The 230686-nt window shown below is 65.0% G+C and carries 184 protein-coding genes, 2 tRNA genes and 15 pseudogenes (1 of these 201 only partly in view); 103 read left to right on the top strand and 98 right to left on the bottom strand.

Features of this window, described 5'->3' with window-relative positions:
- Positions 1-79 precede the first annotated feature (79 nt).
- The gene (locus ABTV10_RS25910) at positions 80-625 is read right to left on the bottom strand and encodes a hypothetical protein (protein WP_499035752.1); all 546 of its coding nucleotides are present in this window, start codon (positions 623-625) and stop codon (positions 80-82) included.
- A 1161-nt stretch (positions 626-1786) separates the two neighbouring features.
- Here ABTV10_RS25910 and ABTV10_RS25915 point away from each other — a divergent pair.
- The gene (locus ABTV10_RS25915; RefSeq protein ID WP_499035753.1) at positions 1787-2878 is read left to right on the top strand and encodes an IS110 family RNA-guided transposase; all 1092 of its coding nucleotides are present in this window, start codon (positions 1787-1789) and stop codon (positions 2876-2878) included.
- 527 nt (positions 2879-3405) lie between these two features.
- Here ABTV10_RS25915 and ABTV10_RS25920 read toward each other — a convergent pair.
- The 3 genes and pseudogenes from ABTV10_RS25920 to ABTV10_RS25930 form a co-directional block, all read right to left on the bottom strand.
- Positions 3406-4192, bottom strand: a pseudogene (locus ABTV10_RS25920) (hypothetical protein).
- A 289-nt stretch (positions 4193-4481) separates the two neighbouring features.
- A complete protein-coding gene (locus tag ABTV10_RS25925) occupies positions 4482-5744 on the bottom strand; it encodes an IS701 family transposase (protein ID WP_499035754.1) in 1263 nt (420 codons plus the stop codon).
- Positions 5745-6080: 336 nt separating this feature from the next.
- Positions 6081-7091 carry an NAD-dependent epimerase/dehydratase family protein gene (locus ABTV10_RS25930; RefSeq protein WP_499035756.1) on the bottom strand — a complete coding sequence of 337 codons (1011 nt, stop codon included), beginning with the start codon at positions 7089-7091 and terminating at the stop codon, positions 6081-6083.
- Positions 7092-7135: 44 nt separating this feature from the next.
- Between ABTV10_RS25930 and ABTV10_RS25935 the strand changes: the two genes are divergently transcribed.
- Positions 7136-7777: a ScbR family autoregulator-binding transcription factor gene (locus ABTV10_RS25935; RefSeq protein ID WP_499030799.1), complete on the top strand. Its 642-nt coding sequence runs from the start codon at positions 7136-7138 to the stop codon at positions 7775-7777.
- Here the strand turns inward: ABTV10_RS25935 and ABTV10_RS25940 are convergent.
- Positions 7747-8712 carry a ScbA/BarX family gamma-butyrolactone biosynthesis protein gene (locus tag ABTV10_RS25940; protein ID WP_499030801.1) on the bottom strand — a complete coding sequence of 322 codons (966 nt, stop codon included), beginning with the start codon at positions 8710-8712 and terminating at the stop codon, positions 7747-7749. The genes ABTV10_RS25935 and ABTV10_RS25940 overlap by 31 nt on opposite strands.
- Before the next feature lie 446 nt (positions 8713-9158).
- Here ABTV10_RS25940 and ABTV10_RS25945 point away from each other — a divergent pair, with 446 nt between their 5' ends.
- Both ABTV10_RS25945 and ABTV10_RS25950 read left to right on the top strand, forming a co-directional pair.
- A complete protein-coding gene (locus ABTV10_RS25945; protein ID WP_499035757.1) occupies positions 9159-9368 on the top strand; it encodes a hypothetical protein in 210 nt (69 codons plus the stop codon).
- 1613 nt (positions 9369-10981) lie between these two features.
- Positions 10982-11614, top strand: coding sequence for a GNAT family N-acetyltransferase (locus ABTV10_RS25950; protein WP_499035758.1), 633 nt, complete (start codon positions 10982-10984; stop codon positions 11612-11614).
- A gap of 184 nt (positions 11615-11798) precedes the next feature.
- Here the strand turns inward: ABTV10_RS25950 and ABTV10_RS25955 are convergent, their stop codons facing one another.
- Together ABTV10_RS25955 and ABTV10_RS25960 are read right to left on the bottom strand one after the other, a co-directional pair.
- Positions 11799-12602: a methyltransferase domain-containing protein gene (locus ABTV10_RS25955; protein ID WP_499035760.1), complete on the bottom strand. Its 804-nt coding sequence runs from the start codon at positions 12600-12602 to the stop codon at positions 11799-11801.
- A gap of 40 nt (positions 12603-12642) precedes the next feature.
- Positions 12643-13155: a hypothetical protein gene (locus ABTV10_RS25960; protein WP_499035762.1), complete on the bottom strand. Its 513-nt coding sequence runs from the start codon at positions 13153-13155 to the stop codon at positions 12643-12645.
- A 657-nt stretch (positions 13156-13812) separates the two neighbouring features.
- Between ABTV10_RS25960 and ABTV10_RS25965 the strand changes: the two genes are divergently transcribed.
- Positions 13813-13974, top strand: coding sequence for a hypothetical protein (locus tag ABTV10_RS25965; RefSeq protein WP_499035764.1), 162 nt, complete (start codon positions 13813-13815; stop codon positions 13972-13974).
- Between the two features lie 229 nt (positions 13975-14203).
- Here the strand turns inward: ABTV10_RS25965 and ABTV10_RS25970 are convergent, their stop codons facing one another.
- The 3 genes from ABTV10_RS25970 to ABTV10_RS25980 form a co-directional block, all read right to left on the bottom strand.
- On the bottom strand, positions 14204-16543 hold the full coding sequence (locus tag ABTV10_RS25970) for a hypothetical protein (protein WP_499035765.1): 2340 nt from the start codon (positions 16541-16543) through the stop codon (positions 14204-14206).
- 24 nt (positions 16544-16567) lie between these two features.
- Positions 16568-16642, bottom strand: a tRNA-Trp gene (locus tag ABTV10_RS25975).
- Between the two features lie 2 nt (positions 16643-16644).
- Positions 16645-16719, bottom strand: a tRNA-Arg gene (locus ABTV10_RS25980).
- Positions 16720-17662: 943 nt separating this feature from the next.
- Between ABTV10_RS25980 and ABTV10_RS25985 the strand changes: the two genes are divergently transcribed.
- The 9 genes and pseudogenes from ABTV10_RS25985 (at position 17663) to ABTV10_RS26025 (ending at position 22787) form a co-directional block, all read left to right on the top strand.
- Complete coding sequence (locus ABTV10_RS25985; protein ID WP_499035766.1) at positions 17663-17887, top strand: hypothetical protein; 225 nt, start codon at positions 17663-17665, stop codon at positions 17885-17887.
- Positions 17856-18179: a cytochrome P450 gene (locus tag ABTV10_RS25990; protein WP_499035912.1), complete on the top strand. Its 324-nt coding sequence runs from the start codon at positions 17856-17858 to the stop codon at positions 18177-18179. Before ABTV10_RS25985 ends, ABTV10_RS25990 begins: the two co-directional genes overlap by 32 nt.
- Positions 18110-18499, top strand: coding sequence for a cytochrome P450 (locus ABTV10_RS25995; protein ID WP_499035914.1), 390 nt, complete (start codon positions 18110-18112; stop codon positions 18497-18499). Before ABTV10_RS25990 ends, ABTV10_RS25995 begins: the two co-directional genes overlap by 70 nt.
- A gap of 50 nt (positions 18500-18549) precedes the next feature.
- Positions 18550-18714 (top strand): annotated as a pseudogene (locus ABTV10_RS26000) (ClpB D2-like domain containing protein); the annotation flags it as partial.
- A gap of 455 nt (positions 18715-19169) precedes the next feature.
- A pseudogene (locus ABTV10_RS26005) lies at positions 19170-20327 on the top strand (lipase family protein).
- A 28-nt stretch (positions 20328-20355) separates the two neighbouring features.
- Complete coding sequence (locus ABTV10_RS26010) at positions 20356-20784, top strand: hypothetical protein (RefSeq protein ID WP_499035767.1); 429 nt, start codon at positions 20356-20358, stop codon at positions 20782-20784.
- A 20-nt stretch (positions 20785-20804) separates the two neighbouring features.
- The gene (locus tag ABTV10_RS26015) at positions 20805-21794 is read left to right on the top strand and encodes an alpha/beta hydrolase (RefSeq protein ID WP_499035768.1); all 990 of its coding nucleotides are present in this window, start codon (positions 20805-20807) and stop codon (positions 21792-21794) included.
- Between the two features lie 92 nt (positions 21795-21886).
- Positions 21887-22198 carry an integration host factor, actinobacterial type gene (gene mihF, locus ABTV10_RS26020; RefSeq protein WP_499035769.1) on the top strand — a complete coding sequence of 104 codons (312 nt, stop codon included), beginning with the start codon at positions 21887-21889 and terminating at the stop codon, positions 22196-22198.
- A gap of 181 nt (positions 22199-22379) precedes the next feature.
- Positions 22380-22787, top strand: a complete 408-nt coding sequence (locus ABTV10_RS26025; RefSeq protein ID WP_499035771.1) for a hypothetical protein — start codon at positions 22380-22382, stop codon at positions 22785-22787.
- A 130-nt stretch (positions 22788-22917) separates the two neighbouring features.
- Here ABTV10_RS26025 and ABTV10_RS26030 read toward each other — a convergent pair.
- Positions 22918-24095, bottom strand: a protein-coding gene (locus ABTV10_RS26030) for an IS3 family transposase (RefSeq protein WP_499028023.1) whose coding sequence is annotated in 2 segments (ribosomal slippage) — positions 22918-23808 and positions 23811-24095 — 1176 coding nt in all. Because the reading frame shifts where the segments join, the coding sequence is not laid out codon by codon here.
- A gap of 97 nt (positions 24096-24192) precedes the next feature.
- On the opposite strand from ABTV10_RS26030, the gene ABTV10_RS26035 reads away from it, so the two are divergent.
- Positions 24193-24492: a pyrophosphohydrolase domain-containing protein gene (locus ABTV10_RS26035; RefSeq protein ID WP_499035772.1), complete on the top strand. Its 300-nt coding sequence runs from the start codon at positions 24193-24195 to the stop codon at positions 24490-24492.
- 364 nt (positions 24493-24856) lie between these two features.
- Here the strand turns inward: ABTV10_RS26035 and ABTV10_RS26040 are convergent, their stop codons facing one another.
- The 3 genes from ABTV10_RS26040 to ABTV10_RS26050 form a co-directional block, all read right to left on the bottom strand.
- Positions 24857-25585 carry a hypothetical protein gene (locus ABTV10_RS26040; protein ID WP_499035773.1) on the bottom strand — a complete coding sequence of 243 codons (729 nt, stop codon included), beginning with the start codon at positions 25583-25585 and terminating at the stop codon, positions 24857-24859.
- A 47-nt stretch (positions 25586-25632) separates the two neighbouring features.
- Complete coding sequence (gene ftsW, locus ABTV10_RS26045) at positions 25633-26928, bottom strand: putative lipid II flippase FtsW (protein ID WP_499035774.1); 1296 nt, start codon at positions 26926-26928, stop codon at positions 25633-25635.
- Between the two features lie 400 nt (positions 26929-27328).
- A complete protein-coding gene (locus tag ABTV10_RS26050) occupies positions 27329-27577 on the bottom strand; it encodes a hypothetical protein (RefSeq protein WP_499035775.1) in 249 nt (82 codons plus the stop codon).
- A gap of 723 nt (positions 27578-28300) precedes the next feature.
- Here ABTV10_RS26050 and ABTV10_RS26055 point away from each other — a divergent pair.
- On the top strand, positions 28301-28669 hold the full coding sequence (locus tag ABTV10_RS26055) for a PH domain-containing protein (RefSeq protein ID WP_499035916.1): 369 nt from the start codon (positions 28301-28303) through the stop codon (positions 28667-28669).
- A gap of 996 nt (positions 28670-29665) precedes the next feature.
- Here ABTV10_RS26055 and ABTV10_RS26060 read toward each other — a convergent pair.
- The 6 genes from ABTV10_RS26060 to ABTV10_RS26085 all read right to left on the bottom strand — a co-directional run bounded on the left by ABTV10_RS26060 (position 29666) and on the right by ABTV10_RS26085 (position 35952).
- Positions 29666-30169, bottom strand: coding sequence for a COX15/CtaA family protein (locus tag ABTV10_RS26060; protein ID WP_499035776.1), 504 nt, complete (start codon positions 30167-30169; stop codon positions 29666-29668).
- 865 nt (positions 30170-31034) lie between these two features.
- A complete protein-coding gene (locus tag ABTV10_RS26065; protein ID WP_499035777.1) occupies positions 31035-31484 on the bottom strand; it encodes a hypothetical protein in 450 nt (149 codons plus the stop codon).
- A 250-nt stretch (positions 31485-31734) separates the two neighbouring features.
- Positions 31735-32355 carry a 3'-5' exonuclease gene (locus ABTV10_RS26070; RefSeq protein WP_499035778.1) on the bottom strand — a complete coding sequence of 207 codons (621 nt, stop codon included), beginning with the start codon at positions 32353-32355 and terminating at the stop codon, positions 31735-31737.
- A gap of 30 nt (positions 32356-32385) precedes the next feature.
- Complete coding sequence (locus ABTV10_RS26075) at positions 32386-32673, bottom strand: hypothetical protein (protein WP_499035779.1); 288 nt, start codon at positions 32671-32673, stop codon at positions 32386-32388.
- Positions 32674-33124: 451 nt separating this feature from the next.
- The gene (locus tag ABTV10_RS26080; protein ID WP_499035780.1) at positions 33125-34861 is read right to left on the bottom strand and encodes a hypothetical protein; all 1737 of its coding nucleotides are present in this window, start codon (positions 34859-34861) and stop codon (positions 33125-33127) included.
- A 29-nt stretch (positions 34862-34890) separates the two neighbouring features.
- A complete protein-coding gene (locus ABTV10_RS26085) occupies positions 34891-35952 on the bottom strand; it encodes a hypothetical protein (RefSeq protein ID WP_499035781.1) in 1062 nt (353 codons plus the stop codon).
- 923 nt (positions 35953-36875) lie between these two features.
- On the opposite strand from ABTV10_RS26085, the gene ABTV10_RS26090 reads away from it, so the two are divergent.
- The 3 genes from ABTV10_RS26090 (at position 36876) to ABTV10_RS26100 (ending at position 41524) form a co-directional block, all read left to right on the top strand.
- Positions 36876-38498, top strand: a complete 1623-nt coding sequence (locus tag ABTV10_RS26090) for an ATP-dependent nuclease (protein WP_499035782.1) — start codon at positions 36876-36878, stop codon at positions 38496-38498.
- Entirely contained in the window at positions 38495-40201 is a 1707-nt protein-coding gene (locus ABTV10_RS26095) for a UvrD-helicase domain-containing protein (RefSeq protein ID WP_499035783.1), read from the top strand. The genes ABTV10_RS26090 and ABTV10_RS26095 overlap by 4 nt, the downstream gene beginning before the upstream one ends.
- A 153-nt stretch (positions 40202-40354) precedes the next feature.
- The gene (locus tag ABTV10_RS26100; RefSeq protein WP_499035784.1) at positions 40355-41524 is read left to right on the top strand and encodes a restriction endonuclease; all 1170 of its coding nucleotides are present in this window, start codon (positions 40355-40357) and stop codon (positions 41522-41524) included.
- A 218-nt stretch (positions 41525-41742) separates the two neighbouring features.
- On the opposite strand, the gene ABTV10_RS26105 is transcribed toward ABTV10_RS26100, so the two are convergent.
- Positions 41743-42321: a hypothetical protein gene (locus tag ABTV10_RS26105; RefSeq protein WP_499035785.1), complete on the bottom strand. Its 579-nt coding sequence runs from the start codon at positions 42319-42321 to the stop codon at positions 41743-41745.
- Between the two features lie 607 nt (positions 42322-42928).
- Here ABTV10_RS26105 and ABTV10_RS26110 point away from each other — a divergent pair.
- Positions 42929-43183, top strand: coding sequence for an SMI1/KNR4 family protein (locus ABTV10_RS26110; protein ID WP_499035786.1), 255 nt, complete (start codon positions 42929-42931; stop codon positions 43181-43183).
- A 104-nt stretch (positions 43184-43287) separates the two neighbouring features.
- Here the strand turns inward: ABTV10_RS26110 and ABTV10_RS26115 are convergent, their stop codons facing one another.
- A complete protein-coding gene (locus ABTV10_RS26115; RefSeq protein ID WP_499035787.1) occupies positions 43288-44436 on the bottom strand; it encodes an RNA-guided endonuclease InsQ/TnpB family protein in 1149 nt (382 codons plus the stop codon).
- A gap of 22 nt (positions 44437-44458) precedes the next feature.
- On the opposite strand from ABTV10_RS26115, the gene tnpA reads away from it, so the two are divergent.
- Entirely contained in the window at positions 44459-44875 is a 417-nt protein-coding gene (gene tnpA, locus ABTV10_RS26120) for an IS200/IS605 family transposase (RefSeq protein WP_499035789.1), read from the top strand.
- Between the two features lie 266 nt (positions 44876-45141).
- On the opposite strand, the gene ABTV10_RS26125 is transcribed toward tnpA, so the two are convergent.
- From ABTV10_RS26125 to ABTV10_RS26155, 7 genes are all read right to left on the bottom strand, one after another.
- Complete coding sequence (locus ABTV10_RS26125) at positions 45142-45723, bottom strand: ATPase (protein WP_499035790.1); 582 nt, start codon at positions 45721-45723, stop codon at positions 45142-45144.
- The gene (locus tag ABTV10_RS26130) at positions 45720-46097 is read right to left on the bottom strand and encodes a TA system antitoxin ParD family protein (RefSeq protein WP_499035792.1); all 378 of its coding nucleotides are present in this window, start codon (positions 46095-46097) and stop codon (positions 45720-45722) included. The genes ABTV10_RS26125 and ABTV10_RS26130 overlap by 4 nt, the downstream gene beginning before the upstream one ends.
- Before the next feature lie 1249 nt (positions 46098-47346).
- A complete protein-coding gene (locus ABTV10_RS26135) occupies positions 47347-47790 on the bottom strand; it encodes a hypothetical protein (protein ID WP_499035793.1) in 444 nt (147 codons plus the stop codon).
- A 604-nt stretch (positions 47791-48394) separates the two neighbouring features.
- A complete protein-coding gene (locus ABTV10_RS26140) occupies positions 48395-49201 on the bottom strand; it encodes a hypothetical protein (protein ID WP_499035794.1) in 807 nt (268 codons plus the stop codon).
- A 176-nt stretch (positions 49202-49377) separates the two neighbouring features.
- Positions 49378-49737, bottom strand: coding sequence for a nucleotide pyrophosphohydrolase (locus ABTV10_RS26145; protein WP_499035795.1), 360 nt, complete (start codon positions 49735-49737; stop codon positions 49378-49380).
- Between the two features lie 360 nt (positions 49738-50097).
- Positions 50098-50727, bottom strand: a complete 630-nt coding sequence (locus ABTV10_RS26150) for a PASTA domain-containing protein (protein WP_499035796.1) — start codon at positions 50725-50727, stop codon at positions 50098-50100.
- Between the two features lie 189 nt (positions 50728-50916).
- Positions 50917-51366, bottom strand: a complete 450-nt coding sequence (locus tag ABTV10_RS26155) for a hypothetical protein (protein ID WP_499035797.1) — start codon at positions 51364-51366, stop codon at positions 50917-50919.
- Positions 51367-52175: 809 nt separating this feature from the next.
- Here ABTV10_RS26155 and ABTV10_RS26160 point away from each other — a divergent pair.
- On the top strand, positions 52176-53960 hold the full coding sequence (locus tag ABTV10_RS26160) for a phospholipase D-like domain-containing protein (protein ID WP_499035798.1): 1785 nt from the start codon (positions 52176-52178) through the stop codon (positions 53958-53960).
- A 123-nt stretch (positions 53961-54083) separates the two neighbouring features.
- On the opposite strand, the gene ABTV10_RS26165 is transcribed toward ABTV10_RS26160, so the two are convergent.
- Complete coding sequence (locus tag ABTV10_RS26165) at positions 54084-55409, bottom strand: alpha/beta fold hydrolase (protein ID WP_499035800.1); 1326 nt, start codon at positions 55407-55409, stop codon at positions 54084-54086.
- A gap of 49 nt (positions 55410-55458) precedes the next feature.
- Entirely contained in the window at positions 55459-56490 is a 1032-nt protein-coding gene (locus ABTV10_RS26170) for a S8 family peptidase (RefSeq protein ID WP_499035801.1), read from the bottom strand.
- Here ABTV10_RS26170 and ABTV10_RS26175 point away from each other — a divergent pair.
- The 3 genes from ABTV10_RS26175 (at position 56455) to ABTV10_RS26185 (ending at position 60801) form a co-directional block, all read left to right on the top strand.
- Positions 56455-57621 carry a hypothetical protein gene (locus tag ABTV10_RS26175; protein ID WP_499035803.1) on the top strand — a complete coding sequence of 389 codons (1167 nt, stop codon included), beginning with the start codon at positions 56455-56457 and terminating at the stop codon, positions 57619-57621. The genes ABTV10_RS26170 and ABTV10_RS26175 overlap by 36 nt on opposite strands.
- 257 nt (positions 57622-57878) lie before the next feature.
- A complete protein-coding gene (gene mihF, locus ABTV10_RS26180) occupies positions 57879-58190 on the top strand; it encodes an integration host factor, actinobacterial type (RefSeq protein ID WP_499035804.1) in 312 nt (103 codons plus the stop codon).
- A gap of 790 nt (positions 58191-58980) precedes the next feature.
- Positions 58981-60801, top strand: a complete 1821-nt coding sequence (locus tag ABTV10_RS26185) for an RDD family protein (RefSeq protein ID WP_499035805.1) — start codon at positions 58981-58983, stop codon at positions 60799-60801.
- Between the two features lie 61 nt (positions 60802-60862).
- Here the strand turns inward: ABTV10_RS26185 and ABTV10_RS26190 are convergent, their stop codons facing one another.
- The 3 genes from ABTV10_RS26190 to ABTV10_RS26200 all read right to left on the bottom strand — a co-directional run bounded on the left by ABTV10_RS26190 (position 60863) and on the right by ABTV10_RS26200 (position 62769).
- Complete coding sequence (locus tag ABTV10_RS26190) at positions 60863-61648, bottom strand: metallophosphoesterase (RefSeq protein ID WP_499035806.1); 786 nt, start codon at positions 61646-61648, stop codon at positions 60863-60865.
- 618 nt (positions 61649-62266) lie between these two features.
- Entirely contained in the window at positions 62267-62587 is a 321-nt protein-coding gene (locus ABTV10_RS26195; protein ID WP_499035807.1) for a transcriptional regulator, read from the bottom strand.
- Entirely contained in the window at positions 62584-62769 is a 186-nt protein-coding gene (locus tag ABTV10_RS26200; protein WP_499035809.1) for a hypothetical protein, read from the bottom strand. The genes ABTV10_RS26195 and ABTV10_RS26200 overlap by 4 nt, the downstream gene beginning before the upstream one ends.
- Positions 62770-63774: 1005 nt before the next feature.
- Here ABTV10_RS26200 and ABTV10_RS26205 point away from each other — a divergent pair.
- Positions 63775-64666 (top strand): IS5 family transposase gene (locus tag ABTV10_RS26205; RefSeq protein ID WP_499035397.1). Its coding sequence is split into 2 segments (ribosomal slippage): positions 63775-64134 and positions 64136-64666, totalling 891 coding nucleotides; the frame shifts between segments, so codons are not numbered across the junction.
- A gap of 10 nt (positions 64667-64676) precedes the next feature.
- Here ABTV10_RS26205 and ABTV10_RS26210 read toward each other — a convergent pair.
- From ABTV10_RS26210 to ABTV10_RS26220, 3 genes are all read right to left on the bottom strand, one after another.
- On the bottom strand, positions 64677-65873 hold the full coding sequence (locus tag ABTV10_RS26210; protein ID WP_499035811.1) for an acetyl-CoA C-acetyltransferase: 1197 nt from the start codon (positions 65871-65873) through the stop codon (positions 64677-64679).
- Positions 65874-65884: 11 nt separating this feature from the next.
- Positions 65885-66355, bottom strand: a complete 471-nt coding sequence (locus tag ABTV10_RS26215; RefSeq protein ID WP_499035813.1) for a MaoC family dehydratase — start codon at positions 66353-66355, stop codon at positions 65885-65887.
- A 123-nt stretch (positions 66356-66478) separates the two neighbouring features.
- Positions 66479-67633, bottom strand: a complete 1155-nt coding sequence (locus tag ABTV10_RS26220) for an acyl-CoA dehydrogenase family protein (protein WP_499035815.1) — start codon at positions 67631-67633, stop codon at positions 66479-66481.
- A 240-nt stretch (positions 67634-67873) separates the two neighbouring features.
- On the opposite strand from ABTV10_RS26220, the gene ABTV10_RS26225 reads away from it, so the two are divergent.
- Both ABTV10_RS26225 and ABTV10_RS26230 read left to right on the top strand, forming a co-directional pair.
- On the top strand, positions 67874-68722 hold the full coding sequence (locus tag ABTV10_RS26225) for an HpcH/HpaI aldolase/citrate lyase family protein (protein WP_499035817.1): 849 nt from the start codon (positions 67874-67876) through the stop codon (positions 68720-68722).
- A gap of 2 nt (positions 68723-68724) precedes the next feature.
- Complete coding sequence (locus ABTV10_RS26230) at positions 68725-69750, top strand: MaoC family dehydratase (RefSeq protein WP_499035918.1); 1026 nt, start codon at positions 68725-68727, stop codon at positions 69748-69750.
- Between the two features lie 278 nt (positions 69751-70028).
- On the opposite strand, the gene ABTV10_RS26235 is transcribed toward ABTV10_RS26230, so the two are convergent.
- The 4 genes from ABTV10_RS26235 to ABTV10_RS26250 all read right to left on the bottom strand — a co-directional run bounded on the left by ABTV10_RS26235 (position 70029) and on the right by ABTV10_RS26250 (position 73988).
- A complete protein-coding gene (locus tag ABTV10_RS26235) occupies positions 70029-70892 on the bottom strand; it encodes an SDR family NAD(P)-dependent oxidoreductase (RefSeq protein WP_499035819.1) in 864 nt (287 codons plus the stop codon).
- Between the two features lie 62 nt (positions 70893-70954).
- On the bottom strand, positions 70955-71755 hold the full coding sequence (locus ABTV10_RS26240; RefSeq protein ID WP_499035821.1) for an enoyl-CoA hydratase/isomerase family protein: 801 nt from the start codon (positions 71753-71755) through the stop codon (positions 70955-70957).
- A gap of 32 nt (positions 71756-71787) precedes the next feature.
- Entirely contained in the window at positions 71788-73428 is a 1641-nt protein-coding gene (locus ABTV10_RS26245; RefSeq protein ID WP_499035823.1) for a class I adenylate-forming enzyme family protein, read from the bottom strand.
- 107 nt (positions 73429-73535) lie between these two features.
- Positions 73536-73988, bottom strand: coding sequence for a MaoC family dehydratase (locus tag ABTV10_RS26250; RefSeq protein ID WP_499035825.1), 453 nt, complete (start codon positions 73986-73988; stop codon positions 73536-73538).
- Between the two features lie 311 nt (positions 73989-74299).
- Between ABTV10_RS26250 and ABTV10_RS26255 the strand changes: the two genes are divergently transcribed.
- Positions 74300-75454, top strand: a complete 1155-nt coding sequence (locus tag ABTV10_RS26255) for an acetyl-CoA C-acetyltransferase (RefSeq protein WP_499035827.1) — start codon at positions 74300-74302, stop codon at positions 75452-75454.
- A 12-nt stretch (positions 75455-75466) separates the two neighbouring features.
- On the top strand, positions 75467-76615 hold the full coding sequence (locus ABTV10_RS26260; RefSeq protein WP_499035829.1) for an acyl-CoA dehydrogenase family protein: 1149 nt from the start codon (positions 75467-75469) through the stop codon (positions 76613-76615).
- Positions 76616-76663: 48 nt separating this feature from the next.
- Here ABTV10_RS26260 and ABTV10_RS26265 read toward each other — a convergent pair whose 3' ends face one another.
- The 4 genes from ABTV10_RS26265 to ABTV10_RS26280 all read right to left on the bottom strand — a co-directional run bounded on the left by ABTV10_RS26265 (position 76664) and on the right by ABTV10_RS26280 (position 79641).
- Positions 76664-77263, bottom strand: a complete 600-nt coding sequence (locus ABTV10_RS26265) for a TetR/AcrR family transcriptional regulator (RefSeq protein WP_499035830.1) — start codon at positions 77261-77263, stop codon at positions 76664-76666.
- 124 nt (positions 77264-77387) lie between these two features.
- Positions 77388-78539, bottom strand: a complete 1152-nt coding sequence (locus tag ABTV10_RS26270) for a CaiB/BaiF CoA transferase family protein (protein WP_499035831.1) — start codon at positions 78537-78539, stop codon at positions 77388-77390.
- Positions 78536-78958: a nuclear transport factor 2 family protein gene (locus tag ABTV10_RS26275; RefSeq protein ID WP_499035832.1), complete on the bottom strand. Its 423-nt coding sequence runs from the start codon at positions 78956-78958 to the stop codon at positions 78536-78538. The genes ABTV10_RS26270 and ABTV10_RS26275 overlap by 4 nt, the downstream gene beginning before the upstream one ends.
- A complete protein-coding gene (locus tag ABTV10_RS26280) occupies positions 78955-79641 on the bottom strand; it encodes a nitroreductase (RefSeq protein ID WP_499035833.1) in 687 nt (228 codons plus the stop codon). Before ABTV10_RS26280 ends, ABTV10_RS26275 begins: the two co-directional genes overlap by 4 nt.
- 104 nt (positions 79642-79745) lie before the next feature.
- On the opposite strand from ABTV10_RS26280, the gene ABTV10_RS26285 reads away from it, so the two are divergent.
- On the top strand, positions 79746-80474 hold the full coding sequence (locus tag ABTV10_RS26285) for an IclR family transcriptional regulator (RefSeq protein WP_499035834.1): 729 nt from the start codon (positions 79746-79748) through the stop codon (positions 80472-80474).
- A gap of 698 nt (positions 80475-81172) precedes the next feature.
- Here the strand turns inward: ABTV10_RS26285 and ABTV10_RS26290 are convergent.
- The gene (locus tag ABTV10_RS26290; protein WP_499035836.1) at positions 81173-82816 is read right to left on the bottom strand and encodes an AMP-binding protein; all 1644 of its coding nucleotides are present in this window, start codon (positions 82814-82816) and stop codon (positions 81173-81175) included.
- A gap of 13 nt (positions 82817-82829) precedes the next feature.
- Between ABTV10_RS26290 and ABTV10_RS26295 the strand changes: the two genes are divergently transcribed.
- Positions 82830-83552: a TetR/AcrR family transcriptional regulator gene (locus ABTV10_RS26295; protein ID WP_499035838.1), complete on the top strand. Its 723-nt coding sequence runs from the start codon at positions 82830-82832 to the stop codon at positions 83550-83552.
- A gap of 13 nt (positions 83553-83565) precedes the next feature.
- Here the strand turns inward: ABTV10_RS26295 and ABTV10_RS26300 are convergent, their stop codons facing one another.
- The 16 genes from ABTV10_RS26300 to ABTV10_RS26375 all read right to left on the bottom strand — a co-directional run bounded on the left by ABTV10_RS26300 (position 83566) and on the right by ABTV10_RS26375 (position 100555).
- The gene (locus ABTV10_RS26300) at positions 83566-84822 is read right to left on the bottom strand and encodes an NAD(P)/FAD-dependent oxidoreductase (RefSeq protein ID WP_499035839.1); all 1257 of its coding nucleotides are present in this window, start codon (positions 84820-84822) and stop codon (positions 83566-83568) included.
- 3 nt (positions 84823-84825) lie between these two features.
- A complete protein-coding gene (locus tag ABTV10_RS26305) occupies positions 84826-85020 on the bottom strand; it encodes a ferredoxin (RefSeq protein ID WP_499035841.1) in 195 nt (64 codons plus the stop codon).
- Positions 85021-85046: 26 nt separating this feature from the next.
- Complete coding sequence (locus ABTV10_RS26310; protein ID WP_499035842.1) at positions 85047-86372, bottom strand: phytoene desaturase family protein; 1326 nt, start codon at positions 86370-86372, stop codon at positions 85047-85049.
- 8 nt (positions 86373-86380) lie between these two features.
- On the bottom strand, positions 86381-87541 hold the full coding sequence (locus tag ABTV10_RS26315; protein ID WP_499035920.1) for an acyl-CoA dehydrogenase family protein: 1161 nt from the start codon (positions 87539-87541) through the stop codon (positions 86381-86383).
- A 111-nt stretch (positions 87542-87652) separates the two neighbouring features.
- Positions 87653-88846: an acetyl-CoA acetyltransferase gene (locus ABTV10_RS26320; RefSeq protein WP_499035844.1), complete on the bottom strand. Its 1194-nt coding sequence runs from the start codon at positions 88844-88846 to the stop codon at positions 87653-87655.
- A complete protein-coding gene (locus tag ABTV10_RS26325) occupies positions 88843-90231 on the bottom strand; it encodes an OB-fold domain-containing protein (protein ID WP_499035845.1) in 1389 nt (462 codons plus the stop codon). Before ABTV10_RS26325 ends, ABTV10_RS26320 begins: the two co-directional genes overlap by 4 nt.
- A gap of 56 nt (positions 90232-90287) precedes the next feature.
- A complete protein-coding gene (locus ABTV10_RS26330) occupies positions 90288-91544 on the bottom strand; it encodes an acetyl-CoA hydrolase/transferase family protein (RefSeq protein WP_499035846.1) in 1257 nt (418 codons plus the stop codon).
- Positions 91541-91786, bottom strand: a complete 246-nt coding sequence (locus tag ABTV10_RS26335; RefSeq protein ID WP_499035847.1) for a hypothetical protein — start codon at positions 91784-91786, stop codon at positions 91541-91543. Before ABTV10_RS26335 ends, ABTV10_RS26330 begins: the two co-directional genes overlap by 4 nt.
- Before the next feature lie 8 nt (positions 91787-91794).
- Positions 91795-92319, bottom strand: a complete 525-nt coding sequence (locus ABTV10_RS26340; RefSeq protein ID WP_499035849.1) for an aromatic-ring-hydroxylating dioxygenase subunit beta — start codon at positions 92317-92319, stop codon at positions 91795-91797.
- A complete protein-coding gene (locus ABTV10_RS26345) occupies positions 92316-93626 on the bottom strand; it encodes an aromatic ring-hydroxylating oxygenase subunit alpha (protein ID WP_499035850.1) in 1311 nt (436 codons plus the stop codon). Before ABTV10_RS26345 ends, ABTV10_RS26340 begins: the two co-directional genes overlap by 4 nt.
- Positions 93623-95344 (bottom strand): class I adenylate-forming enzyme family protein, encoded by a 1722-nt coding sequence (locus ABTV10_RS26350; protein ID WP_499035851.1) that lies wholly within the window; start codon positions 95342-95344, stop codon positions 93623-93625. Before ABTV10_RS26350 ends, ABTV10_RS26345 begins: the two co-directional genes overlap by 4 nt.
- Positions 95345-95439: 95 nt before the next feature.
- A complete protein-coding gene (locus tag ABTV10_RS26355; RefSeq protein ID WP_499035853.1) occupies positions 95440-96216 on the bottom strand; it encodes an enoyl-CoA hydratase/isomerase family protein in 777 nt (258 codons plus the stop codon).
- 1 nt (position 96217) lies between these two features.
- On the bottom strand, positions 96218-97027 hold the full coding sequence (locus ABTV10_RS26360) for an enoyl-CoA hydratase/isomerase family protein (RefSeq protein ID WP_499035855.1): 810 nt from the start codon (positions 97025-97027) through the stop codon (positions 96218-96220).
- Between the two features lies 1 nt (position 97028).
- The gene (locus ABTV10_RS26365) at positions 97029-97760 is read right to left on the bottom strand and encodes an enoyl-CoA hydratase/isomerase family protein (protein ID WP_499035922.1); all 732 of its coding nucleotides are present in this window, start codon (positions 97758-97760) and stop codon (positions 97029-97031) included.
- A gap of 56 nt (positions 97761-97816) precedes the next feature.
- The gene (gene fabG, locus ABTV10_RS26370; RefSeq protein WP_499035924.1) at positions 97817-98566 is read right to left on the bottom strand and encodes a 3-oxoacyl-ACP reductase FabG; all 750 of its coding nucleotides are present in this window, start codon (positions 98564-98566) and stop codon (positions 97817-97819) included.
- Positions 98567-99607: 1041 nt separating this feature from the next.
- Positions 99608-100555: a MaoC/PaaZ C-terminal domain-containing protein gene (locus ABTV10_RS26375; protein ID WP_499035856.1), complete on the bottom strand. Its 948-nt coding sequence runs from the start codon at positions 100553-100555 to the stop codon at positions 99608-99610.
- A gap of 116 nt (positions 100556-100671) precedes the next feature.
- On the opposite strand from ABTV10_RS26375, the gene ABTV10_RS26380 reads away from it, so the two are divergent.
- The 6 genes from ABTV10_RS26380 (at position 100672) to ABTV10_RS26405 (ending at position 106465) form a co-directional block, all read left to right on the top strand.
- Positions 100672-101469: an SDR family NAD(P)-dependent oxidoreductase gene (locus tag ABTV10_RS26380; protein WP_499035858.1), complete on the top strand. Its 798-nt coding sequence runs from the start codon at positions 100672-100674 to the stop codon at positions 101467-101469.
- Positions 101466-102167 carry a TetR/AcrR family transcriptional regulator gene (locus ABTV10_RS26385; RefSeq protein WP_499035860.1) on the top strand — a complete coding sequence of 234 codons (702 nt, stop codon included), beginning with the start codon at positions 101466-101468 and terminating at the stop codon, positions 102165-102167. The genes ABTV10_RS26380 and ABTV10_RS26385 overlap by 4 nt, the downstream gene beginning before the upstream one ends.
- Positions 102164-103144 carry an MBL fold metallo-hydrolase gene (locus ABTV10_RS26390; protein ID WP_499035862.1) on the top strand — a complete coding sequence of 327 codons (981 nt, stop codon included), beginning with the start codon at positions 102164-102166 and terminating at the stop codon, positions 103142-103144. Before ABTV10_RS26385 ends, ABTV10_RS26390 begins: the two co-directional genes overlap by 4 nt.
- A 1-nt stretch (position 103145) precedes the next feature.
- Positions 103146-103937 (top strand): enoyl-CoA hydratase/isomerase family protein, encoded by a 792-nt coding sequence (locus tag ABTV10_RS26395; protein ID WP_499035864.1) that lies wholly within the window; start codon positions 103146-103148, stop codon positions 103935-103937.
- Positions 103938-104060: 123 nt separating this feature from the next.
- Complete coding sequence (locus tag ABTV10_RS26400) at positions 104061-105599, top strand: acyl-CoA carboxylase subunit beta (RefSeq protein WP_499035866.1); 1539 nt, start codon at positions 104061-104063, stop codon at positions 105597-105599.
- A gap of 395 nt (positions 105600-105994) precedes the next feature.
- Entirely contained in the window at positions 105995-106465 is a 471-nt protein-coding gene (locus ABTV10_RS26405) for a hypothetical protein (protein ID WP_499035868.1), read from the top strand.
- A 602-nt stretch (positions 106466-107067) separates the two neighbouring features.
- On the opposite strand, the gene ABTV10_RS26410 is transcribed toward ABTV10_RS26405, so the two are convergent.
- The 3 genes from ABTV10_RS26410 to ABTV10_RS26420 form a co-directional block, all read right to left on the bottom strand.
- Positions 107068-107208, bottom strand: a complete 141-nt coding sequence (locus ABTV10_RS26410; RefSeq protein WP_499035870.1) for a hypothetical protein — start codon at positions 107206-107208, stop codon at positions 107068-107070.
- A 129-nt stretch (positions 107209-107337) separates the two neighbouring features.
- The gene (locus tag ABTV10_RS26415; protein ID WP_499035872.1) at positions 107338-107979 is read right to left on the bottom strand and encodes a hypothetical protein; all 642 of its coding nucleotides are present in this window, start codon (positions 107977-107979) and stop codon (positions 107338-107340) included.
- Positions 107980-108653: 674 nt separating this feature from the next.
- Complete coding sequence (locus ABTV10_RS26420; RefSeq protein ID WP_499035874.1) at positions 108654-109820, bottom strand: site-specific integrase; 1167 nt, start codon at positions 109818-109820, stop codon at positions 108654-108656.
- A 231-nt stretch (positions 109821-110051) separates the two neighbouring features.
- Here ABTV10_RS26420 and ABTV10_RS26425 point away from each other — a divergent pair, with 231 nt between their 5' ends.
- Positions 110052-110384, top strand: a complete 333-nt coding sequence (locus tag ABTV10_RS26425) for a histone-like nucleoid-structuring protein Lsr2 (RefSeq protein ID WP_499035875.1) — start codon at positions 110052-110054, stop codon at positions 110382-110384.
- Between the two features lie 312 nt (positions 110385-110696).
- Here the strand turns inward: ABTV10_RS26425 and ABTV10_RS26430 are convergent, their stop codons facing one another.
- Genes ABTV10_RS26430 through ABTV10_RS26440 form a run of 3 tightly spaced genes read right to left on the bottom strand, consistent with a single transcriptional unit; the run spans position 110697 to position 112407 of the window.
- Entirely contained in the window at positions 110697-111614 is a 918-nt protein-coding gene (locus ABTV10_RS26430) for an 8-oxoguanine DNA glycosylase OGG fold protein (RefSeq protein WP_499035877.1), read from the bottom strand.
- Positions 111611-112096, bottom strand: coding sequence for a LysR substrate-binding domain-containing protein (locus ABTV10_RS26435; protein ID WP_499035926.1), 486 nt, complete (start codon positions 112094-112096; stop codon positions 111611-111613). The genes ABTV10_RS26430 and ABTV10_RS26435 overlap by 4 nt, the downstream gene beginning before the upstream one ends.
- Positions 112093-112407, bottom strand: a complete 315-nt coding sequence (locus tag ABTV10_RS26440) for a LysR family transcriptional regulator (RefSeq protein ID WP_499035879.1) — start codon at positions 112405-112407, stop codon at positions 112093-112095. The genes ABTV10_RS26435 and ABTV10_RS26440 overlap by 4 nt, the downstream gene beginning before the upstream one ends.
- Positions 112408-112822: 415 nt before the next feature.
- Between ABTV10_RS26440 and guaB the strand changes: the two genes are divergently transcribed.
- Positions 112823-114334, top strand: a complete 1512-nt coding sequence (guaB, locus tag ABTV10_RS26445; RefSeq protein WP_499035880.1) for an IMP dehydrogenase — start codon at positions 112823-112825, stop codon at positions 114332-114334.
- A gap of 444 nt (positions 114335-114778) precedes the next feature.
- Here guaB and ABTV10_RS26450 read toward each other — a convergent pair whose 3' ends face one another.
- Together ABTV10_RS26450 and ABTV10_RS26455 are read right to left on the bottom strand one after the other, a co-directional pair.
- A complete protein-coding gene (locus ABTV10_RS26450; RefSeq protein WP_499035882.1) occupies positions 114779-115414 on the bottom strand; it encodes an RES family NAD+ phosphorylase in 636 nt (211 codons plus the stop codon).
- 9 nt (positions 115415-115423) lie between these two features.
- Positions 115424-116044, bottom strand: a complete 621-nt coding sequence (locus ABTV10_RS26455) for a hypothetical protein (protein ID WP_499035883.1) — start codon at positions 116042-116044, stop codon at positions 115424-115426.
- Between the two features lie 540 nt (positions 116045-116584).
- Here ABTV10_RS26455 and ABTV10_RS26460 point away from each other — a divergent pair.
- The 4 genes from ABTV10_RS26460 to ABTV10_RS26475 all read left to right on the top strand — a co-directional run bounded on the left by ABTV10_RS26460 (position 116585) and on the right by ABTV10_RS26475 (position 119132).
- Positions 116585-116785 (top strand): hypothetical protein, encoded by a 201-nt coding sequence (locus ABTV10_RS26460; RefSeq protein ID WP_499035885.1) that lies wholly within the window; start codon positions 116585-116587, stop codon positions 116783-116785.
- Positions 116786-116858: 73 nt separating this feature from the next.
- Complete coding sequence (locus ABTV10_RS26465; RefSeq protein ID WP_499035887.1) at positions 116859-117353, top strand: DUF3995 domain-containing protein; 495 nt, start codon at positions 116859-116861, stop codon at positions 117351-117353.
- A 16-nt stretch (positions 117354-117369) separates the two neighbouring features.
- Entirely contained in the window at positions 117370-117840 is a 471-nt protein-coding gene (locus ABTV10_RS26470; RefSeq protein ID WP_499035888.1) for a hypothetical protein, read from the top strand.
- A 167-nt stretch (positions 117841-118007) separates the two neighbouring features.
- The gene (locus ABTV10_RS26475; protein ID WP_499035890.1) at positions 118008-119132 is read left to right on the top strand and encodes an ATP-binding protein; all 1125 of its coding nucleotides are present in this window, start codon (positions 118008-118010) and stop codon (positions 119130-119132) included.
- 323 nt (positions 119133-119455) lie between these two features.
- Here the strand turns inward: ABTV10_RS26475 and ABTV10_RS26480 are convergent, their stop codons facing one another.
- From ABTV10_RS26480 to ABTV10_RS26490, 3 genes and pseudogenes are all read right to left on the bottom strand, one after another.
- Complete coding sequence (locus ABTV10_RS26480) at positions 119456-119848, bottom strand: hypothetical protein (RefSeq protein ID WP_499035892.1); 393 nt, start codon at positions 119846-119848, stop codon at positions 119456-119458.
- 587 nt (positions 119849-120435) lie between these two features.
- Positions 120436-120807, bottom strand: coding sequence for a hypothetical protein (locus ABTV10_RS26485; RefSeq protein WP_499035893.1), 372 nt, complete (start codon positions 120805-120807; stop codon positions 120436-120438).
- 128 nt (positions 120808-120935) lie between these two features.
- Positions 120936-121392: pseudogene (locus tag ABTV10_RS26490) on the bottom strand (hypothetical protein).
- Positions 121393-121626: 234 nt separating this feature from the next.
- On the opposite strand from ABTV10_RS26490, the gene ABTV10_RS26495 reads away from it, so the two are divergent.
- Together ABTV10_RS26495 and ABTV10_RS26500 are read left to right on the top strand one after the other, a co-directional pair.
- A complete protein-coding gene (locus tag ABTV10_RS26495; protein WP_499035895.1) occupies positions 121627-122043 on the top strand; it encodes a MarR family winged helix-turn-helix transcriptional regulator in 417 nt (138 codons plus the stop codon).
- A gap of 361 nt (positions 122044-122404) precedes the next feature.
- Positions 122405-122869, top strand: a complete 465-nt coding sequence (locus tag ABTV10_RS26500) for a 4'-phosphopantetheinyl transferase family protein (protein WP_499035897.1) — start codon at positions 122405-122407, stop codon at positions 122867-122869.
- A gap of 942 nt (positions 122870-123811) precedes the next feature.
- Here the strand turns inward: ABTV10_RS26500 and ABTV10_RS26505 are convergent.
- Complete coding sequence (locus tag ABTV10_RS26505) at positions 123812-124594, bottom strand: YncE family protein (protein WP_499035898.1); 783 nt, start codon at positions 124592-124594, stop codon at positions 123812-123814.
- 621 nt (positions 124595-125215) lie between these two features.
- Between ABTV10_RS26505 and ABTV10_RS26510 the strand changes: the two genes are divergently transcribed.
- Entirely contained in the window at positions 125216-126376 is a 1161-nt protein-coding gene (locus ABTV10_RS26510; RefSeq protein WP_499035899.1) for a pentapeptide repeat-containing protein, read from the top strand.
- Positions 126377-126579: 203 nt separating this feature from the next.
- On the opposite strand, the gene ABTV10_RS26515 is transcribed toward ABTV10_RS26510, so the two are convergent.
- Positions 126580-126918 (bottom strand): VOC family protein, encoded by a 339-nt coding sequence (locus ABTV10_RS26515; protein WP_499035900.1) that lies wholly within the window; start codon positions 126916-126918, stop codon positions 126580-126582.
- 79 nt (positions 126919-126997) lie between these two features.
- Between ABTV10_RS26515 and ABTV10_RS26520 the strand changes: the two genes are divergently transcribed.
- The 4 genes from ABTV10_RS26520 to ABTV10_RS26535 all read left to right on the top strand — a co-directional run bounded on the left by ABTV10_RS26520 (position 126998) and on the right by ABTV10_RS26535 (position 131202).
- Positions 126998-127669, top strand: coding sequence for a TetR/AcrR family transcriptional regulator (locus tag ABTV10_RS26520; RefSeq protein WP_499035901.1), 672 nt, complete (start codon positions 126998-127000; stop codon positions 127667-127669).
- Between the two features lie 147 nt (positions 127670-127816).
- Positions 127817-128800, top strand: coding sequence for a methyltransferase (locus tag ABTV10_RS26525; protein ID WP_499035902.1), 984 nt, complete (start codon positions 127817-127819; stop codon positions 128798-128800).
- 1692 nt (positions 128801-130492) lie between these two features.
- Positions 130493-130831, top strand: coding sequence for a hypothetical protein (locus ABTV10_RS26530; RefSeq protein WP_499035903.1), 339 nt, complete (start codon positions 130493-130495; stop codon positions 130829-130831).
- Between the two features lie 35 nt (positions 130832-130866).
- Entirely contained in the window at positions 130867-131202 is a 336-nt protein-coding gene (locus tag ABTV10_RS26535) for a hypothetical protein (protein WP_499035905.1), read from the top strand.
- 624 nt (positions 131203-131826) lie between these two features.
- On the opposite strand, the gene ABTV10_RS26540 is transcribed toward ABTV10_RS26535, so the two are convergent.
- Complete coding sequence (locus ABTV10_RS26540) at positions 131827-132126, bottom strand: hypothetical protein (RefSeq protein ID WP_499035906.1); 300 nt, start codon at positions 132124-132126, stop codon at positions 131827-131829.
- Positions 132127-138885: 6759 nt separating this feature from the next.
- On the opposite strand from ABTV10_RS26540, the gene ABTV10_RS26545 reads away from it, so the two are divergent.
- The gene (locus tag ABTV10_RS26545; RefSeq protein ID WP_499035260.1) at positions 138886-139593 is read left to right on the top strand and encodes a nucleotide-binding protein; all 708 of its coding nucleotides are present in this window, start codon (positions 138886-138888) and stop codon (positions 139591-139593) included.
- Complete coding sequence (locus tag ABTV10_RS26550; RefSeq protein ID WP_499035264.1) at positions 139593-140510, top strand: ParB/RepB/Spo0J family partition protein; 918 nt, start codon at positions 139593-139595, stop codon at positions 140508-140510. Before ABTV10_RS26545 ends, ABTV10_RS26550 begins: the two co-directional genes overlap by 1 nt.
- A 98-nt stretch (positions 140511-140608) precedes the next feature.
- Here the strand turns inward: ABTV10_RS26550 and ABTV10_RS26555 are convergent.
- A protein-coding gene (locus ABTV10_RS26555) for an IS5 family transposase (RefSeq protein WP_499035266.1) occupies positions 140609-141506 on the bottom strand; the annotation gives its coding sequence in 2 pieces (ribosomal slippage) (positions 140609-141154 and positions 141156-141506; 897 coding nt in all).
- A gap of 1370 nt (positions 141507-142876) precedes the next feature.
- On the opposite strand from ABTV10_RS26555, the gene ABTV10_RS26560 reads away from it, so the two are divergent.
- The 3 genes from ABTV10_RS26560 to ABTV10_RS26570 all read left to right on the top strand — a co-directional run bounded on the left by ABTV10_RS26560 (position 142877) and on the right by ABTV10_RS26570 (position 145020).
- Positions 142877-143365, top strand: coding sequence for a M78 family metallopeptidase domain-containing protein (locus ABTV10_RS26560; RefSeq protein WP_499035268.1), 489 nt, complete (start codon positions 142877-142879; stop codon positions 143363-143365).
- 11 nt (positions 143366-143376) lie between these two features.
- On the top strand, positions 143377-144453 hold the full coding sequence (locus ABTV10_RS26565) for a hypothetical protein (protein ID WP_499035270.1): 1077 nt from the start codon (positions 143377-143379) through the stop codon (positions 144451-144453).
- Positions 144454-144642: 189 nt separating this feature from the next.
- The gene (locus ABTV10_RS26570) at positions 144643-145020 is read left to right on the top strand and encodes a hypothetical protein (protein WP_499035272.1); all 378 of its coding nucleotides are present in this window, start codon (positions 144643-144645) and stop codon (positions 145018-145020) included.
- 9 nt (positions 145021-145029) lie between these two features.
- On the opposite strand, the gene ABTV10_RS26575 is transcribed toward ABTV10_RS26570, so the two are convergent.
- Entirely contained in the window at positions 145030-145383 is a 354-nt protein-coding gene (locus tag ABTV10_RS26575) for a helix-turn-helix domain-containing protein (protein WP_499035275.1), read from the bottom strand.
- Positions 145384-145593: 210 nt separating this feature from the next.
- On the bottom strand, positions 145594-146031 hold the full coding sequence (locus ABTV10_RS26580; RefSeq protein ID WP_499035277.1) for a helix-turn-helix domain-containing protein: 438 nt from the start codon (positions 146029-146031) through the stop codon (positions 145594-145596).
- A gap of 223 nt (positions 146032-146254) precedes the next feature.
- On the opposite strand from ABTV10_RS26580, the gene ABTV10_RS26585 reads away from it, so the two are divergent.
- The 17 genes from ABTV10_RS26585 (at position 146255) to ABTV10_RS26665 (ending at position 163955) form a co-directional block, all read left to right on the top strand.
- Positions 146255-147895, top strand: coding sequence for a cutinase family protein (locus ABTV10_RS26585; RefSeq protein ID WP_499035279.1), 1641 nt, complete (start codon positions 146255-146257; stop codon positions 147893-147895).
- Between the two features lie 26 nt (positions 147896-147921).
- Positions 147922-149088, top strand: coding sequence for a hypothetical protein (locus ABTV10_RS26590; protein ID WP_499035281.1), 1167 nt, complete (start codon positions 147922-147924; stop codon positions 149086-149088).
- A gap of 65 nt (positions 149089-149153) precedes the next feature.
- Positions 149154-150356 carry a DUF8176 domain-containing protein gene (locus ABTV10_RS26595; protein ID WP_499035283.1) on the top strand — a complete coding sequence of 401 codons (1203 nt, stop codon included), beginning with the start codon at positions 149154-149156 and terminating at the stop codon, positions 150354-150356.
- On the top strand, positions 150353-151120 hold the full coding sequence (locus tag ABTV10_RS26600) for a hypothetical protein (protein ID WP_499035285.1): 768 nt from the start codon (positions 150353-150355) through the stop codon (positions 151118-151120). The genes ABTV10_RS26595 and ABTV10_RS26600 overlap by 4 nt, the downstream gene beginning before the upstream one ends.
- A 79-nt stretch (positions 151121-151199) precedes the next feature.
- Positions 151200-151772, top strand: coding sequence for a hypothetical protein (locus tag ABTV10_RS26605; protein ID WP_499035287.1), 573 nt, complete (start codon positions 151200-151202; stop codon positions 151770-151772).
- Between the two features lie 29 nt (positions 151773-151801).
- Complete coding sequence (locus tag ABTV10_RS26610) at positions 151802-152083, top strand: hypothetical protein (RefSeq protein WP_499035289.1); 282 nt, start codon at positions 151802-151804, stop codon at positions 152081-152083.
- Between the two features lie 89 nt (positions 152084-152172).
- Positions 152173-152532: a hypothetical protein gene (locus ABTV10_RS26615; protein WP_499035291.1), complete on the top strand. Its 360-nt coding sequence runs from the start codon at positions 152173-152175 to the stop codon at positions 152530-152532.
- Entirely contained in the window at positions 152529-153137 is a 609-nt protein-coding gene (locus tag ABTV10_RS26620) for a DUF8175 domain-containg protein (RefSeq protein ID WP_499035293.1), read from the top strand. Before ABTV10_RS26615 ends, ABTV10_RS26620 begins: the two co-directional genes overlap by 4 nt.
- Positions 153134-153970 (top strand): DUF8175 domain-containg protein, encoded by an 837-nt coding sequence (locus ABTV10_RS26625; RefSeq protein ID WP_499035295.1) that lies wholly within the window; start codon positions 153134-153136, stop codon positions 153968-153970. The genes ABTV10_RS26620 and ABTV10_RS26625 overlap by 4 nt, the downstream gene beginning before the upstream one ends.
- Positions 153961-155544 (top strand): hypothetical protein, encoded by a 1584-nt coding sequence (locus tag ABTV10_RS26630; RefSeq protein WP_499035297.1) that lies wholly within the window; start codon positions 153961-153963, stop codon positions 155542-155544. The genes ABTV10_RS26625 and ABTV10_RS26630 overlap by 10 nt, the downstream gene beginning before the upstream one ends.
- Positions 155541-157046, top strand: a complete 1506-nt coding sequence (locus ABTV10_RS26635; protein ID WP_499035299.1) for an SCO6880 family protein — start codon at positions 155541-155543, stop codon at positions 157044-157046. The genes ABTV10_RS26630 and ABTV10_RS26635 overlap by 4 nt, the downstream gene beginning before the upstream one ends.
- Positions 157047-157062: 16 nt before the next feature.
- Positions 157063-158847 carry a putative type IV secretion/conjugal transfer ATPase gene (locus ABTV10_RS26640; RefSeq protein WP_499035301.1) on the top strand — a complete coding sequence of 595 codons (1785 nt, stop codon included), beginning with the start codon at positions 157063-157065 and terminating at the stop codon, positions 158845-158847.
- The gene (locus ABTV10_RS26645; protein ID WP_499035303.1) at positions 158844-159143 is read left to right on the top strand and encodes a hypothetical protein; all 300 of its coding nucleotides are present in this window, start codon (positions 158844-158846) and stop codon (positions 159141-159143) included. Before ABTV10_RS26640 ends, ABTV10_RS26645 begins: the two co-directional genes overlap by 4 nt.
- Positions 159140-160798: a peptidoglycan DD-metalloendopeptidase family protein gene (locus ABTV10_RS26650; RefSeq protein WP_499035304.1), complete on the top strand. Its 1659-nt coding sequence runs from the start codon at positions 159140-159142 to the stop codon at positions 160796-160798. Before ABTV10_RS26645 ends, ABTV10_RS26650 begins: the two co-directional genes overlap by 4 nt.
- Positions 160798-161352, top strand: a complete 555-nt coding sequence (locus ABTV10_RS26655) for a hypothetical protein (RefSeq protein WP_499035305.1) — start codon at positions 160798-160800, stop codon at positions 161350-161352. The genes ABTV10_RS26650 and ABTV10_RS26655 overlap by 1 nt, the downstream gene beginning before the upstream one ends.
- A gap of 18 nt (positions 161353-161370) precedes the next feature.
- On the top strand, positions 161371-163377 hold the full coding sequence (locus tag ABTV10_RS26660) for a type IV secretory system conjugative DNA transfer family protein (RefSeq protein ID WP_499035306.1): 2007 nt from the start codon (positions 161371-161373) through the stop codon (positions 163375-163377).
- Between the two features lie 2 nt (positions 163378-163379).
- Positions 163380-163955, top strand: a complete 576-nt coding sequence (locus ABTV10_RS26665; RefSeq protein WP_499035308.1) for a DUF4913 domain-containing protein — start codon at positions 163380-163382, stop codon at positions 163953-163955.
- A 297-nt stretch (positions 163956-164252) separates the two neighbouring features.
- Here ABTV10_RS26665 and ABTV10_RS26670 read toward each other — a convergent pair whose 3' ends face one another.
- Together ABTV10_RS26670 and mobF are read right to left on the bottom strand one after the other, a co-directional pair.
- Positions 164253-165164 (bottom strand): hypothetical protein, encoded by a 912-nt coding sequence (locus tag ABTV10_RS26670; protein ID WP_499035309.1) that lies wholly within the window; start codon positions 165162-165164, stop codon positions 164253-164255.
- Positions 165165-165472: 308 nt separating this feature from the next.
- Entirely contained in the window at positions 165473-169915 is a 4443-nt protein-coding gene (gene mobF, locus ABTV10_RS26675; RefSeq protein ID WP_499035311.1) for a MobF family relaxase, read from the bottom strand.
- Between the two features lie 86 nt (positions 169916-170001).
- Between mobF and ABTV10_RS26680 the strand changes: the two genes are divergently transcribed.
- Positions 170002-170589, top strand: a complete 588-nt coding sequence (locus ABTV10_RS26680) for a hypothetical protein (protein ID WP_499035312.1) — start codon at positions 170002-170004, stop codon at positions 170587-170589.
- A 144-nt stretch (positions 170590-170733) separates the two neighbouring features.
- Here ABTV10_RS26680 and ABTV10_RS26685 read toward each other — a convergent pair whose 3' ends face one another.
- The 5 genes and pseudogenes from ABTV10_RS26685 to ABTV10_RS26705 form a co-directional block, all read right to left on the bottom strand.
- Positions 170734-171723 carry a Fic/DOC family protein gene (locus ABTV10_RS26685; RefSeq protein WP_499035314.1) on the bottom strand — a complete coding sequence of 330 codons (990 nt, stop codon included), beginning with the start codon at positions 171721-171723 and terminating at the stop codon, positions 170734-170736.
- A 1-nt stretch (position 171724) separates the two neighbouring features.
- The gene (locus ABTV10_RS26690; protein WP_499035315.1) at positions 171725-171916 is read right to left on the bottom strand and encodes a hypothetical protein; all 192 of its coding nucleotides are present in this window, start codon (positions 171914-171916) and stop codon (positions 171725-171727) included.
- 774 nt (positions 171917-172690) lie between these two features.
- The gene (locus ABTV10_RS26695) at positions 172691-173590 is read right to left on the bottom strand and encodes a hypothetical protein (RefSeq protein WP_499035316.1); all 900 of its coding nucleotides are present in this window, start codon (positions 173588-173590) and stop codon (positions 172691-172693) included.
- Positions 173591-173707: 117 nt separating this feature from the next.
- Positions 173708-174466: a hypothetical protein gene (locus tag ABTV10_RS26700; RefSeq protein WP_499035317.1), complete on the bottom strand. Its 759-nt coding sequence runs from the start codon at positions 174464-174466 to the stop codon at positions 173708-173710.
- A 549-nt stretch (positions 174467-175015) separates the two neighbouring features.
- Positions 175016-175802: pseudogene (locus ABTV10_RS26705) on the bottom strand (integrase core domain-containing protein); the annotation flags it as partial.
- 97 nt (positions 175803-175899) lie between these two features.
- On the opposite strand from ABTV10_RS26705, the gene ABTV10_RS26710 reads away from it, so the two are divergent.
- Entirely contained in the window at positions 175900-176226 is a 327-nt protein-coding gene (locus ABTV10_RS26710; RefSeq protein WP_499035318.1) for a hypothetical protein, read from the top strand.
- Positions 176227-176251: 25 nt separating this feature from the next.
- Here ABTV10_RS26710 and ABTV10_RS26715 read toward each other — a convergent pair whose 3' ends face one another.
- Entirely contained in the window at positions 176252-176440 is a 189-nt protein-coding gene (locus ABTV10_RS26715) for a hypothetical protein (protein ID WP_499035319.1), read from the bottom strand.
- A 154-nt stretch (positions 176441-176594) separates the two neighbouring features.
- Between ABTV10_RS26715 and ABTV10_RS26720 the strand changes: the two genes are divergently transcribed.
- On the top strand, positions 176595-176888 hold the full coding sequence (locus ABTV10_RS26720) for a hypothetical protein (protein ID WP_499035320.1): 294 nt from the start codon (positions 176595-176597) through the stop codon (positions 176886-176888).
- Here ABTV10_RS26720 and ABTV10_RS26725 read toward each other — a convergent pair.
- On the bottom strand, positions 176885-177211 hold the full coding sequence (locus tag ABTV10_RS26725) for a hypothetical protein (RefSeq protein ID WP_499035322.1): 327 nt from the start codon (positions 177209-177211) through the stop codon (positions 176885-176887). The two genes, ABTV10_RS26720 and ABTV10_RS26725, sit on opposite strands and share 4 nt — an antisense overlap.
- A 917-nt stretch (positions 177212-178128) precedes the next feature.
- Between ABTV10_RS26725 and ABTV10_RS26730 the strand changes: the two are divergent.
- Positions 178129-179326 (top strand): annotated as a pseudogene (locus ABTV10_RS26730) (RNA-guided endonuclease InsQ/TnpB family protein).
- 367 nt (positions 179327-179693) lie between these two features.
- Here the strand turns inward: ABTV10_RS26730 and ABTV10_RS26735 are convergent.
- Both ABTV10_RS26735 and ABTV10_RS26740 read right to left on the bottom strand, forming a co-directional pair.
- Positions 179694-180956 (bottom strand): zeta toxin family protein, encoded by a 1263-nt coding sequence (locus tag ABTV10_RS26735; protein WP_499035323.1) that lies wholly within the window; start codon positions 180954-180956, stop codon positions 179694-179696.
- Positions 180957-180959: 3 nt separating this feature from the next.
- Positions 180960-181430 carry a hypothetical protein gene (locus tag ABTV10_RS26740; protein ID WP_499035324.1) on the bottom strand — a complete coding sequence of 157 codons (471 nt, stop codon included), beginning with the start codon at positions 181428-181430 and terminating at the stop codon, positions 180960-180962.
- Positions 181431-181711: 281 nt separating this feature from the next.
- Here ABTV10_RS26740 and ABTV10_RS26745 point away from each other — a divergent pair.
- Both ABTV10_RS26745 and ABTV10_RS26750 read left to right on the top strand, forming a co-directional pair.
- Positions 181712-182533, top strand: a pseudogene (locus tag ABTV10_RS26745) (ScoMcrA-related endonuclease); the annotation flags it as partial.
- A gap of 449 nt (positions 182534-182982) precedes the next feature.
- Positions 182983-183410, top strand: a pseudogene (locus ABTV10_RS26750) (IS5 family transposase); the annotation flags it as partial.
- A gap of 9 nt (positions 183411-183419) precedes the next feature.
- Here the strand turns inward: ABTV10_RS26750 and ABTV10_RS26755 are convergent.
- Positions 183420-184664, bottom strand: coding sequence for a cytochrome P450 (locus tag ABTV10_RS26755; RefSeq protein WP_499035325.1), 1245 nt, complete (start codon positions 184662-184664; stop codon positions 183420-183422).
- Positions 184665-184728: 64 nt separating this feature from the next.
- A complete protein-coding gene (locus ABTV10_RS26760) occupies positions 184729-186006 on the bottom strand; it encodes a PucR family transcriptional regulator (protein WP_499035326.1) in 1278 nt (425 codons plus the stop codon).
- A gap of 798 nt (positions 186007-186804) precedes the next feature.
- Between ABTV10_RS26760 and ABTV10_RS26765 the strand changes: the two genes are divergently transcribed.
- Genes ABTV10_RS26765 through ABTV10_RS26795 form a run of 7 tightly spaced genes read left to right on the top strand, consistent with a single transcriptional unit; the run spans position 186805 to position 209212 of the window.
- Complete coding sequence (locus ABTV10_RS26765; RefSeq protein ID WP_499035327.1) at positions 186805-199938, top strand: amino acid adenylation domain-containing protein; 13134 nt, start codon at positions 186805-186807, stop codon at positions 199936-199938.
- A gap of 54 nt (positions 199939-199992) precedes the next feature.
- Positions 199993-201555 (top strand): HAL/PAL/TAL family ammonia-lyase, encoded by a 1563-nt coding sequence (locus ABTV10_RS26770; protein WP_499035329.1) that lies wholly within the window; start codon positions 199993-199995, stop codon positions 201553-201555.
- Positions 201556-201558: 3 nt separating this feature from the next.
- Positions 201559-203367, top strand: coding sequence for an AMP-binding protein (locus tag ABTV10_RS26775; protein WP_499035330.1), 1809 nt, complete (start codon positions 201559-201561; stop codon positions 203365-203367).
- 21 nt (positions 203368-203388) lie between these two features.
- Positions 203389-204111, top strand: coding sequence for a thioesterase II family protein (locus ABTV10_RS26780; protein ID WP_499035331.1), 723 nt, complete (start codon positions 203389-203391; stop codon positions 204109-204111).
- Positions 204112-204936, top strand: a complete 825-nt coding sequence (locus ABTV10_RS26785; protein WP_499035332.1) for an SDR family oxidoreductase — start codon at positions 204112-204114, stop codon at positions 204934-204936. It begins immediately after the preceding gene.
- Complete coding sequence (locus ABTV10_RS26790) at positions 204933-207791, top strand: non-ribosomal peptide synthetase (protein WP_499035333.1); 2859 nt, start codon at positions 204933-204935, stop codon at positions 207789-207791. The genes ABTV10_RS26785 and ABTV10_RS26790 overlap by 4 nt, the downstream gene beginning before the upstream one ends.
- A 29-nt stretch (positions 207792-207820) precedes the next feature.
- Positions 207821-209212, top strand: coding sequence for an aminotransferase class I/II-fold pyridoxal phosphate-dependent enzyme (locus ABTV10_RS26795; protein WP_499035334.1), 1392 nt, complete (start codon positions 207821-207823; stop codon positions 209210-209212).
- A gap of 811 nt (positions 209213-210023) precedes the next feature.
- Here ABTV10_RS26795 and ABTV10_RS26800 read toward each other — a convergent pair.
- Positions 210024-210212, bottom strand: a complete 189-nt coding sequence (locus ABTV10_RS26800; RefSeq protein WP_499035335.1) for a hypothetical protein — start codon at positions 210210-210212, stop codon at positions 210024-210026.
- Between the two features lie 311 nt (positions 210213-210523).
- On the opposite strand from ABTV10_RS26800, the gene ABTV10_RS26805 reads away from it, so the two are divergent.
- Positions 210524-211786 carry an IS701 family transposase gene (locus ABTV10_RS26805; protein ID WP_499035337.1) on the top strand — a complete coding sequence of 421 codons (1263 nt, stop codon included), beginning with the start codon at positions 210524-210526 and terminating at the stop codon, positions 211784-211786.
- Between the two features lie 102 nt (positions 211787-211888).
- On the opposite strand, the pseudogene ABTV10_RS26810 reads toward ABTV10_RS26805, so the two are convergent.
- Positions 211889-212762 (bottom strand): annotated as a pseudogene (locus tag ABTV10_RS26810) (IS110 family RNA-guided transposase); the annotation flags it as partial.
- A 365-nt stretch (positions 212763-213127) separates the two neighbouring features.
- Positions 213128-213439, bottom strand: a pseudogene (locus tag ABTV10_RS26815) (integrase core domain-containing protein); the annotation flags it as partial.
- 68 nt (positions 213440-213507) lie between these two features.
- Between ABTV10_RS26815 and ABTV10_RS26820 the strand changes: the two are divergent.
- Positions 213508-214357: pseudogene (locus tag ABTV10_RS26820) on the top strand (transposase); the annotation flags it as partial.
- A 14-nt stretch (positions 214358-214371) separates the two neighbouring features.
- Here the strand turns inward: ABTV10_RS26820 and ABTV10_RS26825 are convergent.
- Positions 214372-215596: pseudogene (locus ABTV10_RS26825) on the bottom strand (IS110 family RNA-guided transposase).
- 222 nt (positions 215597-215818) lie between these two features.
- Here ABTV10_RS26825 and ABTV10_RS26830 point away from each other — a divergent pair.
- Positions 215819-216346 (top strand): annotated as a pseudogene (locus ABTV10_RS26830) (IS30 family transposase); the annotation flags it as partial.
- Positions 216347-216353: 7 nt separating this feature from the next.
- On the opposite strand, the pseudogene ABTV10_RS26835 reads toward ABTV10_RS26830, so the two are convergent.
- Together ABTV10_RS26835 and ABTV10_RS26840 are read right to left on the bottom strand one after the other, a co-directional pair.
- Positions 216354-216980 (bottom strand): annotated as a pseudogene (locus ABTV10_RS26835) (IS3 family transposase); the annotation flags it as partial.
- A gap of 2 nt (positions 216981-216982) precedes the next feature.
- Positions 216983-217297: pseudogene (locus ABTV10_RS26840) on the bottom strand (transposase); the annotation flags it as partial.
- Between the two features lie 313 nt (positions 217298-217610).
- On the opposite strand from ABTV10_RS26840, the gene ABTV10_RS26845 reads away from it, so the two are divergent.
- From ABTV10_RS26845 to ABTV10_RS26910, 14 genes are all read left to right on the top strand, one after another.
- The gene (locus ABTV10_RS26845) at positions 217611-218144 is read left to right on the top strand and encodes a hypothetical protein (RefSeq protein WP_499035338.1); all 534 of its coding nucleotides are present in this window, start codon (positions 217611-217613) and stop codon (positions 218142-218144) included.
- Positions 218145-218175: 31 nt separating this feature from the next.
- The gene (gmd, locus tag ABTV10_RS26850; RefSeq protein ID WP_499035340.1) at positions 218176-219165 is read left to right on the top strand and encodes a GDP-mannose 4,6-dehydratase; all 990 of its coding nucleotides are present in this window, start codon (positions 218176-218178) and stop codon (positions 219163-219165) included.
- 176 nt (positions 219166-219341) lie between these two features.
- Positions 219342-220061: an FkbM family methyltransferase gene (locus ABTV10_RS26855; RefSeq protein WP_499035342.1), complete on the top strand. Its 720-nt coding sequence runs from the start codon at positions 219342-219344 to the stop codon at positions 220059-220061.
- A gap of 2 nt (positions 220062-220063) precedes the next feature.
- Entirely contained in the window at positions 220064-221806 is a 1743-nt protein-coding gene (locus ABTV10_RS26860) for an N-acyl-D-amino-acid deacylase family protein (protein WP_499035344.1), read from the top strand.
- Between the two features lie 43 nt (positions 221807-221849).
- Complete coding sequence (locus ABTV10_RS26865) at positions 221850-223085, top strand: aspartate aminotransferase family protein (RefSeq protein ID WP_499035346.1); 1236 nt, start codon at positions 221850-221852, stop codon at positions 223083-223085.
- Positions 223082-223339: an acyl carrier protein gene (locus ABTV10_RS26870; RefSeq protein WP_499035348.1), complete on the top strand. Its 258-nt coding sequence runs from the start codon at positions 223082-223084 to the stop codon at positions 223337-223339. The genes ABTV10_RS26865 and ABTV10_RS26870 overlap by 4 nt, the downstream gene beginning before the upstream one ends.
- Complete coding sequence (locus tag ABTV10_RS26875; RefSeq protein ID WP_499035349.1) at positions 223336-224511, top strand: beta-ketoacyl synthase N-terminal-like domain-containing protein; 1176 nt, start codon at positions 223336-223338, stop codon at positions 224509-224511. The genes ABTV10_RS26870 and ABTV10_RS26875 overlap by 4 nt, the downstream gene beginning before the upstream one ends.
- Before the next feature lie 98 nt (positions 224512-224609).
- Positions 224610-225266 carry a hypothetical protein gene (locus ABTV10_RS26880; RefSeq protein WP_499035351.1) on the top strand — a complete coding sequence of 219 codons (657 nt, stop codon included), beginning with the start codon at positions 224610-224612 and terminating at the stop codon, positions 225264-225266.
- Positions 225263-226627, top strand: a complete 1365-nt coding sequence (locus tag ABTV10_RS26885; protein WP_499035353.1) for a class I adenylate-forming enzyme family protein — start codon at positions 225263-225265, stop codon at positions 226625-226627. The genes ABTV10_RS26880 and ABTV10_RS26885 overlap by 4 nt, the downstream gene beginning before the upstream one ends.
- Positions 226628-226642: 15 nt before the next feature.
- On the top strand, positions 226643-226939 hold the full coding sequence (locus tag ABTV10_RS26890) for a phosphopantetheine-binding protein (protein ID WP_499035354.1): 297 nt from the start codon (positions 226643-226645) through the stop codon (positions 226937-226939).
- Between the two features lie 140 nt (positions 226940-227079).
- A complete protein-coding gene (locus tag ABTV10_RS26895; protein WP_499035355.1) occupies positions 227080-227976 on the top strand; it encodes a cysteine peptidase family C39 domain-containing protein in 897 nt (298 codons plus the stop codon).
- Positions 227973-228716, top strand: a complete 744-nt coding sequence (locus tag ABTV10_RS26900) for an SDR family oxidoreductase (protein WP_499035357.1) — start codon at positions 227973-227975, stop codon at positions 228714-228716. The genes ABTV10_RS26895 and ABTV10_RS26900 overlap by 4 nt, the downstream gene beginning before the upstream one ends.
- Positions 228717-228741: 25 nt before the next feature.
- Positions 228742-230028 (top strand): glycosyltransferase, encoded by a 1287-nt coding sequence (locus ABTV10_RS26905; RefSeq protein WP_499035359.1) that lies wholly within the window; start codon positions 228742-228744, stop codon positions 230026-230028.
- Positions 230025-230686: the 5' portion of a Gfo/Idh/MocA family protein gene (locus ABTV10_RS26910; protein WP_499035361.1), read on the top strand. Its footprint extends 322 nt past the window's final position; only the first 662 of its 984 coding nucleotides appear in the window; the start codon lies at positions 230025-230027; the stop codon falls past the right edge of the window. The genes ABTV10_RS26905 and ABTV10_RS26910 overlap by 4 nt, the downstream gene beginning before the upstream one ends.

Genomic DNA, 230686 nt, shown 5'->3' on the forward strand with positions numbered 1-230686 from the left:
GCCTTGATCTTCTAATCTGGAGAAGGTTCTGCCCCGCCGGTTCGGAGCCGGCGGGACAGAACCTTTTCGTGTCGCCTACTTAGTTGAAGGCGATGTTCAGGTTAGTGGCTGAGTTCGTGCCTGAGACCTGCAGTGCAGCAAACTGTGCCAGCTTGACGGTGCCGCCGTACGGCGCCTTCGAGGTCACCGTGACGTCGGGCGTGCTCGGGTTGCTGTCGTTGTCCCATGCGAAGGAGTTGGGCGTGACAGTCAGCACGACCTTCCCAAAGCCGGTGATGGTGGACACGAGCGACGAGTCACCCGTAAGGCAGTAGGTACCGTTGGCCGCGGTCGTCGTGGTCAACGTCTTGGTCGGAGTTGTGGCCCCGAGCGGGTACAGCTCGCCCTTCACCTGCACTCCTCCGACCGCTCGGGCGCCGGCCGGAAGTGCGTTGTTCGACGTCCCGGTGCCGGCGCCAACGAACGCGGTACCGCACATCTGGTAGTCGGGCGGGACACTGACCGAGGCCGGGACGGCCGATCCCACCCCACCGACGACAGGGGCCGCCGCGGCCGTCCCCATGCCCAGCACGACCGCGGCGGCGGCCGATGCGCCTACCGTTGCTACCTTCGCGAGAGTTCTCATAGGTTTTCTCCGTTCGGTCGAAGGATTATCGAGTGCTTGCAAGCCGTCGTGTTCGTGATCGAATACGACTCCAATGAGCATGACACAGATATTCGCCCCGTTGCACGTAAAGGAGAAACAATCGAGAGGGATTGATTATCCCCAATGAAACGCAAATGGGCACCCTCGAAAGCTACGCCTCGAGGGTGCCCATTCGAAAGCTACTTGAAGTAGCGTGACCGCCGTCAGCTCATCTGCTGGGCGCCCATCATGCTTCCCAGTAGCGGAAGATTTCCTGCCATCGCGAGCGAGCCGAGGAGGGTGAAGAGAAGGTTTTCCAGCATTCGTTTCTCCGTTTCTAGAGAGGCTTGATGAGGGCGCCGAGGAACGTAATCAGCCCTTCCCAAACGGTCATGCCTGAGCCTGTGAACAGTAGGGTGAGGTCCTTGCTCATGTGTACTACCTTTCGGTCAGACGTTGATCCCGAGGGATGCCTTCATGGGAAACGAAATGAGCAGGGTGTAGACCATCTGCGCTGCCATCGGCATCAACTGTGCAAGTGAAGTCATGGGAGTCCTTTCAGTGGGGTGTCCGTCAAGCGGACATGGTCATGAGTTCACCCAACGAACTGAACCCTGTATCGATCAGCACCTTGGCGAACGCGGAGAACGCTGTCGCGAAGTCAATGGACAACTTTCATTCCTTCCCGGGAACGTGCAACAAGAGGTTCCGATTTCGCCTGTAGCGGCATCGGTACTATCTCGTTCAGCAACGGTTAATGCCTGGCGAGGTGAGCGCCTCGCAGAATATCCATGCCGCCCACGTCGACACCGTAGGCGTGCTGGAATGTATCGAATTATCTGCGATCTCTTCCGACTCTAGACGGTATGGAGTGACACACGACTTGTCGTGAGTTCGCCCCGAGTAGGTCGGCGCCCCTCGATCGGTGAGGGTGCGCCCGGCACGGGGCCGACGTCAACGTCGTTCATGCTCGCTGCGCTGCGCGTGCTCCACGTTGACATCGACAGCCTGCGCCGGGCGGGTCGGCAGTGATCGAGAAACGCCCCGGAAGGGCCGGCTGTGGACCGCTCTTGCGGGCCGGGGCCTCACGCACAAGATTCGTGGGTTACCGAGCAGACGAACCTGTCTGTTCGGCCTATCCGACAATTGTGGGAGGCCCCGGTGTTTACCGAGCGTACGAGCGTTGGACTGGACGTGCATGCACGTTCGGTCGCGGCAGCGGCCATCGACGGTGTCACGGGTGAGGTGTTCGCGGCCCGGTTGACCCCGTCCTACGAGCACATCCGGTCCTGGATCGCGGACCTGCCGGGACCGGCAGCGGCGGTCTACGAGGCCGGTCCGACCGGCTTCGGGTTGTATCGGGCGTTGACCGCCGCCGGGGTCCGGTGCGAGGTCGCCGCACCCTCGAAGCTGCAGAAACCGCCCGGGGACCGGGTCAAGACCGACGCCCGGGACGCGGTGCATCTGGCACGGTTGCTGCGCCTCGACGAGATCACCTCGGTGTCGATCCCGACCGCGGATCAGGAAGCGGCCCGCGATCTCGTGCGGGCCCGTGAAGACTGCCGCGGTGATCTCATGCGGGCGCGGCATCGCCTGTCGAAACTGCTGCTGCGGCACGGCATCGTCTACTACGGCGGCGCCGCCTGGACCGGAGCGCACGACCGGTGGCTGCGCACCGAAGCGGCACCGCAGTTGACCTCACCCGCGACGCGGATGGCGTTCGACGCCGATTACGACCACGTCTTGACGATGCAGGCCCGGCGCCGGCGACTCGACACCGCGATCGAGGAGATGGCCACGGCGAGCGAGTTCACCCCGACCGTCCACCGGATGTGCTGTCTGCGTGGGGTGAGCACCTTGACCGGGTTCGGGTTGGCGGTGGAGATCGGGGACTGGAATCGGTTCACCGGCAACACGATCGGATCCTTCGTCGGGTTGGTGCCGTCGGAGTACTCGTCGGGTCCGTCACGTGTGCAGGGCGCCATCACCAAGACCGGGAACACCCACGCCCGCAGGCTGCTGGTCGAGGCGGCCTGGCACCACCGGCCGCGGTATCACGTCGGTGCGGTGATGCGTTCGAGGTGGGATCAGGCGCCGGCAGCCGCCCGGGCCCGTGGGGACGAGGGCAACCGTCGCCTGCACCAGCGTTGGGTGGGTTTCCTCGAACGCCGCAAGCGCTCGACGGTGGCGAACGTGGCGATCGCCCGCGAGCTGGCCGGTTGGTGCTGGTCGTTGGCGGTCATGGACGACTGACCGTCCAACCTGATCGGCTTCCTTCCCGGGCCGGTGGTAGCAGCGCGTGGATCGACCCGCGACACAACTATGAGCAGACCCTGCCGGGTCGACGCTCGACTCTAGACACGCGGATGCGATCCAGCCGAAACACCGTCCTGCGGTAGCCAACCCGCGCATATCAGACTGACCGCGCGTCGCCCACCGACACGCTCACCACACGGCTCGGGCGAGGAAGCAACGAGGCGCCGTCGGGGTCGCTCCCCGGCGGCGCCTCACCATGCCCTCTTGACAAAGCTTCTCTACATATCAGTTGTCGTCTCCCCTCGTTATGACGTAGAGCTCCAGGCCTGACACGGTCGTAACCATTCGCCCCCGCTCGGTTACTCGCCCGTGATCGCCACGATAGAGCACGGAGCCTGTAGTCCGGGGCGGTTTGTAGACCAAAGTTCAGGGCTTTACTTTTGCACTGGAGTACAATTTATTGTTTTCGCTGGTTGGGCCGATCGGCCCACGCTGCTGACGCCGGTTCCACCAGGGTGGTTGGCTCAGTTCTGGTCGTACTTCTCCCAGAGGCGTGCCCGCAACCGGGTACTGGATCCCTTCGTCCAAGTCGTACTTCTCCATCACATCGGAGGCGTCGAGCAGCAGTGCACGGCCGATGTCGCGGCCTTGCGCGCTGGAGTTCCAGTTTGTCGTCAGGGGTAGCTCTCCTGGAACGATACGAAGACCCGCAGGGCGACTTCGTCGATCAGGTGATCCTGCTCGCTGCCTTCGTCGTATCCGGGTAGCACCCGTCCGGGCGAGCCGGTCGGGACGCTGTAGGCAAGCACCTTCGTCGAACGTGGTGCGGCCGGGCTCTGTGGAATGGACGCGAGATCGAGAGGGGTCCGGACGGCTGCGCGTGGCGCCGGGATTGCGGGCTGAGCAGGCTCGGGTGTCGGTTCCGGGGTGATCGGCTCGAGTGGTGGCTGGCGGTCGACCTTCATCACTGCAGCATCGACTGTCTCTCCGTCGAGACTGTGGAGTTCGTCGGCGGCTCGGATCAGGCGCCGGCTCACTCCATGGGAGTTTACTGTCGACGGTCAGCACGGCGCGCACGACGACCTGGACCCCGTGGACCTGAGCCTCGTCGAGGTCGTTGCTGCTCGAGACGAGGAAGAACTCGTAGGCCACAAGGTCGAGGCCGATGCGAAGATCGACCCCCTTCTGCTCGCCATTGACCCCGAACCGGCCGAGCCGAAGCTTGACCTTCGACAGCTCGCCGATGCGCTCCTGTCGTGCGTCGGGGACGCCATTGCGGGCCGAGTCGTACCAGTGCACCCGTAGCACCATCAATCACTCTGTCGGCGAGCTGAACCCGCGTGTGGCAGAAGCGAGCGACGCACCGAGAGCAATCCCGGCTGCAGCGGCACCACACTTGAGCGATATCGCGGGCCGGCCACCCGCACTACACACTCGTCCTCACCTACCACGCGGGTGTTGTCACAACGAGGTCCCTCACCAAATAGGAGACACGCTCTAGTAGGACTTTGTTAGGTCGGAAAGGTGTGGTGACAGATCGGGCAGGTGCCGATCCAACGGGCAAGTACGCGTTGGAGTTCGCGGACGATGCCGTAGAGGGTCAGCCCTGCCCACCGGCTTTTGGGTCGGTTAGTCGCAGGGTGGTCAGGAACAGGTGGGCGGCGGTGACGAGGGTGGCGTGGTGGTGCCAACCGATCCAGGAGCGGCCTTCGAAGTGGTCGAGGCCCAGGGCGACTTTGAGTTCGCGGTAGTCGTGTTCGATGCGCCAGCGGAGTTTCGCGAGGCGGACGAGCTCGTCGATCGGGGTGTCGGCGGGCAGGGTGGAGAGCCAGTAGTCGGTGGGTTCTGTTGCGCTGATGGGCCATTCGGCAAGCAGCCACACCTGCTCGACCGATCCGTCGGTGGCGCGAGGCACTCGGTGGCCGGCTGGTCGGGCCCGTAGTGCGACGAACCGAGAGCGCATGACGGCGTCAGGATTGCCGGGTGTGGTCTTGGTGCCGCGTCGCCACGACACCTCCTGTGCCGCATCCGGTCCGGCGGCGACCACCATGTCCTTGCAGCTGGACTTCGGCACCCGGTAGCGGGCGGTGAAAGGACGGCCGGGGCCGATCCGGGGCGGGGTCTCGGGTTGGGCGTCGGCCGGGTAGACGCCGGTCGCCGCTTTGACTGCCACCATGTAGGGGACACCGCGGTCGGAGAGTGCGGCGCGGAACTGTGCGCCCTCGCCGTAGCCGGCGTCCGCGACCACGACATCGGGCTGGGGACGGCCCCAGGCGATCAGTTCGTCGATCATCTCCACTGCCATCTCCCATTTCGGCCGGTGCCGCTCCTCGTCGGGTATCGCTGACTTCTTCCGGCGAGCCGCGACGACGCCCGCGGCGTCCGGGTCGTCGGCGCAGGTGTCGTCCCAGCTCTGCGGCACGAACAGTCGCCAGTTCAATGGGCACGACGCGTCGTCGGACGCGGCGTGCACGCTGACCGCGATCTGGCAGTTGCCGACCTTGCCCAACGTGCCCGAGTACTGCCGGGCCACACATGGAGAGGAATCGCCGTCCTTACCGAACCCCGTGTCGTCGACCACCCACGCGTCCGGTGTGATGAGCTCGCACGCCTTGCGTGAGAGCACCATCCGTACCGGTTCGACCTGCCACGGGGAGGTGGTTACGAACTGCTGCAACCGCTGATGATCGACACCGAGTCGGGCCGCCATCGGCTGCATCGACTTGCGCTCACCACTGAGCATCAATCCTCGCGTGTACACCCCTGCCGTCGCCAGCCTGTCCTTACGCAACAACGACGAGAACACCTCACCGACAAAGGAATCAAGACGTTCATCGACCTCGGACAGGGCTGCGGCATCCACCCGATCATCGTCTCGAAGATCACGCCGAAACTCGAGACCCCACACCCAACCGTGACAGACCTAACAAAGTCCTACTAGTCCTGCGGTGGCATACCAGCACCCGAAGCAGCGGTGAAAACCCTATCCGCGTCCGGTCGCAGGAAGTCCGCCACCAGCGACAGCCCGATTCGAAGCGCGCTCGTTCACGCACACAAAGTGGCTCGGCCGCAGACTTGACGGCACCGCGCGAACGCCGTCGGTGAAGCGATCCGGATCGATCGCTGGAAGAGTTGGGTTAGTCCAGCCAGCCTGAGACCGTGGTGCGGCTTACCCCTGTCCAAGGTCGTCTTGCGCGCCCTATGCAAAGGGCACACCGGGATCCAGAGCGACGGGAGCTGCACTCGGGCGGCTAGGGGGTCTCCGAGTTCTATCCCACACCTTGCTCGCGTCTATCGAGTGGTCGCGGCCGACGAGGTCGATCTGACGAGCGGACAGGCCGAGATCCGCGGCGCGGGACAGTATTTCGGCGTAGGTGCAGCTGTCGACTGGTAGAGCAGTGCCCTTGTTAGCCAACTGGACTGCGATATCGCGCACCGTTCTTGGCTCGGGGTGTGCGGCGTGAAACAATGCACCCTTGTCAGGGGTGGAGCAGCTCAGCGCCAGCTCCGCGATCAGCGCGCCGAGTTCGTCGACCTCGATCACAGAGAGCAGCGCAGAGCCGTGGTCTATCCATGCCTGTGTCCTGGCGAGGATGCTCTCCAGGCCGGGCCGGAACCACCTGTCGCCATGTCCGTACACGAACCCCGGACGGACGGTGGTTCCCCCGCGGGCGCGGACGAGTTCGTCGGCAGCGGCTCTGGCTGCGCTCAGTGCGGTGACCGGGTGTGGTGCGCGGGTGTCTTCGACGACGTTCCTGAACGGCCCAGGTCCGTAGACCCCGATGGTGCTGACGTTGATGACGTGTTCGATCTTGTGCAGTTCTGCGGCGGTCATCACGTTGTCGGTGCCGGTCAGATTGACCGTCTCGCAGAGTCGTTCATCGGGACCCGTGTAGCTGGCGGCATGGACAACGACGTCCACGCCCTCGAGGGCGTGGACCAGTGATCGCAGTTCGGCGATGTCAGCGGTGACGTAGCGAACGTCGGCATGCTGCACGTGGGGTGGCGTTCGTACTACGGCTGTGACTCGGCAGCCAGACAGGGCCAGTGCCCGTAGAGTGGCAGAGCCAATGAAACCGGATGACCCTATTACTGCGATACTACGTAGCCAGTCTTCTTGTTCCATGCAAGTGTGTTCCATCGAGGCTATTTCGTTGTGCCGCAGATCGGTTTCGCTGCGGCGCGACTCAGCAAGCAGATGGTCGGTCATGAGACAGTCCGATCGGTAGTCGACGAAAGAGAGGATTCAACACGGTGGTCAGGCAGGAGAGAGCGATCGCAACCCGGCAGCAAATCGTCAAGGGCGCGGCCGAGATGTTCGATCGGGAAGGATACGAGCGCGCGACTCTGGCGGATATCGTCGATCACTGCGGTCTGACGAAGGGTGCGTTGTATTTCCACTTCAAGTCCAAGGACGAACTGGCCGCGGTTGTCATCGAGGAGCAGCACGCTGTTGCGATGAACGCGGTCAAGGCGATCAACGCGACCGCCGCACCTGCCCTCGAACAGATCGTGATGCTGTGTTACGAGATGGGCCGCGAGATGGTCGACGACCCCTTCGTCCGTGCCGGTATCCGATTGACTCTCGAGCTGAGCGCGGTGGCCGGGCCGCGGAAGCCATACCTCGACTGGATCACCAGTTGTGAGCAGATGCTCCGCGCCGCAGTCGAGGAGGGCGACGTCCTCGACACCCTCGACACAGCCGACCTCGCCTACTACATCATCTCCGCCTTCACCGGCGTCCAGCTGGTTTCGAACGTGCTCACGGCACGCGCCGACCTCGACGCCCGTATCGACCAGATGCTCACCTTCGTGCTTGCCACGATCGTCCCACCGCGGCGTCGCCGCAAGATCGACACCATCCGTCATGCGCGCTGGGTTCCGGCCAGCGCGTGATCGCGGGTCTTCGCCGGCAACGCCAGCCGCACACTGCCCAACGCGTGGACCTCAGCCCACTGTGAAAACTCGACATCGACCCAGGCATCGTCGTCTTCCCGAACTCGGGCCGTCACCGTGGTGGGCTCGTCGAGCTCGAGGAACCGACGGAAGCTGACGTCGATGACCTCGACGTCCGCGCACGGCTGACCCAACCGTAGCCGGGCGCTCTGACGCACGGCTTCGAGAATCAGAGCACCCGGCACATGGTCGAGGGGATGATCGAACAACACCGGGTGCGTCAGATCGCTACGCAACAACCACTTTCCGCCCCCCGCGCCCGCAGGGTGCGCTCCCAGGACGACCGCTCGCGGATCCGGCACACACACCGCGTCGGGGTGAACGGGCGTAGGCTGCGGCGCGAGCCCGATCACACGGGCCTCGCTCCCCTGCCACCGCGCACGCTCATACGCGGACGGAGACAACACATTCGCCGCGGCCGAACCGCGACCGACCGTCACATCGCCCATACGGAACTCGAACGTCACGGTGAACGCCGAGAGAATTCCGTTGCGCCGAGCCGTTTCCGTGACTCGGGTATCGATGGTGACCTCTGCCGGGCGTGACCCGATCGTGAGCAGGTCCACACTGGACTCGACCCGCATCCTCTGCATCGTGAACTTGTAGGCCAGCGGTACGGCGTATCGGACGTGCGCAAGGTAGATCGCACACTGCCGTATCGTCTCCGCGAGGAGCATCGTGTCATATCGCTCCGAGCAGGTCCGGTAGAAGGCATGCAGCCGTGGCCACTGCGCCCCGACAAGGAACCGGCCGTCACCAACGGGCACACAATCGGTGAGATACACCTCCGCGATCGCCTGCCGGTGCACGAACCGCCTCGGCACCGTTGACTGAAAATTCAGAACCACACCCATCCAACGCCCCCCTGCCAACATGCCAGCCGACCGGCTTTCCGAACGCGGACTATAGGCCAGACGCCCCGGCGAAATACCCTCTTCGTCGGAATCTGTTCCGAATCAACAGAAGAGGACGAACTTCTCGCGCCGGCTTTGCCTCGACGCCCTCTGCCGCTATGCTTAGCTCGTCGCATACCAGCTGGCCGGTTTCTGGGGTGAAAATGTAGACCGGCTTCAATCAGGTGCGATGACGCGGCGCCGCGAAGCGGTGCCGAGGGGAGGGAAGAGGGGGCGGGCGGGGCCGGACTAGTGGTGATCCGGCCCCGCCCCACGCGAGCGCAACCCTGATGCCGGGGAGGCGGCTACACATTGCCACCGAGGCCACGCGCAAGGACGACGGGACGTACGAGCGCGGCCAGGCGACACCCCATCGGCCCTGCCCCGCCCCAGAATCGGACCATAGTTCACAGTCTCACGGGGGTGACATGGCGGAAGGACATCGACGGCAGCGCCGACCACGTAGCGCGAAGACCCTGGTCCTGACGCTCTCATGGCTGACGTGCATCGCAGTCGTAGTGTTCGTTCCCGGCACCTTCGCGCTGATCGCTGGTTTCAACATCGCCGCGGCAGCGGCGATCACCGGTTTCACGCTCGCGTGCGTACTGGTCGCCGCATTGCTGGTCAACCTGCGGTGAACACATAGCTGTCCCTCACACCGGCACCGCAACTCGACAAGAACACCGCATTGTCGCCCCTGCGCCGGGCGCGATGGTGGCCTGACGGCCCGTGCCGGCAACGGCGCAGGTTGTGGGGCCAACAGTGCCGGGATGCCGGGAAAGTGGATCGCCAGTGAGGGCACGCCTTCCACGAGGGGACGACGTCGCCACTGCGCGCCCCGCTCCTCGACGGCGACACGACACCGGTGCGATCCGCGTCGGCGCCACGCCGACCGCCTGGACCCTGGACGCAGCGCGGACGCACTGCCGACTGATCATCCGCAACCGCTCCCCCGGGCTCTCGCTTCGCACGAAAGCCCCGATCCTCTCCGGCGGCAGCAGGATCGGGGTGCGGCGCGCCACCAAGAATCTGCTGCCAAGCAGTCGCCGGCGTCCTTCCGAAGTGGATCGGAGAACACCTCCGCGCGGAGTCGGAAGCTGAGCTCGACACGGAGGTGGCGTCCGCGTTGGAGGCGATCTGGCGGCAGGTCCTTGAGCTCAAGGATGTCAACGGCGCTCAACTCTTGGCCGCGCCAGCGAGAGGTGCCGGTGTGTGCGCCGTATAAGGCGCCGCTCAGGCGACGACCCGCATGGCGGCCCGGGCTGCGGGGAAGGAAGCAGCGGTGCAACCGGCTACGCCGCAGGCACCGATGCCGGGTGGCTCGCCAAGCGGAAGGGTACCCAGAGACGACGGTGTGGGCACCCCGGCGCGTCGGCAGATGCCGGTTTGGGTGATCTCATAGATGCCGTCCGCGACGCCGACAAATCCGAATCCGACACCGCCGACCAGCGCCGCGCTCTCTCGCCGGGGGACCCCGCGGACACCGCTCAACGGCCCTTCGCCACCAACATCGCCAGCAAGGTAGTCAGCCGGTCCTCAGCCCACCACTCACCGACCACCGAACACCGAACACCGAACACCGACGACATCGCACAACACTCCCTGCTCGTCCGTCGCCGGCAACGCGCTTTCTTGGTACGTGCGCCCGGCGGCACGGAGCCGGTTGCGTCGTCGGGCAGTAGCGGTCATGACCCGACGTTAGGCACCTAGCGCGGCGCGTCGGCCGAGGCTCCGGTGTCAGGTCCGAACCCGCGGGGTCGCCGACGTGCTCGGTGAAGCCGTCCGTCCACGCCAGCATCGTCGTCGACCACTCGCTGTCAACGCGAACAAGCTGCCACGCGTCGCGGCAACGGCCTTCTGGAATCATTGATTTCGGATGCGGGCCACTTCACTGTCGGTGTCTGCGCCGCGTCCCGAGCGGGCTCACCAGCCAACGCGGCGGTGTCACTTTCCCCGCTCGCATCGCCTAACTCAAGGAATCCGGCTCGGTCGAGGAAGACGCCGACATCGCGCTCGCATCGCACTGCGCTCACGCGGTCGACGGCAGATCGGGATGGCAACCGCCGGCGAGATCAACGGCAGATCTGAAAGGGCCGGCACGGCGCAGCGCAGGACCAGTTCGAACTGGCCTGGCACGGCATCGTGGATCTACCGATGGACTTGCAAGTGTCGTAATCGGCGGCTGAATTCGATGCGCCGCCGTATGATTCGCTGCTTGTATAGGCGTAACCGATTCGGAGGAGGAGTCGCCGTGACTGTCGACTTGCAAGCTGCGGCTCGCCTCGAATTGAGAACGCCTCAGCTGGTATTGCGATTGCTGTCGCACGCCGATGTTGATGCACTCAGCGAGGTGCTGTTGAGTCCAGGGGTAGGCGCGTACTTGGCGCTGCGGACGGCAACCTCCGAGGATATTCGTGACCAGTTGGCAGCCCGAGTCGGCACGAGGATTGGTCCCGACCAGATGTCATTCACGTTCGCCATCCGGATAACGGACCGTCCCGACCCAGTCGGAATGGTCACTGTCACACGAGAGCCGCTTCCCCACCGCGCCACTATCAGCGATATGGTGATCGATCCGCAGTACACGCGCACCGGGTACGGGCTCGAAGCGAGTCGCGCTGCCATTGCATTTGCATTCGCTCTCCCCGGTGTCCGGCGCGTATGGGCGTTGCGGCATCACGAGAATGTAGCGGGCACAGTGCTATTTCAAGCAGTGGGCATGACGGAAGAGGGGCTGCTACGCGGCTGGCTTGAGCTCGACGGACGACTTGTAGACGTCTTCGCCCACTCCGTTCTGAGGGACGAATGGCGTCCCACAGAGCATGAGCATGCTCTCTACCTACAGTGCCAGTCGGTAATAGGCTCGTCCGGCGCCGAGTGGTGAGTTAAGCCGGGTCTGGAAGGATCGCATGACAGCGGACTGGGGCGGGACGTCGATGCCTGGCGATGCCTTAAGGCGCCAATTGGCGGTGGACAGTTGGCGCCGGCGGAGGGCGACTGTCTCCGCCAACGCCGCCAGCACTTCGGCGCGGTGGGTGCGCTGACATCGCGCTCGCTGATTTTCCCAGTCACCCCACTCTGGAGATACTGATCGCCGAAGTGACCATGAAGTTGCATCGCAACTGAAATCTGCCTTCTCTGTCGAAGGCACGCATATCCTGGATCCAGGCTGACGCGCGGTCGGGATCGATTCGCTCGGACTTGACCGCCGCCTCCGCGGCAGGAGCCAGGAACAAGGTCCGGGCGAGCTCGAAGTCGTCGAAGTCCAGTGATTCTGTTTCGGTGGTGATTTCGCCGAAGCCAGCCGCGGACAGCCATGAACTGTGGAGCGCTCCAGCTCGACCGTTCGGAAGAGCGTCGGCCAAGGCAGCGAACATGGTCTCGTCCAAGGGATTGTTCTGGCTGCCAGCCATGAGTGACCCGAAGTCGGTATCGGCAAGGACGATGGTGCCAGCTGGTTTCAATACCCGGCGCGCCTCTACAAGGGCCTGCGCAGGATCTTCAAGGTGAAGGAACATCCGCTCGGATCGATACCAGTCGAACGAGGAATCTGCGAACGGCAGGAACACAGCATCCGCGGCTTCGAAGCGCCGCAGTGGGTACCGGCCGCGGGCCACCACGATCAGCTCGGTGCTCTTGTCCACTCCGAGGACGTCGAATCCCTCGCGAGCGAGCTGATCGACAACGAATCCGGAACCACACCCCACATCGAGTCCGCGCGTGCCGACCACACCTAGTTTGGACCGGACCCGGCCGCGAACATGCAGTGCCTGCGCTGACCCGTCGGCCGCGTCGAGATAGTGGCGGGCGAAACCCGCTCCTTGTTCGTCACGGTCGACGTCAGCGAAAGCACGGGCGGCGGTGTCTGTCATTCTCGGATGCTACGTCGCCGCTTCCAGACATCCATGCTAATCAGAGTCGAACGTGGTTTGCTTGGTAGCTGAGAATGCAGAATGCAGTGATGTCGTCGACGCCGTAGGTTTGAGTCAGCAAGCCAACTAGCTTTGCCATCGGCTGCATGGCGTTGCTTCCCTTCATCGTTGAGACGTAGTCACCGATCTCCGGGTGGCGGTCCCGGTCACCGGCGTAGTCGACAACGAACCCCTCGACGTTCGACGTATTCAGACGCGACGGAGCTACGACCAACGTGACCGTCTTTGGTTGACCGTTGTCCGTGACTCGAGTCGCTGCGAAGGTCGTTGGTTTTGTGACTGAGTGAAGACCGTCGAGCAGTGTTCCGACGCCATCCACGAGTAGACACTCGACCTCGGCGACGGTGTAGTCAGGTCGCAGGCCGAGAATCTCAGCAAATGATCGGGGACCAGTCAGCGCTGGCTCGGCGGCGAAGAAGGTGAACTCGCTAACTGCTAGCGGCTCTGGAGGGGCTTGCGTGCCACTGTCCAAGTCGCCGCTGTCGATCGCCATCGTTCTCCCATTCCGGTCACGTCGTTCCATGTCGACAATAGGCGGCGCGGCCCCTGTTGGCTGGTTCTTCATGTCTGGCGCCGAACACTGTCACCACGGCACGTCGTCACCGGTCGACGACGATGGCCGCCGCTCGCCTCAGAGCGATGTCGGTCGATCACATCCTTCAGCGCCTCGATACGCGATTTCGGCTGGTGACGCACGGCAACCGAAACGCGCCCGACCGGCAGCAGGCCCTCATATGGAGCGTCGACTGGAGCTACAACTCGTGCACCCACAGGAACAGCGGTTGTGGACGCACGTGACAGTATTCGCGCGCAGCTTCGAGCTCGAGGCGGTCAGGCATCCTCTCCGAAGATGCGGTGTACGACGACATCGTTGACCTCATGACGTCGTTAGTCGACAGTCGATCCTGCTCCGTGACGACAGCGACTCGACCGTCTGGTACCGCATGATCTACACCGCCGCGAGTACGGCCACGGCGTGCTGCTGCCGAACGCGGAGTGAGCCTCGCTGCAGCGCCGTCACCGCGATTGGTACCTGCAGCTCGTGCTCGGGGCGCCGGCGGACTGGATCGGACCCAGGCAGGTTACGTGGACGAGCAGGCTCGACCACGGGTTTGCCCTGACGGTTACCCCACAGTCGGCTGCGAGTCCAGTGGTCTACCCTGCAGCTCTCGCGGGCGGCTTTTACAGCAGCCCGGGCGAACTGGCGTCCCGCAAGCCGGGTGACGTGCTCTACTCCCGGGCGATGCCTGCACCGTCCGGCTTCATCAACACCACCGCACTGCAGATCAAGTTCCGGTCGACGAACTGGTAGGGCGACCCGATCGTCGCGGTGACCACCGTGCTGTCGCCGCGCGCCGCCGCCCCGAGGTGCCCGCTGTTGACGAATTCGTCAGAACTCGAACGACTCCAGGTCCCCGACCGCGGTCCCGAGGACCTCGCACTGCGTTCCTTGCACTTCTGTGCGTCGAACCGGCCACCTTCTTCGCAGCTGATCTCGCCAAGCTAGCGAACAAGATCTGACGGCAGGCTCGGAACCTGACTCATCCGAAGTACCAGTGGCGTCCAGCAGCCCATCCAAGGAATCGGCGGCCGCCACCGTCGGAGACGGAGCCGGCCGGGGTGAAACGGCCGCCGTCGAGGATGTGGGCGAGCCCGGCGACGGCGGACGCGATCTGGGGCGTGGTGGCCTGCTCGGACAACCGACGCAGTTGGGCGCGCTGGGTAGCCATATCGCAGTAGCTCAGCAGGAAGATGGCCTGTCGCCAGGCGTAGGCGGCGTTCTTCACCTGGATGAGGGCGGCGTGGCCGTGGGCCGGGCGGCTCAGTCTCTGCAGCGTCCAGTCGAAGGCCCGCTGCGCCGCTTCCGGCGCGATGTCGCGCAGTCGGCGGTCGAGATCGAGCGCGTCGACCAGCGCAGCCAGATTGTGCGTGGTGAGAATCTGGCTCTGCTCGAGCACCGCCCCGTTGCGGGCGACGTAGCTGCCGTTCGTCCCGGCCTCGGTGGCGCGCTGCTTGCACAGCTCGGTGAAATCGAGCGCGGTGGCCTTGTTCCATCGAGTGATGCTGCGTCTGTGCACATCCCATGCCGACATTGCGGGCAGGTCGTAGTACGCCTGATACAACGTGCCATCCAAGGTTCGGCTCGCGGTGATGGCGGCGGCTCGCCACTTCTCGGTGAAGGTGCCCATGAAGATGTCAGCGGCGACTTCCTCGACCAGGGGCAGATCCAGTCCCGCCCGCTGTGCGAGTGCGTGGAACTCACGCACGAGTGGATTCGGAAGCACAGCATGCGGGAAGGACTCGATCGCCAACATGGTTACCTGCCGCAGGAGGGCGCGGGCAGCGCTGGCCTGTGCCGTGGCGTTGCGGCGGTCGCGCAGAGGATTCAGCGCTGCGACCCACGGCAATTCCTCGAACCGGACCTGGTGCTGCAGATCGACCAGCAGCAGGCTGCGCCGCCTTCGGAACGCGGTGTAGAGCTGTTCGAAGAGTTCCGCGACATCCGGTTCGGTGATGTCGGCGGACAGTACCCGCGAGGTGAGCTGGGGAAGGACAGCTGCCAGCATCTCACCCGAGCCGATGATTCCGCGCCGGATCAGCTCGTCAGCGGGTGCCTCCAGAGCACGCATCGCCTTGTCCTGCAGGTGCTGCGGCATCGTCGAACCCACGGGAACAGTGGGGCGGTCGGTTGCTGGTCGGACGATCGCTTCCTCGGCAGCCGTGATCGGCGCAGTGACCGTGTCGAGGGATGGCAGTCCGCCGTCGGCGGGATAGCGGTCCAACCGGGTCGCCAACACTGTTGCGAGATCTGCGAACAACGGTGCGGACAGGCACTCGGCCTGTGCAATGCGTACGGCTTCGCGTCCGGAGCCGCCGGGCTCACCGCGGCGGGTGATCGTGTTGGCGAGTGCACGGCGGACCCATCCGACCTGTCGGGCAGTCAGGCCGGCACCGGCGGCACCGCACCCGAGCAGGGCTTCATACAGCCGCACGAAGTTGCTCTTGCGGTGCGCGTGCCGTCCGCGAAACTCGTGGTCACGACGGGCGCGGGTGAAATCGTTGAGCCAGCACGCGCGTTCGTAATCCCACCGCGCGGGCCAGATACGGCAGGGCCAGCCGCCCCGGACCGTGCCCGAGTCGTCCAGCCGCGGCAGGTCGCCGCCGACGGTCGCGCACCACAGCTCCACCAAGCGGTCGTACAACGGCGTCCACACATCGACGGTGGTGCGCATGAGTGTCAGTTGTTCCGGTGTGGAGACCGCTCGCAGTGCTGCCGCGACCTCACCCACCGACGTCACCCGCACCAGCACGCCTGTCGGGCGGGCTGCGGCGTCGGCGGCGGGGGTGAAGCGCAACCGCGCCATGAACGGCCGCAGGTCGGCGATCAAGTCGAGGGCCTGCTCCATGAGACCTCGGCGCAACAGAAGAGCGACGATGGCCAGCGCCGCGTCCTCTGGTACCTCGATCCGGTAGCGACCGCCGGTGATCAACTTCAGCAGTTCGGCCTGACCGGTATCACCGAGGTACCACAGATTCAGCCGTTCCCGGTCCGTGTCGCCCGGCAACTCCCGCGGCAACCGGGTAAGCAACTCGGCTTCGGCTGCACTCAGCGGCGCTTCGGACAACGCGCGGCCGGTAGCGAAACCGCCGTGCGCCACTTCGAGAGTCACCCAGGCGGGCAGATCTGCGACAGGTGTGCGGCTGCCGACTCTGATGTGCCCAGTCGCCATGCCGTCCAGGACACCCTGCCACCGCTGTGCCTTCTGCTGTGCTCGGGCACGCGCAGTACTGTCGCCCGCACGTACCGCGATCTCGAGCGCACGCGTCAGCTGCCCTGTCGCGTACTGCGACGGGCCGTCCCGAAACGCCTGATCAGACAACGACCCTCCCGAGAGATACGAATGTGGACCTGGCGGCGAGGGTCGAACTCGCGCCCTCCCGGTCTGGAGCCGGGTGCTCTGCCACTGAGCTACACCAGGATTGGACATGGAGGCAGGATTCGAACCCGCGCCCTCCCGGTTAGGAGCCGGGTGATCTACCGCTGATCTACTCCATGAGGCACCGAGATAGTAGCCGACACCGAGATCGGCCTGCACGCAGATTTCGGCGTCCAGGATGAGCAGCGCCTGCGCCGGGCCCCGCGAACGGCAGTCCGCCCCGGTCATCCGCGGATGACCGGGGCTGAGCGCGGTTGGCAAGAAGTTGCTCAGGGCCACGCGGTACACGCCGCCGTCCCGCGTCGATCTCCTCGATCGATCGTTCATCTCGCCTCGAAGGTTCGTTGCGAGGATGCTCACGTACGGGGCTGGCGAGTCGACGGCCTCGAGGAGTCTGTTCCAATCGGCGTTCGTGATATCGGCAGGTCCTCGACGTGCGCGGCGGATCGCACGTCCAGAGCGCAGAGCCCGGGAAGTTCGCGAGGCAACTCGCCACGACTTTGCAGGTAGAGGGCCCGCAAGGCGCGTTGTCACCGGCGATTCTCTGGTCACCGCCCATCCACTGTCGAAAACCTACGGCCCGCACCTGATCCCACCAGATTCACACCGCCCACAGTGCGAGGCTGCGCTGGCAGCCGCGGGCGGCGCAGCGTCGATCGGCGCGGTGGATCGGGCGAGGCTTTCGGTGCCACGGCCAAGCCGAGTGAGCGGGGGCGAAGCCCAGGGTGAATTCCTCGTTCTAAGTGGCGTGGCTACCGCCCCTGCCGTGCGCCGGGCTTAGCTTCGGACAAATGGACCTAACGGACACAAAGCGAGCGATCGCGGCGGGCGCAGGCAGGCCCGAGCACGGAGCGGACGACGCTGAACCACTCGGTAGTCTCCTGGATTTCCCCTCACAACGGGTGTCGGATCACTGTGCCGCGATGAGGGCGGCGCAGGCCCGCCACCCGAGCTCGAGGCCTGCGCGACGACGACCGCGATTGCGCGTGGTCGACTGACCGCGGCTCCAGGCACGCCTGTTGGGGAGCAAAGTTGCGGGTCTCAATGAATGATGGAAGGCCTATGAGCACACATGTCGAGTTCGGGGCCGAGTTGTTCGAAGACCCGTGGAGTGCCTACGCAAATCTGCGGGTAGACGGCGCCGTTCACCGTTTCAGCAGTGGCAACGGCCTCACCGGGTGGCTCGTGACCGACTACGCCCTCGCCCGGGACGCACTGATCCTCGGCGTCCCGAACGCCGGCCATGGCCTCCTCGATGGCCCGGCTTCTACTGCCACTCGTCCGTGAACGCACACGCCGGCCGCAGGACGACCTACTGAGCGACCTCGCGATCGCGCGAGCCGAAGGACGGATGACCCTCCAGGAGATCGTCGCCACGGTCGCGCTGCTCCTGGTCGCCGGGCACGAGACCACAACCAACCTGATCGGCAACACGATTCATACGTTCCTCACACAGCCGGCGGTTGCTGCAGCCTGGCAGCCCGCAGCGAACCCACGATCGAACCGTTCATCGAGGAATCGCTCCGCTACGAGCCGCCGCTGCAATCCACCACACTGCGTGTCGCCGCAGAGAACATGACCCTTGCCGGTCAGCACATCACGGAAGGTGACCTCGTGCTCGTCTCCCTGGCCAGCGCCAACCGAGATCCGAACCGGTTCCCGCACCCCGACGAATTCAATCCGGAACGGGGCGCCCGCGGCCACATCGCCTTCGGCCACGGGCTGCACCATTGCATCGGAGCACCCCTCGCACGGTTGGAAGGCCGCATCGCGGTCACCTGGCTCTTCCAGCAGTTCCCGCACATGCAGATCGACCCGGACGCCCACATTCATTGGCGCCCAAGCGTGAACTTCCGCGGCCTGCAGGCACTGCCTGTGCAATCTGGGGAATCGCGCTAGCTGCCGCGGTCGCGACTGCCAGGCCCGTGTCGACTGCCGAGACCATCAGCATCACCGAGCCGAGGAACGCGCTCGTCAAGTAATACGCCCGCCTCTTCGACATCGACGGCGTCACACTCACCTTAACCACCGCCGCACTCGACACGATTGCATCCCAAGCGATCGCCCGAGGAACCGGCGCACGGGAACTACACGCCATCATGGAAGAAGTGCTCCAACACTTCACCACCTGTAGGTCGATACTGAGTAGTGGCTTCAGGGCGGCAAGATCTATGCCGGTCAAGCGGTATTCGCGTACTAGGAAGCCGGATTCCCTGTCATAGGCCTCTAAATAGTCATCCTCATCTCCATCGTTCCGGCCTAGGTATTCCTCACGGGACACGCGTTCCGGAATCCTGGCAGGTTCGTCGGTGGCGTGGGCGCTAAATACCGGCGGGAGAACCGCGGCTATACCGTGTCGCTGCACTTAGCCGGACCGCGTCCGGCATTCCTATCGGCCCGTCAGAAGCGGTTCGGAAAGGTTGATAGCCTCGGTCGGAGGTTTATACAGACCACATGGTCTGTCTCGGTCCCCGCGCTGCGCGTGCAGGTGGCCCCTCCCAGCCATCGGTGACGCACCCGTGTCGGGGCGCGGTGCAGCGCGTGCTGGGCCAACGATGAAAGACGAGGAATGCTCCCCACATCCACGCCCTCCCGCGTCCAGCGAATCTGCGTTGCAGCGGGCGCTGCGGCTGCGGTCGCCGTGACGGTTGCCCCTCAGGCGACCGCGAGCCCGGTCGTCTACCCGGCAGCTCTCGCGGACAGCTTCTACAGCAGCCCGGGTGACCTGGCATCCCGCGCACCGGGTGACGTGATCGAATCTCGCCTCGTGCCGGCCCCGGCCGGCTTCATCGACACCACCGCGGTGCAGCTGAAGTTCCGGTCGACGAACTCGCAGGGCGCCCCGATCGTCGCGGTGACGACTGTGCTGTCGCCGCGTGACGCTGTCCCGGGTCGGCCGCTGTTGTCGTTCCAGCACATCGTGAATGCGCTCGGCCTCAAGTGCGCGCCGTCGCAGGCGCTGTACACGTCGGATCCGAACCTGATGATCCGTGAGGCACCGGGCCTGAACGTCGCGCTGCAGAAGGGCCGGTCGGTGGCGATCCCGGACCATCTGGGCCCGACGAGCGCGTACGGCGCCGCCCGGCTCGGCGGTCAGATCACCCTCGACGGGATCCGCGCCGCACAGAACCACACCGCGCTCGAGCTGAAGGGCAGCCCAGTCGGCATGGCCGGGCTACTCCGGCGGCGGAATGGCCACAGCGATGGCAGCGGCGATCGCCCCGACCTACGCCCCCGAACTCCGGTTGGTCGGCAGCGCGTACGGGGGTGCACCGTTGAACATCGGGAAGATGGCCACCACGCTCGGCGAGAACCCGCACCCGGTGTTCGGGCTGCGGGACCGGATCGCGAACGCCTGCACGAACGACATCATCGCTTCCGCGCCTGCAAGAGCGTGCGCGAGGGGCCCACCAGCTCAGACCTGCTCGGCTCGGCGCCCGTGCAGGCGGTCCTCGACCACAACAGCGTCGAGCACACCGCGTCGGTGCCGAACGCCCCGGTGTTCGAGTGGCACGCTGGCCAGGACGCGCTGATCCCGGTCGATTCGATCACCAGCACGATGCGCCGCTACTGCGACGCCGGCGTCCCGGTCCAGTCGAAGGTCGTGTGGAGCCCGGACCACCTGTCCGCGGCCATCCTCGGGCTGCCTGATGCGCTGCGGTTCCTCGAGGACCGGATCGCGGGCGCACCGGCATCGACGACCTGTGACCACGGCACCACGGCGTGAAGACGAGGTTCGATTCGATGGGTGAGACATGGATCAGGTAGTCGAGGCGCAGAAGAACGTCGCGAAGACGCTCTATGACAACGTCGTCCGCGAGTACGGGAAGGACTGCATCGTCGAGTTCTTCTCTGCAGGGTCTGTCGCGGAATCGGCAGCGAGGCTTGTCGAGGTCGACGGCAGCGTTTCGGCGAAGGTAGGCGGAGCGGAGCGGGCGGGTGTGGCGTGGCACCGGCTGCGGAACGTCATGGCCGAGTGTGGTGGCCGCGGCGCGTGGTTCTCGGCGACTCTGCGTGTGACCGTCGACGGCAGATACTCGTTTCATTTCGACTACGACAACGAGCCGAGCTGGCGCCTCCGTCCTCTCGAGGAGACCTATCTCGCCGACCTCGAGAACTTCCCCCGGCCGCTCGACCAGATCCCAACCTGGCACCCAGGCCACCCGTCCCGACGCCCGGTGTGATCACCGATAGAGGAGAAACCATGAGCATGAAGAACATTCGAACCAGGTGGCGACGCGTAGCGCTGGCCGCCGGGGCTGCTGTCGTGTCGACTGCCACCCTGCTGGGCGTCGCGGCGCCCACCGCCGCGGCAGCTCCCGTTGCGTACCGGGCACCCGCCGGTGGCTACGAGGAAGTGTTCGTCAACTCGTCGATGGGTCCGATCAAGGTCCAGATCCAGTGGGCGGCGCGCGGCGGCAACGCCGCGCTGTACCTGCTCGACGGCCTCCGCGCACGGGACGACCGCAACGCGTGGTCGTTCGAGACGAATGCGCTCGACCAGTTCCGCGACGACAACATCACCCTGGTGATGCCGGTCGGCGGCCAGTCCAGCTTCTACTCGGACTGGTACGCACCCAGCAACTTCAACGGGCAGAAGGTCACCTACAAGTGGGAGACGTTCCTGACGCAGGACCTGCCCGCCTACCTGGCGACCCGCGGCGTCTCGCGGTCCAACAACGCGATCACCGGTCTGTCGATGGGCGGATCGGCCGCACTGACTCTCGCCGCGTACCACCGGGACCAGTTCAAGTACGCCGGTTCGTTCTCCGGCTACCTGAACATCTCCGCACCCGGCATGCGTGAAGGCATCCGGATCGCGATGCTCGACGCGGGCGGCTACAACGTCGACTCGATGTGGGGTCCGCCCTGGAGTCCGGCGTGGCTGCGCAACGACCCGTTCGTGTTCGCCCCGCAGCTTCGCGGACTGTCGATGTACATCTCGTCGGGCAACGGTCTGATCGGCGAGTTCGACCGGCCTGTCGGCTCGGTCGGCTCGTTCAACACCTCCAACGCCATGGGCCTCGAGGCGCTGGCGCTGGCGAACACGCGGGCGTTCCAGCTGCGGCTGAACTCCCTCGGGATCCCGGCGACGTTCGACTTCACCAGCGCCGGAACCCACTCGTGGGCGTACTGGTCCGAGGAGCTGTGGAAGTCACGCCCGCAGATCCTCGACACCATGAACGCCTGGTGACGACACTCGTACCTGTCGGAGGCGCGTACTACGGGCGCACGCGACGCTGACCAGGCGCGACATTCCGGCCACTGCGAACGAAGGACGTATACATGGCACTGCCCACCCTGACCCCCGAACAGCGCGCCCAGGCGCTCGAGAAGGCCGCCGCCTCCCGCCGGGCGCGAGCCGCGCTGCGCGAGGAACTCAAGACCGGCAAGGCGACCTTCGCTGAGGTCCTCGGCCGCGCCGGCACCGATGAGACTGTTGGCCGCGCCAAGGTCCTCTACATCCTCGAGTCGGTGCCGAAGATCGGGAAGGTCACCGCCGTCGAGATCATGACCGACCTCGGGATCTCCGAGACCCGACGCATGGGCGGGCTCGGTTCGAACCAGCGCGCCGGACTCCTCGAACGACTCGGCTGATCCGACAGCCTGACGGGCGCCTGCGAGTTACTCGCAGGCCCCCTTCGCGTTTCGGTCATGTCGGCCCCTCCGCTCAACACCCACGAACTCAACATCCGACAACACCGCCAGCGCATCCCCGAACCCGTTCTCTCCGGGTGGTGATATCAGTGCAGGCCACAGCGCCTGACAGATTCGACCCATGCGACCCCGGCTCTGCCTCGCCGCGCTATTGCTGGCCCTCGCCCTCACCGCACGCGGCGATACAGAGCCCGACCAACCCCGTTACCGGATCGACGTCTCCGTTGACGGCCCACCGGCACCCACACCGCCACCTACCGTCCAACTCCGCCCCGACCCTGACACAGGGGCACTCGCCGCCCACGACATCGAGAACGCCGTCCGCACCCTAGCCACCGCAGACATCGCAACAGACGGCGTCAAAGGCACTATCGAGAACGTCCGATGCCTCACCGGAGGACTACCACTCGTCTTCCCCACAACGGCGCTCTGCGACGCCACCATCGACTCTCAAGGCGTCACACTCACCTACACCTACGGGATCCGCATCACCGACACCCAGGGCCACATCGCCATCACACGCCCATAACCCCAGCCCAAACACGAAAGGTGGAGGGCCGAGCCGCACCCCGAACGATGGTTGAATGAGCGGATGCAAAACGGCGATGCGCTAGAAGTCCATCGAAAGGGACTGCTGCACGATCGGGTGACAGATTCGGTCACGCAGCCTGAGTGGCTGGTGTGGTCATGATGGTCTCGTATTCGACGGGGGTCAACTTGCCGAGCCTGGCCTGACGTCGGCGGCGGTGGTAGGTCCGTTCGATCCACGTGACGATCGCGATCCGGAGCTCGTCGCGGGTCGCCCACGGACGGCGGTCGAGGACGTTCTTCTGCAGCAGGGCGAAGAACGATTCCATCGCCGCGTTGTCGCCGCAGGCGCCGACCCTGCCCATCGATCCGGCCATCGCGTGCCGGCCCAGCGTGCGGACGAATTTCCTTGAGCGGAACTGTGATCCGCGATCGCTGTGCACAACACAGCCGGCCACCAGATCACCCGCCGCAGCCCGACGGGCGGCGGCCGAGTCCAGGGCGTCGACAGCAAGACGGGCCTTCATCCTCGAGTCGATCGAGTAGCCCACGATGCGGTTCGAGTACATGTCCTTGATCGCACACAGGTAGAGCTTCCCCTCGCCGGTGTGATGCTCGGTAATATCGGTGAGCCACAACATATTCGGTGAATCAGCCGTGAAGTTCCGCTTGACGAGGTCGTCGTGGACCGGCGGCCCCGAGCGGACGTTCTTGGTGCCTCGCTTCTTGCCGAACGAGCTCCACCACTTGTTCTCCGAGCAGATCCGCCACCCAGTGCGCGGCGCCATCTTCTGGCCGGCGTCGGCGGCCTCGTCAACGAGGAACCGATACCCGAACTCCGGGTCGTCGTGGTGAGCGTCGAACAAGGCATTCGCCCGATACGCCTCGTCGCGCTCGGCAGCAGTCACCGGCGCGGCCAGCCACCGGTAGTACGGTTGGCGCGCGATATTCAGCACCCGGCACGTCACCGCGACAGGGATTCCGTCGGCGGCCAACTCGCGGACGAGCGGGTAGATCATTTTCCCGGCAGGTTCGCCTGCGACAGGTAGGCCGCAGCCCGGCGCAGGACCTCGTTCTCCTGCTCGAGCAGCCGGATCCGCTTCTTCAGCTCGCGGTTCTCCCTGGACTCCTCATTAGTCGTCCCCGGCTTGATGCCGTCTTCGACATCGGCCTGCTTGAGCCAGTTGGCCAGGCAGGATTCGCTGATGCCGAAGTCGGCCGCGATCTGCCTCAGGTGCTGGCCTGGTTCACGGCCTCGGGCCACACGGACGACGTCGTCGCGGAACTCCTTGGGGAATGGCTTCGGCACGGTGCACATCCTTCCAGTGGCACCTCTCGGCACCACAGATCAGATGTCACCTATCCGTGCAGCAGTCCCAAAGCTAGTCCGAGACAACATTCCTGACGTGATAATCGCCAACGGCGACCGTCCCCACTGGCGGCACATGGTTGATGACTCGGACTACCTGGCGGCACTCCACACCAAGGTCGTGGAGGAAGCCCAGGAACTGCAAGACGCGTCGCCAGAGAACCGGATCCATGAGTTGGCCGACCTGTTCGAAGTCGCCATCGCCTTGATGGCCGAACTCGGGATAACGGAAGCCGAGCTGAAGGACGTGGCCGATCGGAAGCGCGCAGCCAGGGGTGGTTTCACGCAGCGAATCTGGCTCGAGCACGTCGAGTTGGGCAACGCGACTGAGTCGTAAGCCGACAAAATAGAGGCCCGGCCGGCCCAGGGGGAAAGCCTCCACCTGCATCAGATCGGGTCGACATGCTCAATCCGTGCACGCGATCCTGCGCCGATTTACCTGGCCCGGACGACTTCTCGGCCACCGTGCCCGCCGCACGGAGTAGCCAAGGGAGGTCCCGAATTCGAGAACGGACCGGGGGCATCCCGTGCACACGATCGGCCTGTCAGGAGTTCTAGCGCGTAGGTCGTGCCATCGGAGATGTCGATTCCGCGTTCAGCGAGCCGACCTCCCAGTGCGTACTCAAACGGCGGCGCTTCAGCCAGCAGCGCGAGCACGCAAAGATCCAGCACTCCACGCAGCATGACGGTGCGACGGTCGGTCACAGGCGCCCTTGCGTGGACGGCGGTTCGGCGATCGGCGGCAGGCTGGGTTCATAGGTGACAAGTGTGGAGTCTGCCCACAGTCGGGACTGGATGCGCGCGATGCGGTGCCCCGGGCGGGCGCGAGGGAGCGTCGATTCGGAGACCGGGTCGCCGACCATGCGGCGCAGGAACGTCAGGATCGGCCGCGGTCCGCCGTGTTCGAGCGCGTACGTGTCCGCCGCGGTTTCCGCCGTCCAGTGGTACCGAGTCCATGCCGCAACAAGAAGCGCGCCCGCAACGGCGAAGGCGCCGAGCAATACCTGTAGCGAGGGGGCGAGATTCTCGTCAGATGTGTTGTGGGTGTCTCGAAAGACTGCCACATGCGCGAAAACCACGCCGGCGGCCGCGAGCGTCCACCCGAGCCAGCGGAGGATTCGCGCGTGGGCGCGGCGGGCGCGGTGGCCGAGCGCGTGCAGGAGCATCCCGTCGACCGCGGCGACGTCGAAGATGTCGTTCTCGGTGGGCGTGTAGTGCATGCGGACGGTGTCGGTGCTGTTGTCGTAGACGGCCGGGCATACGCATTCGTGGCCGCTGGTGTCGACCGCCACGATCCACGCCTTGGGCGTGCCCTTCTGGCCGGCGAGCGTGCACAGCCCCGCGAGCCGGTCCGCGAGCCATTCCTCGGCTGCTGCGGCGTCGGCGAATGGCCCGATCGAGCCGTCCTGGCTCACGGTCACCTTCTGCATGTTCTCCCCCTGTCCCCTATTTGCGCCCCGCGGTGTGCAGGTTGGCGCTACCGCCGTGATCGAGTCGACCGTTCCCGCTGGTCGCTCTGCCTCTCATCGACGCTGCGCTGGCGTGCCCGGGGCCGTTCCTGTGACTGGCGTGCGGTCCGCCCGGAATCGGCGGGAGCGCGCTCGCCGCGGGCACGCGGTGCTGCCCGAGAGGGACGGGCATTCGCTGGTCGGCCGAACACGGCTCGCATCCAGCGGCCACCGCCGCTGTTCATCGAGACGAGCGCTTCCGGTTCACGTAGCGCGGCGTGGGCGATGAAGCCGAACATCATCATCGTGGTGATCATCGAGGTGCCGCCGGCCGAGATCAGCGGCAGCTGGAGGCCGGTGACGGGGATCAGGCCGGCGACGTAGGCGATGTTGATGAAAGCCTGGAGCACGATCCATGTCGTCGCGGTGGCCGCGAGGACGCGCAGGAACGGGTCGGTCGAGCGCCGCGCGATCCGCATGCCGATCATCGCCACAACCGCGAAAAGAGCGATCAGCAGGAACGCGCCGAGGAACCCCAGCTCCTCGCCGATGACCGCGAAGATGAAGTCGTTGTGCGACTGCGGCAGATAGCTCCACTTCGCATCCGACTGCCCCAGCCCGGTGCCGAAGACGCCGCCGTTCGCGAGGGCGTACTTCGCTTGAATGGTCTGGTAGTTCAAACCCATCGGGTCCATGTCCGGGTTCATGAACGCCTTGATCCGGTCCGAGCGGTAACCCGCAGTCAGTCCGAGTACGACCGAGGCGGCGGCGCCCGCGATCGTGATCGCCGCAACGTATCTCGCCTGGAATCCGCCGAACCACAGCACCGACATCACGATGATGCCTATCGTGATCATCGTGCCCAGATCGCGCTCGAGCACGACCAGGGCCAAGACGATCACGCTGACCAGCGCCAACGGTTTGAGTGCGATGTTCACGTCGACACCGGCCGACAGATACGTCGCCAACAGATGCGCGCACCAGATCACCAGCGCGACCTTCGCGAACTCCGATGGCTGGAAGGAGATTCCGGCGACGACGAACCAGCTCCGCGCACCCATCTGCTCGACACCGATCCCCGGGATGAGCACCAGCACCAGCAGGACGCCGGCGATCCCGAGAACCCATGGTGCAAGGGCGCGCATCGCCCGTGTGATCACGCGCACCGTCGCGACGAAGACGACAATGCCGATGGCCGCGTACATCGCCTGGGGAAGGAACCGCGCATACGGAGACCCCGACGAGACGAAGGACTCGACACTCGACGACGACAACACCATCGTCAGCCCCACCGTCACCAGCAGCGCCGTGACGCTGAGGATCACGTGAAAATCGAACAGTGGCCGCGATGACCACGCCCCAAACCGGGTTCGCGGTGACGGTGCCCGACCGCGCTTCACCCCTCGGCTCGTACTCGCTTCGCGAGAGGACTCGAACACCGAGTCCGTCGAACGGTTTCGAGCCCGCTCCCCCGCCAGATTCGCTTCCGACTGTGCTCTCACCGTTCGATGCTCCCACGAGGCGGCAGTCTCCCCTTCGGAAGCTTCTGCTGCGCCGAGTCTCGGAGATGCGCCCAGACCACCGTGGTCCCGGGAGGTTGACTCCCGAGGGCAACGAGAACACGCCTTTCGAGTCCACTGGTCATATACCGAACCAACCGATACGTGCGCCGACTGCAACGGTGCACCAGGACGCCATCTGATGCACCGCACGGTTCCGTGCCGGCTAGTTCGACGTGACGCCGCCCTGGGTCATGATCTTGCGCAGGACCTTCTTCACGCCGGGCTGACCGTTCTCGGTCATGCAGGGCGCCTGACCGGACTCGGACTGCAGCGTCGTCATGCCATCCTGGATCGGGGTGCACGTGCCGTAGTAGTACGGGCCAGGTGCAGCCTGCACGACGCCAACTCCCGCGAACGTCACCCCCGCGGCAACGGCAGCCAGCAGGAGCCCTCGCGTGATCTTGTTCCCCATCAGATTTCCTCTCTCGTGGTTTCGGGTCGGGCTGACTCGCTCGAGGATTTAGATGCGTTGGCGACAGAAAGGTTCCGCGCTTCTCAAACATCATCCGCCGCGCGTGTCTGAAACAATTCCGGCGCGTGCACTGCGAGTCGCGGCAACCGGATGACCGGAAGCCCGCCGCGCGATGAGGAAGGAACGGTCGGATGTGCACCAACACGTACTCAGAGTGTATGCAGTATCCGCTGATTCAGCGCCTGGACAGGATCTCCGAAAAGGCTGGCACTCAGACGAATTCCGCGTCGTCTGGCGAACCATTTCGGACGTGCGCGCCGCGAGACCATAGTCACTACGTGAGCCTGGCTCACCCGGGTCAACATCGGTCACGCAGCTCGAGGACCCGTCGCTCCCCCTGTGAGAGAACGAGGTGTCGATTGTCATGACCACATGTCCCCCACCGCGATCACGCTCGCACCTGGAGGAGTACCAGCGTGCAAGTGCTCGAGGAGACGAACGAGGACGTCGACGTCGCGCTGCGATTGTGCGTCGCGGTCCGGCGAGATACGCAAAGGCCGTGGCCCGATCCAATAGTGCGTCGTGATCAGTTGTGGAGGCGGCGCCCGGATCGGCACCAAATCTGGCCTCGGAGCCGAAGCTGGGGCGCCGTGCCGGATTGGGATGGATGGTGCGTAATGTGGCGTCGAATCGACACAGGTGAGGAGACCCGCGGTGGGATTGATGGATGGGTTGATGGGCAACGCTGGGGTCATGGATCCCGCTACCGCCAACAGCGAGTTCGGCAAGTTGCTGGGTCACGGTGAACAGATCCATGCGGCATACCAGCTGTTGCGCGATTCGTTCCTCTTCACCAATCGGCGGCTGATCCTCGTCGACAAGCAGGGCATCACCGGCCGCAAGACCGAATACCACAGCGTCCTCTACAAGTCGATAACCCACTTCTCCGTCGAGACGTCCGGATCGTTCGATCTCGACGCGGAACTGAAAATCTGGATCTCCGGCAATCCGATGCCCATCCAGAAGCAGTTCTCCAAGGGAGTGAGCATCTACGAAGTGCAGGCACTGCTCACCCATTTCGTCACGTCGTAAGCCAGCACCGATCGAGGCTGATGCCGGTCCGCGACGGCCGTGCCGCCGCGGACCGGTGACAAGACTGTACGGCGCCTGCCGCTCACGCTTGTGCGGGGTTCCGTCCGGTCCCATATCACCGGGCCGCTCGGTCACGCCGTCGATCGGCGGAGCCAGTGCCTGTCCGAGGTCCTCGATGCGGTCATCGCGTGGCGTGCATAGGTCGGCGAGGTGGCTGCCACGACGCGGATCAACCACCTCGGATGACACCCACGGGTCGAGTCCGTAATACCGAAGCGGCACATCGCATTCCATGTACAGGGTGTTTACGCCGATCTCGCCGAGAGAAGCGAACACGCAGCGGCCGCATCGACCAACCAGTCCGGCGTGTGAGTGGCATCGGTGCCGATGCACAGTGCCGGGCGTACGGCGGCGGGGTCCTCAAAGCCAGACGGTTTCACCGGGATGGTGCTTCAACCGGCGCCGCAACAATCACACTTGACTCGCCGCCGCGGGTGACATCGGCGATCCCGCACGGGGCCTGCCGAGGCCAGGTTCGGTCGCGAACAGCACGCGTAGGGCGCCCGCCCAGATCAGCGCAGCGCAGCGCCGAGCATGTGCACGACCACGAGGGCTCTGGAGCAACTCCTACGGACCGGAGCATGCCCACCAGCCCCTGGGCGAGGAACAGCGCGATAAACACGCCGGCACGGGAGGCGACCGTGGCGGTGCCAGCGCGGCGTGCCATCAGTAGCACCGATGTCGCGACGGCAAGCGTGGCCGTCGCGACGATCGCGTGAACGATGACCATGGTCGTCCAGTCGAACGGCATCCGATGCACATCCGCTGAGTCACCGGCATGGACGCCAGATCCGGTCACCGCGGTACCGATCACCACGAGCGCGCCTGTGGCGGCGAGCAGTCACCGTGCCCGCGCTGGCAACGCCGGATCGGCGGTCGCCGTAGTGGCGGATCTGTTCAGCCGCCCGACAAGCTCGAAGGTACACGCAGCGGCCGTCAGCAGGAGTTTCGCGAAACGAGATGCGCTGCAGCGATATACGGGCTCAACGGGGCGAGCACCGTCACACCACCGACCAGCGCGGTGAGCACGATCAGCCAGAACTGCAGCCATGCCGCCCGCAGCACCGCACGATCGGGCTGCCGCTGACACCGCGCAATGATGATCAGCGCGCCGACCGCGACGCACAGCGCCCCGGTTAGCAGTCGGTTGCCGAACTCGATCGCGCCGTGGATCCCCATCTCGGGCGTGGGCGCCAAACCTCCCCCCGTGCAGGACGGCCACGTCGGACAGCCCAAACCGGAGCTGGTCACTCGGACCACACCGCCCGTCACGATGATCATCACACTCGTCGCGACCGACACAGCCGCGGCCGCACGAAGACTCCCCCACCCGAACGACACACGACGCGCGAGCCACGACAACGGTGACACCACAACCCCCTCGTATTGCTGCGATACCGAACCCCCGTACCGAGCGGGCGCCAGCCTCCTCCCGATCACTAGTGGTGCACGGAATTCACAGGTTTAGGCGCTGACCACATCCATGCCGGTCCTCGGACCCGACGGAGGCTGCACGGCGGGGACACACGCGTCACCGCATGCGCGCCGTGACGGTCGACGCCTGGGAGACATGTCAGTTCGAGTCGACGTCGGGGCCGGCACCGCCACTGCCAATTTTTGGTTGGAGCACAGATGCTGGCCTCAGTCTGCTGAAGGACCGCCCTGTGTTTGCTTTCGCCTCACCCCGTCCGCGCCCGCCGTATACCCGTCGTGCCCGCAGCGCGCTGATCGTCGCTATGACTGCCACGGCCGCCGCGCTGGCCCTGACCGGCTGCGAGGACGCCGACGCGACGGCAGCCCGGACCACGACCACGGTCGCACCGTCGGCGTAGTGGAAGGTGGTCCGCACGATCGTCGCCGGGTTCCAGATAGCTGGCCCTCCGCATCGGCGGGGGTTCGCCGGGCTGGCGGCGGCGTTGAATGCATCGACGACGGTGGCGGGTTCCGGGCCGTTGATTCGTCTTGACGCCGTCAGTGGTGACGGGGTTGGGGTCTCTTCTCCCCCGACCTAAGACTACGAGCCCCTGCCCCTCGCGGACCGGAATCGGCATGCAGGACCGTGCCGAGCGCCGAGAGCGGGTCTCGATCTTCGGCCACGGCCGACCAGGTGACCGGCTACCGGCCGGGACGTGTCATGTGCGTTGGCCATGGCGCATCGACGAAGCCAGGCGACTTGTCGCAATCCCGGGAGAACGGAGCCGAGCCAGTAACTGAGCACGCCACCGGCGGTACCCAGCACCGTGACGAGCGCACGTCGGTAGTCGACCGCATCTCCTTCGCGGCCCCTCGTCGAAGAACCGTGGAATCACATTTGGCCTGCCCAGATGTAGATACGCCGACCCTGGTCCACCGCTGGATCCCATACCGCCGACAGCACGCCCCGCGCGGGCAGTACCGACTCGCAATGGACCCAGGTCACCGACGGTTTAGGACTGTATTCCGACGGTAGCGGACCCAAATCACCGGTCGTGGCGGGGCCGCATGACGTCAGCTCAGCATCACTACGCAGGGTGTTCGCGCGGGCACCGGAGTTCGAGTCAACGACCAGGTATGCGGACGAGTCGGGAAATGAACCGTAGTACTTGGCGTACACGATGGTGTCCTCGTCCGTCAGGTGCAGGCCCAGGTTTGTGGCCATCTCCGCGGCGGCCTTCTCGTCCGATCGTGCGACATGCCAGTGGTAGAGCCGAGGGCCACCGAACCAGAGAACCAGCGCTCCGACCACGACAACCGCGGCAACGATGCCCGTCCACATTCGCCGCGATGGTTTCGGGAAGAGCGTCATCTCCCGATATGACCACACCGGACCGCCCTTGATGACGGCGTCATACCGGTCGTGTCCGACAACGTCGGCGCGGCCATGGGTGCGCGTTCTGCGGTCCGCTCGCGAAGATCCTGGCCAACTCAGCATCCGAGAAGAGCTGGGAGACGGTCTTCGGCGGGGTGGTCATGGTCCTTCCGGTCGTCGGCAAGACCCAAATGCTGGGAGGTGTCGTATTCCCTGGTCAGGGTGCCTGTTTCGGGGCCACGCCGAGACCGTCGGCGTAGGCGTCGACCTCGTCGGCGATGCTGCCGAGCGCAGTCAGGCCGTCGAGGTCGGCGCGGCCGTCGGCGAGAAGCTGGAGCACCGCACGGGTGGCCTCGATGTCGGCGAGGGCGCGGTGGCCGCTACCCAGCCGGAGTCGGCCATCGGGGCCGAGTCCGAGGGCCTGGCAGCGGCGGGCCATGACGCAGTGCCAGCGCGCGGGATCGAACAGGTGCGCGGGGTCGATACCGGCGCGGCGACAGTCGTGCAGGACCCGGTCGCGGTCGAACGCCGCGTTGTAGGCGAGCACTTTTCGCGTGGCGGTGAGCGCGGCGAGGCGGGCGTGCACCTGCGGCCAGGTCGGTGCACCGGCCAGGTCAGCGTCGGTCAGCCCGTGCACAGCGTGCGCGTCGGGGTGGATCGGCACCGCGCCGGGGTCGACGAGGGTGTCGAGCAGGACCTCACCGGTGGCGGCGTCGATGACCGCGATCTCGATGATCGAGCCGTCGAGGCTAGTGGTTTCGGTGTCGAGGATGCAGGCCGCACCGGGCGCGAGCATCGCGGCCGCCCACTGGCGGGCGGTCAGTGCAAAGGTGGGCACTGCATCCTCCTCGGTCCCGAACATGGTCCCCTACCCCTCCGACACCTCCCCCGTCGCGGCGAGGTAGTAGCCCTTACCGGACGGGGCGGTGTGCAGGCCGTCGACCTTGATGCTGACCACGCGGCCGGGCGCGGTGGTCTCGCCGGTCTCCTGGTTGTGCGCGGACACGACGGTGCAGACGGCGGCGGTGCCGAGCGCTCTGGCGTCCTCAGACCGGTCGACACGCAGGGTGCGGCGCGCGGTGCCCGTGGGGTTGTCCAGCCACTGCTGGCCGACGCGGATCTCGTCGCCATGTCGGTTGATAGTGGTGTCGGTCATCGGATCTCCTCAGTGCGGGTGGGCCTTGCCGCAGAGCGGCTCCGCCTCGCCTGGAGCGCCGAACCCCAGATCACACCACCATTCGGATAGAACAGCGCCCTCCGCTCCGATTACTGGAGTGGGGGGCGCTTGCCGTTCAATTAGTGTGGTTCGCGTTGGCTGGTCGGAGCTGATGATGCAGCCTCGACTCCAGGGTATTGATCGCGCTTTTCCAGAGACTTTCTCAGCCCCGTGACCTGTCGACATGGGTGGCGTCTTCCCTCCCTGCCGTCCGGTGCGGCACTGTTGCCTGCACCATTGAGGTGCGGGCTCGATCGGATTCTCGAGCGCTCTCGCGGGCAGTGGCGGGTGTAGACCTTCTTCGGGCCGGATATTCCAGAGGCTTTCCGGGCAACGCGGACATGGGTCGGCGGGCCGTGACGGTGTCGCGGCCCGCCGAGGTGTGTCGGGTTCAGGTTCTCGGTGGTGTGCGGGTGGGTTCGTGGCCGAGGTCCCGGGCGAGTTGTCGGCGCCGGATGTCGATGGATTCCTCCCGTGCGCGGCGGGCGTCGTGGGAGCGTTGGGACCTATCGTTGGTGGCGGCGACGGCGAGGGCCAGGATCAGATTGATGATCGGTTGACGCCTGGGTCCGGACTTGAGGTCGACCAGTCCGGTGACGTGCCTCGACTTGAGCTGGCTGAAGCGTTGTTCGGTCAGGGCTCGGGCAGCTTCGAAGTAGAGGGCATGTTCCCAGCTGCCAGGGACGAGACCCCATTGCGCCAATCGGAGCTGGTCGGATGTGAGGGTGACGGTGGTGCTGGCGTTGGTGCAGCACTTCTTCTCGTGGGCCTCCCAGGTGGGTTGGGCGAGGGGCACGCCCACCGGACCATCAGTGAGAGAGTCCGGCTTGAGTGGACACGCCACCGACCTCAATGCTGCGGGGCAGACGAGATCGATCTTGGTGGCCGTTGCGGCGGGTGCTCCCAGCCGGGGCCTGCCCCTGGTGGTCCGTGCCTGGTAGGGCCTCGAATTCAGACCCATGAGGAACGGCAATGCGCGTGCCAGGTGCTCGTCATGACCGCGGAAGTCTTTCGCGGCTAGGAGATCGCGCATCTTAGGGACCGGATGGGTGCCGGTCACTTCGAGAACCGCGGGACAGTAGAAGGCTCCGTTGATCTGAATGGGCCCTGACGGTCGGGAGCTGGCAGCGTCGGCGGCGACGGAGCGGGTGGTCCAGTGCTTCGCGAACCGGGCGACGGCCGCGTATTGGTACTCGAGCATCAACTCGGGAAAGCCGTGCTTGCCGTTGTAGCCCATGTCGATAGTCAGGTACGGCCAGCGTGCTCGGCCACCGGGGCGGTTGTCGAAGCCGTTTCGTCGGGCGTGGTCGAGTGCGGTTCGCAGGCCATCCACGCTGCCGGAGGTCGGTGGGTGAATATCGATGCCGACCACGACCGGTGGGACCGCGTGAATCGCGTCGGGATGTCCGATGCGGGTCACGGCGGTCAGTCCGATCCCGACTCCGGACTTGCTGATGCTCCGAACTGGACCGCTGTCGTTCACGGTGCCGGTGTCGCGGTCGCGCATGTAGAAGCTGCCGCAGTACGCCGCTCCCCTGACCTTGTCGGGTCGGGCTCCCAATCCGGAGCCCGGGCCGGCGAGGTCGAAGATGGATTCGTCGGCGACCAGGTCGCCGCGTGATTCCTCCGGGTTCGGGTCGTGGATCGAACCCGCGACAATTCGGTTGATGACAATTCGAAGCCGATCGGTGGCCTCGGCGGATGCGACCCGGTTCTCGCGGGTGCGTGCGGCGAGTTGGGCACGGTGATCGCGGTTGGTGACTCTGCGGGCCGGCAGGTCGGCGCCTGGGTCGAGGGGTTCGAGGCGGCGGGTCAGCCAGGCGTGGAATCGGCGGTACTCCGCGCGTGCGTCGGCGTGGATTGCGCTGAGATCCGCGCCGGCCATGCCGACTGCCGCCAGTTGTTGGTCGGTGAAGTCCCCGATGGTGGTCATCACCCGCGCGATCGATACCGGCTGCGCGAGCATGACCCGGATGAGAGCGGCGACCAGGAACGCGCGGATCGTGTATTTGATCCCGCCGGGTGGGCGGCCGCCGCGCTCCTTGTTCGCGAGGTAGAAGTCGTCGATCAATTCGGGCGCATGTGAACGGTCGATGATGGTGAGTGCGCTGTCGAAATCCCTGTCCAACAGAGTGAATCGTGGCGCATCGTGAATGATCACCGCTGCACCTCCCCCATCACCGCGACCGAATGGCGCAGCGAGTACGTCGGCAACTGGCCCCGCTGATCCGCAAATACCCGCGTGTCGACGACGTCGGCGAGTTGCACCAGCAACGCCGCCGGCACCCGCTCGGCCAGGTCGAGAACCCACCGGTTCCGCAGCGCGGTCACACTGACGCCGCCGTAGCCGAGGCGTCGCAGGTGCTCGCTGATCCGGTTCGGTGCGTTGCGCTCGGCCTCATCCCTCCCAGGGGCCAGTAGCAGGCCGTCACCGACGTGATTCGCGAGGTCGGCGATCCGCGACCCGATCACCGCGTCGAAGACCGGGACCTGACGCGTCCCACCGCCCAGGTTCGGCAGCGTCACCACCGTCAACTCGCGGCCGTCATGCCGGACCGTACTGATTGCGCTGCCCCGCAACATCTTCAGATCAGCCGATCGGGCTCCGGCGCCGTAGGACAGGTCGATCAGGACCTCGAGCCGCCGCGCCAACGACGCCGGCAGACCGGGAACCAGCGCGTAGAGCGCTTGCACGCGGTGCACGCTGGCGGCTTCCTGTCGCTTGAACCTTGGCGCCGGCAGTACCCGCGCAGCCGGGTACTCAGGCGGATGCATCACCCGACCTGCCGCGTACAACACGTTGCGGCACTCTCGCAGTGATCGTTCCGTCCGGCGGCGAGCCCGCGCAGCGAGATACCGATCCACATTGGCTCGCCGGAACGAGCTCTTCGCGTCCACCACACCCACCACCGAAGCCTCGGCCACCAGGAACCGCGCGATCAACGACGCAGCATTCCGGTCGGTGCTCGCACACGTGAACGGCAACAAACACCTTACTCGCGCAGCGTTTTCCACCGCTGCCTCACCGATACCCGAGTCAACGGACCGCACCCGAATCACCAACAAACGCTCATATCGCTCGCGGTCGCAATCCTTGGGTAGCGGCAACGCCGACACCACCGGTCGAGACATCACGGCAGTCGACGACGGTGGAACCTCACCGCCTTCATCGCGGTGTTTCGACGTCACAGCCGGGGCCGATGCCTTGAATCGGGCCATCACCGACCACCACCCGACACACCGGACGAAGCGTTGACACAGCCACGTGGGCACGCTGGAATAGACATAGTCTCTCCTCGAGAGATGAAGTAAACGATTTCGCGGCTTCTTGCCGCATCCGGGAGTCGAGTTGCAGCTCGGCTCCCGGACCCTACGGGGTCATCGGCACGCGGCCGATCATCTGCGAACTACTCCAGATCTACCGCCTCTCCACACGCATCGTTCATCGAACTCTGTTGTCTTCCAGGCAATCCCAATGAACTGTCGCGCGCGCCGCCACGATGGTCGCGGAGTGCCAAGGCGGCTTCGATCAGCTCGGCACCCGCTCCAGACAGCGACACCGCCCTACCGGTCGCGTACTCGTACAGCGCCCGGGCAGTGGCCGGCGGGAGTCTCAATTCGACTCGGACCCGATCCACTCTGCCGAGGCTCGGACGATCCATCGGTACCTCCCGGGGTAATGCCGGTACATCGCCGCAAACGTAGAACGACCGACACCCCGATCGACCAGCAATCCGACGCGTGTCGCCCCATTTCAACCGCCCCTCGCTGCCGCATCGCAAGGGGGACGTGCCGTCTGGCCGGTCAGGACCCATGAAAACGGCAACCAAGAATGGATCACACGAATGTGATCTGCGTTACTCAACCTCGCTTCTGTCAAGAAGCTCCACCCGAATCATGTCGCAGCGCAGCATTGATCATTGAGTGGACGCTCCCGCAGTTGGTGATGGTCGGCCGGTCCCAGCGCATCCTCACAATGACGACGGGGTAGGGGGCGGCGTTGGTCTATCGATTTCCAGCTCAGTAGAGCCGTGCAGGTTCTTAGTCTCGCTTGATCCGGCGAGTCCGATGGTTAAATGAGTTCAGTAGCAAGCACATCGGAGCAGGACCTTCGCTCCAGAGCATGAGGGGGCGAAGCGGGTATGCGTCTGTCCAAGGTGGCAATCACAAATCACAGCCGGATCCAGGATCTGAATTTTGAGGTTCGCAGGCACGCGGTCATCGTTGGCGCGAACGACGTGGGCAAGTCCTCGATCCTGCGCATGCTGAGCCTGCTCCTGGGGACGAGCACCGCCGGCCTCTACCAGGCGCTCAAACCCGGCGACCTACGCGATCAGGAGCAGCCTCTCGTGGTGAACGCTCTATGGTCGGGATTCACGGATGAGGATCGTCGAGTCTTCCCTTCGGAGATCAGCATCGCCGAAGACCAGGTCGGCGAGTACCTCTGGGTCCAGATGGTGATCGAGCTGGACCCCGAGGACGACGAGGCGGTGTCGATCCGCCGGTGGTTCCCGGAGAGCGGTCATGAACGAGCACCCAGCCGCGAGCAGCTGGAGGCGTTCGGCTGGCGCTATCTGAAGGCCACCCGCGGCGCGTCGATGATGGAGGGCGCGCACAGCCCGGTCCGGACACTCCTGGCGGCCGCCGATCTCGGTGCAAACGAGGACGGTTTGAAGGCCATCCTCGGCAAGTTCAACGAGGAACTCGCGGGTAACGAGTCGGTCGGGGATTTGCTCGGCCGCGTCGCGAGTCATCTCAGCCGTTCGATGCCGCGGAACGTCACTAAGGATGACTTCTCGGTCCGGAGCGTGACCGATCCGTCCAGCGACGTCCTCCAGGACGTGACGATCTTCCTCAACCGCGGCGACGGCCAGGTCGCGCTTTCGGAGCAGTCGGACGGGGTCCGCCAGCTCATGTCTATGACGCTCTTCGACCTGGCCGAGGGAACGGCGAACGTCCTCGCGATCGACGAGCCGGAGATCCATCTGCACCCGACCAGCCAGCGGACAGCAGCGGACCTCCTGAGCGGCGACGGGAATCAGAAGATCATCGTCACCCATTCGCCGTACATCCTCCACCGTTTCGAGCCCTCGGAGGTCATCGCGGTCGACCGCCACGGCAAGTGCCGCCAGATCGGAGATGCCAAGCTGTCGAAGGTCGAGAAGGTGCGCGCGCACTGGTGGTCACCGCGACTTCTGGAGGCCCTGACTGCGCGCTTCGTCGTCCTCGTCGAGGGCGACGCCGACCGGGTGATCGTCGAGGCTGTGGCCGATAGCCTCGGCATCGACCTCGACCGCCTCGGAGCTGTGGTCGTCGAGCTGGACGGAGCGGACAAATTCAAGCACGTCTTCCCGATCCTCGGACCAGACGGGTTCGGACCCACGCTGCTGGGGCTGGTAGATGAGAAGGAGAGTGCTTCCTGGATCGGCACGTTCGGAGGAAAGCCCCGCAACGTTGTTGACAAGAAGGTGTTCGTTTCCAAGGCTGACCTCGAGGACGAATACACCTGCGCCTTGGGTGGCCCAGCCGCGGCGAAGGCCCTCATCGACGGAGAGCTTTGCAAGGAAAAGGACCTACTACAGTCAGCGGGCGTCGAAGCGCTCGAGGGGATCAGCCCCGAAGCGGTGGCAAAGTTCTGCAGAGGAAATGGGAAAAAAGTCGACGCGGCGACGTGCATCGCTGAGGCCCTGACTCTGGACGTTGCAGAGAAGATCGGCAGCGTGTCGCGCCTCGTGCGCACGCTGGATGAGCTGAGTAAGCAGTGAGCGGGCTCTCGCTCAGCGAAGAGCAGAGCATTGCAGCGAGGTCCGCAAAGGCGCATCTCCTGATCATCGCGCCTCCGGGATGTGGCAAGACCGAGGTCCTGGCGCACCGCGTCGCCCATCAGATCAGTTTCCTCGAGCAGAACCAGCGCGTGCTCGCTTTGACTTTTACCAAGCGGGCTCGGTCTAACCTCGAGGAGCGTCTCCGCTCCGTGCTGGGCCACGCACGGGCGCGTCGGCAAATCGTCGTCCGCAACCTCCACGGCTTCGCGACGCAGGTGGTCCTCGCCCATGGCAGGACCATCGGCCTCGATATGGAAGAACTGGAGCTGCCGAAGACCAGCACCATGCGGCGGGCGATGGAGACTGCGGGTGGCGGGCCCGCCATGTACGACGCCGAGCAGATCCTGAGCGAGATCAAGCGGGGACCACTCTCGGACGCCGAGGTGTTGGCGGCTATCCAGCAGCGAGGTCCCGCGCAGGCGGTCGTGCTCGCGGAGAAGGTGGAGCGGTCGCGACAGGAGTCGAACCAGCTGCACTACGACGATCTCCTCCGGCACGCACAGCGCCTGCTCCGCATCCCCGCCGTCGCGCGGCTCTACCAGGCGCATTTCGGCGCGGTACTCGTCGACGAGTTCCAAGATCTCTCGATGCAACAGCTCGATCTCGCCCTGCTGAGCTGTACGTCCAGGCGGACGTTCGCCGGTGATCCGCTCCAGGGAATCTACTCGTGGGCAGGGGCCGCGCCTGACGAGGTCGAGGCGGAAATCAAAAAGACCTGCGGCGAGCCAATCAGGCTGCACGAGTCCTACCGCTCCTCGCCGAAGGTGCTAGAGACGGTCAACTCCGTAAGCGAGCTGGTCGATCCGGACTCTTGCCTGGTGTCCGCGCAGCCAGAGCGGTGGCCGGGCAGGGGCTGCTCCGCTGCCCTTGTGCTCCAGGACCGCGCGGACGAGGCGGAATTGCTGAGACGTCTGGCGGGATCGATCCTGGACCGGATGCCTGAAGCATCCATCGGGATCATCGCTCGTGCGGGGTGGCGCAGGGAAAGCATCGACGCGGCGTTCGTGGAGGAGAAGTCCTTCCCAGTCCGCCGATGGGACCTCGCGATCGACGACCCTGGGATCGTCGCCCTCATCCAGTCGACCGTCGCGACCCTGCCGCATGGAGCGAGCATCACGGACGCGCGGCTGGCGGTGCTCGATGCCGTCGATCCCGCCGACGTCGACGCCCGCGAACTGGTCGACAACGCGTTCGACACTCTGGAGCAGAGCGACGCAGTCACGGCGAAGGCGGCGGTGAGGTCGATCAGGGCGTCCGACCACAAGCAGACGATCGGCCCCGGCGTCCACCTGCTCAACGCGCACACCGGCAAAGGCCAGCAATTCGACTGGGTGTTCGTCATCGGCCTGGAGGAAGGGCACCTGCCGGGCAAGCGGAACAGCCAGGGTGACGCTCTGGCCGAGGAGCAGCGGGTCCTGCTGGTCATGCTCTCCAGGGCTCGTCACGGCCTGGTCGTCACGAGAACACGGATGGCGGACGGAATGTACGGGCCGTACCAGGCCACACAGAGCCGATGGTGGCCCGGGATCCAAGCACAGTGCTCCTTGGCAGAGGAGATCGAAGCACATCTGGAAGCGGATCTTCCGGCGGCGGCGCCGAGTCCGTCATCAGAATCGAACCCTCGGGAGTCCGATCAATCTTGAGTTGCTCCTCACCGCCCTGATGATCACACCGACGACGCTGGGTGGCCAACGGGTGGGCACAAGCACAGGGGTACCGTCGAGCAGCAATCACGGAGAAGTATGGCCGGTCACCCTTGCGCCTCCCATCAAGATGCAGTGTGACACCTTGTTGGTATGGAGCTGGACGATCTTCTCAACGCACTCGACCGAGCATCGGCGAACCTCGCCAAGCTTGATGCCGTGTGGTCTCGCGCCGCCAGCTTCATGCCACAGGGTCCCGCTGCAGGATCGGATCCCGAATACGATGATCTGGCGCGCGCATGGGTGGACCTCCTACCGGGGCTGCCGCCGATCGACGGGTGGACGATCACCGATGAGCTTCCCGACATCGACGCCATCGGAAGAGCCTTCATAGACTACTTCGAGATCGGCGAGCATCCGTTCGGTCTCTATGACGATATCGAGAAGCCGGGCAAGGACCTGGCCCAGTACCGTTACAGATTGAACCGCGCGCGTCGCCGAGCGGCTCGCGGACGATTGCAGCATCTTGCCGCGTTGGTGGACACGATGCTGCCCCACGTGTTGGCTTCAGTACCTCGGGACTCTACAAATCGGGTGGAGGGCGACGAGATCGACCGGCTTGTCGCCAGCTTTGCTGAGATTGACAGGCTGATCGGCGATACCACGCAGCGAAGGGGGCGGTGGTCGGACCTTCACCGTCATTTGCGCTTCAGCGAAGGCCACGACTGGCACGATATTCATGAATTTGACTGGCCAACAATCAAACCTGATATCGAAGCTGGATCGCTGTCCGATACTGACCCCATCCCGGTTCCGGAGTTCGATCTCGGTCAGGCGGCTGCGGGCCGACTCACCGGAGCGGCAAGCACGGCACTCCGTTGGGACCAGATCGGTGACGATACATTCGAGCGACTTCTCTACGATCTTCTCCGGGAGTTTCCCGAACACGAGAATGTCACGTGGCTTACGAAGACTCGCGCGCCGGATCGTGGCAGGGACCTTGCATTGGACCGAGTGTTGCGTGATGGCACCGGCGGCGTCAGGCATGAACGTGTGATCGTTCAGGCGAAGCACTGGCTCTCGAAATCTGTTGGGTTGGCAGAGATTGCCGCCAATGTTGCTGCAGCGAAACTCTGGCAGCCTCCCGTGGTTCGAGGCTTATTGATTGTCACGAGCGGGCGCTTCTCGTCAGATGCGGTTGCATGGGTCGAGCAGCACAACGAGTCGGCAGTCGTGCCGCATATCGACCTTTGGCCTGAGAGCAGGCTCGAGACATTGCTCGCTCAGAGGCCTCATCTCGTGGCAGCGCACGGTCTTCGGTGACCAAAAGCACTGGCGCGCTTTGGTTCTACGCCGAGTGTTTGGTACATGCATTTTCAGAGTCTTCTAACAAAAGGTCGAACTAGTCCTAACCAGCCCTTGTTGCTGACATGCGGGCCTGACACGCGCACACCGGGTCTTCGCGGAAGCGACACATTTTTCAGGCGTACAAGTTTCAACGCCCGCCTCTGACCGACGCAAGCCGACCCGACGAACCGAAGTCACCAACTGCCGAGTCGATCGCGGCCTGTCAGATACGCGATAAGTGCGCCCGCCATCCGAACCGTCAACAACGCGTCCTCGTGGTCCAACATCGGATCCGTGTAGCGGCCGTGTCGTGCCCCGGGTGTGTTACTTGCGTATCCGTACAGCGCCTTGATTGACGCTGACAGGCTTTTTTCCCACGGCAACGCACTGTTGAACAACTTGTCGATGTTGGAACCGAAGTCCTTCCTCTCTCCGAGTATTCGGGCTACAGCTTCGAGCGCACCGACCGCTTCGCTTACGGCTTTCTCGTAGTCGGCAGGCCGGCCACGGAGCATGTCCAGAGCCTTCTTGTACTGCGAGTTGGCAGCTTCAAACTTTCCAACGAGCACTTCGGCGGCATCGTCCTCTTCTCCAGCGATCTCAAGTTCCAAGCTCTCAGGATCGAAAACTTCGATTCGAAGTTCTTTCTTCTGGGGCACACCTACGTATGCGAAGCCACTGCGCTCGAAAGCTGCATTGATCTCCTCGACGCGATTAGCGCCGTTCTCCTCGAGGAGATCAAGTACTTCGTACCACTCAAGGTCGCTCAGCAACCGCTGAGTGGGTTCCCTAGCGAAGTCGTGGGACCAGATTCCCTCATCTGGCCGCTCCCTCAGGTAACGGCAGACCGTGCGGTACGCGCCCAGCCACCCCCGTCGCCAACTAGGACATCCTCGAGTGTCAGGCGTACATCCTCAGAAACTTGTTCGAGAAGTACCCGGGGAGGAAGTGGCCGCCGATGTCCGTGCCTGGTGCTGAACCTTGCCATGTCGACATTCTGACCAATGAGCCACTTTCCGACGCACCCGCCCTCGCTCGGCACCGTTCCGCGGAATCTGGCACGCCGTGTCGCGGGCCAGTCGAAGGTCTTCTGCAAAGCTGAGGCCGTCCCTGGCCGGTAGTCATCTGCACTCACACCCCGGCGATCAAACCAAAAAACGAGGCCACGCACTCTTTCGAGTTCGTGACCTCGTTCGTCGCAGTTCGTGGAACTGCTGCAATACGTCGAGGTGGGACGTGTCATTTGCCCAGGTCAAGGCGGGGATAGGGCATGCCTTGCCGTTTCGGTCGCTGTCGTTCGTTGTGCTCAGATAGCTTGTCCGGGTGAGTGTTTCCTCGAATTGGTCCCGGATCGTGCGGTGGTGCGAACGGCATACTCCCGTGACACCGACACGACTGCTGCCGCCGGCCGACACAGAGGTCATACGCGCTGCCGAACATGCGACCGGCCAACGGTGGCCTGAACACCTGCACGAGTGGTTCTCGCTGCACGGCGGCGGCCACCCCGATGCTCTAATTCTCCCGAGCAACGGGCTGATCTCCGCGCATCAGTCGGTCACGGTTCACAACGACATGACTCGCCTGTGGCAGGGCTGGGCCGACGAACTCGGCGGCACTGCGGCCCTGCCCTGCTAGCAGAGCCCGCAGTTGACGTCCTCCTCGGCCTGAAGGCCGGGGATTCCTACCAGCGCCGTCGGCGCTCTCGGTGGGTTCCTGTTTCACAGAGTCGTGCTCCCCACTCACGCGGGGAGGCTGACCGGCTCTCCGCAGGCGTTTCGTCTCTCCGCCCGTCCAGCGGCGAGAATGTTGATGGCGGCGTTGAGATCCCGGTCGTGGTCCGCCCCACACCGGCACGTCCAGGTGCGCACTTGCAGGGGCTTCGGTCCATCGCACCGGCCGCATGTCGAGCAGATCTGAGACGACGGGAACCAGCGGTCGACCTTCACGACCGTGCGCCCGTACCGGGTCGCTTTCTCCTCTATCAGGCGCAGGAACAAGCCCCAGCCGGCATCGTGCACCGACTTTGCGAGGCGGGTCCGGGCCAGCCCGGTCACGCACAAGTCCTCGACGTAGACCGCTTGGTTCTCGCGGATCACTGTCGTGGCCTGTTTGTGCGCGAAATCCAGCCGCGCATCCCGCACCCGGGCATGCACCCGGGCGACCTTCACCCGGGCCTTGGCCCGGTTCTTCGAGCCTTTCTCCTTTCGGGACAGATTCTGGTGCGCCTTCCGGAGCCGACGTTCGGCCTGCCGGAAGAACTTCGGAGACGTGATGGTCTTGCCGTTCGACAACACTGCGAACGTGGCCAGCCCAAGATCGATACCCACCTCGGCATCGACCTCGGGCAATGGCTCGGGGTTCACCTCAACGACAAAGCTGGCGAAGTACCGGCCTGCCGCGTCCTTGATGACCGTCACCGACGACGGCGGGACCGGCAGTTCCCGAGACCACCGGACCGGGACGTCCCCGATCTTCGGCAGCCGCAGTTTCCCGCCCGTCGTCACCGCGAAGCGGGCGTTACGGGTGAACCGGATCGTCTGCCGGTTGTCGCGGCGGGACCGGAACCTGGGCGTGCCGAGTCGCGGACCTTGGCGCTTCCCGGTGACCGACGCGAAGAAGTTGCGGTAGGCGGTGTTCGCGTCGGCGAGCGCCTGCTGCAACACCACCGATGACACCTCACCCAGCCACGCTCGCGCGGGCGTGGTCTTTGCTGCGGTGAGGGCTTTCGACAGTTCCGCATCCTTCGGGAACGGCAGACCGGCGCGTCGGGCTGTCTCCCGTGCCGCGACGGCATCGTTGAACACGACCCGAGCGCACCCGAATGCCCGCGCCAGTGCCACCTGCTGCCCCGGTGTGGGGTTGAGGCGGTACCGGTAACGGAGCTGCACCCCGCAAATCTATCATTGGTTTATGGCTGACTATGGCGACATACGAACAGGTAGACACTGCACTTTCGCCCTTCACGCCCATTTGGTTTTCGTCACAAGGTACCGGCATCGAGTGTTCACCGATCACCACCTGGCCCGGATGGAGGAGATCATGCAGGCCGTGTGCGCCGACTTCGAAGTCGAACTGGTCGAGTTCAACGGCGAAAGCAACCACGTCCACCTGCTCGTGAACTTCCCCCCGAAGGTCGCCCTGTCAAAGCTGGTGAACAGCCTCAAAGGCGTCTCATCGCGTAGGTTGCGGCAGGAATTCCCCGAACTGGTCCAGCACTACTGGCGCGCTCAACGCCTCTGGTCCGGTTCCTACTTCGCCGGATCGGTGGACGGCGCCCCCATCTCGGCGCTGCAGCAGTACATCGAGCAGCAGAACCGTCCCGACTAAAGCACGCCCGACCCCCCGCCGGCTTCCCGCGTGCGCCTTCACCTCCGCCGTAAACGACGGAGCACTAGCGCACATTCCGGTAGCGGCCTTTTCCGAGAGTGAAGGTCGTTGGCTGGCCGTGCGTTCGGGGAGGGCGGGCCTTGTGTGAGGGTGCGCTCAGCTTCCCTGTCCCCGCTCCGGACGCCCCGCATCCCGCTCTTCATCGGATAGCCGTTCCGCACCGTAGTCCCGCATGCAAGACGCTGCGAAGTCTATCTACTCACGGTTCACTGACGCCCGCCGGTCAGCATTAACTCTTCGGGAGTCCATGCGGGCCAGGTGATCTCGCCAACGGCGTCGCCGTCGACGAACCGCGCGACGATCCGCGTGACGTCCGCGGGGGTGTTGTCGTAGACGGTCGCGTGGTCGACACGGTCGATCGCGTCGACGACCAGCGGCCACAGCCGCTTGAATCGCTCGCGGATTTTCTCCTCGGGCACCGAATGTCCGCCCTCGACGACCCGCTCGGCGACACGCGCGACCGATAGCTCGACGGGCACCAGGACCACGTGCAGCACGACGACATATCCGGCGTGGCGCGCGCGGTCGATCAGTTCCAGTTTCGAGGGGTGCGAGAACACCGTCTCGGCGATGAATGACTCGCCCTGCCCGATCAGGGCGTCCCGGATGGTCGCCGCGATCTGCGCGGCCTCGTAGGAGTGCGCCTCGGCGCTGTCGGGCCAGCGGTCCTTCGCGATCACGTCGGCGTTGACGAATACGCTGCCTGGCAGCAGCGGCGCGAGGCGTTGCTCGACGAACGTCGACTTGCCGGCGCCGTTCGGCCCGACGATCAGGTCGAGACGTCTCACAGGATGATCTGGGTGCCGTCAGGCAGGTGCTTGACGACGCGGCCCTGGTCGTCGAGCACGACTGCCGCGCGTCCCTGCGCGGTGCGGTCGGCGACGTGGTTGCCGGTGGCGAGCGATTCCTCGAGCGTGGCCGCGATCTCGGCGTTGAACACCGCGCCTTCCTCCGCGGAGAGGGCGCTCAACGGCATCCGGCCGGCGAGGGCAGCCTCGACGCGGCGGCGGGCGACCTGTCGCTGGTTCGATACTTCCCGACCCACCCGCGCCCAGTGCTCGAGCTGCTGGCGTGCCGAGCGGTGCTCGCGCTCCCCCTCGGCCGAGGCGGCGTCGAAGAGCTCGGACGAGAACCTGGTGACCTTGTCGACGATCTCCGTCATGACTCCTCCTCCTGGCCCTTCTGGCGACACCACCGAGAACATTGTAGCAATCTGCAACAGGAAGTGTTTGCGCCGATCATTGGCCATGGGGTGGCCGTGGCGGCCCGCTGGCGTCGATGACGGCTGGCCCGGCTGCGCCACTCTTCCGTCGCCGCTCCGCAGCCTCAATGTCCTGGGCGATCGATAGCAGGTGTTGTAGGCGATCGTCGGATGGCAAGGGCGGTCACACTGCTGGGTAGCCGCATGCCTTGTCTGGTGCTGAATTCCTCATCAACGCCCTGATCGAAGTATGCGCGTCAGTCGATCTCGCTTTTCGCTCCGGCCGGCGCCGTCGGCGCGGTGGTCTCCCCCGCGGTCTTCCTCAAGGCCCAGGGTCGCCATCGTTGCTTCGCGTAGTGAACTAACGTTTCTCCACTACCGGCATCCACGCCTGCGGGGTCGGCGGAGCGGCCGTTTACCGCGGTAAACGGCTGCTCCAGTTCCACGCACCTGGTCGGCTGTGACGGCGTGTCCATGCAGCATCCCGTGTGGACACGCCGGAACAACGGCGGTCAACCAGTGGAAAGCAAGATGCTCGGCCTCATCGGTGTCGCCGCCGGACCCGCCGGCATGTCGTAGCCTTCTTCATCAACACGCCGATCGGCGTATGCAACTTGCACCCGATCTGGTCGGCGCCGACGGTGCAGTACCTTCCCCGTTTCCCCCTCCGCAAAGCTCGGGCCGACACACAGCTTCCGCCGTGAGGGGACCTACCCCACCATCGGCAGCCATGTCTCGAACCTTGCCATTCGAGTTGCGCCCATCAACACTGGCCCACTACCGCCTGATCGCAGCGGTATCAGCACTACGGGTCTAGCTCGGCTTCCGAGTCGAAGAATCCGCCGAACTCCGACCACGCCACATACCCGAGGCGGCACATACCCGCAGCCGGGGATCCGGCCGAAGTCGCCATAGGTCCACCATCAGACACACCGATCAGCTCAAGCCCGTTGGCGTGCGTCTTGCCGGGGCTCTCGTCAGCTCCGCCAGTATTCCAGCCGCACCCGCTACTCCTCACCGACACCGCTTCTCGGCATCGCCCCACTGGCGACCGCAACCGCACTCGCGCCGGTCCCGCTCGACACATCCATCGGATTCCTCGTGGATGGGCTCGACCGAATCGGCCCCCAGATCCCAATAACATTGGGCCGCAGCATAAACGACCCCATTCAGATCCAGGTGTAAGGGCCGAGTCGTCGTGGAGTTGCTCCTACGGCACCGACCACACGCCGGCCCCCGGCAGCAGCGTGATGGGCGTCAGGAGACCGGACACTCCGCCGACGGTGACGACGGCGGCCACCCTCCCGGATCCGGTGCGGGCCTCCCCTTTCGGACTCGGCCCGAACCAGAGATCCGCAGCACCGCTCGCTCCCGTCGATAGGTTCACCCAGTGCACGACAACCGGGCATACAGTAGAGGGGTTTTCGTCGCAGCGGAACCGCGTGACTCCGGGTTCGTCCGGATCTGTCCTCGCGGTGATGTAGGCAATGGCAGGCGGGCCCGTCAGTCCCGTCGCACCGTTGAACAGTCCCGCGATCGGGACCGCCAGAACCTCGTCAGTCGGAGCTGCCCGCACCACTGGTGCGGCCAGTAGCAGCGCCGCCGCCCCACCGACCGCCGCAGCGGCCCGGGCGATCGAAGTACTTCGGAACATCCGCTCCACCTCCCATGAAGGTGTCGACTCGAGCGTAAGCCACAAGGAAGGCTCTCACGCCACGTTCACCGTCACGGTCAGGGCGCGGATTGCGGCCCCTACGCCCGGAGCGGACGCAGGCCGTACCGCACTCGGGATCGAGGGGCGATCGAATGGGGACCGGTCCGGGGTGTTCGGGCCGGTCTCCATTTCGAATCAAGCAAAGCCAGACCGGCCAAGCCCATGCCCACCTCCGGTGCTGTGAGCACCGGACACGACCCCAAACGTCCCCCACCCTGAACGGGTGTCGGGGCAAGGGCGAGGGCGTGGACCGAGATCCTCTCGCCCTCAATGCCGATGAGCTTCTTCCTGGAGAGGAACGCGCTTCTGCCGCGTCCACGCCCTCCGGATCAGGTCCGGCGGGCGACATCACTGCCAGCAGGGGGCCAGGCCTACTGGTGGTGATGTCGGCCGGCGGCAAGACCGCGGCTCTCGGATCCAGCGCCGACCCATGGGCGTAGGACGCCTCTGTGGATGAACGGCGTCGCGTCGCACCCCACGCGCAGCGCTGTTCGTTTTGGCCGGCTGCCTAGGTCCGATCGAGGGCGGCTGTCAACGCGCGAGCTTAAGGAACTAGCCCTTCACTTCTCGCCGTAACTGACCCGAACCACCTGCCGCCAGCCCGCCAGATCGATCGAATACCAAGCTGCTCAAGGAACTCCACATAGGCCTCACCGATCGGCTCGGTGAACACGCCGGTGAGCAGTGGCTTCACATCGCCGTAGAGGAAGTGCTGATACTGAAGGAGTTGTCCCACTACCGCACGGACCGCATCGGTCGCGTTTCCGTTGTACACAACCTTGACCTCGACCAACCAGTGGAGGCCGTCCTTCACGAGCGTCAGGTCACGAGGGTGAACGTTGGTGGCAGGGGTGAATCCTGCCTTCGCAACCGCGCGACCGTAGTCGGCAAGCACGCCTTCGTGCCGACGAGACTTCGTCTGTACATGCCCGGTGACGGTCGTGACGTAGTCGGAACTGTTCTTAGGTTTGAAATGTGGGAGGTAGTTCTCATCCGGGTCCGACGGTGCCGGCGGCGGTGGTTGCGTTCCGTCCAGCCCGAGATAGTCGAACAACGCGGCGCTCTTGGGCTCGTCCAGAACGGTGAAGCCCTGAATGCTGTTGTTCGTCTTGTATCCGACTACGTCATTGATCTCGGAAACGGGCAGGTCGACGTCGCGGACCTCGTCGATCGCGAACATCAATTCCCATGTCTGCCCCTTCTGATCGCGCTTCCACAGCTGTTCGGCGAGGACCTCGTTCCGAAAGACGTGCCGGATACGTGCGCGTGAGAAGATTCGGCCCTTCTCGGCGAAGAGGACGTAGTCGCCTGGACACAGTTTCGCGTGTTTGCCGATGTTGCTGCCGTTCACCGCGGGGGTCGCGCCCCAGAATTGTGCACGCCCGCTTGGAAACGCCGTTCGGAGGGCTGTGAGATCTGATGGCGGCAGACCCGCACAGTCTGCGAGGGACACCGAGTTCACGACCGTGTCCTGATAGTGCTGTCGGGAGTCGGCGCCTCCAGCCGGCTGAAGGACGACTAGCGACATCAGTGACCCTCCAATTCTGTGTACTTCGTTGCCCTGCCAAGGGACTGGGATTCGGGATACTTTGCCTCGTTCAACTCGACCTTCCTCGAGACAGCCTCGGCTAGGTCGATCTTGAGGACGTCAGCGAGCCGAAGCAGGTAGATGAAGACATCGGCAACCTCTTCTTCCACCCGCGCACGGGCTTTGCCGTCCTCACCGATAGCTTGGCTCTCTTGCGGCGTCAACCACTGAAAGATCTCAGTGAGTTCGCCGACCTCTCCGCTGAGGGCCATCACGAGGTTCTTCGGGGTATGGAACTGGCCCCAGTCGCGGCGTTGCGCGAAATCAGCCACGAGCGCCTGGAGGTCGTCGATTGCCATGAGGAGAGATGTATCACGCCGGTCTGAGTTCACCCTGCAACGGGTTACAACGGGTAGGAACGCACACGCCTTCCGACCTACCGCGGCGATCGGCCAGCGTCTCCGATGGGGAGGCGATCGCCCCGATCGCAGGGCCCGGGAGTCCCGCTGTTCGAGTGCCTCAACCAGATATGCAACGGGCTTCCGTAGGGAGTCGAGGAGCTGGCGCGCCTCGGCCGCAGTCTGTGATGCCCGTGGCGGAAGGTCCTCGCACTTCTACGTCGGTGTCTTCGACTGCCCGGCGAGGCGGTCAACGGACGCCTCGAACGCTTCCGTGGGATCGTCCTCGGGTTCCGGAATCTCGATCGTCACATCATGCGGTCACGGATCTACTCTGGCGAGCTTCAGGGACGATTCGACGCGCTCTGAAACTGTGGAGGGCCAGATACCCCGCCGACTCCAAACACGCATGCCCTTCGGGACCGGCGTTCCGCACCCACATAATTGTTCAGGCATCGGCTTGAGTGTGATCACAACCGACGACCCGGTGGGCGCGACTGTGCCGGCTGGTGGGTGCTGGTTGCTGACGGTTCCGCTGATCGGACTGTTCTGTGCGAGTTCGAATTTCAGCGTGGTTACCCCGAGAATGGTCTTGGCTTCGTCGTCGGGCTTGTCGATGAGGTTCGGCACGGATTCGGTGGCGGCGGTGCCGACAGTGGCGTCGTGAAGGTCTTGGCGGGCCTGCTCGGAGGACTTCGCGGAGAAGTAGAATGCGATCGCGGCGCCGACGCTGGCGGTCAGGGCGCCGATTAGGGTGCTGCGCAATGCGGTGTCGTCGATGGCGAAGGTGAACGCGCAGAAGAGCACCAGTGCGATGACTAGGCCGACCGCGATCCAGCTTCGGACGAAGCTGGCCGCCGGTTCCTTCCGTGCCTTCCGTGACGTTGGCGATCGTGCCCACATGACGATCACGCCGGAGACCAGTACCGCGACCGCGGTGATACCGGCCACGAGCAGGGTCTGCCCCCATGAGAGGGTCGCGGCAGCGGGGTTGACGGTGTTCGACTGTGCCCACATTCGTCGTCTCCTTCTCGGACGTGTCTGGGTGCTTCGGGGTTTTGGGTGCTCGGCCTGCTGGAGGTCGGTGGGCTTGGGGTTATCGCGCGCTGCGATGTCGACACTCGGAGTTTGCCCGGTGGGTCAGCGCTCGACTGCGACGAGGGCCGCCATGACTCGTTGGGTCTTGTTCTCGCATTCGTCGGCGATCGCTAAGCCCTGGCTGCGGACGGCAGCCTGTAGTTTCTCCAGTTTCCGTGCCGCCCTCGATTCGAGTTCGGGGGCATCTTCTGAGGCTTTCGGCTTCACCCGCAGCGACAACTCGAGGAGATCCAGGTCGCCGACGGTCCAGCGTTCCATGTTGACGTCAACCTCACCGATCGCCACGTCCGTCCATTTGGTCGACGTGATCGGTCCGAACGCTACGAGATTGTCGATCTGTAGCCGGCTGTGAGCCGAGTCGACGGCCTGTTGGGGTACTGCCGACGAGTCCGTGAGCGGGGGTCCTTGCCTGGCGCAGGCTTCGAAGAATTGTCTCTGGTCTGCGGTGAGGGCCTGGGCCGCATTGGCGCCGGTACGCACCGCATCCAGCAACGATCCTTGTGGGTGTTTCGACCACCGCGGATGCGGCCAGGACTTGGCGTTGCGTCGACCAGTCGCCCTCGATCCGGTAGTCGAGTGCTCCGATGCTGAACGGTGTCGCCCACCGTCCGATCAGCTGCGACTGGAGACACGGGCGTAGCTTCACGGTCATGTCGTCGACGCCATCGCCGCTGCGGACCCGAATGATCACTCCGGCGTTCATCAATGGGGTGAGCTCGCCCGACGTGGCATCGTCGGCGAACCAAATCTGACGTTCCCTCATCTCACTGCGTCCGCGGTCGAGCACCGCTATCGCGTCCGCGACAGTCGTATCGAGATTGACCTTGATCTCGATCGGGAACAGGTCATCCACTCTCCTCTGTCATCTGCCGCGGACCCCGGAACCAGCGTCACGTGCTCACGTACGTGAAGGGCGACATGCCAGCGTCTGTGGCTGAGGATCTCGTACGCCGTGTCAACGACCGGGGATGTTTGTCTTGTTCGATGCGTCTGATGCGGCACTGGATCCTTCCGGTGGCGTATCCACGCGGTCAGTTCGGCGAGCGAAGCACCCACGATGCACAGCAGTGCATCGCGCCTTACGTCGCGCGGATTTCGGAGCTAGGCGCCTTGGACAACGCGCACTGCCTTCGGTATGCGAGTGGAGAGCGTGGTTGTCTCTGGTATCACACTAGTCGAGATTCGAACCCAGAATCCCTGCCACAATCGAGTAGTGCTGCACTCGATCCCGACGACGTGCATGGCATAGAATTCGAACAGGCACCCACACGCTTGGATCACGATGTCTGACCAGACATCTCGTGCCCGGCCGCTTTGATTCGCGAGGCGAGTTGGCGGTTTTAGGTGCTCATGCGAGCCAACTCCGGGATCGGCCCGTATTCCCTTTTTTGCCATGGCAATTCAATCCAGAAGGGGCGAACGTCATGTTGGTGCGGATCCATCACGACGGCGACGACGTGCTGATCGCGTGGAAGTCCGACGGGTTCATTCCTGGATGTCGAGGGTTTGCGCTTCTGCGCCGCCGCAACGGAATTGAGGAAGTGGTCAGTACCTGGGTCGGATTCACCGATGATCAGGCCGCAGCCGGCGAACGTCGTGCGTCCACGAACTGGCCGATCCAGAAGTATCAGTGGATCGACTACATGGCCAACCCGGGTGACAGGTTGGCGTATCGGGTACTGCCGATGGTCGGTGCCGACAAGGACAACCTTCATCCCGACCCGGACTCCGCGAGCGACTGGACCGACGAGATCACACTTACTCACGAGGCGTCGCCCCAAATCGAGGCGGTGTTCAACCGCGGCATCGTCGCCGCGCAATGGGTCTCACGGCGGTTGGGTGTCACCGGACACGAATTGCAGAACGCCAAGCTGGAAACCGTGATCGAGACACCCGGAGATCCGTTCCGGGACTACCTTGCCGGCCCACTGGGAACGCGGTTGTTCGCGCTGCTCGATGCCGCTGCCCGGGACCGGTGCGATGTGTACGCGGCGCTCTACGAACTCGATGACCCGCAGCTAATTACCGCTCTCGCGCAGCTTGGCGACCATGCACACGTCGTATTGGCGAACGGGAGCGTGAAGAAGAAGGGGGACGATCAGAACAGCGACGCGCGCGAACAGCTGCGTGGGCAGATCGAGCTGCACGATCGGATGTGTTCGCCGCGTGCCTTGGGCCACAACAAGTTCCTGATTGTGTGTGACCGGAACTCCAAGCCGCGATGGGTGTGGACCGGCAGCCAGAACTGGACGATGACCGGGTTGTGCACCCAGGCAAACAACTCACTGTTGATCGAGGATCCAGAGTTGGCCGAGCAGTATCGGCAGCATTGGGACCTACTCAAGGACGCCGGCGATGACACCCCGGACAGCTTGCGCGAGGACAACAGCAGACCGCGGGATCGAACGGTGGACCCCGCGGGGGTGCGGCTGTGGTTCACCCCGACCCGCGCACGGGTCGATCTCGACGACGCCCGGAAGCTCATCGTCACCGCCGAGCAGTCAATCCTCTTCCTGATGTTCAACCCTGGCCCAAAGGACACCCTGCTCAACACGATCCTGGACACGGCGCGCTCGGGAAGTCCCGACGAGAGGCTCTACATCCGTGGCGTGCTCAACCAGGACCCCAGCACCACGGCCAACCCGGTGCACCTGTTCGACCAAGAGAACACCGAGAAGGCCGACTACGACGTCGTCCTACCCGCAGCCATCGACACGCCGACGACGTTCTTCCGGGAAGAACTCAAGAAGCTGGATCGCGCGTTCGCGATGGTGCACAGCAAGGTCATCGTGGTCGACCCGTTCGGGCAGAGTCCGGTCGTGATCACCGGGTCACACAACCTCGGCCCGAAGGCCAGCGGGACCAACGACGAGAACCTCCTCATCATTCGCAACACGCCGGGGTTGGCAGACGCCTACACAACAAACATCATGTCCGTCTACAACCAGTACCGGTGGCGCTTCCGCCGACACCTACAACCGGCCGACAAGCGGTGGAAGGGCTTGATCGACAGCGACTCGTGGCAGAGCTGGCATCTGAAGTCCGACAGCCCTCAACTCCGCGAAATCAACTTCTGGGTCAAGTAGGTCGGGCACGATACGGGTCCACAGGCTCCCCGTCCCGGGCATGGGGCTGTCCGGATCAACAAGTGTCCCGGCGGCCCGGATCAACAAGTGTCCCAGCGGCCCCACGCCATCGGATCGCGCGGGTTACCCGCGTGTCCCGGCGACAGCAGACAGCAGGGCGTAGGCGACCTCTTCACCGGTGACGTCGGAGTGGTCGGCCACGAACTCGTCGGCGAGCAGGTTATGGAAGACGCGTGGCTGCCATGGGGGGTATGCGTCGGCAACGGGCAGGAGCCGGCGCTGTTGCGCTTCGGGTGTGTGTTGTGCCCCATTTCGTCCAATTCCGCCGTAGATGTCGTTGGCGTCCCCGACCCCTGCCGCGACTTGTCCAGCAATGCGGGACGCGATCGCATAGGCGATTCCGACGGCCCGGTCGTTGGCCGTGTGGGTGACGAGCGCGGGACCGGTCACCGTATGTTGGTCGACGACGGTGCGGAAGAACCCGTTGTGGCCGGGGCTCCAGTCCTTGGCGAAGCCGTAATGCGAAAACGCTCCTTGGAGCAGCGTCAGGCTTGTCGCGGTGTCGGAGGGAATGGCCTTAGCAGCGGCTGTGACCAGCCGGGCGCCAAAGCTGTGGCCAACGAGGTGGATCCGCAGCCCTGGTCGGGCGATCCGGGTTGTGATCACCTCGGCCAGGCCCTTCTCGCCGATCGTGCCCGCCCGCGACTTCATGGCGTAGTAGGTGGTGAAGTTGAGCAAGTTGTGAGCCGCGCCGAGTGCACCGCCGAGGAGGCTCCCCAGACCGGCGGCTTCCCCGGCTGCCGCCTGTGATCCGCCGCCGGCGGGACCGAGCGCGGCGGTTGCCGCGCCACCTGGGGTCGGGCCGGTGATTGTGACAGGGATTGCGAGACGGTCCATGATCGTTGTGGTCGGTAGGGCGAACAGCTCCGGCTTGATCTCCTCCGGGTCCTCGACGGTCCGGTCGAGTAGTGCAAGCAACTGGTCTGCGAATGTCGCTCGCGCCGACTTCTTGTCGATCAGAAGCGGAATCTGGGCGGAGGCCGAATCCAGCTTCTGTTGCGAGGCGAGGTCGGGAAATACGCTCCTCAGCACGGCGATCTGGTCGAGCAAGCGCTCGGCATCGATCGGCGATTCGGCTGCGGCCGCGCCGCCCGGGATCAGCGTGTTGTCGTCGAACTTCTTGGACGGCCAGAACACGCCGACAATCGCGATTCCTGACGTCAGGGCGGGCAGACGGCCTCGGTCGAGCACCGCCCGCATCGAGGCGGCCAGCTTTTCGTACAGACGTTGTGCATCGTCGATGTCGTTGTTCCAGCCGTGGCAGAGCACGAGGAGGTCGGTCGTTGTGGCGGCCCCGGCGAGGGCGGCGACGTCGTCGGCGCCCGCGATGACCTCCGCGTCGCGATTGAACTCGATGTCTGCCGCGGGGAATCCGGAGAGGTCGGCCATGGCGGTGATCCTTTGCGTTCGGTGCGGAGGTGGGTCGCCCGGTGGCGCGTCACACGGACTGAATGGCGCGCATCAGGTCGATCAGGCCGCTTCCTTGGAAGATCGGGACACGGCCCAGGTCGGTGGCGGTGGTGGTGAAGATTCGCTTGATGGCATCGGGATTGCCGATGAATTCCCTTCGGACGGAGAGAAACGCCGCAATGACGCCCGACACGTGCGCGGCCGCCATGCTGGTCCCGCTGTCCTCGATGTAGTCGATCGGGCCGGCGATTCCGGGCTTGGCGAGAATGGTGCGAAGAGCCACTCCTGCGGCGCAAGACAGTATGCGCTCTCCCGGGGCCACGAGATCCGGTTTGGCGCGCCCGTCGCCCGTGGGGCCTTTCGACGAGAAGTACGACACACCGTAGCGGTGCGGCATGTCGCGGTGGGTCGATCCGACCGTGATCGCCTCATCGGTATTGCCGGGGTCGTTGATGGTCAGATCCAAGCCCGCCGCGACGTTTCCCTTGCGAAAGTCCTGGTTGTAGCCGTATCCGGTGTTCCCGGCTGCGACAACCGCGACGACACCCGACCGCACCAGCCGGGAGACCTCGATGCACAGGGGGCTTTCGCCGCAGGCGAACCACTCCGGGTCGAACGGGTATCCGACGGAGAGGTTCACACCGTGGATCTTGATGTCGCGCCCGAAGTTGTTGACTTTCTGGATATCCTGCAACGCGGACATGATCGAGCTGGTCTCACCGTCGCCGTTGCCGTCTAGTACCTTGTAGCTGACCAGCTGGCACTGCGGAGCCATCCCCGCCATTCCCACCGCAGGCTCGCAGTGGTAGTCGACATCACCTTTGTGATCGAGTTCGGCGCGGACAGCGATCGGCGACGGCGTTGTGGATCGGGTATCGCCCGCGATGATGCCCGCGACGTGTGTGCCGTGGCCGAAGTCGTCGGTCAGCGGCGAATTCCCCCCTGTGTAGTCCCGGTGCTGCACTGGTAGCGAAACATTCAGCGTCGCCGGCATGTTGGCGTTGGGGGGTTGAAAGTGGGAGTGGTGTCCGTCGATTCCGGAGTCGACGACTGCCCACACGATTCCGGCTCCGGTCGCGGTGAACGCGGTGCGGGCCGCGTCTGCCTTGACGGTCGCGGCCGAACGGTTGATGAGGGGCCCGACCTCGAAGTCGGGCCAGATTCGGTGGATTGTCGGCTCGGGCCGTGGCTCTGGATAACGGTCGAGCTGAACCAACCTGGTGATCGACGCGGCTGTCAACCGCGCGACGATGTATTGGGAGAGTCCTCGGTCGACCAGCAGTTCACCCGTCGCAGGGTGGTCTCCGATGACGCGCAGAACGAGTTCCCGGACGAGTTCCGCCGCTGCGTCGGCTCCGTCGGGATACCCGCGGTTCAACTCGATGACCACGGGATGCGCGATCCCAGCCATCGACGGGTCACGAAAACGCCGAAGCAGGGGCACTGCAATAACCGCACCGTGCAAATTACTCGGATCAAATCCACCAGCCCGAAGAGCATCGGATCCGGGCTGATCGTCGGCATCTGTCATGCTGCCCTACCCCTCGATTCTTCATGCGCCGCCGCACAGTCACGCGCCGAGGCGATCGTGTCATTCACACGAATTGTGTTCGTGCCGAACATCCCAACGCGGCTTTCCGTTGCGCGCGTGCCCCTTGGAGGTGTGTTTCGATTCCGCGGTGGGCTTCACCGGCGCCTCGACCTCCCCTGCCAGCGACCCACCTACGATCTTTCGTGGGGCACTCTCCTCGGCCTCTCTCACCCGCGGCCACAGCGCATGTGCTGGTTTCCGGGCGCCCGCGGTGCGGTGGGCGTGCCTCCGCTGCGCGGTCAACCGCCGCTGTCCGGCCGCGGTGATCACCCAGCCTTCGGCCGCTACGCACCCGTTCAGGCTGGACAAGCTCGCCGACGCGTGCGCCATCAGATGGTTCTCGAGGCCGTCCACGCATTCACCATGCTCGGTGTTCCCGCCGATCACGCCACCGCCGGGCCGGTTCCGACGCTCCCTGCGCGACAACGGCGAACCACTCACCGCAACCACCTCCCGCTCCCGTTAGGTGAGGGTCAACAGCTGGGCTCGCTCGTGACTCCCCATCGCTTGCGGGCGGTGGGGAGAACACAACATGCCACCTCGAGGCTACCGCCGACCGGACGCTGCGAACAGGTCGGCGGCAGCGGCTACCCAGACTGATGCGAGCCGACCCCCGGCCCGCTCGGTGCAGTGGTTCTACAAGGCCCTCGCCACGCTGCCGTAGGGGCAATACCGGACCGGAAGCGATTCCGATTAATCCAAACTAGGTGTGCTGGCCCGCCGAGCTCTGGAACTGCCGGCGGTCAGAGCATGAACACCCTCGGCGCCTTGTGGCGACACTCGGCCCTGTCGGAGGGGCCGACTACGGTCACACCCGACGCTGACCAGCCGAGACATTCCCACGAAGGGACCGATACATGGCACTGCCCACTCTGACCCCCGAACAGCGCGCCCAGGCGCTCGAGAAGGCCGCCGCCTCGCGCCGCGCACGGGCCGCGCTCCGCGAGGAACTCAAGACCGGCAGGGCGACCTTCGCCGAGGTCCTCGGCCGCGCCGGCACCGACGAGACCGTCGGCCGCGCCAAGGTCCTCTACATCCTCGAGTCGTTGCCGAAGATCGGGAAGGCCACCGCTCTCGAGATCATCACCGACCTCGGCATCTCCGAGACCCGCCGGATGGGTGGTCTCGGGTCGAACCAGCGCGCCGGACTCCTCGAACGAGTCGGCTGATCCGACAGCCGAAAAGGGCCTGCGAGCATTTGCCTCGCAGGCCCTTTCGTGTGTCTCGGTGCGCACCAGGGCGCCATCGGGTGCACCCGCACGATCGGTGCCGGCTAGTTCGACGTGACACCGCCCTGACCGCTGGTTCCCGGATCCGAGTGAGGGCTTCGCCTACGCCGCTCGTGTCAGCGCCCGCCGCCCCGCGGCGGTTACGCGGCGGTCACCGGTCAGTCCGGAGTGCGGGGCGGGCGGGGGTACCGGCGTTGGACCGTCGTCCGCTGGCCACCACGCCGCCGGACCACAAAGCGGCAGTGGCGTTCCCCAGGCACCCCAGCAACGGCATTGTGGCAGCCGCAGTACCCACTCGCCCCGTGGTGATCGATTGCGCGTCATCGCCGCCCGTTGAGGTCTGCCGTCTGGGGACCTCGAGACGGTGGCGAACAACTATCTCGCCGCGGACCGGCACGCGCAGGTTTGACCGTACGTCCACACCGGCGTCGACGGGACACGGCGGACGACAGCGGAGCAGTCGGCGCGGGTGCGGCTGGAGTGCCACGGAGCTGGGTGCGTCGGGAATCCGGTTCGCCGACGCAGACAACGTCGCACGTGGGCCGGGTAGTCGATCGGTCGTTCCGTGCGGGTGCTTGTGTGCTTTCCGGCCAAGCGGGAATTCCGGACGCGTAGGGTGTGGCTCGTTTCGCCGACCTGACAAACGAGGTGGAGTGTGTATCCCGAAGGATCGTTTCATGCTGTCGGCGCTCGCGCCGAGATGGTCACCAATTCTGGGACTGGGGTTGGCATGGACCCCAGACGTGTCGTTGAGTGGGCGATCATCATTGCCGGTGCGATACTGCTGATCTCTTCGGCGCTGCCCTGGTTCACTGTCAGCGAGGTCGTCTTCAGCTCCGGGCAAGGGACTCCGGTACACGTCTCCGTCTCGGGGTTGGGCGATGCGTCGGTGTCCGTGAACACCGGAATGGGGCAAGCCGCTGATGCGTTCGTCGCGTCGACGGGCAAGGACGCCTTCGAATCCCGTGGCGGTACACCAGCAGCACCGGCCATCGTGCTCGGACTCATCGCCGCCCTTGCCGGCGTTGTGTACAAGCGCACCAGTCGACGGTTGGCGGCGGCGATCACGTCCGGGGTGGCGGGTCTGATCGGTATTGTCTGGACGCTGACCCTCCTGGTAAATGTGCGTGGTCAGTTCGTCGACGCGCCGGCAGCAGGCTCGTACGCGCCGGCAGTCGGCTTGATCATGGCCCTCGTGATGTCTTTCGCTCTAACAGGTCTCGCCATCGTGGCGACGGTGCTCGAGTGGCGGGTGACCGCCGTTCCTCAGCCGGTGGCGACCGTGGCGGCCCACAATGCCGCTCCTGCCAGGCCGTCCCGTCAGCGCCAGCAACATCGGCGGATCGAGGGACAGCCGGCGCCGCTGGCATTCAGGGCCGCGGCATTTTCCGTCGATCTGCTCGTCATCGTGCTCGCATGCGGTCTTGCCTGGACAGGACTGGGTGCCGTGACTGATGCGGCTGGAAGCGAAACCGCCCGACATATCGGGACGTTTGTTGCGGCGATCGCGGTCTCCTCCATACCGTTCGCATACGTCTTCCTGTCCGAGGCGCGCACCGGGAAGACACTGGGTAAGCGCCTGATCGGCCTCGCAGTGGTCGATGGAACCGGGATGCTACCGACGTCAATGCAGTCGTTCTGGCGCAATGCGGCCTACCTGCTGCCAATCCCCTATGGCATCGCGGTCGGAATCGGCGCGATTGTCAGCAGCACCGAAGTTCCGAAAGTCGTCGGGATCGTCATCGAACTGGCGGTAGTCGTCGCCGTGGTGTGGATGGCCGTGACTATCAAGCCTGAGCCCACCCATCAGGGCGTCCATGATCGGCTTGCCAACGGCACTCGCGTGGTTCACCTGCCAGGAAACCGCCACGTCCGTGCCGCTTCCGGTGTCCGCCCCACTCCGCTGATTCCGTGGATGGTCGGCGCCGCCGCGGTTCTCGTAGCCGTCGTCGCCGCTTCTGCGTTGTCAGAATCGCAAGGCCGCCCACATACGCAAGTGGAGCATTCTGCGCAGCCAACCGAAGCACAGGAAGCGGCCGCCACAACTCCGACTCCGACTCCCCGTGCAACCGCAGCACCAACCACGACGAGTGGCGGCCAGCTCGCGCCCGACCCGTTCTCATACGAGCGATTGGACCCCGGTGCGTGTGCCGACCCGAACTATCCAGGCGGGTACGGGGTGTGCACGGTTTCCTCGCCGAGCGGGAACTTCATCTGCTCAATCACGGCGAGCGGCGCGAACTGCACATCGCCACCCGGCGAACCGATCGTCAATGGCGTCATGGTTCCGGTCCCGGGCGGGACAGGGCAGCAAGCAGAAGCGAACCTGATTTCGGTCGACGCGTCCGGCAAGACGTCACTGGGTTTGATCACGAACGGCAGAGCTAAGGCAACGACCAGGGAGCAAGCAAAGGCGAGTGCGATGCCGTACGGGCACCGAGTCAGCGCCTATGGATTCACCTGCGCAGTCGACTCGAACGCGATGTCCTGCCGACACGATGCAACAGGCAACGGATTCACCGTCTCGCGGGAGGCATACAAGTTCTTCTGACCCAACTGAACGAACCGAAGCCGCCCGCCCTCGAAACACGGAGGCTGGCGGCTTCCGTTCGTTAGACCCCCGTGGGGATGTCTTCGAGGTTAAGGAAGCGGAGGTTTCCCGGCGTTCCTTCGCAGCCGAGGCTGATCACTCGACACTGGCCGCTCGGCACGTCCACGACGGACTCGTCAGTGACGTGGTAGTGCCCGTGCACCAATAGTTTCGGCTGCACGCCCCCGGCGGCTTCGGTGAGTCGGCGGCGGCCGATTGCCGCGTAGGCGAGTGCCATCGCCGACCAGCCGCCAGGATTGGCCGAGCACACCGCGTGGACCGCCGGGGTCTGCCAGGGAGCGTCCGGTGCGTCGTGGCTGAGCATCACGTCCGCGGTCCCGCCGTCGATGACGCACACGACGTCCTCGGGCGTGATCATCTCGGTGGTCCACCAGTCCGCACCGGGCACCCGGGTCTCGAAGTCGATCGACGGCGCTCCCCCGAGCGAGACGAAGCTGCGGCCGGCGATCGTAAATCGTGCACCGCGAGGGAGCACCGCGATGCGTTCCCCGAACCAGTGCACGGGCCCGATCTCGGTGCGCGACTCCAACGGCGTCGAATCGATGGCCTGCCAGTCTTCGTGGTTGCCCGGGGTGATGTACAGCCACACATCGTGCTCGATGCAGGCGGCGTCGACCGCCCGCAGGTGCCGACCGCCCCGGGTGCCGGGCCAGATACCGAAATCGCCCTGGTGGAACAGGATCCGTACGCCGCGACCGGCAACCTCCGCGATTCGGTTGCACGCCCACGCAGTGGCGCCGTGCCAGTCGCCCGCGAGCGCTATGAGGTGTGCGGTGTCGGTGTCCATGCGCCCATCGTGCCGCCTGCAGTGCGGATGTCCCAGCGAATATTCGTGCGGTCCGATGACGTACCTGCATGGTCTGGACCGGGTGGCGGCGACGCCGCGGCGGGCGGACCGACGAGGCCTCCTCCACGACATCGTCAAGCGACTCGCCAGAATTCTGCACCCCGCCGTGACATCCGAATCGCGCACCGGCCACCGGCACTCCTGAAGCGACCCGACCTGGCGCACCCGATTCGGCCAGGCACACTGGGAAGCTCGCCGCGATCCGCGGCGCTTTCACTGACGGCCGCCCCAATGATCCGGTCAGCATCTCTGCCGAACTCACCCGGGCCGGCACGGGACGGGTTCCGCCGGCCGTTCACCACACCCTCCGCGCGGTGCTCACGCTTGGCAACCCGGCCCCGGCGGTCCGGCACTACGCCGCAACTGTCGTCGCTGCCGCCTACCGGCGCTCGTTCCATGACCTTGCACAGACCATGAGCTATGCGGCCGAGGTAGCCGCCGAGGATGAGCTCTTCCCGATTCCTGGTCAAGCCGGGTTAACGCCAGCGCGCCGAGCTTCGTCGACTGACCAATCTCCGCAGCGGACCCGCCCACCCGGGCGAATCTCAGGAGTGACCGTCAGGTGTTCCTGGTCGTGCCCCGCACTGCTGCCTCGACGAGTTGTCTGAGGATCGCCAGTTCGGCTGCGAGTGCGGTCCGGCCGCGTTTGGTGATCGACACCCACGTCCGTGCCTTTCCTGCGGACCCCTTCTTGTCGATCGCGACGAGTCGCGCGTCGGACAGCACAGCGAGGTGGCGTGAGAGATTGCCGACGGTGAGCCCAAGGGTCTGGCGAATGAACACGAAATCGACCGAGTCTGCTTCCGAGAGAACGGCGAGAATTCCCAGCCGGGTTCGCTGGTGGACAACATCGTCGAGCGCGTTGGTGGGGTGTGTCATCGCGGCGCCCGGTCCCGCACGGCCACAATGACAGCGCCGATCGCGAGGACCAGGGCAGGCAAGGCGGGGTTGAGCAGGACGTTGTACCGGTAGTCGAGGTCGACTCCCTGCGCCAAGATCATGTTCTCGAGGCCGTACAGGTTCGCGACCAGGCTGTCGGCCAGTGTCAGGGGCGCCGACACCGAAGACGGTGAGGTCCTGATCGAGTGCGCCCCACACCATGACGCCCACCGCGATTGCCAGGAGCGGGGTCAGTCCGCGGACCATCAAGTTCCCCGGCAGGAGCCGTAGTTGAGGTACCGCCACCACAGCTGCCACCAGTCCGACGAACAGGATTGGTCCGCACACGGTGGCGTGCGAAGCCCGCACCCGGACCCCGGAACGGGACCCGCGCCGGACCAGGGAGACGGCGATCGCGGCGTACCCGACTGGCAGTGCGACCAGCCAGTAGAGCGCAGCTGCGGTGGGGTGTTGCAGCTGACCGAACCCGGAGAGTCTGGCCAACGGCGAGGAACCCAACCACCGCTCCTGGAAGGAGCGTTGCAAGTAGCGGCATCGCGGCGGACACGACCACGGCCAAGATCGCGAGTGGCAGCCATGTGGGTGGGCGAGCCGCCCGGGCTCGGCGTCGAACCGTCGAGATCTCGGCCAGTACCGCGTTCGGCTTCTCGACTGAGGCGTCCGTGACGGTCCCCGATTCCCTGTGGTTTGTGATGCAAACTCGAGTATCGAGTTTGCATCACAAACCATGGAAGCCAATGGGTGAGCGGCCTCATGCTGCGCACCCCGCCTCCAGCCGTTCCCACCGCCGCCCTACCGGTCGTCATCACCGAGCCGCGTCGTCCACCAAACACGCGCTGTCGAGAACAGCTATGTCCGGCACCTCCTCACACACGAGTGGTGGGCCCCAACCGCTTGTTCCGGCGGGACGCGCGGTTCCGGGGTCCGTCCAGGGTGCCGTGCGTGCGGGCCAAGGCCCGCGCCTTGGTGGATGCCTGCACGTACCGGCGCAGCGTACTGACCGCGGCCGCGAGAAAGGACGTTCTCCCACTCCCCCCGGGAAGTTCTGTCTCGGCATACGGTGTGCGTCGCCAGCGAGGTTTGGTGACGGCGGGAAACTGTCCTGGACATCAGACCTAGGGCGTGTCTCCTAAATCCGGGCGGTGGGATCGGCGACACTGTTCCGTGTGTCGCGCACCGAATACCTGACTGATGAACAGTGGGCGTTGATCGAGCCGTTGCTTCCCACGTCCGACGGATGTCGGGGCCGCCCGTTCCGGGACAACCGTCGGGTCGTGGAGGGCATCGTCTACCGCTACCGGTCCGGAGTTGCGTGGCGGGACGTTCCCGCGGATTTCGGTCCGTGGCAGACGATCTGGAAGCGGCACCGCCGCTACGCCGGGGACGGCACCTGGGACAAGATCCTCGCTTCCCTGCTGGCGCATGCGGATGCGAACGGGCTGGTCGACTGGACAGTGTCGGTGGACTCGACGATCTGCCGAGCCCACCAACACGGCACCAACCTCACCCGCGACACAGGGGGATCTGTCGAATTACAGGAACCTCCGGAACGAGCCGGCTGACCACGCCCTCGGTCGCTCCCGTGGCGGGCTCGGCACGAAGATCCACCAGCTCGCCGACGGACACGGCCGGCCACTCGTCCTGCTGATCGGGCCAGGTCAGGCCGGTGACTCGCCAATGTTCCCCATCCTGATGGGCGCGTTGTCGGTGCCCCGGTTCGGCCGTGGAAGACCCCGAACCCGCCCGGACGCGGTGCTCGGCGACAAGGCCTACTCGTCGAAAGCGATTCGCGCCCACCTGCGAGCGAGAGGCATCGAAGCGATCATCGCCGAACCGGACGACCAGAAACGTCACCGCCTCCGGCGGGGCAGCCGCGGAGGCCGCCCGGTCGGGTTCGACACCGAGAAATACAAGGGCCGCAACGTCGTCGAACGATCCTTCGCCACCCTCAAACAGTGGCGCGGGCTCGCCACCCGCTACGACAAACTCGCACTCACCTACCGGGCCGGCGTGGTCCTCTCAGCGGTCTGTATCTGGCTGAGGTCCCTCACGAAATAGGAGACACGCTCTAGGTCGTCGTGATCGACGCGGCCATGCCCTGGCCACCGCCGATGCACATCGTCACCAGTGCCCGGCCACCACCGCGGCGCTTCAGTTCGTGCAGCGCGGTCGTGGCCATGCGGGCACCCGTCGCACCGATCGGGTGCCCGAGTGAGATGGCAGACCCGTTCACGTTCAGGCGCGCGCGGTCGTCCCATCCCCACTGCTTCAGCACGCCGAGCACCTGGCATGCGAATGCCTCGTTCAGTTCGACGAGATCGAAGTCGTCGAATCCGAAGCCGGTGCGGTCAAAGAGCTTTTGTGTCGCAGCGACCGGTCCGAGCCCCATCGTGGCGGGGTCGCATCCGGCGGCGGTCCAACTCTCGAGGTATCCGATCGCCTCGAGGCCGTATTCGTCGAGTTTGTCCTCCGCGACGACAAGGAGGGATGCCGCGGCGTCGTTCTGTTGGCTCGCATTGCCGGCGGTGACGACTCCGCCGGGGGTGACCGAGCGGAGCTTGCCGAGCGACTCCGTTGTGCTGTCGGGTCGGATCCCTTCGTCGCGCGCGAAGAGTGTGACGTTGCCCTTTCGATCGGTCGTCTCCACCGGGACGATCTCGTCGTCGAATCGTCCTTCCTCCCAGGCGGTGTGAGCTCTGCGATGGCTCTCGGCGGCCATCGCGTCCGACTCCTCGCGGGTGATGCCACACCGCGCGGCGACGTTCTCGGCCGTCTCGATCATTCCGCTGATCTTGCCGAACCGCCATTCCGGCTGGGAACGCTCGCGGCCACGGTCGAGGCGGTCATGGAGCTGCAGGCCGCCCGAACGTGCGCCCCACCGGGCTCCGGTCGTGTAGTGCTCGACGTTGCTCATCGACTCCACGCCGCCGGCGAGGACGACGTTGGCAGCGCCGGTCTGAACCATCATCGCGGCGGTAATCAGGGCTTGCAGGCCGGTGCCGCATCGGCGGTCTAGCTGCAGGCCGGCGACCGAAACCGGTAGGCCCGCATCGAGGGCCGCCCAGCGGCCGATACAGGGTGCCTCGGAGTTGGCGTAGGACTGCCCCATTGCGACGTCTTCGATGAGTTCGGGGTCGATACCGGAGCGTGTGACGGTCTCCTTGATAACGGCGCTTGCAAGCGCTACCGCCGGAACGTCTTTGAGTGAGCCGCCGAAGCGTCCGACAGCGGTGCGGACAGGGGCGACAAGGGCTGCTCTAGTCATGTGATTGCTCCTCAGGAGACCAGGACGCGGATGGTTTCGGCGACCAGGGCCGGTTTGTTGCCGCCCTCGACTTCCATGACGTACTCGGTCACCAGGTTGGCGCCTCGGGCGGTGCGCTCGAGGGAGACGAGCTGCGCGCCGAGGCGGATGCGGGTCCCGACCTGAACGGGTGCGGGAAATCGAACCTTGTTCGTGCCGTAGTTGATCTTCAACTTCACGCCGTCGATGTCGAAGATCTGTGCACCTAATGCAGGTAGGAGGGAGAGTGTGAGGTAGCCGTGCGCGATCGTGCATCCGTAGGGTCCGGTCACGGCGCGTTCGGGGTCGATGTGGATCCATTGGTGATCGCCCGTCGCATCGGCGAACGTGTCGATGCGTTCCTGGGTGATCTCGAGCCAGTCGCTGTATCCGACGTGCTCGCCGAGCGCGGCTTCCACGTCGTCAATGCCCCGGAAGATCCGGCCCGGCGTCTGCTCCGCCATTGGAGTTCCTTCCGAAGTCTGGTGTGCGATGCGCGGTGCATGTCGATAAGGGTCTAGCTGACCCGAAAGTGTTTTATTCACAGGATCATTGCGGTGACGGTCCCGGCGTGGTCTTGCGCGTCGTCACAGTCCGCCCCGTGCGATGAGCTGGCTTGCGATCACGTTGCGCTGGATCTCGTTGGTGCCCTCGCCGACGATCATCAGCGGGGCGTCTCGGAAGTAGCGTTCCACGTCATACTCGGTTGAGTAGCCGTAGCCGCCGTGGATGCGCACGGCGTTCAATGCGATCTCCATTGCCACTTCGGATGCGTAGAGCTTCGCCATACCGGCCTCCATGTCACACCGGTCGCCGCTGTCATACTTCTCAGCGGCGTAGCGGGTGAGCTGGCGGGCGGCGGTGAGTTTGGTGGCCATCTCGGCGAGGTAGTTGCCGATCGACTGGTGTTTCCAGATCGGTTGGCCGAAGCTCTCCCGTTGCTGCGCGTAGGCCAGGGAGTCCTCGAGTGCCGCCGTCGCGACACCGAGGGCACGCGATGCGACCTGGATACGGCCCGTCTCGAGGCCCTTCATCATTTGGCTGAAGCCGTGGCCCTCGACGCCGCCGAGGATCGCGTCCGCCGAGATTCGGTAGTCATCGAAACTCAGCTCACAGCTCTCTACACCCTTGTAGCCGAGCTTGGGCAGATCCCTCGAAACCGTCAGTCCGGGGCCATGTTCGACGAGGACGATCGAGATTCCCTTGTGGCGTGGCGTCGCCGTCGGGTCGGTCTTGCACAGGAGGGCGATGACTTGTGAACGACGAGCGTTCGAGATCCAGGTCTTCGCACCCGAGATGACGAGATCGTCGCCGTCTCGTCTGGCGACGGTGCTCATTGCTTGCAGGTCCGACCCACCGCCAGGCTCGGTGAGGGCCATCGTTGCGCGCACCTCGCCGGTCGCCATCTTCGGCAGGTACCGCTGCTTCTGCTCCTCGGTGCCGAACAGCGTCAGCAGCTTGGCGACGACGGTGTGCCCGCCCATCGCCCCCGCCAGCGACATCCACCCGCGCGCGAGCTCCTCGGTGACCTGCACGTAGCAAGGCATGGAGACCGGTGTTCCGCCGTACTCCTCCGGCACGGCGAGCCCGTAGATGCCGATCTGCTTCATCAGATCGATCCACTGCTCCGGGTACTCGTTGGCATGCTCGACCGCTTGGACGGAGGGTTTGACTTCGCGGTCGATGAAGTCGCGAATTGTCTTCACCAGGAAGGATTCTTCCTCGTTCAGGTAGGTACTCACGTGGATCCTCACGAGTCGGTAGTGCTCGCCAGTCGATCGCCCGCGGCGAGCAGAGTTGGTTCTGCGGCCATGTTCGCGCATTTTCAATTCTAATGTCAATTAAGTACAGTACACTCGGCAGTCCCGATAGTGGAGAGGTCATCGCGCACAGGCCCCGATCCGCCGCCCGGCTTCGCCCGTCACCGGTTCGTAGGCAAAAGTTCCGGCCGACCCCTCCTACCGAATCAAGAAGGACACGCAGTGACCGCAGCACGCCGACGAGTCGCGCTCGTCGCCCCTGGATCCGACGAACACAAGGCTTGCAAGGCATTGTCCAGCGCTGCCGACGAGATCGTCCTCGACCTCGAAGATGCCGTGACCGCCGCATCGAAGGCGTCCGCCCGGGACCTGGTGTCGGCGCTCGTCCGCGGGCACACTCAGCTTCCTGCAGTCTCGGTGCGGATCAACGGACGCGGCACCGCGTGGTTCGAGGACGATCTGCTTGCGGCGGCTGAAATCTCGCACCACCTCACTTCTATCGTGATTCCGAAGGTCGAGTCTGTCGAGGAGTTGGTCGAGGCCGACCGCATCCTGACTGCCTCCGGTGCGGCCAACCTGCCCGTACAGGCCATCATCGAGACACCACAAGGCGTGATCGACATCGACAAGATCGCCCGCGGCCCTCGAGTGTCGGCCGTGATCATCGGGTATGCCGATCTTGGCGCATCACTTGGACGCACACGAACCCTGGCACCCGAACGTTGGCTCTACGTTCAAGATCGGGTACTTCACTCCGCCCGAGCAGCGGGGGTGCAGGCAATCGACGGCCCGTCGCTCAGCATTGCAGATGACTACGGATTCTGGCGCGCAGCACGATGGGCCGCAGAGCTTGGATTCGACGGGAAGTGGATCATCCACCCCGCCCAGATCAACACCACCCTGAGGGCCTTCACCCCGTCGGAGGCGGAGATCGACTCCGCACGCCGTGTTCTCGCGGCCTTGTCCGAAGCGGAACTGCACGGTGCGGGTGCGGCTCAACTCGATGGTCAAATGCTCGACGAGGCGATCGCTGTCGCTGCCCGTCGCACCTTGTCGAAGATCGGAGACTGATGATGGCGCCCACTCCCCGTGTCACTACATCCAAACTCGCCGTGGCGATCGGCGGTCCCTACTTCGACGAACTGGAGGTAGGACAGACTTTCGACTCAGCCCCGTCTGTCACGTTGACGGACGGCTTGGCCGCTTCACATCAGGCCATTGTCGGCGACCGCATGCGCCTGCCGCTGGACACGCACCTGTCCGCCGCCGTCGCTGGCGGACCGATCGCCCATCCCGGCCTGGTCACAGACATCGCAATCGGCCAGTCGACACTCGTCACACATCACGTCAAAGCAAACCTGTTCTATCGGGGTCTGCGCCTCCACCGCCTGCCGTTGATCGGCGAGACGCTGCACACGACCACTGAGGTCGTCGGCCTGAAGAGCAACACGGTCAAGCCTGACCGGGCGGCCACGGGACTCGTAGCGCTGCGTATGAGCACACTCGACCAGGACGGCCGAACGGTACTGGACTTCTACCGCTGCGCCATGGTGCCGCTGAATCCCGCCACCGCGCCGGCGGCGGTCACCCGAACGGACGACCTGTCTGCAATCGGACCGCAAGGAGTTCCTCAGTGGTCGGTACCGGAGGGCTTGGATCTGGGCGCTTATCGCCTGCGCATTCCCGGCACGCACTTCGATGCTTCGCTCGTCGGGACAGTCTTCTCGTCGAGTGGTGACGTCGTCTCGAGTGCCCCTGAGCTTGCGCGTCTGACACTCAACATTGCTGCGACGCACCACGATGAGCGTGTCGGTGCCGCCGGGCGTCTCGTCTACGGCGGGCATACGATCGGTATCGCTCTCGCCCAAGCCACGCGTGCGCTGCCCAACGTGGTCACCGTGCTTGGCTGGCAGTCCTGCGATCACACCAGTCCAGTCTTCGAGGGTGACACGCTCACCAGCGAGCTTCACGTCGAGGGCGCATCCACTCTGCCCGCGGGTGGGGGGACGCTCGACCTGCGTTCGATCGTGTTCGCCCATCGGACCGGCACAGACCCGACGCCGGTGCTCGACTGGCGGTTCAGCGTCCTGATGGCCTGACCCGCCGGCGCGCTGCAGATCAGTGAACGTGCAGTCGGCTCAGTTGCTCGTTCTGCAGCAAAACGACGTGCACGCCAGGGCTTGCCGGGGCGAGATGGTTCAGGCGTCTGCAGCCAGTCACCCCCTGTGCCCGACCAGCCCGGAGACTAGGTTCAACCGGTTCCGAGGTAGTGGGTGCACAACACGAGGTCGGCCGATCGTCCGATGTGCAGGGAGCACGCGAGGAGTTCGGCCTGCTTGTCTCGGGCGGGATGGCAGGCCGAACTCGTCGCTGGGTCTCAGCCGAGGGGGTTCTGTCCGGGAACGGCGTCGGTGAGGTCGACGATCTCGGACCAGCGCGCCGCGACGTCCTCGACAGTCGGCGGCTCGGAGAAGGTCACGCCCTTGTTCTCGAACTGTGCGACTCGTTGGACCCGTCCGCCGCCGACAACGAACACCGACGCGGTATCTGTGCAGTCGGCGCTCATCAGGTGCGCGACAACCGGGGCCACGTGCGATGGCGGGAGCTTGGCGAGGAATTCCTCGGGCGCAATGTCTTCGGTCATCCGCGTCGCTGCGAGTGGTGCCACCGCGTTCGCGGCGATGCCGAACTTCGCGCCCTCGATCGCCAGTGTGTTGACCAGCCCCACGAGGCCGAGCTTGGCGGCGCCGTAATTGGCTTGGCCGAAGTTGCCGTACAGGCCGCTGGTCGATGTCGCTACGACCACGCGGCCGAACTGCTGCTCGCGGAAATGTGGCCACGCCGCCCGGGTGACATGAAAGGCGCCGTAGAGGTGGACCTTCATGACCGCGTCCCAGTTGTCCTCAGTCATTTTGTGGAACGCACCGTCGCGCAGGATCCCTGCGTTGTTGACGACGCCGTGTACAGCGCCGAACTCGTCGATCGCGGTGTGGATCAGGCTTTCGGCGCCGGCAGCGGTCGCGACGCTGTCGTAGTTCGCGACGGCCAGTCCGCCTGCGGCACGGATCTCCTCAACGACAGAATCGGCCATCGCCGAGCCTGACCCGGAGCCGTCCCTGGCCCCGCCGAGATCGTTGACGACGACACGGGCTCCCTGGCGGGCAAGCGTCAGTGCATATTCGCGGCCGAGGCCGCCTCCGGCTCCGGTGACGACGACGACACGGTCGGTGAGTCCTGACATGCTCTTCTCCTCTGATTACGTTGGATCGTGTAGAAATTCGGCGTACCGATCGGTCGGCGGCATCAGCGTCCTTCGAATGCGGGCGCCCGTTTGGTGACGAAGCTCTGGAAGGCGCGGGCGGCATCGGCTGAGCCGGCGATCTGCCCTACCGCGGTTGCCTCGTCAGCCAGTTGGACGTCACGCTCGGCTATCGCGGACCGCCGAAACAGCGCCCGCATGGTGCCGTAGGCCCTCGTCGGGCCTGATGCAAGGCGCTGGGCGGTGGTGGTCGCGTGCTCAGCGAGATCGTCGGCATCGGCGACGCGGGTGATCAGGCCCCAGTCGGCGGCCTCCGCGGCGTCGAGGACGCGGTCCTCGAAGTACAGCTCTGCCGCCCGGCGCACTCCGATGAGCCGGGGCAGGAACCACGACGTGCCGCCGTCGCCGGTCAGGCCGATACTGCCGAAGCCGAGGGCGAACTTCGTGTTCTCGGATGCGATGACGATGTCCGCGATGTACAGCAGGCCGAGAGCGCCACCAGCGACCGCGCCGTGGACGGCACACACGATGGGCACCTCGAGCCGGGCGAAGTGCCCGAGTGCGTCGTGATACCGGCCAGCCATCCGCGACAGGGTTTCCGGGAGGGCGCCCACTTCGGTGGAGGCGAACATGCCGATGTCGCCGCCGACGGAGAAGACCGGGCCACTCCCGACGATGAGCACCGCTCGCACCGTCTCGTCGTGCGTGAGGCGGACGGCGATGTCGTACAGGTCGTCGGCGACGTCCTGGTTCATGGCGTTGCGTGCGTCGGGGCGGTTCAGTGTGATGGTTGCGAGGCTGTCCGCGACGGTGCAGTCGACGGCGGCGGTTGTCGTTCTCGTCATCGGAATCTCTCTCGGTTTCGGTTCGGGTGGCACTAGGGCATCTCGGTGACGTCGCCCGATATGATGGTGTCGCGCAACCGGAACTTCTGGATCTTGCCCGATGGCGTGGTCGGCAGCTCGGCTGCCAGATACCAATCGCGCGGGACCTTGAACTTCGACAGTCGGTCGGTGCAGTGGTCGATGAGTGACTGTCTCAATCCCGGTGCCGCGTCTCCGCGCGGAACGACGACGGCTGCGATGGCCTCGCCCCACTTTTCGTCATCCACGCCCACGACTGCGACCTGTAGGACCCCGTCATGGGCGGTGAGGCACGACTCGATCTCGGCGGGCGCGACGTTCTCGCCGCCGCGGATGATCAGATCCTTGAGCCGGCCCGTGATCCGCAGGGTGCCTCGCGAGTCGAAGGCACCCAGATCGCCGGTGTGCAGCCAACCGTCTGCGTCGACGGTCGCGGCCGTCGCCTCGGGATTGCCGAGGTATTCGATCATCTGCTGGAATCCGCGGGCGCAGACCTCGCCGGACTCGCCTAGGGGAACCAGGGTGCCGTCGAGCGGATCGACGATTTTGACCTCGACTTGCGGGATCGGTCGTCCGCTCGTGTTCACTTGGTCGTTGCGGCTGTCGACCGTCCGGGTCAGAGTGAGCACCGGGGCCAATTCTGTCTGTCCGTACAGGTTGTGCACGGTCGCGCCGAAGATCTCCTCTGTCGCTTCGATCATCGGTCCCGGTACGTTGGCGCCGCCGCCGAGGACCCGCATGACCTTCGGCGCGGATTCAGCAGACGTGCGCGCGGCCTCGAGCACAGCCCCGAGAATCGTCGGGACGAAGTAGAACACGGACGCGCCTTCGTCACGGAGAGCCTTCAGCGTGCCTGCGGGCGTGAACTGCTCGATCAAGATCATCGTGCCGCCCATCCAGATCGTTCCCAGGGTCCCGATGACGCACGACGCTGTATGGAACATCGGCAGCGGGTTTACCGCCACCGGGTTCAGCGGTGACTCGATCCCCTCGAGGGTGAACCGGGCGACGTTGACGAGTGAGCGATGGCGCAGCAGAACGCCTTTGGGGAGCCCCGTCGTGCCGGACGTGTACTGGAGCATGACGGGAGCGTCGGCGTCGGAGGCGTCGGGACCCGCCGCCGCCGGGTCGAGTGGTTCCTCCGCGATCCATCGATCGGTCTCTGACAGGCTGACGACGTGCGCCAGCGACGCGCATCGGGACGCGGCCGCGGCGACGACTGCCGCCATGTCATACCCGCGGCTGGTGTCCGCATGGATCAGCACGGTCGAGCCGGAGTGATTGAGCGCGTATACGAGTTCGTCCTCGCGCAGGACCGGGTTGAGGGCGACCAGCCGGACACCGGCCAGCGCAGCTCCGAACATGACGATCGGCCACTCCACCACGTTCGGCGCCCACAGAGCGACGAAGTCGCCGGGCCGGGCGAGCTGCAGCAGAGCATTCGCCACGCGGGACGCTTCGTCGTGCAGTTGCATGTACGTCAGCCGGCGGGTTTCACCGGTCCCGTGCGCGACTCCGACAACCGCAGTGCGATCGCCGAATTGCTGGGCACGCTCACGGAGAACGTCACCCACCGTATGGTCAACGAGTGGCACGCTATCGTCGACGCCCCAATGGGACTCGGCCAGCGTTCGGATGTCGAGAGCGGATGTCATCGAAAGTCCTCCAGAGTGGACGGTCGGCAGCTAGCCGAATCGGGCAGGGAGTGTTGGTACCGGTGTCGTCGATGAAGGTCCGGGCGTCCCGGCAGCTGTCGACCCGGTCAGGCAACAAAACGCGCGATTGACTCCGCGACGCAGGCAGGCTTGTCGGCACCCTCGACCTCGATCGTGGTGTGAAGTTCGATCTGTACGGCGCCCTCGAGTGGGGTGACCGTCCCGATACGGACATGGGCACGGATTCGGGCGCCGACGGGCACTGGGGTCACGAATCGAACCTTGTTCAGCCCGTAGTTGATTGCCATGGTGATGCCGTCGATGCGGTAGAGCTGCTGCTGCAGTACCGGCATCATCGACAAGGTCAGGAAGCCGTGGGCGATCGTGCCGCCGAACGGTCCGTTCTTCGCCCGGACCGGGTCCACGTGAATCCACTGGAGATCCCCCGTGGCGTCGGCGAACAGGTCGACCTTCTTCTGATCGATGTCGACCCAGCCGCTTGTACCGAGGTCTACCCCCTCCGCGGCAGACAGCTCGTCGAGACCGGTGAAGACCTTCATGGGAACTCCTCGTGGGGCAACGGAGACGGATTGATCCAGAGCGATTCGCGAGCGCGGCCCGAGCACGGCCGCGATGATGCGACGACCATACTTCTAATTGATGTTAGAAATCTAGACTTGACTGAGATTGCCTGGGGCCCAGGAAGAAGACCGGCAATACCGGGCCGCAGCGCCGGTGCACCTCCCCGAGGATCGGGATTGAAATCGAATATAAATTAGATACGATCGCTGCACGCGCGGAAGCTCTGGAGTTCGACCGGGACCGAACCTGTTGCAGCATCAGCGCCCACCCGAAGCCCCTAGGAGGACCCATGCCCGAGGCCTACATCGTCGATGCCGTCCGGCTCCCAGTAGGACGCCGAAATGGCGGATTCGCAGACAGTCACCCGGCCGACATGGCCGCGCATGTCATCTCCACCCTCGTCGGTCGCCACGACTTCGATCCCGCTGACATCGACGACGTGGTGCTCGGCTGCCTCGACAACATCGGCTCCCAGGCCGGCGACATCGCCCGAACCGCTGCTCTCGGCGCGGGCCTGCCCGAGTCCGTCCCCGGCGTAACCATCGACCGTCAGTGCGGATCCTCCCAGCAGGCCATACATTTCGCTGCTCAGGGAGTCATGAGCGGCACCCAGGACCTTGTCATCGCTGGCGGCGTACAGAAGATGAGCCAGTACCCGATCCTGTGCGCGTTCGGCGCGGGCGAGCAGTACGGCTCCTCCGATCCCTGGACGGGATCGGACACGTGGCACGCTCGCTACGGCGACGAGGAGATCTCCCAGTTCCGTGCCACCGAACTCATCGCCGACAAATGGGGACACACGCGCGAGCGGTGCGAGGAGTTCGCCCTCGAGAGTCATCGGCGCGCGCTCCGCGCGATCGACGAGGGCCGCTTCGAACGCGAGACGGTCCCGTTCGCGGGCGTAACCGTCGATGAGGGTCCGCGCCGCGATACCTCCCTCGAGAAGATGGCCACCCTCAACCCACTGACGCCCGGAGGTAAGGTCACCGCCGCGGTTTCGAGCCAGGTCTCGGACGGTTCCGCCGGCCTCCTCATCGCTTCCGAGGCGGCGGTGCAGCGCTACGGATTCACGCCGCGGGCCCGCATCCACCATTTGTCCGTGCGAGGCGCCGATCCGGTCATGATGCTGACCGCCCCGATTCCCGCGACCCAGCACGCATTGAAGAAGACCGGTCTGTCTATCGACGACATCGATGTCACCGAGATCAACGAGGCGTTCGCCCCCGTCGTCTTGGCCTGGCTCGACGACATCGGCGCCGACCCGACCAAGGTCAACCCCAACGGCGGCGCCATCGCCCTCGGCCATCCGCTCGGCGCGACCGGTGCCCGGCTCATGACATCCATGCTGCACGAGCTCGAACGCACCGGTGGCCGCTACGGGTTGCAAACCATGTGCGAAGGCGGCGGGCAGGCCAACGTCACGATCATCGAACGACTCGGCTGAACGGAAACCGACATGGACCGCAATCTCTACACCGCCGACCACGAGGCGTATCGCGAGACCGTGCGCGCGTTCCTCCAGCGTGAGGTCGTCCCCAACCAGGACCGCTGGGACCGTGACCATCTGATCGACCGCAGCGTCTTCGCACGCGCAGCGGAGCACGGCATCTACGGCCTGCAGATCGGCGAACAGTACGGGGGATCGGGCGAGTCCGACTACCGGTACCGGATGATCGTGTGCGAGGAGATCGCCCGCATCAACGCCCTGTCGTTCGGTCTGACGATCGCTCTCCAGGACGACCTGGTCCTGCACTACCTGCTCGATCTCACCACCGAGGAGCAGCGGCAACGCTGGCTGCCAGGATTCGCTACCGGCGAGATCATCGGTGCACTGGCGATGACCGAACCGGGAGCCGGCAGCGACCTCCGCGGCATCCGGACAAGCGCGCAGCGCGACGGAGACGGCTGGATCCTCAATGGGCAGAAGACATTCATCTCGAGCGGCATCATGGCCGATCTCGCGGTCGTGGCGGCCAGAACGGATCCCGACGGAGGCTCACGCGGATACTCGCTGTTCGTCGTCGAACGGGACATGCCCGGCTTCGTCCGGGGGCGGCAGCTCGAGAAGATGGGACTACCAGGCCAGGACACCGCGGAACTCTTCTTCGAGGACTGCCGAGTGCCCGCCGAGAACCTGCTCGGTACCGAGGGCCGCGGTCTGCAGCACCTGATGAGCCATCTGCCGCGGGAGCGCCTTGGGGTCAGCGCGATGGCGATCGCGACGGCTCGGGCGATCTTCGAGCAGACTCGCGAGTATTGCACGCAGCGTATGGCGTTCGGGCAGTCGATCGCCGACTTTCAGCACACCCGGTTCGAGCTGGCCGAGATGTCGACGGAGCTTGATGTCGCCGAAGCCTACATCGATCGTTCCGTCCTCGCGTTCAACGCGGGAACGCTGAGCCCGACCGACGCAGCGAAGGGCAAGTGGTTCGTCAGTGAGCTGCAGAAGCGCGTGCTCGACCGGTGTCTGCAGCTCCACGGCGGGTACGGCTACATGATGGAGTATCCCGTCGCGAGGGCATACGTCGACACCCGGATCCAGACCATATACGGCGGTACGACCGAGATCATGAAGGACCTCATCGGCCGCGAACTCGTACGCTGAGTCCTCCCGTGTGGTGGATCCCGTCCGCGGATCCACCACAGGGACGGCTCATTCCTCCTGGGTTACTGCACTCGCGCTGTCCCGTAATCCGTTGTGTACCACGATCCGCGCCGTCTCCACGAGACTGTCGAGCGAGCCGGCGTTCGGATTCCACCATTCGACAGCCCACGTGATCGCTCCGATCACGAGCATGCGGGCCGCCCGGATCTCGATCGCCGGGTTGAGTTCGCCAGATCTCTTCGCGTCGCTGATGAGGCTCCGCCACATGCTGCCGTAGGCGGCGCGCTCGTTGTCGTGCCGGGCCCGCAGGTGCTCGGGGAGCTGACTCGCGTTACGCGAGGACGTGGTGGCGTAGTCCGAGACGGCCAACTCGTAGCGGAGCTGGGATTCGACTGCGACGAGGATCCGGTCCATCGCGGACGTGCCGGCAGGCAGCGCGTCGAGCGCGGCCTGCACGTGCGCACGCATCCGGGCGACCGCGGTAAACATGACCTCTTCGACGAGTTCGTCGCGAGATGAGAAGTAGTAGTACAACGACGGCGCCTGGAGCTGTGCATGGTCGGCCACGTCGGTCAACCGCGTGGCTGCATACCCCTTGCGGCTCAGGACATACGCGGCCGAGTCGAGTATCCGCCCACGGGTGCGCACACTCTTCGCACCACACGGTTCCGGGCTTCCCGTCGACGGTTTTCTAATCACCGCTCGATTATAATCGGGCGATCGGCACCCAGCGTCGCGTGACGCGGACGCCCCGGGCGCCGATCGCCCGGGTTCAGCGGGACGCGGCGCTGTCACCCGCGAGTTCCGCGTCGATCAGATCGTCGAATCCGGAGACTCCCCACGCGCGCAGCACCTCCACCGTGTCGCGGCCGGGTACCGGCGGGGGGGTGCCGAATCCCGTTGGTGTGCAGGAGAACCTCGGCGCTGGAGCGGCCTGGAGGACACCGTCGTGCTCGACGACGGTACCGCGTGCCGCGACGTGTGGGTGCTCGGCCGCTTCCATGAGCGACAGGACGGGCGCAACGCACGCATCAGTCCCCTCGAATACGCCAGCCCACTCGTCGCGGGTTCGCTGCATGAAGGTCCCCGCGAGCAGCCGGCGCATCTCGGGCCACTGCGAGCGATCGTGCTGGGCCTTCGGATCCAGCCCCAGGCCGAGGATGCGCAGCAACTCTGCGTAGAACTGCGGTTCAAGCGCACCGACGGCCATGTGCTTTCCGTCCGACGTCTCGTACACCGCGTAGAACGGCCACCCTCCGTCGAGCATGTTCACACCACGCTCGTCGTCCCACGAGTTTGCCGCGAGCATCATGTGCGCCGAGCCCAGCAGATGCGCGGCGCCGTCGACGATCGCGGCGTCGACCACCTGCCCCTGTCCCGTCCTGTCCGAGTGCCGCAACGCCGCGAGCACACCCATGACGAGGTAGATGGCGCCACCACCGAAGTCGCCAACGAGGTTCAGCGGTATCTGCGGCGGGCCACCCTGCGATCCGATCGCGTGTAGCGCGCCGGTGAGGGCGATGTACCCGATGTCATGGCCGGCGCTCTGAGCAAGCGGCCCCTCTTGTCCCCAGCCCGTCATGCGGCCGTAGACGAGTCGCGGATTGCGCTCGAGGCACGCGTCTGGGCCGAGACCGAGTCGTTCGACGACACCGGGCCGGTAGCCCTCGATCAGGATATCGGCCTGCGCGACCATGTCGAGAACGGCGGCAACCGCGCGAGGGTCTTTCAGGTCGAGGGCCACGGACTTCTTCCCACGGTTGAGGATGTCGAGATGCTCGAGTCCGGGAAAGAACCCGTTGCCGCCGGGGCGTTCGACGCGGACGACCTCGGCGCCCATGTCGGCAAGTGTCATCGCCGCGAACGGCGCGGGGCCCAGACCTGCGAGCTCGACGACCTTGCATCCGATCAGCGGTCCCGTCATTGCCGATCCTCCGTATTCCGTGTGGGCTCGAGTGCCCGTGCCCAGATCGCACTGTCGGTGACCTGCGCGAGCTCGACGATGCGGCCGTCGAGGAAGCGCAGGATGTGAGTGAACTCGGCCTCGAACTCGGTGCCGGATTGCCGGCCTCGTCCGCGGTAGACACCACAGACGAGAAGTCGGTCGTGCCCAAGCGGCAGAAGTTCGGTGGGGTGCGCCGCCGCGACCCATGCTCGCGCGATGCCTCCCCAGAACTGACGCAGCATGGCCTCGGGGCCGTGGTAGTCGCCGCCGAGACCGAGCGGGAGGCCGGCCGTTGTATGACCGGTGAAGTCGGGGTGCAGTCGCGCGAGGATCTCATTCCGGTTACCGGCGGCTAGCGAACGGTATAGCGCCGCAGCGATGTCCATACGGCTGGTCATGAGATGAATGTCGCCACGGTGTCTGTGTCCGCACGCGAGGTGCGGAACCCGTTGGCGGGATGGTCTGCGTCTGCATATCCGAATGAGATGCCGACCACGATCTTGCGGTTCTCGGGGAGTCCGAGGCGCTCGCGCAGAAACGGGGCGTGCGACGCGAGGGCCGCCTGCGTGATCGCGGCAAGGCCCAGCGACTGCGCTGCGAGCAAGAAGTGCCCGACGTACACGCCGCAATCGACGGCCCCATAGGTGCCGAGATCGGCCTCCGTCGTGATCACCGCGACCGCGGGGGCGCCGAAGAAGCGGAAGTTCTCGAGCGCCTGCTCCCCCGACGCCTGCCGATCCCCCGTGGCGATGCCGACGCTGTCGTACAGTTGCCACGCACACTCTCGGCGCCGCTCGAGGTACTGCCCCGTGTATCTGACCGGGAACGGGAAATCCGATGCGCCGGAAGTGCTTTGCGCATGATCAACGAAGTCGTTCCTGATCGCTTCTAGCGCATCACCTTCGATGACCGTGATGTGCCAGGGTTGCGTGTTGCACCACGATGGACTGCGCTGCGCCATCGCCAGCAGTCGATCGAGGATCTCACGCCGAACCGGGGTGTCCTGGAATGCGCGGCAACTCCACCGTTCGGTCAACAGTTCCTCGAGGACCGCAACGCGCGCGTCAATCGGTGCGCCCACTATGCACTCTCCTTAATTGAATATATATTAGACAATAGGCTCGCGGGTAGGGCCACGCAACACATCCGCTCTGCCGAGCCGGCTCGGACCGAAAGGGCACCATCATGCTGAGCACCGTCGAACGAACGGGCAAGGTACTGAACCTGTTCTCCGCCGAGACCCCGGAGTGGGGCGTGACGGAGGCCGCCGGGGTGCTCGGTGTGCCGAAGTCCAACGTCCACGACATCATGGCCAGCATGAGCCGGATCGGCCTTCTGCAACGCACCTCAACGGGACGGTACCGGCTCGGGTGGCGGCTGCTGTCGATCAGCTACGACCTGTTACGCGGGTCGGGATTCGAGACGCTCGCGAAGAAGGTCGTCAGCGACCTTGCCGCCCACCTCGGCGAGACCGTCACCGTCGGCGCATGGGACGGCCTGCGCGTCGTGTGCGTCGCGAGCGCCCCTGCGGCACCGGAGGCTCTCACTCTCAGGCCCGGCGCCCAACTGCCCGGGCACGCATCCGCCCTGGGCAAGCTCCTCATGTCACACCTCCCCCGCGAGACAACGATCGGCATCGTCGACCGCTACGGACTCCCCCGACTCACACCGCACACCGTTTCCCACGTGACTCTTTTCGAGAATCAGCTCGAGTCCGCGCGCCAACACGGCGTTGCCTGTGAGTACGAAGAGTTTGCGCCCGATGTCGCGTGTATAGCAGCGGGGATCCACAACCGTGGCGACATCGTGGCGGCGCTATCGCTGAGTGCGCCCGTCGACCGGATGCGCACGCGGCGTGCGGAGTTCACCGCCGCAGTGCGCGGCGCCGCTCGACGGCTATCTCGCCTCTCCTGATCGGCGGTCCCGGCCGGATTGTGGGAGTTCCAGCAGAGACCCGCACTCGGTTGTCCAGACCGCGCTTCGCAGGCCGTCCCGCGCCCACCCCCACGGCCGTCCGACCTCACTACGAGACTGCCGCACGCGATCCCCGGCATGGCAGGTCGGCCGGCGGACACCGAGATCACCTCCGGTTCTCACGGTGGGATACGACCGGATGTGTTGACTGGGGGTGAGTCAGGCGGTCCAATAGCCGCCGGATGTCCGGCTGCGAGCGTCCGATCATGTCCTGAGCTGCGCCTATTCTATTTTGCGGCAGGTCTTTTGAAACTCAGGACCCAGGTTCTTCGGTCGCCAATCCGGTCTCGCTCTTCGCCAGGTTGAATCACTCCGGCACACAGTCGTCGGACCCGGGAGGAACCGGCGGGCGAGTCAACGCCCGCACCCGCGGGAAGCTATCTGGATGGGCACCCCACCTCAGAATTCCCGCACACCATGGGCAACGCTGCTGACGAGATCCGTAGTCAGAGCTTCGGCAGCGCCGCCGCGATCACGTGTCTGCCCGGCGGCAACCACCAAGGGCGAACACCCCGTCATCGCGGCGGACGGCCATCACGAACGAGACGTCCGGTTCGTGATGCCACCCAATGTCGTTGCAGCTCTGGGTGGTGGGACCGAGATCGGTCCCACCACCCGAGCATCGTCGCCCACCCTGGTCAGGCGCCGCCGATGCCGCGGCCTTCGCCCTCCCAGAACTTCTTCTTCACCTCGCGGCGCAGAATCTTGCCGACGCCCGATTTGGGCAGTTCATCAACGAACTCGACAGAGGTCACCTTCTTGACCGAGCCCACGGCGGCACGGGTCACCTCGATCAGTTCCATCTCGGTGACCTCAGAGCCCGGCTCGACGACGACGAACGCACGCGGAGTCTCGCCCCACTTCTCGTGCGGAATGCCGACGACGCACACCTCACGGACCGCTTCGTGCGATGCCACCGCGTTCTCGAGCTCGGCCGGCCAGATGTTGTATCCGCCGGAGATGATCATGTCCTCTTTGCGGTCGGCCAGGAACAGGAAACCGTCCTCGTCGAGGTATCCCATGTCCCGGGTGAGTAGGCGACCGTCGGGAAGGTGGCGTTCCTCGTTGGCCTCCGGGTTCTTCCACAGCTCGCTCATCTGTCCCGGTGCCCGGACTGCGATCTCACCGATCTCGCCGACCGGCAGTGTCTTTCCGCTCGGATCCACGATCGTGATCTCGGCGTTCGGGGTTGCCCGTCCAACCGACCGCAGGTACTTCTCGGTGTGCTGGTGAGGCTGGAGCATCGTGGCCGTGATGCACTCGCTCTGCGCGTACAGCTGGTAGAGCACCGGGCCGAACTTCAGCAGCGCCCGCTCCATCGTGCGCTCCGCGATCGGCGAGGCTGCGTAGTTCAGGCAGCGCAGGCTCGACACGTCACGGGTATCGATATCGGGATGCGCGAGGAGCGCCGAGATCATCGTCGGGACGACGAGCGTGACCGTCACACGTTGCTGCTCAATCAACTCCAGCGCTCGACCGGGCTCGAACGCTGGCATGACGACAATGCGGCCGCCGACCTGAAGGATCGGCCACAGCCAGAGCACGGCGGCGTGGGTGAGCTGGCCGGCCGCGAGGTACGCGTCACGCTCGTCGATCTGCGGCGTGACCCAGCGGTACTCGTCGTTGTTGTCGAGCCAACGCTGCATCGTGTGGACGATGCCCTTGGGCCGTCCCGTGGTGCCCGCGGAGAACCGGATGACGTGAATGTCGTCGGGACGGGTGACCGTGGTCGGTGGGGTGGCGGGCGCGTTCGCAAGCGCATCCTCGTAGGAATCAGCACCCTCGGGTACCTCACCTCCGAAGACCAGGACATGCTCGAGCTTCTCGAGCCCGGGAACCTGCGGCGCGATGTTCGCGTACAGCGACTCATGCACAATGAGCACTCGGGCATCGACAAGTTCCGTGAGGTAGGCGTTGACCTCGCCCGTCTCGTGCGCGTAAAGGCCCGCCCGGACAAAGCCGCCCAGTGCCAGTGCCGCGATCTGTTCGGTGGTCTCGAACGCGTTGGCGCTCAGCAGGGCAACACGATCACCCTTGTTGAGTCCGCGATCGGCCAGTGCGTTGGCCAGCCGGCTCGCGCGATCGTACAGCTCAGCGTACGTCTGTTCGCGGCCGTCGCACCACACGGCGACTCGCCCGGCGAACTGCGATGCGGATTTCGAGAGGAGGGTGCTGAAGTCCATACCGGAACTGTTCCACGCTCCCGTGATCCAGATCACTTGCCGTCCGGATATATCGGACAAACATCCGGGACAGCTCGGCCACCAGCACCGATGCGGCATATACGATTGAAGCGTGACTAAAAAATCTCGCTCCGGATCGGAGGACAGCAAGAGCGTGCGGACGCGCGAGCGAATCCTGGACTCCGCTGCTTACGTCCTCAGCCGCAGGGGCTTCGCGGGAACCCGGCTCAACGACGTCGCCGAGCACGCCGAACTGCAGGCGCCGGCGATCTACTACTACTTCAAGTCGCGCGAGGAACTGATCGAGGAGGTCATGGTCGTCGGCGCCCGCGCAATCCGGGCGCACGTCGTCGAAGCCCTCGAAGCGCTACCCCCGGACGCGCAGCCGATCGACCGGATCCTCACCGCTGTCGATGCTCACCTGCGCTACACCCTGATCATCTCGGACTACACGTTGGCCGCCACGCGCAACGGCGGCCAGCTCCCCGAGCATCTGCGCGAGCGGCACGACCTCGCCCGCCAGGAGTATGGGCTGGTGTGGAGGTCGCTGTTCGTCGATGCACTCGAGTCCGGTGAGATCCGCTCGGATCTCGACGTCAGCGCGGCGCGCATGCTCACCCTCGGCGCGCTGAACTGGGCCGTCGAGTGGTGGGATCCCCATGGCAGCGGCACCGTCGACACCCTTGTCCGCACCGCACAGAAGATGCTGCTGGGCGGTCTCGCTTCGGATACCTGCAGTCCGACGATCCTTGTGGCGCCCGCCCCCGCAAAGGCCACCTCACGCAAGAAGCCGGCAGCCTCCCGCACCCGAAAGGCGAAGGAGACCGCCGGCTGACCGGTCGGACTGCTCAGATCGACACGGTGGCCATCTTCGCGGCGCGCGACGCCTTGCGCTTGTACGCGAAGTCGGCCGCGTCCGCGAACGACAGCCCCTTGGTGATCTGACCTCGGTACTTCATGATCTCAGTCTGGCCGTTGACCGTCAGCGCACCGGCGAGCCGCTCTCCGTCGCGGTAGAGCGCGACCAGACGTCCGTCGGCGTCGAGGTCCTCGACAACGAGGATCTCGTCGGTCGACGGGGTGCCCACGAACTGGATGCGGGAGTCGTACCAGTCCGACCAGAAGTAGGGAACCGTCGAATAGGGCTTAGCTGCAGCAGGATTCAGTGCGTTTCGAGCAGCGATGGCGCCCTGCTCGGCTGCGCTGGTCCAGTGCTCGAGTCGCATCGATCGGTCGAAGGTTGCGTTGTGCCATCGAGCGACATCACCCGCGGCGTACACGCCGTCCACCCCGGTCCAGAGGGTCGCGTCGCACACGATGCCGTTGTCGAGTTCCAGGCCGGACCCTTCGAGCCATCGGGTACCGGGGACAGCGCCGGCGCCGACGACCACGAGATCCGCGGGGATCACGGAGCCGTCGGCCAATACGATTCGCTCGACGTGACCGTCCCCCTCGACCGCTGAGACGGCCACGCCGCAACGCAAATCTGTGCCGTTTCGAAGGTGCAGCGAGGCCAGCGTCGCACCCATCTCCTGCCCAACCGCACGCACGAGTGGAGTGGGAAGCGCCTCGATCACCACGGGGTGAAGCCCGCGCTTACGCGCGCCGGAGGCGACCTCGGAACCGATGAATCCGGCGCCGATGACGACGGTGCGCGCTCCTTCGTCGAGTGCGGCGCGCACCGCAACGGCGTCGTCCACCGTGCGCAGCGTGTGCACGCCGCCGAGCCCTTCCGTGCCGGGCAGCCGACGGGCGTCGGCGCCGGTCGCGATCACCATTGCGTCGTACGCGATCTCGCGGCCATCTCCAAGGGTGATGACGCGCTGTGCGGTATCGAGGCCTGCTGCCGCAACACCGAGCAGCAGTTCGATGCGCAACTCGTCGCGGAGTACCGCCTCGGTGCGGAAGTCCGTCGATGCAGGCGGCTGCCCGCCGGGCGTCGTGTCGAGGTACGCCTTCGAGAGCGGAGGCCGGTCGTAGGGCAGGTGCGGTTCGGCACCGATGAGGGTGATCAGACCGTCGAATCCGTCGGCGCGGGCGGCCTCCACCGCCCGCAGACCGGCCAGCGAGGCACCCACCACGACGAGATGACGATGGTCGGACATGGCCTATCCTTCGATCAGCCGGAGGGCCTCGGTCGGGCACCCTGCGATGGCTTCGCGCACACCCTGGAGATCGTCCTCGGAAACCTCGTCGGTCAGTAGGATCAGATCGCCGTTCTCGTCTACCTCAAAGGTATTGGGAGCAAGGGACTCACAGATTCCCAGCCCCGTGCACTTGACCCGGTCCACAGTGATCTTCATATCGGATTCCTCTCCGCCCTTCGTTGCTATGCGGTCGGTGCGACCGCGGACACGGGGAACCGGTCCTTGATGCGTTCGACGACGATCTGCGCGGTCTCGGCGCACGCGGTCGTACCGCCGTTGGCGTACTCCTTGACACCGTCTCCGACGTTCCACAGGTTCTCGATGGGCGTGGTGTTGGGCAGGTCGAAGCCGGCCACGGCACGCTGCGGCGGCCAACCGTCGCGAGTGACGTTGATCGACAGGATCCGAGCGGAATCGAATCCCTTGATTTCCGAATGCAACTCGTCGAGGAGGATCTTCGTCTCCGCTTCCTCGTCGAAGTCGCCCGTCGATGGCTGCGGAACTGCGGTGCCGACGTAGAGGTACCACCCCTCGGGCGACATCTCCGGGCACAGCTCACTGAAGTTTGCGACGTAGCACAGGCGCTTGGTGTTGGCGAAGCTCAGCATGCCGGGGGCGTCGATGAGCTTGGTGCGGCTGGCGAAGTTCACCGTGATCATCGAGGTCGGGCGGTCGCCGCGCCGCACGAGGTCGAGGTAGTCGGCGGGCAGGTTGTCCTCGCCGACGAGGCCGACCGTCGCCGCGGGACCGATGTCGCTGGCCGTGAAGGCGCAGGTCACATCGACGGTGTCGCCGTCGCGTTGGACGGTGGCCCCGGTGATCCGACCGTCGGTGACTTTCAGGTCCGTCACCTCGCTGTTGAGCCACAGTTGGCCGCCGTCACGTTCGAAGGCCTCGGCGAGCGACTTCCAGATCCCGATCGTGCCGTCGGGGCAGAAGCCGAATTTCTTGAACGCGCTCTTGCGGGTGAAGTACGTGAGGAAGACGCGGGCCGGCAGATCCTCCGAACCGACCGCGAACACCGATCCGCACATGTTGCGGAAGATGCCGTGCACGCTCTCGTTCTTGGTGTACTTGGCAACCCACTCGGCGGTGGACATTTCGTCCTCGGGCAGTCCAGAGTCGTTGCGCGCGGAACCGATGCCCTTGACGATCTTTGCGGCCTGGCGTGTCAGCTTTCCGAGGAGGAAGCCCCAGCCACCACTGCTGACATCGACGTCCTTGCCTCCGAGTCGGTACAGGATCGGAGGTTGGGGTGAGCGGACGTCGAACTTCGCGCCGACCTCGGCGAAGGTCTCCTCGGTGATTCCACCGGTCTCGATGACGATGGCGCCGTTGTTGACCTTGAAACCGTCGACTTCGTCAGTCGATGCTCGGCCGCCGACCTTGTCGAGCCGCTCGACCACGAGGGTGCGGTAGCCGGCGTGCTGCAGTCGGGCGGCGGTCATCAGGCCGCCGGCGCCGGCGCCCACCACGAGTGCGTCGAAGGATAGTGCGTTGTCGGTCATGGGTTCTCCTAGTACGAGCGGGGCAAGCCGAGGCTGGTCTGGGCAACGAAGTTGAGCACCATTTCTCGGCTGACCGGGGCGGTGCGGAGCAGTCGGGCGTTGAACCACATCTCGGCGAGTCCGTATTCCTTGGACAAGCCGTTCCCGCCGTGTGTCTGGATGGACTGGTCGAGAGCTTCGAGTGACGCTTCGGCCGCCGCGTATTTCGCGATGTTCGCGGCCTCGGCAGCGTCCTTGCCGGCGTCGAAGAGCGCGGCGCTGTGCACCATGGCCATGCGTGCGAGTTCCACGGAGATGTAGGCCTTGGCCAGCGGGTGTGAGATGCCCTGGTGGGCGCCGATCGGCGTGGACCACACCTGGCGGTCCTTCGCGTACTGCGAGGCCTTCGTCAGCGCGTAACGGCCGATGCCGTTGCTGATCGCCGAGGCGACAATACGCTCCGGGTTCAGACCTGCGAAGACCTGGCGCAGCCCCTTGCCTGCTTCACCGATGAGCGCCTCGGGGCCGACGTACACGTCGTCGAAGAAGAGGGTGAACTGCCTGTCCGCGGATACGAGGGCTGTCTCGAGCGGCTGGTACACGACGCCGGGGGCGTCGACCGGCACAACGAACATCGACAGCGGAGCGTGCTTGCCGGCCGGTGCATCGACGTCGCGCGTGATGACCAGCAGCGCTTCGCATTCGTCGATCGCGGAGATGAAGTACTTGGCGCCGGAGATGATCCAGCCGTCACCGTCACGGCGCGCGGTGGTCGCGACGTTGTGGCTGTTGGATCCGGCATCGGGTTCGGTGAGCGCGAAGGCCATACGGCGATGGCCCGAGGCGAGGCCGGGCAGCCACTCGTTCTTCATGGTCTCCGATGCGTGGGCCGCCAGGATCGATCCGCAGATGACCGGCGAGATGACGGTGATGAGCATCGGTATGCCGTGCGCAGCAAGCTCCTCGACGACGACGACCGTCTCGGACAGTCCGCCACCGCCGCCTCCGTACTCTTCGGGCAGATGCACACCGAGCAGTCCGGCATCGCCGAGTTCGCGCCAGAGTTCGTCGACATTGCCCGCGGAGCGGGCCCGTTCGAGGTAGTACTGGCTGCCGAACTTCTCGGCGATCTTCGCAGTGCTCTCTCGGATGAGCCGGTGCTCGTCCGAATCGATGACCAATCCGGTCACTGTGGTCACTCCCCTTCGATATCCGGGAACCGCGGGCGCGGCTTCAAGTCTTGAATTTAAGATAAATTAAATTGAGTGGCCGAGTCAACGCCAGACGGAACCGAATCGCCGTCAGCCCAGATCACGGCCCACGACGGACACGAACGACACACAGCTACCCGGGCGCCCGCCCAGGTTGTGCGTCAACGCCGTACGCGGGTCATCGAGTTGGCGCTCGCCCGCCTCACCGCGGAACTGAAGCCATGCCTCGTAGAGCATGCGCAATCCGCTGGCCCCCACCGGGTGACCGAACGACTTCAGACCGCCGTCCGGGTTGACGGGGAGCCGGCCCCCGAGGTCGAACTCACCTGCCAGCACGTCCTTCCAGCCCTGTCCCCGGTCGGAGAAGCCGAGGTCCTCCATGAGCACAAGTTCGGTCGGCGTGAAGCAGTCGTGCACCTCGGCGAGGGATATCTGCGTACGCGGATCCGTGATCCCAGCCTGTGCGTAGGCGTCCTGCGCACTTCGCACCACCTCGGGAAAGGTCGTGTAGTCGAAGGCCGGGTCCGTCGCACCACGAGCGGGACCTGCCACGAGCGACAGTCCCTTCACGTACATCGGGGTGTCCGTGTACCGGCGCGCATCCTCTGCCCGAACTATGACCGCGCACGCGGCGCCGTCCGACACCCCCGAACAGTCGAAGATCCCGAGGCGGCCTGCGACGAGCGGAGCAGACTCGATCTTCGATTCCGGCACCTCGGAACGGAACTGAGCCTTGGGGTTCCTTGCACCGTTGTAGTGGTTCTTCCACGCGATGTGCGTCATCGCCTTTCTGAACTGTTCGGGGGCGACGCCGTACCGCGCGCAGTAGGCAGGATCGAGCAAGGAGAACGCCGCCGGTGCTGTCAGCGACAGCTCTGCGGCCGTGCCGTCGCCGGGCGGGTCACCGCGCAGCAGTCCGGAGAACCCCGAGTCCTTCAGCTTCTCCACGCCGATGGCGACGACACGGTCGTACGCTCCCGAGGCCACGGCGTAGCAGGCGTTACGAAAGGCCTCGGAGCCGCTCGCACAGTAGTTCTCGACGCGCGTGACGGGCTTGTAGTCGAGGGCGAGTGGTTTGCTCAGCGTCAGGCCGCTCTGCCCCGAGCCGAGCGTGGCAAGCCAGTACGCATCAACGTCGTCGCGTGAGATACGGGGATTGCTCGTGAAGCACTCGTCGATCGCATCGACGAGTAGGTCGTCGGCACTGCGGTCCCAATGCTCACCGAAGGGTGTACACCCCATCGCGACGACAGCGACCTGGTCGCGGATTCCCTTGCTGCTCATTGCACCCGAACCTTCCAGAAGTAGTTGTGCACGCCGCCCGCGGTGCTCAGTCGGCGGAACACCGCCTGGACGCGGGTCCCCACTGCGAGTTCGGCGGGGTCGGCGTCCGCGACCTCGAAGGTGTACCGGCCACCGTCGTCGAAGTCGACGACCGCGTCGACCACGGGCGGTGCCGGGGAGAAGGCCAGCCGATCGACGGTGTAGGTGGCAACGGTGCCGGTTCGGCCGGCGAGTGGTACCGCGTCCATGCGGTCGGTCGCGGCGCAGGACTTGCATACGCGAGACGGGGGAAGATGTGTGAAACCGCAATTGCGGCATCGGCTTCCGGAGAGTGAGAACTTCCATGCCAGAGTGCGGGCCGCTGCGGGACCGGAGACGCGGTCGGGCTCGGGTCGGCGCGGTGGTTCGCGGTCGAGCAGGCCGCGCCAGGTGAGATAGGTCGGGTACGTCACGGCGCGTCCGGTCGCGAGTTGCTCGGCCACTGGAATGGCCTGTCGACGTGCAGCGATCTTCGCGGTCGCACGAAGAACAAGAGCGTCCGCGCCGTCCGCCGCCGAGACGAGCAGGATGGTCTCTCCTGGCTGCGCACGATCCAGGGCGTCGGCGAGCGCGACGCCGGCCGTCGCTGTTCCGGCATAGCCGATTGGCGATCCCGCCGCGCTCTGACCTGCCGGAACCAGTGTCGCCGCGCGCTTGGAGACGGCCGCGTTGCCCGAGACGACCACTACGTGATCGCATTGGTCGATCCCTGCATCGGCGAGCGCGTGCTCGACCGCGCGCTCGACGAGTGGCGTGTACTTTTCGAGGCCGAACCGCTCCTCCCACCGCTCACCGGCCGCGGATCCGGGCGCTCGCCAACGATCGAGGAATTCCTCCGTGAACGACGCTGTGGCCAGAATGTCTGCGACGGCGTCCTCCGCCGGTCCGAAGACAAAGGCGGCGGCACCGTCGCCGCCACCGGATTCGTCGACCGAGCCCGGTCGCCCGACGATCACGTCGGCCAGCACCGCCAGGCCGCCGGTCGCGGCGGTGGCGCGGAGGGCAGCGAAGCCACTGCGCGCGGATCCCGCGAGGTCCGCGGCGAATACCGTCTGCGGCAGGCCCAGGGCGGCGTGCATCGCGGTGGCGTTTGCTTTGTCTGCATAGGCCGGGGTGGTGGTCGCGAAGTGCAGGGACCCGGAGGCACCGAGCCCGGTCCCTGCCTGTGCGAGGGCGGCGCGGGCGGCCTCGGCTCCGAGCGTCGTGCTGTCCTCGTCGAACGATGCGACGACGCGGTCGCCGCCTCCCACCGAAGTGTTCAGTGCTGCAGCGATCTCGGTTCGTGGAAGCCGGTACTGCGGCAGGTACGCGGCGTACGACACGATCCCGAATCGGGGTGCCGACATGACGGTCTCCTCGTAATGTGCATGGACCGGGCGAGCAGCACCGGTCCGGCTGAGTGTTAACGGCCGGTGGCGGCTGTCGCCGCGAGCGCGTCGCGGTAGTCGGGGTGCGCAATCGCCACGAGCCGCCGACGCCGCTCGGACAATGTGCACCCGCGCAGATCGGCGACCCCGTACTCCGTGACAACAAGTCCGACGTCGGCGCGGGCAGTGCTCACCGGGCCGGAGAGCGCCGGGACGATGCGGCTCGCACCGCGTGCGGTGGACGGCAGCGCGACGATCGGAAGTCCGCCGGGACTGCGCGCGGCACCTCGCAGGAAGTCCGCACCGCCACCGACGGCACCGACATAGGTACCACCTGCGACCTCGGCGTTGACCTGACCGGTCAGATCGACCTCGATCGCGGAGTTGATCGCCACCAGGCGGTGCTGCGCGGCGAGAATGTCGGGGGCGTGGGTGTACGTGATGTCCCGTAGCGAGAACGCGGGGTTGCGATGCACGTGGTCGAACACGGATTGGGTACCCGTGACGAGGCCGGCAACGCAGACACCCGGATCGAGGGTCTTACGCGCGCCGGTGATCACGCCTCGTTCGACAAGTTCGGCGGCGGTGTCGTTGAACAGACCCGAGTGGACGCCGAGGTCGCGGTGCCCGCCCAGCCGCCGCAGTACTGCCTCAGGAACGGCGCCGATGCCGAACTGGAGCGTCGCGCCGTCCTCGATGCGTTCAGCGATCAGCTCTGCGATCCGATCGGATTCGGCGGTCGGCTGGGCGGGCGCGAGCTGCGCGGGCGGGCGTGACGTATGGACGACGACGTCGAGGTCGGCATCGGTCACGGCCCCGCTGCCGGCCGTGACGGGCACCTGGTCGTTGACCTCGGCGATCACCGTATGTGCCGCCCGGATCGCGGAGGACAGGAAGTCGTCACCGAGGCCGAGGCTGTATCGGCCATGCTCGTCCGCGGGGGCGACCTGGACCAGCACGACGTCGACTCGGCACGGGCCATCAGACAGTAGCCACGGCAACGTCGAGTAGTTGCCGGGATAGATGTCGAGGACCCCGGCCTTCGCGAGCGTCCGGTTGTTGCCGGTGCCGCAGTAGGACACCCAGTCGACGACGTCGGCGTGCGCAGGCTGCAGGGTGGCAGTCGCCGGTATGCCGACGAAACAGCGGAATCTCCCGATCCTCCCCCGTTGCGCGACAAGCGCTTCGGTGAGGGTCTGTGGTTCGGCACAGGCCTGCCCCCAGGTGACGGTGTCCCCCGGCCGGACGAACTCGCTCAGATCGAGTTCGTCCGGCCGGAGATGCACTGTCACTGCGTCGTCTCCGCGGCAGAATCCTCACGCCAGCGGTCCGACGACGGGTCGAGGAGGGCGGCGAGGTGCTCGTCGCGCAACCACACGATCGTCTCGAGCTCGAGGGCGTCGAGGTAGCGAACCCGTTTGGTGCGCAGGTCCTCGAGACGCAACCGAGGACTGAGCGCCGAGTCGTCGATGTCGACGCGAACCTGCGCGAACTCGCTGTGGACAATCCCTGTCCGCGGGTCGTCGGTGGTCATGCGTGCCCCTAGATCAGGAATCCGAGGGTGGGAATGGCCTCGGCGTTATCGACGAGGACGACGGTCTTGCCGACCAACCGGATCTCGCCGTCGACCACACGGAGGCGGTACGTGTAGCGGCCGGCCCAGGTTTCCTTACCACGCGGCTTCGACTCGTACAGAACAAAGTTCGCACCGACAACAGTGTCGAGGTGGCCTGAGCCGGGCGTCTCTGTGCCGAGAATCTCGACATTCGAAACGATGCGGCGAAGATGCGACGGCGGTGACTGCGCGTAGCGCTTGCCGGTCCGAAGCTGCTCGAGGCGAGTGTTGATACGGCGGCGGTTGTCGTAGATCACCGAAACGTGCTTCATCGGATCGTAGTTTCCGCCATCGACGGGTACCCAGTAGAGGGCGTCATCGGTCCACAGCGCTTCCCACGAGTCGTAGTCGTGCTCGTCCGCGAAGCGGGCCTCCTGGAACAGGAACTGCTCGATCTGGCGGATATCGCCCAAATCGGGTGTTTGGCGGTGTGCATCGAGGGCGACGGTCACTGGTCCGCTCCTTCCGTGGTCTCGGGCGCCATGAGTCCCTTGTAGTTGCGCCAGAACGCACGCATCGCGGTCTCATCGTTCGCGGCGCCGACCGTGTGGCCGCGCTCGTCGATGCTCTCGCGCTGTACGCCGCGGCGGATGTCCACCCACTTCGGGTCGCGGATGCCGACTCCGACCTGGTTGCGTTCGTACATCTCGGTGTCGTCGGCAAGCAGCATGCCGGCCGGTCCGACCGATCCAATGGACTGGGACACCATGCGGGTGTTGAGTTCCGGCGCTCCCTTGAGCTGCACTGCGGTCGAGTACTGCACGCACTCGTTCGCCGAGACGGGCTGGATGTTGAACACCTGGATCTCCGCGATGAACAGGTTCGGGAAGATCATCACGTGGGGAGCACCTTCGATGAGGATCTCTTCGGCTGCTTCCCCGTGCTTTGCGCGCATCGCTGCGACGTAGTTGGGAACCCGGTCTTCGGTGGTGCCGAACCACTTCATGGGTTCATTCATCCGGCGGAACTCCGGGCGAAGGTCGTTCTCGCTGTGCCCGTTGCCGAGGGCGCGGGTCACCGATGTTGCGCCGTCGCTGTAGAGCTCGCCGATGTGGCTCCCGGTTACGGAGAAGATCGAGCCGTGGACGAACTGCGGGTGATAGCCGTCGGTCTCGTTCTCGGCCAGCAGCTTCCAGTTGGCGCGTGTCTTGTGCCGTAGCCACCCGGCGGTCAGCTCGACCTCGCCCTCTGGGGACAGGCGGGCCAGGCGGTCGATCTCGCCTGCCGCGTCGCCGAGATGTTCGAGCAGGGTCGGGCCCTCTTCCGCGAAGCTGCCGAACACGAAGCCCCGGTATACGGCCACCCGTGGGACCCTGCCCATGCCGAGCTCGATCTTTCCCTTGCCGCCGTAGCCCTTGTTGTAGGGGTAGCCGAGCAGATCTCCGTTGTTGCGGTACGTCCAGCCGTGGTAGGGGCAGCGGAACGAGCTGGAGTTGCCGGAGGCCTCGTCGCAGACCAGGTTCGCGCGGTGTGCGCAGCGGTTCAGCAGGAGGTGGATCTCACCGTCCTTGTCGCGGGTCATGATGACGTCCTGCAGGCCGAGCTTCTTGCGGACGTAGTCGTTCGGCTGTGGGACCTCGCTGGCATGTCCGACGAACACCCATGTGCGGTACCAGATCCGCTCGAGCTCGTCGGCGAAGACGTCAGGATTGGTGTAGAGGGATCCGTGGATGCGCTCGGGCTGAATCAGGGCGTCGTAGTCGACGCGAGGTGCCCGGTCCGGCACCGGAGAAGCCTCGCTGTGCGCTGCGAGCGTCATGCGTTCTGCTCCATTCTTTCTGAGATGAGGTTCTGTGTGGCCTGCTGCACGAGCCGGAACTTCTGGATCTTTCCGGTCGGGGTGGTCGGAAGGTCGTCGGCTTCGAGGAACCACACGACCTTTGGCACCTTGAACCGGGCGAGGTTCTCCTTGCAGATCTTGATCACCTCGTCCTCGGTGATCGTGCTGCCGGGGGCGCGGATGACGCAGGCACACCCGATCTCGCCCCAGCGATCGTCGCGCAGGCCGATCGCGTAGACCTGGCTGATACCGGGATGCGAGCTCAGCAGCTCCTCGATCTCCTTCGGCATCACCAGTTCGCCGCCGCTCTTGTAGAGCTCCTTGCTGCGGCCAGTGATCTCCATGTAGCCGCTGGGCAGGACCCGGCCGATGTCGCCGGAGAACACCCAGTTGTCGCGCAGGCCCTTCGCGGTCTCCTCGGGCTTGTTCCAGAAGCCGAGCATGTTGGTCGGTCCGCGTGAGACGAGTTCCCCCTCACTGCCGTCCGGCAGGAACTCGCCGGTGACGGGGTCGGCGGTCCGGTACTCGGTGAGCGCACCCTCGTGCTCGGGTAGGCCGGCGGCGCCGGCCAGCTTGGCCCGACCAACGGTGGTGGCCGTGATGTCGTGCGAGTCCTCCGGGAGGGTGAGGGTCATGCATCCACCGCACTCGGTCATGCCGTACCCGGTCACGATCTCGGTCACCCCGAGCACACTTTCGACCTTTTGCCACAGCCAGGCAGGTCCGGGCGCGGAGCCCGACAACACAGCGGTCAGACTGGACAGGTCGAATTTCTTCACGTCCGGGTGCTCGAGGATCGCGACGGTCATCGTGGGCACGCACAGGATGTCGGTCGCTCGGTGCTGCTCGATGCCGCGAAGATACTCGGCGGCATCGAATTTCGGCTGGAGAATCACCGCGCCTCCGACGACCATCGCCGCCAGCAGGCCCTCGACGTACCCGAACATGTGGTAGCAGGGCAGCGAGAAGAGGATTCGGCGGCCGTCCTCGAACGCCCGGGTGAGCGCCGACGCAAATGCGGTGCGCTGCGCCGCGTCGTGCCGGATCATCACACCCTTGGGCGAGCCGGTCGTGCCGGAGGTGTAGAGGATGTCGGCGAGCGAATTCGGATCGACCTCGATGCCGGTGGACGCGCCCGTGTTCTCACGGCCGACGTCCTCGAGGTCTGCGATGGTGCGGACGCCGCCGCGGGTACGACCGTCGGTGGACAGGAGCACCACCTGGCGCAGCAGGGGCAGGTCGGGTGAGGTTCGCCCCTGGTCCCAGCCCGGTGCGATCGAGTCGAGCATCTGCAAGTAGTCGAGTCCCGCGAATCCGGTCATGGTGATCAGAACCCGGCATTCCGACTGCCCGACAACGTACTTCAGCTCTTCTTCGCGATAGAGGAAGTTCATCGGCACGGCAACGGCCCCCGCTCGGGCCACCGCGAATTTGATCGGAACGAACTCGGCGTAGTTGGCCATCAGAATCCCGACGTGGTCGCCGGGCTGCACGCCCAGTGCGACCAGGCCGTCCGCCAGCCGGGTGGCCCATGCGTCGACCTCGGCGTAGGTGGCGGTGCACTCGTCGGTGATCACGAGTGGCCGGTCTGCATACCGCTCGGCGGAAAAGGCGAGCCAGTCCCCCAGGGACCGCTCGGTCCAGACCGGGAAGAGCTGCGTGAGACGTTCGCGACGTCGATCGAGGGAGGTCGACATTGAGATCCCTTCTTTTGACTCGAATTTAAATTAAACGATGGAGGCCCGGGTGCGCAACCGGGGAAGCAGGACAGGGCGCTGTACCGCCCGGCGGTTCAGTGCCCGGTGAACCTGGGGGTGCGCTTGGCATGGAAGGCCTCGACGCCCTCTGCGAAGTCGGCGGTGTCGAACAGCCGCGCTTGCGTTTCCACCTCGGCGTCGAGAACGTCGAACGGATCCGAGGCCCACTTCCGCCACAGGGCCTTCATCTCGCGCAGCGCGAGCGGTGGTGCGGCCGCTATCCGTTCGGCGTCCGCGACGGCACGTTCGAGTGCCGTACCGGTCGGGACGACCTCGTCGACCAGGCCCATCTGGTGGGCCTCGATCCCGTTCAGCCGCTGCGGCATCAGCATCAGCTGGCGGGCGACGGCGGGCCCGACGCGGGCCGGTAGCGAGGAGAACAAACCCATGTCGCCGGCCAGCCCGACGCCCGTGAAGGCTGTGCTGAAAACCGCGTCTGCACCCGCCACGACGCGATCGCAGGCAGAAGCGAGCGATACGCCCGCTCCGAATGCGGAGCCTTCAACCGCCGCCAGGACGGGCTTCTTTCCGCCCCAGATCGCCCTGACCACGCGCTGTGCGGCCTGCGCTCGCGGGATCGACTCGTGCATGCCCTGGCGCTTCATCGTTGAAATGTCGCCGCCCGAGCAGAACGTGCCGCCGGACCCGGTGAGCACGACCGCACGGATCGCAGGATCATCGGAGGCCCGTTCGAGGGCCTCGGCGAGTTCCACCCGCAGTACGAGGTCGATCGCATTACGCCGCTCAGGGCGATTGAGCGTCACAACGCGAACAGGCCCGAGGTCCTCGACGAGAACGGTGGGATCGGCCATGTCAGCGCCCCTCGAATCGTGGGGCACGCTTTTCGATGACCGCTGCAAGACCCTCCAGCGAGTCGGCTGTACCGGATAGTTCGGAGACAGTGCGGGCCTCCTCGTTCAACCGGTCGGCGACGGTCGCGCCGACGCCGCCCCAGAGGAGCCGCTTGACCGCACCGATCGCAAGTGGAGCGGTCTCGGTGAACTGCAGCGCATAGGCCTCGACCTCGGCCGCAAGATCAGCCGCGGGGACAATCCGGGTCAGCAAGCCCAGTTCGAGGGCTTCGCGTGCGCTCAGGACGGGGTTGGTGAGCAGGATTTCGGCAGCCTTGCGCAGGCCGACGAGCTGGGTGAGCGTCACCGACACGCCGCCGTCCGGTGCCATACCCACCCGGACCGCCCCGGACATGAACTTCGCATCCTCTGAGGCGATCACGAAGTCCGAGGCGCAGACGAGGCCGAAACCGCCACCGCCGGCCGCGAATCCGTGAACCTGGGCGATGACCGGGACCTGAAGTTGGATGAGCGCCGATGTCGCGATCTGCAGCCAGGCCGTCGCCTCACGCAGGTAGTCGGGCAAGCCCTCCCCCTTGCCGGCGAACGTCTTGACGTCACCGCCTGCACAGAAGTTGCGGCCCTCGCCGGACAGAATGACTGCACGCGCGGTCGGCTCGCCGTGCACGCGCAGGATCGCGGCGTGCAGAGCCTGCAGCAGTGAAACGTCCATGCCGTTCGCGGCGCCCGGACGATTGAGGCGAATCCGGGCGATACCGTTCGATTCGAGGTCGAGCAGGACCGGCCCGTCGGCGATGAGATGTTCTGTCATGTCAGGCTTCCTTCCGGGTGGTGAAGGCGTCGATTCCAGCACCGCTCGAATCCTCGGACAGGTGGTCGAGGACACCCTGCGCTTCGAGTTCGATGCCTTCGGTCAGCGGAAGCTCGAGACCCGAATAGATCAGCCTCTTGCTCCGGGTCAACGCTGCGCGATCCTTCTCCGCGAGTTTGCGGGCGAACTCCTCGACCTCCGCGTCGAATCTGGCAGAGGTCAGCGTCCTGTACGCGAGCCCCCACGCAACGGCGTCGGCCGCGGACAGTCGGTCACCGGTGAGGATGTGTGCGAGCGCGCGTTGCCGGCCGACCAGGCGCGGCAGCCGCTGTGTGCTCCCGCCTCCGGGCACCATGCCGTGATTGGAATGCGTGTCGGCGAGCTTGGCGTTCTCGTGGACGAGCGCGATGTCCGCGGACAGCATCAGCTCGAAACCGCCCGCCATCGCGAATCCCTCGACGGCGGCGATCACCGGGATGTCGAGCGCAGCGATCGCTGCGCAGGCTCGCCTGAAGTTGCCGAATAGCGGCGCCATGGCTTCGCGGCCCTGTGCGCGCAATCGCTGCAGCTCGTTGAAGTCGCCGCCCACCGAGAAGTTTCCTCCCGCACCGCGAATCACGATCACGTTCACCTGCGAGGCGAGGTCGTGCAGGGCGGACTCCAGGTCAGCGCCGAGCTCGACTGTGATCGCGTTCATCGACTCCGGCCGGTTGAGCAGGATCGTCCCGATCATGCCGTCGATCCGGCACTGGACGACACCCGACGTCGGCGCTGTGGGGTTCTGGACGCTCACATCAACCGCCCGCCACCGACCTCGATAACCGCACCCGTGACGTAGCTCGCCAGGTCGGAGGCCAGGAACAGCACCGCTCCGGCGACCTCCTCCGGCGTACCGGCGCGCTTCATCGGGATGTCGGCCTCCCGTGCCGCGAACACGTCCGGTGGCATGGCCTCGGTCATCGCGGTCCGGATCAGACCGGGCTGGACGGCATTCACCCGGACACCGCGGTGCGCAAGTTCCTTCGCGGCTGCTTTGGTCAGGCCGACGATGCCGGCCTTTGCCGCGCTGTAGTTCGTCTGGCCGGGGTTTCCGGACTTGCCGGACAGCGAGGACATGTTGACGATCGATCCGCTGCCGGCCTCACGCATGACCTCCGCGGCCGTGCGCACGCCGAGCCAGCTGCCCTTGAGGTGCACGTTCATCACGGCCTCGAAGTCCGAGACGCTCATCTTTCGCATCGAGGCGTCACGAGTGATGCCCGCGTTGTTGACCCAGATATCGAGACCACCGAATCGCGTCACGGCGTCGTCCACCGCCGCGCGCACCGCATCCTCGTCGACGACGTCACAGCCGCGACCGACGACATTGGTGGACACCTCCGCGGACAACTCCCTTGCCGCGGCGTCTGCCCGGTCCGGATCCACATCCACCAGAACGACATTCGAACCCTGCTGCGCGAGCAGGCGCCCGATCGAATACCCGATCCCCTGCGCACCGCCGGTAACGACGGCGGTCTTCCCTTCGACCAGGCCGCTCATCGCCGCTGCCACCTTCCGCCCGTGCCCATCATGCCGATGCCGCGCCTCATTCGAACTCCTCCTCAGTCGTGCACTTTTGAATTGAACATAAATTAAGACGATTCGGGAGTCAACGGCCACAACCGCTCCCCGCACCGGGCGTCGGCCCGGCACACGGAAGGACGCCCTCGGATCTCGGACTCGACGGCGCCCGCGCGCACGTCAGCCGACAGGACCAACATCGGCCGCGGAATCGCCCACGGCCTCGCCCCTGCAGGAGCAGTCACTCGTGCAGGTCGTTCCCCTACGCTTCAGTTCGGATCGGGTCGCGCGCCCCAGATCACCGCCCAAGTCCCCGTCCGTGCGCGACGGTTATGGATGGCATGAGCAGCGGCAAGCCCGAGACGCCCCGCGAGCGGACCCTGGCCTCGGTGCCGCAGGAAGGGCCCCTTGATAGATTGCGCCGCAGCCGAAGTCGCCAAGCGGTTGCAGAGTTGAACGGTCGCCCCGCCCCGAATCCCTCTCGGAGATGGGCAATACTCACTGCTCAGAGACGAACTCGATCTGCTGCATGTCGCCCGCTCCCGCGGGGTCTTCGCCCATCGGTCGCCAATGGGCAAACAAGTAGCTGGGCCGCGAGATCGGGTCAACGGGATCGCAACGGTCTCATCCGGATCGCATCCTCGTCGTTTCCCGCGGTCGCCATCGCCCCTCGCGCCGACGCGGGCATCGATACCGGTTCGTGGATCCGAACAGATATGCGTGAGGGATGTCCCGCGTACGGCGTCGGCCGGACATCAGGCCATTCGTATCCAATCACTGCCAGGGATACCGATTTTCAAGCTCGTTTCCGGCGGGGTATCTCAGGCTCTCGCCAGTGCCCGTAGGGCCACCTACGCCACGATCGACCGAAGCATGACGCGAAGAGTGAGTGACGATGACTGTTCTGCAGGCCGTCAGCGTGGTCGGCGCAATGGTGCTGGTGTGCGTGCCGGAGTATGCGCGGAGTGTGCCTGGCGAAACCTGGACCAGCCTTCGGGCTCGAACCACCCGCAAGCACCCCTAGGCGCGAGCCCGCACATATATCTCGGTAGCCGCGGTTAGCAGCTGCTTACCGTTGTCACCGACGAGTTCACCCTGTGCGACGAGGAGGGCACGGCCGGGCCTGTCGTGGTCAAGCCCAGTGATACGTAGACGCCCGGTGACAGTTGTGCCAGGTCGCAGGGGCCGGAGGAAGCGCACATCGCGTAGGCGGCGGCCGGCAATGACGTGCCAGTTCTCGAAAACGTCGACTACCGACAGCCGCTGGTAGATGGCAAGCGTGTGCATGCCGCACGCTATGAGGCCCTTGTACGGCCCATGCTCCGCAGCCCCGGCATCGGTGTGGAACCACTGCGGATCCCACTGCTCGGCAAAGGTGACGACGTCGTCCTCTGTGACCGTGTACGCCGATAGCTCGTAGGTCGAGCCAACGGCGATCTCATCGGCGTACACCCTGCGAGCGGGCATGGTATCGGTCATCGGCTCGACACGCCTCCATCCTTGTCGCGTCCGCTTCACCAGTCCGCGATCTGAATTCGAATAGGGATCTCTTCGCGGCATCCCGGTGCGGGTACCGGCAAGGGGCGCCGCCACATCCGCGTTTTTTACTATACAGTAGAAAGTGGGTGCGAAGCGGGCGGAGCCCTTCGCGGCCGAGCCAACCGCCGAGCCGGCATCTTCGATGAACTCCCCCGGATCACCTCGACGTGCGACTCGCATCGAGGCATCGCGAGCGATACCCACATAGTTGACCCAGATGTCGGCAACCCCGAGTCGCACGTCGCGACACCGCCCACCCGGCGCACCGGATCCATATCCGCACGAGGGACGTTCGGACCCAGTGCGCCCGGGGATGCGTGTCGCTCGGACCTCACCGGGCAGTTCCTTGAGCGAGACCTGCTCGTCCGGGTGGGCTGCGTTCCACTTGGCGATCACGGGCTGCAGCTTGTCGGTGTCGTTCTTGCCCAACGTGAACGAGATGGACCATCACTTTTGAATTGAACATAAATTATGTAGGGTTCGGCATCTACGCCGCACACCCGGACCTGGTGCCGCTGCACCGGTCGACGGACGGAAGGACACCCATGGACCTCGGCCTCGCAGGCGCTCGCGTACTCATCACCGGAGGCGGCTCCAACGTCGGTCGCGGAATCGTCCACGGATTCGCCCGCGAACACGCACGCATCACCATCTGCGACATCGACGGCGCACAGGCCGAGAAGGTACAAGCCGAGGCACTCGAGCTCGGCGCCGCCGAGGCGGAGGTGGTCTGCGCCGACCTCACCGTAGATGGCGCCGCAGACGACGCTGTCGGACTCGTCGTCGAGAAATGGGGCGGCATCGATGCCCTCGTCAACTGTGCCGGATGGAGCGAGGCCGAGTTCTTCGCGAAGGACACCGACCGGGCGCGCTGGCAGAAGACGATCGAGATCAACTTGTTCACCGCGATCGCCTGCACCCAGGCCGCGATCGCACCAATGCGCGACTCCGGAACCGGCTCAATCGTGTTCATCTCGAGCGATGCGGCTTTTGGTGAGATCCGCCAGGGGATCTACGGCAGCACCAAGGCCGGACTGATCGCGATCGCTCGTACGGTCGCGAAGGAACATGGCCGCCACGGAATTCGATCGAACGTCGTCTGCCCGGGTCTCGTCCTCCCGGAGAGCGACGACGCCGTCGGCGCCAGCAGCCTGTGGGCGGTCGGCCGGGACAACGTGTTCAACGCCAAGCAGATCGAGTCACTCGAGAAGGGCATTCCGTTGCAGCGGCTCACCACCGCCCACGACGTGGCTGACGCCGTGGTGTTCTTCAGCTCGGATCGGGTTGCACGTCAGATCACCGGGCAAGTGCTGTCCGTCAGCGGCGGGTACTCGATGCCATGATCAGTAGCAAGTCTGAGACGACCCGCGAACGGATCCTGTTCTCCGCCGCCGAAGTCCTCAGCCGCAAAGGGTACTCGGCAACCCGGCTCGGAGAGATTGCCGCCGGCGCGGACCTGCGGGCCCCCGCTGTCTACTACTACTTCTCATCACGGCACGAACTGATATCGGAAGTGATGGCCGTCGGGCAATCGCGGCTGCGGGAACACGTCATGGATGCGCTGCAGGAGCTCCCCTCGGACGTTGCACCGATCGACCGCATCTGCGCGGCCGCGGCCGCGCACCTCGAAGTCGAACTCGAACTGTCGCACTTCGCGATGGCCGTCACCCGCAATACCGGGCAGCTACCTGACGACATCCATGCCCGCCTGCGAGAAGAGAGCCGGGCCTATTCGGCGCTGTGGCGTGCACTGATCGAGAACGCCTACAACGCGGGCCAGATCCGCGACGACTTGGACCGGCGGGCGGCGATCAAGCTCGTCCTCGGCGCGCTCAACGGAGCGCCCGAATGGTGGAACCGATCACGAGGGCCCCTCGCTGACCTCATCTCGACCGCACAATCCGTCATCAAGTACGGCCTCGGGAAGGCCCCACTACTGGACTCGGGCACCTGCGGCAGCTGTACCAGTGACGCCAACGAGCTAGCGCCGGCAGCTGTACCGGCAACCGCCAATCCACCGGAAAAGAGACGACTTCCGTGACAGAACGGCTCACCGAACAGCTCGCCGATGGTCTTCATCGGATCCCCCTGCCACTGCCGCTCGACGACCTGAAGGCGATCAACGCCTACGCGCTCGAATCGTCCCAGGGACTCGTCCTCGTCGACCCCGGCTGGGCGACAGCGGACACTGAACGCTCCCTCACCGCTGCGCTCGCAGAACTCGGCTACGGACTGCACGACGTCACGACCATGATCGCAACCCACGGACACTGGGATCACTACACCCAGGCCATCGCGATTCGCACCGACTTCGGTGGTCGCGTATTTCTCGGTGCCGGAGAGGAACACTCGATCGACGCCTTCGGCACCCTCGTCGGCTGCTACCCGCGTCAGGTCGAGCAGCTCCGGGCAGCCGGTGCAGCCGACTTGGCGGACATCATCGACGCTATGCCGTTCCAGGACCATGAGAAGAATGTCGCCCTCGGCCATCCGGACGTGTGGCTCCGGAACGGCGACGTCCTAGACCTCGGAGACCGGACTCTGACCGTGCACGGGATGCCCGGCCACACCCGCGGCCACATCGTGATCGCCGACGCGGACGCCGGCGTGATGATTACGGGAGATCATGTTCTCCCCCGCATCACCCCATCGATCGGGTTCGAACGCGAGCCAGAGGCGCTTCCGTTGCGTTCCTTCCTCTCCTCGCTGCATGCGACCCTGGAACTACCCGATGCACGAATGCTCCCGGCACACGGTCCGGTGTCTCCCAGTGTCCACACGCGAGCCCGCGAGCTCCTGGTCCACCACGATGAACGCCTCACCATCATCCGTGAGCTCGGGGTCGGCGGCCGCTCCCCGCACGAGATCGCCCGATCCCTGCCGTGGACCCGACACGGGCGCCGCCTCGACGACCTCGATCCGGTCCACCAGATGGTCGCGATCCTCGAAGTCGCAGCTCACCTCGCATACGACGGAACTCTGCGATCCGATGCCAGCGACCAAGCCGACAGGAACTGATATGAGAACAGATCGCTGCACCCTCACCGTCGACGACGACGGCGTCGCACACCTGCGCCTCACCCGCCCAGACGCACGGAACGCCATCGACCTCGCGATGGTCGAGTCGCTCGCCGAGGCGGCGGAATCCATCGCGGCACATGACACGGCCAGGAGCCTACTGATCAGCGGCGACGGTCCCGCATTCTGCGTCGGCGGCGACCTGAAGTACTTCACCGAACACCTGGACACGCTGGCCAGCGAGTTCCGCACGATGATTTCGCTGTGGCACCGGACGCTGCCACTGCTCGACGAGCTACCCTTCCCGGTCGTGACAGCGGTGCACGGTGGCACGGCCGGCGGCGGACTGGGCCTCGTGTGGTGCGCCGATCATGTCGTGGCTGCCGAGAACACCAAAATAGCAACAGGATTCGCCGATATCGGCCTGTCCGGCGACGGCGGTAGCTCCTGGCACCTGCCTCGACTCGTCGGGATGCGACGCGCAAAGGAGATGATCCTCGAGAACCGCGTCCTGGACGCAACCACTGCGCTGGAGTGGGGGTTGGTCAACCGGGTTGTCCCCGACGCCGCGTTACTCAATGCGGCATTCGAGAGGGCGCGATTCTTCGCGACCCGGTCCATCACCGCGACACGCCAATCGAAGCGCCTGTTGGCTGAGTCGATGGCATCGACACACCGCGAGCAACTCGAGGCCGAGCTCGAGGCAATGCTCGTGTGCGGAGCGGCACAGGACGCACAGGTCGGGATCCGGTCATTCGTCACCCAGAGACAAGCCACGTTCACCGACCGGTAAGCGCGGCGACCTTTCCTGCACTTCTCGCGATGCAGGACAGCCCGACAGTCACCGATCGAATCCATTCCCAACCCCCAATTATGCGAGACGAACCAAGACCACCACGAACAACAAGGAGCCACTGTGGCCGTCAGCAACTCCGAGCGCGTGATGCACGCACACGCCGCGACGGCGGACTTGGCCCGAGTATCCGCGGTCGCCAAGCAGAAGAAGCGAGGGAAATGCACTGCACGTGAGCGCATTCGGATGCTCACCGGCGAGGACGGCTTTGTCGAGTTCGGCGCTCTAGTCACACCAGGCCTCGACGATCGAACGTCGGACCCCGGGGCCACGGGCGATGGGGTGGTCACGGGGATCGGCTACATCGATGGCCGACCCACTGCAATCGCGGCGTTCGATTTCACGGTCATGGGCGGGAGCAATGGCGCCGTCGGCATGCTGAAGATCGAGCGGTGCGCGCAGGTGGCACTGCATGACCGCATCCCGCTCATCCTGCTATGCGACGGCGGAGGACACCGCATACAGGAGGGACTCGACTCACGAGCATCAGCCTTCGGATCCCCGATGCTCGCCCGGCTGGTCGACTTGTCGGGATTGGTACCGACGGTGGCGGTCATGATGGGCCCGGGTTTCGGCTTGGCAACCAACCTGGCGGCACTGTGCGACCTTGTCGTCATGGTCCGCGGGACATCGACCCTCGGCATGTCCTCGGCACCCTTCGTGAAGGCTGGCACCGGCGAGGACCTAAGCAACGAGCAGATTGGCGGCGCGGACGTCCAGTCAATGAACGGTGTCGTCGATCTGGCGGTAGACGATGAGATCGAGGCAATCGATGCGGTGCGCGCGTACCTCAGCTACTTTCCTGCCACTACGGATGGAGAGATTCCACTAGGCAGCGGGCGGCCGTCCGAGATAGACATCGCCTCGTTGATTCCCGACTCGATGCGCCGCGCATACGACGTAGAGACTGTCATCGAGGCGATCGCCGATCAAGACTCCGTGCTCGAGCTTCGACCTGCGACGGCGCAGAACATCGTCACATGCTTGGCCCGCATCGGGGGTCGCGCCATTGGGGTGGTTGCCAACCAGCCGCTCCACCTCGGAGGCGCTCTGGACAGTGCGGCCTGCGAGAAAGCAGCCCATTTCGTCGCCGTCTGCGACGCATTCGGGATACCGCTGTTGATCATGATCGACTTGCCGGGGTTCCTCATCGGATCAGCCGCCGAGTCATCTCAACTAGGCCGGCGCAGCGGCCGACTGGTCTATGAACTCGCACAGGCAACGGTGCCTCGGTTCGTCGTCATCATGCGCAAGGCATACGGCGCCGCCTACATCGCGATGGGAGGCGGGCGCAGCATTGATGCAGACGTCGTCGTGGCATGGCCGACAGCCGAGATCTGCGCTATGCCGATAGAAAGCGCGGTCGATATCGCCTACCGTCGCGATATCGACGCCGCTGATGATCCAGAGCTACATCGGAACCACCTGATCACCCGGTTCCGCGCCGGTGTCGATCCGCTATGGGCCGCATCGGGATTCGGCATCGATGACGTCATTATGCCTGCACAGACGAGAGCACGGTTGGTCGAAGCGCTCCGGCGATGCACCCGACGCCGCGACAGCCGGGTTCCGGGCAAGCGGAGGTCGATCTCGCCAATCTAGCTCGCCCACTTGCCCGGTTTCGTTGCCGGCGCCTCAGGTGTACCGCTGTGTCGCCGTCATCGCCTCATAGCCGAGTACCCGCATCAAAGATCCACGTGCAGTGGCGCTTGAAGCCGATCGCCAGCGGCTGCGGGGTCTCGGGCAGCGCGGCACACGCCCTACTCGCTGGAGCGCGCGGGAACCGAGCCGCCGAAGCGTCGGCGGCGCGCAGATCGTCGGTCTGCTGCGGTTGCTCGCTGCGGGCGGCCGCTTCGGTCCCTTGAGATAGGACGCTCTCCCACTCCCGCCGGGACAATCGTGGCTGGACACGCGGTGCAGTGGGACGTGTCCGCGGCCGGTGAAGCTTGGCGGGGGTGGAAGAATGGCCCGATCGTCGTCAGCGGAGGGGGATTCGGATGGGGTACGCGGGTGGGTCGCCGACGGTGTCTGCGCGCCGCTATGCAAAGGCTGCGATGCGGTGGTCCGGCATCGCCGGCGTGGGCACGTCGCTGGTCGGCGGGGCCCTCGTAGCTGCCCAGGCCACCCGGTTATTCGAGCCTGTTCGCGAGCAGCTCGCCGTGGCTGCGGCGATGTGTCTGATCGTCGGTGGTGTCGCGGTCGCTGGGGTGGTCCTCGGCGGCGTCGTATGGGCCGCTGCCGGGCCACTGACGGATCCGGTGACCAGCGACCGTATGCGGGTGATCCGCGCCGCGCAGGAGATGACCAGCGAGGAACTTGCCCAGGCGATCGAGGCGCTAGGGGAAACCGAGGATCGGCTACTGCTCGACGGGCGAAGCGAGGAGGCCCGCCGGGTCGCCGAGGACCGGACGCTGTGCCTGTACGTCCTCGGTCGGCGCCAGGACGTTCCGGGGTCGGCAGCGCCTTGACCGCGTGCCGGGCACCGATCAACGACGAACTCGCGTTGTCCGGTGTTGTCGTCGACCCGGCGTGACACCTGCTCCCCCTGAGAATGTGCCGGGGTGAAGGCAATTGGCGTGGACGATCTCGACTATGGCGTACGCCAGGGGGCGAATCGGCGCCGGTGGCGGCGCTCGCCGCGAACATCCGTCAGCGTCCGCGGAAGCTGTCGGCCCGCTAGTGGACAGCGGATGGGGCGACCGCGATCGCGGCGAACGCGCTGCCGATGAGTGCGGCGACGTCACCTCCCACGGATCGGATTCGCTGCCCTCCATAAGGTCGACGGCGGACACCAGGGTCTTCGTGCCGGGTGTTCCCGAGTGAAAACAGGTTGCGTTCCCTGCTGGATTCCGGAGACCATTGCCGGTCCAGTTCCGGTGACCACCGTGTGACGGGACAGCGTGCCCAACGGGTCTCTCGGGGCCGAGATCCGTAGTGCCACAGACACGAAGAGTGGGCCCTACCGTGCTTTGCACCACGAGGGTCAGGAATGGAGACGGTGATGGCAACGACGATCGAGCGCAGTGACGGCACGCGCATTCACGGGCCGGGGAAGCTGTCGGCCGACCGCCTACAGCACGAGCTTGCGCTGCGGCGTCGCGCCCAGCGAATCCCTGGGCGTCGACGTGACGATGGGAAGGGCGGGCGCCGGCAGCAGCGCCGCGCTGCGGCCCGCGCGTGGTGAACACTGCCAGGCGCGGGGACTCGCCACAGCCGACTGGACGTGCGCTGTCAGACGATCACAGACCCGTGAGATGTCGGTGAGCGTGCCACCGCGGGGCGTTCCGCTATAGCCGACGCTGGCATCGGCAGACGGGCTCGCCGTAGGTCGCCGGGCCCGCTACTGGGCGCCGTACTCGGCGTCGAGGATCGCCGCGATGCGGGCGGCGAGTTTTTCGGCTTCCTTCTCGACGTCGTCGAGGACGTCACCGACGTCGCTCAGGTGAACCTGTGCGTCGGCGCGGGCCTGCCAGCCCGCGGCGACGTCCCATTCTCGTAGCGGAGGCGGCTCGGGTGGGTTGTCGGCCGGTTCGTCCTGCATGACGTCGCGGGGCAGGCGGTCCCAGCCCCAGCGGTCGTGCCGGCGGCCGACACCGTCGAGGTGTGTGGCGACGATCTCGCCGATCGCGGCTGCCCGCAACCCCCAGCGGGCGTGCGCGTGTGGCTGCCATCGGCCCATCCCGAGGCCACCCCACCGATCGATCGGTAGGAGCAGTGGTCCGTCGCGAACCAGTTGCGGTAGTGGTGCATACGGTTCCACGGACTCTTGGGTCAATGGCTGCGACTTCGCTAGCGCTGATGCGACCGCCGACGTCGACGGCCACCGGTCCATGTATGCCAGCAGGCGCGCCCACCGCAGGAACACCGCCACGGGGCAGGAGCGCGGATCGTGTTCGGCGGATACCGATACCCACACTGAACCTGCCTGCACCTGCAGGGTCTTCTCGACGACCCGGGCCTGGCTGCGCTGAAGGCGCTCCATCTGGCCGTATGACAGGCCGAGTGCCTCGGATAGCACCAGTAGCAGCGCATCTCGGCGCCCGAAGAAGCCCGATGGCCACCCCGCTGATGGCAACGCAGCCACCACGGAGGCTGCCGGGCTCCCGCCCCAGCGGTGATGGGAGTCGGCGACCACCCTCGCTGGCTCGGTCTTGGCGGGCACCGGTGCGGCGGCGATCGCGTGTGCGGCCCGGACAGCGGCCAGCCGTTCCCGTTGCGTCGATAGAGCTGCTGGGTTGGCGCGCACGAACCCGATGAGTGTTTCCCTTGTGGCCGGTAGCGCAGGCGCCCCGACGCCTGCACACCAGTCGGCGAATAGAGTCCACCGAGGGCGCAGACGTGCAGGCAGCAACGCCTCGATCCTGTCCGCCTCCGCGCTCTCCGGCATAGGGAGACGATAGCTAGCGTGGCCGTCAGCTAGCGAAGATGCCCGGCTCACCCGGTGGCGGCGGCCATACCGCGTCGCAGCGTGCCGCATACCAGAAACGCGCTCGGCACAGTGGATGGCTGTGGACCAAGGCAGGTCCGGGCACCGCGACGTAGGAAGGGAGATCGGCTCAATCTCACCTCGTGCTCCATGGGCATCGACTATCCCAGTCCCCGCGGCGTGCAGGGTGCTCGATGCCACCTGTGGCTGTCCGCCGCGGCGGACGCTGGTCAGAATCCGAGTTCGGTGACGGCGTTGTTCTGTGCGGGGGTCCGCTCCCGGGCGTAGATCTCCACCGTCGACGGGGATGCGTGCCCGGTCTGGCGCATGATCGAGTGTGCGCTGGCCCCGTTCGAGAGCGCTTCGGTGACGAACCCGGCCCGCGGCGAGTGTCCACCCAACATCTGCACCTCCTCCTCGGAGAAACCGGCCGCCAGCGCCCGGGCGCGGATGACCCCGTGGATCGCCGCCCCCGACAGCGGAGCGTGACTGGTGTTGCCGTGCTTGTCGATCCGCCGGAACACCGGCGCCAGCGAATCTGCCGGGGTCGTGCCCTGTGCCCTACATAGGTGACGTGTGAAGGGCTCCGCGTTCGCAAGCTCCCGGATCACCGCGGCCCGGCCACCACCATCGAAGGCGCACACGACCTGATGCCACCGCCGGTACGCGCAGACCGGGCACCGGTGGTGTTCGCGCCCGAACGGCGCCACCTTGATCTGTCCGCGCCCCTCCTGGTCGGTCTTCGAGGTGCGCACCCGCATGTGGAGGCCGTCGGCGCGGTGCAACCGGATGTCCGTGAAGCGGAGGTCGGCGAGCTCGGAGCGGCGGAACGCGCCGGTGAACGCGAGCCACAGCAGCGCGGAGTCGCGGCGCTCGCGGAGCTGCTCGGGCCAGGTGCTCGCGGATTCCCGCGCGGCCGCCACCATGGTGTCGATGTCGTCGAGCCGCAACGCCTCCCGGCGTCGTGAGCGGCGCCGGGGATCACGCGCCGCGGCGCGCTGCAGCCCGGAGAGCGTCGACACCACCAGCTGGCTGGTTCCAGGAGTCGGCTCGTTCGCCGCGCGGTGGAAGAAGTTGATCGACGCGACCCAGCGGCGCAGTGTGGTCGGCGAGTAGAGGTGACCGCTGGCCGTCTCGTCCGCCGCCTCAGCGAGATACGACGCCACGGTCTCCGGGGCCGCGGGCAGCGCGGTGACCGCGTTCGCGGCGCACCAGCGGGCGAACCGATTCCAGTCGGACCGGTACGCGCGGGTCGTGGCGGTCGCTTGCGACTGCTCGACTGCCGCCACGACACGCGCCTTCGCGACCTCTCCCCCACTCCCCCAGGGCGAAAGCTGTCCGGCATCGTGGTCGGCGTTCGGAACAGCCGGGAGACTCGACAGCGGTGACGCATCCATGCGGGTAACGGTAGCGGCGCCATCCGACGTGACGGTGGCGCGGCCCGACGGCCCATTTGTCGTCACCGAAGCAGCCCGCCGGTAGGTGCTTCGCGCCTAGGGTCGAGGGAAGGGCGGCCGCCACGCGGCGAAGAGCTCACCGGCCGGGCATCGAAATAGTGACACGATGTGGATGCGGGTCAGGCCGCATAGGCTCGATCTCTCTGGCCTGGTGATGTGGAGGAGCGGGACGTGGCACAAAAGCTCGTGGTCGAACTGATCGACGATCTTGACGGGGACCCGATTGACGTCGGAGGCGAGTCCATCGAGTTCGCTGTGAATGGCGTGCAGTACACGATCGACCTGAACGAGAAGAACGCGATCGAGTTCCATCGCAAGCTCGACTACTACATCCGCCACGCCGCACGAGTCGGGGGCCGCAAGACTACCCGGCAGGTCAAGGACACGCCCGACCGTGCGATGACCCAGACGATCCGCGCGTGGGCGCACGCGAACGGATACGCGGTATCGGCCCGGGGAAAGATCGCGGCCAGCCTTGTCGAGGCATATACCAAGGCGCATTGACGTCCTCGTCGGCCTAAACGCCGGAGATTCCTGCCAGCGCGGCGCGCGACATTCCGGGGTTCTTGCTTGTTCGCCGTGCGCCGGAACGAGTTCCAGTGTTACCTGCGATCCAGAGGCATTCCTAGTCTCTTCGCCGGTCCGACGGCGAGGATGTCGTCTGCTGCGTTCAGGTCCCGGTCGTGGACTGCCCCACACGTGCACATCGACGACGGAACCTTACAGCGCGTGCCGACCGATGAGATGCGGCTGTAGGTCCGTGAGGATCTTCGCGTTCCGTAACACCCGGGATCGTGACTTTCGCGCCCGGGTAGGTCAGGTGATGGTGTGGTCGCCGCGGTGCCGATCGGCGACGGCAGTGCGTTCGCGCCAGGCGTAGGTAAGCCACATTTCGACCAGTTCAGGGGTGGTGTCGGCTTGCCGGGCCCAGTGGTGGATCAGGTCGATGTAGCGGCTGTAGCGCGCGACGGTGAACTGCGCGACCGACGGGTTTTCCAGCCAGCCGTGACGGATCAGGCTCGCGACGGACTGTTGGTCGAGAAGCTGGGGCCGCTCGGCATGGCCGTTGTGCGTGGCCCAGCAGTACAGCGACAGCAAGGAAGGTCCGACGCCGGGGGCTTTGGGCCACCCGGACCATTCCCGGAACGGACCGGCATCGATCAAAGCCGGGGAGCGCTCGCACGCGGCGAAGGCCTCGGCAATGACTACGAACGGCTGGTTCGGGGTGGTCCAGTTGCGGACGTCGACGAATCGGCGGACCCGGCCGCGGTGGGGGTGAGCGTAGAGCCAGGCCGCGCACAGGTAGAGCGCGGTCAGGTCCCACCAACCGTCGAGCTCGAGTGTGCAGGTACTGCGCTGGAGGTCACCGCGGCACAGGTACGCGATCCCACTGTCGACCTGGCGGCCATCGAGGTCTCGGCCGGCGATCCGCACCGGGATCTGGTGGCAGTCCAAACGCGTGTTCCACCAGTCAAGGTCGACGGTGGCCATGTCATCGAGGACTGCGATCTCATGCGGCTGCAAAGCACACCAGCGCACGCACTCGTCGGGGACCATCAACGACTCATCGCGTGAATCCATGCGCCGATCCTGACACTCGGCACCGACAACATTGTCGACGCGCGAACTTGCCCGTGCCCATTGGGTTTCTGTTGAACTCGCGCGGTGGTTGCACTCGATACGTCTCTGAATGCGCGCCAGCTGCCAGCCATCAAAGCACACGGTCCGCTTCATGCTCGCGCTGTGACGAGCGCGCTCAGGGCGTCTGCGGCCGGGCTCAGCGGCCCCTGTGCTCGCCACACCAGCGCGAGGCGGGCCGACACTGGCGGGGTGATCGCGACCGCGCGGACCAGCCCTCGGTCGTCGTCGGCGGCGACCTCGGATGCGGGCAGGATCGCCGTTCCGAGCCCCCGCTGCGCGAGGCGGGCCGCGACCCGCGGATCGCTGGCCTCGAAGGCGATGTGAGCTGGCAGGCCGGCCTCGGCGACGCTCGCGTCGAGAGCCGACCGGATCCCCGTGCCGCGAGGCAGCGTGATCAGTGGGCGCGCGGCGGGCTCGCGAAGGTCGACGGCGGTCTTGCCGGACAGTGGATCGGCGCGGGCGACGACGGCGACGAGCGCCTCCTCCCGGATGACGCGGCACGCGACACCCGGCGGTGAGTCCCCGGCCAGACCGACGAAGGCCAGGTCCAGCCGTCCGGTGCGGACCTCCGTCAGGAGGTTCTCCGAACTCTGCTCGGTCGGGTCATCTCGATGCCGGGGTAGCGGGCGTGAAAGTCCGCCAGCAGCTCGACGAGGTCGAGCGCCGCCGAGGGCACCGAGCCGATACCGACCTGCCCACGTGCCAGGCCCGCCACCGCATCGACCGCATCACGCGTCGCCGATGCGGCAGCCACCGCGGCCCGCGCGTAGGGAAGCACCGCGGCACCGACCTCGGTCAGTGTCACCGCTCGCTCCGAGCGGTCCAGAAGGTCGTGCCCCAGTTCACGTTCCAGCTGACGTATCTGGGCACTGAGCCACCAGACCACCGCATCGAAAGATAGGGTGCGAGATTCTCTGCGTTACAAGATAATTAGAGGACGCTCACGGGGGTTCGAAGCGTGCCGCTCAGGGCCCGGCGAGTTGCGGATTTCGGCTGGAATGAGCCCAATCTGCAGGGCTTCACCACAGCGCAGGACGCTGCGCGATCTCTACAGTCGACACGGCAAACGTCGTGTCGACGATGGAGGATGCAGGCTGACGGTGGGCAATTGCAACCTCTGGTTGGCCAACTCGCACCCCGCGCTTCTCTGTCTCGGCCGGGGAGATCCTCGAGCGGTACCTGCAGCGGCTACTGGACTTGTGCACCGTGACACCGCTCACGGACGGCGCGACCGGAATGAAGTGCGCCCCACCGGCTCTCTAGGATCGGACAACCCCGTCCACCTGTCAGGAAGGCCACGTGTGAGCGCCACCGCTGAATTCAATCCCTTCGCGCTGGAGGGTCTCACCTACGACGACGTGCTGCTGCTGCCCGGCCCCACGGACGTCATCCCGTCCGAGGCCGATACGAGCACCCGGCTGACCCGCAGGATCACCCTCAACGTCCCGATCCTCTCGGCCGCCATGGACACGGTCACCGAGGCGCCGATGGCCATTGCGCTGGCGCGTCAGGGCGGCATCGGCATCATCCACCGCAACATTTCCATCGAGGAGCAGGCCCGCCAGGTGGACCAGGTCAAGCGCTCCGAAGCCGGCATGATCACCGACCCGGTGACCATCAAGCCCGACGCGACACTGGCCGACCTGGACCGGATCTGCGCGCACTACCGCGTCTCCGGCCTGCCGGTCGTGGACGAGAACCGCACGCCGCTGGGCATCATCACCAACCGCGACACCCGCTTCGTCGCGCGCGGAGAGTGGGCTACCACCCAGGTGCGAGAAAAGATGACGGCGATGCCGCTGATCACCGCACCAGTGGGCACCAGCCGCGAGAAGGTCAAGGAACTGCTGGCCGAGCACCGCATCGAGAAGCTGCCGCTCGTGGACGAGGCCGGCGTGCTACGCGGGCTCATCACCGTCAAGGACTTCGACAAGGCTGAGGAATACCCGCTGGCCACCAAGGACGAGGAGGGTCGCCTGCGCGTCGGCGCAGCGGTGGGCTTCTTCGGCGAGGGCTACGACCGCGCCATGGCGTTGGTGGAGGCCGGCGTGGACGTGCTGGTTGTGGACACGGCGAACGGGCACAGCCAGGGCGTGCTGGACATGATCGCGCGGCTGAAGAAGGACCCGGCCGCCGAGCACGTGGACATCATCGGTGGACAGGCCGCCACCCGTGAGGGCGCCCAGGCGCTTGTCGACGCCGGCGCGGACGCCATCAAGGTCGGCGTAGGCCCGGGCTCGATCTGCACCACACGCATCGTCGCCGGCGTCGGCGTGCCGCAGGTGACCGCGATCTACGAGTCCGCGAAAGCCGCTATACCGGCGGGCGTCCCAGTCATCGCCGACGGCGGCCTTCAGTACTCCGGCGACATCGGCAAGGCCCTCGTGGCCGGCGCGGACTCGGTCATGCTCGGCTCGCTGCTCGCCGGTACCCAGGAGTCCCCCGGCGAGCTGGTCTTCGTCAACGGCCGGCAGTTCAAGGCCTACCGCGGGATGGGCTCGCTCGGGGCCATGCAGACGCGCGGGAAGAACACCTCGTACTCCAAGGACCGCTACTTCCAGGCGGACGTGCCCAGCGATGAGAAGCTCATCCCCGAGGGCATCGAGGGCCGCGTGCCCGACCGTGGCCCACTCGCTTCGGTCGTCCACCAGCTGGTGGGAGGTCTGCGCCAGACCATGTTCTACGTGGGCGGGCGCACCATCCCCGAGCTCAAGTCCCGCGGCAAGTTCGTGCGGATCACCGCGGCGGGTCTGAAGGAGTCCCACCCACACGACATCGCCATGATGGTGGACGCCCCCAACTACCATCGTTGATCACCGCGGCCGGCTGACGTCGGCTGACGTCAGATGGTGCCCGACGGCGCCCACCCAATATGACGGCGCCCACCCAATATTGGGTGTGCGCCGCGTGCGTTGGCAGGAAGTCCGGCGAGAGCGAGGACATCGAGAACATGCCCGAGCCGCTCCGCCCAGTGGACGCTCCGCAGGCGGGACTGCGAGAGCCTCGCGAACTGCGCGGGCCGCAACACCACTCACGGCAACGTAGGTAGCAACCACAGAAACCGATACGCAACACCACAACTAAGCGAGGAAGAGGCTTGCCGGTCGCAGGCACACCGCCGCCGTCGCAGGGATGACGAATTGCCGCAGCCGATAGGCGTATCTCCTACGGCTTTGCGTCATGTTTGCCCAGATCAACCGAGACGATCCGCGGTGTCTTGGAAGGGGCGTGCCGCTGGCCGCCCCGGTAGCGGTCTGTCAGAAGACGATGTAGCCGAGTTGTTGAGCGGCGGTGTCGACTGCGTCGGCCAGTGCTGGATGCGCGAGGGGCAGCGACAACCCAGGTCGTGCCGGGAATGCGCTGGCGGCGCGTTCGAAGATGGCGACGGCGCCACCGCCTGCAAACCGGCCCCTGTAGACGATCCCCTCGATGTCGTCGAGGGCGCGGTGGATGGTGCGTGCCCAGTGCTGTGAGCGGCCGTGGCGAGCGGAATCGAGAGCGTGGTTGCCGCCGACCCGGGTGGCCCAGGCCGCTCCCCCGATTCCGGACATGTCGAGCAGTCGGAGTGGACGGGTGAACCGGAGTCCGGTCAGGTACGGGTCACCGCGGAGGCGGTCAACGATCCGCGTCGACTGGAAGGCTTCAGCGAGTGCACCGCGGGGGCTGGAGGCTCCGTACCAGATGCCGTAGTCGGGATGCTCGTCGCGTGGGACCGGGTGGTGGTCGAACCGCAGGATCGGCCCGAAGGTGCGCAACTCGTGCCACGGCAGGATGTGCGGCCCGGTGGTGCGATGCACCCGCCACGTGATCTCGGTGGGCTGCCACTCGAGTAGTTCGCCCGCTCGGATGCCCGCGGCGCGGAGAGCTTGGATCAACGGGGGCGGTGGGAGCATCGCCGCCATTTACGCCGATTCCCACTCTGCCGCGGTGATTACGTCGGCGGCCTGCGCGATGTCGGCGGCGCTACCGGCGCTGCCGGTCAACCACGCCACGATCGACACTGGCCGGCCGTCGACGGTCAGCGCCGGCTGAGGATGGGTGAGCAGCGCCTGCACGGTGAGTGGGTGCAGGTCCTTGCCGATGTGCGGGGTGATCTTGTCGAGGTGGGGGACTTCGCCGGTGTCGGTGAACTGGGCTGGTGGCAGCAGTCGATTGCGGCCCGAGTCGAATGCCCACAGGGTGCCGGCGGCCAGGCGCTGGCGGACTCGGGCGGGGGTGACACCGAGGCGGTCGGCGGCGTCGTCGATCGACAGGGAGCTGCGGACCAGCTCCGCCATGCGGAGGTCGCGGTCGAGACGCGCTGCCGTCGCGGCGGCCGGATCACCGACGAACCCGGCCTCCTCGAGAATGCGGGCATCGTGCTCAGACAGCTCCGGCACTACCCGCTTGCGGGAGGCGAGGCTGTGCAGGATCTGGACGAACACGTCACGGTCGAGCGGTATGCCGGTCACCTCGCGCAGCGCATCCTCGAAGGCGAGGTCGCCGCTGCGGTAGCGGTCCTCGGCGCTTGCTGAACCGTTCACCTCGACCACCATCCTTTCGCCGGTTTTTTCGTGCAAATCAATGCTAGCGCGCGTCGCGTGCTGAGGACAGCCCGGGAAACTGCCCCACCGCAGGAGTCGGGCCCCGCAGCCCCTCGGTGACCACGTCGCGGGGCAGGAACCGCGAGCCCACATCGGACGATCATCGGGTGATGTCGGCGCCTGTCGGTGCTCTCGGGGGGAGATCGAGGTGCCCCGACACCGCTGTACACCGACAGAGCCGAACGGATGCGCGAGTTAGTCGACGGAACAATTATGTGGGAGCGGCTTGAGTGGCACCGTCATTCAGTTCCCCGCGGCCCCGCAGGCACCTCACCTGACTTGCGACGGCGGCAGCACCTGGTGGACGACGTATGCATCGAAGACCGCAAGGTCACCGGGTTCAGCCTTCCGCTGCGGTGCACCGAATGCGGCCGCGAGGCGACCCCCTAACCCGATGGCCTTCCCCGGCTGGACTGGCCTGTGCCACAGCCAGGAAGGGCCACAGGCACACTGTCGAGGACCAACAGAGGAGGAAACCCCATGGGCTTCATCAAGTGGGCTCATTCAGCATCGGTCGAGATTCTCCGGACGTCAGTTGCGGAAGGACGCAGCCCGGGCGACATCGCGAACTCACTCGCTCGCATCGCCGATCTCGAGGAAGACGAGACGCTGTTCATCCGCGACGTCGCGGCGGCCATCGCCGGCAACCGGCCGATGCCCTGGGAGCTCGAACAGGATTGATCGACATCGGGCCGACAAACGAAGCAGGCCCGGGGCCGAGCAACCGGAACAGGTGCGCCGTAGGCTGCAGCCGATGAGGGGGAGGGACTGGGTCGTCGTCGGTGCGATCGGGTGGTGCTGTGCGTTCGCCGCGTTGCACGTCTTCTGGGCTTTGGGCGGATCGGCAGGTTTGGCGTCGTCTGCGGGGACGGAGCTGGCAACCCGCCGTCCGACCGCATTCGTGGTGCTCGGCTTGTGGGGTGTGGCCGCGCTTCTCTTGGGAGCGGCGGTTGTTGTCGGCGTCGCAGTGAACGCCCAGCTTTCTCCTCGAGTCGGCCGGACCCTGGGATGGCTGATCAGCGCGGCTGGGTTGGTGATGCTTGCGCGCGCTGTCGTGGTCGAGATTCTGCTGCTCACGGATGCAGGTGGTGTCCGGACCGAGGTCGGGCTGGAACAGACGCACTGGAGTCTGGTGCTGTGGAATCCGTGGTTCGTTGTTGGTGGCGTGCTGTTTATCTGGACCGGTCGCCGCGTTGCGCGACGCTGGACCAGCTCCAGATCGACGCGCCTGCGGTCAGTGCAGAGCTGAAATTAGGCTCTGCCGCATGTGGGGGCGAGTGGGTGCGAGGTGGCGTGGTCAGAAGCTGTGGGTGCGATGGTCGCTTGCGGTGTTCCTGATCGGCTTCCTCGAGGGGACTGGGGCGCACTGCATCGATCTGTTCCGGGGCGGGATCCACGTCTATGCGTCCTTCGGCTCCGTCCCGCTGCAGGTGTTCTTCGTCAGCTTGGTGGTCCTGGACCCGTTGATCGTCGTCCTCGTCGCACTCGTCCGGCCGGCAGGGATTCGATTGGCCTGCGGTGTGATGGTGCTGGACCTGACCGCGAACTGGATCGTGAGCTGGGTTCAACTGCGAGAAGACCCAACGTGGCTCCTGCAGCCGGTCGGACTGCTGCCGATGACGCTGTTCGGGCTATTCGTCATCGCGTCTTCGGAGTACTTGGTGCGGGAGATCAAAGCCACGACGACCTGCCTCCACGAACTGCCAACGGACGCCGAAGTGCGGGAAGCCACGTGATGGGATCGCCTAAGAGCACCTGGGCCCGGGGATACCTGTCGTAGTTGGCTGGCTCTGCGTCTTCTGGCGTGGGTCGGCGTGTCGTCGCAGGGCTGGGGCCCACCCGTTTCTAAACTCTCTAAAAGCTTCTAACGGCTCTAAAGCGATCTAACGGCGAGGAGACGCCCGTGGCAGCGCGAAACCCGTTCACCCCGTCGTTCGGGGTCACCCCTCCCCTGATGGTCGGACGCGGCGACGCGATCGCCGACTTCGATGATGCCCTCGACGCCGGCCCCGGCGCGTTCGGCCGCGCTGCACTCGTCACCGGCCAACGCGGCACCGGCAAGACGGTGCTGCTCAACCAGCTCGAAGACCAGGCCCGCGCACGCGGGTGGCTCGTCATCGCAGAGACAGCCACACCAGGGCTCATCGATCGCCTGGCCAACGGCCACCTCCCCCGCCTGCTCGCCGAGTACGACCCCGACAACGTGCGCCGCAGGGTCACCGGCCTGAGCGCCGGACCCGTGTCCGCGACGTCGACCGTCGACGACCGGCACAAACCCCTACCGACGTTGCGCTCCCAGCTCGAGCGACTCACAGCCCTGCTCGCTGCGCATAACACGGGAGTGCTGATCACCGTCGACGAGGTACACGCTGGCCACGTCGACGAGCTCCGCGAGCTATTCACCACCTACCAGCACGCCGTCCGCGAAGGCCAGGACGTCGCGATCGTCGCGGCCGGGCTCCCCGCCTCCGTCTCCGACCTGCTGTCGGACTCCGTGCTGACGTTCCTGCGCCGCGCCCACCGCATCGACCTCGGCTCGGTGGCTGACCTGGACGTCGCGGCCGCGCTCCGGGTGCCCATCGAATCGGCGGGACGCAGCATCGACGACGACGCCCTGACGATCGCCACAGCCGCCGTGCGCGGCTACCCCTTCCTGATTCAGCTGGTCGGCGATCTCGCGTGGCGAACCAACCGCGAGGCGACCACCATCACCGCTGCCGACGCCGCAGCCGCCGCGCAGAACGCCCCGCGCCGGATGGGGCAGATGATCTACGAACCGGCGCTCAGGGGCCTGTCAGCGGTCGATCGGACCTACCTGGCGGCGATGGCCGCCGACGACGGCCCGTCGCGCACCAGCGTCATCGCCGAGCGGATGAGCGTCACCCCTGGGTACGCGAGCATGTACCGGCAGCGACTGATCGACGCCGAACTCGTCCGTGCGACCGGTCGTGGATACGTCGACTTCACCCTCCCCTACCTGCGCGAGTACCTCCGCGACCACGCCGTCACCGAATTGCTCGACGTCTGACAGGCTGAACCCCACACCCAAAAGACCGCTGACAGGGGCAATGTCGGCATCGGGCGGTAGTGTCGCGGCCGTCGGTGGAGGTGCTCGAACACCGCTTGACACCGGCAGGGCCGCGGCGCGGTCTCCTGTTGCGAGTAGCCCCGCGCCGCGGCTCTTTCCGGCCCCTGCACTCTGGTTGGGTGCAGGGGCCGTCTTGGTTCCTGGCTCAGGCTGGCTCAGTCCTGTGCTCGCTGCTACGGCGGAGGGGCAAGCAGCTCGGTCTCGCCACGCTTTCCCCAAGGTCGTCGCGCCGGCCGTGGTTGCCGTGAGTTCGTGAATGGGAACTACACCGATGAACTGCGGAATCCTGCTGGGATCAGGGTCTCCACCGGGTCGGCCTGGCTGAGCAGCTCCACGAGCGGGGTGCCGGTCCGAGCGGCGACGGCGCGGCGGGCACGCACCTGGGCGCGGGTACGCGGGCGGAACTTCGGATCCCGCCCGCAACCGCACCGCTCGAAGCCGTCGTAGCGCAGCCCCGCCTCCAGGACCACGGCGACGACCGACCATGCCTTCCAGTCGCTGCGGCGCGGTGCCGCGAAGTCATAGCCGGCGCACAGCAGCGGCCCGGCGCAGTTCGGGCACGTGTGTCCGCCCTCCTTCCAGTGCCGTTTGAAGCTGATCCGGCACAACACGCACGCGTAGTGCTGCTTGTAGTGGAGGGAGAAGTAGGCGCACACGAAGCTGACCGTACCGGGGGCGCGTCGTCACGGGCCAGCGGATATTGCTTCCTCACCGGCGGCTGCAGACCGGGGTCGGCCCATCCGCTGAGCCGGGACAAGCACGACGGCACCGTGATCGAGACGGCTGCTCATATCCAGCTCAGAATGCCCGTTGGCCATAGCAATATTGGCCGGCGCGTGTAGTCGAGAACAGATCCGTAGTCGGTAGCCTCGCCTCTATCGGTGGAGGTGCGAAAACACCGTTTGACACCGACCGAGGGCCGCGGCACGGTTTCCCTGCCCCGCGCCGCGGCCCTTCTGTCTCGCAGGCCTGCAGATGAGGTGTAAGCCGCCGGCAAGGCCTCGCGAACCACCCTGTTCGACCCATCGGGAGAGGTCGTCGACGCCAGGCGCGCCTCCTGGGGCAATTCCGGGTGGCGCTCTCCCCCGGGCACTCGGTTGCGTTTCCGTGCGAAAATACGCTGGTCCGCGCCTTCATATGCGCAACTGCGGTAACGAATAGCCCGCTGCTGGCGGACGTCGAGCTGTATCTGGGTGACGCGTAGTGAACGTCGGGCAGCGCGAGGAGCGCGCGCATCACCTCTCTACGGGACCGGGCCGCCCAGGTGCTCGACGAGCGCCCGCAGCACGAGCCGGCCGGGGACAGCCACCGAGATGTCAGCGACCTCAGTGGGCGCGTCCTTGGCGTAGTCGTCCCACTCCTCGCCGCGCCAGGTGCCGACACGGATCGGGTTGTGGATGGTGTCGATGTGCTGGATCGTGAACGGTCCCGGCACCAGCGGCAGCAGATGCTCGGTCACGAGCTGGATCAGCACCACGTGAGTGTCGACGTCGAGCTGGTGCAGCTCGACCAGGCCAGAGTCCTCGGCGGCGCCGATCCATTCCCAAATGACGTTGCCGTCATTGAATCCCCACTTGCTGAACAGCCCGGACGCGGGCAGGTATAGGTCGTTCACCGGTGCATCTTCCTCGTCTGTCGTTTGCGGCGGAGGTTGGCGCGGTGTCGCCGAAAGGATCGTGCAGTACGCGCTGGCTTAAGACCACGTTCGGGTGCGGACGCGCCGCCTTCTCGATCCGGACCGTGTCATGAGCTGAGCGCGTTCGTGATTGCTGCGCGTAGAGGGTCGTGTGCAGGGGTGAGGGCGGGGGAGGGATCGGTCCAGCGGTCGGAGGGGTAGAGCCACAGGGACATACGGCGGTATTGCTCGGGTTCCCATTCGTATCGAGGCCAGATATGAGTGTGGAGGAAGGTGTCTGTGTTCCTGAGGATTTCGATGTTCATGCGACGGAACTCGTGGTCAGCTTGCAGGCAGGCGTACTCGACAGCGCTGGCTAGTTTGTCGAGGCTCTCGAGGTAGGCGAGGCGTCGCGGCCGTGGGTGAGCTGGGTGATGGTGGGGTCGTCGGTCAGCAGGACGCAGTAGCCGGGCAGCCATTGGACGTCCCCGATCGCGGCGAATGCGTCGGGCAACCGAGCGAGTACCGTTGGGTTCTGGTCAGATAGCGCTGATTTCACCCGTGAGTTTTCCAGTCGGCAGTCACGGGATGATTGTGCCCTCGCGGCTGCCTGCGGGTTCCTGCTGGATGCGGTCGCCGCGCTCTGGCGTGGACGCGACCCTTCGCCGAATGGGGCTCGGTAGTGCTGAGGGCCCGCTCGCGGGAGCCGGGCTGTTCGACGATCCCTCAGGCGGAAGCATGACTGGGCGTAACGAAGCGCGCGCTTACCTGGGACTACGTGCAGCGCCGCTAGCCTCGGATCCCATGCCACCAGCCTCGATGGCGGTCGCCGGCCAAGTGCACCGCATCGCGGCGGCGCTACGCACGTCGGTCGAACAGATCTACTTCGACGCGGGGGTGACTGCTACCGAGGTGGAACTGCTTGTCCCGCTGCGATACCCAACAGGTGGGTTGTCAGCTATCCGGCTCGCCGAGTTGCTCGGGATGACCCGAGCTGGCGTGGGCAAGGCGCTCGCGTCGCTCGAAGGCCGTGGATTGGTCGCTCGTAGGCCGAACCCAGCGGACCGCCGCAGTGCCGTCATCGACCTGACCGATGCCGGACAACCACTGATCGACGAAGTGTTCCCACGCGAGCTCAAGGTCCACGCCAATATGCTCGCCAATCTCGGGCGCGACCGCGAATCCGTCAGCCGATCGCTCGGACGCTTCGCTGACGCCGTGGCACCGCCGGAGTAGTGATCCGGTTGGGCGCGCCGCCCCAAGCCGTTTTCAAATTCCGGATCGCTATGACTGGACGATCTGTCCTGTCCTGCATCGCGATCGCCGAGCGGGACGCTTCGCGCTCGGCGGCTATGCTCCGGCCCCCGCGAGATCCATATCCGACGTCATCTCACTTCGATCCAGAAGGACGATGAGGTAGCGAGCATTTCCTGGGAGGACAGTGATTGAGGCAATCCTGCCGACAGGTGTCGAGGCGGCCGAACTGTTCGAGGATCCACCCGGTTGTCGCCTCATCCGCGGGAGGCACCGCTGATAGCACGCGCAGCGACAAGCGGAGACGGGATTCACCTCAGCACGCAATTGCGCTCGCCTCGCGATGGGCGAGCTGGGACTTGATCCGGCACCGATCATGCGAGCCCCTTCAGTCGCGCCGACGTGGCCAAAAGACGTAGTCGGCAGGCTCACACACTGCGACGACTACCGGGCCGCGGTCCTCGCGTACTCGATGCAGGTCCGATCCATCGGAATCGATGCCGAGCCCCATGGACCGCTTCCCGACGGTGTACTCGACGCCGTGAGCCTCAAGTCCGAACGCCAATGGCTCTCGACCACAGACCGCAGCGACGTGCACTGGGATCGGCTTCTCTTCTGCGCCACGGAAGCTACCTATAAGGCATGGGAACCACTCACCGGCCGCTGGCTGGGATTGAGGATGCGCACATCACGTTCGAGCGAGCTGATCATGACACTGGGGTGTTCGACACCTTTCGCTCCACAATCCTGGTCCCGGGCCAAATCCAGGGCGGGCCACCGGTACACGCGTTCGATGGACGATGGTTGATCTCGGACGGCCTGGTGGTCACCGCAATCTCAGTCTCCTAGATCGGGACAAGCTCTCATCAGTGCCGTCCTGTTTGACGGCCAAGAGGTGGAACTCCTTGCCGCGCGGGCGGAAGACGGGCCTTAGCGGTGTTGATGGCTCGAGCCAAGACGCCGCGCGGCATCTTGGCGCTCGTTTTCGGTAAGCGATCACAGAAGGTGCCGATAGTGGGTGTCCTGTATGGCGATCGCTGATGCGGAGAGCTGTCCGGCGTGACTGGAGCAAAACGCGGTACGTGACGAGCCGTGCAGCTAGGTTCGAAGCATGGTTGGGTCCGTAAACGTTGTGGCGTCCGAATCGCATGACGTTCTGAACTATTTCGGCAAATGTCCTGTGTGTGACTACCCGACCCGGGCCGTGCACATCACTGCTAAGTTCGACGACGGACGCGTTGAGAGTCAGACGATCGCGTCGTGTGGTGGATGGTGTGGGTGGAAAGGGCCGGTTGAGCCCACGCCTATGACCGGTGCCGCCGCTGTAATGGCGCCGAGTCGCGGTACGGTGCCGTCACCTGATCGACGAGCGTCCGGGTATTCCCCGAGCGAACTAGAACTGTCGCCCCAGAGAATCCGCGCCGCCCTCGCCGTGGAGATGCCGCGAGACGCGGCTCGGTAGTAATGAGGGAATGGGGCAACATGCCGCACGACGTGTTGACACTCGTTTTCAGTAAGTAAATCTCTCGGAGGAGTGGAGCGAATCGTCCCGAAAGGTCTTGGCACTCATTTTCAGTAAGCGGCAGGAACCTGCCCACGCGGATGTCCTTTATGACGATCGGTGTGCAGGACGGGACATCTCATTCTGTCGACCCGAAGTCTTGTCGTCGCGAAAGGCCGTGGCCGCCAGCCTGATTGGGTGGCGGCCACGGCCTTGTTCATTTGGTGGTGTCGGTCGGTCAGGATCCGGTCAGGGAGCCGAGACTCCCGGCCGACCCGAGTGACCCGGTAGCAGGCGGGGTGATGTTGAGGACCACCGGCAGGACGGCGGGCTTGCCGATCCCGTTGGAGGCGGTAAGCGTGAGCTCGAACCGTCCACCCACAGTGGGGGTTCCGGACAGGACACCGTCCGGGTGTCGAGCGTCAGACCATCGGGCAGTGCACCTACTGTGACAGCGACGGTCGGGGCGGGCCGCCCGGTGACGGCGAACGCATACCGGTAGGGCTGGTCAAGAGTCCCGGCGGCCGGGGTTCCGGCGAGGGTGGGAGCTTGATCGATCGCGATGACGTACACCGAGCCGACGTTGTTGTCGGTGACGTAGGCGCGGTCGCCACTGACCGCCACCGCGAGCGGAAGATAGCCGATCGGCTGAGAGCTGACCGACTGTTTGCGGAGCGGGATGGTAGCGACCGTGGTGGGCGGTGTGGCGGCGATGTCGATCACCGACACAGAGGTGTCGCCAGGGTCGGTGACGTAGGCACGGTCGCCACTGACCGCCACTCCCGCCGGCTCCACGCCGACCGGGGTGGTGGCGACCACGGTCGGCCGGGTGACGGCGATGTCGATCACCGACAACGAGCGGTCGCCGGTGTTGACGACGTAGGCGCGATCGCCGCTGACCGCAACGCTGGACGGATGCCGGCCGACCGGGATGGTGGCGACCACGGTGGGCGGGGTGGCGGCGGTGTTGATCACCGAGACCGTGTTGCTGCTCGCGTTGGTGGCGTAGGCGGGGTTGCCACTGACCGCCACCGCGGTCGGATTCAGGCCGACCTCGATGGTGTTGGTGACGGTGTCTGCGGCGGCTGGTCCGGCAACAACGGTGGTCAGGGCTACGGCGACAGCGCACGCGCCGGCAGCGAGTACCGCCGCGCTGCGCGTGAGTCGCCCCGCACGCGGGGGCGATCGAGGATGGTCATCGAGGGGTGTTTCCTTCCGGATACAGTGCGGACCCCGTCGGGGTGCGCGGCAGCCACGGTCGGTAGCCACCCGGCACGCAACATAACGGACATTCCCGTATCGCGATTGCGAATCGGAATCGACGACCTCGGCATTGCAAACGGACAACACCAGCGAACACCCCGGACAGGTCACCCGCCCCGGGATGCTCGGTGACAGTCAAACTAGCGTCGCGCTTCGCTAATCTTCGCTGTCGCCTCGACATTCATTTTCAGTAAGCGACACGAAGGTGCCACCGTGGGTGTCCTGTTTGACGATCCACAAGAGGGACACATGGGGTGAGCTGCGGTCACCTACGGAAGTCGGAGCCGGTCTCCCTGTTTAGATTGACCTGTGCCGCCAACGAATCCGCCTGTTCCCGTGCTAGGCAGCGACGGTCCCGAGTCGCGCTCGACTCAGGTGTCGCCTGGACGATTGGTCGGATACGGCCTCAGCGCGTTGGCGGCGACAACCGTCGGGACATGGGCGCTCGCCGAACTTGCCACCCCGGACGGTGTGAGCTGGGTTAGCGCCGACCTGGGTGGGCTGGGCCGCACAGTGGGCCTTATCGCGGCCGCCGCAGTTGGCGTGCCGGCCGCCGTACTCGCCTACCACCGGCAGCGAGCGCTCGACACCGCCAACCAGGTAGCCGCCAACCAACACGACCACAAGGTCATCACCGACAACCGAGAACACAAGACAGGGGTCGAGCGGAACCTCCGCGAGCGATACACGACATGCGCCGAACAGCTCGGGAGCGAGAATTTCGCCATCCGGCTAGCCGGCATCTACGCCCTCGCATCGCTGGCCGACGACTGGCACGAACTCGGAAACGACTCTGAGCGCCAAGTCTGCATCGACCTCCTGTGCGCCTACCTGCGAACGCAACGCCGGGCACCCATAGCTGGTCCCCGGCTCGACAGCAGTCCTCGAGAGGAACGTGAGGTCAGGGCAGCAATCGTGAACATCATCCACGCTCGAACACAGGTCCCAGACGCTGGATGGGCGGGATGCGGTTTCGAACTTGCCGATGTGTACCTGCCCGAGGTGAACCTTGTTGGCATCAACCTTGATCGCGTGAACCTAGTCGGCGCAGAACTGACCGCTGCAAGGTTGAGCAACGCGAACCTAAGGACTGCGAGCCTGGTCGGGGCGAACTTGTCCGGCGCGAACCTGACTGGCGCGAACCTGTCCGGCGGGGACCTGTCCGAGGTGAACCTGACTGGAGCGGACTTGTTCCTCACGGATTTGTCCGGCGCGAACCTGCCGGAAACCGACCTGTCCGGGGCGAACCTGACTGGCGCGAACTTGTTCGGGGCGAACCTGTCGGAAGCCGACCTGTCCGACGCGAACCTGTCCGGCGCGAACCTGTCCGGCGCGAACTTGCCCGGGGCGATCCTGTCCGGCGCGAACCTGTCCGGCGCGGACTTGTCTGCCGCGATCCTGTTCGGTGCGGACCTGATCGACGCGAACTTGACCGACGCGAACCTGTTCGGCGCGAACTTGACGAAGTGTGACCATTCGACGGGCACGAAGTGGCCAGCAGGTTTCACTCCGCCAGCACCTCTGCGACCGGCGAAGAGTCGAGCGGAGTAGGCGTCGACGGATCGCCTCACCGCACTATCCAGATACCTAGCCCTTTGCTGTGGTCTCGGCAAGCCTCGATTGCGAGGGCACCGCCTCGGCGAGGTGTCCTGTTTGACGATCGACGTACCGGACAGTTCTGATCTCCTGAGCGGTCACGATTCCGCTGCGCCGCCGGGCACTCAGGCCGGCGGGCCGCGATGAGAGGCTGCTACTCAGCGTTGGACGACACAGAACTCATTTCCCAGGGGGTCTGCCAGTACGGCGGTGCGATACCCGCCGTCGTCGTTGTGCTCTTCCAGTGTTCGCGCACCGAGGCCAGCTAGTCGCGAGACCTCTGAGTCGAGGTCATCGACGAAGAGGTCCAAGTGAGCCCGGTTCTTGACATCTTTCGGCTCCTTCACGCTTTGCAGTGTGAGGTGATGCAAACCGCCGCCCGGTGAAACAAGCCCATGGAACTGCGCACCGTCTGTGTACGGGACGGGTTCGTCGTAGCCGAGAGCGGCTTTCCAGAAGATCGCCGCGGTCTTCACGTCGACGCAATCGAGCGTCATTCCGACAGTCTGATTCACAACACCCTGCTTTCTGATCGATGTTCGGTTGATTAACGGTGTTAAGTGTATCCTGTGCAGGATGACGAAGGAACCCAGGCGTGATCGGCAGCGTCGAGAACTCAAGCAGGACATCGTCGCCGAAGCGCGCCGGCGACTCGAGGAAGGTGGGCCGACTGCGGTCACCCTTCGCGGGATCGCGCGCGAGGTGGGGGTCAGTGCGCCCGCGCTCTACACCTACTTTCCCAGTCTCGCCGAGCTGTTTACCGAGTTGATCGTGCAGAGCTACAAATCGCTCGAAGCCAACATCGCTGCTGCATTCGGTGCATCGGCAGGGTTGGCTCTCGAACAGCGCCTCGCCGCCGGGCCACTTGCCTACCGGTCCTGGGCGATCGAACATCGCCGACAGTTCAATCTCATCTTCTTCGACCAGATCGACGGGTACGCCGCACCGCCAGGCGGGTCCACCGTGTCCGCGCAAACCGACGTGCTGCAACCAATCGCCGCCCAATACGCCGAGGCCCGAGGACGCACGATCAGTCAGCTGCTGGCCGACGACGATCTCCTCGACGACTTTCTCGCCTGGTGGGGAGCGTTCCACGGAATTGTCGCCCTCGAGGTCAACCATCATCTTGACTGGCGCGAACCAGAAGCAATCTTCCGGCGTCACCTCTATGCCAGCATCCGAGAACTCCTCGCAACAGATGAGACAACCCGCCCGGTGACTGCGGCGGGCTTGCTTGACGCCACCTGACGACGCGAGAACCCCGCCATCTGTCGCCGCGAGTCACAGTTTGAGGTGTCCTGTTTGTCGATCGTCAGACAGGACATTTCTCACTGGGAGGTACGTCGGCGTGAGTAGGTTTGTGTTGTGGACAAACCAACCGCAACACAGTCGATCATGACGCTGGCTGATCTGGCCACACCCATGGCGATCCGAGTAGCGGCGACCCTGAGCCTGGTCGAACACGCAGGCACCGACGGGGCAACAGCAGAGCAACTCGCCACTGCAACCGGAACGGAGACACAGGCACTGCGACGCCTGCTCGACCACCTGGTCACGATCGGCGTCTTCGGTCTCGATGCCGAGCCCGCCCGCTACCGGCCCACGAGCCTCGGTGCCCAGATGAACGAGGACGCCCCCGAAGGGGTCAAACCACTTCTCGACATCACCTGCGCAGGCGGTCGCGCCGAACTCGCCTTCGTCGAGCTTCTCGAAACGGTCACCACAGGCGCACCCGCCTATCCGCACCGGTACGGGCACGACTTCTGGGCGGATCTCGACGCCGAGCCGAAACTGCGCCGCACCTTCGACGCCCAGATGAACTGGCGGTTCCTCGAACAGGCACCGCAGATCGCGAAGAGCTTGAACTGGAGCCGCTTTACCGACATCGTCGACGTCGGTGGCGGAGACGGGCAGCTGCTCATCGAGATTCTGCACGCCCATCCCGGCGTCAAGGGCCAGGTCCTGGACCTGGCGCCCACGGCGACCGCGGCCGCCGAACGGTTCGCCGCCGACGGACTCGGGGACCGGGCGAGCGCCATTTCCGGCAGCTTCTTCGACCCGTTGCCCGCGGGAGCCAGCGCCTACCTACTCTCCGACATCCTCCACGACTGGGACGACGAGCACGCCCGGAAGATCCTGACCGAGTGCAGGCGCGCGGCAACCCCGAGCGGCTCAGTGGTGGTGGTCGAGCCGGTACGAGGGCACGGCGTCGGCACAGGCATGGACCTGTTCATGCTGATGTGTTTCGGAGGCAAGGAGAGGACGGTTGACGAGCTGATCGAGCTTGCCGCCAACTGTGGACTCGAGTTCCACACCTCGATTCCAGCGACAAACGGACGGATGGTGCTCGAGTTCACGGTCAATTCAACTCGCGGATGAACCGCGCGCCTACACAGCGGCGGCCAGCCAGTCCTGGCTACCTGTCCTGCTCGCTGGTCCTGCGGGGGTTCCCTATCGAGGACCGATTACAGCCTGCGTACCGGCTCCCGCCACGACGTTCGATGACTTGGCTCAGCCGTCCCGGTCGGCGAAAGCGAGCTCACGAACTCCGCCGAGTTCGTGAGCGGTTCCCCGCAGTTCGTGGAACTACTCACGGATGCCCAGCGCGGGAGTATCAGCCGGCACATTCGGGCGAAGTCTCAGCGTAGATCACGCTCTACGCCTCAGTGGCCCGTGCTCTCTGCAGCAGACGGACCTCCTAGGGGTGTTTTCGGGGTGGCGGCCTCCCCCAGGCCCGGCGGTGTTTCCGCCCGAAAACAGGCTGGCCTGGAGCTTCGTAAGTTCAACTGCGGTAATGGATATTATCGTGGGCGACCACGCAGAATCATCGGGTTAGACGCTGGGACCCACGGACGCCCCTGAAGCCCCAGTTCGTTCGCTCACCGCGGAGCTATCTCCCGACGAGTACGTCTCGGCTGGTAAAGGTGCCTCGGCCTCCGCAATCAAGGTCCCTCATCAGCTGCGATGCGCCTTGCAAGCTCGGGTGCCCGATCGTGTACAACCACCTCATGCTCGGGCACTTGAGCCTCCCCGACAGACTGATCTCCATACCGCCGCACGTTGCGGTCTAAGACCACCGGTACTCCTAGGCCGTTTCTGAACTCGGCGCTCTCTGAGCCCCAGGCCGTGGCAAATTCGGATATTCGCGTTCTTCCGTGCAGTACGGAATTCCAATGGGCTCCTACCCAACCACAAGTCGCAGGCTAGCCGCCATCGCTCGTCACTGAACGAAATCGCTGGTTCTCGGGCTGCGTTCTTCGTACCAGGCCACGATCGCGGCCGCGGCGCAGCGGCAGGACCGGATTCACGAACCCGGCTTGACTCTCACGTTGTGTGAGGACAGAACCCGGCGCACCGGAGTGACTACTACAACGTTTTCCGGACCTGCCCGGGGTCCGACCTAAGACCGAATGCGGTTGCGGTGGAGCCATTCCAGGGCAGGAACGTCGGCGTTCGCGACGAGCGATCCGCCGGCACTACGGAGAGACGACGCAATGGCAGCAGTACGCCGAACTCTCGGCCTCCCGCACGCCGGAGAAATGGCGGGGGCCATCGCCGACACTGTTGCGGACCTCGACCGTGCCCTCGCAGACACGATGAACTCCGGTGTCGCACCTGGCGGCCCGGAAGCGAACCAACTCGTCAACGGCACCGCGACGTGTTCACTTCTTCGTTACTCCCCTACCAAGCAGATGCAGGTCTGCCTCGGCAGTTGGACGGCGATCCGGAAAACCCGGACTCGTAGCGGCGGCTGACGCCTTCACGGGCTCGGAGGTCCTCTCGACTCACGCAAACGCCCGCCGGACCTCACTCGGAAGGCGGCTGATCATCGAGCGGCGCCGCACGGGCTGGAAACAAGTGCACGCCACCGCAGTCATAGGGTGTCTCACCGCTGTGTGAAGAGCTGGATCAACGACTTCGCAACACGGTGACACAGGACTGCAGGACCGCTCCTCTCGTTTGCCGCGCTACCCTGCCGGGTTCCTCCGCAGCTGGCGACCATCCCGCACTTCTGGATCGGGCCGCTGCACTGAGGCGGAGAAACCGACGTCGTGTGAGAATCATCCCCCGGTGATTGCGAAGACGCGAAACCTGTTCGTCGGCCTGGCGACGGAGGACGTCATCCTCGTTGCCTGGGGACTCGTGTCCGATCACCGTGAGACCGAGGCATATTCGCAGTGCATGGACGAGATCATGAGCACAGTCGGCGGCACCCTCCACGTCCCGGACGTTCCCGACACCCCACCGGACCCCGCTGCAGACTGGGTTGAATTTTCTCTGTCCGGCTGCGAGGACGCGAACGGCCGCGGCCTTGTCGTGACCATGTTCGGCCTGTTCGCGTTCGTGGCCACGACGGTCATCTGGTGGTTACTGCGTCGCTCCGCGGGCTCTCGCGCTGGGCAGGAGTGACTACTCGGCGGGGATCAGCTTCTCAGGCTCCGACCATGCCGATCGGTACGCTCGCGGGCATGGGGGAATTGTTGGTGCTGCTCGCCATGATCGGCCCGTTGGTGCTGTTCGGGTGGGCGGCTATTCGGGCGAAGCACCGCGGGCTTGCGGGGTCGTTCGTCGGGCCGTTTCAGGAGATGTTTGATCCCGGTGCGGCGCGAGCACAGATCGTCATCGAGGAGATTGCGGAACTTCCGGACCCTTCGGCCTCCGGCGACCCGGACAACGACGATGTTCCGTACACAGTGATGCATGAGGGTGTTCGGCTCAACATCGACCCTGGTAATGCTCGGCGACGCGGAGGTGACGGGACCACCGAGCGAGCGAGGTGAGCGCATGGCGGGGGACGCATAGGTTCGCGGCGTCGTGGCCTATCGGTACGTGTCGGTTCGGGCGAGGACGTCGGCGAACGCAACGAGGTAGTCGAACGAGCATCCAACAGCTCGGTCGCGGCGGACTTCGACGATTCTCGACCGTAGCCGCGCACGAAAAGGTTGAAATCGTTTCCGTCCGTTGAGCGCTTTGAGGTCTTCACGGTGCACCACGCACGACTTCCAGGGCTCCTCTAAGGTGTCCGACCAAGCTTCCGGTAGATCGACTTCAGGTGGTTTCGCCGGCAAGGCCAGTTGGTTGTCAGTCCAACCTTGGTCCAGCCGGAGTCGAACTAGATCACGTACAGGTACCCGAGGTCCGGTGTGGGAGGGAAGAACTCGTCCCAGCAGTCGGCGTGCTCTTTTATGAGCGTCAAGTCGCTGGACTCCACCATCATCCGCCGGACGGTACGGCAGGGTTCCGACATCCTCCGGCCTGCGCCAAGCACGAAGCTGGATACCCGTATCGTGGCGTAACCCATAAACCGGGAACGAAGGCGTCTTCGTCCAGCGCGTGGTTGCCCGGCGGGTTGCACGGTCGGACATGGCCGAGAGGTCTCCTGACTTCTGCTCTCGCGAGTCCCGTCACCGGAGCGGCAATTCCTGGCGAGGCTCCCCCACTACTTGGCTCGGCTGCCCTACTTCGGTCCGGGCTTGAGCTTGCCGGCGCGCTGTGGGAACGGTTCGCCGCCGTCGTACTCGTCGCGCAGCGTCGTGTTCATCTCGAACCGCGTGGTCGAGCAGCTGGATGAAGGTACGCGGCGTCGCCAGGTTGGTCTTGAGGAAGTCGACGGCGTTGAGGGATTCCTCAAGCATGTCGAGCTGGATGGTGACCGACCGAGTCTTGGTGTCGACGTTGCGGCCGGTGCCCTTGGGGCGGCCCATCTTCTTCTTTGGCTCGTTGCCGCCGGTGCTCGATGCCGAGTCGGTGGCGGCCGGTGCCTCTGTGATCCTCTCGGCGGTCGGGGCCTGCTGAGGCGTTCTTGTCCGGCGAAGGTCTGGGCCTATGGCCCTGGCAGCGCTCCGATCCCGACCGTCGGCCTACCCGCGGTCAGGAGGTCAGAAGGTTCGCTCGGCGAGCCCGCGTTGCTGTTTGGCTCTCCCGAAACAACGCGAACAGGTCATCGCCCTGTGTGCGGGCTGCACCAACACCACCTTCCGGCCAGCCCGCACACGCGCTATCTGGCAGCGCCGCTGTCACGAGCTTCGACGTGTCCCGAACGTCGGTCCGCTGCCCGAGTTCTGCTAGTGAGTAGCCGCGTTCCACATGAAACTTGCACGAAAGCCACGTAGGTGCGCCGCACGACTCCCCCGCCCAGCAACCGAACCGCCACCACCGACACGAGGAAGGAGGCGCTTCCCATCCCCGTTGGACAGGGAGTATCCGCGCCAAACATAGTGTCGGCGGGGCATACGCCTGATCGAAGCCACGTCTGCGTCTCCCACATTGGAACTAGGGGGCCCCGGCAGCATCGTCCTTCACACCGCCGGGCTAGTCGGTCAGACCGTCAGGCGAGAATGCACCATGAGCCCGCATTGCTTGGAGAACCGTTGGAGATCCTTGCCCGCGGATCGGCACGAACGCCGGTAGGCGCCGACCATTCGGGTGATGGTGCTGCATCCGGAACACGGGGAAGCGTCATCGTTGATGGGGTCGCCGTCGCACACTCACCGCCCGAACTCACCGGGACTGCCCCAGCCCTAGGCGGTCTCTCCGGCCAACCCCCGCACGTTGGATACCGGTAAATGGGCGGTAGTTCGGTATCGCGTCTCGGCGACAGAAGCAGGCGATCGCATTGTCGAGAATGGTGGGCGTGATTCGATGAATTCAATTTCGGGCGAGTCGCTGTGCGTCGCCTTTCTTCGTGTGTGATGAGATAGGTGCGGCTGTACCCACCGAAAAATAGGAGGCAGTAAGTTACCGACCAGTAACAAGTGAATATCTTCAACCGCAGTGCTGACGCGACAAAGCCCCCGGATGGGGGCCTTGTCACTCGAAACTTCTAGCGATGGATCGAGTTGTAGCTGCTGAGTTCTTCGGTTCCTTCTCGGCACCGGTGCTCTCGCGTGAAGTCGAAGTTGCCGCTTCGACTTTTAGTGCTGCGTTCCACCGGGCTTACCGCTGGTAGGCCCTACTTCCTGGAAGGGACTGCCTTGAACGGTACGTCTCAGGGTAGCGCATGCCCTGACGAAGCAACAACATATTCGGCGAGCTCGCTCGGCGAGTCTCCTGCTCCTCAACCGGCCACGGCCTCCAGAAGTGGCAGGAATAGGCAAGAAATAGAATTCACAAAGGCGGTTGCCGCCGCTGCGGCTAACGTCGAGTTGGTAACGCAAATCAATTCCGCCAGCAATCAACTCGGGCGAACATGGTCAATTCCAGTCTCCCCGGAGATGCAATCAAGAACGCCCATATGGTCAGGACAAATGGAATGGCAACGCCAGGTCCGTGAACTTTTGAATGCACCAGAGGGTTTACGAGTCTGTCGAGAGCAAAATGTCGACCCTGAGCGCGTTTACGCGGTGGCCGTGAGCATGGCCAGAAGCGCTGACCGACGCACCGGCCGGCGCGTCACTGCCTCCAGAATCTCCCTCGCAGATCGAGCTGGTGTCTCGGTTACCGTGCTCAAACGGTCGCGGCGCGTGCTAACCATCCTCGGCATGGCTCACGAGATGGCCCGGGGGCGGCTACTGCGGACCGTCGAACGGTGGGCGGCTGAGGCCCATCATGGACGTCGGCAGACGAAGGCTACGAGTGTATGGGCGCTCGTTTCCCCCAAATCGGTCGTCGCTCGCGTTGCTGCACGCGCGAGCCACCGCGCCGCGGTTGGCCGCCGGACTCATCCACAGGCGCTCAGCCATGGCCCCCAATCTCTTAGTACTAGTTTTAGTTCTTGTACTTCTGTTAAGAAGTACAAGACAACGCGCGCGAGCGCACGCGCGAGGCGTGAGCGGCCCGCATCGAACCAAGAGCTGCGCCCAATCGCCCTCCAGAGGGCCGCTGGCGAGCTATTGAGGCATGCGCCAGCATTGAACACCCCTCGGCACATTGGGGCCGTCTGCGAGGCAATCAGGGCCTATTCCATCGATACCGAGAGGTGGAGTGGTCGGGACATTGCGCGAGCCCTGAGTGACGACACGAAACGCAGAGGATGGATTTGGCCTGAAGTGGGGACGCTGGGCAATCCCATTAGCTTCCTTCGCTGGCGTCTTGCCAGCATGGATTGGTCCGGACCCTCGTTCTCTGAGCGTGCGGTGGCGGCCAAGGAACGTCGCGATAGAGAGCGTCAACGAGCTGCCGATGAGGCTGCACGGAGTGCAGCCCGAGCTGCCTCAGCTGCCACGCGTACAACCGCGATGAGGCAGATCAGAGGGATTCTTGGTTCGAAGAGCGAGTCCGGAGTAGCCGCCGCCGTGGACGGCGTAGGGGGCATCACAGCCTCCGCGGACCTGATCTGATGAAGGTGGTGCGCCAGTTTACCGCGGTAAACGGACACTCCGTTCCGCGTTCCCCGCACTCCCGCCCCCCCGTGGACGGCTGCGTGTTTACCGCGGTAAACACGCAGTACGCACACGGCTTGGGTGCCGAGGCCCCTCCCCTGAGAGTCGTACGCTCCGGTGAATTACATGAGTGGAACTTCGGGCCGCTACCTCTCGGGTTACAAGCGGGCGGCGAAGCCACTCACCTACATCCTTGTTCTGATTGCGGTGCGCCGGTTTACCGCGGTAAACCGACACTCTGCTCGCGTTCCCCGGACTCCCCTCCCCCGGTCCGTGCGGCCGTGTGTTTACCGCGGTAAACAGCGCCCGGCAGCATCCGCAGCCCGCGCGCCTATGTCGCCGATCCACGTGATCGATCGTGCCGGCCGCGGCCGGTCGATGACGACCGCGCCTGCAGCGTCCGTCAGTGTTGTTTACCGCGGTAAACACGCAGTGCGCACACGGCTTGGGTGCCGAGGCCCCTCCCCTGAGAGTCGTACGCTCCGGTGAATTACATGAGTGGAACTTCGGGCCGCTACCTCTCGGGTTACAAGCGGGCGGCGAAGCCACTCACCTACATCCTTGTTCTGATTGCGGTGCGCCGGTTTACCGCGGTAAACCGACACTCTGCTCGCGTTCCCCGGACTCCCCTCCCCCGGTCCGTGCGGCCGTGTGTTTACCGCGGTAAACAGCGCCCGGCAGCATCCGCAGCCCGCGCGCCTATGTCGCCGATCCACGTGATCGATCGTGCCGGCCGCGGCCGGTCGATGACGACCGCGCCTGCAGCGTCCGTCAGTGTTGTTTACCGCGGTAAACACGCAGTGCGCACACGGCTTGGGTGCCGAGGCCCCTCCCCTGAGAGTCGTACGCTCCGGTGAATTACATGAGTGGAACTTCGGGCCGCTACCTCTCGGGTTACAAGCGGGCGGCGAAGCCACTCACCTACATCCTTGTTCTGATTGCGGTGCGCCGGTTTACCGCGGTAAACCGACACTCTGCTCGCGTTCCCCGGACTCCCCTCCCCCGGTCCGTGCGGCCGTGTGTTTACCGCGGTAAACAGCGCCCGGCAGCATCCGCAGCCCGCGCGCCTATGTCGCCGATCCACGTGATCGATCGTGCCGGCCGCGGCCGGTCGATGACGACCGCGCCTGCAGCGTCCGTCAGTGTTGTTTACCGCGGTAAACTGTTACCTGAAGCTCAGCGGCGCGAGCAGGACTACCCCTGGGCAGGAACGGGCAGAGTATTCGTTCCGCTTCACACTGGTGTCGGTCGAATGGTGGAACATAGAAGGGGACTTGGTCCTTGTTATCGCGGCCCGTTGTCCCCGCGTTCGGCGGAACGCACACCAGCTGGTGAGCTTCGCTACTCGCGCGAGAGATGAATGACCCCGATGGATGGTTTACCGCGGTAAACACGCTAGCCCTCAGGCGCATTGCGATGGTCCTGAGGATGATTCGTCGACTACTGAGGGATGGTTTACCGCGGTAAACCAAGTTTGCGGATCCGGGGTATGGGCAGCCGATTCAGATCGCGCTGGGCAGTGTCGCCCATTCCCAGTTCAGGGCAACTTAGTGATCCAAGTTCGCGTCGTCGGCCATCCCGGTCTTGATGAGCGGTGCGCAGAAGTTCAGGTAGGTAGATAGGTTTCGAGAGCCGCTCACCCGCTCCAATTCGTCACAGTGACGTAATTGGCGAAGGTAACTGTGTGGCCGAGCTGCCGCGGCGTGGAGCGCTCCGCAAGTGATCCCGACTTCCCATCGACCCGGTTTACCGCGGTAAACCGGGTCGATGGGAAGTCGGGATCACCGTGGCCTGGGTGCGATCCGGTCATGCGGTGTCGTGCGAACGGCGGCGATAGCGACGCGGGCTGTGGTTGTCTTCTAACCGGCAGAGCACGACCCAGCAAACACCCGCAGCCGTGCTCTCGATGGCGCGGTCGGTTCTGCTATCGCGTGTATGGAGAGCCGGTTTACCGCGGTAAACCCGAATGTGCAGAGAGCCGGTTTACCGCGGTAAACCGGAAGTCGATAGAAGTGGGCGAGCGGTGTGGTTCACGATGCGATCTGCTCATGTGGTTGCGCGGGTGTCTATGGCGAAAGCGACGCGCGTTGTTCCGCTCGACGGCCGACCGTCACCCGCGCGGGGCGGAAGGTCGCGCATCCGTGACGGGGGTCAGGGTAGTTCGCTCATCGGAGAGCAAGACCCCGCAAACACCCGCAGTCGTGCTCTCGATGGCGCGGTCGGTTCTGCTATCGCGTGTATGGAGAGCCGGTTTGCCGCGGTAAACCCGAATGTGCAGAGAGCCGGTTTACCGCGGTAAACCGCGCTGTCGTGCCTCGCGTGCTATCCACAGATGCGGTGTCGATGGAGATGCTGAGCGTGAACTGTTTGCTCGCCGGCTGACTGTCACCCGCCGGGGACATAGTCGCTCGCTCCCGCACGTCGCGCCGGCCGTGGCACACTTGCAGAGCCGGTTTACCGCGGTAAACCAGAAGTCGATAGAAGTGGGCGAGCGGTGTGGTTCACGATGCGATCTGCTCATGTGGTTGCGCGGGTGTCTATGGCGAAAGCGACGCGCGTTGTTCCGCTCGACGGCCGACCGTCACCCGCGCGGGGCGGAAGGTCGCGCATCCGTGACGGGGGTCAGGGTAGTTCGCTCATCGGAGAGCAAGACCCCGCAAACACCCGCAGTCGTGCTCTCGATGGCGCGGTCGGTTCTGCTATCGCGTGTATGGAGAGCCGGTTTACCGCGGTAAACCCGAATGTGCAGAGAGCCGGTTTACCGCGGTAAACCGCGCTGTCGTGCCTCGCGTGCTATCCACAGATGCGGTGTCGATGGAGATGCTGAGCGTGAACTGTTTGCTCGCCGGCCGACTGTCACCCGCCGGGGACGTGGTCGATCGCTCCCGCTCGTCGCGCCGGCCGTAGCACACTTGCAGAGCCGGTTTACCGCGGTAAACCGGAAGTTGATGGAAGTGGGCGAGCGGAGTGGCCAAGCATGCGACCCGGTCATGTGATGTCGCGTGAGCCGGTGGCGATAGCTATGCGAGCTGTTCGCTCACCGGCGGAGTGCAATCCGCACACCCACGGCCATGCTGTCGATGGCACGGCCGGTGCGGCTATCGCGCGTATGGGAAGCCGGTTTACCGCGGTAAACCCGAACGCGCAGGGAGAGCCGGTTTACCGCGGTAGACGTATGCTCAATGCGCACGTGAAGTTCCGAGAACCTGCGGCATCGCCGCAATGTGCATGGACAGGGGAGGGGGGACCTGTGCCATAGACCACGGGGGTGGTCGTCCCCGAAGGATCAGTCGGAACTATGGGATGGGAAAGCCGCAAGAGTCAACAGGCTCGTCCTTCTCTACAAAACTGCAGAGGCCTTCGAGAGGCTGGGTAATCCGCCTTCGACTGGACGCTTTCGTCGGCGTGTGGTGAGGATTCGATGGAAGTTTCGTCGCCCAAGGTAGGAGGCGCCGCACACCCCACCGTTTGTACACAATGTCTACGCTCAGGGCGAGCTCGAGGGGCGGGTATCTGGCTGCGCCCATGAAGACCGCGGGCATGAATGGGGGAGTCGGTCTACGAGGATCACGCGATTCTCGCGTGCTAGCTGTCACAGTGACGAAATAAGCCCTATAGAGGAGTTGCCCGAGGCAAATGATTGTGTAGATGCGGGCTGAGTGACTCTTCTATGAAGAGGCCGAAATTCGACACGCCGAGAGTGTTTCGCAAATTCTCAATCCTGATTCGGTTGCGTTACGTGCGGTTCCACCACCATGATTCCCCTGAGCGGCCTCCACCGGGCGAGTGTCCATCCACTCGTCCAGGATTGTGGCCGGCCAGCGAAGTTGAGATTCGATGAGTGGATTCGGTTCTGGCGGAGGATATTTCGAACGACACCCTTCGGTGGTGTTGTCGGTGACGTCGATTCGGCCGGTGACCTTCGGCTACGTCGGATATGTGGATCACACCACGGATTTTGCGACGTTGGGTTCGGTTGGTTGAAAGATCGACCTGTGGACGTCTAGTGTATGGTCACGCGGCGTAAACGGATTCGGGTCAAACGGATTACAGTGTTACGAGCGTGAGATCACCATCCAGATTGTGTTCGGGTGGTGCAAGTCCGAAGTAACCCCGCAAGGGGCGAAGCATACGGAGGTAAACATGGCTGTGCATGTCATGCTCAACCAGAAGGGTGGAGTGGGAAAGTCCACCCTGACAATGAACCTTGCGGCCGTGAAAGCGGACGTGCTCACCGCGGGTGACGATGACGTCCAATCGCCAGTCGCAGCCATCTCGGTTGACCCGCAGGGATCGGCGGTTTGGTGGGCATCGCGTGTAGAGGAACTCCCGTTCCTCATCGATCAGGTTCATGACAACCTCGATGTCCTCCGCAATCTCGACAAACTGCCGGGCATCAAACATGTCTATGTGGACACGCCTGGATGGATTGATCTGTCGGGCAACGACGATGGAACCGACGCCCTGGGTGCCGGCACGTCGGGAGAAGCACTCCGCGCGGTGCTCGACGTCGCCGACCTCGTGATCGTTCCGATTGAGCCGGAGCCTCTTTGCTTCGATCCGACGGCACGAACTATCAAACAGGTACTTGAGCCACTGAACAAGAAGTTCATCGTGGTGGTCAACAACTGGGATCCGCGGGACGGCAAGACCGACCTCGAGCAGACTCGAGAGTTCGTGCAGGCGAATGGATGGCCCCTCGCGCGAACAGTCGTCCGGCACTACAAGGTCCATACCCGGGCGGCAGCTGAAGGTCGCGTAGTGACCGAGTACGAAACGAATCGTGTATCGCTGCAAGCTCGCGAGGACTTCTACAAACTCAGCCTCGAGCTGGCGGACGGGGACCGCTGATGGCTCCCAGAGGTGGACGGGCGAACTTTGCATCACTCGTCGGGTCGGTCGGCGACAACTCGCCAGTCGATCGCAAGAAGGCCGAGAAGCCCAAGCCCGTCATTGATGATCCGATCGACGAACCGATCGACGGCCAGTTCTTCCCGAGCGTGCCACTTGACGATCTTGTGGCGAACCCTCGCAACCCGCGTGACGACGTCGGCGACTTGTCCGACCTGTCAACGATCGCGGAGCGGCAGCTACAACCCGGCACTGTTGTCAGTCGTGCTGCGTGGCTGAAGCTTTGGCCGGAAGACGAAGCTGGCATCGGCGCTGCCAAGTACGTCGTTGTCAACGGCAACCGGCGTCTGGCCGCAGCAGTCAAGTACGGACGTGGCGGCCTGGATGTTGTTGTACGAGACAGCATCGCGGTCAGCAGGGGAGAGGTCCTGTGGGCCGCAACCAGTGAGAACATCGACCGACGAGATTTCGATGTCCTTGAAGAAGCCAAGGCTATTGAGCTGATGGTCAAGGAGTTCGGCAGTGCAGACGCTGCCGCTTCGAAGCTCGGGCGGTCGAAGGGATGGGTATCGCAACGCCGAGCGCTACTCAAGCTCGCGCCTGAACTGCAGTCGGCTCTGCGTGCTGGTGATCTCGCTATCCGGCATGCTCGGTCGCTCGCCAGGGTGCCACTCGAAGAGCAAGTCGCCGCCTGGGAAGCCTCGAACGACGCTGGTACCGACCAGAAGGCGATCAAACCTGAGCCGCGTGAGCCTGAGACGAAGCCCAAGGAGCCAGCCGGTGAAGTGGAACCGGCGGACAAGGTTGTCAAGGCGCTCCGCAAATTGGGCGTCGACCCTGCCGTCCTGGCGGCAGCGGTGCGTAAGCACTACTCCGACGAGGAACAGCAGTCACTCGTCGACGCACTTGCTCAGTGAAAGCAACCGTGAACCGCGTGTAGTACGTCTCCGCGGGTGGCTCAGTCGAAGCTGGGCTGCCTGCGGAGGAATCGGATCCGTATCGGTCTTGGTGGTATCTAGAGCATGTCTGACAAATGTCGGGTCCACGCGATGACCGCGTTCAAGACCACCGCGGCTCGGTAGACGATGGCGAGTTTGTCGAAGCGGGTCGCGATGCCGCGCCACTGCTTGAGGTGGCAGAACCGGCGTTCGACCACGTCGCGGCCTCGGTAGTCGGCCGGGTCGAACGCCGGTGGCCTGCCACCACGTGCGCCGCGTCGGCGACGGTGCCCGGCTTGGTCGTCGGGTTCGGCGATGACTGCGCCGATCCCGCGGCGTCGCAACAATTCCCGGTGGGAGCGGGACGAGTAGGCCTTGTCGCCGCGGACCCGGTCCGGGCGGGTACGGGGTCGCCCACGACCGACCCGTGGAACCTTCAGGTGGTCGAGTAGATGCGGGAAGGCCGGGGAATCGCCGGACTGGCCGGGCGCGACGAGCACGACCAGGGGAAGACCGTGGCCGTCGACGAGGTGATGGATCTTCGTCGACAGGCCGCCGCGGGAGCGGCCGATCGCGTGGTCAGGCGGCTCGATCCGTGGATTCGTGTAATTCGACCCAGCCCCCTGTGTGGCGGGTGATGTTCGTGGCGTGCTGGTGGGCGCGGGCGATGGTCGAGTCCACCGACACCGCCCAGTCGATCATCCCGGCCGCGTCCGCGACCGCGAGGAGCCGCTGCAGCACCCGATCCCAGGTGCCGTCACCGGCCAACCGGCGATGCCAGGTCCAGATCGTCTGCCACGGCCCGAACGCCTCCGGAACGTCCCGCCAGGCGATCCCGCACCGGTACCGGTACACGATGCCCTCGATCATCGACCGCGCATCGGAGAACGGACGCCCCCGCCGACCCGTCGGAGCTGGCAGCAAGCCCGCAATCGCCTCCCACTGCTCATCCGACAACACCTGAAACCGTGTCACCCGAACAGATTCACACACAGCGGCTTACATGTTTGTCAGACACGCCCTAGGTGCGATGCCGGAGCTCCGCTTAACTGTGTCGTGGCCACCGGGACGGGCCGAGTCTCACGGGTGTGACGAGCGCACAGATGAGAGCGTCGGGAATAGTTGGCGCCGCCAGCTGTCCGGAACCGCGGCGGTGGGTCGCTGCGGTCGTCCTGCGGATGCGGACGACGTTTGACGACGCCGCTCGCGACGTAGTCGAGTTCGGTGGCGGCCTTCGGCGATGGCCAGCGCGATCGCGTACCGGTCGGGTGGCTCAAACGATCTCCGATGTAGACGCGGTCGCGCTGCCCCGAATCTGTCTCTGCATCAGCAGAACTCGAGGTTATCGATAGGGCAGGCGCAGTGTCCCCATACACGCCGTTCCGGCGACTCGTCGTGCCGAACCAAACTCCTGTACGGGTACGATTAGCGCCGCTGGCCGGCCTCGCGTTCCTCGCCCAGCAGGACCCCGCGCTCGGGGACTCAATGGTGAGCGTCCCTGACGACTCTGCCTCCATTGAGGCGATTGACCCAGACCTGGTCCGTTCCAGCCGCGCACTTCCTGCCGCCGACGAATCCGAGTGGCACGAGGCGTGGGCGTTCAGCCCTGGACCTTCACCCCCCCAGATCGGACAGCAGCCGATACCAACCGCCTCACATAAAGTCCCCGCCCACCGCGTCGGCCGGTAGCCGGACGTCGCCCGCGGCCGGTTCACCCGCTGCCCACACCTCGAGCCGACCAGGAGTGACCCCTGACGTCGATGGTGGATCAGATGGTGGGCGACTCGCCGCACGGGTTCCTCGTGAAACAGTGGCGGCAGCAACACCCCGACCGGGAGTCGACGCGATGGCGTTAATCGAGACCGCGTGCCGCTCGAGGAGCCACGCCGGTCGCGGGAGGCCCAGGATCCGAATCGGAGGCGGCGCACCATGGTCGAGCTGTCGGAGCGGATCGCAAGTCGGGTCTGGGGAGTCGGGGACTTCCGAGCTCCAGGTGCCGGCGTTGTCGCCAGCGCAGCAGCGAATGAAGGACACCGGACCGACGCCGACCAACAGCGCCAATCCGATCCACGAGGAGCTGAAGGTGATGATCGACGAACAGCTTTGGTCGCAGACTTGAATCCGCTGCTCAAGATCACTTTGCTCTGCGTCCATCTGTGCGGTGACGCACGTCTCCCGATGCTGGATCGTCTGTGCCCGCGGGTACCATGCTCAAGGCGAACCTCAGGGTTCGTCAACGTTTCTGTCGGGGGGGAGCGGCCTGTTGTTTCGTTGTTTCTCTCTCGATACGGGGTGTGTGCCGAGCTCGTTGGGAGGCGACCGGCGCACGAAACGAGAGGTGAAGCATGGATCCGATCGTGGGAGCTGTCAGCCAATTACTGGCCCACGCCCGCGGAGACGAGTCGGCGTCGGTGTTCGGCCTGGTCCGCACGGTGGAGCGGATCCGTAAGCGTCCGTTAATTGTCCGGGAGAGCGACAGCCTCGCTCCCGGAACCTTCGGAGTATGGCGCAACTGCGCGGACCGCGACGAGATACTGTTCTCGCCGTGGGTGGCTGCTCCGGAGCGCACCGTCGCGCATGAGCTCGGACACATCCTGCTCGGGCACGAGGGGCTTCCCGTTGAAGACACTGTGCGGCGGACACTTCCACCTGAGTGGCATGACATGGCGTCCTTCATGCTTCGCCAGTGCGGGCAAGACGCCGCCGATGACCAAAATCTCCGCCGTCTCGAGAGGGACGCCGAAGGCTTCGCCTCCGAACTGTGTCGCCGGATCGCCGGCGCCGGACGTGCGCGGTCAGCGCGGATTCGTTCCCTGCTCAACGAGGCGCTCTGACCGTGGTTGTGATGCTCGCACTGTCGGTCCTGCTGTGGTGGGTGGCAATCACGCGCGCTCATCGCTGGCGGCAGTCCCGTTCGGTCTTCACTCTCGGCACGGCGATCGTGTTCGTGTGCATGGCGTTTCACACGACGGTGAACATTCGATGGGTCGACCGGTTCATCAGCGATTCGGCGGGCGTTCCCAACTCGACGTCAGCCGTCAAACACATCACCTTCCTCGGGATTTGTCTGGGTGCCGCGCTGATGATTGTGGCGTTGCGTGTTCCCCAGGTTGACGTTCAGCATCGCTGGGTTGCTCCGCTTTCGATCGGTGCCGTTCTCTCGGCCGTCGCCGCGGTGGTGTTGTTCTTCTCGGCCAGTGCGGTGCCGCAGGCGGAGAGTGGTTACCAGTTCGACGAGCTCTACGCCCATCTGCCTGGCTATGCGGAAGCCGCGGCCCTCGTCATGGGAGTCGCGGCAGTCCTCTGCACGACCATCACGGTCGTTGCGGTGCTTGGATGGGACGTCAACACTGCTACAGGCCGCGGACTCGCGATCCTCACACCGGGTGTCGCTGTTCTTTCTGCCTATGCCTGGATGAGGGCGGGATACATCGTTGCTGCGCGCGCAGGGTGGATTGAGCCTTCGACGGTAATCTTCGACTTGTCGTCTCGGCTGGTCGTCATCGGAATACTTCTGACCACGCTCGGACTCGTGTGGGCCTCCATCGAGGGGGCGTTCGCTGTTCGGGCGCAGCGCCGCGACCTCGAAGCCTTGTACAACGCATTGGTCGTAGACCGGTGGCCCGGTGTCGCCCGTGATTCGCACGCCACCGCCGGCACTGCCCGCCGAGTGGAAGATCGCGCGAGTGAGATCCTCGATGCGTTGTCGATGCAAGCTCGCCGGGACGGGCTCCCCGAGCACGGAGACCGGGAGGTTACACCAGAGATGATCGCGCTCTGGCTGTGTACGGGAAAGGCTGGGGGCGTGTCCGTGTCGGGTCTGCGTCCGTCGGCCGACACTGATTCGGTTCGCTGGGTGCGGCTGGTCGGGCGAGCCTTCTCCGCGGTATCGGATTCCGGCCAGGAGGCGACTCGAGCGTGAAGAATGCCCTCGCTCGTCTGCTGACCGAGATCGCCGCTCCGTGGACCGTGAACATTGCGTCCTGCCTCGTTCTCGGCTGGTCCATCGGATACCCGGGGTGGGGCGTGTTCGTGGCGCTCTTTGCCGGTGTCCCTACCGACGCTGCTGATCGTGTAGGGAATTGTTCGCGATCGGATCGGGAACCACCATGTGACCGAGCATTCGGAGCGCCACGGCCTGATTCTCGCCATCCTCACGCTCGTCATCACGGCGCTCGTGGTGCAGATCGTTGCGCACGCGCCGAGAGAGATGATCGCCCTGACATGTGCGGGCCTGGCTGCACTGATCGGTATCGCGGTGTGGACGAGCGTGTTCCATATCAAGGCCTCAGTGCACATGGCCGTGTGGTGCGGTGTCGTTGCCGTGCTTGCGGTGGGGTTGAGCCCCTGGTGGTGGCTGGGTCTGCTCCTGGCACCGGCAATTGCCTGGTCTCGATTGACCCTCGGTCACCACACTCGCATCCAGATCGCGGTAGGCGCGGCAACTGGATTGGTCATCGCGCCTGTGGTCTACCTCGCGGTGGTGTGAGACTCGATTCTATTCGTTCGACGGTTTCTCGTCGTCGGCGTAAGGGTTGTAGGCGCGCGCTGCGGTGGGTACATCGTCGTCGCGGAGCGATCGCACCCAGCTGATGTAGCGCTGGAAGTCTCCGAACGAATCGTCGTCCGCGAAGTAGTCGAGCGGCACGTGGAAGAACTTCGCGATGTCTTGGGCGATCTGCAGGCTGGGGTTCGGTCGTGTGCCGTTGAGCAGCATCGAGATGTAGCCCTGGGTGATCGTGCCGCCGTTTTGGCGTATCCCGTCCACGATTTCGTTCATGGTGAACCGGCCGCGGTCCTTGGGGTGGACATTGTCGACCAAGTAGCGGAACTTCTCGGCGAACGCCGCCACGATCCACCCCTTCTGATTGAACTCTCAACGACCAATTGACGGTTCAAATCTACCTGCCGACCGCTTGCGGAGGTGTACCCGATCGGTCGGGGAGGCTCCCGTCACGGTGTCGCTTCCATTCGATATTACTATTGTGATATTACGATAGTAATCGCCCATGCTGGGTGCTTTGATGTGGTTGGGGGAGAGGTTCTGGTGGGTTTCGCGGCCTTATCGCCGGGGGGGACGATGATTGGCCTGCTGCCAGGCGCGAGCGACGGTCTGGTCGTCCATGCCGAGAACCTCCCCCAAACGCTTGCGTGTGTCGGCACTCATCGGGATCCCGCCTCGTTCGATTCGGGAATACGTCGATGTGGACACGTCGACAGCGGCGACTTCGCCCTGCGAGAGGCCTCGCATGGCTCTCCAGTTCTGCAGCATCCGCGATTGATCCGACACGACCGCGATCGTGCTCACGTCGACGTCAAGTGCGGCCGCGATGCGTTCGAGCGAATCGAGCGTGGGATCCGCTTCGCCAACTTCCCACCTGCGCAGGCTGTTGTAGGGCACGCCAGCCACGCGGGCGAGGTCCGAACGCCGCATGCTGCTGGCGTGGCGAGCTTCGATCAGTCGCTTGGGGTCGAACCCTCGAAGCGTCCGGGGCGGCACCCAATCTCCTTGTCGATGTACCTGCAGTTCGCCACCTGACCAGCGAAACCGGGGCAGATCAGGGTCGGCGGGAACCTTTCGGGCTCCAGCCGCATCCAACCAACTGTGCCGCGTCAGTGGTGGTGATCTGAAATCTCGAGGCCCGATTCTGGTCGGCAAGGGTGGGAATTTTCGTTGGGGATTTGAGGTGTTTTCACTGGCCGCCGAGCTGAAGGAGGGTGGGATGAACTGGTTCAAGCGCGTTTTCGCGACCACGGTGACGTCCGTAGTCGTCGTCGTAGGGGCAGGTGGATTGGTGCCGGCTCATGCGGAGACGGCCTGGCTCGACCAGCTGGTGGGCGATTGCCCGGATCTGTATGCGCTTGGCGTGCAGGGGACGACGGAGTCGTCGCCGGATGCTCCGGTGAAGGCGGATACCGGGATGCTGGGCACGGTCATGTCACCGATGCTGGCCAAAGCGCGTGAGCTCGGTGCGAGTGTCGACCGTGCGTACGTGCCGTACCCGGGCAGCTTTGGTGGAATCACCCCGGGAGGCAACGATTCCTACGCGGTGTCGGTCGCCAAGGGCGAGGAGAACCTGGCCCAGGCCGCGACGAAGGTGCTGACGGCGTGCCCCAAGACGAAGCTTGCAGTGGTCGGCTTCTCCCAGGGTGCTCACGTGGCGTCGAACTTCCTGCGGTCGGTGGGGAAGGGGAGCGGTTCGGTGCCGGCCTCGGCGATCGCGGCCGGTGCGCTGTTCGGATCTCCGACGCGCAGCGAGGGTTCTGGGCTGTTCCCTGGCACCTCGCAGCAGACTCCCACCGCGGTGCCCGGCACCGGGGGCGATGAGGTCAAGGCACTGACTTCTGTGTCGTTCACCGCCCCGAAGGGTGCGGGAATCGGCCCGGTCTCGGACATCACGAAGGACTACGGTTCGCTGTCGGGCCGGGTCTCGTCGTGGTGCCAGACGGGCGATCTCGCGTGTGACGCACCGGCGAACGCGCCGATCGCGCGTGCGGTGGTGAATGTGGCGGGCCAGGCGGAGATCGGCGGGGACCCGTTCGTGGCGGTCTCGACGATCGGTCGTGCGCTCGCGCAGACGACGTTCAAGACCGCGGTCGACGTCATCAACAAGGACATCTCGGCCCCGAAGAATGCGCTCGAGAACATCTCGATCCAGCCGAAGAAGACGATCTCGCAGCGGCTGGCGGAGGCGTCGGATCCGCGGGCGAAGCCGCCGACGGGGCAGGAAGTGACCTCGGCGCTGGTCAAGGTCGGGCTGATCGGCCTCAACGCGGCCATCACGGTCGCCAAGAAGGTCCTCACGCCCGAGACGATCGCAGCCGTTGCGACGGTCGGGTTGGCGAATCCTGTTGCGGCGTTCGCTGTTCTGGCGGCGAAGGCGGTCAGTGTGCTGCCTGAGCTGATCCCGCCGGCCACCACGACGCGACTGGTGACGCAGACCTTCAAGATCGTCGAGAACGAGATCAAGGCCAACCGAGACGCATTCGACCTGGTCGCACTGTCGTCGTACCGGAACGTCACGGCCGAGCACACCTCCTACGGTGCGATCCCCGCAACGCCCGACGGTCAGGCACCGACGAAGTTCGTCGCCTCCTGGCTTGCCGCGGCGGCCGCGGACCTGGGTTCGCCCACAACGTCTTCCTCGACGTCGACGACCAAGGCGACGAGCACCACGAAGCCGGCCACCGCGACGGCCACCACATCCCCGAAGCCGACGACGACCACCGCCACAGCAAGTACGACAACGACCACAACCACAGCAACTACCACGACGGCCACCACAACCAGCAGTGGCGCGTCGGAGCCGACGCTGATCGAACAGGGCGGGGTCGTCAGCGCGAACTCCGACTCGAACTCCTGAAACCCTCGAAGAAGGAAGAGAAACGAATGGGTAAGCACCGCAAGGTCTCGCGGGCCGCGAAGGCCAGCATCGTTCCGGCGACGGCCGTGGCGATCGTCGCCGCCGGGGCTGGTGTAGCGAACGCCGATCCGGTCGAGCTGCCGTCACAGGGCGGCGTGACGTCACCTTCTGAGACGTCCCAGGGCGGCACGACGACAGCTCCGCAGGCTCCGGCCTACGTGCCCGAGGCGCCGGCCGAGCCGACCTACTGGGTCGAGCCTCCGGCTGTGCAGCCGACCTACGTCCCGAAGCCGAACTACAACTACGAGACGAACCAGTACAGCGGCTACTCGAACTACGTTGCGCCGATCGACTACTCGCAGCTGCACGCGCCGACCTACGTCGAGCCCGCCCCGATGTACATCGCGCCGCCGAAGACCCTGATGATCGGCGACTACCACGCCGAGCAGCCGAACTGGCTCACCGATGAGGACCTCGAGCGCACCAACAACACCTCGGAGCTCATCCGCTCGCAGGTCGCGACGTTCTACCGGTCGATCGGCATCGAGGCCGAGCGCGCGGACCGCGTCGCGGCCGGACAGATCGCCGGAACCATCGGCGGCGCGGCCATCGGCGCCGGCCTCGGTGCCCTGCCGGGCGCAGCGCTCGGCAGCAACATCGGCGGCAACATCGGTGTGGGCATCGGCGGCGTCGTCGCCCTCCCGCTCGCGCCCCTGGCGGCCATCGGGATCCCGGCTCCCGCGGTCGTGATGGTCCCGACTGCCGTGGCGGGCGCTGCGGCCGGTGCCGCGATCGGCGGCGCGATCACCGCCGTTCCGGGTGCAGTCCTCGGTGGCGGGGTCGGCTTCGTCGCCGGTACCGCGTTCGGTGCTGGTGACGACGAGGGTCAGCCGATCGAGGTCGATCTGCCCGACATCGACGCCGAGGCGATCACCGCACAGACCGAAACCACGCTCACGCAGTGGGAGGAGTCCGGGCCGGTCGGCCAGGCTGCCGCGACCGCGGTGCGCGACACCGTCGCCGCCGCGCCTGCGATGGACCAGCAGGCCCGCGACTGGGCTACCGCCCAGCCGGGTGGCCAGCAGGTCGTCGATGCGATCGACGGCGCTCTCGGCACGTTCTTCGGCGGGTCGGCGGGCGTTGCCTCGCAGATGATCTCCGGCGCCGTCGGCGACGGCGTCAAGCAGGCCTGACGGACCTTGTGAAGCCCTCGGTGGGGGCGGGGAACCCCGCCCCCACCGTTTACACGGAGGAATGAATGTCGACGGACAATCGGGAGCAACTGTTCCCCGACGTGATCGAGCACTACGGGCCTGCCCAGACCCCGGCCGACGACGCGCCAGTCTCGGGCGGACTGGACTTCCCCATTCCGACAGAGACGTTCGCAGAGACGAACGACGCGATCATCCCTGACCACGACCTCGAGCCGCTCTCCATCGAGCAGGACTCGGTCGTGCAAACAGACCTCGAGCCGATCGACGAATCGTCGGTCGTGCAGACCGAACTCGAACCGATCGACGAATCGTCGGTCGTGCAGACCGAACTCGAACCGATCGACGTCGCTGGTGGTGATTTCGAGACGGAGCAGTTCGCTGCCGTGGCCCCGCAGGCGTACAGCGAGTGGACGCCCGATGCCGCGCAGCCCCAGTCGTACGGCGCTGATGCGTACGTCGAGCAGCTCGAACCACTGACCGTCGACCCGTACGCCGATGCGCCGGACTGGGTTCGCGCGCACATTCCCCGTGAGCCGCTGGCTGAGCCCGAGAGCGCGCGTGGCGGATTCCGTTCGGTTGTCGAGCGAATGCGGGCGCAGAAGACGCTGCCCGCAGCGCCGATGCTGACGGCGGAGGTTCCGCCGAGCGATCCGGCCGACCCGGAGCCGGCGGCCGCCGACGGCGACGGTTCTGGTGGTGGCGGCCGGTCGTGGGGCAAAGTCCCGCTGATCGGCCTTGGTGTGGCGGCGGTGTCGGTGTTCACGGCGGGCGCGGTCATCGTCTCTACCGGCGGGGACCGCGAGCCCGAGGTTCCGCCGCTGCCGGAGTCCACGGTCTCGGCAGAAGCGAAGGAGACATCTGAGACGACGGCCGCGGTGCCCGCCTGGTGCGCACCGGTGAATGAGCCGGGCCGGATCGTCGGGAACGGTGCTGGCGGCCGGGACAGCGGACCGGGCGTGATCCAGGCGTTCGAGCACGCCTACTACGTCGAGCGCAGCGCCGCTACGGCGGCCTCGCTGATGGTGATGCCGCGGCCGGTGCCGGAGATGCAGTCGTTCATCGACGCGGTCCCGGTCGGCACCGAGCACTGCGTGACGGTGCTGCCGACGCCGGATCCGAACCGCTGGTCGGTGGACGTGCTGCTGAGGATCCCGCCCGTCGGCAGTGAGGGCATCCACCGGCAGTGGATCACCACGACCCCGGGTGAAGGCGGATTGAAGATCGCGACAGTGGAGGACCGGAAATGACGAATGTTGTTGCCCTGCGCAGGACCCCGAAGGTCGACGAGCCGGAGCGGATCTCGGCCATCGTCGTGGCCGGCTCCGGCGGTGCCGCCTCGACCACCACCACCTACGGCCTGGCGACCGCGCTCCGCTTGGGGAGCGGCGCGGACGTCGCCGCTATCGATGGCACCTCCGATGGCGGAAACCTGCTCGACCGCACCGCGGTCGGCGCGGTCGACAGCGCCCTGGCCATCCGCCAGCTGGGCTCGCGCATGGCGGTGAGCAGCGCGGGCGTGGTCGTCGTCGGACACGGCGACACTACCGACCCGGCTCTCGTGGACGGTCTGCTCTCCGATCGCCACCTGGCGCGCTTCCACGACGTCGGCCCGGCGCTGCGCTCGCGGCGTCTGCGGCCGCTGATCGAGGCCGGGGCCGGCATCGTGATCGTGGCCCCGGCGCGTTCCGAGCCGCTGAGCCGGATGCGTGACGGTCTCGGATGGCTGATGAACACCTACGGCGCCGACACTCTCTCGCGCACGATCGTGGCGATCTCCCACCAGATGCCGGAAACGCTGCTCGATCTCGCGCCGATCCGGGACGCTCTCGCGCCGCGGACTGCGGGATTCGTCGAGGTTCCGTTCGATGCGGCGCTCGCCCAGCCGGGCCGCCTCGACCACCGCCGTCTGTCGGCCGGTGCGGTCGATGCCTGGACGGATGCGCTCGATGCGCTCGGCCATCTCACCGCCACGCAGGACAGCAACGACGACGCGACAGGGGAACTGGCATGAGTGGCGGCGACCGGATCAGCCTCGACGCCCTCGGCCACCCAGCCCAGGACAGCAACGACGAAACGGCAGGAGAACTCGCATGAGCACCCGAGACCGGATCAGCCTCGACGTCCGGACCGAGCCGATCGACGTCGTCCGGCCCGGCCCGGCCGTTTGGCTCGTCGGCGCCCACGGCGGCGCCGGTGTCTCCACGCTGGCGCGGTACTGGGACTTCGCGGGCGATGCCCGTCACCAGTGGCCGTGCGGCACCGCGTGGGACGCCGAGTCCCCGTATGTCGTTGTGGTGTGCCGGGAGACGACGGAGGGGCTGGCCAGCGCCCACGACCTGATCCTGCAGCACCGTGACCAGGGCCTGCAGACCGAGCTGCTCGGCCTGGTCACGGTCGCGAACACGGCGGGCGAGCCCCCGAAGGATGTGCGGCAGCGGCGGTCCATCGTCGCCGGTGCGGTCCACTCCGATTGGTCGATCGGGTGGCATCGGTTCCTCGGATCGGCAGCTCGCTCGAGCCTGCCCACCTGGCGCGCGATCGACGGCGTGCCGATTCAGACCAAGGGAGCCGTAATCGAGGTTCCTGAGGACGTGATTGCTGCCGGCGTCGGCATCGTCACGGCAATCCAGGACCGCCTGCCTGAACTCCGGCCGGCGCAGTAGTCCATCACCAACTAAGGGAGGGAATCTCCATGCTCCACACCACCATCGACACCGCGATTCTCGCAGTGGAGTTCAACATCACTGCGGAAGTCCCGCCGGGCGCGAACGGCCTGCTCAAGCTGCTGAACTGGCTCCTGTGGGGCGTCACCCTCGCGTGTGTTGCCGCGCTGGTCTTCTCGGGCGGCAAGTTCGCGTGGGAGAAGTGGCAGAACGGCCAGACCGACGCCGCGAAGATGCTCATCGGCAGCCTCGTCGGCGCGATCGTCGCCATGTCGGCGAACTCCATCCTCAGCGCCGTCACCTCGGCATAGGGCGAAAGGGCGATCCCGGAATGCGTTCCCCTGACACCTATTCAACGACTGAGCACTTGGCCGCGTCAGCGACTGAGCACTTGGCCGCGGTGGAACTTCCCAGCAACGTCGTCGCGGACATCCAGGAGCTGCTCGGGTATGCCGCCGGGATCGTCTTCGTGATCTGTGTGGCGAAGGTGATTTTCGTCGGGGCGCGGATGGCGTGGGACCACAAGCATGGCGCCGGCCTGGAGTCGCCGAAGGCAGCGGAGTTCATCGCCGCGAACATCGGTGCGCTCCTTGCCGGATCGGCGTCGGTCGCCATCGCCACGGTCCTGCTCGGGGCGGCGTATGGGCCGCAGACGTCGACCCCGCCCGGGAAGGCGGACATCGTCAACGAGATCAAGAACAAGACGGCGGCAGTTCAGCAGCAGCAAGAACAACAGCAGGATCAGGAGAACGAAGAATGATTCGGCGTCTGGCAGGGGCAGCGATCGTGGCACTGGCCACCGCCGGCTGCGGAGGAGCAGAACAGGCCGAGAACAACGAGCCCACCGCATCACTGACCGATGCCCCGGAAATCGCGAGCTGGTCCTCGGTGGGGGGAGTGATGGTTCCCCTCGGTAAGACCGACGGACCGAGTAACGGCAGCTGGGAGCCCTTCAAGGGCTTCACCCACACCCCGCAGGGTTCGGCGCTCGCGGCGATCACCCAGTCCGTGCAGCTGGCAACGGCATCCGACAACGACTGGCCGAAGATCCTCGGCACCGTCGCGGCCCCGGGGGAGGGGCGCGACACGTATGCCGCGAACCGTGCCCTGGTGTCCATCTCGGGGCTCGACCCAGATGCGGTGCCGGAGATCGTCGGCTACACGATCACCGACTACAGCGAGTCCGCCGCCAACGTCGACGTCGTGCAGCGCTTCTCCGACAAGTCGATGGCCGCCTCGCACACCCGGGTCGTGTGGATCGGGGAGGACTGGCACCTCGAACTCCCCACCGAAGACGCCGCCACGATCACCGCACTCGACGAGATGCCCGCAGACCTCGTCAACCTGGAAGGAACCCGCAAGTGAGCGAACAGAACACCACCACGGCGGCCGCCCCGCAGGCCGATGATTCCTCCAAGGACGACAAGGGCAACTCGGCGACAAAGCTGCTCATCGGCACGTCGGTTCTCGCGGTCATCCTGATCGCTGGGCTCGTGTTCAGCATCGTGATCCTCTTCCGCGGCGAGGACGCAGGACCACTGGTCCCTGCAGATCGCTCCGCCAGCGGAGGCAACGCCCAGGTCGAGCAGACCCAGTTCGAACAGGACCCGTTCTTCGATGGTCTAGGCCGGGTCGCATACGTCCCGCTCGACGAGAACGGCGTGCTGCTTCCTCAGTCCCGACCGGGCGGTGACCGACCCGCAGACCAGGCTCCGGGCGGGGTGATGCTCCAGCAGATCCACGGAAACATGGTGCTGCCGTTCTCCACCTCGGACGGTCCCACTCGCATCACCGACAGCGGTGTCGCAACGGGCTTCGCACGTACAGCGCAGGGCGCTGGACTGGCTGCAGCCCATTACGGCGGCTACCTCGCATCGGGCGCCGACCGGATCAAGATGCTCTCCGACGCAGGTTTGCTGTCGGATCCCAAGGGCGAGTTCGCGCAGTCCCCGCTGGGCATCCCCGACAGCTCACCGAGCGTGGCGACTCCCATGATCAAGGTCGAATTCAACCCTGACCTCTCTCTCGTTCACCTCGGCTACACCGCCGACACGGCTGACGGTTCGACCAAGAACATCGTTTCGAGGTTGCCGTTGGTGTGGCGTGACGGCACCGGCTGGGTTGTGAAGGCAGACAACTCTGCGCTGGGCGGCGGCGACGTAGCCAGCTTCGGCAAGGGGTGGGCGTCATGGTGGTGAGCGGACGGGTCATCATTCGCGGATTTGTCGCTTCGCTCGTTGCTGTTGCCGCGCTGCTTCTCTCGGCTGGTCCGGCGCTTGCGCAGGAATCGACTTCTCCGGCCCCGCCCGCACAGACGGGGACTGCGGACCCGGACAAGACGACTGATGGCGAGGACAAGTCTGATTCGCACTCGACGTTGGAGACCATTGCAGGAGGAGCAACCTGCTTCACTCCAGGCGGAGCGTTCTCTGGAGCTCTTTCCGGGCTCGTGAATGCTCTCCCAGGGGACTTCGATATTCCTACCTGCCAGGACGTAGCGGGAGGTATCGGGAAGGCCGGCCTCGATGCTGTTGGAGACGCGGCCGAGCGCGTAGCCGAGGGGGCGGCCGAGAAGGCCGCACTGTCGTTCGGTAACGCTGGCGCGGAGATCCTGAAGTTCGCTCTGGGCTGGTGGATCACGACCGATTCTCTCGACGCGGATGTGTTCAGGAGGACCGTCTCCAAGATCACCGATTACACGTTCTACATCCAGGTCGCAGCGTTCTCGTTGTCGATGATCTTGCTCGGCGCACGTCTGGCGATGGCGCGTTCCGGGTCGATCCGTGACACGTCGGAGGAAGGTTTCCGGCAGATGGCTCGCGCGACTCTGGTCGCGGGCGCGTTCACCATGCTGGTCATCCTCGGAACCCAGCTTTCGGACGGCATCGCGAACTGGTTCATGGACGGCACCGTGGGCAGCGACCCGACCGGGCTCGTCGAGGCAATGGTCATGGTTTCCCTGTATGCCGGCCCTGCAGGCATGGCGCTGCTGTTCGTGATCGGTCTGCTCGGCATTCTCGGTGGCCTGGTGATGGCGTTCCTGATGCTGATGCGCACCGGCTTCCTCGTGCTCATGGCGGCCGCGTTGCCGATCGCCGGCGCAGCTGGTGGCACGAAGGTCGGCTCGCAGGCGTTCGACAAGATGATCTCCTGGACGATCGCGTGGCTGCTGGTCAAGCCGGTGGGCGCGTTCGTGATCGGCTGCTCCGCGATGCTGTTTATCGAGGCCGCCGACCCCAGGACTGGGGACGCGATGATGGCGCTGACCGGTGTGATTCTGCTGTGCGCCGCGGCGCTCGTGCTCCCGGCCTTGATGCGGATGATCGTTCCGAATGTCGGCGCCCTCGGCGGTGGCGGTAGCGGAGCCGCTGCTGGTGCGGCGCTCGGTGCCCTCGCCATGAAGGGCGCCGGAATGATGGCCGGCGGCGGCGCTCCCACCGGTGCGGCCACCACCACCGGTGGCCCGAATGGTGGCATGTCCACGTCGAGCACGACTGACAGCACGACCCCGCCCAGCGGTGCCGCAGGGTACGCAACCGCGCCGGCGAGTTTCGGCGGCGCAGGCGGCGATCAGCAGCCGGGTGGGAACGGTGGGGGCACCCCGACTACCGGCGGAGCGACTGGTGGCGAACCAGGCGGCAGCGAATCCGGGACACCCGCCAGCTCCGGATCGGAACCGGGTGGACCGGGAGTGGGCAAAAACGACAACGGGGATCCAACAGCGATGGGTGCTGCCCCAATGTGGAACTACGTGGGGGCTTTTGAGAAATGAGCGAGCAGCAGAGTTACCACACCTACGGGGCGTGGCGACGGCCTCGTGAGACGGGCCTGATGGGCGCGACGTTCGGCACGACGATGCTCGGCATCGGCGCCGCGGTGGTCCTCGCCTTCGTCGGCCTGGTCTTCGGGTTCGGTGTCGCGTTCGTGGTCGCTATCCCCGTGGCCTTGGGCTTCATTCCACTCATTAACTCGCGTGACGGCCGTTCCGGCTACGAAAGGGCACTCATGAGATTCCAGTTCTGGCGTGCGGGCCGTCGCGGTGAGCACGTCTACTCGTCCGGCACGTTCTCCCGGATCCCGGGCCGCCGCTACCGGCTGCCGGGCGTCCTCGCGGACACCGAGATTTACGAGGGCATCGACTCGGACGGCCGCAGTTTCGGCATGATCCACATGCCCAGCAAGGACGCCTACACGATCGTGCTCGACGCGTTCCCGCAGGGCGCGGAGACCGTGGACCAGGACGTGATCGACCAGTACGTCGGCAACTGGGCGCAGTTCCTCAACGCCACCGGTGAGACCTCCGACGTTCTCGGCCTGGTCACGGTCATCGAGACCCTGCCCGAGACCGGCATCGAGCTGTACGAGACGGTGCACCAGAACACCCTCCCGGATGCTCCGCAGTTGGCGCGGGACGCGAACTACCAGCTCGCGACCGGACTGACCTCGGGCGGCATCCGTCTGGCGGCGCGGATCGCGATCACCTTCGAAGCGAAGACCGCTGAGCGCAAGCAGGATCCGTCGGAGCAGGCGGTCGAGCTCGGCCGCCGCCTGCCCGGTCTGACCGCGGCCGCCGCCCGGGCGGGCGCGCCGTGCTCGCCGATGGACGCCGACGAGATCATGGCGTTCGTGCGCCGCTCCTACGATCCGGCGTCGCTGGTCGACGTCGAGCGCGGCCTGCACTCCGGTGAAGGAACCGGGCTCGAATGGGCGGACTGCGGACCGCGCACCGCGCACGAGACGCCTGACGGTGGACGGTATTTCCACGACGGCGCCGTGTCTGCGACGTGGGAGATGCGTGAGGCCCCGAAGGGTGCGGTGACCGAGCGGGTGCTGCAGCGGCTGCTGTCGCCGAACAGTGTGGTGCCGATCAAGCGTGTGGCCATCGTCTACCGCCCGCACTCGGCTGGCGAGGCAACCGAGATCGTCGACCGCGACTACCGCAACGCGCTCGCCGCGGCGAGCGGCGGATCCGTCAAGAGCATGGGCATCGCCTCGGCGCAGGCGCAGATCGACGTGGCGTCCACGGCGCAGGCACGTATGGAGCAGGCCCGCGGCGCGGGTGTGACCCGGTTCGGTGTCCTCGTCACGGTCACCGAGCCGGTCGGCAGCTCCGATGTTCCGAAGATCGACGCCCTGATCGAGGACCTGTCGCGGCAGAGCCGCCTGGCGGTGCGCCGGTCCTGGTGCTGGCAGTCGGCCGCGTTCGCCGCCTCGCTCGGTATCGGTGTCATCCCCGCCGATCACTCCACCATTCCGACGTTCCTGAGCAGCTAGAAGGGCGCTGACGACGATGAGCACACGCACTGTAGAGAAGTCCAAGGCGAAGCCGCAGAGCCCGGCTGACAAGATCGCCCGCTCCCTGCTGTCCGACGCCGATCTCGCTGCGCTCGAGTCCGCGGTCGCGGCCGAAACGAACGGCGTCAAGAAGGCGTGGAAGCAGGTGCTGGTCAAGCGTCAGTACAACCTGCGCGCAACGATGGAGCGGCTGAACAAGTCCCGCACCGACGGGTTCGACCGCGAGGTCGCCGCCCTCGACGAGAAGGGCTTCGCCGGCCCGGGCGGCGGCCGGATGTCGACGGTGATGCCCCCGGTCGAGTATCGGGGCACCACCGTGCAGGTCGCCGGTATGTACCCGTGGATCGTCGGCGCGAAGGCGCCGCTGCTGGGGGAGCCGCTGGGCCGGCACCTACGCACCGGTGCCGCAGTCGGATTCGACCCGCTCTACGCGTGGAAGATGAAGGCGATCTCGGCGCCGTCGTGCTTCATCTGCGCACTGAACGCGTTCGGTAAGTCGACGCTGCTGCGGCGAATCTGCCTCGGCGACATCGGCCGCGGCACGCATGTGATCGCGCCGGGCGATGTGAAGCCGGACCTTCGCGCGCTGGCGGAAGCTGTCGGCGGGCAGGTCAGCGAGGTCGGGTACGGGACCGGGTCGATCAACCCGCTCGACCGTGGCCCGATCGGTGACGCGATCGAGCAGCTGCCTGTGGGATCGCTCGAGCGTCAGCGTGCCGAGTTCGCCCTGCACGCACGCCAGTTGAACATGGTGTGCGCGCTCCTCGAGATCGTGCGCCGTGGTCCGCTCAAGGACTTCGAGGAGACGATGCTCGCCTCGGCGATCCGTCTGATCTACGGCCACCCGGACTCGGTGTTCAGCACCGCCAACCCTGCGCGGATGCAGGACCTGATCGACATCATTTCGGATGCTCCGGTGGAGCTGATGGAGGACGCGGTCGCCGACGACGGGGACGAGTACCGGGCGCAGATCAAGCCGCTGCTGCGGTCGATGCGAGCTCTGGTCAAGGGCCGTTTCGGTGAGACGTTCAACCAGCACAGCACCGTTCGGATCGACATCACCAAGCCGATGATCGATCTCGACATGTCGTCGGTGCCGCCGGGTGACGAGCTGATGCGCGCCGCCGTGCTGCTCGCGGGCTGGAACGAGGCGTTCGCGGCCGTCGAGGCGGCGCACATCCTCGCCGACGCCGGCCTGGGCCCGAACCGGGCCTTCCACATCGTGATGGATGAGTTCTGGCAGGTCCTGGCGTGTGGCCCGATGATGGTCGCCCGCGTCGACGCGGTTCAGCGTCTGCAGCGGGCGATCGGTGTCGCGATGACGACCGTGACGCACTCGATCGCCGAACTGGAGAAGGCCGGCGGCCTGGGCCTGATCGAGCGTTCCCGCGCCCGGATCATCGGCCCCGTCCCGGAGGCGGAGGTCGACCGGCTGAGCAAGTTCATGAAGTTCTCCGAGACCGAGCGGGCGATGCTCACCGGCTGGGCGAACGACGGGACGTCGGCCGTGGACGAGAAGAAGGCGGTCCGGCAGGCCCGCCGCAAGGCCGCCGTGAACGTCTCTGCGAACTCGATGGATTCGGCGGCCGAGACCGTTCGGGAGACGAAGCGGACTGCGGCCGGTGTCGGTCACTTCCTGCTCAAACTCGGTGAGGGCGCGGCCCCTGGAACCCCGTTCAAGGTGTGGGTGCCCCCGGTCGAGGCAGCCTCCGGCATCCACGACACCGATGCCCGTCTGCGGTCGGCCGACGAGGACCGCGGAAAGGAATTTGCAGCATGACCTCCGAGCGACGCCGGTACACCGTCGTCGACGACGACACCCGCGACGCAGCCATTCGTGCGGTCGTCACCCGGATTGGGGCGGGTGACAGCTTCACTGCTGCGGCGCGGGCGGCCGCCAAGCAACTCGACGTCGCGGAGACGACTGTCCGGGCGTGGGTGAACCGATCAGGGCTGCGGCCCCGGCGCACCGTCAAGGAGGTGGCGGCGCTCGAAACGGAGCTGGCGATGGCGCGAGAGCTGAATCGGGCGCTCGTGGCGAAGTACGGACGGGGAGAGGGCTTGAGGAGCGAATGAACGACAAGGGGGGGACCGGGCTGATCGCTGTGATCGTCGCACTGGCTCTCGTTCCGTTCATGCTGATCCTGCTGCTCATGGTCGGGATCCAGGACGAGGAAGAACAGCAGGCCGGAACGAGTTGCCTCGGACCGTCCAGCGGATCGTCCGGCGGTGACCGGCTCGCGCCGTTGGGCTCGTTCGTCAAGCCCGTCGACCCCTCCACCGTCATGCTCACGTCCGGGTTCGGTGCACGGTGGGGCGAGCAGCACAAGGGTATCGACCTCGCCGGCGACATCGGCACCCCGATCTACGCGGCCGCCGACGGCACCGTCCGCAACGCCGGTACCGCAGACGGTTTCGGCCAGTGGGTCGTTCTCGACCACGTCCGCGACGGCCAGCTCGTCTCCACCGTCTACGGCCACATAGACACCTACAGCGTCGAGGTCGGCCAGCAGGTCCGGGCGGGTCAGCAGATCGCCACGATCGGCAACCGCGGCGTTTCCACCGGCCCGCACCTGCACTGGGAAGTCTGGCCCGGGGGATGGGGCACCACCGCCGTCGATCCGCAGCCCTACTACGACTCCGCGCCGGCACCCGGCGCAGACAGCGCCGGTCCGCCGACCGCGGTGCCGAAGCCCCCGGCCGAGGTGCTCGCTGGTGATCTGTCGCAGCCCATTCCGGCGTCAGCCGGATCCGAGGCGAACATGCAGGTCGATACCAAGCGCCTGATCCGAGCCCTGCACGCGAAGTTCGGCAACCGGATCAGCACACTCGGCGGATGGCGCGCCGACGGCGGCGGTTTCGGCGACCACCCCGAAGGACGGGCGATCGACGCGATGATCCCGGACTACATGTCCGGCCCCGGCGTCCAGCTCGGCGACGAGATCCTCGACTACGTCATGGCGAACGCCGAGCCCTTCAACGTCGAGTACGCCATCTGGCGACAGACCTACTACCCGGTCGGCGGCACCCCGAACCTGATGGAGGACCGAGGCTCGGAGACCCAGAACCACTTCGACCACGTCCACATCACCGTCAAGGGCCAGGGATTCAACGAAGACGGCTTCAACTGGGGATCCGCCCCCGGTGGCGGCGGCAGCGCGTCGGCCGCTGGCGCTGACTGCGTGATCTCCGGTGAAGGTCTCGGTGACAGCATCGCCCCGGGCAGCGTGCCACCGGAGTTCGCGCCGTGGTTCGAACGGGCCGGGCGGATCTGCCCACAGATCAAGCCGTCGCTGCTCGCGGCGCAGCTCTCCCAGGAAGGCAGCTTCCAGCCGCACGGCCACAACGAAGACGGCGCGGCGGGCTACACGCAGTTCATCGACGCGACGTGGAACGTGTACGGCTATCCGGTCGACGACCAAGGCCGGCCCACCGGACCGGCCGGTGCCGGCGACCGCAACAAAATCTCGGACGCCGTGATGGCGCAGGGCAACTACATGTGCGACATCGCCAAGAAGGTCGACGGCTGGATCGCCGAGGGCAAGGTGTCCGCCCCGAACGGGCGGATGGAGCTGTACCTCGCCGGGTACAACGCGGGCGAGTACGCCGTCCTCGAAGCGGGAGGATTCCCGACCGGCGGCACCGACTACGTCGTCCAGACCCGCCCCTACGCCGACAAGATCATCGCCAACGAGCCCAACTTCCGGGCGATCAACGGAAAGGACCAGTAGTGAGGATCCAGCGCGCAACCGCAGCAGTGGCATTGACCGCCGCGACCGCCCTCGCACTCGTGGGCTGCGGAAGCGACTCCGGCAACGATTCCGGCGGCCCGCACACAGGCAGCGACGATCACGCCGTCATCGACCCGCTCTCTCCGCAGGAGATCGACGCCGACCAAACCGCGATCACCGCCATGCAGACGATTCTGTCCTGGCAGCCCGCCATCGACGAGAGCCAGGCCGAGGCCCTCGTGCGGGCCAAGCCATGGCTCGGCGGCGAGCTCCTCGCCACGGTCGAGGAGAACAAGCGGGCGACGGTTCGTCCGGACCGCGACTGGCAGAAGTGGGCGGCCGCCAAGGACGCACTGACCGCGAACTGCGTTCGCTCCGACACCACACCGGCAGCGCCGGCCGGAATGCGCACAGTGGTAATCGACGTCACCTGCCGGCAGACAGTCCTGCACGCCTCCGGGCAGAGCACCCCGCGTACCCCGGAAACCTGGCGCACCACCGTCACCCGCACCGACGACGGCTGGCGACTGACCGACTACCGATTCCAGCAGTAGATAAGGAGCTGACTCGCTATGGCACGTGCACGACGCGACCGGCCCAACGGCAGCGCCAACTCCGACGAAGTGTTGTTGAAGGCGCTTCCCGTCGTCGCCGCGGTGGCGTTCTTGCCGACCATCGCCTACAACCAGGGCGGCGGTGAGAACCCCACCTGGAACCCGATCGCACTCGTCCTCTCCCTCGGGACCGGAAAGACGAGCTGGCCCGGCGGCGCGACCTCGGTTCTGATCCTCGAGCTGATCCTGCTGGCCGTCGCCGTCGGCGGCGGATGGTGGATCCTGCGCAAGCTCGGCGTCACCGAGAAGGTCAAGGACAAGCGGTCCGAGATGCGGATCGACAAGCTCGCGCAGACGATGGTCGACCCCCGCGAGGTCGACGAGACGAACATCAAGCACCTGGCGGCCACCACGGAGCGCATCGCGCCGGCCATTCCGCGCGATCACCCCGGATACCTGGGCATACCGCTCGGTAAGACGGTCGTGGGCAACCGCGATCTGCGGCTGCCGTGGGAGTTCGTGTGTATCGCGTTCGCCGGCGCGCGCATGGGTAAGTCGGCCGGTCTGGCGATCCCGGCGATCTGCCACGCTCCCGGTGCGGCGATCGTTGCCTCGAACCGCGGCGACGTGTACTCCAACACCGTCGGCCTGCGCCGCAAGACGGGCAAGGTGTGGCTGTTCGACCTGCAGGGCGTCACCACGGGTGACCGACGCCAGCGGGCGACGTTCTGGTTCAACCCATTGCGCACCGTGACCGACCTGCCGTCGGCCGCGGCCGTGTGCGGCTACTTCATCTCCGCGGCCACCGACGCGAACGCCCGGGTCGACGCATACTTCGACGGCAACGCCCGCGACCTGTTCGCCTCGTACATGCTGGCAGCGTCGTTGGCGGGCGGCGACATTCGGCACGTCGTCGAGTGGCTGACCAACACCCAGTCGCAGATCCCGCCCGCAGTGCTCGAGCAGTACGGCTACCCGGAACTCGCCCGGACGATGCGCGGCAAGCAGGCCGTCAACGCGAAGCAGCGCGACGGCTTCTACGACATGGCCCGACGGTTCCTCGCTCCACTGGACGAGCCCCGCTACGCCGAGGCCGTCATGCCGAACGAGCGCATCACCATCGGCACCGACTCCGGCGGAAACGTCGTCACCACCCCGGGCGAAGAGATTCACGACCTGCCCGAGTTCATCGCCGAGGAGTTCGTCGCGCGCACCGACACCATGTACGCGATGTCGAAGGATGGGCCCGGCTCGTCGTCGGCGATCTCGAGTGCGCTCGTCGGGCAGATTCTCAACTGCGCAGAGGAATACTCCGAGCAGCAGGAATCGGAGCGGATGCCGATCCCGCTGACCGCGGTCCTCGACGAGGCCGCGAACATCTGCAAGCTCGAAGACCTTCCGCGCTGGTACTCCCACTTCGGTGGCCGCGGCATCATCCTCATCACGTTCCTGCAGTCCCCGTCCCAGGGCGAGAAGGTCTGGGGCCGCGAAGCGTTCAAGGGCATGGTCGATGCCTGCAGCGTCACCTGGTACGGCGGCAACGTCGACGACGACGCGTACCTCAACAGCCTGGTGAACGCGATCGGTACCCACTACGTCGAGAGCGAATCCCGCAACCGTGGATCCGGCATCTTCGCCGCCGGCCAGTCGACCGTGTCGTCGAGCTGGCAGAAGGAGAACATCTTCGAGTACCGCGACCTCAAGGCCCTGCCCGTCAGCCGTGCCATCGTTTCGATCGGTGGTAGCTCACCTGTTCTCGTCCGGAAAGCATTCTGGGCGAACTCGCCGTTCGCCGACGAGATCCGCCAGTCGAAGAAGGAAAACAAGGGTGCACAGCCCGAGGAGCAGAAAGCGCTGCCCGTCGGCATCTCCGACCGCCCGCCCGTGATCAACTTCCCCGTCGAGCCCGAGACCGCGGACATCGCTCCCCTTCCCGCGCCGACACCGATCCGTACTGCCGATACCGACATGAATGCCTCTCGCGTCGATGCCCTCTTCGATTCCGAGTTCTTCGGGAAGGACTGAACATGGCCCAGCTTGATACCTCGGACAACCAGGATGCCGTTAGCGAAACCACCGAGGACGCGGTCTTCCCACGGGAGGACGACGATCCCGACACGTCGGATGCTGACGATCTCGAAGACGATGAGGAACTGGACGACGAGGACGACTTCGTGGACGGCGAACCGGAACCAGGCGAGTACAAAGGGGATGCCGGCGTCGACGAGAATCAATTGATCGAGCCGCAGTTCGCGAACGTCGTCGAGTTCGTCGAACAGTACTTCCTCCCGATTATCCGTCGGCGGATTGGCGACTCCGACGGTGGACTGTCGTGGGATGCACGCTGGTGGGCATACCCCGAGGTCGTCGCACGCCTGACCGCGCTGCACTACGCATGGGAAGAAGCCCGGGTATCAGATTCGATGTCCGCCATGTCTTCTTGGTGGATCCAGCACCTCGAGCCTCACCTGCGGGTGATCCTCGATGGCGATACCGGACCGATGGCCAACGCCAAGACCACCCGCGACTGGATGGGCTGGCCAGCTATGCCCGCAGACGACGTCCCCAGCAACGTCTTCGACCTCATCGTCAACAACGGTTGAGGGGTAGAAGAGTTATCCACCCCACTTGTGCGGACCCGGTTGTCGTACCGCTGACCTGCCAGCGAACTCGGTCGACCTCGTTCCATCGACGATCCTTGCCGCCATCGCCCTCCTGGCAGCGATGGGCGTTGCGGCCGTCGTCGCCGCAATGCGGAAGCGCTCCACAGCCGCTGCCAGCAACCGACTCGGCGCATTCGGTGTGATCGCCGCGGTGATCACGACGGCGTGCTTCACGCCACCGGTCTCCTGAAACGACGGCGGGCGCCCCGAACTCGGGCGCCCCACCGTCGTCGTGCACTACATACTGGGTGTCATCGATAGGTCGCGTTCGGTTCCCACCTCTTGAACGAACGCGACCTCGTTGTTCTGGTCGGGTTCGCGTTCGATGTTCAGCATCTCCTTCGCCGACCGAGGGTGCCCGAGCTTCACTGCTCCGAGTGCTTCGAGCAGCTCCTCGGCGAGCTGCGGCAGATTCACCGGCGACAGGTTCGGTGCGACTTCGTCGTCGCCGTGCGTCGGTCCGATGGCAGTTGCCAGGCCGCGACCGGCTCGTTTGAGTGCCTGTCCCATCTCCTCGACTTCGGAGCGTCGGTTCGGCGCCTGCGTGGTCCCGGGCGTGTCGGTGGCCACGGGTTTGAGGTCGGCCGATACGTCGGCCTGGGCCTTGGCCTCTGGATCCTGCGTTGCGGCGGGATCTACAGCCGTCTCCTGCTCTGCGACAAGTTCGGTGTCCGGTGTGGTCTCAGCTTCGAGGTCTGGCTCCTGCTTCTCCGTCAGTTCTGCAGCTGGGTCGGTCGGGACGTCGAGTTCCGGGCGTGGTTCTGGGACATTCAAGTGTTCCGTCGACAGCGAGTCGAGCTTGTCGAACGGAGGCAGAGCGCGGGCTGCGACGTAGCCGAGCGCGACGGCAGCGGCCGCGTCGAACATCCGCTTGTCCGAGACCGCTTCGGCATTGGACCGTTCGGTGTCCCGCTGCTGAACCTGTTCCGGCGCCATCCGCGCCGCCTGGTAGGCGGCCTGCTCACGGTGGTACTGCTGGGAGCGCAGCGCCTCGAGACGAGCGGCGTTCTCCTGGGCCAGCCTTTCCCACCGCTGCGCGTTCGCAGACTGGATGCCCTCGAGATGGCGGGCGGCGGCGGCCGCAGCGAGCACCTGGATCCTCGTCTGATCCTGGGGCGAGCTGTTGAACGCGCCGAGTACCTCGCGCATGGGGCGTGGCTTCGGTGTCGCATGTCCCTGTTCCCGCTGCCGGTCGACCTTGGAGAGGAAAGCGGTGACGTCGCTGACGTCCTGATGAGCTTGCTCGCGCGCTGGGCGCCGGGCTGACTGTGCCCAGTCCGGCATAGGCGCAGCAGGCTGTGGGAACACAGATGCGGCCGCTGCGTCAGTCGGCCGTTGAACGTTGGGTGAGGTCCCCTGCGACCGGATCGGCCGACGGAGTCGGCGCTTGTTGTCGTTGTCAGCCATGTCGTTTCTCCTGCTTCCCCCCTCGCATCCCTTGCGAGGATCCGGTGATCTCACATATCCAGTTCGGTGTCGTGATCGCGCTCGACGTTCGGTGCGACCTCCTGTCCGAGCGGTTGCGGCGCTGGTGTCGCCCCCGGGCGCTTCCGCTGCGCCGGGCCGGAGGTCCCCGTCGACTTGCGGTTCTTGAGTTCGGTGTCGATCAGTTCGAGACGCGCGCGTTCTGCGTCGGCGGACTTCTCAAGGCGTGCGATGCGGTCGGTGAGCTTGCCGACCACACGCTCATCAGTCACGTGTGCACGGGTCCGACGTGCGGCGGCGGCACGATTGGTTTGCGCGGACCTCTCGATCACCGGCCAGTGGCGTTCCGGTGGAGCGGCCGCCTCGGCGTTCGCCACAGTCCGGGCCGCCTCATCGATCTGCTGCGGTGTCGCGACACCGGAGCGTTGCACTAGATCCAGGTGCTCGCGGGCGTGCCGGACGGCGTGGATCTTCCGCTCGTCCGCCTCGACGGCTGCGACGGCCGTGTCCACGGCGGACGTGCTTGATCCCTTGCCTTGGGCCTCGTCAAGCGCGTCCTGAGCGCGCAGGATCGCGGCGCGATTCTCCCCGAGACGACGGCGACTCGACGTACGAGCGACCACGAGTTCGGCATTCGTGTAGCTCTCGAACGGTGAGACAGATTCGCGCGCAGGTGCTGCCTGTACCTTCTCGATCGTCCGCCCGACCTTGGCTGCCCAGGCAGGGGAGAGGTGCGCGAGCGGGTCAGCTTCGTCGGCCGGTGCGTCCGCCTTGATCCGCGAGATCGCCACTTCGCGTGCAGCGTCCTCCCACAGCGTGATCTTCCGCGGGTCCTTTCCAGGGTCGCCCAGCGCCACGATCCACGGAGCCTTCTCCTCGACCGCCGTGGTCGTGTACGAGTCGACGTAGGCGTGCATCTGCTCCTGCTGCGAGCGTGCGTGGGCGGCGAGGATCGGATCGGTCTCGGCCGCGGCATCGCTGAGGGCGGGAACCGAGTACCGGGCCACGGCGTCGGTCCGCCGCCGGGGGAGCGGCGGGTCCGCGTTTTTGGTGCTGATGGTCTCCTGCAGCGCCTTGGCCATGGTACGTCCAGGCGCACGCCGCCCGGTATCGAGCTCGCCGGCCTTTCCGGCGGCGCGCATCTTGGCGGCCGCATCGGAGAGCAGCGTGCGGGTGTCCCAGCCGAACGTCTCGGATTGGGCGACGATCTCGACGATCTTCTCCCAGCCGCCGAGCTGGTGGACCCAGGAGAATTGTCGTTCGGTGAGGATCCGGCCGAGCAGGTTCTCGGTCAGATCCTCGTAGAGTGCGCCGACGGCGAGGTTGTAGGTGCTGCGCAGTCGGTCCCACGACTCGGCGCGCTGCTGCTCATCCTCGATCATCTGATGGACGGTTCGCTGCGAGCCGTCGCGAGCGACGATCTTGCGAAGAAGATCGACCGCGGCAGGGTGCTCGCCGGGTAGATGCTCGAAGTCCCAGTCCGGAAGCTCGTCGTGCGCGGCATAGACGATGTTGGTGTTCTTGCCGCGAGTCATCGCCACGTACAACGCTTGTCGGTCCATGTTCGCGGCCGCGAGAACGTGACAGCTACCGACAGTCATGCCCTGCGACCGGTGCACGGTCGTGGCGTAGCCGAGTTGCACATTGTCGGTGATGTAGTCGGCAGCGACGGTCACTACGCCGCGGGAGACATTGTTGCGCAGACGCAGTGAGCCGTCGTCGCCGATCTCGACGATGGTCCACAGATCGCCGTTCTTCACGCGACCGGTGCGCTTGCCATCGGAGTCCTTCACAACGAACTTGCTGTTGTTCTTGCGGGTGACCACGACGTCGCCGACGGCGGCTTCGAGGCCGTCGGCCAGCACAATGCCGGGCCCGCTGACGGTGCCGTCGGCGCGGTAGTAGGCGGCGGCCTTGGTGTTGAGTTCGCGGACCAGGTCATTCGTCGGTGCCACCATCAATGCCACCTTGCCGGCCTCGATGTCGGCGACATAGGCGTCGAAGACCTTGTCGGCGAGCTCGTGCCGCATCCCCTCTCTGATCCGATCGTGGCGCGTGTACCAGTCGAGCGCGTTCTCTGCTCCGGAGCGCAGCAGAAGGCTCGCGGCGCCCTCACCCTCGGTCGTGAACCGGTGGACCTGTTCAAGGAATGGGGCGTCGGTGCGCTCGGCCAGATCTCGCAGCACGCCACCGGCTTCGACGGACGCAAGCTGCTGCGGGTCACCGAGAAGACGCACCACCGCGCCAGCCTCGGTAGCGATACGGGTCAGGTCCGCCAGGTCGCGGGCGGACGCCATGCCGGCCTCATCGACGAGGAGCAGATCACCGGACTCGATACCGGTCGGAACGCCGACTCGGGCGCGGGTGAGCACGTCCGCGATCGTGCGGCCCTCGACGCCGATCTCCTCACCGAGCACTTCGGCGGCGCGGGCTGACGGGCCGAGCGCGATGACCTTTCCGTTCGTGTCCTCCCACGCGCGGGCGATGACAGCGGCGGCGGTGGTCTTGCCGGCGCCTGCGGCGCCGACGGCCACCGCGACCTTCTTCCCCGCGGTGAGGAAGTGCTCGATCATGGCAACCTGATCTGCCCCGAGAGTGTGGCCGGCCTTCTTCCCTGCACGCCGGATCTGCCTGCGAATGACGCGATCGGCGACGGTGTGCATGTCGTCGATCGCCGCGTGCTCGCGCATGAACTCCTCCGCGTCGAGCACCGACTGCGCGGTGTATCGCATCTCGGCGCGATCGACATCCTGGATGCGCCGAAGGCCACGCTCGACCCGCTCGCTCACCCGCTCCGGAGCGTCGTAGACCTCGGTGAAGGTCGGCAGGCAGTAGTCGCGAAGCACGAGTTCGAGTGCATCAGACTCGACCGTGAGAACGTCAGAATCCTCCACGAAGCTGAACTCCCGCAAACGGCGCTGAATCTCGGCATTTAGCGAGAACACCGTCCACGATCCGGCCTTGCGCGACAGCGAATCGGCGACCTCCTCGACGAGCGACGGCAGGTTCGCCGGCACGAACGGCGGACGCGCGTCACGATCGTTCTGGACGCCATCTACCAGTTCCTGGGGGTTGTTCTCGACGAGAATCGCGGACGCGCGTTCGCGCCACTCTTCCCGTAGCTCCGCCAAGGAACGAGGCGGGTTCTTCGCATTCCTGGTGTCGAGAGTCGCCTGTTGTACTTGCGCGTACTGGACCTTCTTCGGCGGGTTCTTGCCGTACTTCTCCTTGTACTCGCGCGCGAGCTCGGCTTGCCGATCCTCGATTTGAGCGCGCCGGGAGAACTCCTCGAGCAGGCTCACCGGGATTCCGTCGACCTCGTACACCGGCTGCTTTCCGACAGGGGTATCGGTGCGGGGCGCGAAGGTGACACCGAGTTTGCGTGACACCAGATCAGCGACCCTGGTGTTGTACCGCTCGGACGCCGCGACGTTCGCCTTGTAGAGCACGCTGCCGTCGATCGTCGTCCACGTCCCGTCAGCGAGGACGCGGTTGAGGATCGCGCTGTGGGTGTGCAGGTTCGGGTCACCGATGCGGTTGTCGAAGTGATCGAACCGTGCGATCAGCAGACCCTCGGCCTTGACCTTGCGCGCGCCGCCAGCGCCGCGGCGGGTGTAGATCACCTCGTCCTCGATCCACGACAGCGTCTCGTCGACCGCCTGACGGTGAGCTTTCTCGACAGCCTGTTTCACTCGTGCGTCTCCGAGAGCCCACAGCAGGGAGATCGATTTCACCGGAGTGAATACCAGGTCGTACCCGGCGACGGGCTGTCGCATCTTCGCGTACTGCTCGCTGACGAACTTAGTGATCTCCTCGTCGCTCAACAGGTCGGCCCGGTCGCCCCTGGTGCGGCGCAGATGCTTGAGTGCCGTACTGCGCTGGATCTCCGCCCGCGCAGCAGAATCCGGGTACTCGCCGTAGGTGGCCTTGTACGCGGAGCAACGCTCCTCGACGTCGTTGACGAACTCCTGGCTGTTCTCGTACCACGAAAACGCCTTGCCGAGAGCAGTGCTCGCGGACCAATCCAGGCGCTCGTCGAGCGAAGCTCCCTTCCCAGGCCGGGTCGCGAAGGCGTTCGGTGTGCGTGCCGCACCGAACACCGAACGCATAGCGTCCTCGGTGACTTCGGTGCCGACGGCGACGCCGACCTTCTCGGCGAGCTTGCCGCACCAGACGCCCGGGGGAGTGCCCTTGGCGACGTAGTAGTCGACCGCATCAGCCTTGCGCGACTCGGTGGCATCGCCGGTCGCGACGTGCTTGGTCAGATACGTGTAACCGTCACCCGCGCTGAGCTTGTGGACAGTCATCACGCGGGCCATTGTGCCAGCTCGCAACTTTAGTGCATGAGGTGTGTAAGGGTTTTTGGGCTGACCGTAGGTCAGCCCAGGGCATCTTGAACCTCGATGGTTCTGGATGCCCTGGGGGGCTGCGCGTGTGAGGCACCTGACAGGTCGATTCGTCGTGGAGGTGACCAAAGCTCTGACACGTGAAGTGGCACCGGCTCCGCAGGTGCGGAACGCCCCGCCCGCCCCGCCCGCAGTGAGCCGATACACTGCGGCCCATGGCCACGTCCTCGAACGCGGCGGCACGCCGCTCCCTCCGCCCCCACACCGCCCCGAATGTTCGCGAGAACCTCCGTCGGGAGCGGGAGCGCCTGCTCGCGCGGCAGGCAGAACTGGAGAAGCTGGCCGGACCGATCAATGAAGTTGCCGCACAGCTGGCCAAGCTAGATGCGATCGTCGACTCGCGGTCGACTGCGGCCGAGCGGAAGATCGAGCAGTTGGTGAAGGCACGGGACAAGAAGATCGAGAAGATCCGTGAAGAGTTTGCTGCGAAGATCGAGGCGGCGCAGAAGGAAGCCGAGTCAGCGGACGGTGGCCTGACGCCGGAGGAGCAAGCGCAGGAGGATGCTCTGCTGATTGATTACGCGCGGGCCGTCGTCATGTTCAGCGCCGATGCGTCGGTGACCGAGCTTGCCTCGGTCCTGGGTGTTAGTACCCGCGAGGCGAAGAGGACTGTCGAGCAAGCGAAGAAGAACCTAGCAGCTGCAGGTATCGCCCTCGACATGGCTGAGAACAGTTCGTCGGCGGCTAGCGCAGATACCGCCGCCCCACAGGCGTTCACCGAGTCGGCCACTGTCGCGTCGTGACGGATCGGTGAGCGGTGATCGACGAGCGAGGCTGGACTCGCGATCAGCGCTCACTCGCGGTGCGTGAAGCTCTCGGGAACGGTTACAGCGCGGAAGCGTTGTTCCATGTGCAGACAGACCCCTGCCCCGGCCGGCGACTCTCGTCTAGACCTCGTACCCGGCGTCGACGGAACGGGTCTGCGATCGCTCGGTGTTCACGCGGTCGTGCTCCTCGGCTGCACTCGGTGCGGCGTTGCAACCGGACATCATCGCGCTCGCCGATCGGACGTGTCCGGTGGGTGCGGCGCTGAGAGCGTTCGCGTCGAAGTCGCGTTCGATGGTCGGCGCGGCTGCCGACTTGGTCGCGCCGTGGTCGACGCCAGGGGCTTCGATGATGGCGGCGTCGAGTGCGCCGCGCATCAGTCGAAGATCGCCGGTCTGCATGTATTCGAAGCGGCCCCAGACGAATTGCTCGCGCAGATCGCCGACGGGCGAGTTGTCGTTCTGTTTCGTGTGGTTGCCGTCGCGGAAGCGTTCGGTGTCGAGGACGTACCCGGCTTCGGAGGAGAGCTGTCGGAAGAACGCGAACTGGGTTCTGGTGTTTCCTTCTCGAAACGGGTGAACGTAGTTGACGCGTGCCCAGATCTTCGTGAGCTCGTTGATGAACTGGTTGCGGCTCATGCTGCGTAGGTTGTCCTTCGCGGCGATGCGGTCGAGTGCCGCGGTCGCGGCCTGAGGTACTTCGCGGGCGGTGAAATAGGCGTGCGGGATCTCCGGCGCGCTGCGCGCGGTGGCGCGCACGGCGGCGACGTCGGGACCTGTCTTCACCATCGCCCAGTCGCGGGGTGCGGTGCGCAGCTCGCCGGCCCACGGGTAGACGTCTTGGAAGATGCGGTGGTGGATGCGTTGGAGATGTTTGAGGTTGAACCGGCCGGGTATCGGGTTATCGTTCAGCTCGTCCATGCGCATGTACGTGGCGATGCCCTCGTACCGGTGGAGGGTGTCGGCGTCAGGCACGCCGTGCGGGTACTCGGGCGTCTGGATGACGAGGTTCTTCATGACCGCCTTGTCGAGGTCGGGCATCCCGTCCGGATGCCACGCGACGGTCTCGGGGATGAAGTAGTCGACCCACTCCTGCGAGAAGCGTGGAGCCATCTCAGTGCGTTCCGAACCCGTTCTCGTGGAGCAGGGCAGCGCGCACGTCGTCGAGGCTCTTGGTGCCGCGCATGACGTCGACGAGGAGTTCCTTGTCGTTCTCGCTCATGCTGCGCCCCTCCATCGCCATAATTGGTTCCATCGCGGCGAGCGAGGCGCGTGCTTGCGCGTCGGTCTTGCGGCTGCTGGTCATGTGACCCCCAGGAGTGAGAATGTGTGCGATCGGACCGGGTGAGGCGCGACAGTGCATCTCGTCCCATCCGTCGTGTCGATCATATGGTTCTTCTCGGCGGCCGTCGGCCTTCCGGCGTCCACTCGACCAGCTGAAGGGGTCCGCGGGTCGAGGACGGACGGCGCCGCGTACCCGACCGGACCGTGTCCGCGGCGACACGGCCTACTCGTCCTGATCCCGCCGGGCAATGTTGCAGCGCCGCGGAATCGGCGCGGCGATCGCCGAACCGGGCGATCAGGCCGGTCACCGTCGCGGGCAGAGCCGCGGCCTGTAGGTCTGCGAGGCTCGTGATGGCCCCTCTGTCGTCATGTGGGGTGAACATTGCTGTGCCGCAATAGCGGTGCCACACGAAGCCATGCGCCCGCGCAGTCGCTGTCAGGTTGGCGACGACGGTGGGTGGGTGCGCTGAGACTGTCTTCGTCGACTCTCATGTAGAGGTCCGGTGCGAGCCGTACGCCTTGAGCATGTCGATCGGGGTCCGGTCGTGGAAGAAGGTTCGGATCAATTGGAGGAGTTGTGAGGTCAGCACTCGACGAATCGACCGGCACGATATTCGACTACGAGGAAGTCGCACTTACCGCCGGCAGCTGATTCCGTCCCAACCGCATTGCCTTCCAACCCCAGTTGCACAGTCTTGCTCGACGCCGCAAACGCTGAGTCCGGCGGCAAAATGGCCGTAGCGGGACGCTGTCACCCGCTCCGCCCGCTGACGGAGGTCGGTGAGGGCGCGGGTGCTCATCCACATTGTTCGGGCGGCGGGGCGGCTCCCACCGGGGTGAAGTTGATACGGATCGCCTCGGATCGTGGCAGCAGGAAGGCGACTCCGTTGCCACGGCTCCATTTGGCCGGCAGCAACAGATATTGGTCCCCCGACTGAAGGATGAGCTTCAGTCCGTCGTAGCGGAAAGGGTAGGCCACGTCGGCGCCTTTGCAGCCAAGCTCTACGACGCCGGGCGCGGAAAGACCAAGGCTCTTCGATGAATAGATCGACACGCTCGGTTGTTCCGCGAGGTGTTCGACCTGTTCCATTGCACGTCGGGTTCCGACAGCGGCCGAGTAGTCGGAGACGGCCCAGAACAGGCCGAGACCAACGAGAATGAAGACCGTCGCCCACTCGCCCGCGCTGAGCGAGTCTGCATACGACGTGTCGATCTGCTGATTGGTGCGCCGCAGCTGGAGGGCCGCGACGATCAACAGTGTCCCGGCCACGATGGACAAGCCCGGCAGAGCGATATACCTGTCGAGCACTGTATTTACGACGCTGCTGGTCAGACCGATGCCGACAAGGATCAGTCCGATGACGGCAGCTCCGATTGTCAGCGATCGACGGCTGGCATCGATCCGCGGTAGCACGAACTCACGGAAGATCCTGCGAAAGAGAAGGAGCACCGTGAGTAAGCACGCCGCGGTTGCGAGCGGGACGAAGAGGGAATCCTGGCTGCGCATCAGATAGTCCTGGGTCGTCAGCCCGAGCGTCGTCGAGTTGACGCCGAAGTAGTCGAAGAACCAGTATGCATGCGACCAGCCGAAGAAGAACAACAGTGCGGTGAGCAGGGTCGTCGGTGCGGCGATGTTGCGGACTACCCTGCCAAACCGGGATAGGCCGGTATCTACGGGTGAATCACTACCTGTCACGGGTTGTCTCGTAGCTGGACGGCGCAGGCCCGTGGTCACCTTTCGTGTACGGCCTGGAGCCCGAACACGCCGATTGGACCTGAGACTGTCTGGCATGCGCTTTCCAGAGGTCGCTGACTATCCGCCGGAAGGTGCGGCCGGTTCCGTGGGCCCGACCTCGTTGCCTGTCGTGCCGTTGTCTGTCGTGCCGTTGCCTGTCGTACCGTTGTCTGTCGTGCCGTTGCCTGTCGTACCGCTGCCCGCCGTGGTGCTGCCCGCCGTGGTGCTGCCTGTCGTGGTCTTGCCCGTCGTGCTGTTGCCGGTCGTGGTGCTGCTTGTCGTGCTGTTGTCTGTGTAAGAGAGCGGACACGGCTCGCTGCCGCTGAGCTTGACTACTACGGCCGTCCCGGCATCGACCGTCACAACATCACTTTCTTTCGGACGATCGGGGTCGAATCCGGCGAACCTGCAGTGCCCATGATCCGGAGAGGTGATCACATACGACAGCGTGACGCAGCCGGGACTGTTGCCCGCATCCTTGCATGCCTGTGCGAATGCGGATTCGATGTCCTTCTTCAAGTCCGTGTCGAACTCTTTGCCACGCTCCTGGAAGTACGGAATCTTGATCGGTGAGCCCTTCGCGGCCGGGGGTCGGCCGCCGTCCGGATCACCCGGCGCGTTTGCAGAATCTGTTGGCTCACCGTTGGATTCCGGCATACCCGCGGATTCCGGCGGTTTGGCCCCGTACGGATCAGGATTCTGCTTGGCACATCCCGACATCAACACGACGGCGATCACAAACATCAAACAGCTCAGGGCCATGCCTGCCGAGACGTACGAGCTGCTGGTACGACGACGATCAGAGGTCGCTCCGAGGACTCCTCGTGTGCTTCCCATGGCCACTCCACCCCGGCCCCCGTGGATTGAATGATGCTCCGTACAAAGCGTCCCAGGAAGCCAGGCTGGTGTCGAGAGCGAGGGACGCTGTGGGTGGTTTGCGAGGTCATCACGCGGGGACTCGCTGCGCGATGACGAGCCATCCACGGGCGTGGTCCTGGTCTTCGAGCTGGTTGAGCGGCACCTCTTGCTTGTGCCGCGTTGGCGGATGAGGAGTGCAGCGCGGCCGAACTCGTCGGGCCGGTGTCCTCGGGCATCAGCGAAGGCTGCGAGTCGCTGCGTCCGGTTAACAGGGAGGTGTGGCCTCGAATATCGGCGTAAGTGTTGGAGAGAAGGTCGCCCGTGCGTGGGCAGGCCTTCGCCAGGGTGGGCAGGTTCTTCCCCTCGTCGCAGGCTCGGTGCGCGGGCGGGCCGAGGGTCCGAGGCTGCGGAAGGTCCGGTCGTGGACGTGTCCGTGCGGGCGGTCGACGACCGGGACCTGAAAGCAGCACCGAGCATCCTCGCTCCCGGGCGGGGGGAGAGGCTAAATGCCTCTAGCTGTACCCGCCATCAGGTTGGGGCCATACGGCTGACGGGAGGAAGGCCGCCGAGTGCGCTGTGCCGTCGTCGAGTGTTGTAGTACTCGAGCCAGGGCGCAAGCGCCGCGGCGCGTTCGGCGTTGCCGGTGTAGACCTGCCAGTAGGCCCACTGCTGGGTCCGGTTGAGGCGTTCGTCCTTGCCGTTCTGCCGCGGGGAGTGCGGTCTGATGGACTTCTGCCGGATGCCGTGGTCGGCGCAGACCGCCCGTAGCGACCACCGGGAGGGCCCAGGCGTTGTCGGTCATCAGCCGGTCGATGCGGGTGATGCCGTGGCAGGTGAAGTAGTCGATCGCACGGGCCAGGAAACCTGCACAGGTGGAGCCCTTTTCGTCCGAGAGGATCTCCGAGGAGGCAAGCCGGGAATGGTCGTCGACGAGCGGATGTACATAGTCGAGTCCTGTCCGGGTGCTGCGGTCGCGGGCGGTCGATCCGCTTGCGCGTCCGGGTGGGCGTCATCCGCCGCCGTCGGGGATCCGGCCGCGCCTTTTGACATTCATGTGGACCCGCTCGCCCGGCCACTCGCGCTCGTAGCGCACGGCTGTCGTTCTCGGCGAGTGGAGCGCCTTGCCGGTCAGCGGGTCACCGTCTGCCAGGTGCGGCGCCCGCTGTCGCCGCAGGACCCGCGAGACGGTGCGCGCCGGCACCCCGAGTTCGGCTGCGAGCCAGTCCGGTCCACGGCGGTCACGCATGCGCAGCTCGACGATCCGGGTCTCGACCTCGGCTGCGGTTCGGGTCGGCATCGTGTGTGGCCGTGATGACCCGAATACTGATCTGGCGGTGAGCTTGGGGCCCTGGACGAGTCGACTCCGAGGTCGGGGACTTCTACCGGAGCTCACCGAATCTTGCGGCATCACAATGGACACCGAGCCGCACCCCGGCGGCATCGGATTCGCGAACATCATCGACCGCGTCGCGGAGTCGGCCACGCTGGCGACCTTCGGCGGGGAAGGAACCACGACACCATGGCACCCGAAGATCCGCCGCATCCCCATCGTCACCCCGACGCCCGCTTACCCGGTGGCGCTGCTGTGGCGGCACACCGCCACCGACAATCCGCAGCTCACCACCCTGCTCGACTTCATCACCAACAGCTACGACTCCAGCGCAGCCACGACTCTGTGGATGCCGGAGCCAGATCGTGCGTTGTTCACGCGTGACTGCCGTGTACAGGCGTCGGCATAGTTCTTCGCCCAGACCGGTGGCTTGGTCACGTGCCGATGTTCTTCTCGCGCAGGATCTCTGCGATCATTTCCTCGAAGGTGATGGTTCCCTGCAGGAGCTGCACGGTCAGCTCCTCATCGCGAGGGTCGACGGTTGCCCCATCCATTTCGACGATCGGTGCAAGGCGTGCGTAGGCCGCTCGTGCGTCGGCTTCGCTGATCTTCTCGGTGCTCATGGTTCCCTATCTGATGTGTGCGGGTGGCGCGAGTTGAAGTGGGTGACGCCCCACCGATGTCGCGATCCTATGGCGGTGACGTTTGCGCCAGTCGGATCGTGAAGTCGGCCGTGTTATACGAGTCGAGTTCCTTCTCGGGAGTGTGGTTTCGTTCATGCCTATAGTCGGGATGGAGTTCGGCGGTGCCGGGTTGATGCCGACACTGGGCCTCGTCGCGGAGCGCCCTCTCGCGGTCGTTGAGTATGCGCCACTGCGCGCGGATCCGCCTCAGCTGCGCGGTGGCGGTGTTGATGAACTGGCAGGTGACCTCGACTTCGTCACCGAGGCGATGCTCGTGTGCGGTGGCCAGTGCCTGTTCGGCGGCTGTCAGGGTGCGAGACAGGTGCTTTCCCTGCCGCTCCAGTTCGGTGAGTTGGTCACGGACCTTCGCCCATCTGGCCTGGGCTAGAACGGTAGCTCCGGGTCCGCGGGCGGGTTGCGCGCGATCTCGTCGTTGATCAGTGCCGTCAGGTCGTCGATGATCGGATCGTGCGCGGTCATCGGTACCGGCTGGTTGTCCTCGATCCGTTGCGCGATCGGTGCCTGCGCCAGGCTGCGGAACGACCCGGGCTTCTCGAGCCATACCCGCTCGACGGTCCGCTCTGCTGCCTTCAGCGGCCGCACGTTCGGCGTGCGCCAGCGATTCGGATCCGGTGCTGTGCGTGCTGCGTCCCATTGATGTTCGGTCACGCTGTCGGCCCAGGCCTCGAAGTCCGCTCGCGCTGCCCGCACCTGTGGATACGGCTCCTGTTCGAGGACCACCTTCCGGGCGGCTCGCCATGCCGGCGCATTTGCCTGCGCCGCGTGCTGGTTCGTGTCCTGCGGGCTCGATGTCCTTGCTTGTTTCGGCGTCCTGTGCTGCGTGTTCGGTCAGTTTCTGTAGGCGCAGCGCCTCCCCGTCGGTCTGGGCCTGCTGCTGGCTGGGGGCGATGCTGGGTCGATCCCGATCCCCTCGGTGAGGGTCCGTCGTGTCTCGGCCGCGATCAGCGGGTCGATTTCCTGGGGTCTGTCCCGGGGACTCCTCGTCCCGCGGTGCCATGGTGTGCTCCATGCTCCTCGCACTCGACCGCGCCGTGATCGGCGTCTTCGCGTGCACACGAGCTCCTCGGCTGCGGCGGCGTTTACGCGCAGTCCCCACGTACGATGGGCGGCATCGAGATAGATATTACTACAGTAATGCCCTCTAGGTGAGTTTGACCTGCGGTTAAGCGGCGTGGCTAGCTGACGCGAACGTCTCTGGGCTGTGCCAGATACACCCCTACGACGACGAGTAACGGGAGAATCAAGAGCCCTCCGATGCCGGCCATCACCGCGCGGCCGCCGCGGCCGTGGCGGCGATACGACCGCCGCGCGCAGATGATCGCACTGAGCATGGAGAGTGCGTTGAAGATGAGAAACACGGCCACTGGATCCCCCCTGTACCGGCGGGGTGAGCATCTCCCCGCCCAAGTAGTTGTCGAAGTGTGTCTACCCCACGGCACCGACTTGTTGGGTATGCACACCGTGATATGTCGTAGAGCGCGAACTGGTCTCGCGCGGGCTGGCGCTGACTGTGTCTCGGTCATCGGATGTTTGGCGCGGATACTCTCTCGTTCACGGGGAGAGGAAGCGCCGTCCTCCTTTCTGTCGGTGGTGTCGGTTAGGTTGCCGTGTGTGGGGAAGTTGTGCGGTACACGTATCGCCTGCGGCCTGGGTCGCGGGCGCAGCGTGTACTGGTTGGGGAGTGGCATCGGTGCCGGTTTCTGTGGAACGAGGCTGTCCACCAGCAGAAGTCGGGTGGGCGGTCGACGTTCGGGAAGCTGTCGAGGTTCCTGACCGCGTCGCGGTCGCGCAATGCGTGGTTGCGAGAGGGTTCGCAGGTGGCGCAGCAGCAGACGTTGCGCACCAATGCGCAGGCGCTGGAGCAGTCGTTCACGGTGAAGGGTCGGGGCTGGCCGGTTTTCAAGTCGCGTAAGAAGGCTCTGTTGTCGTTGGAGTTCACGCGCCGGGGGGTTCCGGATCCGCGACGGCCGGCTGGTGCTGCCGAAGGGTGTCTCGGTGCCGGTGGTGTGGTCGCGGGGGTTGCCGTCGGAGCCGACAAGTGTTCGGATCACGCGGGATTCGCTGGGGAACTGGTATGCCTCGTTCGTTGTCCGACGTGAGGTCCCGTCCGTGCCGGAGGGGGCGGGTGGGATCGGTGTCGACTGGGGTGTGTCCACTACCGCCACCACGACCGACAGCGAGTTCGATTTGCCGTATCTCGGGCACCGCAAACGGTGCGCTGCGGAACTCGCGCGGGCGCAACAGAAGATGGCCCGTCGTCACACCGGCAAACGCGGACCACAATCCAATGGTTACCTGCGTGCGCGGCGGGAGGCGGCGAGGCTGCACAAGAAGGCCGCCCGCCAAACTGAGCATGACTCCCGTGTGTGGGCGAAGAAGGTCGTCGAGCGCCATGATCTGATCGCGGTCGAGGACTTCACACCGAGGTTCTTGGCGCGGTCGTCGATGGCGCGTAAGGCCGCGGATGCGGCGATCGGCGCGGCGAAACGGGAACTTCTCGAGCGTGGTGTGCGGGCTGGCCGGAGGGTGGTGTTGGTGCGGCCCGCCTATACGACGATGAGGTGTTCGGGTTGTTTCGCGAGAGCCAAGCAGCGACTCGGACTCGGCGAACGACTCTTCCGGTGCACGGCCTGCGGGTACACCGCGGGTCGGGATCGGAACGCTGCCGGGGTGATCCTGGCTGTGGCAGAGCGCGGCCACACACGTGTCGACGACGTCAGACAATCAGATCGCCTCCCTCGGGGGGGATGGTCCGGTTGCGGTCTGAGCGTGAAATCTCCTGCCTTCAGACAGGAGAAGCGTTAATCCGGTGAAGCTGACGGATGAGCTTGGCGCGATCGCACTGACGCCGAGTGGGCCACTACCAGCAGATCCGAGGGCCTCGGCCCGCGGATCCGGGCCGGGACCTCGCTGAGCCCCAAACCATGTCGTGTTGGGTAGCGGCCCACTCCTTGCCGCTGGGATAGACCGTAGCCCGGTCCCCTGACAATCTTTGGCGATCGCTCCTGCTCTGCGCGACTTCGCCTCAAGCGCCGGACTTGCGGCGGTCGGTCAGGTATCGCCCACCAGTAGTGAGAGTGTCTGTGCTGTCTGAGGGTGGGGCGAGCAAGGAGAGTTCGCCCCACCCGTCCGGTCGATCCTAGGACGGTTTTGCGGCCGATGCCGGTGTGGGTCAGAAGCCGTGTTCGCCGCCCACACCGTGGTCGAGTCCTCGTGACGCTGTGCGGGTTTCGTCGACCGATGGGCGGTGGTCGGGCTTCGGTTCCGGCCTGCGTAGGTTGCGTAGCGGCCGGAGATTTGTGCCGGCACCGAGGCCGCGGGCGACACTTTCGTCGACTGGCCGCTCGGCGATCGGTTCGGTCGGTTCGACGATGGCATCGCCGAAGACAGTGATCAGTTCGCTGGGTTCGACGATGGCGCTGACTGGTTCGCGGTGCTCGGCCCCGCGTGGCTGTGGTGTCGTGCTGGCGGCGGTCCAGGTCACGGTCAGCTGCCCGCCTTCGGCGAGGCGTTCACGCCGCTCGACGTGTTCGGCGGGCAGATCGGCGGCCGCTGTCCGGTACAGGTCGTACTGGGTGACCGCGGTGTGTGCTGCGCTGACCTCTGAGGCGTTGACTTCGGTGACGGACTTGCCGTGCAGCGGCAACTTGTCGGGTTCGCGGAACTCGGTGAACAGGCCGGCGACGGCGGTCGCGGGCACCCACCGGCCGCCGAGTTGAGCGGTGGGGTCGGCCGGGTGTTCGAGAGCGCCTTGGAGGCCCAGGCGCCATCTGTGGACGATCCGGTCCGCCGCCACCTCCTGCGGGGCTTCGACGTCGACGACCCGGATCGTGTAACCGGCCCGGCTCAGGTCGCCAACCAGTCTCTCGGCGTGGGCCTTCCATGAGAGGGTGCCGTCGATCATGAGGTTCTCGCCGCGGGCAACGGACTCGCGCATAGCGGCATCGAAGAGGAAGTCCGTCGACTCGCGGTGCACGAGAGCGGACAGCTCGAGCGGATAGAAGCGGCTGGCCTCGCCGGGCCGCGCGCGCAGATGCGGCGGCAGCAGCTCTTGCAGTGTGCCGTCCGCGACCGCCGCCTTCAGGAGGTCCCGCTTGAACACGTCGGCATCGAGTTCACGCCATTGACTCCGATCCAGCCCGTCGAAGAGCTGGTCTTGTGTCGAGGACTTACCGGCGCCGGGCGGGCCCGCCATGATGATGGCCATCCGTTCCGCTGCGACGTTCGGGTTCGACTCCCGCCACTGCTCGAGGATCTGCTCGTGCAGCCTCGCGCGGCGGAGTGTGGGAGTCAGCTTGCCGTCGATGTGCCGGAACCATCGGCGATTGTTCACCGAGGCGTGCGGGGTGTCGGGCTGGAGGGGACTGTCCGCGTCCCGGGTGGACAGAGAAGCGAGGTAGACGCGGCGGGCTTCGATCTCGTCGGGTGTCGGCACAGGTCAGTCGTCCGCGAGGGCATCGAGGAGGGCGTCGTAGTCCTCGTCGGTGAGGAGCCCGTCGCGCAGCGCACGGCCGATCTGCAAGTTGAAGCTGCCCTCGACCACAGGGGCGCCGTCGTTCACCCACTCGAACGGGTTCGGGTCGGCGGGTGGTTCGTACTGCCATCCGATCAGCTCGCGCAGTGCGACAGCGCGGTCGATCTCGCCGGCGGCGTAGCGGGCCGCGATCTCGTAGGCGGTGCCGCCGTGCGTGCCGGGGCGAACATCGGGTGCGTCGATGCGGGCGCGGCGGAGCATGTCGCTGATCGTCGGCTGGCTGACCTTGACCATCCTGGCCAGCGTGACCTGCGTGTACCCGCGTTCGTGGAGCTGGCGCAGGCACCGCAGATACGCGATGTGGGCGGCGGTCTCCCGGGCCTTCTGCCGGCCCAGGTCTGCGATCAGCTGCTCGGGGTCCATTTTGATTGTCATGTCACTCCCTCCCTCTATAGGAAATCCTATATTCCGTGCTAGGGAAAGGAAAGGGCCTTCTGGGGAGATGATCGCCTCATCGGGAAGGGACCCCACGGGAGCCTGGGAACTATCCGAGGACGGGAGGCTGCGCCGCAGCGGCCGAGGGATCGGCGCGTTCGGCGTGTCCCACTGTGATTGGGCAGGAACGTCGGTGTCGCACCTGCCGCACCGAAAGGTGATCTGATCGAGCAGGACCGAGGCAGCATTGTTGTGGCCGTTGACTACTCGGCAACGACCGGGTGTCAGTCTGCGGAGGGCGCAGCGCAGTTCCAGCGATCTCTAACTCCGCGCGGGCTGACTATGAGCCCAGCGGACCTCGAGTCGGATCCGGCAGTCACCAGGCGGACATCACGCGATCAGCGATCCTCGACGCACTCGACGAGCACGATCGACTTCGGCAGGACAGGTTCCTCACCGACTACGGCTTCGGTGCCGCCACGAAGTACCGCCTCGCATACAACGGAAAGCTCTACGACTCGAAAGCGATCGTCGGTGTCGCCCACCGAAACGCGACCGGCACCCTGCTCACGTCATCGGAATTCAGTGGCGGGGATCCGGTGATCCGCGTTCTCGAGCGCACAGGATCCGAGGTGGTCGCCATCGCCGAGCAGGAGGACACACCCGCAGAGGCGACGCTGCTTGGTGACCTGAAAGACCTTCGACCCCACGTCAACCGAGACGGAAAGCCCGCCTTCTATCAGCCCGTGACACTTCTGTGGGCGATCTCGCGCGCCCGAGCGGGCGAACCCAGGCTGGTGCCGTACCAGGAGGCGTCACCCGAGCTACAGCGGTGTCTCAGCCCGTTTCAGCTCGACCACAGCGCGCCTTCTCCCGCGAATCCGTGGTTCGCACTGAAGAAATCACCGTGGTGGGAACTCGTCGTTCCTGACGGCAGATCGGTGACGCACAAGGACGTCAACCGCTTGAACCTGCCCGCCGGCCTGTCGCGGACCGCCCACGAACGGATCGTCACGGAACCCGCCTTCGCTGACCGCGCCGTCGCCGCTCTCGCGCAGATCATCGGCGACCACCAGACGCTGCCCCCGCTGCTGCGCGATCTGAACCTCGACGACGTGCGAGACGGCCCCTCCGCAGCTCGTCCGCGGGTGCCGACCGTGACATCCGTGCCGCTCGAAGTCAGTCACACCGAACGTTTCACGAGCTCGTCGACTCCGGAGCCCGCACCCCGAGACCGCGAGCGACACGAGGCCCAACTGCAGCGCGAGTACGCCCGACACCTCCGCGGCCTCGGACACGAGCTCTCCCGACACCGAATCGCCTTCCCCGAAGGAGACAGCGACCTCTACCCCGATCTCTACGACCACACGACCGACGAATTGATCGAGGTCAAGGCCACGGCCGACCGGCCGACAATCCGCCTCGCACTCGGACAGATCCTCGACTACCGCCGCTACGTCGGCGCGTCCTCAGCGGCGCTAGTCGTACCGGCCAAACCCGCCGACGACCTGATCGATCTACTCGATGCCCACGGCATCCGAACGATCTGGCAGACCGCGGACAGGGATCGAAGATCCATGTCCTGTCCGATGCCAACGGAATCCGCTGGTTGTCGACATTTCCGGCGCCAATGCCCACGACAGCACCCTGCTGCAGTCCATGGGCGATGCGATCCCGGCAGTCAAGTCCCGACGCGGGCCTCGTCGACGCAAACCAGCAAAGCTGCGCGCCGACAAGGGCTACGACTACGACAAGCATCGCCGCTGGCTCCGCGAGCGCGGCATCGTCCCGCGTATCGCCCGACGCGGCATCGACCGCAATGACCGACTCGGCCGGTACCGATGGAAGATCGAGCGCACCTTCGCCTGGCTGACCGGCTACCGCAGGCTGACTATTCGCTACGAACGCTCTGGCGAGCACTTCATCGCATTCCTTCACCTTGCGGCCGCGCTGACCTGTTTCAAGAAACTTCCCACGTGAGACAAGCTCTTAGTGATTGATCGGGCACCGGCCACCGAAGTCGACCTCGAACTCCTTGATGCCGTTGAGCCACCCGGAACGGAGTCGCTTCGGGTCGCCCAGCTTCGTGATGTCGGGCATGTGGTCGGCAATGGCGTTGAAGATCAAGTCGATTTCGAGTCGTGCCAGATTTGCGCCGATGCAGAAGTGGGCCCCAGTCCCACCGAAGCCCAAGTGCGGGTTTGGGTCCCGCGTGATATCGAACTTCATAGGGTCGTCGAAGACGTCCTCGTCGAAGTTCGCCGATGCATAGAACATTGCTACCCGGTCGCCCTTTCTGATCCTCTGACCGCCAAGCGTGGTGTCTTCCAACGCCGTCCGTTGAAATGCGGTGACTGGGCTGGCCCAGCGAACGATCTCATCGGCTGCGGTGCGCGGGCGCTCTTTCTTGTAGAGCTCCCACTGGTCGGGGTTCTCGAGGAAGCCGATCATCCCGTGGGTGATGGCATTGCGGGTGGTCTCGTTGCCCGCAACTGCTAGCAGGATGACGAAGAACCCGAACTCCTCGGGGCTGAGCTCGTCACCGTCAATGTCGGCCTGAAGCAGCTGGGTGAGGATATCGTCAGCGGGGCACTTCTTCCGGTCTTCTGCCATCTGGTAGGCGTAGCCTAGGAGTTCCATCGATGCGACCTGGGGGTCGCCTTCGAACTCCGGGTCGTCGTATCCGGTCATCTGGTTGGACCAGTCGAAGACCTTGCCACGATCCTGTTGCGGGATGCCGATGAGCTCCGCGATCGCTTGCAGCGGGAGTTCGCTCGCGACCTGGGTGACGAAGTCGCCTGCCCCGGAGGCAAGCGCTTCCGCGACGATCTTCGCGGCTCGCTCGGACAGAGTTTCCTTCAGGCTGGCCACTGCGCGTGGGGTGAAGCCGCGGGCGATGATCTTCCGCAGTTTGGTGTGCTCCGGGGCGTCCTTGAACAGCAGAATATGACGCTGCAGTTCGATTGCCTCGCGAGGGATGTCGTCGTCGAACCGCACGATCGCGGTGTTTTCCCACGTGGAGTATACGTTGCTGCGCGAGACCTCCTTGACGTCCTCGTGTCGCGTAACGACCCAGTAGCCATCGTCGTGGAAGCCGCCGGTAGTCGGTGGTTGTGGGCACCACCAGACTGGAGCTGTCTTGCGTAGTTCCGCGAACTCCGCGTGTGGCACGTGCGTGACGTAGATGTCCGGATCGGTGGGATCGAAACCTTCAGAAATGCTTGGTGTGGACACTTTTGGCTCCTCGTTCGGGCTGTTGCTAGTCAGCCTTGCAGGCAAGCCGGGGCAGTGGTTTGGCCTAGTTGACCAAGCTGCCTGGACCCTTTTGTTCGGTGGGTACATGTGCGATCGCGTTGTCCCCGAATGCGTCGAAGCAGTCGAGTGCCAGTTCGAGGTGCAGTGCGCGGCGAGCGATCCGCTGTCCGAGGCGTTCCTCGATCTGTTGCACGCGATATCTCACGGTGTTCTTGTGCACAGAGAGTTGGCGAGCGGCGGCCTCGAAGTTTCCTGGGTGCGACAGTACGGCGCGCAGCGTACTGCGGAGTCGTGCGGACAGCTCGTCGTCGCCCAAGAGCCCGGGTAGCTCCCGTTCGACAAGTGTGCTCATGGCGTGAGGTCGGGACGCGAGCATTGAGACGAGTTCGACGTCTCGATAGCTGGTAACGGGCAGGCTCCGGTGTGCGGACGTGGCGATCTCTTGAGCCGCTAGGGCTTCTCGGTGAGTTCGCCTAAAACCGTCGATGCCCTGCCCTGGCCGGCCTAATGCAACCCTCACACCAGGAGGTACGAGTGTGGAATCGATTGTGGATTCTTCGTCGTTCCCTGTCACCATCCAAACCCACAATCCCCGCGCGCCGGATGGTACGCAGAGGAACTCCGTCGCTGATGCGGACCGCGCTAGCCGCGATGCGAGTGGCTCAAAGATCCGCGAATCGATCGAGATCGCGTGGTCGGTCGTCCACAACACCACGGCGGTGTTGACGCGGTGGACCGGGTAGCTGAGCTGTACGGATGCGTCTTCGGCGCTGTCAAGTTTGCCGTCCAGGATCTCACGGACCGTGTTCACCCGCATGGAGAATGTTCCGCTGAGGAGCCTCTCACGTTCGTGCGTGTAGGTGGCGGCGAGTTCCTCGAGCATTGAGTTCATGACCTCGCTCGTCTGCTCCCACATCATGACGACGAGTTGCACCTTGAAGTCCGCGGTCACGGCGGCGCTGTTGATGAACTCCGTTACGAACCGCCACACGGCCCGGTGAGCGGCGTGGTACAGGTTGGAGAGAACCCGCAGTTCGAGTCCCCGCCGCGCGATCGTTCGGGCGAGCGAATGAGCTTCCGCGGCTACCGGAGCAGACCACAAGGGCATGGTGTCGGATTGCCTCGCGGCCAGGATGTTGCGAAACTGGCTGCGGACGGCCAACTGGAGGTCCCTCCGAACATCTGCGTCGGCAGACAGTTCGGGGACATCCGATCCCATGGACTTTGTGACACCGTCGATGAACGTTTCGATATCGGTTTGGGAGAGGCTTTCAGCGACGTAGCTCCGCATCCACTCTTCGGCCTGCGCTGCACTCACCATTTCCACGCCCCCTCGGACAACGGAGCCTACAGAAACTCCTGATCCTCCGCCCATCATAAGTGCTCATTGTGCTTGAGCAGGCGATCCGGGATTTGGCGGGCTATCGGCGGGATCCACGCGCAGCCGCCAGACCTGCTGAAATCCGAATGCTGCGAGGGCATTTCGACGGACGAAGAAGAACAGAGGGGTGTAGGCGAGGCTGCGTCAGTGCCTCGTCACCATGGGTGAGCGTGTATCCATGCCCCCTGGGGCCTCGAGCGCTGGGTTGGCGACCGGCGAGGACGCGGCGGAGTGTCCTTCGTGTGGAGTGACCGCGTTCGCTCTATCTGTCATGGAGAGCGTCATCACCAGACCGACGGACTCCGCAGGAGCGGAACAGAATTGGGTTGCATCGGAGCGAACCCTCGGTGGGTACCCGATTTCTTGGCGGACCAATCTAGCCGACGGCTCGGCGCGTCGCGATCGGGAGCGCCGCTCGCAGGTCATCGAGGTTGCCAGGTGCTGGGGCCTCTACGGCTCACCGTGCCTCGTGATCCGTTGGCAGGCCGACTGACAACTCGCCAGAGAGTCGCTCTGTCCCTGGACGACTCGCGGCCCAAACCAACATGCGGTTCGCCGCCTCGTGCACATCTGAAAACGCAGCTCATAGGCTTGCTGCCCAACACCTGCGGCACCACTTTCGACCAGCGCGATGCCCGAAGAGGTCCAGAAACGGACCACTTGGACTACAAGTCGTTGTATGGTCGCTCCTGTTGAACTCTCCGGCGACGGGGGGAAGGGTTCAGGTCGGGAGGGTTAGTGTTTAACGAAGGTGCTGAGTTTGCTCTGTCCTCGGCTCAAGAGGCCATCTGGTTCGCCCAGAAATTGGAATCGAGCGCTCTGCAGAACATTTCAGCCTACCTGGACCTGTGCGCCAAGCTTGACATTGATCGAATGCGGCAGTCCATTCGGGATTCTTTGTCTGAGAGCGATAATCTTCTCGTTCAAATCGTGGAGCACGATGATCGACCGGTACAGGCACCGCAACCCCTCGGCGACTGGATTCCGGATTATTATGACTGCTCAAACGCGGATAGCCCCGTCCTCGCGGCGGACGATCTCGTTCAGACGTTCTGTCGAACCGCCATAGAGTCGACGGCCTCGCGAATGTTCCGCGTCGCGGTAGTGAAAGTGGCGGAGAGTCGGTTCTTTATAGCCTTCGCGTTCAACCACATAGTCATCGATGCCGGCGGCCTCGCTGTTCTGTTGCGTCGGATCTCAGATCGGTACGAATCCGGGTCTGATGGTCGCGTGGCAGGAGTCGGCGATCTCGAAGCAACGCTTCTAGCGGACCAAGAGTACTTGAGCTCAACCGCGTATCGCGCTGACCAGCAATTTTGGAGCGGATATGTCGATCGAGCGATTGGGGCCGTGCGCGGCGCGGAGGGTGAGGAGGTGACTTCGGAAGGGTGCCACTACGAGACAGAGTTGCCCGCCGACGTCATTGATGGCGCTCGATCGCTCGCGGCAAGAATTGGTGTCACTCTGCCTTGCCTGCTGACCGCGGTCAGCGCACTGATGGTGCACCAGAACATCGGTAGGCCGCGATTCTATGTGCAGATTCCGACGTCCAATCGGGAATATGCAGCAGGTGATCGGCCCAACCTTCTGGCGAACAAGGTTCCCATGGAGATCGATGTTTCGAGCGACGAGCCGTTTGGCGATTGGCTTCGCTCGCTCAGCGAGGAGATGCTGACCGTCATCGAGCATGGCCGCCTCCAGATTCCTGCCATTCGGCGTGTATCTGGCCTACTACACGAATCGGGTGACTTTTTCGGTCCTATCATCAACGTGGTGCCGTTTCTTCGCCCGGTGGAGGTTGGTGGCCCTGCAATATTGAAGCCGGTCACGATCGGGCCATTCGATTATCTCTCGATCACCTTTCTGGCGAGCCAAGAAGCGCCAACAGTGCTGCATCTCGAAGCCGACGCGAGGTTCTTTGATTCAGAGGACCTGCGATTCTACAGCGCACAGATTCGCTCCACCCTAGAGCTGATTGCTCGAATCAAGGATTCGCCGGTAACTAGAGATGCGGTGCTTGCGGCCGGTCCGACCCGATCGGTAGTCGGAGATGAACCTCTGCGGCTCTGGCAGCCTCAGCTCACTGCCCGACCAGAGGTCGTGGAGTATCGCGCTCCGGTCAGTAGCGACGAGCGGGCACTCGCCCAGATCTTTGCTGAGGTGCTTGGTGCCGATCGGGTGGGGGTGGACGACAACTTCTTCGACCTAGGCGGAAACTCCCTCCTCGCAACTCGGATCGTGACCCGGATTCGAGCGGTACTGCACGTAGAGGTTCCGATTCGGACGGTGTTCGTTACCCAGACGGTGTCGTTGTTGGCGGCACGACTGCCCTCGGGGGGCGGGGTCCGCACTGCGGTGCAGGTGATGGAGCGTCCAGGCTTGGTGCCGTTGTCGTTCGCACAGCAGCGGTTGTGGTTTTTGCACCAGTTCGAGGGGCCCTCGGCGACTTACAACATGACCTTCGCGCTGCGACTGCGCGGTGCTGTAGATGCGGATGCGCTTGTTCTCGCGGTGAACGATGTTGTGGCGCGGCACGAGTCGTTGCGCACGGTGTTTGAGGATGTCGATGGGACCCCAGCGCAGCGGGTCCTCGACGCTGCCACGGTGTCGGTCCCGGTGACGTTTCTGAAGGAGTTCTCCGAGGCTTCGCTCTGCGACGCAGCGAACTACGAGTTCGACTTGGCGACCGAGATTCCACTGCGGGCCACACTGATCTCTACATCGAGTTCGGCGGTCCCAGGTGAGCTCGTTCTCGTTCTCGTTGCACATCACATCGCGGGTGACGGTTGGTCGTTGGTTCCGTTGCTGCGCGATCTGGGTGTTGCGTATCGGTCGCGTCTTTCCGGTGGGGTTCCGGGGTGGGATCCTCTGCCGGTGCAGTACGCGGACTACGCGATTTGGCAGCGGGAGTTCCTGGGAGATTCCGAAGATTCGGACAGTGTGCTCGCAGCGCAGCTGCGTTACTGGCGTGGGGAACTCGATGGTTTGCCGGATCAGTTGGTGTTGCCGTTTGATCGGCCGCGGCCAGCAGTGGCGAGCTACCGTGGAGATGCTGTGGTCTTTGAGATCCCGGCGCGGTTGCGGCGCGATCTCGAGGTACTGGCCGCTGGCCGAGGTGCCACGATGTCCGTCGTCCTACAGAGCGCTCTAGCGGTGCTGCTGCATCGCCTCGGTGCGGGTGACGACATCCCGATCGGGTCACCGATCGCAGGCCGGCTTGACGAGAAGTTGGGTGATCTCGTCGGATTCTTCATCAACACCTGGGTGCTGCGGGCCCGCATCGATCCGGGCATGTCCTTCGCGGACCTGATTGCGCAGGTGCGTGAGAAGGCCCTTGCGGCGTACGAGAATCAGGACGTGCCGTTCGAGCGGCTTGTGGAAGAGCTGAACCCCGTACGGTCACCGGCGCACCACCCGCTGTTCCAGGTGTCACTGGCGTTGCAGAACAACGAGACGCCCGAACTGGACCTGCCGGACGTGGACGTGACGATGCTTCCGGTGCTCGAACAGTCGTCGCGATTCGACCTGCTGTTCCACATTGCGGATGACACTGCGAGGGAAGGATTCGGGTGTTCACTGGAGTACGCGACCGACCTGTTTGATCGGTCGACAGTGCAGTCGTTGGTGCTGCGATTCATCGGGATACTTGAGCAGTTCGCCGCGAATCCCGCGACGTGCGTCGGTGATGCAAGTGTATTGGTCCGAGGCGAGCATGACCGGATCCGGGAGTGGGGTTCGGGAATCGCGCCGGCAGTTCCCGTGGGCACCGTATGCACGTTGTTTGAGTCCCGAGCCGCCGATTGTCCGGAGGCGTTCGCAATGATCGCCGACGGCGAGTACATGACGTACGGGCAGCTGAACGCTCGATCGAATCGGTTGGCACGCACGCTGATCGACCTGGGTGTTGGGCCGGAATCGGTGGTCGCGGTGATGATCCCGCGCTCGATGGCGCTGGTGGTGGCGTGGCTGGCGGTGCTGAAATCAGGTGCTGCCTATCTGCCGATCGACCCGGCCTATCCGAGCGATCGGATGAACTACATCCTGACCGACTCCCGACCAGTCGCTGCGGTGACCAATCGTGAAACCGCCGACAAAGCGCCAGCATCCCTCCCGCAGGTCGTCATCGACGAAATCGAGCTGGATGATTCATCGCGACTCGCGGGTGCCGACATTCTTGACGTGGAGCGTCGGGGCTCGGTCTTCTCGACCAGCCTTGCATACGTGATCTATACATCTGGCTCCACCGGAAAGCCCAAAGGTGTCGCGGTTAACCACCACAACATCATGAATCTGGCCGCGCATGTGTGGCCGACCGGAGTCGCGGGCCGTACTCTGATGCACTCGTCGACCGCCTTCGATGCCTCCACGTATGAGGTGTGGTCGGCGCTCATCGGCGGCGGAACCGTGGTCATAGCAACCGAACCAAGGTCCGATATAGCGGAGATCACCAAGCTGATATGCGAACACGGCGTCTCCGCCATGTTCCTGACGACGCCCTTGCTCGGCGACTTCGTCGAGCATCCAACATTCGTCAGCGGTGAACTGAGCGCCCTCCGTTATCTGTTGGTCGGCGGCGAGGTGATGTCACCCGATCTCTTCGCGTCAGCCGTGCGACGCTATCCGGACCTCGCATTTGCCAATGTGTATGGCCCCACGGAGACAACGACATTCGCTACCTCGACTCCTGCCAATTTCATGGTGGGGGAGGCTTCGGTGCCAATCGGGCAGCCGTTGCCCAATATGGCGGTGCGGGTACTGGACTCACGTCTGATGCCTGTGCCAATCGGGGCGCAGGGGGAATTGTATATCGCCGGTGCGCAGTTGGCGCGTGGGTACCGGGGGCGTTCTGGTCTGACGGCAGCGCGATTCATTGCCGATCCGGCGGGTGGAGGTGGCAGGGTCTACCGCACCGGCGATCTGGTGCGGTGGCGTGCTGATGGATTACTGGACTTCATCGGGCGCATCGATGATCAGGTGAAGATCCGGGGCTTCCGCGTGGAACCGGGGGAGGTTGAAGCCGCACTGGTGGCGCACCCCGAGGTGGCGCAGTCCGCGGTGGTTCCGCGTGAGTTCGGAGTTGGCGGATACCAGTTGGTGGCCTTTGTGGTTGCTGATGCCGGTTGTTCGCGTCCTGCTGATGAGTTGTCTGCGGATGTACAGGGGTTTGTGTCTGGTCGGTTGCCTGAGTTCATGGTCCCCGCGGTTGTGGAGGTGGTTGATCGTCTGCCGTTGACGGTGAACGGAAAGGTTGATCGCAACGCGTTGCCGGCGGTGGAGTTGGTGAGCGAAGCGGAGTTCAGGGCGCCGATGACGCAGCGGGAGGTGTTGCTGGCTGCGGTATTTGGTGAAGTGCTGAGTGTCGATCGGGTCGGGCTCGACGACGATTTCTTCAGGATGGGTGGCCATTCGCTGTTGGCGACGCGGTTGGTGTCCAGGATTCGGGTCGTGCTGGGGGTCGAGGTCCCGATTCGGGTCGTGTTCGAATGCCCGACGGTTGGGCTACTGGCAGCGCGGCTGGACGACGGGCTGGAGGTCCGCGGTCAGGTGCGGGTGATGGATCGGCCAGACTTGGTGCCGTTGTCGTTCGCACAGCAGCGGTTGTGGTTTGTGCACCGGTTCGAGGGACCATCGCCCACCTATAACATCGCCTTTGCGCTACGGCTTCGCGGCGCGGTCGACGTTGACGCGCTGACTTCTTCCCTCGACGATGTGGTGGGGCGTCACGAATCATTGCGCACGGTGTTCGCGGAGACCGGTGGTGTTCCAGGACAGTGCGTGCTCGAAGTGTGTGATGTGGTTGTTCCGATCGAAATCGTTGACGGTGCAGTCGAATCCATCGACAGCTTGGTCTCCGAGGCGGCTTCCTATGGGTTCGATTTGTCGGTGGACATCCCATTGCGGTGTCGGTTGATTCGCCTCGCTACCGATGACTTCGTTCTCGCAGTCGTGCTGCATCACATCGCGGGTGACGGTTGGTCGTTGGTTCCGTTGCTGCGCGATCTGGGTGTTGCGTATCGGTCGCGTCTTTCCGGTGGGGTTCCGGGGTGGGATCCTCTGCCGGTGCAGTACGCGGACTACGCGATTTGGCAGCGGGAGTTCCTGGGAGATTCCGAAGATTCGGACAGTGTGCTCGCAGCGCAGCTGCGTTACTGGCGTGGGGAACTCGATGGTTTGCCGGATCAGTTGGTGTTGCCGTTTGATCGGCCGCGGCCAGCAGTGGCGAGCTACCGTGGAGATGCTGTGGTCTTCGAGATCCCGGCCGAGCTGCGAAGCAGACTCGAACGGATCGTTCCAACGTCACCCACCGAGACCTCGTCCGTCCTAGAATGCCGTGTTCCGCGCACGACCACGTCCATGGTCTTGCAGGGCGCACTAGCGGTGCTGCTGCATCGCCTCGGTGCGGGTGACGACATCCCGATCGGATCGGCGGTCGCGGGCCGGCTCGACGAATCAGTTCAGGATTTGGTCGGATTCTTCGTCAACACTTGGGTGCTGCGGGCCCGCATCGATCCGGGCATGTCCTTCGCCGATCTGATTGCGCAGGTGCGTGAGAAGGCCCTTGCGGCGTACGAGAATCAGGACGTGCCGTTCGAGCGGCTTGTGGAAGAGCTGAACCCCGTACGGTCACCGGCGCACCACCCGCTGTTCCAGGTGTCACTGGCATTCCAGAACAACGCGAGACCCACCCTTGAGCTACCGGGAATCGATGCGAGCGTAGCCGCCGTCGCGCACCTCGCTTCACGCTTCGACCTGCTGTTCAACGTTGCAGACAACTCCGTCACCGGCGGGTTCTCCTGCTTTATCGAGTATGCGACGGATCTGTTCGATCGGTCGACGGTACAGCTGCTGGCTTCCCGGTTCGTCGGGTTGCTAGATCAGCTCACTGCCGATCCAAGCGCGCCGCTCGACGGGGTGGTGATTCTAGTCGGCGATGAGCCGATGCGTTTGGCCGAATGGGGGACCGGTGTCGCGCCGGACGTGCCTGAGGCGTCGGTCGCCCAGTTGTTCGAGGCGAGGGTTGTCGAGCACTCAGACGCCGTAGCTGTGATCGCCGACAGAGAGCAGATCACCTATCGTGAACTGAATTCCCGCGCCAACCAGTTGGCCCGCGTGTTGACCGGCGTGGGCATTGCACCGGAGTCGATCGTGGCTGTCGCGTTGCCGAGATCGATAGATCTGGTGGTTGCGTTGTTGGCCGTGTTGAAGGCGGGCGGTGCGTACCTGCCGATCGACCCGGCCTATCCGAGTGACCGTATTGGCTATATTATCGCCGACGCAGACCCCGTTGTGGCCCTTACCGATCATGCGACAGCGGGAGTGATTTCTCTGCCGGAATCCCTTCGACGGCTGTATGTCGACGTGCTCGGGTCGGGTGCAGCCGCGAACGGCGATCTGGTTGCGGCGGATGAGTCTGCCGAAGACAACCTCGGTTGGCTCCACCCAGACACAGTGGCGAACACGATCTACACCTCCGGTTCCACTGGGGCCCCCAAAGGTGTTGCGCTGACGCATCGCAACATCGTCAACCTAGCCACGCATGTCTGGCCCCTGGCGCCCGGACAGCGTTCACTAATGCACTCATCGACCGCCTTCGACGCTTCCATGATCGAACTTTGGCCGGCGCTGCTGGGTGGCGGCACTGTCGTGGTCGCCACTGCACCTCGAACCGAGCTGTCGGAGATCACCAAGCTGATAGCCGAGCATCAGGTGGCTGCGATGTTCTTAACCACACCCTTGCTCGGGCCGCTCACCGAGCATCCGGACTTCCTCGCCCGCAGACTCTCCGGCCTGGATCGCATCATCGTAGGCGGAGCCGCACTACCCGTGGAAGATTGCAGACGGTTCAACGAACGCTATCCGTCAGCCACCCTGGTCAACGGATACGGTCCTGCCGAATCGACGGTATGCGCCACCCAGTTCGCCGCGGATTCCGTTCCAGCCGGATCCATATCAGTCCCAATCGGCCGCCCGGCGACAAATATTGGTGTGAGGGTCCTGGATCGACGCCTACAGCCGCTGCCAGTGGGCGTGCCCGGTGAGCTGTACCTCGTCGGTGTGCAACTTGCACGTGGCTATCGGGGCAGGCCCGGACTGACCGCCTCCAGGTTCGTGGCTGACCCGCTAGTCGATGGAGGCCGGATGTACCGCACCGGTGATGTGGTGTGCTGGCGTGCCGGAGGAATGCTCGAATTCGTCGGTCGTGCTGATGACCAGGTGAAGATCCGTGGCTTCCGGGTGGAACCGGGTGAGGTTGAAGCCGCGCTGATGGCCCATCCGGGAGTGGCACAAGCAGTGGTGGTGCCCCGCAAGCTGATCGGCGCAGACGGCGGACAACAACTGGTCGCTTTCATCGTTGGTGATGCCGAACGACTCGAACGTGACCGGGAGGCAGAGCGCGCCGAGGTTGCAGAATGGCAGACCTTCTACGACGAACTGTACGCACGGCAAAGTGACAACCGAACAGCGACGACCGCGCCCCACCTCGGCGACGACTTCGACGGCTGGAACAGCAGCTACACCGGACAGCCGATTCCCATCGAAGACATGCGCGAATGGCAGAAGCATACAGTGGATCGGATCCTCGAACTCGCGCCGGTCAAGGTACTAGAGGTTGGCGTCGGGTCAGGGCTGTTGCTCGCCAAGATCGCGCCGAAGTGCGATGAGTACTGGGGCACAGACTTGTCCCACAGCACCATCGCCGAGCTGCAGCGGGCCCTCGAAATGGCGACACCGGATTGGCGCGACAAGATCCATCTGGAAGGTCGGGCCGCGCATGACCTGAGCGACTACCCCAAAGGCTACTTCGACACGGTCGTCTTGAACTCGGTAGTCCAGTACTTCCCGAGCGTCGAATATTTCCAGGACGTAATCGCCCAGGTGTTCGACTTGCTCGCCCCAGGAGGGGCCCTGTTCATCGGAGACATCCGAAATCTGGCGCTGCACCGCGAGTTCCTCATCGCTACTCAGGCGGCGAAGCACCCGGATGAGGAGGTCCCTGCCAAGGCAGAGGAAGCCCGCCGCCGCGAGAAAGAACTAATGCTCGCCCCCCATTTCTTCGCCGACTCCGACGGCTTGGGCGGCTTCGAGGCCGTCGATATCTCGCTCAAGCGTGGCCGCGTGATGAACGAGCTCACACGGTATCGCTACGACGTCACTTTGTTCAAAGCCCCCGAACAGATCCGGAGTCTCGGAGAGCATGCTGTCGTCGAGTTCGTCGACGAAGATTCGCTGGCAGAGCTTTTGGCGACCAGCAACGATTCGGCCATCACAGTAGTGAACATCCCGCATGCCGGTCTTAGGGGCGACCTGCAGACGGTGCAGCGCATCCTGGATGATGACACAGTCGCTAACACTTCCTGCCTGCTGCCACAGGATTGCCACGACCTCGGAGCGCGATTCGGATGCCGAGTCAGGGTCACCTGGGCTCCAGGGACCGGATTGATGGATGCCGTTTTCGTCAGATCAGCGGGCGCGAACGAGGAAGGAGTTCTCCTGGTCGACCGCCACACGCGACTGGAACTGAGCGGCAGCTACTCAAACAGATCGATGAATACATTGAAGCCGAACGAGGTTCGGCGGTTTGTGTCTGGTCGGTTGCCTGAGTTCATGGTCCCCGCGGTTGTGGAGGTGGTTGATCGTCTGCCGTTGACGGTGAACGGAAAGGTTGATCGCAACGCGTTGCCGGCGGTGGAGTTGGTGAGCGAAGCGGAGTTCAGGGCGCCGATGACGCAGCGGGAGGTGTTGCTGGCTGCGGTATTTGGTGAAGTGCTGAGTGTCGATCGGGTCGGGCTCGACGACGATTTCTTCAGGATGGGTGGCCATTCGCTGTTGGCGACGCGGTTGGTGTCCAGGATTCGGGTCGTGCTGGGGGTCGAGGTCCCGATTCGGGTCGTGTTCGAATGCCCGACGGTTGGGCTACTGGCAGCGCGGCTGGACGACGGGCTGGAGGTCCGCGGTCAGGTGCGGGTGATGGATCGGCCAGACTTGGTGCCGTTGTCGTTCGCACAGCAGCGGTTGTGGTTTGTGCACCGGTTCGAGGGACCATCGCCCACCTATAACATCGCCTTTGCGCTACGGCTTCGCGGCGCGGTCGACGTTGACGCGCTGACTTCTTCCCTCGACGATGTGGTGGGGCGTCACGAATCATTGCGCACGGTGTTCGCGGAGACCGGTGGTGTTCCAGGACAGTGCGTGCTCGAAGTGTGTGATGTGGTTGTTCCGATCGAAATCGTTGACGGTGCAGTCGAATCCATCGACAGCTTGGTCTCCGAGGCGGCTTCCTATGGGTTCGATTTGTCGGTGGACATCCCATTGCGGTGTCGGTTGATTCGCCTCGCTACCGATGACTTCGTTCTCGCAGTCGTGCTGCATCACATCGCGGGTGACGGTTGGTCGTTGGTTCCGTTGCTGCGCGATCTGGGTGTTGCGTATCGGTCGCGTCTTTCCGGTGGGGTTCCGGGGTGGGATCCTCTGCCGGTGCAGTACGCGGACTACGCGATTTGGCAGCGGGAGTTCCTGGGAGATTCCGAAGATTCGGACAGTGTGCTCGCAGCGCAGCTGCGTTACTGGCGTGGGGAACTCGATGGTTTGCCGGATCAGTTGGTGTTGCCGTTTGATCGGCCGCGGCCAGCAGTGGCGAGCTACCGTGGAGATGCTGTGGTCTTTGAGATCCCGGCGCGGTTGCGGCGCGATCTCGAGGTACTGGCCGCTGGCCGAGGTGCCACGATGTCCGTCGTCCTACAGAGCGCTCTAGCGGTGCTGCTGCATCGCCTCGGTGCGGGTGACGACATCCCGATCGGGTCACCGATCGCAGGCCGGCTTGACGAGAAGTTGGGTGATCTCGTCGGATTCTTCATCAACACCTGGGTGCTGCGGGCCCGCATCGATCCGGGCATGTCCTTCGCGGACCTGATTGCGCAGGTGCGTGAGAAGGCCCTTGCGGCGTACGAGAATCAGGACGTGCCGTTCGAGCGGCTTGTGGAAGAGCTGAACCCCGTACGGTCACCGGCGCACCACCCGCTGTTCCAGGTGTCACTGGCGTTGCAGAACAACGAGACGCCCGAACTGGACCTGCCGGACGTGGACGTGACGATGCTTCCGGTGCTCGAACAGTCGTCGCGATTCGACCTGCTGTTCAACATCTCCGACGACCCGGCGTCTGCCAGATTCACTGGCGTCGTCGAGTACGCGGCGGATCTGTTCGATCGGACAACCGTTGAGGAGTTCGCCGCTGGATATCTCCGGCTACTCGGCGAGTTGACGCACGATCCGTTGTTGTGTGTTGGAGATGTGTCAATCCTGTCCGCATCCGACCAGATGCGATCCCGACGGTGGGGGCAAGGCGCTGAGCTTGAGGTGCCGGCCATGACCGCAGCCGACCTGTTCGAGGCTCGGGTCGCCAGAACGCCGGACGCGGTGGCGGTGATCTCAGGCGACATTCGGTTGACGTACCGGGAGTTGGACCGGCGAGTAGATCGACTTGCTCGCAGGCTGGTGGATATCGGCGTCGAGTCAGAATCGGTGGTGGCACTGATCCTGCCGAGGTCGGTCGAGCTGGTGGTGGCATTGCTTGCGGTGGTGAAGTCCGGCGGCGCGTACCTGCCGATCGATCCGGACTACCCGAATGATCGGATTGAGTACATCCTTGCCGACGCCGAGCCAGTCGTCGCCCTCACCGCTGGCTTCGTCGGGCTGCCTGACTCATTGCCTTGCCTGAACATCGAGGGACGCCGCCTTGATGACGAGGTGCCGGTCGGCGAGTCCGCCTACCCCGATATCGAACACAAGAAGTCTCCACGTGGTTCGAACCTGGCCTACGTGATCTACACCTCGGGGTCTACAGGAACGCCAAAGGGCACTGCCGGGACCCATGAATTGCTGGCCAATCGACTCACCTGGTGTGCTCGCCAACTAGGAGATATGCCGGTCGGCATGACCAATACGGCACCCGGATTCATCGACTCCAGCTTCCATATCCTTTCGTTGTTGAGCCGCGGCGGCCAGATCGTGGTGGTCGACGCCGACTCCGTTCGCGACCCCCGCGCGATGATCGAAGCGATGGATCGGTACCGCGTGACCGAGATCATGACGATCCCAGCCCTGGCGGCAGTCCTCGCGTCGCACAAGTTCCCAGACTCGATTGTGCTCGACAAATGGATTCTCTCGGGCGAGCCGGTGGTTCACACCGTCCTCGACTCATTGCGCGCGGCTACTTCCCGGGCCGATGTCTGGAACTTCTACGGGTCAACCGAAGTCAGTGATGTGATCCATGCGAATCTCATTGCCGTTCAAGGCGTCGATCTGCCGATCGGCGGGCCCGTGCCGAATACGGAGGTGCAGGTACTGGACTCGCGGCTCAAACCAGTCCCTGTGGGCGTGGCGGGCGAGTTGTTCATTGCGGGAGCGCAACTGGGTCGCGGCTATCATCATCAACCTGGATTGACTGCTGCGCGATTTATCGCTGATCCGACTGGCCGTGCGCGCAGATTGTATCGCACCGGCGACTTGGTGCGGTGGAGGCACGACGGTCTGCTTGATTTTGTCGGACGCATCGACAACCAGGTGAAGATCCGAGGCTTCCGAGTAGAACCTGGTGAAGTGGAAGCTGCGCTGATGGCCCATCCCGGTGTGTTGCAGTCAGTGGTGGTGCCGCACGAGCTGTCCGGTAACCGACAGCTAGTGGCGTATGTAGTGGCACATGAGGGGTTTAGCTCCGTCGCTGCAGAGTTGTCTGCTGATGTTCGGCGGTTTGTGTCTGGTCGGTTGCCTGAGTTCATGGTCCCCGCGGTTGTGGAGGTGGTTGATCGTCTGCCGTTGACGGTGAACGGAAAGGTTGATCGCAACGCGTTGCCGGCGGTGGAGTTGGTGAGCGAAGCGGAGTTCAGGGCGCCGATGACGCAGCGGGAGGTGTTGCTGGCTGCGGTATTTGGTGAAGTGCTGAGTGTCGATCGGGTCGGGCTCGACGACGATTTCTTCAGGATGGGTGGCCATTCGCTGTTGGCGACGCGGTTGGTGTCCAGGATTCGGGTCGTGCTGGGGGTCGAGGTCCCGATTCGGGTCGTGTTCGAATGCCCGACGGTTGGGCTACTGGCAGCGCGGCTGGACGACGGGATGCCCGAGACCGAATCGTTCCTCTCGTCCACCTTGACCATCAGGGCCGAGGGCACCGGATCGCCGGTGTGGTGCATCCATCCTGCGGGTGGGGTCGGTTGGCCGTACTTTGGACTCGAACGCCACATTCGGGACCGGCCTATATACGCGCTCCAAGCCGACGGCCTCGACGGCAGTCCGGTTGCGCCCTCTTTCGAGACCATGGTCAAGAGCTACGTCGACCGAATTCTGGACGTGCAGTGCGCTGGCCCGTACCACTTGCTCGGCTGGTCGTTCGGTGGGGTAGTGGCCCACGCGCTCGCCGAATCGCTGCGCCGGCTAGGCCACGAGGTCGGACTCCTTGCCCTGCTCGACAGCTGGCCGGTTACCCGGCGACTGGCGGACGCCATCGAGCAGGGCCGCGTTGATGAAGAGCTCTCGGCGGCTATGTGGTCCAAGTACGAAACCCTCCGCGTGCAGGAAGGTTTCGACCACGTCCTTGAACGGATCGGCGCGGTAAGCCGAAACAATGTCCAGTTGCTTGCCGGTTTCACGCCGCCGGTTTATCAGGGGGACATGATGTTATTCCACGCCGGACTGGACCGGGACGGCAACCGTCAGCAAGCAGAGCTGCTGCGAGGGCAGTGGGACGAGAAGGTCGACGGTCGAATTACATCCGAAGTCATCGCATGCACCCATGACGAGTTCGATCGGCCCCTTCCTTTGGCTGCGGTCGGCAAGGCGGTGAACAACGAGCTAGCGCGGCGATGGGGGTGTCCGTGACACCGGCCCCGCGGAGAATGGTTTGCCAAACAACGACATCGTAAGGACGCAGAAATGACGAACATCCTCCTCGACGGCCACAGTCTCACCCTTGACACGGTGGCCGCAGTGGCGCATGAAATCACCGATCTAGTCGGACTTTCCGACGCCGCGCACAAACAAATCACGGCTTCGAACGTGATGAAAGAGGACTACGTCGCCGCGGGCATCCCGATCTACGGTGTGACCTCTGGATTCGGCGATAGCAGCGCGAAACAGATTCCAGGGAGGAAGGCTGCGGCGCTCCAAGACAACCTGATCAGCTTCCTGGCCGCTGGGACTGGGCCGCCAGCGACCGCTGAGATCGCACGCGCCACTCTGCTTATCCGTGCCAACTGCCTTGCTCGCGGCTGGTCGGGCGTGCGGCCTGAGCTCGTTGAGCTGCTCGTCAACTGTATAAACAACGACATTCTCCCTTTGATTCCGGAACTCGGGTCAGTCGGGGCCAGCGGTGATCTGGTGCCGTTGAGCTACGTGGGTGCGATGCTCATTGGCCGTGGTGAGGTGCTGCATCGAGGAGTCCGCAAGTCGGCCGAGCGCGCCCTGACCGATTGCGGTCTCGAAGCACTGGTCATGGACGCGAAGGAGGGGCTCGCCATTGTCAACGGGACCTCTTTCATGTCCGCGTACGCCGCGCTTGCCATCAAAGACGCGCGCCGGCTTGCGCGTGTCGCAACAGTCTGCGGGGCGTTGGCGAGCCAGGTCCTGAAGGGGAATCCGGACCACTACTCTGACTTCCTTGTCGATCAGAAGCCGCATCATGGCACGGTGCAAGCCGCGGAACTCATGCGCCACCTGCTAGGCACGGGAACTGTGCGCGACCGCGCACTGGAACAGCTCGATCATCCGGCCGAGATCCGGTATCTCGAGCATCCACTCCAAGACCGGTATTCGGTGCGGTGCACGCCGCAGATCGTCGGCGTCCTTCTCGACACGCTGATGTGGAGCGAGGAGTGGCTCACTATAGAAATCAACTCGTCCAACGACAATCCGCTGTTCGACACCGAGTCGGGCCGGATCTGGAACGGCGGGAACTTCTACGGCGGCCACGTGGGTTTGGCAATGGATTCGCTCAAGACCGCGGTTGCCAGTGTCGGTGACATGTTGGATCGACAGCTCGAACTGGTGGTGGACGAGAAGTTCAACAACGGTCTGACCGCGAACCTGATTCCGCGATTGGAATCGACGGATTCGCGGACCGGAGTACTGCACGGTTTCAAGGGCATGCAGATCGCAGCCTCGGCGTTAACCGCGGAGGCGCTGAAGCTGACGATGCCCGCTACTTCGTTCTCAAGATCGACCGAGGCCCACAACCAGGACAAGGTCAGCATGGGCACGATCGCTGCACGTGACGCGCGCACAGTCATCGAACTGGTGCGCAAAGTCGCCGCTATCCACCTGTTGGCCCTGTGTCAGGCCGCGGACCTTCGCGGTACCGAGGTGTTGACACCGGCTACGCACGCGATCTATCGCCTGGTGCGCGATACTTCTCCCTTTGTCGATTCCGACCGGCCACTCGACGTCGACATTGACGCGATCGCCACATTGATAGCAGCCGGCGCCTTTGAGGAGGGCTGAGCCATGCACAGCAGACTGCCCAGCGTCCGTATTCCGGACGAAATGCTGCACGACTACATCTTCGGTGACCTCACACCCGAAGCATCAGCCGGCGTCGCCCTCGTGGACCCTGCGACCGGCAGTGAAACGACCTATCGCGAACTACGTTTGCAGATTGCCGAATTCGCGAAGGCACTGTCGTCGATTGGCGTCGGGCGCGGCGATACCGTTGCGGTGTATCTTCCCAACTCACGTGCGTATCCGGTAGTGGTGTACGGGATTTTGGAATCGGGTGCAGTTGCGACGACCGTCAATGCCGGCTACACCGCGGATGAGGTCCTTCATCAACTGGTCGACTCCGGGGCGAAGTTCCTCGTCGCGCGCGGCGCCGCGGATGGCGTCGCCTGCGAAGCGGCGAGTCGGGCCGGGATGCCGCCCGAGAGGATCATTCCGGAGCCAGATCTCAGCTTGGCGGTGATGTCGACGTCGCCAGGAAAGCGACCCGGGCCGGACCCTGATCAAGTTGCCCTGCTGCCGTATTCGTCCGGTACCGCGGGGGGGCCGAAGGGCGTGATGCTCACGCACCGCAACATCGTCGCGAACGTCGCCCAGACCCAATATCTGTTGGGAGTAGCGCCGACCGATACCGTACTGGCGGTAGTGCCCTTCGCACACATATACGGACTATCTCTCGCGTTGTGCACGACACTCAAGAATCGCGCGCGACTGATCCCGCTTCCACAGTTCGATCTACTCGAGTATCTGTCGGTGATCGAAAGATATCGATGCACGTTTCTATTCGTGTCTCCGCCGATCGCTCTTCTTCTCGCGAAGGACCCGGCAGTCGACGCGCACGACCTCGGCAGTGTCCACACAGTTTTCTCGGGTGCCGCGCCGCTCGACGGCGACCTGGCAGCGGCGCTGGAGCGACGCTTGGGCTGTACGGTGCGGCAGGGGTATGGCATGACCGAACTGAGCCCGGTGAGTCACCTAGTTCCGCACGGCTGGAACGACATCCCTGCCGGCAGCGTCGGTGTCCTGGTGCCAAACTCCGAACAGAAGCTCATCGATATTGACACCGGCGCCGAGATCGAACCGCCAGAGCAGGGCATCAGCACGCCAGGGGAACTGCTGTTCAAAGGTCCGAACATGATGGCGGGATACCTCGGAAACCCGGATGCGACACGCGACACTATCGATGCGGATGGCTTCTTGCACACAGGAGATATCGCGACGATCGGGCCCGGCGGCATCGTCAAGATTGTCGATCGACGCAAGGAGCTGATCAAAGTTCGCGGCTATCAAGTCGCACCAGCCGAGTTGGAAGCAGTGCTGCTACTTCACCATAAGATCGCCGATGCGGCGGTGACGGCGATGAGTGATGAATACGGTAACGAACGTCCGCGTGCGTGGGTGGTCGTTCGGAACGGTGAACAACTCACCGCGGCCGAGGTTCGTGCGTTCATTGACGTCCGGGTGACTGAGTACAAACGACTCGGAGCCGTGGAGTTCGTTGATCGGATACCGAAGAGCCCGGCCGGAAAGATCCTCCGTAAAGAGCTGGCTGCCCGGCCGACACCTCAAGGCCCGCGCACCCTCGTGGACCGTTCGATGGCCTACTTCGCCGGCGGCGCCGCCGATCCCGAGATGGATCCCGACTCCGGACTGCTCGCGAACGGCTTCGATTCGCTGACCGTGATCGATCTCAAGAACCGTCTCGCAGACCACTACGGAGTCGAAGTGACCATCGCGCAGCTAATGCGTGCACCGTCCCTGAACCACATCGTCAACCGCCTGGTCGGCGGCGAAAGCGCCCACCAGGCAGTGGACTGACCCCACCGCACAACTTTTGAAATGGAGAACACGGTGTCCAAGACGTTATTGCTGTGCCTGCCCTTCGCTGGTGGTGGCGCGAGTTCATTCCATTCGTGGCAGCGTGTCAGCCCGGACGAGGTGGAGATCCTCCCACTGCAACTGCCCGGCCGCGAGCGCAGATTCGACGAGGTACCGCTGACCTCCATCCACGCCGCGGTGGCCGATCTTGCCGGGCAACTGCCCGTCGATCTTCACCAGCGTCGCGTCGCTCTATTCGGACATAGCCTCGGTGCCGTCTTGGCCTTCGAATTGGCGATCGCGATCGAGCAGACCGGCACCGTCGTCACCCGGCTCTTCGCCAGTGGATCCCCATCGCCCTATGACGGTCGCGACGCCACCGCATCCGCCGCCGACGACAGTGAATTCGTCGAACGCGTCAAGAACTTCGCAGGATATGATCACCCCGCACTCGCGAATCCTGAACTGCGCGAGCTGATCCTGCCGGTACTGCGGGCCGACGTCGGCATGCACGAGGCGTACCGTGCTGACCCGACACGCTTGATCGACGCGCCGATCACGGTGCTGCGCGGTCGAGACGACGATCTGGTGCCAGCTGAGGCAGTCGCCGGCTGGGCGGGGGCGACATCGTCGGGAACTGTCACGCACGTCGACATGGATGGGGGACACATGTATCTCACGGATCACAGTGCGCAGATCGTGAGCATGGTCGTCGAGCAGACGTCGGTCAAGGCGGTGCAGTAGATGCGTCTGGCCGGCAAGACAGTGCTGGTGACAGGTGCCGCGCGTGGGCTTGGACGGGCGTGCGCGGTTGCCTGTGCAGCCGAGGGGGCCGATGTTGCAGTGATGGACGTTGGTGCCGACATCGACGGCGTGCCCTACCCACTCGGCACCAAAAGCCAACTCGAGTGCACTGCCGAACAGTGCCGGGCGGTGGGCGGCTCTGCTCTCGTGGTTCTCGGTGATCTCCGCTCGACCGAGCAGTGTCGTGACACGGTTCTCGCGACATTGGCCCGTTACGGGAAATGTGATGCCCTCATCAACTCTGGCGGAATTGCGGCACCCTCAGGTGAACCGGTGCACAAGATCACCGAACAACAATGGGAACTAATGGTTGACATCGATCTGAACGGTGCGTGGCGGATGACCAAGTACGTCGTGCCCGGCATGATCAAGCGTCGGGCGGGCAGCATAGTCAACATCTCGTCTACCGCGGGCCTGGTCGGTTACCGAAATTTCGCGGCGTACGTAGCGGCGAAACACGGACTCATCGGACTCACTAAGGCGGCGGCTCTAGACTTCGGCCCACATCAGGTGCGCGTGAACGCTCTGTGCCCAGGATCGGTCCGTGACAAAGCCTCCGTCGAAGGCCGGATGCTTCAAGAGATCGCGCACGCGCTAGACCTGCCGGCCACGGACTACGAGTCCACGTTTGTGCAGTCACAGCCTATGAACCGGCTGATCGAGCCGGAGGACGTGGCAGGCGCCGCTGTGTGGTTAGTTTCGGATGCAGCACGGCAAGTCACCGGAACGGCTATGCCGGTCGACGGAGGGTACTCTGCCAGGTGAGCGGCGACATGATCCACTCCCACGGTCTGGCGGTGCTCACTGACGGACGACCGGACATCGGCGAATTGCGGTTTGCGGTCGCGAAGTTGACTCAGCGCTCGACCGACTCCGATGCTGCTGTCGGTTGGTACGTCGACACGGAAACTTTGCCGTTCACCCGCGAAAGCGGCGCCGCACAGCGATGGCTGCGGCGTGAGTCCGAGCGCGTGCTTGCTGCCGCCGCAGGGCAGCGACTTCGGCTTACCGTCGCTCAGTTCGTCGACGGATGGGCTCTAGTGGTCGTTGCGGATCGCCGATTCGCCGATCGTGCGACGTTGGGTCGGCTCGTGAACGGTCTCGACACCGCTCCGTGTCCGGCGAACAACAGTGGTAGCCCTATGCTTGGTGGTAGCCCTATGCTTGGCGAGGAAATAGCCGCAGTCGAGAGTGGCACGAGACTCGGCGTGGGATGGGGCTCGGTCGAGCATGCAGCGCAGTGGAGTCAAGAGCATTCGATCGGTGTCGCGCAGCGCACGATCTATGACTGCGATACAGCCGGCATCCACGAGGCCGCATTAGCAGCGATCTCCTCGGTCCTTGGCAGATACGCTTCAACGCGGACGGTAGCTACCGGGCTTCTACAGGCCGGTACGCCGATGTCGATCATGTTGTGCTGCAATCAGGTTTGTAATCAAGAACAGACAGTATCGCAGCTCTGTGACGCATTTGAACCCGCTGGCCTCCGGGCCAACTCAATGCCTCTTGACCAATCACGGATAGAACAGTTGGGGCGCAACGGTCGCCTTGACACGGTGTTGATCGTCGTAGACAACATTGACAATATGTTGGAGTCCAATCGAATTCACTACGATCTGGGCTCCTTCGATGAGTTTGCGATGGCAGTCCATCTCGAACTGCACGGCGAGGGCAAAGCAGTGCTGTCCTTTCACGCGAGCACGGCGATCGTCTCCGCCATCGCACTTGAGCAGTTCGCCACCGATGTTGCTCGCTTCTGCGGCGATCTGCTGGAAAGCGAGGATTCGGCACTAGTTGGGCACCGGCCTCTCGCCTCGTCTCATCAAGGCTCTCCCAGCGCCGCTACGCTTGATGGCCCTACCAGGACAGTCGTTGATTCCATCCGAGATCGTGCGTGTGATCCGAACGCAGTTGCCGTCATCGATGGTCCGAAATCCATATCCTATCGTGACCTCTATTCGACAAGTGGTCGGATCGCGGCGGGTCTACGCGCGCGCGGAATCGGTGCCGGCGATCGCGTGGCGGTGTGTCTCACGCGATCCATAGAGCTAGTTGCCGCACTGCTCGGCGTGATTCGCGCTGGCGCTGCCTATGTTCCAATCGATCCCGATTGGCCCGCCGAACGGTGCCGATACGTGCTGTCGGATGCCGGGACACGCCTGTCGATCGGGGACGCCGAGATAGTAGCGGGGTTCGACGGCGTCACGGTTACTGTTGAGGAAATTCTAGATGCGGTCGCTCCCATGGCCGGTGCTTCTGATGACCTCAGCGATCCGAATCTTCCTGCATATGTCATATACACGTCCGGTTCTACTGGGCGGCCCAAAGGTGTGGAGATCCCCCTCGACAACATCATGAGGCTGGTCGCTGCTGGCGTGACTCAGTTCTCCCTTGACGCGCAAGATAATTGGACCTTCTTCCACTCGGCCGCATTCGATTTCTCGGTGTGGGAGATCTGGGGCTGTCTGGCTACCGGAGGGCGCCTCGTCGTCGTTCCGTACTTCGTAGCGCGGTCACCCGTCGAATTTTGGCAACTAGTCCGCAGTGAGCGGATCACCATCGTCAGTCAAACCCCCTCGGCGTTCGGCCAACTCGTCGCCGCGGCCGAACGCGCACCTGGATCGACAGCGCTGCGCCTGATAGTGCTTGGCGGTGCACCCCTGGACCCTGCGCCTGCGTTGCGCTGGTTCGATCTGATGCCGGAGGAGGTGTGTCGCGTGGTGAATATGTACGGCATCACCGAGACCACGGTGCACGTAACGGCAGAGTCACTGACTCGGCGTGCAGTGCTCACGAATCCACGCAGTGTCGGCAGACCTCTGCCGGGGTGGGGCCTCGAGATCCGGGATAGCGCGGGCCGCGCAGTTCCCCCCTTCGTCAGGGGTGAGATCTGGGTGTCGGGGGTCGGGCTTGCGCACGGCTACGTGAACCGTCCAGAACTCACGGCTGAGCGATTCGTCACCGACTCCGAGACCGATGTTCGCTACTACCGTAGCGGTGACATCGGCCGTGCCCTGCCCGACGGTCGAATCGAACACCTGGGCCGGATGGACAACCAGGTCAAGATCCGCGGATATCGCATCGAACTCGATGAAGTCCGTGGTGTGCTGCTCGAGCAGCCGGAGATCGAGTCCGCAGTAGTTGTCGCACGAGCCGAGCCCGACGATCCGCAGGACATTCGGATCTGTGCCTACCTAGTCGGTCGAGCCCCGATGGCCCGACACGATATCCGCCGCCGCGCCGCACAGCGGCTTCCGGGATATATGGTGCCGTCCAGGATTGCCATCGTGAACTCGTTCCCCCTCACGCACAACGGGAAAGTGGACGTCGAGGCACTCAATAGCCTTGCGCTCAGCAAGGGCGCTGCAGAAGACGCCGTACAGCCGTCCACTGATATCGATACTGCCGTGCAACAGATCTGGAGCCGACTCTTTGGCATCCAGGTTGACAGCGATTCCGACTTCTTCGAGTTGGGTGGAAACTCGCTCCTGGCTGTTACAACATCGAATATGTTGGAGGAGAAGGGGTTTCCGCCTCTTCCGGTTCGTGAACTGTATCGAGGGCCGAATCCGCGGGCCGTGGCCAACTACTATGCGACGATCTCGGACGGAGCGCGGTGACTGCCGGTACACCTCTGCCGCTAGTGTCAATGTTGAGCGGCATCACAGCAGCGACACGGTACAATTTCCATGCAGTACCGTGGGGTGGGGATCTGCCGATTTGTAATGTGGAGCTCCGTGCCGCCTACGAGCAGCTTGCCTTGTCGGACCTGTCGAGTATCGACGTGTCCTGGGGCCGCGATCTGCTGGACTCTCCCTTCTGGCCGACTGGCCCCCTTGCCCTGGCTCAAGCGCGTGCGGCACATGCGTTCTTCTCTGACGCGACGCTCTTCGTCTCGATGGGCACTACCGTGTCGAACGCCATCGCAATTGGAGCCGCGGCGGTGTTCGGAACCAATACACTGATCGATCCCGGAGCGCACCAGTCGCTCCACTTCTCTTGCGATCTAATGGGCTTGCGCACAACTCGGATCCCGGCGCTACCAGATCGTCCAGGCGTGGCGGACCTTGATGCTGCGATGGCGCAGCTTTCCAATGCGCAACGGCGACATGATCCTTTTCATACGCTTGTGCTCGGGGCATCAACTTACGGGGGCCTCCGCCTGCGAACTGATCGGGTCCTCCGAACGGTCCACGAGATGTCGCCGATGACGAACATAGTGTTCGACGACGCGTGGGCCGGCATCCACACCTTTCATCCTGGTACAGGGTCGCTTTCACCGACTGTCGTGGGTGCACGCCTCCGCGAGGATGGTCAATTCTCGGGTTCGATTTGGGTCACGCACTCAGCACACAAGACGATGTGTGCCATGCGGCAAGCAGCGTACGTGCACGTTCTCGGGCCCCAGAAGTCCATAGAGGCAACAGAGTCTGCGATGTACCGGCACCACACCTCGTCGCCGTCCTGGCCGATCATGGCTTCGCTCGACCTTGCGCGCGCACATGCCGAACATGAGGGTGCCACGAGTGTAGATCGGGCGCTGGCCATGCACGGCCGACTGCGGACTCGACTCACGGAGGAAGGAATATTGCGCCCTTGTCGTGAGATTGATCGCCGGGTCGCCGACTGGTACGAGCCGGACGAACTGCGGTTCACCATGCGGATGGGTGGCGCGGCGTCGATCGTCCGTCGGAGGCTGATCGACGAACATAGCGTCTACCTGCCGCACCCGGTTGGTCACGATCTCCTGGCCAACGTCACGATCGGCATTGGGGGTGAGGCGGTCGAGGCGCTTGCGACTGGACTCTTGGCAATAGCGAAGAACCACAAGCCAGCCTCTTGCAATGACGATTGGCCGGATGAGGGGAAAAAGATTGTCGCGGACCGAGTGACTGCGGACTATCTCATCGCCTACCCTCCCGGGGTTCCGATCGCATACCCAGGACGTAGTTTGAACCCCGATGACAGGCGCCGAGTATCATCCGAATTGTCCGGAGGTGCCTCGGTTCACCGAGTGCGGTCACTTCGGGGTGGCACGTAGTTTGTGCAACGGTCCCCATGGGATGACTGCGTTTGGCAGGGCAGCGAGATGCCTGTACAGGCTCGAATTCAGTGGCCTGCATTTCTGTAATCAACTTGGCCGTGCTCTACTCGATTTGGTCGATCAGGCACTTCGCTTCGCTCCCGGGCGATCATCAAGGATGAGTCAATCGACAACTACTTGCATGCGAATCGGGAAGATTGCCAACTAAGAATCAGTGCGCTCAGGCGAACTGGCGATCATCGGCACCTCGCGATCAATCATCCGACGGAATGAGTGTTAGCAGATCTCGCCTCGATCTTTCGTGAGCCGGGCGTCCCGGCCTGATCGAGTTCGGATTGGGGACTGCCCCCAGTTTGGTTGACATCTTGACCTGCCCCAAGATTTCTTACCCATTCCGGTGTGGAGATCGAGCTCTGCTGAGAGGCTGCGTTCGATGCCCCGACCGTATCCGCGGGGCCGTCTCCCAGCGTTCCTCGATCCGCTCCTCGGTGATCATCGGGCGGTCGTAGACCATGCACTCGAGCCACCGAACCAGCTTCTCGCGACCGGCGATGCCGCCTCGCCGGCGCCGGCCATGGCGGCGGCAGCTTCATCAGCCACCTCGTCGCTGCGATCAACCAATTCGCTGAGATAGCCACCGCACACCAAGCCGATTTCGATGGGGTGAAAGGCATAAGCGCGGACTCGCGGCGCTGTACACCCACAACAGCCATCAACCAGCTAGAGACCCGTGGATCTCTCGCCTACTGCCAACTGTTGCTTCGGCCATCGAGGGGGCCGGAACCACGGACAGGATTCTCACGGCCGACTATGAGGTGGTCTGAGGATTTCTTGGCCCGAGTACGCGATCGAGAAGGCGCTCGACGAGTTGGAGAGCCAGTTCTGCTGTGCCGTAGCCGGGAAGCATCCCCTGAGCGAGCCCGGCGGCAGCCGCCAGAATCAGTTCGGCATCGAGGTCAGGATCCATTGGCGGCATGACCGCGTCCCGGTTGCTCACTCGCTGAAGCTGGCCGGAAATGAGCGCTGTCAACTCACTTGGGGCAGTGAGGGTTTCCTCTTTGGCGATCCCCTGTCCGGTCAGCGCGGCGGCGTGGAAGGCGCCGAGGACGATACCTGATCGGGGATGTGTCCAAGGATTCCGTGGCCAGTGCCTGCGAAGATCTCCACTTCCGCTTCGGGTAGAAGATCTGCCAGTCGCGCTGCCACCCGCTCGGGATTGGAGACCACCGTCTAGTAGGACTTTGTTAGGTCTGTCACGGTTGGGTGTAGGGTCTCGAGTTTCGGCGTGATTTTCGAGACGATGATCGGGTGGATGCCGCAGCCCTGTCCGAGGTCGATGAACGTCTTGATTCCTTTGTCGGTGAGGTGTTCTCGTCGTTGTTGCGTAAGGACAGGCTGGCGACGGCAGGGGTGTACACGCGAGGATTGATGCTCAGTGGTGAGCGCAAGTCGATGCAGCCGATGGCGGCCCGACTCGGTGTCGATCATCAGCGGTTGCAGCAGTTCGTAACCACCTCCCCGTGGCAGGTCGAACCGGTACGGATGGTGCTCTCACGCAAGGCGTGCGAGCTCATCACACCGGACGCGTGGGTGGTCGACGACACGGGGTTCGGTAAGGACGGCGATTCCTCTCCATGTGTTGCCCGGCAGTACTCGGGCACGTTGGGCAAGGTTGGCAACTGCCAGGTCGCGGTCAGTGTGCACGCCGCGTCCGACGACGCGTCGTGTCCGTTGAACTGGCGACTGTTCGTGCCGCAGAGCTGGGACGACACCTGCGCCGACGACCCGGACGCCGCGGGCGTCGTCGCGGCACGTCGGAAGAAGTCGGCGATACCCGACGGGGAGCGGCACCGGCCGAAATGGGAGATGGCAGTGGAGATGATCGACGAACTGATCGCCTGGGGCCGGCCCCGGCCTGATGTCGTGGTCGCGGACGTCGGCTACGGCGAGGGCGCACAGTTCCGCGCCGCACTCTCCGACCGCGGTATCCCCTACATGGTGGCAGTCAAAGCGGCGACCGGCGTCTACCCGGCCGACGCCCAACCCGAGACCCCGCCCCGGATCGGCCCCGGCCGTCCTTTCACCGCCCGCTACCGGGTGCCGAAGTCCAGCTGCAAGGACATGGTGGTCGCCGCCGGACCGGATGCGGCACAGGAGGTGTCGTGGCGGCGCGGCACCAAGACCACACCCGGCAATCCTGACGCCGTCATGCGCTCCCGGTTCGTCGCACTACGGGCCCGACCCGCCGGCCACCGAGTGCCTCGCGCCACCGACGGATCGGTCGAGCAGGTGTGGCTACTGGCCGAATGGCCCATCGGTGCAACAGAACCCACCGACTACTGGCTCTCCACCCTGCCCGCCGACACCCCGATCGACGAGCTCGTCCGCCTCGCGAAACTCCGCTGGCGCATCGAACACGACTACCGCGAACTCAAAGTCGCCCTGGGCCTCGACCACTTCGAAGGCCGCTCCTGGATCGGTTGGCACCACCACGCCACCCTCGTCACCGCAGCCCACCTGTTCCTGACCACCCTGCGACTAACCGACCCAAAAGCCGGTGGGCAGGGCTGACCCTCTACGGCATCGTCCGCGAACTCCAACGCGTACTTGCCCGTTGGATCGGCACCTGCCCGATCTGTCACCACACCTTTCCGACCTAACAAAGTCCTACTAGGCCGCCTCGACCAGCAGCCTGCGGGCGTGGGTGTTCCCGGTCTTGGTGATGGCGCCCTGCACACGTGACGGACCCGACGAGTACTCCGACGGCACCAATCCGACGAAGGATCCGATCGTGTTGCCGGTGAACCGATTCCAGTCCCCGATCTCCACGGCCAACCCGAACCCGGTCAAGGTTGCTCACCCCACGCAGACAGCACATCCGGTGGACGGTCGGGGTGAACTCGCTCGCCGTGGCCATCTCCTCGATCGCGGTGTCGAGTCACCGGCGCCGGGCCTGCATCGTCAAGACGTGGTCGTAATCGGCGTCGAACGCCATCCGCGTCGCGGGTGAGGTCAACTGCGGTGCCGCTTCGGTGCGCAGCCACCGGTCGTGCGCTCCGGCCGGGGCGGCGCCGCCGTAGTAGACGATGCCGTGCCGCAGCAGCAGTTTCGACAGGCGATGCCGCGCCCGCATGAGATCACCGCGGCAGTCCTCGCGCGCCCGCACCAGGTCCCGGGCCGCTTCCTGATCCGCGGTCGGGATCGACACCGAGGTGATCTCGTCGAGGCGCAGCAACCGTGCCAGATGCACCGCGTCCCGGGCGTCGGTCTTGACCCGGTCCCCGGGCGGTTTCTGCAGCTTCGAGGGTGCGGCGACCTCGCACCGGACCCCGGCGGCGGTCAACGCCCGATACAACCCGAAGCCGGTCGGGCCGGCCTCGTAGACCGCCGCTGCCGGTCCCGGCAGGTCCGCGATCCAGGACGGGATGTGCTCGTAGGACGGGGTCAACCGGGCCGCGAACACCTCACCCGTGACACCGTCGATGGCCGCTGCCGCGACCGAACGTGCGTGCACGTCCAGTCCAACGCTCGTACGCTCGGTAAACACCGGGGCCTCCCACAATTGTCGGATAGGCCGAACAGACGGGTTCGTCTGCTCGGTAACCCACGAATCTTGTGCGTGAGGCCCCGGCCCGCAAGAGCGGTCCACAGCCGGCCCTTCCGGGGGCGTTTCTCGATCACTGCCTTCCCGCCCGGCGCAGGCTGTCGATGTCAACGTGGAGCACGCGCAGCGCAGCGAGCATGAACGACGTTGACGTCGGTCCCGTGCCGGGCGGAGCCTCACCGATCGAGGGGCGCCGACCCACTCGGGGCGAACTCACGACAAGTCGTGTGTCACTCCATACCGTCTAGAGCCCACCATTGCGGCACCACGAATGCGTCAAGGTGAATCGCCCCGGAATGTCTGGAGACTTACGAGTTTGAGAACTCAGCGACCGGCTGAGTTCGGTGATCACGGTAGTAGAGGGCTTCGTACTCGGCCGGCGGCAGGTCGCCGCAGTGCTCGTACAACCGCCGGTGATTGAACCAGTCGACGCATTCGAGAGTGGCGACTTCGACCTGGTCAACGGTCCGCCACGGGCCCTGGGCCTTGATCAGTTCGGTCTTGTAGAGGCCGTTGATCGATTCGGCGAGCGCGTTGTCGTAGCTGTTGCCGGTGGCGCCGATCCAGGCATCGATGCCGGCGTCGAGGAGTCGCTCGGTGAAGGCCACCGACGTGTATTTGGGCGAATTCAATCGGTCGTCGCAACACCTCGATCATGGAGGTGGCGATGGGACGTCCAGCAGGATGGATGAAGGAACTCACGGGCAGATCCCCAATGAAGTCGCCTGGTGCGCCATCACATCGACGGGAGGTCGAGCGGCGGTTCTGGTGTGAGATCGCGACGGGCGTGACGAGCGAGGCAGCAGCGGCGGCGGTCGGCGTGTCGCCCGCCGTCGGTACCAGGTGGTTCCGGGATCGTGGCGGGATGCCGACGTTCATGATCACCCCGCTCATTGGCCGGTATCTGTCGTTCGAGGAGCGGGAGGAGATCGCGCTACTCAAAGCGAGGGGCGCAGGGGCGTGAGATCGCTCGCGCGGTGGGCAGGGATCCGTCGACGATCTCACGGGAGCTGCGCCGCAATGCGGCCACACGTGGCGGCACTCTCGACTATCGGGCGTCGGTGGCGCAGTGGAAAGCGGAGTTGGTTGCGCGGCGTCCGAAGACCGCGAAGCTCGTGTCGAACGCTCCGCTCCGGGAGTATGTGCAGGACAAGCTCGCTGGTGTTGTCCGCGACGCTAAAGGCAACGTGGTTGCCGGGCCTGCCGCACCGGAGTGGAAGGGCCGCAACAAGCCGCATCGGGGTGATCGGGCGTGGGTGACCGCGTGGAGCCCGGAACAGATCTCCCGCCGGCTCGAGGTGGACTTCCCGGACGACGAGTCCATGCGCATCAGCCACGAAGCGATCTACCAGGCACTCTATGTCCGCAGTCGCGGCGGGCTCGACCGCGCAATGGTCGTGCACCTGCGTACCGGGCGTGCGCTGCGAGTGCCGAGAGCGCGGGCGAAGCGGCAGGCCTGGGCACACGTCGCGCCGCACACACTCATCAGCGAGCGTCCCGATGAGGTCGCCGATCGCGGGGTTCCTGGGCATTGGGAATCTCAATGCTGTTGTCAAGCAGCCGGAGCGAGGTTCACTGGGTCCGGTTCCTGGTAGAGGGTGCGGTCGCGCAGCATCGCCCACAAGGTGGCGATCCGCCGGCGAGCAAGAGCGATCAACGCCTGCTTGTGACTCTTCCCTTCGGCGCGTTTGCGGTCGTAGAACGTCCGTGAGGCGCGACTGTTCTTCAGGCTCGACAGCGCCGCGAGGTAGCAGGTGCGCATCAGGCGCCGATTGAAGCGGCGTGGCCGATGGTGGTTGCCGCTGATCCTGCCCGAGTCGCGTGGAGCAGGAGCAACACCGGCGACAGACGCCAGCCGATCCACCGTCCCGAACGCTGCCAGATCACCACCTGTGTTGGCCAGGAACGTTGCCGCCAGCACGATGCCGAACCCGGGCAGGCTGGGTGAGGATCTCGGCGTCGCGGTGCTCGGCGAATCGTTCGGCGATCATCGCATCGATCTCGGCGATCTCCCCATCGAGCGCCGTGATCTTGGATGCCAGGCGTGCCACGAGCGCAGCGCCCATCGACTGCGTTTGCAGCGTGGTGTGCTGAGCCCCCGCGGCGGTGACCGCCTTGGCTGCCATCTGAGAGCTGTTGCGGCAGCCGCGTTTACGCAGCCATGTCGCAAGCCGGGTTGCACCCATGCGCCGGATAGCGTCGGCGGTCTGGAACCCGCGGGGCAAGACCAACGGCGCCTTCTTGGAGTAGTCGAATGCTGCTTCGAGGGCGGGGAAGTACTCCAGCAGCAGGGCCCGCAACCGATTGATCATCCGGACCCGGTCGTAGACCAAGTCCGTGCGGTGCGAGGTGAGCAGCCGCAGATCGGTGCTGATCTGGTCGCCGCCTCGGAGAGGTTGCAGATCTCTGCGCATCCGGGCCTGGTCGGCGATGATCCGCGCGTCCTTCGCATCGGTCTTGCCGTCACCGCGATACGTCGCCGCGGCGTGGTGAACGATCCGCCCGGGAATGTAGAGCACCTGCTGGCCGTGGGCCTCGAGCAACGCGATCAGCAGCGCCGGACCACCGGTATTGAGGTCCGTCGCCCACACCACCGGATCACCGTCCGCCATCGCAAGCACTGCCGCGATCAGGTCGAGCAACGCGCTCTCGTCGTTGTCGACCCTCTTCGAGAAGACCACTGCGCCAGCCGAATCCAGCACGACGCAGTGATGCGCACGTTTACCCGCATCGATCCCAGCCCACAACTCGCTCACGCAGTACCTCCAGATCGTCATCCCTCACAGGCGTCTCCTTGCCTGACAGCCGCGCCGACACGTCCTTACCCAACGATCTGTGCGCGAGTCTCAATGAGCGGTCGAGCTGACAGCAGGACAGCGGGCGGCCATTCCCAGTGAGCCGTCACACCGGCAGGGAGATCTCAGCCATACCCGCTGTCCCAAGGAGAGCGATCACGACCCTACGACCGGCCATGACATCGCCCACCACTACAACGTAAGGAAGGGGATTTGGTGATCGGGTTGCAGCGCAGCGCGATCGGCACCCTGGTCGAGCGGACGACGAGGTTCACGATGCTCATCCCTCTTCCTCGCGAGAACGGCTACGGGATCGTCCCACGCACGAAGAACGGGCCCGCCCTCGCCGGCTACGGAGCCGTGACGATGACAAATGCCCTCGCACAAGCAATCACAGCTCTGCCGGATCACCTGCGCCGCTCCGTCACCTGGGATCGGGGCAAGGAACTCTCCGATCATGCCCGGTTCACCGCTCATACAGGCGTGAAGGTCTACTTCGCCGATCCCAAGAGCCCGTGGCAACGCGGCACCAACGAAAACACCAATGGACTACTGCGCCAGTACTTCCCGAAAGGTACAGATCTGTCCCGGTGGAGCGCCGAGGAGATCGCCACGATCGCCCACACCCTCAACACATGACCCCGCAAGGCACTCGGATGGAAGACACCCGCCGAAGCCCTCAGCAAACACCTACGATCGATCCAGCAGCCCGGTGTTGCATCGACCGGTTGAATCCGCCTTGCGACCCGCGGTCGTGGTGATGAATCAGCCCGGACAGATCATCGATGCCCTCGCGCCCTCGGGTCCAGATCGCGTGTTCGATCGCGTCGAGTACCAGCTGTGAGGTCATGGTGGTCGCGGTGCGCCACCCGACGATCCGGCGGGCGTACGCATCAACCACGAACGCCACGTACACCCACCCTGACCACGTCGACACATACGTGAAGTCCGCTACCCACGACAGATTCGGCGCCTCCGGACAGAACTGACGTTGCACCAGATCGTCCGGACGCCCCGCCTGGGGATCTGCGATCGTGGTGCGTTTAGCCTTGCCGCGGCGGGCTCCGTCGAGGCCGAGGTCGCCCATCAGGCGTTCGACCGTGCAGCGGGCCACCTCGACGCCCTCCCGGTGGCATTGCAGCCACACCTTCCGGGCGCCGTACACCGAGTAGTTCTCCCGGTGGACCCGGGCGATCTCGACCTTGAGTTCCTCGTCACGGACCTGTCGCTTCGAGGGCTGTCGCCGGCGGGCGCAGGCGTCGTAGTAGGTGGACGGCGCGATCTTGCAGCCGTGTGCGGTCAGCACGCGGCAGATCGGCGGGGTGCCGTACTCCTGCTTGTGTTCGTCGATGTAGTCGACGATCACCGATTGCGGCGGTCGAGCTCCGCCGCGAAGAAAGTCGAGGCAGACTTCAGAATATCGTTGGCGCGTTTGAGTTCTCGATTCTCGGCCCGGAGCCGGCGGAGTTCCTCGGCAATCTCGCTGGTGACCCCGGGACGCTTCCCCGCATCAACCTGATCGCGACGAACCCAGTTCAACAGGGTCTGCGCCGACCCGATGCCCAACTTGGCGGCAACCGACTCGATCGCCGCCCACTCCGACGAATACTCGCCACGCACCTCGGCGACCATCCGCACGGCCCGCTCACGCAGCTCGGCCGGGTACTTCCTCGAACCTGACATGACTCCATCCTTCACAAGAGATGAAGTCTCCGGACTCACCGGGGCGATTCAAGGTTGCCCGGTTGCCTTCCGAGCAGGCAACCAGGCAACCCCTTGTCGGGGTCCGATTCTGCAGCGATGCTGTAGGCAGTCTTCGGCGCACCGGACCGGCCGTTGAGAGTTTTCGAGGCGCAGTATGTGAAAAAACGAATCTTGGGGGGGCAGTATTGGTCTTGAAACCGCGTCAAGGTTCCCCGATCGAGCAGCATCCCACTTCGCTGGCATGGGAGACGAATCCCCGTTCAGGGTAGGCGGGTCAACCGATGGAGTTCATATGCATTCGTTCGCTCCTGAATACGAAGAAGGCTATACCTCACATGGTTCGCTGCCGGAATTTTCGTCGGCGCCACCGCAGACACGGATGCTGCTCTGTGCGGACAGTTCGACAACCGTCCTGCTCGAAGCACTACTTGCCGACCGCCTGAAGGTGCAAGTCGAACAGCAATGTCTGATACGCGCTGACGACGTTCCGGACATTGGCTGCGATCTTCTGGGTGCTGAACCTTCAGCGATTGTGGTCGACCGGAAGTCTCGAATTCTGACCACCAGCCACGACGTCATCAGCGTCAATCGCGTGATCATCTCCGGTCCGGAAAGAGACGCACTTGTTCCGATCGATGACGAATTGCTTGGACCGCACCTACGCAAGATTGGCCTAGCTATGAAACGGAAACCCCTCGCAGCTGGCCGGGATATTTGGCCTGTGGACGGAATGGAGTGCTGCAGCAAGGCGTACATTATCGACTGCAACTCTGCGGGGCGCGTGTACGTGCACGAGCGGTTCAATCCGCAATTCATCCCACTGTAATTCGTCCCCCGCGATAAGGAGGCAGTGCCCCATGAAACGTGCACTGATTACCGGCGTTACGGGTCAGGATGGTTCCTATCTCGCCGAACTGCTACTGGCCAAGGACTACGAGGTGCACGGTATAGTGCGGCGGAGTTCGTCGTTCAATACTCGACGACTCGATCACATATATCGAGATCCGCATGAATCCGGACGCCGCCTTATTCTGCATTATGGTGACGTTTGCGATTCGAGCAGGCTTGCGACTCTATTGGCTCGAATTAAGCCGGACGAAGTTTACAATCTAGCCGCGCAATCGCACGTTCGTGTCAGTTTCGACGAGCCAGAATATACGGGCGACGTCACCGGAATCGGCACAACAAGACTCCTGGAAGCCATCATGATGGCAAATGTGAACACCCGCTTCTATCAGGCCTCTTCGTCTGAGATGTTCGGAGCCGCCCCGCCGCCGCAGAGCGAAGAAACCACCTTCTATCCCCGCAGCCCGTACGGTGCTGCAAAAGTCTATAGCTATTGGATGACCAGAAACTACCGCGAGGCGCATGGAATCTACGGAGTCAACGGAATTCTCTTTAATCATGAATCGCCTCGGCGGGGTGAGACGTTCGTAACGCGAAAGATCGCCAAGGCTGCCGCGCGAATCAAATCGGGTCTGCAGTCGCGCCTATATCTGGGCAACCTCGACGCGATTCGGGATTGGGGGTACGCGCCGGAATATGTAGAGGGAATGTGGCAAATGATGCAACTTGACGAGCCCGACGACTACGTATTGGCGACGGGTGTGGGGACCACCGTACGCGAATTTGCCGATCAGTGTTTCGCACATGTGGGACTCGACTGGCGCGAGTTCGTCCACCACGACGAGGCATACACGCGCCCCGCGGAAGTTGAGTCCCTAATCGGGGATGCCGGCAAGGCCCGAACTGCATTCGGCTGGAAGGCGCAAACCTCGACCGAGGAACTGGCCCGGATCATGGTCGACGCCGAGCTGCAACTGCCAGAGGGGGCGTGGGCGCGTTGACCAACGGCATAGACGCCACATGGCGTGCTTCTCTGGATCGTCGGGCCCGCGGGGGAGTGCAGGAACGGCTGCGGCATCCCGTGCGGACCTCCTTCCCCACTGTTGGGAACCTGCGGGCTCGCCGCCATCGCGGCATCGGAGGACGCTCCACCGCTCGAACATTCTGGGGCCAGCGGATGACGATCGCTCTGCCAGAAGAAGTGTCAATCGCAATTCACCGGCATGGGTTCGTCGACTACGATCTCACCGCTTACCTGCTGGACCATTTGCGCCCGGGTGCAACGGTTCTCGACGTTGGGGCGCATATCGGCTACTACACGATGCTGGCCAGCGCTCTCGTCGGGCCGCAGGGATCAGTGGTCTCGTTCGAGCCGACACCCTCAACTCTGTCAGTGCTGCGCGAGAACGCGGCCCGCCGCCCGAACGTCACTGTCGTTCCTGCTGCAGTGTGGTCTGAACGCGATGTGCTGGTCTTCCACGATCATGGATTGGGATACAGCGCCTACAACTCCGCATTCCAGGCGCGGCTTCCAGAGTCTGTCCGCGTGCGGCTTCCCTCTGAGGAACTCCGGGTCGAGGCGGTGTGCCTGGACGACCACGTTCGTGAGCATGAAATTGTCGTCGACTTCGTCAAGATCGACGCTGAAAGTGCCGAGGCACATGTCCTTTCGGGGATGCGAGAGGTGCTGGCGAGCCAGCGACCTACTCTTTCTCTAGAGGTCGGCGACCTCGACGTCGTGGGCGCGCCACGTAGTCGAGAGCTGATCGAGGCGGTTTTGTCGGCCGGATACCAGGCGTGGGAGCTGAGGCGCGGCGAACCGGTACCGCATGTGCCCCAAGAAGTTTACAGCTACCAGAACCTGATCTTCACGCCAGTGGTACGGAAGGATACGTAGCATTGCATGACTTGGTAATTCGCAACGGAACGGTGTGCGACGGGTCGGGTAGCCCCACCCGCACCGCAGATGTCGCCGTGGACAACGGCATCATCACCAGAGTCGGCCGCGTGGGTAGCGACCGAGGCCGCACCGAAATCGATGCTGAAGGTCATCTGGTCACGCCAGGCTTCGTTGATATCCACACCCATTTCGATGGACAAGTGAGCTGGGATCCCCATCTCACCCCGAGCTGCTGGCACGGCGTGACCAGCGTGGTGATGGGCAACTGCGGCGTCGGTTTCGCGCCCGCTCAACCCGACCGCCACGACTGGCTGATCGGCCTGATGGAGGGTGTCGAGGACATCCCCGGCGCATCACTGTCAGAGGGAATCACTTGGGAATGGGAGACCTTTCCCGAGTACCTCGACGCAGTGGCCAAGGTGCCACGGGCCATTGACGTTGCCGCACAGGTCCCGCACGGCGCGCTGCGCGCATACGTGATGGGTGATCGCGGCGCGGCCAACGAACCGCCAACCGATGATGATCTGGAGCAGATGTGTGGGCTGGTTCGGGAGGGCCTGAAGGCGGGGGCTGTGGGATTCTCAACCTCGCGCACCATGACCCACCTGGCGATCACCGGCGATCCTGTGCCGGGAACCTTCGCTGCCGAAAGAGAACTCTTCTCGTTGGGCGGTGTGCTTGGCGAGGTCGGCACCGGCGTGTTCCAACTCGTGCCTCTGGGTGCAGGCGGCGAGAAGGTCGACGACCCGCTGGGCGAGATCAAATGGATGCGTAAGCTGTCCGCGGCGGTCGGCCGGCCAATCACCTTCGGTCTATTTCAGAACGATAATGACCCTGACGGCTGGCGCGAACTCTTGCAGATTGCGGAAGACGCAGTGGCAGGCGGAGCGGATCTACATCCGCAGGTGGCAGGTCGGCCATTCAGCGTGATCGTCAGCCTCGACTCTACCCATCCGTTCCATAAGCGCCCGTCCTACCGACAGATTGCGCATCTGCCGGCACCGCAGAGGCGTGCCGCGATGCGCGATCCGGCTCTGCGCGAACGGATTCTGGGCGAGCGGCCAGTCGGTGCAGATCCGCGGTCGGCCCTGTTCCCGCAGGGTTACGAGCGGCACTTCCCGATGAGCACCACTTCGCCGAACTACGAACCCGCGGCGGACCAGTCTTTCGATGCGTTGGCTCGGCGCAGCGGAGCGAATCCGGAGGCGCTCATCTACGACTTCCTTAGTTCCGAGGACACGAGCGGAATGATCTTCCGTCCGCTCCTCGGGTATTCGGAATTCACCCTGGACCCAATTCGCGAGATGCTGCTGCATCCCCAGGCGGTGCTGGGGCTCAGCGACGCTGGGGCACACTGCCGGCTGATCTGCGATGCGAGCACTCCAACGTCGATGCTCACGCACTGGGTGCGCGACCGGGATCGCGGCGAGCGACTACCGTTGGAATTCGTTGTCCGCAAGCAGACCTGGGATACCGCGCAGCTGTATGGCCTCCGCGATCGAGGGCTCCTGAGGCCAGGGTTCCGGGCCGATATCAACGTTATCGATCTGGACAATTTGAGCCTGCGCGCGCCGGAGTTCGTGTTCGACCTGCCAGCCGGTGGCGGCCGGCTCATCCAGAAGGCCGACGGTTACGCCGCAACCGTGGTCGCGGGCGAGATCACCTACCGCGATGGGCAGGCGAGTGGTGCGTTGCCAGGCCAGCTGGTGCGTGGGCCGAAGGCCGGACCGGCAGTGTCGTGAACCCGTCGGGCCGAACTATATCACTGCGGGAAAGGACTAAACCATGACCAACTTTGCCAAGAAGCTCTGCCTCGACCGGTCGAGGGAGCTACTCGCCCGTGGCCGGTTGGTCGATGCCACCCTTTCCGAAGAGGACTACGTGATCGAGCGAGACCGGCTCGTCGACGGCGCCTATCCGGTATACGGGGAACGCGCGCGCGGCGCTAGGGTCTGGGATGTCGACGGGAACGAGTATCTCGACTTCATTCTTGCCTACGGGACGATCATCCTCGGTCACGCTGACCCGCTCGTAACCAAGGCTGCACAGCGGGAGATCGAGGAGGGGTTCTCGATCTCGCTGCGAAAACAAGTTCACGTCGAGCTGGCCGAGAGACTAGTGCAGACGATCCCCGGTGCTGAGCGGGTTTTCATACTCAAGACTGGGTCAGATGCAACAAGTGCCGCGGTGCGCCTGGCGCGCGCGTACACCGGCCGCGACCGCTTGGTGCGCTGGGGCTATAACGGTTGGCATGACTGGGCCGCACAGCGCCCAGGTGGCATTCCGGAGACAGTGCGCGGTCAGGTTGCGACATTTCAGTACAACGATCTGGACAGCCTGCGCCAGGTGTTCCGCAGCCACCCCGACGAGATCGCTTGCCTACTATTGATGCCGTTCGAACTCGACAGCCCAGCACCGGGATTCCTACAGGGCGCGATCGACCTGGCGCACGAGCATGGTGCGCTGGTCGTGTTCGACGAGATGCGCTCAGGATTCCGCGTCGCGCTAGGTGGCGCGCAGGAATTGTTCGGCGTGCAAGCCGATTTGGCGACCTTCAGTAAGGCGATGGCCAATGGTTGGGCGGTATCAGCCCTGACCGGTCGCGCCGATGTGATGGCAATGGTCGGGAAAACCCATATCTCATCCACGTTTTACTCCAATACGGTCTCGATGGCAGCAGCGGTGGCCACGATCGATCAGCTCGCCGACGGGACAGCATTGGCCCGAGTGAAGGCGATGGGCACACGCTTGCAGGACGGGCTTGCGCGGCTGGTACACAAGTACGGGGTTCCCGCCGAAGTACGTGGGGTGCCCCAAATGCCGTTTCTGGCCTTCACCCATCCTGACGAAAAACGCTCACGCCTGTTGCAGGACACGTTTTTCGCGGAGACTACGCGGCGCGGCGTGATGCTGCACCCGACACACCACTGGTTCGTGTGCGCAGCCATTACTGACGCCGATATCGATTACGTGTTGGAGGCCGGCGACGAGGCAATGCGACTCGCGGCTGGTGTGGCATGAGACCGAACACAGATCTGGAAGTCCTCGCGCTGGTGCGGGCCCGCCTGGCTCGACGGCTAGGCGAGGACGAGGCGCTGCCCTGGCTGAGCGACACGGAGTCGCTCGCCGCGGCCGGAGTGGATTCGGTGCTGCTCATCGGAGTTATCAGTGAGCTGGAGCAGGAACTTGGTGTCGCGCTGAGCGACGATGCGGTGCTGGAGTCGTCGAGCATCGGTTCGCTCGCGGCCGAGCTGAATCGGGGATCACAACGATGAAGATGACAACGCGCGTCGACCCAGTAAGGGCGGCGCAGGAAGCCACGCGGAATGCAGTGGCGATCACCGGCATGGGTGCGTGTAGCCCGGGCGGGATCGGGGTGCCCGCGCTGTGGGAGGCGCTGTCTCGAGGTGAGTCACATCTGCCGCCTATCACCAGGTTCGATGTCGCGGGTGCGACGGTGCGTTCCGCGGGCCAGGTACCAGGACACGCGGTCGACGAGGACGGCTGGAGGGTTCTCGACCTCGCTGAAACCGCGGTTCGAGAGTCTATTGCAGGCTTCGACGACTCCTTGCTGGCGCGGACCGCGCTCGTGTTGGGTACGACCGATCCCGGTGTGGTGCCACCGCGGTCAGGACACCTGGCGGGCGACCTAGCTGCGGCGTGCGCGGAGCGAATCGGTCTGGGTGGTGAGGCGATTACCGTCGCAAGCGCGTCCGCCGCCGGCGCGACGGCTATCGGTATCGCGCGCGATCTAGTCGCATCCGGTGCCGCATCCGCCGCCGTTGCGGGTGGTGCGGACGCGGTGACCGATATGGCGTTCCTCGGGCTAAATTCACTGCGCACTCTCGGCCCAGAAGGATGCAAGCCGTTCAGTTCCCAGCGGCGAGGAATCGGGCTTTCCGAGGGTGCGGCGGTGCTGCGGTTGGAACCGCTCGACTACTGCTCCCCGGGTGGGGCCGCCGCCCCGAGGGCCGTGCTGGCGGGGTGCGGGCTGACCAACGCCACCGGACATCTGGCCGCCCCTGGCTCGGATGGGATCGAATTGTCTGTGCGACTCGCACTGTCCGATGCCGGAGTGGCCCCCGACGAGATCGACTTCATCAACACCCACGGTCCCGGTACCCGTCGCGGTGACGATGCCGAGATCGACGCGCTACGTGCGGTATTCGGCGAGCACCTGAGTTCAGTCCCAGTCAACAGCGTCAAAGGTGTGCTCTGGCATCTACAGGGCGGAGCGGGTGCGGTAGAGGCGCTCGCCTGTGTGCTATCGCTGGCTCATCAGGCGGTCACACCCACCTGGGGTTCCGAGCCCGTGGACCCGACCTACTCGGACCTCGACCTCGTTGGCGGGAGCAAGCCACGACGTGTTCCAGGACTACGAACCGCCCTCACCATCTCGTGCGGGCTCGGTGGCATGAATACCGCTCTCGTCATTCGGAGGCCATGATGAATAGCTCGATCGTGATCACCGCCGCGGCTTCGGGACCGGTCGACACCACCAACCTGTGGCGAGCACACACTGCCGGGGCGGATGGTAGGCGGGAGGTGAACACTCTCACCCGTGAGCTGCCTGAGCGAATCAGCGAGATCGCGGGCACTGCACTAAATAACGGGCCAGATCCGGATCGCACTGGCTGCGTCATGGGCTCGGTCTACGGAACCGGTCACGTCGCGGAGACCATCAGGGCCCGGCTCGACGCGGGGGCGCGGTCCTCGCTGGCGCCGGAGTCCTTCATCTACTTCAATCCTCATGGCGTCACGTCGCTGCTGTGCCTACGGCATCGTCTGCGGGGTTTCAGCGCAACAGTCCTAGGCGTGGCTGCGGGAATGCAGGCACTGGCGGTTGCGCTACGCAGGCTGCGGCTAGACGGGCGCCAGGCGGTCTTGTGCGGCGGCTACGAGCTGCTGAGCCCGGCCGCAGCGGCGTCGCTGGGCAGCGACCTCACCGATGGTTGGGCGGGATTCCTACTGCTTGAGACCGCCGATTCTGCACGTACTCGCGGAGCCGAGGTGCTGGCCGAGATCGGCGCCGTGGACACAGGACCGGTGGTGAGTTGTCCGGTCGCCGACGTCCGGGCGACTGCGACAATCACGACTATCGCGGAAGCACTGACCCGGCGGGCTCACCTGACGGATCCAGTGACGGCGGTCGCGGTAGGCAGACGACAAACCTATCGATGCACAGTGAGGGCCGCGGAATGAACACAAACGGCACACTCCTAGATGTCATTAACCGCCACATCCGCGAGGGCAGGGGCGACCGACCGGCCGTCATCGATTCGCGTGGGACAACCACCTACGCCGAGCTCGCGCGGGCCGTGGAGGAACGCGCCCGCGAACTCCTGACGGCTGGCGTCAAGGCGGGCACGCCGGTCTGCATCGTGATGACCTCCCGAGTGGATTCCATCGTTGAGTTCGCTGCCGCCAACGCTGCGAACGCGGCTATTCTCGTCCTGCAGGAACGGATGGCTGCGGGCGAGCGCACGGCTGCGTTGGCTGACTTCGACGCCGCGATGGTGATCGGACCGAAGGGGATCGAGCGCCTGAGGCCAGCAACGCGACTCGGTGAAGATCCGACGTTCGCGATGACCAGTTCGGGTACGACCGGGCGGCCAAAGGTAATCTCCAGGGAATGGTCCGGCACGCTGCATAACTCGGCGGTGTTCGCGCAGACATTCGGCATCAATCCCGACGACATTGTGCTCACCACGAGCCCGCTCGGCCACAGCTACGCCATCGAGGCTGGCACTCTCGCGGTCTTCTCCGCCGGAGCATGCCAGCTGGTCCCTGAAGCACCCCTGAGTCCGGCCCAGGCGCGGGTGCTGATCCAGCAGCACCGGCCGACGATCCTGCAGACAGTCCCGATCATTCTCGACTGGTGGGGGCGTTCTGGTATCCCTCTGACGACGGCCTGGCGCAAGTGTGTCAGCGCGGGCGACACGCTGCCCGCCCAGGCAGTCGAGCGATGGCGCGCAGAGGGCGTCCCAGTCTATAACCACTACGGCAATTCGGAGCTGGGGCAGCTAACTCTCGATCCGGAGGGCGGTTCCCTGACGGGCGCTGTGGGACACGCTCTTCCTGAGGTGCAGCTCCGTGCCGGTAACGGTGCCCCCGGACCGGTCGCGGTCCGCTTCCCCGGACTATCTCCGGTGCGGTTCGAGGCCGGCCGAGCAGTTCCGCTGGCCGACACGCATGGGTGGGTAACCACCGGTGACCTCGGTGTGCTCGAGCGAGGTGAGCTCCGGCTGACAGGGCGCAGTGACTTGGTCATCAACATTGGCGGCAACAAGGTCTCCCCGGTCGAGGTTGAGGAGGTCATCCGCTCGCTGCCGGGCGTTCACGATTGCGCAGTCGTGGGTCGCTCCGGACCTGATGGGAGAAGCCAGGTTTGGGCTTTCGTCGAGGCGGGGTCCGATACCTTCGACGCCGCGTCGCTGCGTCGTCAAGCTGGTGCCCTGCTGACGTCGTTCAAAGTGCCCGCGGTGATTCGCCGAGTCGACGCGCTGCCCAGGACTGGCAGCGGGAAGTTACGCCGAAGCTTGCTGATCGAGAACGAGAGCTGACAGAAGGAGCATCACATGACAGAGAACATTAACCCCCCCAGGACCGACAGTGAGCGCGACATCGTCATGGAGCTCATCACCACGGTGTTGTCCGAACGCCCGCACCTGCCAAAGTCGCTCGACGCGTCGACCACCCTGCAGGAGATCGGCATGGATTCGCTCGATCTGATCGTCGTCTTCTCGCGGTTCGAAGAGCGATGGGGCGTGCCCTACAGCGAGGAGGAAACGGACTGGACCGTATTCGAAACCCTCGGGGCGCTGGCAGACACGCTGGCCGCGCGGGCACGCGCCGCCGGTCGCGAGCTGCAATGACTTCGACGGCCCGCCACCAGCTGCCCACCTTCGATCAGCAGGGCGCCCTCGGGTGGCGTGACCGCGCGCTGGACGGGCTGAACTGCGTACTGCGGTGCATCGAGGCGGTACTGCGGTTCCGGGGGCTGGAAGCCCTTGCGGTGGCCCGCGCACTCAACGGCCCCTTGGACCCCGTCGGCCGCGACCTCGCGAAAGACTTCGACGGATGCCGCGTGCACTATCGCACCGCGTTCGACGACGGCACCCGCAACGTACCGTTCGTGCTAGATCGACTCAGCGCGGGCGAGCCAATCATGGTGCTACCGGACCGGTTCCACCTTCCCGGCGACGAGTACGAGGGCCGGTATCATTTCCACGATCACGCGGTGCTTGCAGTGGAGTTCTCGCCGGAGCGTAGCGAGATGACCGTCCTCGACACCGACGGGGATCCCAACGACGGCTTCCGGCGACGCTGGGAGATCACAGAGGCACAGCGTCAGCTTTTCACGTGGGTCGGCGCGGTCGAGCTGACCGCGAAACCGGACAACCGTAGCGGCGAAGAGTACTTCGCTGAGCGAGTGGCGGGCGATACGCCGCTGCTGATCGCAGGAGCCACAGCCCTCGGTGCGCTAATCGATGAATTGGGGGATGAGGGTTTGGGCTTAGTGACCGCCCGAGCTTTGCACATTCTGGCCCTCGGCGACATTCAGCCGCAGCTGTTCATCTACGGTCACGCGCTCGCCTTAACCGCCGACGTCGGACTGCCGCCGGAGGTAGGAGAGGTGCGGGCCGCCGCCCTGGCGGCCCGGGTGTGTGCCAAGCGTCTGGGAACCGCCCTGATCGCCGCGCACGAACACCCCGAACCGCTCACGGTGTATCCGAGGGTGCTTGGACTCGCCCGCCCACTACAGACCGCACTGGATCGACTGGGAGAGGCCCTGGTCGCAGCGGGAGGCGTGCAGGGGCCACATGACCCCGAGGCACTGCCTCGGCTGCGGGAGCGTTTCACGCAAATCGCACGGAACTGCTTCCCGGTCTCCGAGGACGCGGCGACATGACCCCACCCGTGGCGCTAGTGACTGGAGGCTCCGGACCGCTAGGCGGGGCGATTGCGCTCGCGCTTGCCCGATCCGGATACGCGGCGGTGGCCGTGCACGCCCACCACAACGCTGACGCCGCGGAGGCGGTAGCTGGCCAGGTGCGTGCGGCGGGCGCGAAATCCGCTCTCGTGATCGCGGATCTCTCAGAGCCGGACGCGCCTGGGCGAATGGTCGATCAAGTGGAGGCCCAACTCGGCGGGATCGACGCGCTGGTGGTCAACCACGGCGTGCATCGTGACCGGCTCCTGGTCGCCGCCGACGACGCGGAATGGGACGAGCAGATCGATACCAACCTCGCGGGCACGTTCCGCAGTGTGCGGGCGGCGCTGCGGGTGATGACCCGGCGGTCGCAAGGAAGGTTAGTACTGGTGTCTTCCGTGGCCGGGCTTCGCGGACAGCCGGGGCAGGCTGTGTACGCGGCAAGCAAAGCGGGTCTACACGGGCTGACTTGGACGACTGCCCGCGAGTACGGGCGGTTCGGAATCACCTGCAACTGCGTTGCCCCCGGACTGATGGAAGGCACACCCGCACACACGGGGCTCTCCGAGCAGGCCAGGCATTCTGTGATCGAACGGACCCCGCTCCGCCGGCCGGGCCGGGTCGAGGAGGTCGCCGAGGTGGTGGCGTTCCTGTGCTCGCCAGCCGCCTCCTATGTGTCCGGCCAAGTGATCGCGGTCGATGGCGGGATGACGAGCTGATCATGGACAACGAAATGGGATATCCATGAGTGAACGAATTCTGTTCTTCCCCTGGGGGTTCGGTGGCGGCGCAGCCTATACGGGACGATGCCTCGTGCTAGCCGCAACGCTGGCCGAGACCGGCGACGAGGTGATCTTCGCAGATTCCGGACTGAGCGCCATGGTCCACGAGGCCGGATTCCCGGTACTCGAATCCGCCGCCGGGGCACCCCGGCCGAACAACCGGCACTCAGTTCCTCCCTACCTGCCCTTTGCAAATGTGGAACGGGTATTCGCGGTCGCAGCGAGCTTTCACCGCGAGGATCGGGTCCGGGCTCGGATCGCCGCTGACAGGGAGCTGATCGAGCGGTGCCAGCCGACGGCAGTGGTAGTCGACATGGCGCCCACCGCGGCGTTGGCCGCGCGTGCGGCGGGACTACCCGTGATCTCTCTGGCCGACGCGGATTTCGTCACCACGCGGGTCAATGGCTGGATGCCGTGGTCTACGGTGGCCCCGCGGGTCCTGCTCCCCCATCCATCGAGTTTGCCTGTGTGGGATACGATTTCACGCGAATTAGGCTTGGGGCCGGTCGAGCGTGCCGAACACCTACTGTGGGGCGACGTCACACTGATCTCCAGTCATCCCGACTTGGAGCCAGTCGACGGGCCGCCGCACCGCGGTGAGCTGCATTACGTCGGCCCCATGTACTGGAATCCGCCTCGTCCCGCCGGAAATCCGCCACCGAACACCGACCTGCCGAGGATCTATGTCACCGTCGGCAGTGGCGGCACAGTGGGAAGACAAGCGCTGGGAAATATCCTCGACGCTTGCGCCGGACAGCCGTGGACGGTCTACGTGTCCGGTGGCTTCGCCGATATGTCCGGGTTGGCCATCCCGGACAATGTTCATCTCGCCGGATTCACCGGCCTGGACGTGCCATTGGCTTGGGCGGACGTTGTACTCAGCCACGGTGGATCAGCGACGGTGCTTGCCACCCTCCTGCATGGCAAGCCCTCGGTAATCATGCCGTTCATGTCTGAGCAGGAGATGAACGGCCGACATCTGATCGCCGACCGCGGCGCGGGCGTGTTGCTACGCACCAGCACTACCACCTCGCACGGCCGGCTGGCCTTCACCGACCGCTACTCCGGTCCGGCCAAGCAGCCGCAGGTCGGAGCCATCGACATCCGGCAGGGCTTAGCGGAAGTGCTCGACAACCAGGCATTCACGGTGGCCGCACGGCAGTGGGGGATCCGGTTGCGTGAGCGCTGTGCCGCCAGCGACCTGGTGGCACTTGCTCATTCGGTAATCGCGGAGGGGGCGGCCCGATGAGCACACCAGTGATCGGCATAGTCGGCTGCGGCCAGATCGGCGCGATGTACGCCGACCACCTCGACGCCCTCGGGCCGTACGATGTGGTCTGCCTCGACACCGATCTAGATCGATCGGAGAGGCTCGCCCGCGCGGCCAAAAAGGCCACCATCGTGGGAACGGTCGAGGAGCTTATAGACCGAGGCTGCGACGCGGCTCTGGTCACCTCGGCGACCTCAAGCCATCCCGCGCTTGTAGAGTCGCTGGTCCAGGCGGATATCCCCGTGCTGTGCGAGAAGCCGCTCGCCACCGATCTCGATGAGACCGAGCGGATCGGCACGCTCGCTGAAGAGCGCGGCGTCCCGCTGTGGGTCGGGTTCCAGAGGCATTTCGATCCGGGCTTCGCAGATCTGCGCGCGCGGGCGACAGCGGGGCAACTGGGGCGAATCCATCTGCTGCGCTTGGTCTCCCACGATGTAACCCCACCGCCGACCGCGCGGCTGCGCGAGAGTGGCGCCATCTTTACCGACCTGATGCTGCACGACTTCGACCTGGTACGGTGGCTCACCGGTCGTTCGGTCGAACGGGTGAGTGCGGATGGCGGCGCGTTGTCGCGACCGGAACTGGCCGAGATCGACGACTTTGACACAGTGACCGCCATGCTCCGCCTCGACGACGG

This window comes from Paraburkholderia sp. RHO2 (assembly GCF_050955445.1).
GTDB lineage: Bacteria > Actinomycetota > Actinomycetes > Mycobacteriales > Mycobacteriaceae > Prescottella > Prescottella agglutinans_A.

Coding starts and splice junctions, on each gene's coding strand:
- ABTV10_RS25910 (WP_499035752.1), bottom strand. CDS start 625: ATGAGAACTCTCGCGAAGGTAGCAACGGTAGGCGCATCGGCCGCCGCC.
- ABTV10_RS25930 (WP_499035756.1), bottom strand. CDS start 7,091: ATGACCGACCATCTGCTTGCTGAGTCGCGCCGCAGCGAAACCGATCTG.
- ABTV10_RS25940 (WP_499030801.1), bottom strand. CDS start 8,712: ATGTTGGCAGGGGGGCGTTGGATGGGTGTGGTTCTGAATTTTCAGTCA.
- ABTV10_RS25945 (WP_499035757.1), top strand. CDS start 9,159: ATGGCGGAAGGACATCGACGGCAGCGCCGACCACGTAGCGCGAAGACC.
- ABTV10_RS25955 (WP_499035760.1), bottom strand. CDS start 12,602: ATGACAGACACCGCCGCCCGTGCTTTCGCTGACGTCGACCGTGACGAA.
- ABTV10_RS25960 (WP_499035762.1), bottom strand. CDS start 13,155: ATGGCGATCGACAGCGGCGACTTGGACAGTGGCACGCAAGCCCCTCCA.
- ABTV10_RS25985 (WP_499035766.1), top strand. CDS start 17,663: ATGAGCACACATGTCGAGTTCGGGGCCGAGTTGTTCGAAGACCCGTGG.
- ABTV10_RS25990 (WP_499035912.1), top strand. CDS start 17,856: ATGGCCCGGCTTCTACTGCCACTCGTCCGTGAACGCACACGCCGGCCG.
- ABTV10_RS26010 (WP_499035767.1), top strand. CDS start 20,356: ATGGATCAGGTAGTCGAGGCGCAGAAGAACGTCGCGAAGACGCTCTAT.
- ABTV10_RS26015 (WP_499035768.1), top strand. CDS start 20,805: ATGAGCATGAAGAACATTCGAACCAGGTGGCGACGCGTAGCGCTGGCC.
- mihF (WP_499035769.1), top strand. CDS start 21,887: ATGGCACTGCCCACCCTGACCCCCGAACAGCGCGCCCAGGCGCTCGAG.
- ABTV10_RS26025 (WP_499035771.1), top strand. CDS start 22,380: ATGCGACCCCGGCTCTGCCTCGCCGCGCTATTGCTGGCCCTCGCCCTC.
- ABTV10_RS26040 (WP_499035773.1), bottom strand. CDS start 25,585: ATGCAGAAGGTGACCGTGAGCCAGGACGGCTCGATCGGGCCATTCGCC.
- ABTV10_RS26050 (WP_499035775.1), bottom strand. CDS start 27,577: ATGGGGAACAAGATCACGCGAGGGCTCCTGCTGGCTGCCGTTGCCGCG.
- ABTV10_RS26055 (WP_499035916.1), top strand. CDS start 28,301: ATGGATGGGTTGATGGGCAACGCTGGGGTCATGGATCCCGCTACCGCC.
- ABTV10_RS26065 (WP_499035777.1), bottom strand. CDS start 31,484: ATGTGGACGGGCATCGTTGCCGCGGTTGTCGTGGTCGGAGCGCTGGTT.
- ABTV10_RS26075 (WP_499035779.1), bottom strand. CDS start 32,673: ATGACCGACACCACTATCAACCGACATGGCGACGAGATCCGCGTCGGC.
- ABTV10_RS26085 (WP_499035781.1), bottom strand. CDS start 35,952: ATGGCCCGATTCAAGGCATCGGCCCCGGCTGTGACGTCGAAACACCGC.
- ABTV10_RS26090 (WP_499035782.1), top strand. CDS start 36,876: ATGCGTCTGTCCAAGGTGGCAATCACAAATCACAGCCGGATCCAGGAT.
- ABTV10_RS26100 (WP_499035784.1), top strand. CDS start 40,355: ATGGAGCTGGACGATCTTCTCAACGCACTCGACCGAGCATCGGCGAAC.
- tnpA (WP_499035789.1), top strand. CDS start 44,459: ATGGCTGACTATGGCGACATACGAACAGGTAGACACTGCACTTTCGCC.
- ABTV10_RS26130 (WP_499035792.1), bottom strand. CDS start 46,097: ATGACGGAGATCGTCGACAAGGTCACCAGGTTCTCGTCCGAGCTCTTC.
- ABTV10_RS26135 (WP_499035793.1), bottom strand. CDS start 47,790: ATGTTCCGAAGTACTTCGATCGCCCGGGCCGCTGCGGCGGTCGGTGGG.
- ABTV10_RS26145 (WP_499035795.1), bottom strand. CDS start 49,737: ATGGCAATCGACGACCTCCAGGCGCTCGTGGCTGATTTCGCGCAACGC.
- ABTV10_RS26165 (WP_499035800.1), bottom strand. CDS start 55,409: ATGGCCGACCTCTCCGGATTCCCCGCGGCAGACATCGAGTTCAATCGC.
- mihF (WP_499035804.1), top strand. CDS start 57,879: ATGGCACTGCCCACTCTGACCCCCGAACAGCGCGCCCAGGCGCTCGAG.
- ABTV10_RS26185 (WP_499035805.1), top strand. CDS start 58,981: ATGGACCCCAGACGTGTCGTTGAGTGGGCGATCATCATTGCCGGTGCG.
- ABTV10_RS26190 (WP_499035806.1), bottom strand. CDS start 61,648: ATGGACACCGACACCGCACACCTCATAGCGCTCGCGGGCGACTGGCAC.
- ABTV10_RS26195 (WP_499035807.1), bottom strand. CDS start 62,587: ATGACACACCCCACCAACGCGCTCGACGATGTTGTCCACCAGCGAACC.
- ABTV10_RS26210 (WP_499035811.1), bottom strand. CDS start 65,873: ATGACTAGAGCAGCCCTTGTCGCCCCTGTCCGCACCGCTGTCGGACGC.
- ABTV10_RS26215 (WP_499035813.1), bottom strand. CDS start 66,355: ATGGCGGAGCAGACGCCGGGCCGGATCTTCCGGGGCATTGACGACGTG.
- ABTV10_RS26230 (WP_499035918.1), top strand. CDS start 68,725: ATGGCGCCCACTCCCCGTGTCACTACATCCAAACTCGCCGTGGCGATC.
- ABTV10_RS26235 (WP_499035819.1), bottom strand. CDS start 70,892: ATGTCAGGACTCACCGACCGTGTCGTCGTCGTCACCGGAGCCGGAGGC.
- ABTV10_RS26240 (WP_499035821.1), bottom strand. CDS start 71,755: ATGACGAGAACGACAACCGCCGCCGTCGACTGCACCGTCGCGGACAGC.
- ABTV10_RS26245 (WP_499035823.1), bottom strand. CDS start 73,428: ATGACATCCGCTCTCGACATCCGAACGCTGGCCGAGTCCCATTGGGGC.
- ABTV10_RS26250 (WP_499035825.1), bottom strand. CDS start 73,988: ATGAAGGTCTTCACCGGTCTCGACGAGCTGTCTGCCGCGGAGGGGGTA.
- ABTV10_RS26255 (WP_499035827.1), top strand. CDS start 74,300: ATGCCCGAGGCCTACATCGTCGATGCCGTCCGGCTCCCAGTAGGACGC.
- ABTV10_RS26260 (WP_499035829.1), top strand. CDS start 75,467: ATGGACCGCAATCTCTACACCGCCGACCACGAGGCGTATCGCGAGACC.
- ABTV10_RS26270 (WP_499035831.1), bottom strand. CDS start 78,539: ATGACGGGACCGCTGATCGGATGCAAGGTCGTCGAGCTCGCAGGTCTG.
- ABTV10_RS26275 (WP_499035832.1), bottom strand. CDS start 78,958: ATGACCAGCCGTATGGACATCGCTGCGGCGCTATACCGTTCGCTAGCC.
- ABTV10_RS26285 (WP_499035834.1), top strand. CDS start 79,746: ATGCTGAGCACCGTCGAACGAACGGGCAAGGTACTGAACCTGTTCTCC.
- ABTV10_RS26290 (WP_499035836.1), bottom strand. CDS start 82,816: ATGCCGCATCGGTGCTGGTGGCCGAGCTGTCCCGGATGTTTGTCCGAT.
- ABTV10_RS26300 (WP_499035839.1), bottom strand. CDS start 84,822: ATGTCCGACCATCGTCATCTCGTCGTGGTGGGTGCCTCGCTGGCCGGT.
- ABTV10_RS26305 (WP_499035841.1), bottom strand. CDS start 85,020: ATGAAGATCACTGTGGACCGGGTCAAGTGCACGGGGCTGGGAATCTGT.
- ABTV10_RS26310 (WP_499035842.1), bottom strand. CDS start 86,372: ATGACCGACAACGCACTATCCTTCGACGCACTCGTGGTGGGCGCCGGC.
- ABTV10_RS26320 (WP_499035844.1), bottom strand. CDS start 88,846: ATGAGCAGCAAGGGAATCCGCGACCAGGTCGCTGTCGTCGCGATGGGG.
- ABTV10_RS26325 (WP_499035845.1), bottom strand. CDS start 90,231: ATGTCGGCACCCCGATTCGGGATCGTGTCGTACGCCGCGTACCTGCCG.
- ABTV10_RS26335 (WP_499035847.1), bottom strand. CDS start 91,786: ATGACCACCGACGACCCGCGGACAGGGATTGTCCACAGCGAGTTCGCG.
- ABTV10_RS26345 (WP_499035850.1), bottom strand. CDS start 93,626: ATGACGCTCGCAGCGCACAGCGAGGCTTCTCCGGTGCCGGACCGGGCA.
- ABTV10_RS26350 (WP_499035851.1), bottom strand. CDS start 95,344: ATGTCGACCTCCCTCGATCGACGTCGCGAACGTCTCACGCAGCTCTTC.
- ABTV10_RS26355 (WP_499035853.1), bottom strand. CDS start 96,216: ATGGCCGATCCCACCGTTCTCGTCGAGGACCTCGGGCCTGTTCGCGTT.
- ABTV10_RS26360 (WP_499035855.1), bottom strand. CDS start 97,027: ATGACAGAACATCTCATCGCCGACGGGCCGGTCCTGCTCGACCTCGAA.
- ABTV10_RS26365 (WP_499035922.1), bottom strand. CDS start 97,760: ATGATCGGGACGATCCTGCTCAACCGGCCGGAGTCGATGAACGCGATC.
- fabG (WP_499035924.1), bottom strand. CDS start 98,566: ATGAGCGGCCTGGTCGAAGGGAAGACCGCCGTCGTTACCGGCGGTGCG.
- ABTV10_RS26380 (WP_499035858.1), top strand. CDS start 100,672: ATGGACCTCGGCCTCGCAGGCGCTCGCGTACTCATCACCGGAGGCGGC.
- ABTV10_RS26385 (WP_499035860.1), top strand. CDS start 101,466: ATGATCAGTAGCAAGTCTGAGACGACCCGCGAACGGATCCTGTTCTCC.
- ABTV10_RS26395 (WP_499035864.1), top strand. CDS start 103,146: ATGAGAACAGATCGCTGCACCCTCACCGTCGACGACGACGGCGTCGCA.
- ABTV10_RS26405 (WP_499035868.1), top strand. CDS start 105,995: ATGGGGTACGCGGGTGGGTCGCCGACGGTGTCTGCGCGCCGCTATGCA.
- ABTV10_RS26415 (WP_499035872.1), bottom strand. CDS start 107,979: ATGGAGCGCCTTCAGCGCAGCCAGGCCCGGGTCGTCGAGAAGACCCTG.
- ABTV10_RS26420 (WP_499035874.1), bottom strand. CDS start 109,820: ATGGATGCGTCACCGCTGTCGAGTCTCCCGGCTGTTCCGAACGCCGAC.
- ABTV10_RS26430 (WP_499035877.1), bottom strand. CDS start 111,614: ATGAAGCGGACCGTGTGCTTTGATGGCTGGCAGCTGGCGCGCATTCAG.
- ABTV10_RS26450 (WP_499035882.1), bottom strand. CDS start 115,414: ATGCTCCCACCGCCCCCGTTGATCCAAGCTCTCCGCGCCGCGGGCATC.
- ABTV10_RS26460 (WP_499035885.1), top strand. CDS start 116,585: ATGGGCTTCATCAAGTGGGCTCATTCAGCATCGGTCGAGATTCTCCGG.
- ABTV10_RS26465 (WP_499035887.1), top strand. CDS start 116,859: ATGAGGGGGAGGGACTGGGTCGTCGTCGGTGCGATCGGGTGGTGCTGT.
- ABTV10_RS26470 (WP_499035888.1), top strand. CDS start 117,370: ATGTGGGGGCGAGTGGGTGCGAGGTGGCGTGGTCAGAAGCTGTGGGTG.
- ABTV10_RS26495 (WP_499035895.1), top strand. CDS start 121,627: ATGGCGGTCGCCGGCCAAGTGCACCGCATCGCGGCGGCGCTACGCACG.
- ABTV10_RS26500 (WP_499035897.1), top strand. CDS start 122,405: ATGGGCGAGCTGGGACTTGATCCGGCACCGATCATGCGAGCCCCTTCA.
- ABTV10_RS26515 (WP_499035900.1), bottom strand. CDS start 126,918: ATGACGCTCGATTGCGTCGACGTGAAGACCGCGGCGATCTTCTGGAAA.
- ABTV10_RS26520 (WP_499035901.1), top strand. CDS start 126,998: ATGACGAAGGAACCCAGGCGTGATCGGCAGCGTCGAGAACTCAAGCAG.
- ABTV10_RS26525 (WP_499035902.1), top strand. CDS start 127,817: ATGACGCTGGCTGATCTGGCCACACCCATGGCGATCCGAGTAGCGGCG.
- ABTV10_RS26535 (WP_499035905.1), top strand. CDS start 130,867: ATGCCGATCGGTACGCTCGCGGGCATGGGGGAATTGTTGGTGCTGCTC.
- ABTV10_RS26540 (WP_499035906.1), bottom strand. CDS start 132,126: ATGGGCCGCCCCAAGGGCACCGGCCGCAACGTCGACACCAAGACTCGG.
- ABTV10_RS26545 (WP_499035260.1), top strand. CDS start 138,886: ATGGCTGTGCATGTCATGCTCAACCAGAAGGGTGGAGTGGGAAAGTCC.
- ABTV10_RS26550 (WP_499035264.1), top strand. CDS start 139,593: ATGGCTCCCAGAGGTGGACGGGCGAACTTTGCATCACTCGTCGGGTCG.
- ABTV10_RS26560 (WP_499035268.1), top strand. CDS start 142,877: ATGGATCCGATCGTGGGAGCTGTCAGCCAATTACTGGCCCACGCCCGC.
- ABTV10_RS26565 (WP_499035270.1), top strand. CDS start 143,377: ATGCTCGCACTGTCGGTCCTGCTGTGGTGGGTGGCAATCACGCGCGCT.
- ABTV10_RS26585 (WP_499035279.1), top strand. CDS start 146,255: ATGAACTGGTTCAAGCGCGTTTTCGCGACCACGGTGACGTCCGTAGTC.
- ABTV10_RS26590 (WP_499035281.1), top strand. CDS start 147,922: ATGGGTAAGCACCGCAAGGTCTCGCGGGCCGCGAAGGCCAGCATCGTT.
- ABTV10_RS26595 (WP_499035283.1), top strand. CDS start 149,154: ATGTCGACGGACAATCGGGAGCAACTGTTCCCCGACGTGATCGAGCAC.
- ABTV10_RS26600 (WP_499035285.1), top strand. CDS start 150,353: ATGACGAATGTTGTTGCCCTGCGCAGGACCCCGAAGGTCGACGAGCCG.
- ABTV10_RS26605 (WP_499035287.1), top strand. CDS start 151,200: ATGAGCACCCGAGACCGGATCAGCCTCGACGTCCGGACCGAGCCGATC.
- ABTV10_RS26610 (WP_499035289.1), top strand. CDS start 151,802: ATGCTCCACACCACCATCGACACCGCGATTCTCGCAGTGGAGTTCAAC.
- ABTV10_RS26620 (WP_499035293.1), top strand. CDS start 152,529: ATGATTCGGCGTCTGGCAGGGGCAGCGATCGTGGCACTGGCCACCGCC.
- ABTV10_RS26630 (WP_499035297.1), top strand. CDS start 153,961: ATGGTGGTGAGCGGACGGGTCATCATTCGCGGATTTGTCGCTTCGCTC.
- ABTV10_RS26635 (WP_499035299.1), top strand. CDS start 155,541: ATGAGCGAGCAGCAGAGTTACCACACCTACGGGGCGTGGCGACGGCCT.
- ABTV10_RS26640 (WP_499035301.1), top strand. CDS start 157,063: ATGAGCACACGCACTGTAGAGAAGTCCAAGGCGAAGCCGCAGAGCCCG.
- ABTV10_RS26645 (WP_499035303.1), top strand. CDS start 158,844: ATGACCTCCGAGCGACGCCGGTACACCGTCGTCGACGACGACACCCGC.
- ABTV10_RS26650 (WP_499035304.1), top strand. CDS start 159,140: ATGAACGACAAGGGGGGGACCGGGCTGATCGCTGTGATCGTCGCACTG.
- ABTV10_RS26660 (WP_499035306.1), top strand. CDS start 161,371: ATGGCACGTGCACGACGCGACCGGCCCAACGGCAGCGCCAACTCCGAC.
- ABTV10_RS26665 (WP_499035308.1), top strand. CDS start 163,380: ATGGCCCAGCTTGATACCTCGGACAACCAGGATGCCGTTAGCGAAACC.
- ABTV10_RS26670 (WP_499035309.1), bottom strand. CDS start 165,164: ATGCGCGAGGTACTCGGCGCGTTCAACAGCTCGCCCCAGGATCAGACG.
- ABTV10_RS26680 (WP_499035312.1), top strand. CDS start 170,002: ATGGCCACGTCCTCGAACGCGGCGGCACGCCGCTCCCTCCGCCCCCAC.
- ABTV10_RS26685 (WP_499035314.1), bottom strand. CDS start 171,723: ATGGCTCCACGCTTCTCGCAGGAGTGGGTCGACTACTTCATCCCCGAG.
- ABTV10_RS26690 (WP_499035315.1), bottom strand. CDS start 171,916: ATGACCAGCAGCCGCAAGACCGACGCGCAAGCACGCGCCTCGCTCGCC.
- ABTV10_RS26700 (WP_499035317.1), bottom strand. CDS start 174,466: ATGGGAAGCACACGAGGAGTCCTCGGAGCGACCTCTGATCGTCGTCGT.
- ABTV10_RS26710 (WP_499035318.1), top strand. CDS start 175,900: ATGGACACCGAGCCGCACCCCGGCGGCATCGGATTCGCGAACATCATC.
- ABTV10_RS26715 (WP_499035319.1), bottom strand. CDS start 176,440: ATGAGCACCGAGAAGATCAGCGAAGCCGACGCACGAGCGGCCTACGCA.
- ABTV10_RS26720 (WP_499035320.1), top strand. CDS start 176,595: ATGCCTATAGTCGGGATGGAGTTCGGCGGTGCCGGGTTGATGCCGACA.
- ABTV10_RS26740 (WP_499035324.1), bottom strand. CDS start 181,430: ATGACAATCAAAATGGACCCCGAGCAGCTGATCGCAGACCTGGGCCGG.
- ABTV10_RS26760 (WP_499035326.1), bottom strand. CDS start 186,006: ATGGTGAGTGCAGCGCAGGCCGAAGAGTGGATGCGGAGCTACGTCGCT.
- ABTV10_RS26770 (WP_499035329.1), top strand. CDS start 199,993: ATGACGAACATCCTCCTCGACGGCCACAGTCTCACCCTTGACACGGTG.
- ABTV10_RS26775 (WP_499035330.1), top strand. CDS start 201,559: ATGCACAGCAGACTGCCCAGCGTCCGTATTCCGGACGAAATGCTGCAC.
- ABTV10_RS26780 (WP_499035331.1), top strand. CDS start 203,389: ATGGAGAACACGGTGTCCAAGACGTTATTGCTGTGCCTGCCCTTCGCT.
- ABTV10_RS26785 (WP_499035332.1), top strand. CDS start 204,112: ATGCGTCTGGCCGGCAAGACAGTGCTGGTGACAGGTGCCGCGCGTGGG.
- ABTV10_RS26795 (WP_499035334.1), top strand. CDS start 207,821: ATGTTGAGCGGCATCACAGCAGCGACACGGTACAATTTCCATGCAGTA.
- ABTV10_RS26845 (WP_499035338.1), top strand. CDS start 217,611: ATGCATTCGTTCGCTCCTGAATACGAAGAAGGCTATACCTCACATGGT.
- gmd (WP_499035340.1), top strand. CDS start 218,176: ATGAAACGTGCACTGATTACCGGCGTTACGGGTCAGGATGGTTCCTAT.
- ABTV10_RS26855 (WP_499035342.1), top strand. CDS start 219,342: ATGACGATCGCTCTGCCAGAAGAAGTGTCAATCGCAATTCACCGGCAT.
- ABTV10_RS26865 (WP_499035346.1), top strand. CDS start 221,850: ATGACCAACTTTGCCAAGAAGCTCTGCCTCGACCGGTCGAGGGAGCTA.
- ABTV10_RS26870 (WP_499035348.1), top strand. CDS start 223,082: ATGAGACCGAACACAGATCTGGAAGTCCTCGCGCTGGTGCGGGCCCGC.
- ABTV10_RS26875 (WP_499035349.1), top strand. CDS start 223,336: ATGAAGATGACAACGCGCGTCGACCCAGTAAGGGCGGCGCAGGAAGCC.
- ABTV10_RS26885 (WP_499035353.1), top strand. CDS start 225,263: ATGAACACAAACGGCACACTCCTAGATGTCATTAACCGCCACATCCGC.
- ABTV10_RS26890 (WP_499035354.1), top strand. CDS start 226,643: ATGACAGAGAACATTAACCCCCCCAGGACCGACAGTGAGCGCGACATC.
- ABTV10_RS26900 (WP_499035357.1), top strand. CDS start 227,973: ATGACCCCACCCGTGGCGCTAGTGACTGGAGGCTCCGGACCGCTAGGC.
- ABTV10_RS26905 (WP_499035359.1), top strand. CDS start 228,742: ATGAGTGAACGAATTCTGTTCTTCCCCTGGGGGTTCGGTGGCGGCGCA.